This is a genomic window from Lentzea sp. NBRC 102530, from assembly GCF_030269365.1.
Lineage (GTDB): Bacteria > Actinomycetota > Actinomycetes > Mycobacteriales > Pseudonocardiaceae > Lentzea.
Genome location: NZ_BSTF01000008.1, coordinates 113688 through 344373, shown reverse-complemented (window position 1 = coordinate 344373; position 230686 = coordinate 113688). Strand labels below are relative to the sequence as shown.

Genomic DNA, 230686 nt, shown 5'->3' with positions numbered 1-230686 from the left:
GCGGGCGAGCAGTGGCGTGGTGTCAGTGGTGGTGCTCAACGGCTCGGGTGCGACCTCGTGTGTTTTGTTGGCAGCGAACTGGAGCATCCGGACCCGCTCAAGCGTCGGGCGAACACGGTCTACGACCTCGTTTCGCCGAACCGCATTGATGCGCTCGTGGTGTGGACTACGCGCGTTGGGCAGCTCATCGGCTCTGATGGCATGGAGGAGTACGTCAAGCAGTACGCGCCCATGCCCATCGTGAGCGTCGAGACCAGCCTTGGCCAGTGGCCAACGATTCTGATGGACAACCGCGACGGCATGCGTCAGGCCGTGGACCACCTCATCGAGGTGCACGGCAAACGGCGCATCGCGTTCGTCCGAGGGCCGCAAACGCATGCGGGTGCGCGAGAGAGGTTCCTCGGGTACGCGGATTCGTTGCGCAACCACGGGATCCGGTTCGATCCCGCGCTCGTCACGATGCCGGGGTCGTTCATCTGGGAACCGAACCGCGCCGCCGACGCCGTGCGCAGGATGCTCGCGGCCACGCCCGAACCGCCGGACGCCATCGCCGCCGCGAACGACGACTACGCGATCGGTGTCGTGTCCGTGCTGGAGAAGCTCGGCTTCCGCACGCCGGAGGACATCGCGGTCGTCGGCTACGACAATCACACGAACGTCCGCACGCACGACCTCGGCTACAGCACCGGCAGTCCCGCGTCACGGGTGCAGCGCGAAGTCAACATCGACGCCGCGACACCCGCTTTCACCACGGTCAGAGCGCCGTTCCACGAGATGGGCATCCGGGCCGCCGAACTCGCGGTGGCGCTGGTGCGGGGGGAACCGACGCGGCAGCGCCAGACCATGCCGACCGAGCTCATCGTGCGCCGGTCCTGCGGGTGCCTGCCTGCCGGGCTCGGTGACCACGCTCCCGCGCACGACCGCCTCAGCATCAACGAGTCGGCCACCGCGTCCACCGTCGCGGACCACCTGCGCGACTCCCTCGGGCCGCCCGGCGAGAAGCTGCCGGACGGCTGGGCCGAGCAGCTGGTCGTCGAACTGATGGCCGCGGGCCGCGGTGAGGTCGAAGGCGCGGAGTTCCTCAAGCTGCTGGCCGAGTACATCCGCTGGAGCGCGCGCGCCGGGTGCGAACCGGCTCAGTGGTGGCCGCCGCTGTTCGACCTCCACAGGTTCGTGACGGCACGCATCAATGACGCGACCATCATCAACGACCTGTGGTTGCGCGTGCAGTTGCTTCTGGGCGATGCGTTCGCGACGGACGCACGTTTCAAGTACCTGTCGCACGAGCGTCACGACCAGACGGTGCGTGAGACCGGTCAACGGCTCATCGCGTCGAGGGACGTCAACGAGCTGACGACCGCGCTCGTCGAGGAACTCCCCCGCCTCGCCATCCCGGGCTGCCACGTCATGTCGTACGACACGCCGGGCACGGCACGGGTGCTCGTGCGGTACGAGAACGGCGAGCTGAAGAAGCCGCCGAGCACTCCGTTCCCGACGATCAACCTGACGCCGTACCCGTTCCGCCGCGACGAGCCGTTCAGCGCCCTCGTGGCGCCGCTCTACACCGACGAGGACCACCTCGGGTACGTGATCTTCGAGGAAGGCCCCGAGCCAGGCTGGATCTACGAGGCCGTGCAACAACAACTCAGCAGTGCGTTGCGCACGATCCGTCTGATGCAAGAGCTGAAGGACGCGCGCGCTCGGCTCGAAGAACGCGTCGGCGAGACGGAAGCACAGCTGCGGCACGCCCAGAAGATGGAGGCCATCGGACGGTTGACCGGTGGCATCGCACACGACTTCAACAACATCCTCACGGTCGTGAACGGCAACAGCGAGATGCTGCTGCGACGCACCCTTCAGGACGATCCGCGGCGCACGGCGATCGAGGACATCAGGCACGCGGGCGAACGTGCCGCGAACCTCACGCGCCAACTGCTCGCGTTCACCCGCCAGCAGGTCCTGCACCCGGAGTCGCTGGACCTCAAGGAGAACCTCCTCAAGGTCCACTCGATGCTGCGCACACTCGTCGGCGACCACATCGAACTGGACATGCGCCTGCCGGACGGCATCGCGCACGTCTGGGCGGACGCGGGCCAGGTCGAGCAGATCCTCTTCAACCTCGCGGTCAACTCCCGCGACGCCATGCCCGACGGCGGCATCCTGACGGTGTCGATCGAGGACCGCAGGCTCGGCAACCAGGACTCCGGCCGGATCGTCGGCGTCCGGCCCGGCGAGTACGTCGTGCTGCGCGTGCAGGACACCGGCGCCGGCATGGCCCCGGACGTGCAGGCGCAGGTGTTCGAGCCGTACTTCACGACCAAACCGGTCGGCAAGGGCACCGGCCTCGGCCTGTCCACCGTGTTCGGCATCGTGCAGCAGTCCGGTGGCCAGATCGAACTCATCAGCGCACCCGGCGAGGGCACGACCGTGGAGGTCTATCTGCCCGTGCCGCTGCAACGAGCAGACGCCCCCGAAGCACCGTGCGCGCGCCGCCCCACCGCACACCTGGGAGCCGGCACCGTGCTGCTCGTGGAGGACGACGCGCAGGTGCGGGTGATGACCCGGCGTTCGCTGGAGACCGCGGGGTACGCGGTGATCGAGGCGGGCGACGGGCAGGAGGCGCTGCAGTTCGCGACGGCCCACCGCAGCACGATCGACCTGGTGCTCACCGACGTCGTGATGCCGAAGATGGGCGGTCCCGAGCTGGTCAGGCTGCTGCGCTCGACCGGTGCCGCGCCCGCGGTGATCTACATGTCGGGGTACACGACGGACGAGTTCCTCGACGACGAGGTGCTGATCACCAAGCCGTACGTGGAGTCCGACCTGCTCGAACGCGTCCGGCAGGTGCTCGCGGACTAGCTGGTCAGGAGGCCTGGGCCCGCTTGGCCACCGCGACGCGCACGGTCTCGTCCAGCGTCTCGATCCGGAACGGCTTCTGCAGGTAGCCCGCGATCTCGTGGCCTGCGAACCGGCGTTCGAGCGACGTGCGGTCGTAACCGCTGGTCAGCACCACCGGCACGGTCAGGCCCTCGCGTTCGAGTTCGGCGAGCACCTCCTCGCCGGACAGGCCGGGCATGCTGTGGTCGAGCAGCATCGCGCACACCTCGGCGGACCGCTCGCGCAGGATCGCGATCGCCTCGGTGCCGTCACTCGCCTGCAGGACGGAGAAGCCCAGCTCCTCGAGCAGGCTCACGGTGTACCTCCGCACGGGGTCCTCGTCCTCGACCACGAGCACCAGCCCAGCCAGCGACATGCGGGCAAGTATGCCGGAACTTATCGGTTCCCTCAGCACCAGGTCGGGTTCTATTTCCGGTAATTCTTCACCAGCTGCTCCATCAGTGTGATCTGGGCCATTTGGGTCACACCATTGGTTGAGGGTCTGCGCTAACCTTCGCGGCACCGCTGCCGCTCCACGCTGAGAAAGAGGCACCAGGAAAGGCCAACTTCATGCGTAAAGCGACGGCAGCAGCCGCTCTGGCCGTGCTGTTCACATTGTCGTCAGCACCCGCACACGCCGCGGCGATTCCTTCGGAGCGTGTGACGATCGACGTGGTGACGGTGAACGGTTCCGGGTGCAAGCAGGGCACCGCCGAAGTCATCGTGGCCCCGGACAACACCTCGTTCTGGGTGATCTACAGCGACTACCTCGCCCAGGCCGGCAAGGGTGCGCCGACTACCGACTTCCGGAAGAACTGCCAGCTCACCCTGCAGATCAACGTCCCGCAGGGCTTCTCCTACGGCATCGCCGAAGCGACCTACGGGGGCTACGGGTACATCAGGCCCGGCGCGATCGGCTACCAGTCGGTGAATTACTACTTCCAGGGTCAATCGGCCACCACGACGTGGAAGCACACGTTCAACGGGCCGTTCGACGACAACTGGTCGATCACCCACCGGACCGAGTTCTCCGAGATCGTCTGGTCCCCCTGCGGGGAGAAGAAAAATCTCAACGTCAACAGCGCCCTGCGCATCGACAAGGGTACGTCGGACGCCAATACAAACAGTTTCATGACGATGGACCACCAGCGCGGAGAAGTGCGCACGCTGCACCACTTCAGCTGGAAGCGCTGCTGATTTTTTCCCAATAAAGGCCGCCGCCACCGAAGTCCAACCGCCGCCACCTCCCCGCGAGACGCGTTTGGAAAGGTGCCCCATGCTCAACGCGGTTGCCGCTGCCCTGCTGGCCTCGGCCATCATCATCCCGCCCGGCGCTCCCAACGAGACGCCGCCGCCCGACCACATCACGATCGACATCGTCACGGTCAACGGTTCCGGCTGCCCGGCGGGCACGGCGGCCGTCGCGGTGTCCGAGGACAACAAGGCCTTCACCGTCACCTACTCCGACTACCTGGCCCAGGTCGGCGTCGGCGCGCGGCCGACCGACTTCCGCAAGAACTGCCAGCTCAACCTGCGGGTCAACGTCCCGCAGGGCTTCACCTACGGCATCGCCCAGGCCGACTACAGAGGCTTCGCGCACCTGGAGAGAGGCGCGTACGCCATCCAGAAGGCCAACTACTACTTCCAGGGCATGTCGCAGAACGACACCGCGCAGCACCGCTACAACGGCCCGCACAGCGACGACTGGCAGGCCACCGACGAGACCGAGGTCGCCGCGATCGTCTACTCCCCGTGCGGCGAGAAGCGGAACTTCAACATCAACACCGAGCTCCGCGTGTACCCCGGCACGTCCAACACGGCCACGACCACGAGTTTCGTCTCGATGGACTCCACGGACGGTGCGATCGACACCACCTACCAGTTCAGCTGGAAGACGTGCCCGTAGGCCCTCTGTGGTGCAGTGACTACCGCACGCGCTCGCACGAGCGTGTGCGGTAGCACATATGTGAGCCGATAGCCGTACAGATTCGCGTGCAACGGCGTCTTACCCCCATGACGGGGCAGGTCGGGGTAAAGGGGCAGCCAATGCCATCCGCCGCATACGCGCAGTACGGTGAGGATCGGAAGGCTCACAGGGGAGGTCGGATCCTGACCACGACACTGCTCCCGGCCAGACGGTCGGAGGACAGGACGGCCGGTTCGCGCTGGCCGTTCAGCGGTGACTACCGACAGGTGCTCGCGGACCTGGCGTTGATCTTCTTCGCCGTGCTCGACGTGTGGCTGTACGCGTTGTGGCTCGAGGCCGACCCGATCACGGACCTCCCGCCGATCGAGACCTACCAGCTGTGGCTGAACTGGATCGCGGTCGGCGCGCTGGTGCTGCGCCGCCGGTTCCCGTTCCTCACGCTCGTGCTGACCATCCCCGGCTTCTTCGTCGGCTGGTCGCAGCTCGCCGCGATGATCGCCCTGTACACGGTCGCCCGCCGCTACATCGGTGGCTGGCAGACGGGCCTCGCGGCCGCACTGGTGTGGATGTGCCGGTTCGTCGCCTGGCCGTTCCAGGAGCTGATCGACCGGCCCGCGTCCGGCCACTTCCACTCGGCCATCTACGGCTTCCTGGTGGCGGGTCTGCCGATCGCGATCGGTCTGCTGGTGCACGCGCGGCAGGAGCTGTCCGATCGCATTTCCGAACTCGCCGAGTCCCGCGAGAGAGAGCGCGTGCTCCACGCGCACGCGATCCGTGCGGACGAACGGGCAAAGCTCGCCCGCGAGATGCACGACGTCGTGTCGCACCAGGTGAGCCTGATCGCGATGCAGGCCGGCGCGTTGCGCATGGCCGTGGTCGACGCCGAGCACAAGCAGGTCGCCGGCACCATCCGCACGTTGTCCACGCGCACGCTCGATGAACTCCGTCAGCTCGTGTCGGTCCTCCGCACCACGGACGGCAACCAGCCCGGTGTCGACGAGCTGTCAGACCTGGCGGCGGACGCCGGTTTCGAGGTGTCCGTGCAGCTCAAGGGGCCGGTCGAGGACCTGCCCGCACCGGTGTCCGGCGCCGTCTACCGGACGGTGCAGGAGGCCCTGACCAACATCCGCAAGCACGCCGTGGGCGCGAGCGCGACGGTGTTCATCGACGCCCAGTACGACGACAACGTGCTGGTCGAGGTGCGCAACACCGCCCCGGCCGGCCCGTCGTCGACGTTGCCCAGCGGCGGCCACGGCCTGGTCGGCCTGCGCGAGCGCGCCACGTTGCTCGGTGGCGAGTTCTCGGCGGGCCCGACCGAGGACGGTGGCTTCCTGGTGTCGGCGACGTTCCCGAGGGAACGCGTCGTCACCGATTGAAGCGCTGGAAGGCGTGCCAGGCCTTCTTGGGCTCCAGGCGGTAGGGCGAGTTCTCGTCGTCGAAGCGCTCACGGATCGTGCGGAACAGGCTGTACGAGGCCATGTCCATGTCGCGGTCGCGGCACGTCGGGTGGTGTGGCGAGTCCGGTGAGATGACCGAGTACAGGTGCGATCCCTCAACGTCCGGCTGTGCGGCGAACACGCGCAGCATGCGGGCGACGTGGTCGGCCTGCTCGCGTTCGTTCCGCTCGAATCCGGGCTTGACGACGGGCGGCTCGACCTCCCAGTCGACGATGTCCCAGCCCATCCCGCCGGCCTTCGCGGCGCCGGTGAACGTGCAGCAGCCGTACTCGAGGATCATCAGCGGCTTGTTCCAGCGGCGGTACTCGTCCAGGTCGGTGGTGTACTCGGCGTCGGTCTCGCAGTGGTCGTAGTAGTCGAGGCCGACCAGGTCGAACAACGACCAGTCGTTCCAGTCGGCGTCCGCGCCCGCCGCCGCGCCGTAGGTGATGCGGCCGTGGAACTCCCGGCGCGACACCTCGACGGCTTTCACCACGAACTCCCGGAACCGGCGGATCACCCCGGCCCAGTCCGTGATCGACGGGATGGTCGCGATGCGCTCCAGGAACGAGTCGCCGGGGATGATGCCGGGCGTGAAGAGGAAGTGCTCGCAGCCGGTCACGAACGTGACGTTGTCGCCGTGCCGCTTCTGCTCGGCCGTGCGCGCGGCCTCGGCCATGTGCTCGAGGACCTCGCTCTGCGGGTGGTCGTAGAGGCGCGGCTGCACGAACACCCGGATGCCGCGGCGCAGTGCCACGTCCGTCGTCTCGGCGAGGCGGCCGAGGTCGGTGCCGAACGCCGTGATGGACGGGCAGCGCAGGTCGGCGATCAGGCCGATCTCCCGTTCCAGCTGCGGCCGGCTCCACCTGGCACGGCTCAACGGCGCCCCCACCGCGTGCAGCACGCCCGTGTCGTAGCAGACGCCGCCGCGTTTCTTCGCCGCCGCCGAGGCCGTTCCACCTACTCCGGCCAGCGCCGCAGCACCTAAAGCGGCCTTCAGGAACACCTTTCGACTGATCATGGTTCCCCCTGGACTAGTTACGCAACTAGGATGCTGTTCATGCAACCAGAAAATCGGTCGGGCGACCAGAAGCGCAGCTTCATCGAGGACGCCCGGCGCGGTCAGATCGTGGCCGCGACCATCGCGACGATCGCCGAGATCGGGTACGCGAAGTCGTCGTTCGTGCAGATCGCGCAGCGTGCGGGCATCAGCCCGGGGCTCATCACGTACCACTTCGCGAAGCGCGAGGCGTTGATGAAGCAGGTCATGCTGACCGTGCACGACTCGATGGACCGTGCGCTGAGCGCACACACAGAGAACGCCGACGGCTACGTGAGCGCGCTGCGGTCGTTGATCGAAGGCTTCGTCGTCTACTGCGCCGAGCACCCCGCGGAGCTGATCGCGATCTCGCAGATCGCGGCCGCCGCACGCGATGCCGAGTCCGCGCGGACGTGGGCGGACGAGCAGAACGCCCGCACGCTGACCGAGCTGGAGGACATGTTCCGCGAGGGCCAGAAGGCCGGTGAACTGCGGGAGTTCGCGCCACGGGTGATGGCGGTGTCGGTCATGGCCGCGATGGAGGCGGCGCCGGCCGAGCTGATGACCCGGCCGGACACCGACGTCTCCGCGTACGCGAGCGAACTCGCGGACCTGTTCGAACTGGCGGTCAGACGCGCTTAGAGGCGAGCGACGCGCTGAGTGCCGCCGCCGCGCCGAGCACCGCGCAGGTGAGCGCGATCGACAGCGTCGGCTCGTTCTTGAGCAGCACCGACACCAGCAGCCACACCGAGAGCCCCAGCCCGAGGCCGAGCGGCACCGACGCGATGATCGCCGCCACGCCCGTCTGCCTGCGCCGCAACGCCCGCAGGTTCGACTCCAGGTAGGCGAACGTGAAGAGCAGCAACAACACCGACCCGGTGCCCATGAGGCTCAGCCACGGGGTCTGGCTCGACTCCAGCAGGAACGGCGGCTTGTCGTCGACCTGGGCCGTCACGACGCCGCCGATGATCCACCGCGCGACCCCCGGCAGCACGAAGCCCTCAGGCGTTCGCTGCGGCACGTCCGCGAGCGGGATCCCGGCCGCCGTCACCACCAGGTGCGTGCCCTCGACCTGGATCGGGCCGGTGAGGTCCGTGACGATCGTGGTCTCCGGCGGAGTGCCGGTCGCCACGAACGGCACGACGGCCATCGCGAGCAACGCAATCGCCGCCACCAGCCACAACGCCCACGGTGTCGACGGCGGCTTGAGCACCTGTGCGGCCGGCACGAGCGTGCTGCTGCCGCTCAGCCGTGCGGCCGGAATGGGGTCCACGAGCGTGGCACGAATCGGCTGCTGAGTGAGCGTCACGGTCTCCCGTTCCGGCACGGGCCGCAGCGACGGACGCGTAGAAGACGACGACACCTGCGGTGCGAGGTGCACGGGCATCTGCAGCCGCACGAGCCAGTCCGGCCCGAACAGGTGGCCCGCCGCGGCCGCCAGGTCGATCGCGAACGTCTCGGCGTTGCGGTAGCGCGCCTCCGGCTCGCGCGCGATGCTGCGCATCACCACGCCCGCGAGGGGTTCCGGCACCTTCGGCAACGGCCGCGGGTCCTGGAACACGCGTTTCTGGATCATCGCGATGGGCCCGCCACCGCGTTCGAACGGCAGATCGCCGCACAGCAGCTCGTACAGCATCGTGCCGGTCGCGTACACGTCCGCCGCGGGCGACAACGGGTTGCCCATCGCCTGCTCGGGCGCGATGTACGCGGGTGTGCCGAGCACCGCGCCGCCGTGCGTCACGAGCGTCGCGCCCTCCGACACCACCTGCGAGATGCCGAAGTCCGCGACCTTCACGAGGCCGTTGGACGTGAACAGCAGGTTCTTCGGCTTCACGTCGAGGTGCAACACCCCGGCCTCGTGCGCCGCGTGCAACCCGGACAGCGCCGCGAGCACGATCCCGCAGGACTGCTGAGCCGTCAGACCGTCGCCGGCGAACCGCGACCACACCGTGCCGCCGTCGAGCCGTTCCATCACGAGCAGGTGCTCGCCCTGCTGCCGCACGTAGTCGTACACGGGCACGATGTGCGGGTGGTCGAGCCGCGCGAGCAACCGCGCCTCGTGCTCGAACCGCTCGCTCATCCGGGGGTCCTCGGCCACGGCGTGCGGCAACCGCTTGATGGCCACGGGCCGCCCGAGCTGCCGGTGCACACCGCCGTAGACGACGCCCATGCCGCCCTCGCCGATCTGCTCGCCGACGGCGTACTGCGGCAGCGCGGAGACCACACTGGACGGAGTCACCGCTGAATCCTCACCGTGTCGGGATCCACATAGGACTTCGGCCCCGGCTCACCGGGATGGGGCGTCAGATATCCGAGCACGAACGCCGCCGCGGCCGCCCCCACGATGAACGGGATCTCGGCCGTGGGCGAAGGCGCCACGAGCCGCAGCACCGACAACGAGATCACCGCCACCAGGCCGGTCCCGATGCCGGCGGGCAGGAACCGCATGGCCCGCTGCCACCGGTTGGCAGGAAGCCTCCGCCGCCCGAGGGCGAGGAGCGCCCCGGCCCACGACAACGCGGTCAGCACGAGCACCCCGAGCCCGAACGCCCCGTAGACCGACCACAACGACCCCTGCACGTCCCCGGTCGTCTCGACCGAGGCGATGCTCTCCCGCGTCACGTCGATGACCTCGACCTCGACCGGCAGCAACCCGATCGCCTGGGCCCCGAGGTCGGTCGGCTCCAACGGGAACGACCGCGTCTCCGACGACCTGGCGGGCACGTCGAACGGAACCGTTGTGTCGTAAGAGAAGAAGGTCAACGCCAGCGCCGACCCGCTGATCCGCACGGTCTTGACCCGCTGCACGGTGTTCGTGTTGTTGCGGACCGTGATGGACACCCTGGCGGTCCGCGCCGGGTCCAGCACCAGCGTCCCTACTCCAACCGGCCTACCGTCCACATCGGCCTCGAGGATCACAGACCCGTCCTGTGCGGAGGCGGCGGGAGGGAGCAGCATAATTCCGCACAACAGCAGTAAACCTGCACCGGCCATGCGACGTCTCACTAGCGCACCTTAGGTTCTGATCCGGGGAGAGGAAATGCGGTCTTTAGGCTTACTCGTGGCCATTACGGCCGGTGTTACGGTGCTGAGCGCCACACCGGCGACGGCCCAGCAGCCGCCGACGGTGACCTCGAACCCGAGCACCGGACCCGCGGGCACCAGCGTGACGTTCAGCTGGTCGGGCTTCTACAGATGCAAGGGCACGATCCGCATCAACTGGGCGGGAAGCGTACTGGCCACGGCTCCGTGGGCGGCTACCGGTTCGGTCACGGCGGCCATCCCACCCGGCACCAAGGTCGGCACCTACACCTACACGGCGGTCGACGACTGCCAGCGCATGGCCCGCAACCAGTTCGTCGTGACCCCGCCGCCCCCGGTCACCACCACGACCAGGCCTCCGGTGGTCACGACCAACCCGCCCGTGACCAACCCGCCGGTGACGACCCGCCCGCCGGTCATCACCACCACCACTCCCCCGGTCACGACCACCACCACGACGACCACGACCACCACCACGGACTCGTCGTCGCCCTCCACCTCCACGACGGACGGCCTGACCAACCCCGGTGACGGCGTCCTGCTCCTGGACAAGGACAACATCCAGCCGGGCGACGACCTGACCGCCACCGGCACCGGCTGCCCGAAGGGCGCCAGCGTCACCCTCAAGTCCCTCGGCCAGGACGTGGGCAAGACGACGGCCGACGACAACGGCACGTTCTCGTCGCCGGTGAAGTTCGCGAGCATCGAACCGGGCCGCCACAAGGTGCGCGCGGAGTGCGGGATCGTCCTGGTGGGCAACGTGGACGTGACCCTGTCGAGCTCGTCGGGCGGCACCACCAGCACCCTGGTCGTCCTTCTCTTCTTCCTGCTGGTGGGCGCCGCGATGCTCCGCCGACAGTTCTCCGGCCTGCGACGCACCTGACCAACGCGAAGCCGAAGGCGAGCCCAACCGAGCGCGCGGATCGGTGAAGCGGTGAGGTGACGTACGCACCCAACCCAGCCACGCACGCTGGAGATCGTCGCGAAGCGGCGATGAAATGCCCCGGCTCGTCCACAGTTGTCTTTGCGCCCAAACCCAACAACCGCACTGGTGACAGGCCGCAGACAACGCGAAAGGCCCCCTCTCCGCAGGATGAGGGGGCCTTTCGCGTTGTACGGCTAAAACCTCACGGCTCTTCGCGCTGCCGACGAAGCTTGGCGAGCGCCTCTTCGAGGATCGCCTCACCATCCGCGTCGGAGCGCCGCTCCTTCACGTACGCAAGGTGCGTCTTGTACGGCTCGTTGCGCGGAGGCGCGGGTGGCGTCTGCTCGTCACGACCTGCGGGGAGGCCGCAGCGCGGGCAGTCCCAGTTCTCCGGGATCTCCGCGTCGACCGCGAAGGAAGGCCGGGACTCGTGACCGTTCGCGCACCAGTACGACACCCGACGACGGGGCGCGGACTCGCCGCGCTCCGATTCGCCCATCGGGCCTGCGCCGACGCGGGTACCGCGAATCGCGTTACCACCTGACATCGACCGTTACACCCCCACCAAGTGGATTACCCCAAGCCCCGGAGGGCTTCTGCCGCTGAACGGTTAGATCAGGCTGCGCCGGGCAGCTTGATCAGGAGTCCGATGCCCACGATGGCGATGACCCAGACCGCGCCGACGAAGAGCGTCAGGCGGTCGAGGTTCTTCTCGACGACGGAGGAACCGGACAGACTCGACTGCATACCGCCGCCGAACAGCGAGGACAAACCGCCGCCGCGCCCGCGGTGCAACAGCACGAGCAGCACCAGCACGACGCTGGAGACGATCAACAGGATCTGAAGGAACAGGATCATTTCTTCCTCGCTGTCAGGCAGCCGACGCCATAGAGTACCTGTTCGACTGCCGAACGTGTGCAACCAGTGGGGTTAGGGACTAAGGTGCGCCGATCGCCCACCTTAACCGTCCCGGACGACGCTCAGCGGTGGCGTCGAACGAGCAGGCCAGGGCGATCGGCACGCCTCAGATCAACTTAGGGTAGAGGCCCGCCCGCGGCCAGGGCGCACAGCTTGGTGAATTCGTCGGACTGAAGGCTCGCACCGCCGACGAGGGCGCCGTCGATGTCCTTCTGCGCAATGAGTTCACCGATGTTCGACGACTTCACCGAACCGCCGTAGAGCACGCGGACGACGGCCGCGGTCTCCTCGCCGTACTTCTCCGCCACGAACGAGCGGACGACCGAGCAGACCTCCTGCGCGTCCGCGGACGACGCGGTCTTGCCGGTGCCGATCGCCCACACGGGCTCGTAGGCGAACACGATCTTGGCGACCTGCTCGGCGGAGAAGCCGGCCAGGCCGTCCTCCAACTGCTGGCGCACCAGTTCGAGGTGACCGCCGGCCGTGCGCACGTCGAGCTTCTCGCCGAAGCAGAAGATCGGCGTGACCTCGACCTTGAGCGCCGCCTTGATCTTGGCGTTGACGACGGCGTCCGTCTCGCCGTGGTACTCGCGGCGCTCGGAGTGGCCGACCGTCACGTAGTGGCAGCCGAGCTTCGCGAGCATCGGGCCCGACACCTCACCGGTGTAGGCACCGGAGTCGTGCTGCGAGACGTCCTGCGCGCCGTACTTGAGCAGCAGCTTGTCGCCGTCGACCAGCGTCTGGATGCTGCGGATGTCCACGAACGGCGGGAGAACCGCCACCTCGACCTTGGCGAAGTACTTCTCCGGGAGGGAGAAGGCGATCTTCTGCACGAGGCCGATCGCTTCGAGGTGGTTGAGGTTCATCTTCCAGTTGCCCGCGATGAGCGGGAGCCGGGCTGCCATCAGGACTCCAAAACGCTGATGCCGGGGAGTTCCTTGCCCTCAAGGAACTCGAGGGACGCGCCACCGCCGGTGGAGATGTGCGAGAAGCCGTCCTCGGGCAGGCCGAGCGCGCGCACGGCCGCGGCCGAGTCGCCACCGCCGACGACGGTGAACGCCTCGGACTTGACCAGGGCCTCGGCGACGGCACGGGTGCCGCCGGCGTAGGTCTCGATCTCGAACACGCCCATCGGGCCGTTCCAGAACACGGTCTTCGCGTCCGCGAGCTTCGACGCGAACAGCTCGCGCGACTCGGGGCCGATGTCGAGGCCCATCTTGTCGGCGGGGATCGCGGAGGTCGCGACGACCTCGTGCTCGACGTTGCCGAACTCGGCAGTGACCAGCACGTCGACCGGCAGCACGAGTTCGACGCCGCGCTTCTCGGCCTCGGCGAGGAAGCCCTTGACCTGGTCGAGCTGGTCGGACTGCAGCAGCGACGTGCCGACCTCGTGGCCCTGGGCCTTGAGGAACGTGTACGCCATGCCGCCGCCGATGAGCAGCCGGTCGACCTTGGCCAGCAGGTTCGCGATGACACCGAGCTTGTCGGACACCTTCGCGCCGCCGAGCACCACGACGTACGGGCGCTCCAGGTCGTCGGTGAGCTTGCGCAGCACACCGAGTTCGGTCTCGACGAGACCGCCGACGTACGCGGGCAGCTTCTGCGCCACGTCGTAGACCGAGGCCTGCTTGCGGTGCACGACGCCGAAGCCGTCGGAGACGAACGCGTCGGCGAACGACGCGAGCTCCTCGGCGAGCTCCGCGCGCTCCGCGTCGACCTTCGAGGTCTCGCGGGCGTCGAAGCGGACGTTCTCCAGCATCACGACGCCGCCGTCGGTGACCGCGCCGACCACGGACGTGGCGGACGGGCCGACGAGGTCGGACGCGAGCGCGACCTCGGTGCCGAGCAGCTCACCGAGGCGAGCGGCGGCCGGGGCCAGCGAGAACTTGGGGTCCGGCTCGCCCTTGGGGCGGCCGAGGTGAGCGGTGACGATCACGCGGGCACCGGCGTCGGCCAGGGCCTTGATCGTCGGCACCGACGCGCGCACGCGGCCGTCGTCGGTGATCTTGTCTCCGTCGAGGGGGACGTTCAGGTCGGCGCGCACCAGGACGCGCCGACCCGCGACACCCTCGGCGAGCAGGTCGCTGAGAGTCTTCAACGCACTCGCTCCGAACTCAGATCTTGGAGGCGACGAGCTTGACCAGGTCCGCGAGGCGGTTGGAGTAGCCCCACTCGTTGTCGTACCAGCCGACGACCTTGACCTGGTTGCCGATGACCTTGGTCAGCGGCGCGTCGTAGATGCACGAGTGCGGGTCGGTGACGATGTCGGCCGACACGATCGGGTCCGTCGAGTACTTGAGGATGCCGGCCAGCGGGCCCTCGGCGGCGGCCTTGTACGCGGCGTTGACCTCTTCGACGGTGACCTCGCGCTTGAGCGTGACGGTCAGGTCGGTGGCGGAGCCGGTGGGGATCGGCACGCGCAGCGCGTAGCCGTCGAGCTTGCCCTTGAGCTCCGGCAGGACCAGGCCGATGGCCTTCGCGGCACCCGTGGAGGTCGGGACGATGTTCAGCGCGGCGGCGCGGGCACGGCGGAGGTCGCTGTGCGGCGCGTCCTGCAGGTTCTGGTCCTGCGTGTACGCGTGGATCGTGGTCATGAGGCCCTGCTCGATGCCGAAGCTGTCGTTGAGGACCTTGGCCAGCGGCGCGAGGCAGTTCGTGGTGCAGGACGCGTTCGAGATGATCGTCTGCGAACCGTCGAGCTTCTCCTCGTTGGCGCCGATGACGACCGTGAGGTCCTCGTTCTTGGCCGGCGCGGAGATGATGACCTTCTTGGCGCCGCCCTCGTCCACGTGCGAGCGGGCCTTGGTGGCGTCGGTGAAGAAGCCGGTCGACTCGACGACGACGTCGACGCCGAGGTCCTTCCAGGGCAGCTTGCCCGGGTCGCGCTCGGCCAGGGCCTTGATGACCTTGCCGTCGACGGAGATGCCCTCGTCGGTGACCTGCACGTCGGCGTCCAGGCGACCGAGGATGCTGTCGTACTTCAGCAGGTGGGCCATGGTGGCGACGTCACCGAGGTCGTTGAACGCGACGATCTCGATGTCGTGGCCGCCGGCCCTCACGGCGCGGAAGAAGTTGCGCCCGATCCGACCGAAACCGTTGACACCTACACGAACCGTCACGACTGACTCCTTGCGTTCAGCTTTGGCAGGAACAAGCCCACCCTATCTGCCGAACTGCGTCCCTGGTCACAGGGATAGTGAGTATCTCTTGATCGAGCCAGAAAAAGTGGCTCTGATTAGGCCGTTCGGCGGCGCAGCGCGCGGAGCATCCAGAGGTAGGCGCTCAACTCCTCCGCCGCCTCCGCCGCGGTCCGGCAAGCCTCCGGGCTGGTGTCCTTCGGGTCGCGTCCGACGACGGCCTGGATGCGCGCCAGCCACTCGTCCACCACGGGGCGGTCCTGGGGCGGCACGAGCGCTGTCTCGGGTCTGATCTGCGCGGTCATGTCAGGATCCTGTCCACGCTCGCGGAGCAGGCTCAATACCCCGAAACAGCGGGTGTTACAGGCCGTTACGCACCCGGTACGGTCGGGATCATGACGGCCGCCGCTGCCACCTGCGTGACGTGTGGGAACCCTCTCACGGAGGCGGTCGCAGGTCGGCGGTACTGCTCCAACGCGTGCCGTCAGCGCGCCTACCGCTCCCGCACGTCCGCGCGCGTCGAGACGAACGGCGCGGTCTCGTTCGTGCCGGCCCCGCTCGACAGCTTCGTGGGCAGGCGGGAGGAACTGGCCGCGCTGGCCCGCACCGAGGCGGACCGGCTGGTCTCGCTGGTCGGCCCCGGAGGCGCGGGCAAGACGCGCCTCGCGATCCAGTACGCGAGCAAACGCGCTGATCAGACGTGGTGGACGGCGCTCGCGGCCGCGTCGGACGTGGTGCAGGCGGTCTTCGCCGCGGTCGGTGCGCACCCTCTCCCGAACGGCTCGGCGCGCGACGCCGTGGTGGCCGAGGTCGAGCAGCACCGGCGGCCGTTGCTGGTGCTGGACAACTGCGAGCACCTTCTCGGCGAGGTCGCGGGCGTGGTCGCCGAGCTACTGGCCCGCTGTCCCCGGTTGCGCGTGCTGGTGACGTCGCGCGAGCCGTTGCGGCTGGCCGGTGAGCAGGTCTTCTCGGTCGGTGAGCTGGAGCTGGAGCACGACGCCGTGGCGCTGTTCCGCGACCGCGCGGTGTCGGTGGACCGTTCGTTCGAGGTGGACGCCGCGAACGTCGCCGACGTGATCGCCGTGTGCCGGTCGCTCGACGGCATGCCGCTGGCGATCGAACTGGCCGCGCGGCGCATCCCGGTGCTCTCCCCCGCCGAAATCCTCGCCCGACTGGGTGACCGGCTGGCGTTGCTGACGGGCGGTCCGCGCACGGCCGAGGACCGGCACCGCACGCTGCGCACCGCGATCGGGTGGAGTTACGACCTGCTGTCGGCGCAGGAGCAGGAGGCGTCGCGGCGGCTCGCGGTGCTCGGGGTGCCGTTCGACCTCGACGTGGCCTCGGCGGTGTGCGGGGTGCCGGACGCGCTGGAGCTGCTGACCGGTCTGGAGCAGAAGTCGTTGCTGGTGGTGGACCGGGTCGGGGGGCACACGACGTTCCGGCAGCTCGAGTCGGTGCGGCTCTACTGCCGGGAACGGGCGGTGGCGCACGGCGAGGTCTCTCTCGTGGCCGACCGTGTGGTCGAGTGGGTGTGTTCGCTCGTGGAGCCGGAGATCTCGTCGTTCTTCCCGTCGCCGCCCGTCGTGCTGCTGCTGGACCGCAACGTCGGGCTGCTCGAACTGGCCGCCTCCCGCACGGCGTCGACGGGTGACTGGTCACGGCACGCGCTGACGGCCGTCGCGACGGCCTGGACCTCGACTCCGCGCGGGCCCCGGGGCGCGCCGACGGAGCTGCTGCACCAGGCGTTGTCCCGGCCGCTGCCGCAGGCGTACCGGAGCGTGCTGGCGGTGCTGGCGGCGATGCATCACCGCGTGCGCGGCGGGTGGCACGTGACGCGCCGGTTCGCCGAGGAGTCGCTGGCCATCGAACGCGCCGATGCGTGCCGTCCGGGCACCACGGCGCGGGCGTTGGAGGTGCTGGCGTCCGCTGAAGCGCACACGGGTGACCCTTCACGGGCCTGGGAGCTGTTCGACGAGGCCGCCGCGCTGCTGCACGACTCCGACGACAAGCTCGCGCGCGCCATCCTGTTGAACTCGTACGGCTGGACGTTGCTGCAACACGGTTTCGCGGACCGGGCGGCGCCGTTGGTGCGGGACGCGCTGACGTTGACGCGCCTGATCGGCCTGCCGCACATGTTGAACCCCGTGCTGCACACGGCGGGCGCCATCGCGTTGGCGCGCAGGGACTTCCCCGAGGCCGTCGAGCTGTTCCGGGAGAGCCTGGAGGTCGGTGCCGAGCACCCGATGGACCAGTTCTACGACCTGGAAGGGCTCGCGTTGGGGCTCGTGGGCGTGGGGGCCGACGACGAGCGCGCTCTCTCGTTGCTGACGTCTGCCAGTGTGGTGCGCACGCGCTATGACTTCCGTGCCGAGCCGTACTGGCAGGCGTTGCTGGACGACGCACGGACGGTGTGCCGCGACCGGATCTCCGCCACCCGGCTGCGCGCGGCCGAGTCGACGGGTGAGCGGATGTCGTTGGCGCAGGCCATTTCCTACGCCCTGACCGCGCAGCCGCGTGCCGAGGACCCCGCCGACGGGGTGGTCTCGGCGCGCGAACTGCACGTGGCGACGCTGGTCGCCGAGGGGCTGACGAACCGGCAGATCGGGCAACGGCTCGGTATCTCGCCGCACACCGTCGCCCGGCACGTCACGCACGCCCGGTCGAAGCTCGGCCTGCGTTCACGCGCCCAACTCGCCGTGTGGGCCGGGCGGCAGACGCCTTAGGACCTGGGTGTCGGGGGAGGCGGCCGCTGGCGTGCGCCGGCGGCCGGCGCTTCCTCACACCTCTGCTTCGAGCATTTCGGCCGTCACCGCGGACTCCGTGTCCGGCAGTCCGAGGTCCTTCGCGCGCTTGTCGGCCATCGCCAGGAGACGCCTTATACGGCCTGCCACCGCGTCCTTGGTCATCTGCGGGTCGGACAGCTGCCCGAGCTCCTCCAGGGACGCCTGGCGGTGCGCGAGCCGCAGCTGACCGGCCGCGGCCAGGTGGTCCGGTGCCTCCGGGCCGAGGATCTCCAACGCGCGCGCGACCCGTGCCGCGGCCGCGACGGCCGCACGGGCCGAACGGCGCAGGTTGGCGTCGTCGAAGTTCGCGAGCCTGTTCGCCGTGGCACGCACCTCACGCCGCATCCGGCGCTCTTCCCAGGCCATCACGCTGTCGTGCGCGCCGAGCTTGGTGAGCATCGCGCCGATGGCGTCGCCGTCCCTTATCACCACGCGCTCGGCCCCGCGGACCTCGCGCGACTTGGACGAGATGCCCATCCGGCGGGCGGCTCCGACCAGGGCCAGCGCGGCCTCGGGACCGGGACAGGTGATCTCCAGCGACGAGCTGCGACCGGGTTCGGTCAGCGAGCCGTGCGCGAGGAACGCACCGCGCCACGCCGCCTCGGCGTCGCACACGCCGCCACTCACGACCGGAGCGGGCAGGCCGCGCACGGGACGGCCGCGCGGGTCGAGCAGACCGGTCTGCCGGGCGAGGCCCTCGCCGTCCTTCACCACGCGGACGACGTACCGGGTGCCCTTGCGCAGGCCGTTGGACTGGATCGTGAACACCTCGGCGTGGTGGCCGTAGAGCGCCTGGATCTCCTTGAGCAGCCTGCGGGCCGCGGAGCCGAGGTCGAGTTCGGCCTCGACGACGACCCTGCCGGACACGATGTGCAGGCCGCCGGCGAACCTGAGCAGGGAGGACACCTCCGCGCGGCGGCAACAGGTCTTGGATACCGCGAGCCTGCTCAGCTCGTCCTTGACCGCCGACGTCATCGCCACGGGCTCGTCCCTCCCACTCCGGTCTCCTCGACCACCTGCCTCAGGCAACCGGCAAGCGCCTCCGGATCATGCCGTTCAGCGGCGTCCGGTGCGGCGATCTTCGCCAGATGCGTCCGCGCACCCAGTGCCGAGGCGGCTCGCGTCAACCGGTCCGGGGTCGGGACCGAGTCGACGTCGGCGATCACCGCGTCCACCTTCAGCTCGGGTGCGTGCTCGCAGACTACGTCCAAATGCCGCTCCGGAGAGAAACCAGCAGTTTCACCCGGTTGGGGGACGAGATTGAGCACGAGGACCTTCTTGGCCTCCGTGCGCACGAGCGCGTCGTGCAGTTCGGGCACCAGCAGGTGCGGCAACACGCTGGTGAACCACGATCCGGGCCCGAGTAACACAAGATCCGCGTCAAGTACAGCCTGTACTGCTTCCGGACAGCCTGCAGGTCGCCCGTTCGGGGCAGTCAACCGGATGCGCTGCACGAGCCCCGGCGTGGTCGCGATGGCGACCTGCCCCCGGATGCGCCGCACGTCCGTCACGTCCTCGTCGAGGCCCATGACGTCGGCCTCGATGTCGAGCGGGTCGTTCGACATGGGCAGCACGCGCCCCTTGACGCCGAGCAGCCTGCTCGTGAGGTCGAGCACCGCGACGGGATCGCCGAGCTGCTCGAGCAGCCCGGCGATCACCAGGTTCCCCACCGCATGACCCGCGAGTGCCCCCGTGCCGCCGAAGCGGTGCTTGAACAGGGACGTCCAGCGCTGGCTGGCCTCGTCCTCCCCGGCCAGCGCCGCCATGGCCTTGCGCAGGTCACCCGGCGGCAGCAGGTCGCTGAGCTCGCGCCGCAACCGCCCCGACGAGCCCCCGTCGTCCGCGACGGTCACCACGGCCGTCACGTCGTCGGTGACCCGCTTCAGCGCGGTCAGCGTCGCGTGCAGCCCGTGCCCGCCACCCAAAGCAACAGCTTTCAACTTCGTCACTCGCGTCCCAGATCCCTGTGCACGACCTTGACAGCCATGCCGTCCTCGCTAGCGAGCCTCGCGGCCAGCTCTTCGCTCAGGGCAACACTGCGGTGCTTGCCGCCGGTGCAACCGATCGCGAGCGTCAGGTAGCGCTTGCCCTCACGCCGGTACCCGGCCCCGATGAGGCGGAGCAGTTCGTGGTACCGATCAAGGAACTCGTCAGCGCCCTCCTGGGACAGCACGTAGTTGCGCACCTCACCATCGAGACCCGTCTGCTCGCGCAGCTCCGGGATCCAGAACGGGTTGGGCAGGAACCGCACGTCCATGACGAGGTCGGCGTCCATCGGCAGCCCGTACTTGTACCCGAAGCTCAGCACCGTGACCCTGGTCCTGCTGGCCGCCTCGGTGCCGAACGTGTCCTCGATCTTGGCCCGCAGCTGGTGGATGCTCAGCGCGGACGTGTCCAGCACCAGGTCGGCTTCCTGCTTGAGCGGCGTCAGCAGGATCCGCTCGGCCTCGATGCCGTCCTGCAGCCGGCCGTCCCCCTGCATGGGGTGGCCGCGCCGCACCGCCTCGAAGCGGCGGATGAGGACGTCGTCCGTGGCCTCGAGGAAGAGGACGCGCGGCTTGTACCCGCGCGCGTCCAGGTCCTTGATGATGGCGGCCAGGTCTTCGGTGAACGCACGGCTGCGCACGTCCATGACGACAGCCACCCGCGTGATGGCCCCGCGCGCCTGGGCGCCGAGCTCCACCATGGTGGCGATGAGTTCCGGGGGCAGGTTGTCGACGACGAACCAGCCGAGGTCCTCCAGGCACTTGGCCGCGGTGCTGCGGCCCGCACCGGACAGCCCGGTCACCACGGCGACTTCGATGCCGGACTTCTCCGCGTTCACGACTACGACTCCGTTACCTGTTCATGAGCGCGCTTCTCCCGCGCTCTGGGTTGGGCAAGCTCTGTGGTCGGGCCGCGCACCTCGGCGACGTGCCCGAGGGTGAGTCTCCACCGGAACGGGCCTCGGGTGCGGCAGGTTCGGCAGTTGAGGTGGGCGTGGCGTGGCCGCTGTCACGATCCTCGCGCCGTGGGGCTGGAGTGCGCCGGGTGGGCGTGACTGGTGCGGCGGGTGGTGCGGGTGCGACACGACCGGCGGGTGTGGGCGGTGCGGCGGACGCGGGCAGCGCAGGTGCGGCACGACCAGCGAGCGCGGGCGATGAGGCACACGCGGGCGGCGCGGGTACGGCACGACCAGCGGGCGCGGGCGATGAGGCACACGCGGGCGGCGCGGGTACGGCACGACCAGCGAGCGCGAACGCGGGTACAGCGCGACCGGCGGGCTCGGGTTGCGGGGCGGGCTCGGCGGAGACCGCGGGCACCACTCCGCCGACGGGTGCGGGCTGCGCGGCAAGCGCAGGCGGTGAGGCGGGAGGGGCGGGCACGAGGTGCGGCAGGTTTGAGCGGGCCGCGGGCGCCATGCAGCCTGCGGGTGCCGCACGGCGAGCGCGAGCGGCGGGCGCCACACGGCCCGCGCGAACGGCAAGCGCGACACGGCGAGTGCGCTGCCGGCACCACGCGAGCAGCGTCGTGGGCGTCGGCTCAGCCGTGAAACGTGCGGTGAACAAGCCGTCGGCGGGCGTCGGCGCGGCCGTGGGATGTGCGACGGGCAAGCCGTTGGCGGGCGTCGGCGCAGCCGTGAGACGTGCGACGAGCAAACCGTCGGCAGGCATCGGCGCAGCCGTATGACGTGTGGTGGGCGAGCCGCTGGCGGGTGCCGGCGCGGCCTGGTGCGGGTGTGGGCTTGCGGTCACGCCGTCACCGGTTGGCTCGACTGGTAGGCAAGGCGCGCGTCGGCGCCCTCGGCGATGCGGTTCAGCTCGTCGTCCAGCGCCATGAACACCTCCCACGGTTCCTGGCCGCTCACGCGGGCCAGGTGGTCGGTCACCAGCTGTTCCAGGTCTGGGACTCGGTTGGCCTTCCACACCTTGTCGGCGAGGCTCACCAGGAGCTCTTCGAGGGTGATGCCTGCGGTGGTCCAGGAGGCGTGCGTGCCGGCGAAGCGGGCCAGGCGTTCTTCCACGCCTCTGGCGCGCAGCAGGGCGTGGCCCGCCGGTTCGTGCTCGTGGCCCGGGCCGGAGAGTTCGTTGGGGTGCAACACCTTTCCGATGTCGTGAGTGGCGGCTCCGTAGAGGACCGCCTCCTCGTCGACCTCGGCGGTCGGGTGGGTCCGCGCCACCCAGGCGAGCAGTTGCGCTGCCACGTCGTGGACCGCTCGCAGGTGCGCTGCCAGGCGGGGTGGCGCGTTCAGCTCGGTGAGGAGGGTTTCGGCTGCCTGTGGGAGGCGGCGGAGCGGGACCTCCTCGGTCAGGGCTCGCAGGGCGGCGGCGGCCATCAGGCTTTGCCTCCTGGGGAGGCGAGGGTGGCCACGACCGCTTCTGCCGTCCGGCGGCCCACGCCCGGGACGTCGCTGATCTCGTCCACTGTGGCCTGCTTCAGCTTCTTGACCGAGCCGAAGTGCTTGAGCAGCGCGGCTTTCCTCGTCTCCCCCAAGCCTGGGACCTCGTCGAGTTCCGAGGTCGTCATGCGCTTCGAGCGCTTCTGGCGGTGGTAGGCGATGGCGAAGCGGTGGGCCTCGTCGCGGACTCGTTGCAACAGGTAGAGGCCGTCGCTGCTGCGCGGGAGGATCACCGGGTCCTGTTCGCCGGGGACCCAGACCTCTTCCAGGCGCTTGGCCAGGCCCACGACGGCCACGTCGGTGATGCCCAGTTCGGCCAGGACGTCGGACGCCGCCGCGGCCTGGGGGCCCGCGCCGTCGACCACCAGGAGGTTGGGCGGGTAGGCGAACTTGCGGGGTTTGCCGGTGTCCGGGTCGATGCCCGGGTTGGGGCCGCCGTTGGCCGTTTCGCGGAGCATCGCCTGGAAGCGGCGGCGGACGACCTCGGCGATGGAGGCGACGTCGCCCTCGGTCGCGGCCTCGCGGAGCGCGAAGCGGCGGTATTCGGACTTGCGGGCCAGACCGTCCTCGAAGACGACCAGGGACGCGACCACGTCGGTGCCCTGGACGTGGCTGATGTCGATGCACTCGATGCGCAGCGGGGCCGTGTCCAGCATCAGCGCGTCCTGGATCTCCTGCAACGCCGCCGAGCGCGCGGTGAGGTCTCCCGCCCGGCGGAGCTTGTGCTGGGCGAAGGCCTCGGAGGCGTTGCGGGCCACGGTTTCCATCAACGCGCGCTTGTCGCCTCGTTGGGGGACGCGCAGCACGACTCGCGAGCCTCGTTGTTCCGAGAGCAGGTCCTCCAGGGCAGAAGCGTCGTCCGGCAGGACGGGCACCAGCACCTCGCGCGGGGTGTTCTCCGTTTCGTCTCCGTAGAACTGCATGATGAACTGGTCGACGATCGCCGCGTCGTCGACGGCCTCCACCTTGTCCAGCACCCAGCCGCGCTGGCCGCGCACCCGGCCGCCGCGGACGTGGAACACCTGGACCGAGACCTCCAGCTCGTCCTGCGCGAACGCCATCACGTCGGCGTCCGTGCCGTCACCCAGCACCACGGCCTGCTTTTCCATGGCACGGCGCAGCGCACCCAGATCGTCACGCAGGCGCGCCGCCCGTTCGAACTCCAGCTCTTCGGACGCGGCCAGCATTTCGCGTTCCAGGCGGCGGACCATGTTGTCCGTCTTGCCCGCCAGGAAGTCGCAGAAGTCCAGCACGATGTCGCGGTGTTCGTCCGCGGAGACCTTGCCGACGCACGGCGCCGAGCACTTGTCGATGTACCCGAGCAGGCAGGGACGGCCTATTTGGTTGTGGCGCTTGAAAACACCCGCAGAACACGTGCGCGCGGGAAAGACGCGCAACAACAGGTCCAGCGTCTCGCGAATCGCCCAGGCGTGTGCGAACGGGCCGAAGTAGCGCACACCCTTCTTGCGCGGACCGCGATAAACGTGCAGCCGCGGGTATTCCTCGTGCAACGTCACGGCCAGCACCGGGTACGACTTGTCGTCGCGGTACCGGACGTTGAAGCGCGGGTCGAACTCCTTGATCCAGTTGTACTCGAGCTGCAGCGCCTCGACCTCGGTGGTGACGACCGTCCACTCGACGGAGGCCGCCGTCGTCACCATCTGGCGGGTGCGCGGGTGCAACCCGGCCAGGTCGGCGAAGTACGAGTTCAGCCTGCTGCGCAAGCTCTTCGCCTTGCCGACGTACACGACCCGGCCACCGGCGTCGCGGAACTTGTAGACGCCGGGAGCCTCAGGAATCGTGCCCACCGCGGGGCGGTACGTCGAGGGATCTGCCACGCCGTCAAGACTATCGACGGGGTCTGACAAAAACAGAAAGGGTCAGGTCAGGACCACTTGGTCGCCGTCGACCTTCACCGCGACGGCCTTCAGACCGGTCGTCGCCGGCCCCTTCTTCACGGCACCGTCGGACGCACCGAACTGGCTGCCGTGCGAAGGACACGTGATGGTGCCGCCGGACGGTTCTCCGACCATCGAACCCTGATGCGGGCAGGTCGCGTCATAAGCCTTGACCTCGGACGCCGAAATGCGCGCCACGACGATCTTCTTGCCGCCCGGCGCGTCGACCACGGCGCCGCCTCCCTCCGGCACGTCGGCCAGCGCGACGAGGGCGGTTCCCGGCGTTCCGGCCGACGTCGGTTCCGAGCCTCCGGAGGTCGGGGAAGAGCTGGAAGGACTCGTCGAACTGCACGCCGTCACGAGCCCGCTGGGCACGGCGAGGGCAACCGCGATTCCGCACAGAGCCGCGCGCCTGCTGACCGGGCTTTCGGTGTTCACGACCGATCCTCCGTGGTGGTGGGGGTGTTCGGGGTTACACCACAGCATTACGCGGATCGGTCAGCGAGAGTTCATCCGAGCGCCCAATGCACAGCAAATGCACAGGTCTCAGGCGAGCACCAGATCGTCCCCGGAACGCACGACGGCGACCTCCACCAGACCGGAAGTCGCAGGTCCTTTGCGAACAGAGCCGTCAGAAGGGTCGAACGAGCTCCCGTGCAACGGGCAGGTGATGACTCCCCCGGCAGGCGGATTCACGAACGAACCCACGTGCGGGCAGGAGGGGTTGAACGCCCGGAATTCACCCGATCGAGGTTGCACGACGAGCAGTTGGGCGTTGCCGGGCATGTCCACCAGCAATCCCGAGCCCGAGGGCACCGAGGCGACGGCGACCACCCGGTCACCGGCGCGAGCGGTCCCCACACCGCCCGTCTTGCGAGGAGCAGGCTCGCCACACGCGCTCAGCGCCGCGGCGAGCCCACACAACAACACGGTTCGACGATCCAAGCCATCCACGAGCACCGATTATCGGCGCTGGTCCTCCGCGGCAGCCGTCCGGGCCAGCGCGAGCACGGCCGTGAACGGCGGGAACCAGTGCCGCGAGTGCGACGGCGGGTTCGCCCACCTCAGCGACCCGTACCGGGTCATCGTGGGCGGCAGGGCGATCCGGTGCGGCGACCGCACGAACTGGACCTCCGGCGGCGCCTTCAGGTGCGTCGGGAGCAACGCGACCAGCTCGGCCAGGAAGATCCAGTGCTCGCGGGGCCCGGGGATGACCGTCACCGGGCCGGCGAGCATCCGCGACTTCAGGTCGGCCAGCACTCGCGACCCGATCCGCGCCGGCATCGCCAGGGCTGTCGTTGCGGGACCCAGGGGCAGGAACACGCCCTGCTCGGTGACGCTCACCTGCCAGCCGAGCAACCGGTAGCCCGCGACGGCCTCCCCGATCGCTCGTGCGTGTCCCCTGTTCTGTGGGATACCGGCCGTGCCGGTCTCCGCGGTCGTGAGGCTCATCGGCGGTTGTCCTCCCCGTTGGTGGGTCAGGCACTGGCCACGCCACGGGGATCGACCCGCAGCCTGACGTTGTGCAGGGTGCTTCTCAGTTCCCGCCAACACCACTCGGCCGCTGCATGAGCCTCATGCAGCGGACGTATGAAGCTCATCCGCCAGGCGGAGGCACCAGAAGTGCGACACGCGAATCCATTACGTCTTATGCATGAGATGGATGGACTGTCGATCACACGTCCGTACACTGGGGAAACGCTCAGTGACGGGGGCGAGGCCGATGGATTCAGCGACACCCAGATCCAGACGCGCTTGCCCTTGCGGGGCGTTCATCGCCGCCGACAACTCCGATCGGCTGTGTCACCGGTGCCGCCGCAACGCTCGTGCGGACGTGCACGGACCACCTGAGGTCCCGGACGACTTCTGGGACCACCCCGCGATCGCGGCCGCGTGCACCGACCGCGACATGGGCGCCTTGATCTCCGCTTACCGGCACCACCCGCAGCACCTCAGCCGAGTCACCCAGGACCGCATGGCGGGGTGGCTCGGCATCAGCCAGGCGCAGCTCTCGCGTTACGAGTCGGGCGAGAACCAGATCGACCGCCTCGACCGGTTGCGCCACTTCGCGCTGGTGCTCGGTGTTCCGGGCGAACGACTGTGGTTCGACCGAGTCGTCATCCCAGCTCAGGTGGGCTCCCCCGACACGGGCCCGCCAGATGTGCTCGCCGCCCCCTGGGAGGCGACGAGCATTGCCCGTTCGGTCGAGGAGACGGCGAGGAGCGACTTGGCGATCAGCAGACGAGCGGCGCTCGCAGGAGCTGCCGCGGTGACGGTGGGGTCAGCACTGGTCGAACCGCTGCAGAGGTGGTTGCACCCGCTGCAGAACCTGTCGAAGTGGTCGTCGCACTCGGCGATCAGCGAGGAGGAGCTCTTCGCGTTGCAGCGGGTGGCCGACGGCCTGCGCGGCTGGGGTGGCCGCGGCGGTTACGGCCTCGCCCGCAAGGCGGTGCTGGGCCAGCTCGACGAGCTCGCGGAACGGCTGGGGCGGGCCCCGTCCGGCCCGACGACGGAACGCGCGTTCTTCATCGGCGCCGAACTGTCGAAGGTGGCCGCGAGCATGTCGTTCGACGCGGGCCTGCACAACGCCGCCCAGCGCTACTACGTGCTGGCGATCCGCATGGCCAAGGCCGGTCACAACGACGGCTTCGCGGCCCTCTGCCTGGCAGCCATGGCCAGGCAGATGTTCGACCTGGGCCGTCCCGAGGACGGCTTGGAGCTCGTCCAACTCGGCCAGTACGGCACCCGCCGCACCGGCACCCCGACGTTGAAGGCGCTGCTCCTGACCCGCGAGGCCTGGGCCTACGCGAGCATGGGCAAGACCCGAGAGTTCCACCAGGCCGTGGGCATGGCGCAGGACAGCTTCGCCCAGCGGAACGCGGACAACGAACCGCGCTACCTGCACAGCTTCGACGAGGCCGAGCTGGAGGGCGTCATCGGCGCCCGCTGCCGCGACCTCGCCATGCACGACCCAACGCAGGCCGTGTTCGCCGAACAGCACATCCGGCGGGCCCTGGAACTGCGTGACCCGTCCAAGGTGCGCAACCGCGCCTTCGACGTGATCGGACTGGCGCGCACCAAAATGGTCGCGGGAGACCCGGAGGCAGCGTGCGGGTTGATCAACGAGGTCCTGCCGACAGCGGCGAAGCTCTCCTCGGGGAGGGTCCTCCGCAAACTGGAGGACTTCGCGAAGGAAGCGGCACGGCACCGCCACATCCCCGCCGTCCAGGACACGCGGGACGCGATCAGAGCGATACGGACCGCTTGATGCGCGTAGGCGTCACCGGCCACACCAACCTGGTCCCCGAGTGCGTCCCCGCCGTCCAGGAAGCCATCGCCGAGACCCTGTCCCGGCTCGGCGGCTCCCTGGTCGGCGTGACGTGCCTGGCCCCGGGAGCCGACCAGATCTTCGCCCGCGCCGTGCTGGCGCTGGGCGGTGAGGTGGAGGTGGTCCTGCCGGCCTTGGACTACCGGGACAAGCTGAAGCCGCACCAGGTGGCCGACTACGACGAGCTGCGGGCGGCGGCGACGGTGGTCAGCGTGCTGCCGCACATGTCCAGCGGGCGCCTCGCCTACGTGGCGGCCAACGAGCGGATGCTCGCGTCCGTCGAGCTGCTGGTGGCGGTGTGGGACGGGGAGCCTGCCGTGGGCAAGGGCGGGACCGCGGACGTGGTGGAGCAGGCTCGGGCTTCGGGGGTGCCGATCGAGGTCGTGTGGCCGGAGGGGGCGCGGCGGAAGTCGTAGCGGCGGCAGGCTCGGCGGCGGCAGGCTCGGCGGCGGCAGGCTCGCCAAGACCAACGCGATGTCGAAGGCGAGGCCTCCGTCTTGGCTACACCGAGCCGGTACAGGTGACGTACGCACCCCAACGTGCCCACATACCCGTGGGATTGGGGCTTGACTTCGGGTGCGAGGTGCTACTCCTCGCGGATCGGCCGGGCGCTTCTCAGCCCGGTCTTTCCGGACGACCACCGCGCCAAGGCGACACGACTAGGCCGAGTGAGGGAAGTTCGTCGGCAACCGGACCAACTCCCCTCACAGGCCTAGCCCAGCCCACCCCGCTTGATCACGATTTCAGGGCATGGCAGCCGATCCGTTCGCCCGCCTGGCCGACCGCCAGCAGTCCCTGCGAACAGCCCTGCGAGCCCTCCAGGCGGCAGGCCCGGGCAGCCCGGACTTCCCGACCCTCCTGGACACCACGAACGAGCACGTCCAGGCCGTGATGCAGGCCCGCAGGGACGTGGAAGCGGCCAGGCTCACCGTCCCCAACCGCGCGATCGCCGCCGCCACGACAGCAGCGGCCTTCATCGTCGCCATCGGCTGGTTCGACCCCTGGTCCCTGCTCTCCCTCCTGGCCGCCGTGGCGACGGCCGCCGCGGTCCTGGTGGACCCGACCGGCCCGCGGCTCTGGGAACCACGAGCCAGGACAGCGGCGATCACGGCCGCGCTGGCCGCCACCCTCCTGACCCCGATCGCAAGTGGCTGGGCGACACTCGTCACGCTGGCGGGCATCGCCTGGTGGGCCTGGAGGACGCTCAAGTGAACATCGATCCGGTCAAGGCACTCGACGACAAGATCGAGCGGCTCAAGAAGGAGTTGAAGTCGCTCGAGACCCGCATCGACAACGCCCAGACCGACGCGGCGCACCACCAGCTCAGCCAGGCCAACCAGCTCAAGGACTCGAACCGCAAGCTCACGAAGACCGACGACAGGGTCACCGAACTCGCGGAGAGCGTGCACCGGCTCGAACGCCTTCTGGTGGCGCTGAACAGGAAGGTGCGCGCGAGCGAGACGCGCAAGGCCGACTTCGACGAGTGGCCGGAGATCGGCGAGACCGACCTCGCCAAGATCCTCAAGGGGCAGGAGGCCTACGCGCGCAGGAGTTTCACGCCGCAGGAGGCCAAGGACACGCGCAGGGCGATCGCCGAGTACGACAAGGCGGCGAGAGAGGCGATGGACGCCGCCGAGGCTCTCACGCATCTGCCGCCGAACGCGGAAGCGTTGTGGCGCACCAACTACAAGCAATGGCAAGCGATCCAGGACGTGGAACGGCCTCAGCCGCCGGACGACGACACGCATGCCAAGGACAGCGTTGCCAAGTCGACCGGCAACGAGGCCATCAAGCACGCACGCGTGGTCATCCGCGGGCGCATCGAGGACGCGGTCGCGAGCGATCTGTTGTTCCCGGCGTGGTTCGAGAACATCCTCGGGCCGGCCGCACCTCCTGGCCGAGCGGACGATTGGCTTTACACCGCAACGGATGTGGTGCTGTACCGCTTGCTGCACAAGATCACCAGTCCGGCGGACGCGCTGGGGCCGGTGCCCGAGGAAGACGGGCACCGCAAGACCCTGCACGTCCGGCTGACCGGCGAGTGTGCGGACTACCGCAGGCCGTGACGCGGGTTCCGGCGCAGACCGTGAGCACGGGCAGGGCGCCTCTGCCCGCGCTCTCAGGTCACGCCAGCTCCAGGCTGAAGCGCTGCTGCGCGGTGTCGACCGCGAGCACCTTCACCTGGACCGAGGAACCGACCTCGGCCTGCTGTCCGTGCAGAAGTCCGTGTGCACCAGCGGGGTGCTCGACGAACGATCCGAAGGGAACGGTCGAGACGACCTTCCCCGAGAAGACATCACCAACGTTGGGAAGCATTGCGCATCACCTCCTCTCCCGTGCGCACGTCCCGAAGAACGGAGCGCGGGGGCTGGAGGGGCCCTGATCAAGTCAGGGCCGGGCAACCGTTCCGCTCACGGCACAAGGCCGACCCGGCAGTCATGCGGAGAACCTTAACCAGCGCAGGCCGTTGTCCGCAACGGAATCTAAACTCACACCCATGCTGGAGACGTCCGCGCGGTTGTTGAAGCTCCTGTCGCTCCTCCAGGTGCGCCGCGACTGGACGGGCCCGGAGCTCGCCGACCGCCTCAGCGTGGACGTCCGCACGATCCGCCGCGACGTCGACAAGCTCCGCAGCCTCGGCTACCCCGTGACGTCACTGCCCGGCGCGGCCGGTGGATACCAGCTCGGTGCCGGCGCGGAACTGCCGCCGCTGCTGCTGGACGACGACGAGGCCGTGGCCGTGGCGGTCGGCCTCAGAACCGCCGCGAACGGCACGATCGCGGGCATCGAGGAGACGTCGATCCGCGCGCTCACCAAGCTGGAGCAGGTCCTGCCCACCAGACTGCGGCGGCGCGTGCAGGCCCTCCAAGCGCACACCACGCCCCTCAACGCCGCCGGCCCGACCGTCGACCCCGAGACGCTGACGATCATCGCCGCCGCCTGCCGCGACCACCAGCAGCTCCGGTTCACCTACGCCTCGACGCACGGTGAGCCGTCGAAACGCCTCGTCGAACCGCAGGGGCTCGTGCACACCGGGCGCCGCTGGTACCTGGTCGCGTGGGACGTGTCCAAACAGGACTGGCGAACGTTCCGGGTGGACCGGATCCCGGACGAACCCACCCTCGCCGCCAGGTTCACGCCGAGAGAACCGCCGGCGGAGTCGCCGGCCGAGTTCGTGTCCCGGCAGGTCTCCTCGAACGTCTACACCTACCAGGCCGTGCTGACGATCCACGCGCCGGTCGAGGAGGTCGCCGAGCGCACCTCCCCGATGGCCGCGTCGCTGGAACCGGTCGACGACCGCTCGTGCCTCATGCGCACCGGGGCCGAGTCGCTCGACCGCATGGTGTTCTACCTGCTCTACCTCGGCCTCGACTTCGACCTGCACGAACCGCCCGAACTCAGGGACCACGTCAAGATGCTCATCACCAGGCTGCAGAAGGCGGTCCGATGACGACGGACTTCGCGACGGCGGTGGACCCGTTCCGACGGGAACTCCTCGCGCACTGCTACCGCATGCTCGGCTCGCTGCACGACGCCGAGGACCTGGTGCAGGAGACGTACCTGCGCGCGTGGAAGGCGTACGGGAACTTCGAGGGGCGTTCGTCGGTCCGCACCTGGCTCTACCGCATCGCCACGAACGCCTGCCTGACCGCGCTCGACGGCCGCGCCCGCCGCCCGCTGCCGTTCGGACTCGGCACGCAGGGCTCGACGCAGCAGGACGAACTCACGCAGGACCACGAGATCCCGTGGCTGGAGCCGTTCCCGACCGACCCGGCCGCGATCGTCGGCGAACGGGAGTCGACGCGGCTCGCGTTCGTCGCGGCCCTGCAACACCTCCCGCCCCGGCAACGCGCGGTGCTCGTCCTGCGCGACGTGCTCAGGCTCAGCGCGGCCGAGACGGCCGACGAGCTGGACATGACGGTCGCGGCCGTCAACAGCGCACTGCAACGCGCGCACGCCCAGCTCAAGGACCTGACCGAGGACCAGGTCACCGAGCCCGCGCACGCCAAGGCCCTGCTCGACCGGTGGGTGGAAGCGTTCGAGGCCAAGGACATCCCGGCGATCATCGGCATGTTCGCCGAGGACGTGGTGTGGGAGATGCCGCCGTTCCCGCAGTTCTACGTCGGACCCGAGATGGTCGCGTGGCACCTCGCCCACCAGTGCCCGTCCGTCCCGCACGGCGCGCGCATGATCGCGACGGAAGCCAACGGCCAGCCCGCGTTCGGGCTCTACCTGAGACAGGAGGACGGCGTGTTCCGGCCGTTCAACCTCCAGGTCCTGGAAGTCGCGGACGACCGGATCACGCGCGTCTCGTCGTTCTTCGACCTCAGTCTGTTCCCGAGGTTCGGGCTGCCTTCGCACGCATGAACTCGGACCGGTCCAGCGGGCGGTTCACCACCCGCACGTCACCGACCCAGCCGTGCAACGACTTCTCCACGATCCTGTTGTACGCGTAGGCGCCGACCAGCCACGGGTCACCGGCCGTGGAGATGCCGCGCGCGGGCGTGGACGGGTTGCGCAGCAACGGAGAGCCGTCGACGAACAAGGTCGTGTGCGTGCCGTCGTTGACCACAGCGATGTGCCACCACGTCTCGTAGTCCATCTCGTGGCCCCAGTTGGTGGAGATGCCCGGCAGGTTGCGCGGGAACACCGCCCACTGCAGCTGGCCGCCGCCGGCGACGTTCAGGGTGGCGATCGGCTCGCTCGGGTCGTCCCCGGTCTTGCCGGCCGCCGAACCGGGCGCGAGCTTCGTGAACAGGCCGCACCACGGGTGGTCGAACCCGGCCGGCAGCTTGAGGAACACCTCGATCGTGTACCCGCGCTCGAACGTCTCGCGGTTCAGCGGCGCACTGTCCACAGTGGCCAGGTAGCCGTTCTTGCCGAAGAACAGCGACTTGTGCGACGGCGCGAACCGGCTGTGGTCGTCCGAAACGGTCAGCTCGCCGGTCTGCCGCAGGTCGTTCCCCTTGCGCGACAAGTCCTTCAGCCCCTCACCGAGCCGCCAGTACGCGAGGGTGCCGCGCACCAGCACGTCCCGGACCGGCTGCGGCGCGGGCAGCACGGGCGGGTCGAACCGGGCGAAGCGCTGCTCGAAGTCGATCGGCACGCTGAACCGGTCGGCCGGGCCGGTCAGCTCGGTCTCCCTGCGCTCCAACGGGTTGAGCGCCTTCTTGCCGAGCAGCCACGGTGACAGCGTGCGCACGTCGATCACGCCGCGGTCGAGGTCGAAGTGGTACAGCCGGATCATCGCACCGCCGCCGTAGTAGCGGTCCTGGTAGTTCGCGATGTGCACGTGCACGTCGTTGCCGGCGGCGTTGCGCAGGACCGTGCGCGCGGGCGGCCAGAAGTGCCCGTTCAACGTCAGGAAGACCTGGTCGTTGTCCTTGATCAGCTCGTCCCACAACCGTCGGCCGTAGTCGGACATGGCCGCGACGCCGTCCCCACCGTCGTACACGAGCTCGTGCGTGGTGAGGACGACGGGCAGTTCGGGATGCTGGGCGAGCACCGACCGCGCCCACGCGAACCCCCTGGCCGACATGCGCCAGTCCAGCGCCAGCACCAGCCACTCCCTGCCGCCCGCCCGGAACACGTGGAACGTGTTGTAGCCGTCCGCGCTCGCACCGCGGAACGTCGGCGACTGCCGGAACCGCGCGGGCCCGAACCGGTCGAGGTACGGCGTGCGCCCGCGCTGGTCGTCGAGGCGCGAGTCCGGCACGTCGTGGTTGCCCGCGAGCACGCTGTACCCGACGCGCCGCCGGTCGAGCACCTCGAACCGCGCGCTGATGTCGTCGATCTCGCTCTGCCGCGCGTTCTCGACGAGGTCGCCGAGGTGGCTGACGAAGACGATGTTCTCGGACTTCTGTCGGTCGACCAGGTACTGCAGCGTGGCCTTCAACGGCGCCGAGTCACCCCGGTCGAGGTCGAACATGTACTGCGTGTCCGGGATCACGGCGAGCGTGAACCGCCGCGACTCGGGGTCGGGACGCCCGTGCGAGACAACGTTGTCGGCCTCGGCGGAACCGGGCGTGACCAGTGCGGCAGCGGCGGCGGTCGCACCGGTGCCGAGCAGGAAGGAACGGCGGGACGCGGTCATGGCGCGGAGCGTAGGTGTGCCCGGCCAACGCGAGGAGAACGGAAGGAGAAACCTGCTCACCCCGATCGGTAGCCTAGCTAACCATGTCCTGGGGGTTGCTGGTCGCGGCGGGTGTCATCGTCGCTTTCGGAGGGTTGTTGCAGGGTTTGATCGGCTTCGGCCTGGCCCTGGTCGCCGTGCCGCTGCTGGCGTTGCTGGACCCGGCGCTCGTCCCGGTGCCGGTCCTCGTGATCGCCTGCGCGCACGCCCTGCTGTCGCTGGTGCGGGAGTTCGGCCACGTCGACTGGCGCGGCGTCGGCTGGGCGATGCTCGGGCGGTTGCCCGGCACCGTCGTCGGCATCTGGATCGTGGACTCGCTCGACGTCAAGAGCTTCGGCATCGTCGTGGGCGCGGCCGTGCTGGTGTGCGTGCTGCTGTCGGTCACGTCGTGGCGGCCGCGGCCGACGCCGCCGTCGCTGGTGACGGCCGGGGTGGCGAGCGGGTCGTTCGGCACGGCCACGTCGATCGGTGGCCCGATGATCGCGCTGGTCTACCAGAACCAGGAGGGGCCGCAGGTGCGGGCGACGCTGGCGGCGTTCTTCACGCTGGGGTCGGCCGTGTCGATGATCGGGCTGGGCATCGCCGGGAACGTCACGGCGCACCAGCTCTGGACCGGGGTGCTGCTGGTCCCGTTCCTCATCGCCGGCTTCCTGGCCTCCGGGCCGTTGCGCACGAAGTTCGACGCGAAGGGCGTGCGGACGCCGATGCTGGTGGTGGCGGGGGCGAGCGCGGCGGTGCTGATCGTGCGGAGCGCGCTGCTGTGAAGATTCCTGCCTGGATCGTGCTCGGACTCGGCTCCGCCACGTCGTTCTGGCTGGTCGCGAACGCGCCGGTGCGCGATGACCTGTGCGAGCAGCCGGGCGCGGTGTGCGGCACGCAACCGGGCTGGTACACCGGCGAGGAGAGCTTCGAGACGTTGCGCGGCGTGGAGATGAGTCGCGACTTCCAACTGGGTCGCGGATTCGCCACCGTCTTCGACTACAGCACGCTCTGGTGGGTCGTCGCCGCTCTGGTCGTGTGGGCGTTCGTGCAACGCACCGCGGTCACGCTCGTGGCAGCAGCGATCCTCGGCCTGACCGTGTGGCTCTCACCGACATACGCCGGATACGTGCTGCTGCTCGCCACCGCGGCGGCGGCGCTGTACGAGCACCGCCACCGCTTCAGGCGAGATCAGGCGAACGGCTGAACGTTCGGCTGGAACACCTGACCGTCGGCCGGCGCGACCAGGTCGACCAGGTACTTCGCGACGACCGCGTCCGTCCCGGCCGAGCGGCCCAGGATGCAGTGGCCGAACGCGTCCACGCTCACCAGCCGCGCGTTGCCCAGCTGTTTGGCCATGCGCTGCGCGAACAGGTACTGCGTGGCGGGGTCGTAGTAGTTGCCCACGACGACGATCGGGTTCGGCGTCTTCTTGTTCCACGGGCCGATCCAGCGGTCCGGGTTGCGGGCCGGCCAGGTGGCGCACGTCAGCAGGTCGGACGCGGCCTGGTAGCGGCCGAACGTCGGCGACTCCTTCTCCCACTTGGCCGCGGTGGCGGCCCAGGTGCGGGTGGTGCGGGAGAACGGCTTGTCGATGCAGTTCACGCCGTAGTAGGAGTCGTCGGCGGTGTACGGGGTGTCGGGCAGCGGGTCGACGTCCCAGCGACCACCGGCGTTCGCCAGCGGCGCGGCGAGCTCCACAGCGGACTGGACCGACATGGCCACCGAGGGGTTCAGCGCGGCGTGGATCGACTGCAACCACGCGGCCAGCGGCGCGATGCGCGCGATCGAGTACAGGTCACCGGCGACGCGGTTCACCACGTCGGACAGCGTCACGACCGTGCCGTTCGGCAACGTCGCGGGTGCCTTGGCCAGCGAGACCTTGAGAGCCTCGAACTTGCCCCTGGCGTCACCGGCGAAGGCGCACTTCTCGACGCCCGCGGCATCACACCGCTTCAGCATCGCGTCGAGCGCGATCTCGAACCCGCGGGCGCGCTCGCGGTCGTACTGCGCGCCGTCGGACAGGCGCAGGCGCGGGTCGACGTTGCCGTCGATCACCATCGCGCGGGTGCGCTGCGGGAAGATGTTGGCGTAGGTCGAGCCGATCAACGTGCCGTACGAGAAGCCGACGAAGTTGAGCTGCCTGTCCCCCACGGCCTCGCGCATGACGTCGAGGTCGCGCGCGACGGCCTCGGTCGACATGTGGTTCAGCAGCGGACCGGCGTTGATCCTGCAGTAGTCCGTGTAGGCCTTGGACTGCCGGATCGACGAGGTGATCTCGGCCTGGGTGCGGGGCAACGAGTACCAGCCCTCGTTGACCGCCTCGGCCTCCTCCTGCGTGCGGAAGCACCGCATCGGGGCGCTCCGGGCCACACCGCGCGGGTCGAAGCCGACCACGTCGAAGCGGTCGAGCACGGACGGCCCGAAGTAGTTCTTGGCGACGGCGCCGCGGAGCAGGCCGGAACCGCCGGGGCCGCCGGGGTTGAGGAAGATCGTGCCGATCTTGCGCGCCGGGTCGTTGGCAGGGCGCTTCATCATGGCGATGCCGGTCTGCTCACCGCGCGGGCGCGAGTGGTCGACGGGCACTTCCTGGACGGCGCACGACAGCCGCGCGCGCTCTTCAGGGGTCACGGTGGCGGGAAGCGAGGCGAGCACGTCGGCCGCGCACTGCCCCCAGGCAGCGGGTCTGACGGGAGAGGCCTGGGCGGTGCCCATGCCGGAGACGATGGTGCCGAGCACGAGCGCGCTCGCGAGCACCACACGCATGGAAGTTGACGTCACGGATGCACTTCATCACTCACCGTGCACCGCGCGCACCCGCCTATCGTCGGGTTGTGCCCGACGACAGGCGGGGAAACGCGATCAGAACGGTTGCGCGTTCGGCTGGAAGACCTGGCCGTTGGCGGGCGCCGTCAGATCGACGAGGTACCGCGTCACGGCGGCGTCGGCACCGGCCGAGTCACCGAGGATGCAGTGCCCGAACGCGTCGACGCTGATCAGCCGGGCGTTGCCGAGCTGCTTCGTCATGCGCTGCGCGAACAGGTACTGCGTCGCCGGGTCGTAGTAGTTGCCCACGACGACGATCGGGTTCTTGGTCTTCTTGTTCCACGGACCGATCCAGCGGTCCGGGTGGCGGGTCGGCCACGTCGGGCACGTCAGCAGGTCGGACGCGGCCTGGTAGCGGCCGAACGTCGGCGAGTCCTTCTCCCACTGCGCAGCCGTGGTGGCCCAGTTGCGGTTCGTCCGCGCGAACGGCTTGTCGATGCAGTTCACCGCGTAGTACGAGTCGTCGGCGGTGTACGGCGTCTCCGGCAGCACCCGGACGTCCGCACGGCCACCGAGGTTGTTCAGCATCGGAACGTCCACAACGGACTGCACGGACAACGAGGCGGCAGAGGGGTTCTGCGCGGCGTGGATCGACTGCAACCACGCGGTCAGCGACTTGAACGAGGTCGGGCTGTACAGGTTGCTCGACGTGCGGCCGACGACGTCGGTCAGCGTCACGACAGCGCCACCGGGCAACGTCGTGGGCGCCTTCGCCAGCGAAGCGCGGATGTCGTCGAACTTCTTGCGCGCGCCACCGGCGAACGCACACCGTTCCACCCCGACGGAGTCACAGCGCTTGAGCATCGCGTCGAGGGCGATCTCGAAGCCCCGCGCCCGCTCCTTGTCGTACTGCGCGCCGTTCGTCAGGCGCAGCTGCGGGTCGACGTTGCCGTCCAGCACCAGAGCACGCGACTTCGACGGGAAGATGTTCGCGTAGGTGGCGCCCAGCAACGTGCCGTACGAGAAGCCGACGTACGTGAGCTGCTTGTCCCCCACGGACTCACGCATCGCGTCGAGGTCACGGGCGACGGCCTCGGTCGACATGTGGTTCAGCAGCGGACCGGCGTTGATCTTGCAGTAGTCCGTGTAGACCTTCGACTGCCGGATCGAGGAAGCGATCTCGTCCTTGGTGCGCGGCAACGCGTACCAGCCCTCGTTGACCGCCTCGGCCTCCTCCTGGGTGCGGAAGCAGCGCAGCGGCGCGCTGCGGCCCACACCCCGCGGGTCGAAGCCGATGAGGTCGAACTTCTCGAGGATCTCCGGCGTGAAGAAGCTGGAACCGTAGGCGCTGTAGATCAGACCGGCGCCACCGGGGCCACCGGGGTTGATGAACAGCGAGCCGATCTTCTTCGCCGGGTCGCCGGCCGGGCGCTTCATCATGACCACGCCGGTCGTGTCGCCGCGCGGCCGCGAGTGGTCGACGGGCACGACCTGGACGGCGCAGCTGACCTTCGCGCGTTCGGCGGCGGGGATCTCGGCGAGCACGTCCGCCGCGCAGGGCCCCCAGGCGGCGGGCTTGGCCGATGCGGGCTCGGCCTGGGCAGACGCGCTGCCCAGGCCGGTGATGACGGTGCCGAGCGCGAGCGCACTGGCGAGCGCCACGCGCACGGCACGCGTTGATGCAGGTCTCATCGCTGCAGCCCATCACCGGGCGTGCACGCTGGGTACCCGCCTATCGTCGGGTTGTGGTCCCGATTACACCGCCTGGGCCAGCGAGACGGCGAACCGCCCCTCGGCGTCGGTCCACCAGCGGTGCAGCGAGAATCCGGCGTCCTCCAGCTCCTGCCGGACGCCCTCCTCGCGGAACTTGGCCGACACCTCGGTCCGCAGTTCCTCGCCCTCGCGGAACTCGACCACCAGCCCCAGCTCGGCCAGGCGCACGGTCATCGCCCGCTTCGCCCGCAGCCGCATCTCGATCCACTCCTGCTCGGCGTTCCACAACGCCACGTGCTCGAACGCCTCGACGTCGAAGTCGCCGCCGACCTCGCGGTTGAGCACGTTCAGCACGTTGCGGTTGAACTCCGCCGTCACGCCCTGCGCGTCGTCGTACGCCCGCACCAGCGTCCCCGGGTCCTTCACCAGGTCGGTGCCGAGCAGCAGCCACTCCCCCGGTTCCAGCACGTCGCGAACCGTGCGCAGGAACTTCTCCCGCTCCTCGGGGATCAGGTTGCCGATCGTGCCGCCCAGGAACGCCACCACCCGCGGCGACTCCCCCGGCAGCAACGACAAGTGCTGCGTGAAGTCGCCGACCACGCCGTGCACCCGCAGCCCGGGGTAGTCCGCCATGATCGCGTGCGCGGCCTCGGTCAACGCCGACACCGACACGTCCTGCGGCACGAACTCCTTCAGCGTCCCGTGCTCCCGCAACGCGCTGAGCAGCAGCCGGGTCTTCTCCGAAGATCCGGAACCCAGCTCCACCAACGAGTGCGCGCCCGTCGTCGAGGCGATCTCCCCCGCGCGCTCGGCCAGCACCTCGCGTTCGGCCCGGGTCGGGTAGTACTCGGGCAACCGCGTGATGTCCTCGAACAGCGCACTGCCCACGGCGTCGTAGAACCACTTCGGCGAGACCCACTTGGGGTCCGCGGTCAGTCCGGCCCGCACGTCGGCACGTAGCGCGTGTGCGGCGTCCTCCGGCTTGAGATGAACGTCCAGCACCGGCTCGGTCATATCGGTCGAACCTCCACAGTGGATGGAACGGCGGTGACCACGTGCCGGTCGGGGATCTCCCGCCAGCCCGGGTCGTCGTCGAGCGGTTCGGACGCGAGTGTCACGCCCTCACCTCGTTGCAGCACCCACAGGGCGTGTGTCCACGTCGTCCCCACGAGCACTTCTCCGTTGGTCAGCAGGAAGTTCAGCCGCGACTTCGGAGCCGCGTCCGCCACCTCCCGCACGAGTTCAACAAGCGCCTGGGCCGGTTCCTTCCCCGTCTCCAGGCGGCGCCGCAGCACCGTCCACAACAGAGCGGAGTCCGTCGGCGCGTCCATCGTCAGCAGGTCTGTGACGTCGAGCGTCCGAGCGAGCCCCGCCACGGTGTGCGGCCAGCCGTCGACCCGGCCGTTGTGGCTGAACAGCCAGGTGCCGTCGGTGAACGGCGCGCAGGCCGCGTCGCTCACCGGCATCCCGGCCGTGGCCGACCGCACCGCCGCCACGAACGCGCCAGAACTTACCGAAGCCAGCTGACGCAGGTTCGGATCGCTCCACAACGTCCCCGCGCGCCGGTACCGCACCGGGCCGGGGAACCAGCCGACGCCGTAGCCGTCGACGTTCACGGTTCCCCCGGCCCGCATGTCGCGCGGCGCGTAGGACTGGTGCTCCAGCGAGTGCGGTGCCTCGAAGAGCGGGCCCCCGACGGGCACGGCGGTGCCCAGGTAAGCCAGATGGCGGCACATCGGCCTAGGCGTCCCTGGCGCAGCGGAAGCCGGCGAAGATCTGCCTTCTGATCGGGTAGTCCCAGTTGCGGAACGTCGAGCGGATCGCCGACTTGTCGGTGCCGAACGAACCTCCGCGCAGCACCTTGTAGTCCGGCCCGAAGAACACCTGCGAGTACTCCTCGTACGGGAACACCTCGAAGCCCGGGTACGGCCCGAAGTCGCTCGACGTCCACTCCCAGACGTCACCGATCAGCTGGTGCACGCCCGCGGGCGACGCACCGGCCGGGTACGCGCCGACGGGAGCCGGGCGCAGGTGCCGCTGCCCCAGGTTCGCGTGTTCCTCGGTCGGTTCCTCGTCACCCCAGGGGTAACGGCGGGTCTTGCCCGCGGCCGTGTCGAACCGGGCGGCCTTCTCCCACTCGGCCTCGGTCGGCAGCCGCTTGCCCGCCCACGTCGCGTAGGCCTGCGCCTCGTGGAAGCACACGTGCACCACGGGTTCGTCCGGCACGATCGGCTCGGTCACGCCGAACGCCGTGCGCACGAAGGAGTTCTCCTCGCGCTGCCAGAACCTCGGCGCCTGCAGTTTCGCGTCCAGGCGGTGCTGCCAGCCCTCGTCCGTCCACAGTCGACGGTCGTCGTACCCGCCGGCGAGGATGAACTGGGCGTACTCGCCGTTCGTCACCGGGGTCGTGTCGATGAAGAACGAGTCGACGTGCACGGCGTGCGCCGGCCGTTCGTTGTCCAAAGCCCACGGTTCGTCCGAAGTGCCCATCTCGAACGGCCCGCCGGGGATGAACACCTCCGTCGTGGGCACCAGACTTCCGGCGGGCGGCATCGGCGCGTGCAGCACCGGGTCGCCCTTGCGCAGCTGGTGGGTCGCGAGCATCGTCTCGTCGTGCTGCTGCTCGTGCTGCACGATCATGCCGAACGCGAACCCGTTCTCGACGAGCCGGCGCCCCTGCAACGGCACCTTCTCCAGCACGTCGAACACCTTGCCGCGCACGTCCCCGACGTACTGCCGGGCCTCGCGCGGGTTCAGCAACGGCAGTTCGGGCCGCACGGAGCGACTGAACTTGAACGCGTCGTAGTACTCGTCGATGTCGCTGCGCACCGGTTCGCGTCCGCCGACGTCGCGAACGAGCCACAGCTCTTCCTGGTTGCCGATGTGCGCCAGGTCCCAGACCAGCGGCGACATCAGCTTCGAGTGCTGCCGCACGAGGTCGTGCTCGTCGACGGCGTCGGTCAGGGCGATGGAACGCGCGCGCGAGCGCAACAGTTCGCCTGCCACGTGCTCGCGGAGTTCTTCGGTCACAGCTTCCCCTCAAGCTCCCGGCTGATGGTGCTGATCTGATCGTTGGAGAGTCCAGTGCGCGGCAGAGCTTCGATGCCCAGCGCCACGACGTCCTTCGCGGCACGCGCGATGCGTTCGTCCGCCATCCCGTGCCGTGCGGCCACGAGCCACCGCCCGGCGGCCCGATCCGTCGCCGCCAGCACACCGTCCACAACGGACGGATCACTGAACAGCGCGACGAGCAGCGCGCTCGGCGCGACCCACCCGCCAGGCGCGGGCGTGTCGAGGTACCTGATCTCCATGTACCCGCGCGGGCGAACCGGCGGGAACATCAACGACATGTGGTAGTCGAGGTCGTCGCTGGTGGGGGCGCGGTCGTGCGCCCCGTTCAGCCAGTCCGCGAACGTGAACCGGCGATCCGGAATCCAGTTGGGACCCGGCCCGCGCACGACGATCACGGGCGTGTCGAGGACTCGGCGCGCGTACGCCTGGGCCGGATCGGCGCACACAGCCGCAGGTCTGGTGCGCACGGGATCACAGCCGTACAGAGCTCTCATCCGGGCCGAGGCCCAGCCCTCGTGCATCCCGCCGATGCTCGGCGAGTTCGCGAACAACGCGATCATCACCGGCCCGAGCCGGTGCACGGCCGCCCACCGGTCCTGCAGGTGCTTGGCCTCGCCGAAGTCGAGGCAGACCTGCAAGCCGGCGGTGTTGCACATCATCGAGATGCCGTCGAGCCCGAGCGCGCCGAACGCGTGCTCCATCGCGGCGTACCGCGGCACCTGCAGCATTCGCGTCGGATGTCTGTGCAGGTCAGCGCCTTTGTCTCCGAGCACGAGACCGTGCGCCGAGAGCATCTCGGTGAGGTGTGCGATGTCCTGGGAGACCGTCCGGAAGAGGTCCGGGAGGCTGGTGCAGGGAGGAGTGGAGATCTCGACCTGCCCGCCCGGTTCGACGGTCAGCGGGGTGCCGCTGGGAAGCGGCCGCTGGGGGCTGTCGGGCACTAGCGTGGGTGGTGCGTGCTCGCCGAGCGCGGTGGCGAGCCGGTGCCGATCGAGGACCTGAGCAGGGTCTTCGGCGTGGTGGACGGTCCATTCCAGCTCCACGCCGAAGAGCCTCGGAGGCCCGTGCTTGAAACAGACCGAGGCCACATAAGCCTCGGCCTCGGCGCGGTCGGCGAACCTCGCCGGCGCCGGTTGGTCACGCAACGCAGTCACGCTGCCACACTCCCCGTGATCGTCTGGCCCGTTCGACGCTACACGCGGGGTCTGACACTCGCAGCCCTCAAATCCTTACGAAACAAGTGAAGTGCCCGTGTGCACGCGTGCTTGCAGGCGAATTCCACGGAGTTCCTTGGAAACGTTCGAACCCGTACCGTGAGCGAACGAACACGCACCATCACCATCGGGGGCCTGAGATGACAGACCCGCTCGCACCGATCAGCGGGCAGTTCGCCCTGGTCGGCACCATCAGCCGAGGCAACACCGAGGACATGCCTTCGGGCGCGGAAACCCGGCCCTGGGGACTGCGCAGGGCGCGTCCCGCCCGTCCTGCCGTTGTCCGCGGTGAACCCACCGCGCTGACCACGTCGAGCGTCGACGGTGAGGACCCGCCCAGTTCAGAGGACTGGATCAACGACTGATGACCGTGCTCGTCCTGGCCTCGGACGCGGACCCGACGGCGGACCGCGTCACCGGGATTCTGTGTGAACGCGCCGTGCCGCATGTCCGATTCGACACGGCGTGGTTTCCGCAGCGAGCGGGCATCACGGCGGAGTTCCGTTCAGGTCGCTGGACCGGATCGCTGACAGCAGGGGAAACGAGCGTCGCCCTGGAAGACCTGCGGTCGATTTGGTATCGGAGTCCGGGTGCGTTCTCCTTCCCCGCGTCGCTGTCCTCGACGGAGCGGCATTGGGCCATGACCGAGTCCAAACTCGGGATCGGCGGTGTCCTGACCTCACTGCCTCTGCTCTGGGTGAACCACCCCGCGCGCAATGCCGACGCCTCCTACAAGCCCGTCCAACTGATCACTGCCACCGGAAACGGTCTCGAAGTGCCTGACACGCTCGTGACGAACGACCCGGTCGCCGTGCAGACGTTCGCGACGCCCGGCGACACGGTCACCAAGGCGTTCGGCTCACCTTCGATCAGGGAGGAGGGCGTCCGGAAGGTCACCTTCACGCATCTCGTCGACGCGCAGGACCTCGCCGACCTGCGCGGGATCGAGACGAGCGCCCACCAGTTCCAGCGTTGGGTCCCCAAGTCCTGTGAGGCGAGGGTGATCGTGGTCGGTGACCGCCTGTTCTCCGCCGGGATCCACGCGACGACCGCAGAAACCCGTGTCGACTGGCGCAACGACTACAGCGCCCTGCGCTACGAGCGCATCGAACCTCCGGCGTCCGTGGCACGCGGTGTGCGCGGATACTGTGCTGAACTGGGTCTCGTCTACGGGGCGTTCGACTTCGTGATCCGGCCGGACGGTGTTTGGGTGTTCCTCGAGTGCAATGCCGGTGGCCAGTACGGATGGATCGAGGACGAGATCGAGGCTCCGATCAGTGCGGCTCTCGCCGATCTGCTGGAGGCCGGGTGAAAACGTGGCGCGAGTTCGCCCGGGAACTGGCCGACGAGGTCGGGAACGACAACTGGCGAACCGAACTGGAAGCGGTGCCCAGGCACGTCTTCGTGCCCGCGTTTCACGTCCAGCGCCCGGACGGGACGTGGGACGAGACGACGTCCCACGACGAGGGCTGGATGGACGCTGTCTATCGCGACCGCCCGCTGATCACCGAACTCGCCACCACGCCGGAGGGCCATCGCGTCACCGTCTCCTCTTCGACCAAGCCGGGGCTGATGGTGCGAATGCTCGACGCCCTCGACCTGGCCGACGGCCAACGGGTGCTGGAGATCGGCACCGGAACCGGCTACAACGCCGCGCTCCTCGCTCACAGGCTCGGATCAGAGCAGGTTTTCTCCGTCGACATCGGCGCCACGCTCATTGACGCCGCTCGCGAACGGCTGGCCGGTCTGGGCCTCACTCCTGCTCTCGCGGCTGCTCACGGCGCGGAAGGCTGGGCGCGGCACGCTCCGTTCGATCGGATCATCGCGACGTGCTCGGTGCCCGAGGTCCCGTGGGCGTGGGCCGAGCAGGTCCGCGAGAACGGCCTCGTCCTGGTGGACCTCAAACCGAGTGTGCACGCCGGAAACCTGGTGCTGCTCACGCGGCACGCCGATCGGCTCGAAGGCCGGTTCCTCCACCGGTGGGCGGGATTCATGGCGATCCGGGACACCGACGGCCCGCCGGGGAACGTCACCACGATCGATCCGGTCGAGGGGGTCAGATCCGTCACGCGGCTGGAGCCGCTTCCCTGGGCTTCCCTCGTTCCGTGGTTCCTGACCCAGGCGACCATGCCGGGCGAGGTGGCGTTCGGACATCGGGGGAACGCCGCCATGTTCAGCACGGCTGACGGATCGTGGGCCGCGGTCAGCCAGGAGCCGGACGCCGAGGGTGAACGTGAAGTGCGCCAAGGTGGCCCGGTCCGGATCTGGGACGAGTTCGAAGCCGCACAACGGACGTGGGACGAACTCGGCAGGCCGGACTGGGACCGCCTCGGCCTCACAGTCACACCCGATGGCCGCCACCGCGTGTGGCTGGACGAGCCAGGTGGCGGCATCGGGTGGACGTTGTCCTAGCTAGGACCTCCGCGCATTGGAACGACCGCGCAGCACCGTGTTGGCGGTTGACGCGTTCTTGATGGCCGTCTCGATCTGCGCCATCGACGAACCGGACGTGATGCCCGGCACCGTCGCGGTGTTCAACGCGTACAACGTGAAGGTGTACGGGTTGGTCGACCCGCCGGGGCAAGGTCCGAAGTACTTGAGGGAATTGGCCCCCGACTCCATCGCCTTCTGCTTCGCGGCGCCCTGACCGGGAACGGCGAACCCGGAGCCGAGGTTCTCCGGCAACGACCGGGCGTTGCCGGGAATGTCCCAGATCGCCCAGTGCAGCTTGTTGCCGTTGTTCACGCGGTCGGCGAACACGATCGCGTAGGCGGCGGCACCCGACGACTCACCCCACGCGAACGGCGGTGACGGGTCCTGGCCCGCAACGCCGTCCCCGGCGCAGGTGTGCCGAGCCGGGATCATCGCGTCGTCTGCAAAGGCTGTGGACGAAAGCGTAAAAGCAGAGCCGCCTTCGTAGACGATGTCGATGTGCAGGATGCGGTCGTTGCCCGCCGATCCGTCCTTGTCCGTGGTCGTGGTCAGCCAGATGTCGCCGTCGCGGTCCACCTCGACCGTGCGCAGGCGGTTGTAGGTGCCCTGGAAGTAGATCTGCTGGTCCACCAGGTTGCCGTTGGCGTCGATCCGCATCCGGTAGATGCGCTGGCCGACGGTCGTGGCCACGAAGACGTGGTCGTTGATGATCGTCAGGCCGGACGGCGAGGCCTGCGAGGTCGACCAGGTCTTCTTCGGCGGGATCGTGCCGGCGCAGTTGCCGATGGTGCCCTCGCACGGTTCCCAGCCGTAGTTGCCGCCCTTGGTGATCAGGTTGACCTCGTCCTGCTGCGAGTTGCCGAACTCCGACGCCCACAGGCGGCCCTGCGAGTCGAAGTCGAGGCCCTGCACGTTGCGGTGGCCGTACGACCAGATCGCCTTGCCCGGGAACGGGTTGTCGGACGGGATGGAGCCGTCCGGGTTGATGCGCAGGATCTTGCCGGCGTTGGTGTTGAGGTTCTGCGCGTTGTTGCCGTTCTGCGCGTCACCGGTCGAGATGAACAGGTACCGGCCGTCCGGGCTGAACCGCAGGCGCCCGCCGTTGTGGTACCGGTTCTTCGGCACGCCGGACAGCAACGTCGTCCACGAGGACAGCGACGACCCGTCGAACACCGCCCTGACCAGCCGGTTTCCGTCGGCGTAGGTGTGGTAGACGTACACGAAGCGGTCGGAGGCGAAGTTCGGCGAGACCTCGATGCCGAGCGCGCCGCCCTCACCGTTGGTGCCCATCGCGCCCGGCACCTTGCCGATGACGGTCTTGGAGCCGCCCTCGGTCACGCGCAGCACGTTGAACGTCTCGCGCTCGGTCACCAGGGCCGAGCCGTCGGGCAGGAACGCGAGCCCCCACGCCACGTCGACGCCGGACGCGATCTGCGTGACGGAACCGGGGTTCGGCACGCCGGTGCCGCCACCAGCGGTAGGACGTACTGAGATCTCGTTCGAGAACCCGGACAGGTTGCCGGCGGCATCCTTCGCGCGCACCTTCACCGCGTACGTCTGCCCGGTCACCAGACCGGCGATGGTCGCCGACAACGCCGAACCATCGGCGTTCTGCTTCAAAGCACCGTCGAAGTGGATCTCGTAGCCGGTCACGCCCACGTTGTCCGTGGAACCGTTCCAAGCCACCGAGACGCTGGTCGACGTGGCACCGGTCGACCGCAGACCGCCCGGGGTCGTGGGCGCCTGGTTGTCGACGGGCGCCGGCTTGGTGCGGCCGGGCACGTTGTTCGAGGCCTGCGAGACGTTGCCCGCCCGGTCCTTCGCGAACACGGTCCAGTCGTACTCCACGTCGGGACGCAGCCCGGTCGCGGTGCCCTCCAGCACGTTCCCGACGCTCGTGACGAGCTGGCCGTGCTGGTAGATGTCGTAGCCGGTGACCCCGACGTTGTCCGTGGCCGCTTCCCACTTCAACGTCACGGAGTTGTGCGTCGACGACACGAACTGCAGGTTCCGCGGCGGCGTGGGTGCCTCGTTGTCCGGGGGCCCGACCAGCACGGCGGAGAGCTTGTCCGCGTTGGGACCACCGTTGGCGGTCGTCGCGGTCGCCTTGATCTTGTTCGCACCGGCGTGCAGCACCACCCGCAGCGTCCGCGTCTGCCAGGTCGTCCAGGCCCCGGTCCCGGGGAACGACACGGTCTGCGCGGCAGCCCCGTCCACGGTCACCGACACCGGGCGGTCGGCCGTCGTCCCGTTGGCGTACCGGAACGTCAGCTCGTGCTCGCCACCGGACTCGGCGTTGATCGTGTACTCGACCGACGACCCGATGACGTTGTCGTAGTTGACGAACCCGCGCCCGGAGAACCCGGTCCAGTTCGACTCCACGACCCCCTGCGAGATCGTCGCGTCCTCGGACTCCTGCTCCAGCGCGGGCGCCGAGGACAGCTCCTCGACCTCCAGGTAGTCGAGGTTCGGGCCACCCGTGGCCCCGGTCGACGTCACCTTGATCTTGTTCGAACCGGCCGCCAGCGACACGGTGTTCTCCGCCGACACCCACGTCGTCCACGCACCGGTCCCGGGGAACGCGCGTTCGTCGACCGACACCGCGCCGTTGACCGACACGTCGACCGGCCGGTTGTCCGCGGTGCCGTTGGCGTAGCGGAACACCAACCGGGCCGAACCCGCACGCGTGGCGTTGACCGTGAACTCGACGGACGAGCCCACCACGTTGTCGACGTTCACGAACCCGGCGCCGGAGAACCCGGCGTGGTTCGACTCCACCACGCCCTGCGAGATCGTCGCGTTCTCCGCTTCGTACCGGACCGGCGCCGCGAGGGCCGACTCCGGAACCGACATCACTGCGATGGCTGTTGTGCAGGCAACACCCATCGTGCCGAGCGTTCGGAACGCCCGGCTTCTGCTCGGTGCCACTGTTGTGCCTCCCACAAGACGGGTAGGGGGATCACGAGAGCGGCGGCGGATTCAGTTTTAGACAAGAAACTTTCCTGACTGTCGCGCAGATCACACCACTGCGCACGGCCCGAGTCAACCCCGTCCCAGACGTGCTGGAAAGCGCTTACCAAAACCCGTTACCGATCCCGGTTCTCCGCCAGCGCGGCGATGAGGTCCGTGACCGTGCGGCTCAGCAGCAGATCGACCACGTGGACGCCTGTGGACTCACGCCGCTGCCACCCGAGGCGCTCGGCGAGCGCCGACAGCTTGACGATCTCCTGCGTGTCCATGGCCGCAGAGGATATGGCCAGCAACCCGTCCTTCAGCACAGCCCCGGCCGAAGATCCACACGAAAGGGAACGGCCACGAAGATCACACCAACGGACCCGTCCAATCCGTACGTACGGATTGGATTTCCCACCCCTGCCCTGCGACCATCTACCGGTGCCCAGGGTGAGCCAGGACCACCTCGACGCCCGCCGCCGTCAGATCCTTGACGGTGCGCGTGCCTGCTTCGCGCGCCACGGCTATGAGGGTGCCACCGTACGCCGTCTCGAAGAGGCGACGGGACTCTCCCGCGGTGCCATCTTCCACCACTTCCGCGACAAGGAGTCGCTCTTCCTCGCGCTCGCCGAGGACGACGCGCTGCGCATGGCGGACGTGGTCGCCGAGCAAGGCCTCGTGCAGGTGATGCGCGACCTCCTCGACGAACCGGAGAAGAGGGACGAGGAGCACGCGGCCGACTGGCTCGGCACGCGCCTCGAGGTCTCCCGCCGCCTGCGCACCGACCCGGACTTCCGGGCCCGCTGGGCCGAGCGTTCGGAACAGCTCACGGCCGCCACGCGCCAGCGCCTCATCCGGCAGCGCGAAGCCGGGAACCTGCGGGACGACGTCGACGTCACGGTGCTGACGAACTTCCTCGAGCTCGTCCTCGAAGGCCTCGTCTCCCACCTCGCGATGGGCCTCCCGGCGGACGACATGGAGCCGGTGCTCGATCTGGTGGAGGAAACCGTGCGGCGACACCGTCGCAGCTCTTGAGAGTTCCGTAAATTCCCCGCACTGTGGACGCATGTCCCAGCTGAAGACCGCCGCTCAGTTCTTCGCGCTGCGCACGCTCGTCCGCGGCTACGCGCTCTTGGGTGACCCGTACGCCGGTGTCATGGCCTCGCCGCCGAACCGCGACCCGTACCCGATGTACGAGAAGGTGCGCGCCAAGGGCGACATGGTGCGCAGCCGCATGGGCGCCTACGTCACGGGCTCCCGCGAGATCTGCGACTCGGTCCTGCGGGACAACAGGTTCGTCACCGCCACGTTCGACGAGGCGTCGATGGTGTCGATCACGCTGGTCCAGAACGGCGAGAAGATCGTCAACCCGGTGCAGGACTCGTTCCTGATGAAGAACCCACCGGACCACACCAGGCTCCGCAAGCTCGTCCAGCCGTTCTTCACGCCGCGCGCCTTGAAGGACCGCACGACGTCCATCCAGAAGATCGTCACCGACCACCTCGACCGGCTCGGCGACCGCTTCGACGTCGTCACGGAGTTCGCGTCGCAGGTCCCGATCCAGGTCATCGCCGACCTGCTCGGCGTCCCGGACGGCCACCAGGACGTCTTTGCCCGCTGGGGTTCGGCGCTGGCCGAGACCCTCGACGGCGTCTGGTCGCACCAGCAGCTGAAGAACCTGCACGCCACGATCATCGAGTACAACGACTTCATCGACGACCTGATCGCCGAACGCCGCCGCAGCCCGCAGGACGACATCGTCAGCCACCTCGTCACCCAGCACGAGGACCTCAGCCGCGAGGACCTCGTCGCCACGACCGGGCTCCTGCTGTTCGCGGGCTTCGAGACGACGGTGAACCTGATCAGCAACGGCGTGCTGAAGGCGTTCGAGAACCCGCACACCGTCGCGCCGCTCTCCCAGAGCCCCGAGTACGCCGAGGGTTTCGTGGAAGAGGTGCTGCGACTCGACCCGCCCGTGCAGTACACGATCCGCTGGCCCGGGGAACGCCTGGAACTCGCCGGCGTGAGCCTGCCCAAGGGAATGCCGGTCATGCTGATGCTGGCCGCGGCCAACCGCGATCCGAAGGTTTTCCGGGACCCGGCGAAATTCGACCCGACGCGGTCCAACGCACGCGAGCACCTCGCGTTCAGCGCGGGAATCCATTACTGCATCGGCGCGGGACTCAGCCGGATCGAAGGCCAGCTCGCACTGCACGAGCTCTTCAAGCGGTTCCCGAACCTCGCGGCGGACGGCCCGGTGACGCGGCGGAAGTCGAAGCTGATCCGCGGCGCGTTGCGACTTCCGGTGCGCGCCGGCGAAACCAAGCGGTCACTCGCAGTGAACTAATGCTGACCTGGCGCGAATTTCGTTGCGGCGAGTGCTCGACTTCACCCGCGTGGAGCAATGTTCGTGCCCCAATGACACATCTCCGTAGTGCATGCTTAGAAGCGAGAGGGAGACCCGCCGCACCGCCGCCGCGACGGGCCTCCCTCTCACCTCGTTTCGAAACTTCGCGCAGTCCTGACTATTCGACGCCGGCCATCAGCTTGTTGATCGCCGGTGCCGCAACGGCAAGCGCCACACCGAGAACAACGGCCGCGCCACCCAATGTGAAGAAGTACGCGGAAGGGCTCGTCGTGTAGAACTTCACGAGCTGGGCGGCCACGCCGGTACCCGCCGACACCGCGAGGAACCACAGGCTCATCGTCTGCGACGCGAACGCCTTGGGCGCGAGCTTGGTCGTCACCGACAGACCCACCGGCGACAGCATGAGCTCACCGCAGGTCATGATCAGGAACATCACCACGAGCCAGAGCGGCGTCACCTTGCCGTCCGCCGCCGAGTTGCTCGCGAAGTACATGAGCACGAACGACAGGCCGACGAGCACCAGCGAACCCGAGAACTTGCGCGGCGTGGACGGCGCGCGGTCCTTGAGCTTCAGCCACAGCCACGCGAACACCGGCGCCAGCGCGATGATCATGATCGGGTTGATCGACTGGAACCAGGCGACCGGGAACTCCCAGCCGAACACGTGGTTGTCGACGTGCGAGTCCGCGAACTCCGCGATGACCGACGCGCTCTGCTCGAAGATCAGCCAGAACATCGCCGCCGCGACGAACAGCGGGATGTAGGCGAGGACGCGCGGCTTCTCCTCCGGCAGCGTCTTCTTGCTGCGGTACATGACGGTGAAGTACGTGATCGGCAGGACGATCGACATGATGCTGATCATCAGGATCACGCCGTCGACGCCGTCGAGCACGTACGCCAGCGCACCGAGCCCGGCGATCGCGACGGCGATCACGCCGATGAGGCCGTAGACGCGGCCCTTCTCCTGCTGCGGCAACGGGTTCGGCGCCACGGCGGCCGAGCCCTTCAGGTACTTGCGGCCCATCCGGTACTGGATGAGGCCCGCCGCCATGCCGACCGCGGCGACCGCGAACCCGGCGTGGAAGCCGACGCCGTCCGCGAGCGCGCCGGTGATCAGCGGCGAGATGAAACCGCCGATGTTGATCGCCATGTAGAAGACGGTGAAGCCGGCGTCACGGCGCTTGTCCTCGCGCGAGTACAGGCCGCCGACGACGGTCGAGATGTTCGGCTTGAGCAGGCCGGTGCCGAACACGATGAAGATCAGGCCGAGGTACACGCCCGCGATGCCGATCGGCAGGGCCAGGGCGATGTGCCCGCACATGATCAGCACGCCGCCGATGAACGTCGCGCGCTGGCCACCCCACACGCGGTCGGCGAGCCAGCCGCCCGCGACGCCGGACATGTAGACCGCAGTGCCGTAGATGGCGACGATCGACAGGGCGAGCGCCTTGTCGACGCCCAGACCGCCGTCCGAGACGGCCGTCCACAGATAGAGGCCGAGGATGGCCTTCATCCCGTAGAACGAGAACCGTTCCCAGAGTTCGGTGAAGAACAGCGTCGAAAGGCCTCGGGGGTGCCCGAAGAATCCCTTGTCCTGTTCGGAGATGCTGGCGCTAGGAGCGCTCACAGTCATCGTCCCTTCGTGTCAACGATGTCACGGCGCGGATCGGGTGAGATTACGCCGAACGCGTGTACGGCTTGCAAATCGGGTTGCGTCCGAGTGGCCCAGCTCTCACGCCGGGGTGCGGGTTTGGGCGAGATTTGATGCACTGCTGGGATGGAGTTGATCCAGGCGCACGGCGTGGCGATGACGGAGTTCGATCGGAGGGTGCGGGAGATCGCGCCGGACCAGTGGACACTCGGCACCCCCTGCCGGGAGTGGTCGGTGAGGGACCTCGTCGGTCACCTCGTCCACGAGCAACTCTGGGCCCCTGAACTGCTCGCCGGCTGCACGGCGAAACAGGTCGGGGACAGGTTCGACCACGACAACCTCGGCGACGACCCGCTCGTGTCCTGGGTGGTGGCGGCCGCGGCGGCCCGCGAGGCGTGGCTCGGCCCGCACGCCTTGGCGAAACCGGTGACCGTGTCGTCGGGAAAGCTCGACGCCGAGGAGTACTGCTGGCAGATGACCGCGGATCTCGCGGTGCACGCCTGGGACCTCGCCCGCTCGATCGGCGCGGACGAACGAATCGATCCCGGACTCGCATCGGCCGTTCTGGGTTATGTGGAACGCAACATCGACGACTGGAGTGGTTCGTCGCTGTTCGATTCGCCCGTTCCGGTTTCGCCGGACGCGGACGACCAAACGCGCCTGATCGGACTTCTGGGACGCAAGCCTTGAGGCCTTGACGGGTGCCGCTCGAATCGCGCACTCCGTGGTCCCAGCCCGACACCGCGTTCCACGACTCCCAGGGAAAGCCAGTCCTGCACCGAGGTCTCCCGGCCGGTTTTCCGAAACGCCCCGCCCCGCATCCCCCTGCCTCCTGCGAGACGGGGCGTTCCTCCCCCGACCGCGTCCAGCGGCTCCCCCTGCCGTCCGAACGCACCGCATTTCTACAGGTAGATCGTTGTCCGGTGTCGAAGCGCCAAAAGCGGACAACGTGTGCCGGACAACGTTTTGGTCTTCGCCCGAAAGACGACGCTGCCCCCGGCGCCGGATGCGCCGGGGGCAGCGGATGCCGGACGGATCTGCCGACGTGTGATCGACGTCCGCACCGGTGGTCGGTCGTGGGTGGACCGGTTCCCGAGCGTGCCAGCCGCTCGTGACCGCCCCCTGAACGTCAGATGACCTTCTGCTCCAGCGTGACGCACCTGATACCGACGGCGTCGAGGTGCTCGCTCACCCGGACGAACCCGGCGCTCTCGTAGAACAGGATGTTCGACTCGCTCTCGGCACCGGTGAACAGCCAGACGACTTTCACCTCATCGGGTGCACCTTCGCTGATCGCGGTGAGGAGCTTGCGACCGATCCCGCCGCCCTGGACGTCCGGCGCGACGGCCAGCCGGGCGACCTCCATGCGGTCGCCGTCGACCCGGCTGCGCACCGACCCGATCAGCCGCGCCCCGTCGAACGCGCCGACGGACGGCGTTCCGTCCGCCAGGTGCTTCCGGATCTCGTCGAGCGTCTCGACCAGCGGCGGCAGGTCCCACGCCCCGTACCGGCGGGCCTCCGCCAGGTAGGCCGCGCGCTGGATCGTCATGACCTCGCCGGCGTGCGCGGGCGTCAATGGTCCGAAATGGACGGTCACGGCCCGGTGACCCCCGGCGTCCAGCTCTCCGGGATGCCGCTCTCGGTGAGGATCATCTGGTGGTCCTGGAACCCCTCCGGCGCGTCCGGCTGCCACGGCCACTGCCCCTGCGGCGTCGGCACGATGATCTGCAGCGCGGCGAACTCCGAGCCGTCGTAGAGCAGGTAGGCGCTCCCGAAGAACTCCGGGTAGAACCCCTTGTAGACCCGCTCGAACGTGATCGGCACGCCCTCGAAGAAGTCGTCGTAGAGCTTGCCGGGCTGGAACCGCTCGCCCCCGCTGGCCCGCTTCACGTACATGTTGACCAGGTTCTCGCCCATGCCCTGCGGCAGCCCGATCACCACCGCCTCGGCGACCCCGAACCGGCGCCACGCCCCCACCGAGAACACGTAGCCGGGACCTTCGGCGTCCGGGTTCACCACGATGTTGGTGTGCCCGAACCGGTCGGCCGCGGACAGCAGCCGCGCCCTCAGTTCGATGTCTTCGTCGGAAAGCACGCCACCCACCCTACGGCACCGTTCCGGCGCCTTATCCCAGCTTGGAGCTGTTCCAACGCTCCCACCTTCAGGCAGATTTGGTCGGAAACGATAGAGGTTTCGCGGCGGGTGGCCCTACCTTCCGTCCATGCCCAAGAGATCGTCCAGCGTGGTGGGCCGCGAGTTCGGCAACGGCATGCGCGCCGCCATCGACGCCACCGGCATGACCCAGCGCGAAATCGCCGTGGAGCTCGGCTGGCAGGAGGCCAAGCTGTCGGACATGCTCGCCGGAAAGGGCGGCGTGACCGAGACCGAGGTCCGCGAGCTCCTCGCCTACTGCCGCACACCACGGGCGGAGCGCGACCGCCTGCTCGAATTGTTCCGCGAACAGGGAAACGCCTTCGTGCGGTTCACCGACGACGGTGTGCCGGAGCAGGTCCAGACGCTGATCAACCAGGAACGCGAGACAAACGAGGTCGAAGCCTGGTCGATGGTCGTGGTGCCAGGCCTGCTCCAGATCCGCGACTACATCGCGGCGGTCACCGCCAAGGCGCGCACGGTCTCCGCCGACAACCTCGCCGCCACCATTGAGGCGAGAGTCGCGCGGACGGAAATCCTCGACTACAACCGCACCTTCACCTTCTACGTGCACGAGCAGGCGTTGTGGCTACCGGTCGGCGGCGAAGAGGTGTGGCGCGAGCAGCTTGCCCACCTGCTGCGGATGTCCGTACGGAAGTACATCAGCATCCGGGTCGTTCCCCGGTCGATCGGCGTGCATGCAGGCCTTTCCGGTGACTTCCGGCTGATGAAGTTCCCGAAGTACCCGCCCGTCGTCTACGTCGAGAGCGTCAAGTGCTGCTTGTTCTTCGACGACAAGGAGACCGTCGACACCTACGAGAGCATCCTGAAGGACCTCGCTGCTGTCGCCTTGGATGAGGAACAATCGAGGGCGGTGATCAACAGCATCTTGGAGGGTCTCCAATGACCAACTGGCGGAAGAGCAGCTACAGCGGCGACGGTGACAACTGCGTGGAGATCGGCCACGGCGTCGGCATCCGCGACAGCAAAGCGCCTGCCACGCACCTCCCGTTCTCGGCTGCCGCGTGGTCGGCGTTCCTCACCTCCGTGAAGACAACCGCCTGATCGCGACGGCCACCGCCGCCACGACGACGGCCTGGCCGAACATCATCCAGTGGAACGCCCCGGCGTAGACCGCGGCCTGGCCGGGGTGTCCGGCGGCGGTGTCGTGGGCGAGGTCCTCGGGCAGGGCCCGCCCGATCAGCCAGGTGATCGTCGCCGCGTACGCGCCCACCGCGACGGCCTCGCTGCCGATCCGCACGAGGTTGAGCACGCCCGAGGCCGTTCCGGTGCTGTGCGCGGGAACGGTCGCGAGCGCCTCGGCGTCGATCCGCCCCAGCGGCAACCCGAACCCGAACCCCACCAGCAGCATCGGGATCACGAGCCAGCCGAGCCAGGTTCCCGGCTGCAGCACCACCATCCCGAGCGATCCCAGGACCAGCGCCGCCAGCGACACGGTGATGACGGTCGTGGGCGAGCCGCGCAGGCCGAGGACCGGTCCGACCAGCACCGGGATCGTCATGGGCAGCATCAGCAGTCCGGCCGTTCCCGCGGACAGGCCCGCGACCCCGCTGAGCGCGACCGGCAGGTACGTCAGCAGCGTGACGAAGCCGAACGCCCCGGCGACCGTCACGAGCGTCAGCGCGAGGAAGTACCTGTTGCGCAGCAAGGAGAAGTCGACGACCTTGCGGGCGGCGGTCGTGCGCGGGTCGGGCAGCAGCCCGCTCAACGCCAGCCCCGGCACGGCCAGCAGCGCGTGCGCCACGAACACCCCGCGCCAGTCGAACGCGGCGATGAGCGCCCCCGAGATCGTAGGGCTGAGCGCGAGCCCGAGTCCGATGACGGTGCCGAAGACGGCGAACGCGCGCCGGCGTTCGGCGCCTTCGAAACCGTTGGACAGCAACGAACTCGCGCCCGTCGCCACCGCCGCGCTGCCGATCCCGGCGACCAGGCGCGCGGCGTCGAGCACCGCGAGGTTCGGCGCGAGCGCGCTGGTGGCCGAAGCCACCAGCAGCAGCCCGACGCCGATCCGGAACGTCCGGCGGTGGCCGATCCGGTCGGACGCGACGCCCCAAACGAGTCCGAACGCGGCGAACGTGACGTTGAAGCCGTTGACGACCCACTGCAGCTGCGCGGGATCGCTGCCGAGTTCGTCCGCGATGCGGGGCAGTGCGATGGCCGTGCCCGAGATGCCCATCGGGATGACGAACACCGCGAGCATGATGAGCGGGATCAAGCCGCGTAACCGCCGTCGACGTCGATCGAGGCACCGGAGATGTAGGCGGCGTCCGGCCCGGCCAGGTACGCGACCAGACTCGCGACCTCGTCGGCCGTCCCGTACCGCCCGATCGCGATGTGCGCGCGGGAGAAGTCCGCGCGCGGGCCGTCGGCGGGGTTCATGTCGGTGTCCGTCGGCCCCGGCTGGATGTTGTTGACGGTGATGCCCCTGGCACCGACCTCGCGGGCGAGCGCCTTGGTGAACCCGGCGACCGCGGCCTTGGTGAGCACGTAGAGCGTGCCGCCCGGATACGTGACCCGGTCGGCGTTGATGCTGCCGACCGTGATGATCCGCCCGCCATCTTGGAGGTGCTCCAACGCCGCCTGGCTGGCGGCGAACACGCTGGTCTGGTTGACCGCGACCGTCCTGTCGTACTCGTCGTCCGCGACCTCGCCGATGGGCTTGACGTCGATGACGCCGGCGTTGTTGACGAGCACGTCGAGCCTGCCGAACCGTTCCACGACCTCGTGCACCCCTGCCCTGACCGCGTCCCGGTCGCCGGCGTCGACCTTGATCGCGACCGCCTCCCCGCCCGCCTCCTCGATCGACTTCACGACCAGTTCTGCCTGGTCGGGCGACGCGTAGTAGGTGATGGCGACGGTCGCCCCGGCGCGGGCGAGCCGCTGCGCGATGCCCGCCCCGATACCCCGCGAGCCACCGGTGACGATCGCGACCTTGCCTTCGAGTTCCATGGTTACCCCTCGTTGTTGAGTGCTCGTTCAAGATGTCACCGCAGCAGGAAGTGCCGCAAGTGCTATCTTGAACGGGTACTCAAAAAGTGAGGAGGCCCACGATGGCGATCGGCAGGCCGCGCGAGTTCGACACGGAGGCCGTGCTGGACTCGGCCATGCGCGTGTTCTGGGCCAAGGGCTACGAGGGCGCGACGATGGCCGACCTCACCGCCGCCACGAACCTCAAGCCGGGCAGCATCTACGCGGCCTTCGGCTCGAAGACGGGCCTCTTCAAGCAGGCCGTCGACCGCTACATCGCGACGATCTTCGCCTACGGCCCCGCCGCCCTCGCCGCCCCCACCGCGCGTGAGGTGACGCGACTGTTCCTGTTGGGTGCCGTCGACGCCACGACCGGTTCCGACACCCCGGCGGGGTGTCTGCTCGTGCAGAGCGCCCTGTCCCCCGGCGACACCGCCCTGGAGGCGAAAGCCGAGCTCAACGACCGGTGGCGAGCCGCGGAGGAGATCCTCACCGAACGCTTCGCGCGGGCGTTGGAGGAAGGCGACCTGCCCGCCGGGACGGACCCGCGGGACGTGGCGGTCTACGTGCTGTCGGTGTCGCAGGGCATCGCCGTGCAGGCGTCAACGGGCGCGTCCCGCGAGAAGCTGCGGCACCTGGTCGACCTGACCCTGCGCACGCTGCCCTGGGAGTGAAACGCGCGCGTTAGAAGTCGTCCAAGCGGCACACTGCCCACGGGGATCGCCATCGCCGGGGGTGAGCTGCATGTCGTTCGCCGACGTCGCGGCCCGTTTGAACCAGGTCGTCGAACTGGCAGGCCGAACGCTTCAGGCCTTGCGGCAAGCCTCCGACACCGCCGCCGACAGCACGACACTGATCACAGAATCGATGGCGGGCACCTCGCAGGAGTCCGAGGCCGCCGAGGTCACCGCCAACTTCCACGCGGTGCACACAGGCGCACTCGACTTGTCCGAGGCTCTGACAGTCTTGCTGCGCCGAGTCGAAGAGATCCGATCCAGGTTCGAGGTGGGCGCCGCCTCTCCGGAACCGACCTGGGCGGACCAGCAACGCTCGCGTCTGCCCAAGTACATCACCAGCGGCTACTACCTCGACCCCGATGGCTACGTGGAACTCGTGCAGAGCGGCAGCGAACCCGACGGCGAGCACGACCGCATCAACGCCCACCTGGTCGAGGTGGGCGCCATTCCCCCGTTGAAATCGAAGCCCCGAAGCACGTCGAAACGAAGGTGGCCTGGCGCATGCGGCAAGGCGGCGTCGACCGGGTCGAACTGGTCATCAACTTCGAGGTGTGCAACGGAATCTTCTCCTGCAAGAAGTTGCTTGCTCATATCCTTCTACCAGGACAGACCCTGATCATTCATGATCCGGTACGGTCGTTCGAGATACGTGGAAAGGAATCGCGGTGAGCCTCATCCTGGAGTTCTGGTATTACGCCGGTTCGAACCGCGCGGACGAGCCGGTCCTGGTCAAGCCGGAGGCAGCCCTCGACCGTGTGCTCGCGGACGTGCTGGAGCAAGGCCCACAGCCGCATCCAACCCAGGTGGCATCTCCAGAACTACCGACGTTCGGAATCCTGAACTTTCCCGACCGGATGTTCAAGTTGGACCTCGACCCGGAGTCGGCCATCGGCGCACTGCACTACACCGGACCTGACGAGTACGACGAGCCTGGGCGGTTCTGGTCTTGGGCGTCGGTCTCCAACGAAGAATTCGCCGACACTCCTGTCCTGTACATCGACAAACAGAACCGAACGCTCTTTCCGCCCAAATCAGCGATCAGCCTCGACACGATCACGATGGCGCTGGAAGAGTTCCGCCAGACCGGCACCCGGCCGACCTGCATCGAATGGCAGTCGACAGGCGGAATCGCCTGAAAAGCAAAACGCCGGCCACGCTCGCGCATGACCGGCGTTCCTCTGCGTGCGTGGGTCAGCCGACCTCGGCCATGACCTCGTCCGACACGTCGAAGTTCGCGAAGACGTTCTGCACGTCGTCGCAGTCCTCCAGCGCGTCGATCAGCTTGAAGATCTTCCGCGCACCCTCGGCCTCGAGCTGCACCGACACCGACGGCAGGAAGCTGGAGTCCGCCGAGTCGTAGTCGATGCCCGCGTCCTGCAGCGCCTTGCGCACCGGGATCAGGTCGCCCGCCTCGGACACGACCTCGAAGGACTCGCCCAGGTCGTTGACCTCTTCGGCACCGGCTTCGAGCACCGACATCATGACGTCGTCCTCGGTCGTGCCCGCCTTCGGCACGATCACGACGCCCTTGCGGCTGAACATGTACGACACGGAGCCCGGGTCCGCCATCGAACCGCCGTTGCGCGTCATCGCCGTGCGCACCTCGGACGCGGCACGGTTGCGGTTGTCCGTGAGGCACTCGATGAGCACCGCGACACCGTTGGGCCCGTAACCCTCGTACATGATGGTCTGCCAGTCGGCGCCGCCGGCCTCTTCGCCACCGCCGCGCTTGCGGGCGCGTTCGATGTTGTCCAGCGGCACCGAGTTCTTGCGGGCCTTCTGGATCGCGTCGTACAGCGTCGGGTTGCCGTCGGGGTCGCCGCCGCCCGTGCGGGCCGCGACCTCGATGTTCTTGATCAGCCGCGCGAAGAGCTTGCCGCGCTTGGCGTCAATAGCGGCCTTCTTGTGCTTGGTGGTCGCCCACTTGGAGTGGCCGCTCATTTCTCCTCCGTCGAACCGCGAACCATGTCAACGAACAGGCGGTGAACACGCTCGTCGCCCGTGAGCTCCGGGTGGAACGCCGTCGCCAGCACGTTGCCCTGCCTGACCGCGACGATCCTACCGGCGGCGTCTCCCGCCTCAGCCGTAACAGGCACCGTAGCGAGAACCTCGACCTCTCCGCTCACCGCCTCCACCCAAGGCGCCCGGATGAACACGGCGTGCACCGTCTCGCCGGCCAGGTCGAGGTCGGTCTCGAACGAGTCGATCTGCCGGCCGAACGCGTTCCGGCGCACCGTCACGTCCAGGCCGCCGAGCTGCTCCTGGTCCTCCCGGCCGTCCAGCACCGTCTCGGCCAGCAGGATCATGCCCGCGCACGACCCGTAGGCCGGGAAGCCCGCCTTGATCTTGGCGCGGAGCGGCTCCAGCAGCTCGAAGTTGACCAGCAGCTTGCTCATGGTCGTCGACTCGCCGCCGGGGATGACGATGCCGTCCAGCTCGTCCAGCTCCTCGACGCGGCGGACGGGCCGTGCGGTGACATCGCACTTCGCCAGCGAGATGAGGTGTTCCTGGACGTCGCCCTGGAGGGCGAGCACGCCGATGACGGGTGGGGCAGCAACCATGTCACCCAGCTTATTCGACGTGGTCAGACGCACCGCGCAGTGCCTCGCGCAGCGTCGCCGCCGTCGCCTCCACGCGCCGCGGCGCATCGGCCCCGAACGTGTAGGTGGCGAGGCCCGCGATCCAGTCCTCGTCGCCCGAGGCGAGCACGAGCACGACGTCGACGTGCCGCACGACGTGCAGCAGGTCGTGGCGCCGCACCCGGACGTCGACGGCTTCGACGTCCACCCAGGCGTGCCGCGTGGTGCCGTCGAGCTTGCGCACCTCGATGCCGTCCGGCGACCACCTCACGCCGAGGAACGCGCCGCGCCAGAGCCCGAACAGGCCGAGAGCCGCGACGAAGAGACCGACCAGGACCCCGAACACGGCACTGCCGCCGCGGTCGAGCACGACGGAGCCGACCACGTTGCCCAGTCCGATGAGCAGGAACGTGAACGCCAGCAGCAGCACGACCCACCGCCACCGCGAACTCAGGCGCCCCGAGGCGTCAAGCCCGTGCTTCTGCCGCAACACGTCCCCCTCCAGAAACGTCAGCGGGCGGGGCCGTCCCGGTCGCTGTCCTCACCCGGTGCGACCGGCTCCTCAGGGGCGGCGGCCGCCCGGTACCGCGACCAGCGCCAGATCGTGCCGGCGCCGAGGAGCACGCAGACGGACCCGGACAGGACCCGCGCGACGCGAACGTCGGGCCCGGTCAGGGCGTCGACCAGCGCGACCACGCCGATCACCAGGTACACGGTTCCCAGCAGAGGCGTGACCCAGTGCCAGCGTGCCATCGGCTGCTCACCCATGTCCTCGATCCAAGCAGAGACGTCCGCCGCCGTGACCAACTGCGCTCCGGTGCACCAACGGGCACTGGTTGTGGACCGTAGCGTCAAAGCCGTGTCTCAAAAGGACTTCCGTGATCAACCTGAAGTGTGAAGCTCTTACTAGCGACCTCGCTGGCGCTCGTGACGCTGGCAGTCCCGGCGCAGGCGAGTCCTCAGCCGACCATCACCTGGGGCGCCTGCGCGGACCAGGCCCTGGCCGCCGGTGGTGCCGAGTGCGGCACCCTGGCCGTGCCGCTCGACCCGGCCGCCCCGAACGGCCCCGAGATCACGCTCGCCGTCTCCCGCGTGCAGCACCGGACGGCGGTGTCGAAGGGCACCGTGCTCACCGTGCCCGACCCGTTCACCGGCACCGGCTACCAGCAGCCGCTGGTCGGCGCGCGGATGGCGGGCGGTGACGCGTTCGACTGGATCGGCATCGCCCGCCGCGGCCTCGCGCCCAGCGTCCCGGCCACCACGTGCGCGTCGAACCCGGTGGAGCTCGGCCGCCCCGCCTACGTGCCGGTGCCGGCCACCGAGCCGTACTGGACCGACCGCATCAGGAAGATCGCCGCCGACTGCGCGGGCGAGGAGTTGCTCGACCACCTGAAGACCACGGACCAGGCCGCTGACCTGGAGCGTGTCCGGATCGCGCTCGGTGCTCCGACCGTTTCGCTGTACGCGCAGACCTACGGCACCTACGTCGGGCAGGTCTACCAGTCGCTCAACCCCGGCCGGGTCACGCGCGCGGTCTACGACGGCAGCCTCGACCCGAAGCGCCTCTGGTACCACGCCAACAACTTCGACCAGGACGTGCTGCTGGAGGAGAACCAGCACCGGTGGTTCGACTTCCTCGCCGCGCAGGACGGCACCTACCACCTGGGTGCCTCACGTGCGGCCGTGCAGGCGGCGTTCGACCAGAAGGTCCGCGACCTCACCGTGCAGCCCGTGAACGACTTCGGGTCGTCGGAGTTCATCGACGTGTACCTGTTCGCGGCCTACTCGGAGCAGACCTGGCCGTTGCTCGCCCCTGCGTTGTCGGCACTCGTCAACAACAACGACCTGTCCATGACGCTCGGCCTGTACTCGGCGTTCTACGGCGCTGACGCCTCCAACCGTTACAGCGCGCTTCTCGCGCAGATCTGCACCGACACGTCGTGGCCCTCTGACTGGAACAAGTGGAAGGCGGACAGCTGGGCCACGCACGCCCTCGCGCCCAACTCGACGTGGGGCAACACGTGGTTCAACGGGCCGTGCGCTTACTGGAAGCACAAGCCCGGAACGCTCGTGCAGCCCGGCGGCACCGGTTCGGCGTTGATCGTGAACGGCACGTTGAACGCGGTCACGCCGTTCCAGGGCAGCCTGGAGGTGCGGTCGCGGTTCCCGAACTCGGCACTGCTGGCCGTGGCGAACGGGATCTCGTTCCAGAGCACGTTCGCCGGTAACGCGTGCGTGGACAACGCCGTCGCCGCGTACCTGGCGAACGGCACGCTGCCGGCCCGCAAGCCGGGGCGTCAGGCCGACGCCACCTGCTGACACGACGGCGGGCCGCCTCCCTCGGGAAAGGGGACGGCCCGCCGACGTCAGCCTGCTCAGTCGACCTTGACGAGCTGCTCCTGCTCCGGTCCGACCGGCTGGCGCGACTTCACGAAGCGCCACCCGAAGAACAGCACCAGCGCCAGCACCGGGATCGACCAGAACGCGATCTTCTCGGCCGTTCCCGCGAACGCCATCTGCCCGATCACCAGCGCGAGGAACGCCAGCGTTCCGTACGAGGTGTAAGGCGCGCCGGGCATCCGATAAGACGGCCGTTCGATCTCGCCCGCCATCGCCTTCTTGCGCAAACGCAGCTGACAGATGATGAGCGTGGCCCACGTCGACACGACACCCAACGACGCGACGGCGATCGCGATGTCGAACGCCTCCTTGGGCACGATGTAGTTGAGCACCACACCGAACAGGTAGGCGACGCCGGTGAACAGGATGCCGCCGTAAGGCACGTGGCGGGAGTTCATCTTGCCGGTGAACGCGGGCGCCTCGCCCTTCTGCGCCAACGACCTCAGGATGCGGCCGGTCGAGTAGAGACCGGAGTTGCACGAGGACAGCGCGGCGGTGAGCACCACGGCGTTCATGATGTCGCCGACCGCCGGGATCCCGAGCGCGGAGAACACCGTGACGAACGGCGACTCGGTGCCGGTGAAGTGGTCCCACGGCAGAAGCATCGTCAGCAGCAGCACGGAACCGACGTAGAAGATGGCGATGCGGTACACGACGCCGTTGATGGCCCGCGGCATGACCTTCTCGGGGTCCTTGGTCTCGCCGGCCGCGATGCCGACCAGTTCGATGGCCGCGTAGGCGAAGACGACCGCCTGCAACGTCATCAGCGCGACGCCGAAGCCCGCCGGGAAGAGGCCGCCGTGGCCCAGGGTGTTCGAGACGGACGCGGTCGTGCCGCCGATGTCCGCCGCGCCGATGACCAGGCCGATGCCGGTGACGAGGAAGACCACGATCGCGGTCACCTTGATGACCGAGAACCAGAACTCCAGCTCACCGAAGAGCTTCACGGACAGCATGTTGATCGCGACGAGCACGACCAGCGCGACCAGCGCCGTGATCCACTGCGGGAGGTCCGGAAACCACTTGTGCATGTAGATCGCGATCGCGGTGATCTCCGCGATGCCTGTCATGGCCCAGTTGAGCCAGTACAGCCAGCCCGAGGTGAAGCCCGCCCACGGGCCGACGAACTCGCGGGCGTACTCCACGAAACTGCCCGACACGGGGCGATGCAGCACGAGTTCGCCCAGCGCGCGCATGACGAAGAAGGCTGCGAGGCCGCACACGGCGTACGACAGGATCAGCGACGGCCCCGCTGTGGCGAGGCGTCCGCCCGCACCGAGAAAGAGGCCGACGCCGATCGCGCCACCGATTGCGATCATCTGCACCTGACGCTTGCTCAGCGCCTTGGTGTAGCCGTCCGCATCAGTTTCCACAGAACTCACGAGGAGGTTCCTTCCGAAAACGGAAAATTGCTCGCATCGGAACCTCCCGCGCCCCGATGCGCCGATGTCGGGGAACCCTAGCGAGTGGCGGTCATCACCAAGTAATCGGTTGGGGAAGACTTAACGTAAGCGACGTCACACAGCGCTGCGTTTAGGTCGGACCAAATGTCCTCGACGTGCTCGAGGCCCACAGAAATGCGCAGCAAATTGTCCGGAACGCCAGAAGCACGCAGTTCTTCGCCGGGTACCAGGCGGTGGGTCAAAGCCGAGGGGTGCTCGATCAACGTGTCCACGGAACCCAGCGAGACGGCCGGGGTGATGAGCTTCAGCCGTCGCACTACTTCGACCGGATCGCCGTGCACGCCGAACGCGATCATCGCGCCTGTACCGCGCATCTGCCGTGAGGCCGAGGGGTAGCGCACGAACTCCACGGCGTCGTGCTCGGCGAGTCGCGTCGCCAGCGTCGCGGCCGAGGCCGACGCGGCGTTGACCCGCAACGGCAAAGTGGCCAGCCCGCGGTGCAGCAGGTAGCCGCCCAGCGGGTGCAGGACGGCGCCCGTGATGATCCTGACCTGCCGCAACGCCGCCGCGCGTTCCTCCGAGCAGGCCACGACGCCACCGAGGACGTCGCCGTGCCCGCCGAGGTACTTGGTGCCGGAGTGCAGCACGTACTCGGCGCCGTGCAGGGCCGGGTTCTGCAGGATCGGGGTCGCGAAGGTGTTGTCGACCATGACCGGCACGCCCCCGGCCTGCCGGACGACGTGCTCGATGTCGACGAGGTCGAGGTTGGGGTTGGCCGGCGTCTCGACGACGACGAGCCCGGTGTCCGGCCGGATCGCGGAGGACACCAGGCCCGCTTCGACGTACGTGGTGGTGACGCCCAGCAAACCCGACGACAGCAGGTGGTCGGTGCCGCCGTACAACGGCCGCACGGCTACGACGTGCGGCTTTCCCGCCATGACGCAGGCGGCCTGGACGACGGCGGTGACCGCCGCCATGCCGCTGCCGAACGCCACGGACGTCTCGGTGTGCTCGAGCGCCGCGAGCGCCTGTTCGAACCGGGCCACCGTCGGGTTGTGCAGCCGCGCGTAGACGGGCGAGGTGGCCCGTGCGGCCCCGGTGGCCCACTCCCCCAGCGCTTCCCCGCCGAGCGCCTGGTCAGGCACGGGGTAGGTGGTGGACAGGTCGATGGGAGGGGCGTGCACGCCGAGTTCCGCGAGGTCGTCGCGGCCGCCGTGCACTGCGATGGTCTCGATGCGCGTCATGGCGCGAATGGTGGAGACTTCCTCGGGCGAGCGGGGGATGAACCGCAGCCGATTCGGTGGAACGGAGAAGAGCCGTGCTGGATTCGATCGACGAGGCCATCGTGCGGGAGCTGCGGAAGGACGCGCGGCTGCAGAACAAGGACCTGGCCGAACGCGTCAACGTCGCCCAGTCGACCGCGGTCGTGCGGCACCGTTCCCTGCGCGAGCGCGGCGTGATCACCGGCTACCACGCCGAGATCGATCCGAGCGCGATCGGCCAGCACGTCCAGGCGATGCTGGCGGTCAAGATCCGGCCGCACACCAAGGAGATCGTCGACCCGTTCATGGCCTACGTGCTGTCGTTGCCGGAAACGCTCGCGCTATCGCACGTGACGGGTCCCGAGGATTTCCTGGTGCACGTCGCGGTATCGGACGTCGGCCATCTGCAACGCCTCGTGCTCGACAAGTTCACCTCGCGGCGAGAGGTGACAGAGGTTCATACAAACCTCCTTTTCTCGCACGTCAGGAAGCATTAACCGGCGAGCCGCAATGCGGGGGCGAGCTGGTCGCGACCGTCAATGCCGAGCTTGCGGTAAACCTTCGTCAGGTGGATCTCGACCGTGCGCAGTTGCACGAACAGCACGGCGGCGATCTCGCGGTTCATCTTGCCCTCGGCCGCCAGCGCCGCGACCCGCCGTTCGGACTCGGTGAGCCCGGCCGGACCCGCCGCGAGTTCCTGTCTGATCTGCTCGGCCAGTTCCTCGACCCCGCAGTCGTCGGCGAGGTCGACGGCGGTCCTGAGCTCGGCCCGGGCCGGCTTGACCCGGCCGGCCAGGTGCAACGCCCGGCCGAGCGCGAAGTGGCTGCGCGCCCGTTCGAGCAGGGCTCCCGTCGGCGCCAGCAGGTCAACCGACTCCTGCAGCAGCGCGATGCCTTCCGCACCGAGGTGTTGTGCCTGCTCGCGCAGCGCTGCCGCGAGGGGCAGCACGGCGCCCAGGGAGCGCGCCAGCCGTTCCTCGGCGTGCAGGTGCTCTCCTCCGAGGTGCAGCCTCCACGACGTGGCGTCGTTGTGACGGGCGTGCAGTCGTTCGCCGCAGTCGAGGAGATCGCGGACGCCGTCCTTGCGTCGTTCGGCGGCGATCCTGACGCGGCCTCGTGCGGCCAGCAGCGCGGGCGCGCCGAACAGGTCCGGCACCTCCGCCGGCACGAGCTCGAACACCGCGGACGCCGTCTCGACGTCGCCCATCTCCAGCAGTGCCAGCGAAAGCTCGGTCAGCGCGGCGAACACCGGCGTCGACGTCCTGGCCGCACCGCAGCTGTCCAGCACGGCCAGCGCTTCCCGCGCGTCGGCCTCCGCCGCGCCGAGCCGTCCGAGGTCCCTGAGGCACGCCGAACGCGCCGTGAGCGCCGCAGCCGTGCACGGCCTGTGCTGCCACCTGCGCGCGACAGTCAACGCACGGTCGGCGCGCGCGTACGCCGCCGCCAGTTCGCCCCGCATCCGCACGAACCCGATGGCCTTCAGGTACGGCTCGAACTCCGAAGGCCGCGACGGCAGCACGTCCGGGTCCGCGATCTGGTCGGCCTCGAACTCGGGCTCCTCGCCCAGCAGGGCCAGCAGGCCGGGCAGCGCGGGGTGCGCGGGATCGGCCTCCGCCAGGCGGTCCACGGCGCTCGGAACGTCCACGTAGGACTCGACCTCGCCGAGTTCGGCGAGCAGGTCGGTGGTCTGCGGCTCGTCCAGCGCCCGCCGCAGGTACCGGACGGCGTCCTGCACCCGGTTGCGCGTGCGGGCCCGGGACGCGGCGGTCGTGAGCACCTCGGTGGCCCACTCCTCGTCCTGCGGCCGCGTCTCGACCAGGTGCTCGGCGACCGCCTCGGCCGACGCACCGGTCTCGGTGAGCAGGCGCGCGGCAGCGGCGTGCAGGTCCTGGCGTTCGGTGATGGTCAGCTCTTCCCGGAGCGTGTTGCGCACCAGCGGGTGCACAAGTGCGCCTTCTGCCGAGAGCAACCCCATGCGGTGCAACGACGCGATGGTGCCAGCCAGTTCGCACGGCTCGATGCCGATCAGTTCGGCCACGCGCGGCAACGTCACCTCACCGCCGAGGACGGCGAGCGCGTGCACGGCGTCGGGTGCGTGCGTGGCGAGCCTGCGCAGCCGCACGTTCAACGTGGGCAGCAACGCCGGTGCGGTGAGCCTCTCGATGTGGCCGGTGTACGCGCGTGCGAGGTTCAGCAACAACAACGGGTTGCCACCGGCCTGCTTGCGGCACATGTCCACGAACTCGTCCGTGAGCGGGCCCAGCTCGTTCTCCAGGAGAACGCGGGTGGCCGCGGGCGACAGCTCGTCCAACCGGATCTCGCTGGTGGCGGCGGCCAGCAGTTCCTCGAGGGTCTGCGGGCCCGCGCACGTCTCGCCCGCGCCGACCCCGGCCAGCACGAAGACCGGCAGGTGTTCGATGCGGTGCGGCAGCGTGCTCAGCCACTGCAGGGACGGCTGGTCAGCCCACTGCACGTCGTCCACGACGATGGCCACCGGGCGTTCCGCGGCCATCTTCGCCAGCGCGCGGTGCAGCACGTGCAGTTCCGGCAGCGTGATCGGGCCCGGCTCGGCCAGCACGTCGGTCTGGCCGAGCGCCGCGGCGATGCGCGGCTGGTTCTGGGTGTCGCCCGGCGGGACGCACACCAGCAGGCGGCTGATCAGGCCGAACGGGAGTTCCCGCTCCAGGAAGCTGCCGCGTGCGGCCAGGACCGTGAACCCGTGCCGCGCGGCCAGCTCCCGCGCGGTCGTGAGCAGTGCGGTCTTGCCCGAACCGAGGCCTCCGGTGGCGGCTACCAGGTGTCCGTCGCCTGTGGCGGCCGCGGCCAGTGCTGCCGCGAGTTGCGTGGTCTCCCGGTCTCGGCCGACCAGTCCAGATTGCGCGCCCATGTGTACATCAGAGGCCTGTCCGCCATCTTGCCTCTATCGCGAAAACATTGGCGCTATGCCAGACCTAGTAGACGTAGGCCCGCCGTGGTCGCCGCGGCCAGCACGATCACCGCCACGAACGGCAGTTTCCGCCACGCCGCGAGCCCGCCGACGGCCACCCCGGCCGCCAGCGCCCAGCCGCCGAACGACTTGCCGTTGGTCAGCGCCGACACCGCTACCAGCGCGAACAGCAGGACGGTCGCGCTCGCGGAGATCAGGTCGCGCACCTTGTCCGGCAGCGTGACGCGGTCGCGCAGCAGCGGGCCCGCGATGCGGATGGCGAAGGTCCCCGCCGCCAGGATCAGGACTGCGGTGACGGGCACGGCTCCTCCTTCTTCTTGAACACGAGCAGACCGAAGAGGGCCAGCAGCACCGGCATCCCGGCGGGCAGGAACGGCGTGGCGACGAGCGCTATCGCCGCGCCGGTCAGGGCCGCGTTGCGGGTGGCGGCGTCCTTCAGGGCGGGCAGCGTGAGCGCCAGCATGGCCGCCGGGAAGGCCGCGTCCAGCCCGAACGTCATCGGGTCGCCGATGGCCTGACCTGCGAGGGCGCCCAGCAGGACACCGGTGTTCCAGCTGAAGAACAGCGCCACGCCGCACGCCCAGTACGCCGCGCGCGCTCGTGCCGGGTCCTTCTGGGCCATCGCGAACGCCGTCGACTCGTCGATCAGCAGGTGGCTGCCGACGACGCGCGCCAGCGGGCTCCTGCCCAGGACGTCGCCGATCGCCAGCCCGAACGGGAGATGCCGGGCGTTCAGGACCAGTCCCGCCACCACGGCCGCGGCGGGGCTGCCACCTGCGGCGACGATGCCCACCGCCATGAACTGCGAGCCGCCCGCGAAGATCAGCAGCGACATCAGCACCGGCATCCACCAGGGCATGCCGGTGCCCACCGAGATGGCCCCGAAGCTCGCGCCGGTCACCGCGGCGCCCAGGGCCACCGCTGCGACGTCGCGGAGGAGGGCCGCGTCAAGAGTTCGCCAGATCGAACGCACCACCCATTAAGATGAACACTTGTTCTCGGTGTTCGTCAAGACGAACGGACGTACTTCTGTGTCGAACGCACCACTCGACCTCATCGCCGCCAACCTCCGGCGCGAGCGCGACCGGACCGGCATGTCGCTCAGCGAGGTCGCCAAGAAGGCGGGCATCGCCAAGTCGACGCTCTCCCAGCTGGAATCCGGCGCCGGCAACCCCAGCGTCGAGACGTTGTGGGCGCTCGGGGTGGCGTTGGGCGTGCCGTTCAGCCAGCTGGTGGAGCCCGCCGTCCCGCGCGTGCAGGTGATTCGCGCCGGTGAGGGGCCTGTCATCCACTCCGAGCGCGCGCACTACTCCGCGACGTTGCTGGCGGCGTGCCGGCCGGGGACCAAGCACGACCTGTACTGGGTGGCGCTGGAGCCGGGGGGCGCGCGCGAGTCGTTGCCGCACGTGCCGGGGAGCATCGAGCACATGATCGTGGCCACCGGCCGCTGCCTGGCCGGACTCGCCGACGACCCGGTCGAACTGGGGCCCGGCGACTACATCGTCTACCCCGGCGACGTGCCGCACGTGTGCAAGGCCCTGGAGCCCGGCACGACGGCCGTCATGATCATGGAGCACACGGTCTAGCGGGCAGGGGACGGGGTGTTCGGCTAACGAAAGAAGAAGTTCGACGATCCGACCGACCTGACGGCACGCACTCCGCGGGTGATCCTGATGTTCGACGTGGAGACCGCCGCCGGCGTCTCGTTCCGCGGCATCGCGGACGAGGACCCCACCATCACCGAACTCGCCCGGGACGTCAGGTGAGGTGGCTGCGCAGCGCGCGCAGCCAGGGTTCGCTCAGCGCGGGCTCGCCGTCCATCGCCCGCGCGATCTTGCGCTGGACCTCTCGGGTGCGCCCCAGTGCCACCAGGTGCACGGCTTCGGCCAACGCCGTGCGGGTGCGTTCGTCGCGCTTTGCCTCACGCAGGTATTCGCGCCAGCGGCGGAGTTGGTAGGGCCAGGTCAGCTTGGTCTGGCTGTTGCCCAGGTAGTCCCAGACGAGCGGTTCGAGCGAGACGTTCAGGACCGACGACGCCGGCAGTTTGCGGACCCAGTCGGCGTCCTGGTGCCAGCGGCGGGCGTTCGGGCTGGTGCCGGTGCGGCTCGTGACGCCGACGAACCGCAGCTTGCGCCGGATCGCGGGCCAGGTCTCGCGTTCCTCGTCGATCCAGTCCTCGAGCAGGGTGAAGAGCCTTTCGAAGGTGCCGCCGGCCCACACGACGTCGACGAACGTCACGGGCCGTTCGCGCCGGGCCAGCGACCGGGGCGTGATGCCGATCTCCGCGGCCATCTCGCGCACGCGCCGGACCTCGTCGGGAGCGACACCGCGTCCCCGTTCGAACGACACCGGGAACCGCCGCAACACCCGGTCCGCATCTTGCACCGCGCCGCCGAGCAGGTCGTACATCGAGTCGAGCGAGCGGCCCACGAACACAAGGTCGCCGTTGCCGCTGCGCGCCAGCACCTTGCCCGCGCACTCCGCGAGCGCGTCGAGGTACCAGACCTCGGGCGTCTCGACGTCGTCGAGCATGGTCCCGAGCTGGTCCGGTGTCACCAGGTCCCATCTCAACGGCATGTTCACGCGGCCATGCTCGCAAGCGGAGGACCAGCTACGCCAACGATTTCAAAGGGTTCAACGCGCCCGGAACTCCGGTACCCAATTGCACGAAACAGTTCGAACTGGCGACCGGAGAATACGTTTCTGTTGCGTCGAGAACGCATTCATCGCTTCCCCCCCGCCGACAAGGCCGTGTCGTCGGCTTACTACAAGGTCTGGAGATCGCGCACCCGCGAGCGGAAGTCACGTGGCACCGGGAGGTGGGACAGCCGCTTCCCCGCCGCTGTCGCGCGTTCGTCGGGGGGAATGTGGCAGGCCGCCGTCGCGTTGACCCCACAGCGCGGACGGGATGGGTTGATCCTCCCTGCCCCTTCAACCGTATAGCAGATGGGGGGCCTTGCCACAAGGCCCCGGGCATCGTTCACACTCATCGACCTATGCCAGATCAAGGGCGCTGTGGGGAGCACGTGGGTTACGAAGAAGAACTGCAGTCCGAGCGCGATTACGTGGCCGGTCTCTACGCACGGCTCGATGGCGAACGCGCGCGCGTGAAGGCCGCGTACCAGTCAGCGCTGGGTGGCACCGGCGAGACCGCGATGGACCGTGACAACGAGGTGCGCGCCCGGCACCGCGAGATGAAGCGCCTGAACGTCGCCGACTACGGCCTCTGCTTCGGCAGGCTGGACTCGGTCGACGGGGCGATCTCCTACGTCGGCAGGATCGGCCTGTTCGACGAGTTCGACGACTTCGAGCCGTTGCTGCTCGACTGGCGCGCCCCCGCGGCGCGGCCGTTCTACACCGCGACCGGCGCCACTCCCGAGGGCATGCGGCGGCGCCGCCAGTTCCTCACGCGCCGCCGTTCCGTGGCCGGGTTCACCGACGAGGTGTTCGGTCAGCTCGGCGAGGAGCGCGGCGACGTGGCGCTGCTGGAGGCGTTGAACGCGCCTCGCGGCGAGGGCATGCGCGACATCGTGGCGACCATCCAGTCCGAACAGGACGCCATCATCCGGCTCGACCACCCCGGTGTGCTCGTGATCGAGGGCGGGCCCGGTACCGGCAAGACGGTCGTGGCACTGCACCGCGTCGCCTATCTGATGTACACGCAACGAGAGCGCATGGAACGGCACGGCGTCCTCGTCGTGGGCCCGAACCCGGCGTTCCTCAACCACATCGGGCGTGTGCTGCCGTCTCTCGGTGAGTCCGATGTGGTCTTCACGACCGTTGGTGGCCTTCTGCCCGGACTTGCCGTCACGGCCGAGGACGTTCCGGACGTCGCACGGCTCAAGGGCGCGCGCACGATGGTGGACGTGCTGAAGGCAGCGGTGGCGTCGCAGCAGCGGATCCCCGCCGACCCGATCCCGATCACCATGAAGGACGTGATCGTGGAGATCGGCGCGGACGTGGCCGAGTGGGCGCGGCAGGAGGCGCGCGACAGCGGGCTGCCGCACAACGAGGCGCGCGCGGTGTTCCGCGAGATCGTCACGTACGTGCTGACCGAACGCGCGATCGGGCGCATCGGCAAGGGCTGGATGTCGCGGTCCGACAAGCAGGCGTGGGAGGACATGCGCGCCGGTCTCGTGAAGGACCTCGGCGACGACGACAACTTCATCGCGGCGCTCGACGCTCTGTGGCCGATCATGACGCCGTTCGAGCTCTTGTCGTCGTTGTACGCGTCGGAGGAGGAGCTGGCCAAGGCAGGAGCTTCGCCGTTGCTGCACCGCGCCGAGGGCTCGGCGTGGACGGTCTCGGACGTGCCGCTCTTGGACGAACTCCACGACCTGCTGGGCAAGGACGGCACCGAACAGGCCGCCGACGCCGCCGCCGCGGCCGAACGCGCCGCCGAGGCCCGGTACGCCTCCGAGGTGCTCGACGGCATGATCGGCCGCACCGATCACATGGACGACGAGGACCACCTCTTCGCGTCGGACATGATGTTCGCCGAGGACCTGGCCGAGCGCTTCGAGGACCACGACCAGCGCACACTGGTGGAACGGGCCATGGCCGACCGCGCCTGGACGTACCGCCACGTCGTCGTGGACGAGGCCCAGGAACTGTCCGAAATGGACTGGCGCGTCCTGATGCGCCGCTGCCCCGGCCGTTCCTTCACCGTGGTGGGCGACCTGGCGCAGCGCCGCGCCCCGGCCGGTGCCACGTCGTGGGCCCAGATGCTCGACCCGTACGTGGCGGGCCGCTGGGAGTACCGCTCGCTGACCGTCAACTACCGCACCCCGGCCGAGATCATGGCCGTGGCGGCCCGCGTGCTGGCCGAGTTCGCCCCGGACGTCCGCGCGCCGGAATCGGTGCGCGCCAACGGTGTGCAACCGTGGTCGCGCCAGTTGACCGCCTCCGAACTGCCCGAGGCCATCGCGGAGTTCGTGGCGCACGAGGCGACGCTCGAAGGCACGCACGTGGTGATCGGACCGCCCGGCGTGCCCGGCACCGTGCCCGCCGCGGACACCAAGGGCCTCGAATACGACTCGGTGCTGGTCGTCGCGCCGGAACGGATCCTGGCCGACGGCCCGCGCGGCGCGGCGGAACTCTACGTCGCGCTCACCCGTGCCACGCAACGCCTCGGCGTGCTGCACCACGAGCCGCTGCCAGCCGCTTTGTCCGGGTTGGCTGAGACCGTGCGCACATGACCGGTTAATGGGTCATACAGAGGCCTGACCAGGCCTTAGGATGGGCGGAAGTCTGGGGGGACTGCTCGCGTCGGCCAGACGACACATTCGCGTCCGCGCCGCATTGGGGGCATTCCATGACGACTCCGCCCATCCCGCCCGCCTCGCCCGAGGAGCCCGGCAGAGCCTCGGTTCCGCCGGCAGAGGCAGTCACGCCGGAGGGCACCTCGGGCGCGCCGGAGAACACGCCGACGGAGAGCGCTTCGGGCGCGCCGGCGGAGCCGGTCGAGTGGGCTGCGCCGCAGAACGTGCCGGTGGGAACGCCGGTCGAGCCGGCCGTGCTTCCGAGCGAGTCGATCGCTTCGCTCCCGTCGTACCCCACCGGCCCCGCCTACTCCGCCACCCCCGTCCACCAGGTCGGCCCTCCCCCACCCGCCTCGGGCGAGCCGTACAACCCCTGGGCGGCGCCGCCCCAGCGCGTCCACGACCCGGCATCCCCGTACGGCAGCCCGCCCGTCCCTCCACAAAGGACCTCCAACGCACCGCTGGTCGTGGGACTCGTCCTGGGTTTCCTGCTGCTGCTGACGCTGGGCGCGGTCTTCTTCGCGGTCGTGGATCGCAACGTCGAGATCGCGACGCCCACCAGGACCACCGCCCCGCGGACCTACGCGGTCCCGACCACGAACCCCACCCCGCTGCCCCCGGCGGCCCAGGTCGGTGACTGCGTGAAGCTGTCCGGCCCGTCGTTCAACCCGGTCTACGAGAAGCAGCCCTGCGAGTCGGGCCTGCACAACTACACGGTCAGCAAGGTGCCCGGCGCCGGCGAGAAGTGCGGCGACGACCCCGACGCGTACGTGAAGTACCGGGGGTGGGACGGCCGCAAGTCCTCGAACGTGTGCCTGATCCCGGTGTTCGTCGACGGCCAGTGCTACGACCTCACCCTCGCGAGCCTCGACGCCGAGTTCAAGAAGGCGGACTGCAGCTTCCTGGTGGTGCGGGCGAAGGTGCTGCCGAACACCGTCGACAAGGCGGCGTGCGGACCCAACCCGGCGCTCGCCCTGGCGTACCCCGAGATCAAGACGACCTACTGCTTCAGCCAGGCGGAGTGAGCCCTGTGAACCCCGAAAACCCTTGGGCCGCGCCGGAAGGCCCGGAGCGCAGACGTCCCGAAGTGCGCGACGAGATGTACGGCCCGATCGACCCTGACCCGTTCGGCGCCTACTCGGGCGCCGCGCCGCAGCACGAGCCGTCGGCCCCGGACGTGCCGCGGCCGTTGCTGGACGTGGCACCGCAGCACTCCGCGCGCGCCGGACTGCTGATCGGGCTCGGGCTGCTCGTGCTCGTCGTGGCGATCGGTGCCGGGCTGTTGTGGTTCGTGGGCAAGGACGACATGAAGTTCAGCACCGGCGGGCCCACCACCGCGGCACCGACCACCACCACGAGCAAGCCACCGCCGTTCGCGCTCGTCGGCGACTGCGCGCTACTGCAGGGCACCACGTTCGAAGTCACGTACACGAAGACCGAGTGCGCCGAGAACAAGCACAACTACACGGTCGTCAAGACGATGCCGACGAACGAGAAGTGCGGCGAGCAGGAAGAGGCGTACGTCAAGTACACCAAGGGATACGGCATGAACGTGTGCCTGGTGCCGGTGTTCGCGGACGGCGAGTGCTACGACGTTTCCCTCGCCGCGCTCCAGGCCGCGATCCCGAAACGGCCGTGCAACACCCCGAGGGTCGTGCAGGCGAAGGTGCTGCCGAACACCGTCGACAAGGCGGCGTGCGGACCGAACCCCGCGCTCGCCCTGGCGTACCCGGAGATCAAGACGACCTACTGCCTCACCGTCACGACCGGCTGACGAGAAGCGGCACCGCAACGCGAAATCCCCGTGCCATCCAGCGGACGGCAGGGGGATTTCGCGAATCAGCAGGAGTCACCAGCCGCGCTCGGCCAGGCGGTGCGGCTCCGGCACGTCCTCGACGTTGATGCCGACCATGGCCTCGCCCAGGCCGCGCGAGACCTTGGCGATCACGTCGGGGTCGTCGTGGAAGGTGGTGGCCTTCACGATGGCCTCGGCGCGCTGGGCCGGGTTGCCGGACTTGAAGATGCCCGAACCGACGAACACGCCCTCGGCGCCGAGCTGCATCATCATCGCGGCGTCGGCCGGGGTCGCGATGCCACCCGCGGTGAACAGCACGACGGGGAGCTTGCCGTTCTGGGCGACCTCCTTGACCAGCTCGTACGGCGCCTGGAGCTCCTTGGCGGCCACGTACAGCTCGTCCTCGGGGAGGTTCTGCAGGCGGCGGATCTCCTGGCGGATCTTGCGCATGTGCGTGGTGGCGTTGGAGACGTCACCGGTGCCGGCCTCGCCCTTGGAGCGGATCATGGCCGCACCCTCGGTGATGCGGCGCAGGGCCTCGCCGAGGTTGGTCGCGCCGCAGACGAAGGGAACCGTGAAGGCCCACTTGTCGATGTGGTTCGCGTAGTCGGCCGGGGTGAGGACCTCGGACTCGTCGATGTAGTCGACGCCGAGCGACGCCAGCACCTGGGCCTCGACGAAGTGGCCGATGCGGGCCTTCGCCATGACCGGGATGGAGACGGCGTTGATGATCCCGTCGATCAGGTCGGGGTCGCTCATGCGCGCGACGCCGCCCTGGGCGCGGATGTCGGCCGGGACGCGCTCCAACGCCATGACGGCGACGGCGCCCGCGTCCTCCGCGATCTTCGCCTGGGTGGCGTCGACCACGTCCATGATCACGCCGCCCTTGAGCATCTCGGCCATGCCGCGCTTGACGCGGGCGGTACCCGTGACCTGATCAGTGCTCACCTGGGCAACCTTTCACGAGGGGAAGTCTTGGTGAACTCACCGTACGTCCGACGTGGCCACCTCGCCCAAGCCACTGGAGCCGCAAAACGGAAGGCCACTTCGCGATCAACCGCAGGTCGTGACACGTGTCACTCAGTCGGGCGGGAAAAGCCGGTCGGCGACCAGATGGGTCTGCGGGGTTGTACCGGGAGGTGAACGGGTGTGAGATCGAACACTACGACTTGACGGAGGTCGCCATGGGAAGCAAGCACTCCGACAACGGCACATCGGCAGGCGCGGTCGCTGTGAACGACCCGGCCAAGGTCCGCAACGTCGTGCTCGTGGGCCCGTCCGGCGCGGGCAAGACGACGCTCACCGAGGCCCTGCTCGCCGCCACCGGGGTCCTGAACCGCGCCGGTTCGGTCACCGAGGGCACCACGGTCTGCGACCACGATCCAGCGGCCGTGCGACAACAACGGTCGGTAGGCCTCGCCGTGGCCCCGATCCAGCACGGGGACATCAAGATCAACCTGATCGACACCCCCGGCTACATCGACTTCGTGGGTGAGCTCAGGGCAGGACTGCGGGCCGCGGACGCGGCCCTTTTTGTTGTCAACGCCTTCGAGGGCGTCGACGCCGCCACCATCGCGTTGTGGGAGGAGTGCGCCCTCGTCGGCATGCCGCGTGCCGTCGTCATCACGCGCACGGACCACCACCGCGCCAACTTCGCCAACGAGGTCATCGAGTGCCAGGCCGCCTTCGGCGCCGGCGTCGTACCGCTCTACATGCAGGAGGGCGACTCGCTGGTCGGGCTGCTGACGTCGGGTGAGAACCACCCCGAGGAACGTGCGGCGCTGATCGAGGGCATCATCGCCGAGAGCGAGGACGAGTCCCTCATGAACCGCTACCTCGAGGGTGAGGAGATCGACCAGGACACGCTCATCAGCGACCTGGAGACGGCCGTCGCGCGCGGCTCGTTCCACCCCGTGATGCCCGTGTGCGCCGCAACGGGCATGGGGTTGGTTGAACTGTTGGACGGCATCGCGCGCGCGTTCCCGTCACCGCTCGAACACGAGGTCCCGTCCGTGACGTCGGTGGACGGCATCCCGCAGCCCCGCATGGCCGCCGACCCGGACGGGCCACTCGTCGCCGAGGTGGTCCGCACCGCCGTGGACTCCTACGTCGGCCGCGTGTCGCTGGTCCGCGTCTTCTCCGGCACGCTGCGCCCCGAACGCCCGGTGCACGTCTCCGGCCACGGCATGGCCGACCGCGGCCACGAGGACCACGACGCGGACGAACGCGTCGCCCACATCTACTCCCCGCTCGGTTCGTCGCTGCGCGAGGTCCCGTACTGCGTGGCGGGCGACCTGTGCGCGCTCACCAAGCTCACCACCGCCGAGACCGGCGACACCGTGTCCGCGCCCGAGCAGCCGCTGCTGATGGCGCCGTGGAACATGCCGGAACCGTTGCTGCCCATCGCCGTCGTCCCGCGCACCCGCAGCGACGAGGACAACCTGGCCCGCAACCTCAACCGCCTGGTCGCGAGCGACCCGACCCTGCGCCTCGACCGCAACGCCGAGACCCACCAGATGGTCCTGTGGTGCATGGGCGAGGCCCACGCCGACGTGGTACTGGCCCGCCTGCGTGCCGGCGGAGCCGAGATCGACACCGAACCGGTGCGCGTGCCGTTCCGCGAAACCTTTGCCGGGTCGGCGAAAGGCCACGGCCGGCACGTCAAGCAATCTGGAGGTCACGGCCAGTACGCCGTGTGCGACATCGTGGTCGAACCGCTCCCCCGCGGCTCCGGCTTCGAGTTCGTGGACAAGGTCGTCGGCGGCTCGGTGCCACACCAGTTCATCCCGTCCGTCGAGAAGGGCGTGCGCGCCCAGCTGGAACGCGGCCTGCGCGACGGCACCCCCGTCGTCGACGTCCGGGTGACCCTGGTGGACGGCAAGGCGCACTCCGTCGACTCGTCGGACGCGGCCTTCCAGACCGCCGGTGCGCTGGCGTTGAAGGAGGCCGCTGCCGCCGCCAGCACCCAGCTGCTCGAACCGATGGACGAGGTGCTGATCCGGTTGCCCGACGAACACCTGGGCACGGTGCTGGGCGACCTGTCCGGGCGGCGCGGGCGGGTGCTCGGGACCGAGGCCGATGAGGGCGGGCGCACGGTGATCCGCGCCGAGGTGCCCTCGTCGGAACTGCTGCGGTACGCGATCGAGCTGCGGTCGCTGACGTCGGGAACGGGGACGTTCACCCGTCGGTTCTCCCGCTACGACCCGCTGCCGGAGGCGCTGGCGGCCCGCGCGAAGTAGACGCGGTGATCTTGTCGGACCGCGCGAGTACGGTGAAACGCAGGGGTTCCCGGTCAGGGGGTACCCCTGCGTCAGCACGCCTCAGGTGTTCTGCGGGAACCCGAGGTTCACGCCGCCGTGCGACGGATCGAGCCACCTCGACGTGACCACCTTCGAGCGGGTGAAGAAGTGCACGCCGTGCGGGCCATAAGCGTGCGAGTCGCCGAACAGCGATTCCTTCCACCCGCCGAACGAGTAGTAGGCGACGGGCACGGGGATCGGCACGTTCACGCCGACCATGCCCACCTCGATCTCGTTCTGGAACCGCCGCGCCGCTCCCCCGTCGTTGGTGAAGATCGCGGTGCCGTTGCCGTACCGGTTCGAGTTGACCATCTCGACGGCCTCCTCGTAGGTGGCGCAACGGACCACCGACAGCACCGGGCCGAAGATCTCGTCGGTGTAGATCGTCATGTCCGTGCCGACGTGGTCGAAGAGCGTCGGCCCGAGCCAGAACCCGCCGTCGTCGCCGTCGATCGGGTGGTCGCGGCCGTCGACCGCGAGCACCGCGCCGGCAGCCACCCCAGCGTCCAAATAGGACGTCACCTTGTCCCGGTGTACGCCGGTGACCAGCGGCCCCATCTCGCAGGACGCACCGGACCCCACCTTCACGTCGGCGATGCGGGACTTGATCCGCGAGACCAGTTCGTCGCCCACCTCGCCCACGGCCACGACGACCGAGATCGCCATGCAGCGTTCGCCCGCCGAGCCGAAGCCTGCGGACACGGCGGCGTCGGCGGCCAGGTCCAGGTCGGCGTCGGGCAGGACGACCATGTGGTTCTTGGCGCCGCCCAGGGCCTGCACGCGTTTGCCTGCGGCGGTGCCGGTTTCGTAGACGTAGCGGGCGATCGGGGTCGAGCCGACGAACGAGATCGCCTTGACGACCGGGTGTTCCAGCAGGCGGTCGACGGCCACCTTGTCGCCGTGCACGACGTTCAGGACGCCGTCGGGCAGGCCCGCCTGGGCGAAGAGCTCGGCGATGAAGACGGCGGCGGAAGGGTCCTTTTCGGACGGTTTGAGCACCACGGTGTTGCCGCAAGCGATTGCGGTGGGCACGAACCAGAGCGGGACCATGGCCGGGAAGTTGAACGGCGAGATCACGCCGACCACGCCGACGGGCTGCTGGATCGAGTAGACGTCGACGCGGGTCGAGGCGTTCTCGCTGAAGCCACCCTTCAGCAGCTGGGGGATGCCGCACGCGTACTCGACCGATTCGAGGGCGCGCTGGATCTCGCCGGCCGCGTCGGAGACGACCTTGCCGTGCTCCGAGGAGACCAGGCGGGCGAGGTCGTCCTTGCGGCCGTTCAGCAGCTCGCGGAACTTGAACATCACCGTCGAACGCAACGCCAGGGACGCGTTGCGCCAGGACGCAAACGCTTCCGCTGCGGACGACACCGCGGCATCCACTTCGGACATCGACGCGAAGGCGACCTGGTCGGCCACCTTGCCGGTCGTCGGGTCGTAGACGTCACCCACCCGCTCCGAGGCCGATTCCCAGGGCTTGCCGTTGATCCAGTGCTTGATCACGCCTTCTCCACCGCCTGAGCCAGGATCCCCAGCGCCTCTTCGAGTTCGTCCTCGGTCAGCGTCATCGGCGGGGCCAGCCGGATCACGTTGCCGTAGAGCCCGCCCTTGCCGACGAGCAGGCCGAGCGCCTTCGACTCGGACAGCACGGCGGAGGCGGCCGCCGCGTTCGGCTCGCCCTCGGGGCCGACGAACTCGACGCCGACCATCAGGCCCTTGCCGCGCACGTCGCCGATCACCGGGTACTTCTCGGCCAGCGAACGAAGACCGCCCAGCAGGCGGGAGCCGAGCTTGGCCGCGTTGGCCTGCAGGTCGTGGTCCAGCAGGTAGTTCACGGTGGCGAGAGCGCCGGCGGTGGAGACCGGGTTGCCGCCGAACGTCGAGATCGAGTTGGCGTTGATCGTGTCCATCAGGTCGCCGCGGGCGACGACGCCGCCGATCGCGAGACCGTTGCCGAGGCCCTTGGCGAACGTCATCGCGTCCGGCACCACGTCGTGCGCCTGGATGCCCCAGAAGTGCTCGCCGGTGCGGCCCCAGCCGGTCTGCACCTCGTCGGAGACGAAGAGAATGCCGTACTCGTCCAGCACGTCCTTGAACGCGCGGAACAGGCCGTCGGGCGGGGACGTGAAGCCGCCGACGCCCTGGATCGGCTCGGCGATCATGCACGCCACGTCGCCGGACGTGGTGGTCTCGATGATCTCGCGCAGGTCGTCGACGCACGCCTTGATGTAGTCGGCGTCGGAGAACGACTTGAACGGCGAGCGGTAGCGGTAGCCGCCGTGCACCCAGCTGACCTTGATCGGCGACAGGGCCGAGGCCGACCAGCCGCGGTTGCCCGTGATGGCGATCGTGGCGAACGCACGGCCGTGGTAGCTGTTGCGCAGCGCCAGCACCTGTTCGCTGCGCCGGGCCTGCGTGGCGAGCATCAGGGCGGTCTCGTTGGCCTCGGTGCCGGAGTTCGTGAAGAACACCTTGGCGTCCGGGATGCCGGAGAGTTCGGCGATCTTCTCGGCCAGCTCGACCTGGGACTTGATCAGGTAGAGGGTCGAGCTGTGCAGCACGCCGGTGTCGAGCTGCGACCGGATCGCGTCGCTGATCTCGGCGACGTCGTAGCCGATGGCGTTGGTCAGGATGCCCGCGAAGAAGTCCAGGTAGGTCGTGCCCTCGCGATCGGTCACCCGGCGCCCGGAAGCGCTCGCGATCTCGATGGGCTCGTCGTAGTAGAGGGCCAGCCACTTCGGCATCACCGCGCGGTGCCGGGCCAGCAGCTCCTTGTGGGCCATCTCGTCCTCCCAGTCGTCACCTGGCTCGAAGTCTGCTGGCGGGACACCCTCCCCGCCATGCACAACGTGTACCCGGATCGGCTGGTTGGCATTACGTTGTGTCCATGTACCCGACGGTCGCCGAAGTCGTCGCTCTGCCGGTCATCCGGCAGGGAAAGCCCCGTCTGGTCGCCGGCTCGGCGGGTCTGGGCCGACGCGTCCGCTGGGTCCATGTGGCGGAGATCGCAGACATCGCGCCGCTGCTGCGCGGCGGCGAACTCGTGCTCACGACAGGCGTGATGCTGCCCGAGTCGGGCCTCGCGCGCTACGTCGAGGAACTGGCCGCGGTCGGCTGCGCTGGCCTCATCGTCGAACTGGGCCGCCGGTGGCGCGACGACGTGCCGGCCGCGCTGGTCACCGAGGCCGAACGGCACGGGTTGCCGCTGGTCACGCTCACCGAGGAGACCAAGTACGTCGCCGTCACCGAGGCCGTCGTCGGGCTGATCGTGGACGCCCAGCTCGCCGAGCTGAGGGCCGCCGAGCAGGTGCACGAGACGTTCACGGCGCTCACGGTCGCGGGCGCCGAACCCTCCGAGGTGCTGCGGGAGGTCGCGCGGACGTCCGGGCTCGCGGTCGTGCTGGAGACGCTCGGGCACGACGTGCTCGCCTACGACGCCGCCGGGCACGACCCCGTGACGCTGCTGGACGACTGGGCGGCGCGCTCGCGGGCCGTCACCGTCACCGAACGGACCGCCTACGACACCGCGTCCGGCTGGTTGATCACGATCGTCGGCGCGCGCGGCGCGGACTGGGGCCGGCTCGTGCTGGTCTCGCCGGAACCACCGCCGCACCGGCACGTCGTGGTCGCCGAACGCGCCGCCTCGGCGTTGGCCGTGCACCGGCTCGTCGCCCGCGACCGCGAGTCGCTGGAACGCCAGACCCACCGGACGTTGCTCGCCCAGCTGCTCGGCCAGTCGCCGCAGTCACCGGACCTCGGCGCGCGGGCGGCAGCTCTCGGCGTGCCCCTCGAACGACGCCAGCTCATCGGCGTCGCGGTGCGACCGGTGTCCGTGCTGCAGGGGCAAACGCTTGCCACCCAAGAAGTCCTGCGCGATCTCGCCGAGGCGACCGCACTGGCCGCGCGCCGCGTCACGGTCGCGGCACTGGTCGGCGTCGTCGACGACACCTCGGTGCGCGCGCTGCTGTCGGTGCCGATGACCGTTGGCGTGGAAGGGGTGCTGCGCAAGGTCGCCCGCGAGATCCACCGCACGGCGGCCTCGGACGTGGTGATCGCGGTGGGCACGACCGTGACGTCCACATCGGACGTCCGGCGTTCGCTCGGCGAGGCCGCGCACGTGGCCGGCGCGGCGTTGCGAGCACCGGGATCCCAGCTGTACCACCGGCTCGACGACGTGCGGTTGCGCGGCCTGCTGCACCTGCTGCGCGAGGACGAACGGGTGCGGGCGTTCGCGGACCGCGAGCTGGGCCCGCTGCTGCGCCGCGACTCGGCGCAGGGTTCCCGGCTGGTCGAACTGCTGCGGTGCCTGTGCGAGAACGGCGGCAACAAGTCGGCGGCAGCGGCGGCCGCGCACCTCTCCCGCACCGCGTACTACCAGCAGCTGGGACGGATCGAGCAGGTTCTCGGCGTCTCGCTGGAGGACCCGGAGTCCGTGCTCTCGCTCTACGTCGCCCTGCTGGTGCACGAAATGGGCCCGTGAGCGCGCACGGGCCCATTTTCGACGTGCGAGAACTCAGCCGTTGATCGTCGGGAGGGTGCCCGAGAGAACGTGCGGGTTCGGCACGACGTTGTTGGTCGGCAGGTCGGACAGCGCCGGGGCCTTCAGGTCGCCGACGTGCGAGGTGCCGGCCAGCTCCTGGGCGTTCGGCAGCGACGGGAGGGTGCCGAGCTCGGCCGCGACCGGGTTCGGGAGGGTGCGCTCCTGCGCGGCCCCCGGCAGGGCCGGGATCGGCAGGTCGCCGCCGACGGGGGCCTTGACGTGCGGCAGCTGGACGGCGTTGGCCGACTCCAGCGGGTTCGCGTGCTGCGTGGCGTCGGTGATCAGCTTGTCCGCGCCGACCTCGGGAACGCCGGCGCCGACCTGCGGGAGCTCGGCGGCGCTGGCCGAACCCGCGAGCAGCGGGGCGGCGCTGGCGGCGAGCAGGGCGGCGGCACGGAACAGTCCGGTACGAGACACAGTTTTCCTCAATCTGGTTTGGGGACCGATCTTCGATTTCATCGGCGCGTTCGGTTCGCGAATTAACCCGCTCGATCGGGTGGTGAGGGTTTGCACCTCACGCGACGGGAGGTCCTACCGTCGTCGGTGTGACCCGTTGGAGCGTCGGTGACCTGGCCAAGGCGAGTGGACTGACCGTCCGCACGCTGCACCACTACGACGAGATCGGGTTGGTCGTCGCCTCCGAGCGCACGTCCTCCGGTCACCGTCGGTACACACCGGACGACGTCCGGCGCCTCTATCAGGTGAGATCGTTGCGCCAGCTCGGTCTTTCGCTGGCGGAGGTCCGTTCGGCACTGTCCCGTTCGGACTCGCTGCGGCCCCTCTTCGAGGCCCAGCTCGCCGCGCTGACCGCCCAGGCCCGCCAGGTGGAGGCACTGCGGTCGAGGCTCACCGCGTTGCTCGACGGGCACACCACCGAGTCCCTCCTGTCCACTTTGGAGATGATGTCCGTGTACGAGAGCTACTTCACCTCGGACCAGCTCGCCGACCTGCGGTCGCGGGCGGCGTCGATGGGCCCCGAGGCCGTGGAGGCGTTGAAGGCGTCCTGGCTGGAACTCGTCCGGCAACTGAGGCAGCACATGGCCGACGGCACCCCCGCCACCGACCCGCGCGTCGCGGACCTCGTCCGGCAGTGGGACGAGCTGGGCGCCAGGTTCACCGGTGGCGACGCGGCGATCCAGGCCGCGGCACAACGTTCCTGGAACGAGAACAAGACGTCGATCAGCACCCAGATCGGCTGGCCCGCCGACGACGGCCTGGTGGACTACGTGAACCGGGCGCGCGCTGCCGGGTGAGGTGACAGGGTGGTCGTCATGTCCGCTGATGACGACGCCCGCCGCCTGCAAGCCGCCAATCCGACCGGATGGTTCGAGGAGCTCTACGCGCAGGCGGACGCCGGCACCGCCTCCGTCCCGTGGGACGTCCCCCATCCGCAGCCGCACCTCGTCGAGTGGGCCGCCTCCTCCGATGGCACCGGTCAGCGCGCCCTGGTCGTGGGCTGCGGTCTCGGCCGCGACTCGGAGTTCCTCGCCTCGCGCGGGTACGAGGTGACCGCGTTCGACATCTCCCCCACCGCCATCGCGGCCGTCCAGGCCCGCCACCCGGACTCCAAGGTCTCCTACGTGGTGGCCGACCTGCTGAACCCGCCCGCCGAGTGGCACCGCGGGTTCGACCTCGTCGTGGAGAACATGACGGTCCAGGCCCTGCCCGTGCAGATGCACGCCGAGGCCACCGCGAAGGTCTCCTGGCTCACCGGGTCGACGTTGCTCGTCCTCGCCGTCGCGCGGGACGAGGGCCCCGCCCCCGACGGTCCGCCGTGGCCGCTGACGCCGTCCGAGGTCGAGGCGTTCGCCGCCGACGGCCTCACCACCCGGTCGACCAGGCGGGACAACGGCAGGTGGGTTGCCGAGTTCGGGCGCGGCAACTGACCATGAACTGACCACTTATGACGGTCGTCCGCCGCTTAGCGTGAATCATGCTCGTTCGTCGGCTGATCGCCCGTCTGCTCGACTGGCTCCTGGTGCTGGTCGTGGTCTGGCCGTTGGTCCACGAACCCGCTGCCGTGGTGCTCTGCGCGGCGGTGTACGACGCTCTGCTGCTGCGCGTGAACACCGTCGGCAAGGCCGTCACGGGGTTGCGGGTCGTGGGCCCCGCGTCCGGTCTGAACCTCAGACGCGTGCTGGCGCGCACGCTCGTCACGACCGCGCTCCCGGGCGTGGGCGCGGTGCTCGTGCTGACCGGGCTGGGCTGGCGGGAGCCCGCGCTGATGACGACGCTCGGCTGGCAGCAGCCGTGGGTCGTCGTCGGTGAGCACGTGAACGCGGGGTCGGCGGGCTGGCTGTCGTCGTTGCTGCTCGTGAGCGGCTTCGCGTTGCTGGTGCTGTCCGTCGTGGAGGCGCTCGACCTGCGCGGCACCCGGACCTGGCACGACCGCAAGGCGGGCACGGCCGTGGTGCGGCTCAAAGTCGCCGCGCGAGAAATCTGAGGGCGTCCGGCAGCACACGGCGCCAGTAGCCGTCGGTGTGCTCGCCGTGCTCGAACGACCCGGTGGCGCCGATCGCCGTCGCCAGGTCCCGCGCCGGGTCGTGGAACGGGTCCTCGCGCCCGCACCACACGCCGGTCGGGGACGTGATCCTCTCGCTGTGCCGCAACGGTTCGTGCGCCTCCCACACCTCGCGCGAGGCGAACCCGTCGATCCGTTCGGCGTCCTCCCACGACGGGAAGAGCGCGGGGCTGATCGCGGCCACCGCCTTCAGCGGCCGCCGCGTCGCGAGGTCGAGCACGCCGAACCCGCCCATCGACACGCCCAGCGCGGCCTCGAACTCCACCGGCGGCGTCAGGTCCACCCAGTAGTCGTCGGCGCCGTTGACCACGGCGCACCGGAACCCGTGCCCGTGCAGGAACCTCGGCAGGCCCAGCCGCTCCCACCAGCCGACGCTGCCGCCGCCCCGGCCGTGCAGCACCAGCACCACCGGCCCGGCCGCACCCATCCAGGCACCCCACGGCATGGGCTGAACAGGTACGGGTGCGACGTCGGGCACCACCCCGTCGGGGCCGGTCCAGCCGAGCAGGCGACGGCCGCGCGGGGTCAGCGCGCCGTACGTCCCCGCTGCTCCCAGCACCCCCGCGCCCCCGAGCAGCACGGCCCGCCGCGACATCCCCATGACCGCCAATGGAACACAATGTGCGCCGATCATGACAAGCGTGGACACTCTGACACTGCCACACCTGCGGCGGCGGACCCAGGATTCCGGGGTGGAATCCGACCGGGTTGACGTTGTTTCAGCAGCGTAACAGGGGGTTGTCCGATGGCAGTCGAGTCCTCACCGCCCCAGGTCACACCTGATGGCCGCGTCGAACTGAGCGACACAGGTCCCATCGAGAACAGCAGGTTCTTCAACCCCGAACTCGCCCCCGTCCCCGTCGCGAAGCGGACGTGGTCGACCTACAACTTCTTCGCGCTGTGGATGGGCATGGCGCACAACATCCCCAGTTACACGCTCGCGGCGTCGTTGATCGCGATCGGCATGGACTGGGTCCAGGCGTTCCTCACGATCACCCTCGGCAACCTGATCGTGCTGATCCCGATGCTGCTCAACAGCCACGCGGGCACCAAGTACGGCATCCCGTTCCCCGTGTTCGCCCGCGCGTTCTACGGCGTCCGCGGCGCGAACCTGGTGGCGCTGCTGCGGGCGTTCATCGCGTGCGCCTGGTTCGGCATCCAGACGTGGGTCGGCGGCAAGGCGCTGCACGTGATCATCGGGCGGCTGACCGGTGACGGGTGGACGAAGGCGTCGTCGATCGGCGGGCAGCCGTGGACGTTGTGGTTGTGCTTCTTCGGTTTCTGGGTCGTGCAGATGCTCGTGATCTGGCGCGGCATGGAGGCGATCCGGCGGTTCGAGAACTGGACGGCGCCGCTGGTGAGCGTCGGGTTCCTGATCCTGCTCGGGTACGTGCTGGTGAAGGCCGGCGGGTTCGGGCCGATCCTGCACCAGGGCAGCACGCTCGGCTGGGGACCGGACTTCTGGAAGGTCTTCTTCCCCGCGCTGATGGGCATGATCGCGTTCTGGTCGACGCTGTCGCTGAACATGCCGGACTTCACCCGGTTCGGCGGTAGCCAGCGCAAGCAGGTGACCGGGCAGATCCTCGGCCTGCCGACCACGATGTCGTTCATCGCGATCGTCGCGATCCTGACGACGTCGGGCGCGCAGGCCTTGTACGGCGAGGCGATCTGGGACCCGGCCGACCTCGCGTCCCGCTTCGACAACACGTTCCTGGTGATCATCGCGCTGATCTCGCTGGTGCTGGCGACGATCTCGGCGAACCTCGCGGCGAACGTCGTGAGCCCGTCCTACGACTTCTCGAACGCCTTCCCGCGCAAGATCACGTTCGCGGTCGGCGGCCTGATCACCGGCGTGATCGGCATCGTGATCCAGCCGTGGCGGCTGATCTCCGACCCGAACATCTACATCTTCGCGTGGCTCGGGTTCTACGGCGGCCTGCTCGCGTCGGTGGCCGGGGTGTTCGTGGCCGGGTACTGGGTGATCAAGAAGACCCGGCTGGAGCTCGCCGACCTCTACCTCGACGGTCGCGGCGCCTACTGGTTCAACGGCGGCTGGAACTGGCGCGCGGTCGTGGCGACGCTCGTGGGCTCGGTGCTCGCGGTCGGCGGCGCTCACGGCGGGCCGTTCCCGGCGGACGGGCTGATCCCGTTCCTCAAGCCCCTCTACGACTACAACTGGGTCGTCGGCTTCGCGGCCGGCTTCCTGGTCTTCCTCGCTCTGAAGGACAACTCGGCAAAGGAGACGACCAGGTGAGCAACATCATCCGGGCGGCGCTCGTCCAGCAGAAGTGGACGGGCGACAAGGAGTCGATGATCGCGAACGCGGTCGAGCACATCCGCACTGCCGCATCGCAGGGCGCGCAGGTGCTGTGCCTGCAGGAGCTCTTCTACGGGCCGTACTTCTGCCAGGTGCAGGACGCGGACTTCTACTCCTACACCGAGTCCATTCCGGACGGTCCGACCACCCGGCTCATGCAGGAGGTGGCCGCGCAGCACAACATCGTGCTGATCGTGCCGATGTACGAGGTCGAGCAGCCGGGCGTCTACTACAACACCGCGGCCGTGATCGACGCCGACGGCACGTACCTCGGCAAGTACCGCAAGAACCACATCCCGCAGGTCAAGGGCTTCTGGGAGAAGTTCTACTTCAAGCCGGGCAACCTCGGGTACCCGACGTTCGACACGGCGGTCGGGCGCATCGGCGTCTACATCTGCTACGAACGCCACTTCCCCGAGGGGTGGCGCGCACTCGGGCTCGCGGGCGCGAAGATCGTGTTCAACCCGTCGGCGACGTCCAGGTCTCTCAGCGAGTACCTGTGGAAGCTGGAGCAGCCCGCCGCGGCCGTCGCGAACGAGTACTTCGTCGGCGCGATCAACCGGGTGGGCGTGGAGCCCTTGGGCGACAACGAGTTCTACGGCCAGACGTACTTCGTGTCGCCGCGCGGCCAGCTCGTCGGCGACGCGGCGTCCGACACCGAGGAAGAGCTCGTGGTGCGCGACCTCGACCTGGACCTGCTGACCGAGGTCCGCGACACGTGGGCGTTCTACCGCGACCGCCGTCCCGACACCTACGAGGGCCTGGTGACGCCGTGAGTGTCCTGATCCGCAACGGCCTGGTCGTCAACGCGACCGGCTCGCACGCCGCCGACGTGCTGATCCAGGGCGAGCACATCGCCGCCCTGGTCACGCCCGGTTTCGAGGTGCAGGCCGACGAGGTGATCGACGCGGCCGGCAAGTACGTGATCCCCGGCGGCATCGACGCGCACACGCACATGGAGATGCCGTTCGGCGGCACCCAGTCCGCCGACACGTTCGAGACCGGCACGATCGCGGCGGCGTGGGGCGGCACGACGACGATCGTCGACTTCGCCGTGCAGCCCAAGGGTTCGTCCCTGTTGTCCACTCTGGACAAGTGGCACACCAAGGCGGACGGCAACTGCGCCGTCGACTACGGCTTCCACATGATCATCTCCGACGTGACCGACGAGTCGCTCAAGGAGATGGAGTCCTGCATCGCGGCGGGCGTGAACAGCTTCAAGATGTTCATGGCCTACCCCGGCGTGTTCTACGCGACCGACGGCGAGATCCTGCGCGCCATGCAGAAGGCGCGCGAGACCGGCGCCACGATCATGATGCACGCGGAGAACGGCATCGCGATCGACCAGCTCGTCGCGCAGGCGCTGGCATCCGGCCTGGGCGACCCCGTGCAGCACGGCCTGACCAGGCCACCGGAACTGGAGGGCGAGGCCACCTCCCGCGCGATCCAGCTCGCGAAGGTCACCGGTTCGCCGTTGTACATCGTGCACCTCTCGGCGTCACAGGCACTCGACGCCGTGACGGCCGCACGCGACACGGGCCAGAACGTGTTCGCCGAGACGTGCCCGCAGTACCTGTACCTCTCGCTGGAGGACCTGGCCCGTCCCGGGTTCGAGGGCGCGAAGTACGTGGCGTCGCCGCCGTTGCGCCCCAAGGAACACCAGTCGTCGCTGTGGCGGGGTCTGCGCACCAACGACCTCTCCGTGGTGAGCACCGACCACTGCCCGTTCTGCTTCAAGGACCAGAAGCAGCTCGGCGTCGGCGACTTCTCGAAGATCCCGAACGGCATGCCCGGCGTCGAACACCGCGTCGACCTGCTGCACCAGGGCGTCGTGAAGGGCGAGATCACCCGCGAACGGTGGGTCGAGATCGTCGCCACCACGCCCGCGCGCATGTTCGGCATGTACCCGCGCAAGGGCGTGATCGCACCGGGAGCCGACGCGGACGTGGTGGTCTACGACCCGCAGGCGTCCCAGACGATCTCCGCCGAGACGCACCACATGGCCGTGGACTACTCGGCCTACGAGGGCTTCGACATCACCGGCAAGGTCGACACCGTGTTCTCGCGCGGCCGCAAGGTGATCGCCGACGGCGCCTACCACGGCTCGAGGGGCCACGGCCGGTTCGTGACCCGCGATCTCAACCAGTACCTCGTCTAGGAAGGGCGCGACCCGTGGACTTCGGTGTAGTGCTTCAGACCGACCCGCCGGCGCGGGACGTGGTGGAAGGCCTCCGCGCGGCCGAGGACTGCGGCTTCCGCTACGGCTGGACGTTCGACTCCTGCGTGCTGTGGCAGGAACCGTTCGTCATCTACTCGCAGGTGCTCGCCGCGACCAGGGACCTCGTGGTGGGCCCGATGGTCACCAACCCGTCGACCCGCGACTGGTCCGTCACGGCGTCGCTCTTCGCCACCCTGAACGACATGTTCGGCAACCGCACGGTCTGCGGCATCGGCCGGGGCGACTCGGCCCGCCGCGTGATCGGCCAGAAACCGGCCTCCCTGGCCACGCTGGGCTCCGCGATGCACGTGATCAAGGAGCTGGCCGAGGGGCGAGAGGTCGAACACCACGGCACGCCGGTGCAGATCCCGTGGGTGCGCAACGGAAAGCTCGAGATGTGGATGGCCGCCTACGGTCCGCGCGCGCTGAAGATGGTCGGTGAGCAGGCCGACGGCTTCATCCTGCAGACCGCCGACCCGGACATCGCCCGCTGGACCATCGGCTCCGTCCGCGAAGCCGCCACCGCCGCGGGCCGCGACCCGTCGGCGATCACGATGTGCGTGGCCGCCCCCGCGTACGTCGGCACGGACCTCGCCCACCAGCGCGACCAGCTGCGGTGGTTCGGCGGCATGGTCGGCAACCACGTCGCGGACCTCGTCGCGCGGTACGGGGATTCCGGCGTCGTGCCCAAGGCGTTGACCGACTACATCAAGGACCGGGAGGGCTACGACTACGCCCACCACGGCAAGGCGGGCAACCGTTCCACGGACTTCGTGCCGGACGCGATCGTGGACCGCTTCTGCCTGGTGGGCCCCGAGTCCGCGCACGTCGAACGGTTGCAGGAGCTGAAGGAGATCGGGGTCGACAACTTCGCGCTGTACCTGATGCACGACGAGAAGGACAAGACGCGCGACGCCTACGGATCGGCGATCATCTCCGCCGTGTAGGGGTTTCCGCCGGGCTCGCCTGAAGCGTTCGGCCGGAAGTCCTGTCCGTGGTCGCGCTCGTTTCACGAGCGCTTTCCACGTTGCCGGAGTGCACGCGGGGAGCTTTCGTTCGCACTGAGCGCACGCGGGGGCCCCGCGTGCGGCAGGAAAACGTGAAGCGGGCTCGGGTGGGTGCGGACAGAACTACAGGGCAGCTGCTCAGCGGACCGTGCGGGTCTCGCCGTCCCACGCGGTCCGCAGGCTCGGCAGGAGCTCGGCCAGCTGCACCGGGTACACGGTGTCCTCGGCCGCCTCCAGCTCCTCCGCGCTCCACCACCGGAACGCGGTGATCGACGTTTCCTCGACGTCGTTGAAGCCCGAGGTGTCGACGGCCGGGGCGTCGGCGACGGTGGCGTGGAAGAACCACTCCTCCGCGTCGAACGTCTCGCCGTCGAAGCTGAACACCGCGCGGCGCCGCCAGACCGGGCCGACGAGGTCGTCCGCCGTCAGCTTCAGGCCCGTTTCCTCGAACGCCTCGCGCAGCGCCGCTTCGCGCAGTTCCTCGCCGTCCTCGACGCCGCCGCCGACGGTGAACCAGAACGACTCCTGCGGGCGGGCCGGGTCGAAGCCCTGGAACAGCAGGACCCTGCCGTCGTGGTCGGTCAGCACGACGCGGGCAGAGGGCCGGGGCTTCAGCATCACCGCGTCGGACGGGGCGGCGGGCTCGGCGATCTCGAAGTACGACGGCTGCGGGGCGGTGCCTGCCAGCCGCAGCCAGCGGACGATGCGGCGGCGGCGTTGCAGGAGCGTGTCGCGGACGGCGTCGTTGTGGACGCGGCGGGCGAGCACGACCCGTTCCTCGGCGTCGGCGAGTTCGAAGGCCAGCGCCGGGGCCAGCGAAGAGCGGTCGAGGGCACCCAGCAACGCGGAGAGTTCGTTCTCGGCCTCTTCGCGGTCGGCGCGGGACGCGGCCTCGGCCTTGGACGCCGCGGCGGAGAGCGCCGGGTCCAGCAGGGCGCGGACGACGACGGCTCGGCGGGCCAGGGCGGCGTCGACGGCGGCCCAGGCCGCGTCGGTGCGGACGTGCAGGCGGTCCAGGCGGTTGGCGATGCGCAGGATCCAGGTGGCCAGCAGCAGTGCGACGAGCACGACCACGAGTGCGGCGGTCATGCCTCGCTCACCCGGCGCGGGTCGGCGGCGATGGCGGTCTCGTAGACGCGCAGGACCTGGGAGGCGACGACGGACCAGTCGAAGGCCTGGACCCGTTGGGACGCAACGGACACGTACTCGGCGCGCAGGGCCGAGTCGCGCAGCACGGAACGCAGGGCGTCGGCCAGCGCGGGAGCGTCGCTCACCGGGAAGAGCACGCCCGCCTTGCCGTCGTCGAGCACGCGGCGGAAGGCGTCGAGGTCGGAGGCGACCACGGCGGTGCCGGCGGACATGGCCTCGGTGAGGATGATGCCGAACGATTCGCCGCCGGTGTTCGGGGCCACGTAGACGTCGATCGACCGCAGCATCCGGGCCTTGTCCTCGTCGCTCACCTGGCCGAGCAGGTCGACGCGGTCGGCGAAGCGGCCCTCGAACGGGTTCTCGCCGCGGCCCACGACGAGCAGGCGCAGGTCCGGGAACTCGTCGGCGATCAGGCCGAACGCCTCCCACAGCACCGGCATGCCCTTGCGCGGTTCGTCGTAGCGGCCGACGAAACCGATCGTGCCCCCCACCCGGGGATAGCCGTCCAAAGTGGACGCCGAGGCGAAGAAGTCGACGTCGACGCCGTTCGGGATCTCCACCGCGTCGCCGCCGAGGTGCTCGACCTGCACGCGCCGCGCCAGCGCCGACACGGCGATGCGGGCGGTGACCTTCTCGAGGAACGGCTGGAGCACGCCCTGGAACGCCGACAGCATCTTCGAGCGCGGCGTCGAGGTGTGGAAGGTGGCGACGATCGGGCCGTCCGCGACCATCAGCGCGAGCATCGACAGCGACGGCGCCGTCGGTTCGTGCAGGTGCAGGACGTCGAACTGGTGCTCGTCGATCCAGCGCCGCACCCGCGCGTACGAGACGGGCCCGAAGCTCAGGCGTGCCACCGACCCGTTGTACGGGATGCCGACCGCGCGGCCCGCGGACGTGACGAACGGCGGCAGCTCGTGGTCGTCGTCGGCGGGCGCGAGGACGTTCACGGTGTGGCCGAGGCCGATCAGGGCGCGCGCGAGGTCGACGACGTGCGCCTGCACTCCCCCTGGCACGTCGAAGGAGTACGGGCAGACGATTCCCACCTTCACCTGGCCACGACCTTCACCGCGCGAGCCTCCTGGCCAGCGCCGCGCGCCGCTTCTCCGGCAGGTCGGCGAGCCAGAGCTGCTGCAACATGTGCCAGTCGGCGGGGTGCGCGGCGATGTCGGCGGCGAACACGTCGGCGACCGCCTGCGTGGCGGCCTGCACCGTGCCGACCTTGATCGGCGGGTGGATCCGGAAGTGCCAGCCGTCCGCGGTGAACCAGCACCCGACCGGCAGCAACGCGGCCCCGGTCGTGGCCGCCAGGTGCGCCGGGCCGGCGGGCATCAGCGTCTGCTCGCCGAAGAACGTCACGGGCACGCCCGACGACGTCAGGTCCCGGTCGGCGAGCAGGCAGACGACCTTGTTGTCGCGCAGGCGTTCGGCGAGCACCGTCGCGGGTGGACGGTCGCCTCCGTGCAGCGGCAGCACCTCGAAGCCGAGCGTCTCGCGGAACTCCACGAACTTCCGGTACAGCGACTCGGGCTTGAGCCGCTCGGCCACCGTCGTGAACGTGCCGGAGTGCCCGACGAGCCACACGCCCGCCATGTCCCAGTTGCCGCTGTGCGGCAGCGCCACCACCGCACCGGTGCCGTTCTTGATGGCCGCGTCGAGGTTCTCCACCCCCGACACCTGCGAGTCGCACTTCTCGTACGCCGCCTTCAGGTCCATCGACGGCAACCGGAACGCCTCGCACCAGTACCGCGCGTAGGACCGCAGCGAGTCCCGGACGAGTTCGTCCAGCTCCTCCTCACCGGCCTGCGGCACGACCCTGCGCAGGTTCTTGCGCAGCTGCTGGACGCCGGCGCCGTTCTTCCTGGCCGCGTGGTCGGCGCCCGCCCGGAACAGCCCGCGCGCCCAGGACTCGGGCAGCAACCTGATCAACCGCCACCCGGCGCCGTACCCGAGCGTCGCGAGGTTCACGCCGCCTCCTTGGCGGACTTCGCGACGGCCGTGATGCGCTGCAGGACCGTCACCACCGTCATGGCCGCGAGCAACCACAGCGAGATGTCCATCAGGTACGGCACCCCGAGCCCCTGCACCCCGGCGCCGACCAGCGCGACGATGAACCGCTCGGCCCGTTCCGCCAGTCCACCGTCCGCGCTGAGCCCGGACGCGTCGGCACGGGCCTTGACGTAGGAGATGACCTGCGAGGCCACCAGGCAGATGAACCCGGCCGCCGCCGTCCACCGGTTGCCGGTGTCGAACGCGTACCAGGTGAGCGCCGCGAACAACGCCCCGTCCGCGATGCGGTCGCAGGTGGCGTCGAGCACGGCCCCGAACTTCGTGGGCCCCTGAGCGCGGGCCATCGCCCCGTCGATCAGGTCGAGGAGCACGAAGAACGTCACGAGCGCGCAGCCGAGGAACAGCTGACCGCGGGGGATGAACCACAGCGCGCTGGCGACGGCGCCGATCGTTCCGGCGACGGTCACGGCGTTGGGCGTGAGGCCACGCGCCAGCAGCCACGCCCCGATCGGATCGGTGACGCGCGAGACGGACGCGCGAGCGAAGATGTTCAGCATGGCAGGTCGCAGCCTAGCTGGACTGCTGAAACAGGCGTTCCGCGGGCGGTCGTTCGGCGCCTGGAACGCACGGTTCGCCCGTGGTCCCGCCGGTGCGGGACGGGACGGCAGGCGGGCGAACCAGCACGGGCAGCCCGCCCGACCCCCTCACGGGAACTCTTGCCAGGCCGCTCCCACGAGCCCGGCGGATCAACCCGGCTACCCCAGCCGGCGGTGGTCTTCGGCGATGCGCTTCAGCAACGCCTGCAACTCCTCCCCTCGCACCGCCAGCCTCTCCAGCCGGCCGAACAACGCGAGGTACTCGCGCACGTCCAGCGGATCGGTGATGGTGGCGTTGCCGGTCAGCACGCTGACCGTCACCACGCGCTCGTCGTAGATGTGGAACCCGTGCAGCGCGACGATGTTCGCGTCGACGTTCCACGGCACGACGCCCAGGCGGACGTTCGGGCGGCGTTGCAGGGCGGCCAGGTGTTCGACCTGTTCGGCCATCAGGTCGGCCGAGCCCATCCGCCAGCGCAGGGCGCTTTCGGAGAGCACGAACACGAACTGCTTGGCCAGGTCGTCCATCCGGGAACGGCGGGTGCGCAGGGCGGCCACCGCGGCCTCCTGCTCCGAATGCGGCATCGTCCCCAGCACGACCCGCAGGTAGGCCTCGGACTGCAGCAGCGAGGGCACCAGGTTGACCTGGAAGAACCTCGACGTCGCAGCCCGCGCCTCCACGCGGGTGATCGTCTGCTGGTGGCGGTGCGCTCCTCGGTGCAGCACGACGCGGCGGGTTTCCGCCTCCGCGTGCAGCGACCTGGCGAGTTCGACCAGTTCGATGCGCGTCTCCCTCGCGGCGGCCAGTTCCGCCACGAGACGCTCCACGTCCGTCACGGACGGGAGCAGCATGCCGTTCTCGATCTTCGACAGCTTTGACTGGCTCATCCCGGTGGCACGGGCGGTGGCCGTGCCGGTCATCTTCGCCTCGGTGCGCAACCGGCGTAGTTCACGCGAAAGCCGCTCTCTCGCTAATCGCGAACGCTCAGGTGCGGTCATGTTCGCACCGTAACCATTCGCGCACAGTGAGACGATCGGCCATAGGCGGGGACTTGACTCGCAGTTGACACCTCCAGGTGGGTGATCTCACCTACCTGGAATCGCTTTGTGCTGGTGTTACGTCTCGATCGATCGAAGAAATGCACCCGAAAGACGTAGTCGAAAGCCATTCCTTGCCACGTGGAAACTTGGCCGATTGTCCGCACCGGACAAACTGAGTGGTTTTTGTCACTCTTTTGTCCAACAATTAGTACGGGGTTCAATCACACCGACGTCGACTAAACGCCCCGTTTAGCTCGCAAAACTGCGCGAACACCCACCACGAGAGCACCAAGAATCAGCACGAAGCCGATGAGCCCGAGACCGGGCGCGTCGTCGTGCTGGCCGTACAGGAGCGCGCCCACGCCGAGCGCGATGAGCAGCACGGAGCCCAACAGGGGCAGCAGAAGTCGAGGCATAGATCGACTATCGCGCGCCACCTATCGAAAGTCAACAGATAGGCGTCGTTAAACGATCAGTCGATGGCCTTCCAACCGTCGGCGAGCAGCTGCCGGGTCTCGCCCAGCAGCTGGGGCAGCACCTTGGTGTGCCCGATGACCGGCATGAAGTTCGCGTCCCCGCCCCACCGCGGCACGACGTGCTGGTGCAGGTGGGCGGCGATCCCGGCGCCGGCGACGACGCCCTGGTTCATGCCGATGTTGAACCCGTGCGGCGCCGCCACGTGCCGCGCCACCCGCATCGCCTTCTGCGTGAACGCGCCGAGCTCGGCGACCTCCGACACCGTCAGCGACGTGTAGTCCGCGACGTGCCGGTACGGCAGCACCATCAGGTGCCCGGGGTTGTACGGGTACAGGTTGAGCAGCGCGAACACCTCGGCCCCGCGCGCGATGATCAGGCCGTCCTCGTCGGACAGCGAGACCACCTGGCAGAACGGGCACCCGGCGGGTTCGTCACCGGCCGCCTTGCCCGCGCCCTGCACGTACGACAGGCGGTGCGGGGTCCACAGGCGCTGCAACGCGTCCGGGACCCCCACACCGTCCTGAGCGGAGTACTCAGGCGTCACGAGAGCAGTTCCGCCGTGGGCGAGGCGTTCTCGCGACGGCCGACCCACTCCACGATCTGCTCCACGGCCCGCTCCACCGGCACGCCGTTGATCTGCGTGCCGTCGCGGAACCGGAACGACACCGCGTTCGCCTCCACGTCCTTGGCACCGGCCAGGAGCATGAACGGCACCTTCTGCATGGTGTGGTTGCGGATCTTCTTCTGCATGCGGTCGTCGGAGGCGTCCACCTCGACCCGGATGCCGGCCTTCTTCAGCGTCTCGCGGACCGCGAACAGGTGGTCGGCGTTCTCGGAGGTGACCGGGATGCCCATGACCTGCACCGGCGCGAGCCACGCCGGGAACGCGCCCGCGTAGTGCTCGGTCAGCACGCCGAAGAAGCGCTCGACCGTGCCGAACAACGCGCGGTGGATCATGACCGGGCGCTGGCGGGAGCCGTCCGGACCGGTGTACTCCAGTTCGAACTTCTCCGGCAGCATGAAGTCGAGCTGGATCGTCGACATCTGCCAGGTGCGGCCCAGCGCGTCCTTCGCCTGCACGGAGATCTTCGGGCCGTAGAACGCGGCGCCACCGGGGTCGGGCACGAGGTCCAGGCCGGACTCCTCGGCAACCGACGCGAGCGTCGCGGTCGCCTCCTCCCAGATGTCGTCCGGTCCGACGAACTTCTCCGGGTTCTTGGTCGACAGCTCCAGGTAGAAGTCGTCCAGGCCGTAGTCGCGCAACAGGTCCAGCACGAAGTTCAGCAACGACTTGAGCTCGTCGCGGATCTGGTCGCGGGTGCAGAAGATGTGCGCGTCGTCCTGCGTCATGCCGCGCACGCGGGTCAGGCCGTGCACCACGCCGGACTTCTCGTAGCGGTACACCGAGCCGAACTCGAACATGCGCAGCGGCAGCTCGCGGTAGGAACGCCCGCGCGACTTGAAGATCAGGTCGTGGAACGGGCAGTTCATCGGCTTCAGGTAGTAGTCCTGGCCGGGCTTGCGGACCGTGCCGTCCTCGTCGACCTCGGCGTCGAGGTGCATCGCCGGGTACATGCCGTCCTTGTACCAGTCCAGGTGACCGGAGACCTCGAACAGCTTGCCCTTGGTGATGTGCGGCGAGTAGACGAACTCGTAGCCCGCCTCGGTGTGGCGCTGGCGGGAGTAGTCCTCCATCGCCTTGCGGATGATGCCGCCCTTGGGGTGGAACACCGCGAGGCCGGAACCGATCTCGTCCGGGAACGAGAACAGGTCGAGCTCGACGCCCAGCTTGCGGTGGTCGCGGCGCTCGGCCTCGGCCAGGCGCTCCAGGTACGCGTCCTGCGCCTCGGCGGACTCCCACGCGGTGCCGTAGATGCGCTGCAGCTGCGGGTTGTTCTCGTTGCCGCGCCAGTAGGCGGCGGCCACACGGGTCAGCTTGAACGCCGGGATGTGCTTGGTGGTCGGCACGTGCGGGCCGCGGCACAGGTCGCCCCACACCTGCTCACCCGAGCGCGGGTCGACGTTGTCGTAGATCGTCAGCTCGCCGCCGCCGACCTCCATGACCTCGCTGGTGTCGACGTCGCTCTTGATGTCGACGAGCTCCAGCTTGAACGGCTCGGACGCGAGCTCGGCCTTCGCGGAGTCGATCGACTCGACGACGCGGCGCGAGAACCGCTGCGAGGACTTGATGATCTGCTTCATGCGCTTCTCCAGCGCCTGCAGGTCCTCGGGCGTGAACGGCTTCTCGACCTGGAAGTCGTAGTAGAAGCCGTCCTTCACGGGCGGGCCGATGCCGAGCTTGGCCTCGGGGAACTGCTGCTGCACGGCCTGCGCCAGCACGTGCGCGGCGGAGTGGCGGATGACGCTGCGGCCGTCCTCGGTGTCCGCGGCGACGGCCTCGACCTCGACGTCGACCTGCGGGGTCCACGACAGGTCGCGCAGGTGGCCCTCGGCGTCGCGCACGACGACGATCGCGTCGGCGCCCTTGCCCGGGAGGCCGGCTTCGCGCACGGCCGTGCCCGCCGTCGTCCCAGCCGGAACCACCACGCGAGGCGGGTTCTGGGCGACTGCTGGGCGCGACTCGGACACGGTGACTCCTACGTTCGAAGAGGTGATTGCGGATCAGATGTTATCGGTGCTCAAGATGGACATGACGATCGCGTCGTGGAAGACGCCGTCCCAGAGCAGGGCGTCGCGGAGCCGGCCCTCCTCGCGGAAGCCCAGCTTCTGGTACACGTGGATGGCCCGCTCGTTGAAGTCGTACACCTCCAGGTCCACCCGGTGCAGGTTCCGCTCGTGGAACGCGTGGTCCAGCACGTGCTTCAGGGCGGCGGTCCCGTAGCCCTTGCCGAACCCGTCCCACATCGCGATCCGCAGCCCCGCGGACCGGTTGGGCGGATCGATCGTGAGCACGACCTCGCCGAGGAACTTCCCGTCCTCGGTGATGGCGCGGGTGTAGCGGTTCGGGTCGTTCAGGGTCCGTTCGATGTAGGCCTCGACATCCGCCAGTTCGAACGTCGCGTGAGTGCCCGTGAGCCGGGCGACCTCGCGTTCCCGCGGCCCACCGGCGAGCATGGCTGGGGCGAACTCCAGGCGGAGCGGTACGAGTTCCATGCCCCGATTGAAGCCGGTCCACGCAACCGCTTTACCTACGTACACGCTTCTGAGTGGTTTTCCGGATGCGCCGCGGTGACGGGCGCGAGCACCCTGGTCGACATGTCCGACCTGGTCGTCACATGCCCCGTTCGCCTCACCGAGTCCAACCGGGACGATCTGCGCCTGCTGTACGCCGACCTGCGCGACCACTACACGCGCCGAGACGCCCGCGACGGCACGCGCACGGCCCTGCACTTCCTGTGGTCGGGCAAGCTCGACGACGAGCTGTTCGGCGCGACCTTCGCCGATCAACGCCATGTTTTCGCTGGTACGAGGCCCGTGCTGAACTCCGCGCACAGCCCTGGCGAGCTTCAGGAAACGAACAGGTGGCTGTCAGCCCCAGCTCAGCAGAGCGGCGCATCGTTGAGGACATGAGCGAGCAGGGACAGACGCCTCCGCCGCAGGAGCCGTCAGGAGACACACCGCGGGCCGCCCAGCCCGCACCGGACCAGGTGACGACCCCGCTGCCGGCCGACGCCACGGCCACGCCTGGCCAGCAGCCCACCGCCGCCGCACCGGGTGCGGCAGGCCACCAGCCTGCAGCGTCGGGCCAGCACCCCGGTGTGGCGAGCCAGCACCCCGGTGTGGCGAGCCAGCCCACACCCGGCACGGCCCAGCCGGACCAGCCGACCGCGACCGCCGCCGAAGGCCCCGCCGCACCACCCCCTCCCGGCGCGGCCCAGTACCCGTCCGCCCCACTTCCTCCACCGCCGCCGCGCCGCTCCGGCCGCGTGCGGAGAGTCGCCGGCCACCGGGCTACCCAGCTCGTCGCCGTCGGCCTGCTGGGCCTCGTCCTCGGTGGCGGGATCGTGGGTGCCGTGGCGGCCAACCGGTTCGACGACCGCGGCGGCCCCGGCCACGTGCGGATGTACGAGCGCGGCCCCGATCGCGGTGACCGCGGTCCGGGCGACCGCTTCGACCAGCGCGGCCCCTTCGGGGAGGGGCGTCCCGGCGACCGCTTCGAGCGGTGACCGACCGAGCGCACGGCCCCGCGTCATCCGATTCCCCGACGACCGACGCGGAGCCGTGCGCTCCCCAAAGCCAGGAACGCGCGCCACAGCCGGATTAGTCCCCCTCGTTCTGCTGTGGCGTGCGTTCCGCCCCATCGCACTAGTGACCCTGCGGTCCCAGCCGGATCGCGAGCAGCTGGCGCCGCACCACCTTGCCGGTCGCGTTGCGCGGCAGCTGCGGCACGACCACGACCTCGCGCGGGACCTTGTGCCGCGCCAGCCTGGTCCGCACGAACTCGCGCAGCTCGCGCACGTCGATCCGCGTCCCCGCCACCGGCACCACGAACGCGCGCAACCGTTGCCCGTACTCGGCGTCCGGTACGCCGAGCACCGCCGCGTCACGCACCCGGTAGTGCGTCATCAGCAGGTTCTCGACCTCGACCGGGTACACGTTCTCGCCGCCGGAGACGATCATGTCGTCCTCGCGTCCGTCGAAGTACAGCCGGCCACTGGGGTCGAAGTGGCCTAGGTCGCCGGTCGACACGAGGCCGTCGATGGAGTCCTTCTGCGTGCCGTCCGTGTAGAGGTCCACGGTCAACGAGCCGCGCACGTAGATGCGGCCGGTCACGAACGAACGCGTGATGCGGTTGCCTTCTTCGTCGTAGAGGCGCACGAGGCAGTTGTGCGGGGGCAGGCCGACGCTGGACGGCGCGGCCGCGAGGTCCTCGGGGGTGGCGACGGTGGCGACGGCGACTTCCGTTGAGCCGTAGAGGTTGTAGAGCACGGGGCCGAGCACGGCCTGGGTGCGTTCGACGAGGTCCGGCGAGATCGGCGCGCCCGAGGAGAACACGACGCTCAGGTGCGACAGGTCGAACGAGTCGATCACGTGCCGGTCGAGTTCCATGATCCGCTGCAGCATCGTCGGCACCAGCACCAGCGTCGTGCACCGCTGGCCCTGCACCGACCACAGCGTCTTGCGCGGGTCGAACCGGCGGTGCAGCACCGCGCGCGAGCCCAGCGACATCGCGAGCGTCAGGTGCGAGTAGCCGACGGAGTGGAAGATCGGCGCGGCGATGAACGTCGACTCGCCCGAGCGCATCGGGATGCGGTCGAGGAAGTCCGACGCCGTCAGCACCGACTTGATCTCGCGGGCCGTGCCCTTCGGCGTGCCGGTGGTGCCGGAGGTCAGCTGGATCACGACGCCGGGTTCGCGCGGCGGTTCCAGCTCACCCCGCGGCGCCTTGGCGACCAGTTGGTCCAGCGTCGGCGTGCGGCGGTCGAGGCCGTCGCGCGACCAGGCGAGCCAGCGCGGGATCGACGGCGGCAACTGGTGGAACAGCGGGGTGAACTCCTCGTCGTGGATCACCAGCGACGCGCGTTCGCGTTGCAGCAGGTCCAGCACTACGGGCGCGCCGAAGCCCGTGTTGACCAGCAGGACGCGGACGCCGAGCTTCGCGCACGCGAGCAGCGACTCGACCATGCCGCGGTGGTTGCGGCACATCAACGCGACGATGTGCGTGTGCTGCACGCCCAGTGACCGCAGGCCCTGGGCGATCGCGTTGGAACGCCGGTCGAGTTGCCGGTAGGTCACCGAACCGCGTTCGTCGACGACCGCGACGCCGTCGGGGTTCAGCCGGACGGACCGCCGCAGCGCCGTCACGTTCGGCCCCCAGACCTTGACCTCTCGCAGCGCCTCCACGGACATCTTGAAGTTCGTCAGGCTCACCATGCCCGCCGCGGAGAGAACACGGAGTGAGTGCACCCGGCCCATGGCGTCGCGAAACACCTTGCGCAACCCTGGCATCAACAGCTCCTCGCGCTGCAAGTCCCCCGAGGTATTCGGACGGTAACTGTCCGCAAAGCCCAAGCCAAGCCTTGTTCCATGCGGAATTCGCATGACAACGGGACATGTGGGCGTGTAAACGTTTACACGCGCCCTGCACCCGCACGATCACCCTGTACCCGCACGGGCAGCCTGCCACACCACCGCGCGCGGGGAAGTCTGACGGGTCAGACCAGGAATCCGCGCAACAACGACGCCGTCCCGTCGAGGTGTTCGGCCATCGCCTGCCGGGCCGTCGCCGGGTCTCCGTCCAAAATGGAAGCGATGATGCGCTCGTGCTGGGCGTTGGAGTGCGCGAGGTTCGGTTCGAGCAGCGGGATGTGGTCCAGCAGCTCGTTGGCGCGCATCCGCGCCTCGGCGACGGCGGCGGTGAGCGCCGCGGACCCGGTGGCCTCGGCGATCGCGAGGTGCAGCCGCGAGTCCTTGCGGCGGTATTCGGCGAGCGTCGAAGTGGACGCTTCTTCCAGCCGGGCGCGCAAACCCCGGCGTTCGGCGGGACCGAGCGACCGGCCCGCCGCCGTCTCCGCCGCGCCGGTCTCCAGCACCCTGCGCAACGTCAGCACGTCGTGCAGGTCACCGAAGTCCTTGCCGGGCGCGGACTTCGGCAGCACCTCGTTGACGAACGTGCCCCCGTAGCGCCCCCTTCGGGACTCGACGTAATGGTTCTCCTGCAACGACCTGATGGCCTCGCGCACGGTCACCCGGCTCACGCCGAGCCGGGTGGCCAGGTCTCGTTCGGACGGCAGACGCTCCCCCGGCGCGACGACGCCGAGCCGGATGGACTGCATGAGCCGTTCGACGGTCTCCTCGAACGCGTTGCCCGCCCGCACGGGGCGGAACAACGCGTCCTGCGCGTGCTCCATCATGTCTAGAGCGGTGTCACGTACGCGCCGGCGATGCCGCCGTCCACGAGGAAGTTCGACGCGGTCATGAACGACGAGTCGTCGGACGCGAGGAACGCGACCGCGGCGGCGATTTCCTCAGGTTCGGCGAACCGGCCCATCGGCACGTGCACGAGCCGGCGCGCGGCCCGCTCCGGGTCCTTGGCGAACAGTTCCCGCAGCAGCGGGGTGTTCACCGGGCCGGGCGACAGGGCGTTGACGCGGATGCCCTCGCGCGCGAACTGCACACCGAGCTCACGCGACATCGCGAGCACGCCGCCCTTCGACGCCGTGTAGGAGATCTGCGACGTCGCCGCGCCCATCGTCGCCACGAACGACGCCGTGTTGATGATGGAACCCTTGCCGTTGGCCTGCATGTGCGGGATGGCGTACTTGCAACACAAATAAACCGACGTGAGGTTCACCTTCTGCACGCGGTCCCACGCCTCGATGCCCGTCGTCAGGATCGAGTCGTCGTCGGGCGGGGAAATGCCGGCGTTGTTGAACGCGATGTCCAGCTTGCCGTAAGTGTCCACTGTGGTCTGGAAGAGGGCCTTGACCTGTTCCTCGTCGGTCACGTCGACCCCGACGAACAGGCCGCCCACCTCGTCCGCCGCCGCTTTGCCGGTCGCCGGGTCGAGATCGGCGACGACGACCTTCGCGCCCTCGCTCGCGAACCGGCGCACCGTCGCGAGTCCGATGCCGCTGCCGCCACCCGTCACGACGGCCACGCGGCCTTCGAGTCGCTGCACCATCAGTTGTTCTCCTTGCTCGGGTCCGGCTGGACTCAGGTTGCGATGAAGACGTTCTTGACTTCGGTGAAGGCGTCCAGCGCGTCGGGGCCGAGCTCACGGCCGAGCCCCGACTGCTTCACGCCGCCGAACGGGGTCCAGTAGCGGACGGACGAATGCGAGTTCACCGACAGGTTCCCGGCCTCGACCGCACGGGACACCCGGATCGCGCGGCCCACGTCGTTCGTCCAGATCGACCCGGACAGCCCGTACTCCGAGTCGTTCGCGATGCGGATCGCGTCGGCCTCGTCGGTGAACGGCAGCACGACGACGACCGGGCCGAAGATCTCCTCGGTGACCGTCACGTGGTCTGCGGGCGGCGTGAGCACCGTCGGCGGGAACCAGAAACCGGGTCCGTCCGGCGAGGTGCCGCGGAACGCCACGTGCTCGTCGTCTGGCACGTAAGACGCGACCTTGCCGAGGTGCGCGGCGGTGATGAGCGGCCCCATCTCGGTGGCCTCGTCGCCGGGTTCGCCGACCTTGACGCCCTTGACCGCGGGCTCCAGCAGTTCCATGAACCTGTCGTAGACGCTTGCCTGCACCAGGATCCGCGACCGCGCGCAGCAGTCCTGCCCTGCGTTGTCGAACACCCCGTACGGCGCGGTGGCGGCGGCCTTCTCCAGGTCCGAGTCGGCGAAGACGATGTTGGCGGACTTGCCGCCGAGTTCCAGCGTCACCCGCTTCACCTGGTCGGCGCAGCCCGCCATGATCTGCTTGCCGACCTCGGTGGAGCCGGTGAAGACCACCTTGCGCACCAACGGATGCGTGACGAACCGGTTGCCCACGACGCTGCCCTTGCCGGGCAGCACCTGGAAAACGCCTTCCGGGATGCCTGCTTCCAGGGCGAGTTCGCCCAGGCGGATCGCGGTCAGCGGAGTCACTTCGGCGGGCTTCAGGACGACCGTGTTGCCCGCCGCCAGCGCCGGGGCGAACCCCCAGCCCGCGATGGGCATCGGGAAGTTCCACGGCACGATCACGCCGACGACGCCGAGCGGTTCGTGGAACGTCACGTCCAGGCCGCCCGCGACTGGGATCTGCCGGCCGAACTGGCGTTCCGGCGCGGCCGAGTAGTACTGCAGGACGTCGCGGACGTTGCCCGCCTCCCACCGCGCGTTGCCGATGGTGTGACCGGAGTTCTCGACCTCCAGCAGCGCGAGTTCCTCGACGTGGGAGTCGACGACCTCGGCGAACCTGCGCAGCAGCCGGGCGCGGTCGCCGGGAGCGACGTGCCGCCACGTCTCGAACGCCTTCTGCGCCCGGCCGATCGCCGCGTCCGTGTCGCCGAGGGTCGTGTGCGGCACGGACCGCACGACCTTCTCGGTGGCCGGGTTGATGACGTCAAAGGTCACGCTTTTCTCCTTGCAACGTCGACAAGAGCGTCGAACAGCCTCAGGTCCTCGATGTCCTGCTCCGGGTGCGACTGCACCCCGACGACGAACCGCGCGCCCTCCAGTTCGACGGCCTCGACCGTGCCGTCCGGGGCCTGCGCGGTGATCCTCAGCCCGTCCGCGATCCGGTCCAGCGACTGGTGGTGGTGGCACTGAACGGTCGTTCGATCGCCCAGGACGCCGTGCAGCAGTGTGCCCGGCGCGACGGTGATCTCGGTGTGCCCGAACACGCCCGGTGCCTCGTTGTGGCCCTCGATGTGCTGGTGCAGCGTGCCGCCGAGCGCCACGTTGAGCACCTGCATGCCCCGGCACACGCCGAGCACCGGCAGGTCGAGCTTGAGCGCGGCCTCGACGAGCGCGAACTCGGCGTCGTCGCGGTCCCGGCTCGGCTGCCCGGTGCGTTCGTCGCGCTCGGCCCCGTAGGCGGCGGGGTCGATGTCCGCGCCGCCCGCGATCACCAGGCCGTCGAGGAATCCGATGGACTCGGCGGTCCAGGTGCCGACCGGCGGCAGCATGACCGGGTTGGCACCGGCCTGCACCACGCAGTCGAGGTAGCCGCGGTAGAGCACCGCCGCTTCCACGTCCCAGAGCCCGAACCGCGTGCGCTCCAGGTAGGTGCTGATGCCGATGAGTGGCTTAGAGGCGCTCAAACCCGCGCACCTTCTCCCAGTCCGTGACCGCCGCCTCGAACGCGGCCAGCTCGACCTCGGCCGCGTTGAGGTAGTGGGTGACGACGTCCTCGCCGAACGCCTCGCGTGCGATCTTGCTGCCCGCCAGCAGGTCCGCGGCTTCCTTCAGCGTCGTGGGCACGGTCGGCCGGTCGGACGCGTAGGCGTTGCCGACGAACTCGTCCTCCAGTTCCAGCTTCTGCTCGACGCCGTGCAGGCCGGCCGCGATCAGCGCCGCCACCGCGAGGTACGGGTTCACGTCGCCGCCAGGTACCCGGTTCTCGAACCGCAACCCGTGGCCGTGGCCGACGACGCGCAGCGCGCACGTGCGGTTGTCCCGGCCCCACGCGACGGCGGTCGGGGCGAACGAACCCTGCACGTACCGCTTGTAGGAGTTGATGTTCGGGGCGAGGAAGTAGGTGAGCTCGCGCAGCCCCGCCAGCTGCCCGGCGAGGAAGTGCTTCATCAGCTCGGACATGCCGTGGCCCTCGGCGAAGACCGGCTCGCCTTCCTTGGAGCGCAGGGAGAGGTGGATGTGGCAGGAGTTGCCCTCGCGTTCGTTGTACTTCGCCATGAACGTGAGCGCCTTGCCCTGCTGGGAGGCGATCTCCTTGGAGCCGTTCTTGTAGATCGCGTGCTGGTCGCACGTGCGCAACGCCGTCGTGTACTTGAACGCGATCTCGTGCTGGCCGGGGTTGCACTCGCCCTTGGCCGACTCCACCACCATGCCCGCGCCCGTCATCCCGTTGCGGATGGCGCGCAGCAACGGTTCCACGCGCGCGGTGCCGAGCAACGAGTAGTCGACGTTGTACTGGTTGGACGGCGTGAGGTTGCGGTAGCCGGCGTTCCAGGCCTGCTCGTAGGTGTCGTCGAAGACGATGAACTCCAGCTCGGTGCCGACGTAGCAGTCGAGGCCGAGCGCGGCGAGCCGGTCGAGCTGCTTGCGCAGGACCTGCCGCGGCGACGCGACGACCGGGTCGCCGTTCTCCCAGACGACGTCGCACAGGACGAGGGCGGTGCCCTCCTGCCACGGCACGCGGCGGAGCGTGTCGATGTCGGGCTTCATGACGAAGTCGCCGTACCCGCGTTCCCAGCTCGACATCTCGAAGCCGCTGACGGGGTTCATCTCGACGTCGACGGCCATCAGGTAGTTGCAGCCCTCCGCGGAGTGGCCGAGGACCTCGTCGAGGAAGTACTGCGCGGCACAGCGCTTGCCCTGCAGGCGGCCCTGCATGTCCACGATCGCGACCAGGACGGTGTCGATCTCACCGGCGTCCACGGCCTCGCGCAACTCCTCGACGGTCAGCATCTCCGCGTTCCTCCAAAGGTATGTCTGCGAGCCATTGGCGGCATCATCTTGACACCACCGGGTGACGAGCGCCACCCTCAACCACCGCTCAAAGGACTATTAGGAGTCCATATGGCCAAGCACGTCGAGTACGAGAAGGTGAGCAGCGACTACCTGGAGCACCGACAGCTCAAACGTGGCGCGGCGGGGTGGGTCCTGCTGGCCGGGCTGGGAGTCTCGTACGTGATCTCCGGCGACTTCGCCGGGTGGAACTTCGGCCTCGCCCAGGGCGGCTGGGGCGGGCTGCTGATCGCCACGATCCTGATGGCGACGATGTACACGTGCATGGTGTTCGGTCTCGCCGAACTGGCCTCCGCGCTCCCCGTGGCGGGTGCGGGCTACGGTTTCGCGAGGCGCGCGCTCGGCCCGTTGGGCGGGTACGCAACAGGTATCGCCATCCTGATCGAGTACGCCATCGCTCCCGCGGCGATCTCGGTGTTCATCGGCGACTACATCAAGGCCCTGGGGCTGCTGGACGCGACGTGGCCGGTGTACCTCGCCTGCTACATCGTGTTCGTCGGCATCCACCTGTACGGCGTCGGCGAGGCGTTGCGGGTGATGTTCGTGATCACCGGTGTGGCGGTCGTCGCGCTGGTCGCGTTCGTGGCGGGCATGATCCCGAAGTTCGACTCCTCCAAGCTGTTCGACATCGGCGACGGCTCGTTCCTGCCGATGGGCGTGACCGGTGCCTGGGGCGCGATCGTGTTCGCGATCTGGTTCTTCCTGGCGGTGGAGGGCGTGCCACTGGCCGCAGAGGAAGCGCGCGATCCCAAGCGGGACATGCCGCGCGGCATCATCGGCGCGATGGTGGTGCTGCTGGTGTTCGCGGCGGCGATCCTCCTGGTGGCCCCCGGCGGTGCGGGCGCGAAGGTGCTGGAGGCGTCCGGAAACCCGTTGCCCGAAGCCGTGCGGGCGGCCTACGGCGGCGACACCTTCCTGGCCCAGCTCGTGAACTACGTCGGCCTGGCCGGTCTGGTCGCGTCGTTCTTCTCGATCATCTACGCGTACTCGCGGCAGCTGTTCGCGTTGTCGCGCGCCGGATACCTGCCCCGCTGGCTGTCCAAGACCGGCAAGCGCAAGACGCCGTACCTGGCGTTGATCGTGCCGGGCACCATCGGTTTCGTCCTGGCCACCACGATGAAGACGATCGACCCCGTCACGGGTGGCGCGCGGCTCATCAACATCGCGGTGTTCGGTGCCGCGTTGTCGTACGTGCTGATGATGGTGTCGCACATCGTGTTGCGTAAGACGGCGCCAGATCTCCCCCGGCCGTACCGGACTCCTGGCGGTGTGGTGACCACGGGCGTGGCGCTCGTTCTGGCCGTTGCGGCGGTCATCGCGACGTTCTTCGTGGACGAGGTCGCTGCTGCCGTGACGGCGGGCATCGTCGTGGTCGCCGTTGCGTACTACTGGTTCTACAGTCGGCATCACCTGGTCGCGAACGCTCCGGAGGAGGAGTTCGCGGCGATCGCCAAGGCAGAGGCGGAACTCGATTGAGACGAGCGTTGATCCTCGGCGGCACGGGCCTCATCGGCCGTGCCGCCGCTCGCCGTCTGCGGGCCTCCGGCTGGACCGTGGACGCGGTCGGCAGCGAGGTGGACCGGGCCGACCCCGCCGCGCTGGACCGCGCGATGGGCGACGGCGCGGACCTCCTGGTCGACTGCCTCTGCTACTCGGCCACGAATGCGCGGACCTTGCTGCCGTTGGCGCGCAAGGCCCGTTCCGTCGTGATGATCTCGGCCAAGGCCGTGTACGTGGACTCGGCCGGCCGCCATGCGAACTCGGCTGACGCGCCGCGCTTCGACGGTCCGGTGACCGAGGAGCAGCCGACGCTGGCTCCGCTCGAGTCGGACCCGTTCACCCGCGACGGCTACGGACCGAACAAGGTGGCGGCGGAACGGACGTTGCTCGACAGCGGCCTGCCGGTCACCGTGCTGCGGCCGTCCAAAGTGCACGGTCCGGGCAACCGGCGCCCGCTGGAGTCGTACTTCGTCGACCGGATCGCCGCGGGCCACAAGGTCGTCGTGCTGGCGGACCGGGGCGAGGGCGTCGACCACCCGACCGCCGCCGCGAACCTGGCCGCGTTGATCGAGACGGTCGCTGCGCACCCCGGCGCCCGCGTGCTGAACGCCGCCGACCCGGACGCGCCGAACGGCCTGGAGATCTCGCGGATCATCGCGGGCCACTTCGGCCACCGGTGGCACGAGATCCTGCTGGACCACTCCGAGGCGGGCCTGCACCCGTGGCGCCGCGGCTTCGTCCTCGACACCTCGGCGGCGGTGGCGCTGGGCTACCGGCCGGTCGGCGACTACGCGACCACCGTGCAGGAGACTCTCCACGACCTGGCTTCGACCAGCTCATGGCAGTATCGGGCGCGTGAGTGACATTCAGCGGGTAGGAGTCGTCGGTTCCGGTCTCATGGGCTCCGGAATCGCCGAAGTGAGCGCTCGTGCCGGTCTCGACGTCATCGTCGTCGAGGTCAACGCGAGCGCGGCCGAGGCAGCGCAGGGGCGGATCGCCACCTCGCTCGCCAGGGGCGTCAAGTCCGGCAAGCTCAGCGAGGAGGACCGCGACGCCGCGCTCGCGCGCATCCGGTTCACCACCGACATCGGTGACTTCGCCGACCGCCAGTTCGTGGTCGAGGCCGTCGCCGAGAACGAGCAGATCAAGACCGAGATCTTCACCGCCCTCGACAAGGTCGTGAAGGACGAGGACGCCATCTTCGCGTCCAACACGTCGTCCATCCCGATCATGAAGCTCGGCATGGCGACCAACCGCCCCGAGCAGGTCATCGGCGTGCACTTCTTCAACCCGGTGCCGGTGCTGAAGCTGGTCGAGATCGTGCCGTCGCTGCTGACCGGCGCCGCCACCCAGGACCGCGCCGAGACGTTCGTGCGCACGGTGCTGGGCAAGGAGGTCATCCGCTCTCAGGACCGCGCCGGCTTCGTGGTCAACGCGCTGCTGATCCCGTACCTGCTCTCGTCGATCCGCATGCTGGAGTCCGGCTTCGCCTCGGCCGACGACATCGACAACGGCATGGTGCTCGGCTGCGCCCACCCGATGGGCCCGCTGCGCCTCACCGACCTGATCGGCCTCGACACCACCAAGGCCATCGCCGAGTCGATGTACGACGAGTTCAAGGAGCCGCTGTTCTCCCCGCCGCCGCTGCTGCTGCGCATGGTGGACGCGGGCCTGCTCGGCAAGAAGTCGGGCCGCGGCTTCCACAACTACGCGAAGTGATCTCCGACGACGACCTCGCGGCCATCGAGCAACGCCTGACCCGCGCGCTCGACGTGGCACCGCAGCCGTGGACGACGTGGCTCGAGACCCAGGGCGCAACCGGCGGGTGCAGCTTCGTCGCGCTCGACGGCGACTCACCCGACGACCTGGAGCTGTACGTGGACGTCTTCGCCGGGAACGAGCAGTGGATTTCGCCCGACGCCCGGCTCGACGCGCTCGTGGACTTCGTCGGAAACTCGGCTGAGGACGTCAGACGCCTGCTCGACGAGGTACGCCGCCTGCGCGGCATGTGAAGCAGAAGGCCCGCTCCCCGGAGCGGGCCTTCTGCTTGTATGGATCACATGACTGGGGTCCTCAACGACTACGACAAGCTCGCCGCCGGGTACGACAAGTCGAACCACGACGACATCTTCAACGCCTACTACGAACGCCCGGCGATGCTCGCCCTGGCCGGTGACGTCACGGGCCGCAGGATCCTCGACGCCGGCTGCGGCGCGGGCCCGCTGCTCGCCGCACTGCACGCCCGCGGCGCCGACGTCAGCGGCTTCGACCTGAGCCGGAAGATGCTGGACCTCGCCCGCGGTCGCGTCCCGGACGCCGACCTGCACGTGGCCGACATCGCCGAACCGCTCCCCTACGCCGACGCGAAGTTCGACGACGTCATCGCGTCCCTCGTCCTGCACTACCTCGGTGACTGGGGCCCGTCGCTCGCGGAACTGCACCGCGTCGTCAAGCCCGGCGGCCGCCTGCTGGTCTCGGTCGACCACCCGTTCGCGATGCACATGATCCACCGAGCCGAAGGCCGCAAGACCAACTACTTCGAGACCTACAACTACCTCGAGACCTGGGACTACACCGGCGAACCCGTCGAGATGTCGTTCTGGAACCGGCCGCTGCACGCCATGACGAACGCGTTCACCTCGGCCGGGTTCGCCATCACCGAGATCGCCGAGCCGCTGCCGGTGCCGGAGGCGCGGGAGAAGTTCCCCGACCACTACCGGGCGCTGACGACGAGCCCGAGTTTCCTGTTCTTCGTGCTGACCGCGTGACCGAGCCCTGGACGCACGACGGCAGCCCGGTGTCCGATGTCGTGGCGTTGCTGCGCGCACGGATCGACGCCGGGCACCTCGAAACGTGGCTGACCAGCGCGTCCGGGCGATCGCTCACGTTCGTCACCAACGCCGAACGCGCCATGCTGATGCTGCTCGACGGCGAAGGTGACGCGGGTGAGCACGCGACGACCCCCGGCGTGGAAGGCGCGAGCGACGGCTTCGTGCTGTCCAACGGCCAGAACGACGAGTACCCGGACGCGGACACCGTTGCGCTGCCCAAAGCCCTGACCATCGCCGAGCACGTCGTCCGCACGGGCACCTGGCCGGCGGACGCACACCACGTCAGCGACCGCTAGACCGGCCTAAACAGCCGCCAGCCGGTTCATCGAGTGCTGGATCAACGCCACCAGCACCGCCTTCGACGACTCGCGGTCCCGCGCGTCGCACAGGACCACCGGGATCGCCTCGTCCAGGTCCAGGGCGTGCCGAACCTCGTCCACCGTGTACATCTGCGACCCGTCGAAGCAGTTCACGGCCACGATGAACGGAATCCCGCGGTGCTCGAAGAAGTCGATCGACGGGAACGAGGAGTCCAACCGCCGCGTGTCGACCAGCACCACCGCCCCGATCGCCCCGGTGGCCAGTTCGTCCCACATGAACCAGAACCGGTTCTGCCCCGGCGTGCCGAACAGGTACAGCACCACCTTGGTGTTGATGGTGATGCGCCCGAAGTCCAGGGCGACGGTGGTGGTGTCCTTGCCCTCGATGCCGGCGAGGTCGTCGACGTGCACACCGGCCTCGGTGAGCAGTTCCTCGGTGCGCAACGGCGGGATCTCGGACACCGACGCGACCATGGTGGTCTTGCCGGTGCCGAACCCGCCCGCGATGACGATCTTGACCGCGGTCGGCACGGTCAGCTGGCCATCAGATCCCACGAACACCATCCAGTACGGCCTGCAGGAGATCCCTGTCGGGAACCTTGGGGGAGGAGGTCTGCACGAGCACGTCACCGCGCTCGATGAGGTCCGACAGCAGGACCTTCACCACGACGAGCGGGACGTCGAGGTAGGCGGCGACCTCGGCGACCGAGAGCGGGCGTGCGCACAGGGCCATGATCTCGCGATGTTCGACCGTCAGCGACGTCTGGTCGGACGCAAACGAGGACGCGCGGACCTGCGTGACGAGGTGGAGGTCAGGCGCGTTCGGCCGAGTGCGGCCGCGCACCATGGCGTAAGGCCGCACCAACGGTCCTGCGGCCTCGTCGTACCACCAGTCGTCGCGCGAGGTCATCAGCGCGACTCACGCGCCGATGGCACGGTCGCGGTCTCCGCGCGCGGGGCCGACGACAGGTACGTGCCGACGCGCTTGACCAGCATGTTCATCTCGTAGGCGATCATGCCCATGTCAGCGTCCTCCTCACCTAGCACGGCCAGGCAGGCACCGTGACCGGCGGCGGTCACGAACAAGTATGCGTGCTCCATCTCCACGATGGTCTGCCGGACGGCGCCACCACCGAAATGGCGGCCGGTCCCGCGGGCGAGCGACTGGAACGCGGACGCCATCGCGGACAGGTGCTCCGAGTCGTCGCGGGACAGCCCGGCCGAGCGGCCGAGCAGGAGGCCGTCCGCCGACAGCACGACCGCGTGGCGGGCTCCGACCACGCGCTGGATCAGGTCCTCCAGCAACCAGTTCAGTTCGCCGTGCTGGGTTGCGTTGTTCATGACGAGGGGGCTCCTTCTGATCTCCAGTCGTCGGTCAGCCGGGCGTCACGGGTACCGCGCTGGAACGCGGCGAAACCGTCACGGGTCCGCTCGGCCGACCGTTCGCCGGTCACCGGCTCGGCGTGCGGCGGCTCCTCCGAGGGGTGCATGAGTTGCGGCGCGAGGCTCTGCCGCTTCTTCCTGCGGGGAAGGGGTGCCTTCCCGTCCTGGGCCGGAGGGGCCGCTGGGGTCTTCTGGTCCACCGATGCTTCGGACACGGCCGTGGGCGCGGAAGTGTTCACGTCAGGGTCTACGAGCGCGTGCAGGCCCGCGTTCACGGCTTCCAGCACTTCGGGATTCACCTTCACCGGCAGGCTCGGGTGGTCTTCGACGTGCCCGTGGTGCTGGTCGTGGAACGACCGCACCGGCATCTGGGTGGTCTCGGTGATGTCGCCCGCCGCGTTGTGCGGGGCGACGATGTTCGGCGGCAGCACGCACAACGCGACGGTCCCGCCGTACGGCGAGTCGCGCAGCTCCACCTTGATGCCCCGCCGTGCGGCGAGCCTCGCGACGACGAACAGGCCGAGGCGGGACTCGCCCCGGAACGCCATCGTCTCGAAGTCCGGCGGGTTGGAGAGCTTGGCGTTGGCCTGGAGTCGTTCCTCCTGCGTCAGCCCGAGACCGTGGTCCTCGATCTCGATCACGAGCCCGTGCGGCGCGGAACTGGAGTGGATGACGACCTCGGAGCGCGGCGACGAGAACGCCGTCGCGTTGTCGACGAGTTCCGCGAGCAGGTGGATGGTGTCGGCGACGGCCACACCCACCAGCGCGCGGTCGGGCACCGGGTTGACCCGCACCCGGACGTACTGCTCGGTCTCGGCCACGGCCGAGCGGATGACGTCGCTCAGGCGCACCGGCTTGCGCCACTGCCTGCCCGGCTGCTCGCCCGCGAGGATGATCAGGTTCTCCGCGTTGCGGCGGGCGCGGGTCGCCAGGTGGTCGAGCTGGAAGAGCTGGTCGAGCTGCTCGGGGTGTTCCTCTTCGCGTTCGAGCTTGTCGAGGATCTTGAGCTGGCGGTGCACGAGGCCCTGGTTGCGGTGCGCGATGTCGAGGAACACCCGGTTCACGCCCTCGCGTGCCTGCGTCTCCTTCACCGCGGCCGCGACGGCCGTGTACTGGGCGGCGTTGAACGCGTCGGCGACCTGGCCGATCTCGTCGTTGCCGTAGTCGAGCGGCGGCATGTCGCGGTGCACGTCCACCTGCTCGCCGCCGCGCAACCTCGCGACGATGTGCGGCAGCCGTTCCTGCGCGAGCCGGAGCGTGTCCTCCCGCAGCGACGCCAGGCGCGTGACCAGGGCGCGCGACACCAGGCGGTTCGAGATGCGCAACGCCAGCACGATGCCGACGACGACCGCGAGCAACGCGATCAGGCTGCCGATCAGGACGGCGGCGACCCGGCTGTCGGCCTTGTCGAGGCCGAGGTCGGCGGCGTCGCGGGCCTGCGTGACGGCGAGTCCGACGAGGTTGTCGTGCACCGGCGCGGCCACCCCGCGCCACTGCGCGTCGGTCACGCCCTGCTCGCCGTTGACGATCTTGCCCTCGAGGTCGAGCAACGTCCGGTACTCGGTACTGCCGCGCAGCGCGTCGTACTGCGAGCGCGGCTGCTCCAGCGCGAACGGGATCGTGGCGTCGAGGCTGCCGTGGTAGGCGCCGATCAGCCGGGAGAACTCGACCCGTTCGGCCGGGGTGAAGGTGCCGTTGAGCAGTCCGCGCGAGCCGATCGTGGCGCCGCGGGAGAGCCAGTCGGAGGCCTGGAAGATCGTGACGGCCTGGACGCCTGCCTGGCTCGCCTCCGAGTCGGGCACGAGGCGGGCCTGCCGGGCCAGCAGCCCGATGCCCGAGTCGAGGAGGCTGTTGTAGTAGTCGTAGACCGCCTGCGGGTTCGCCGCCCCGGACGTGATGCGCTGGCGTTGCTGCGGCAGTTCGTCCAGCACGGCGTTGAGGGCGTTGACGCGGTCCGTGGTGTCCTGCGGCGCGCTCTCGGCGAGGTCGGTGAACGCCTCGCGCATCTTCCGCACGGCCTCGTCGGTGACGGCGTGCTGGCGCCCGAGCCCGCCCCGGTCGACGCCCTGGGCGTTGCTGAGGACCTCGAGACTCAGCTGCCGTTCCTTCTGCAGCCCCGCGAGCGCCTCGACGGACGGGATCGCCGCGCCCTTGACGCCGGCCGCGACCGACCGCATGTAGAAACCGTCGAAGAGGGTGTAAGAGGAGAAAACGGCCCACATGACCAGCAGCACCACGCTGGGAACGACCACGACACCGGCCAGCCGCGACCGAATGGTCCGGTAGTTGGTCGGTGTGTACCCGCTCTTCTCGTTCACAGCGCTCTCACGGTCTCCTGTGGCCCACGGCTAGCGCTGCGGGTTACCTGAGTAACTCCTTCGGCTGTAATTAGGTTACGACGGGGGATCTTCGTTACCCAATGACAGCAATCACACGCAGTACGCGGTGGGCAGGCTACCCAGTCGAGTGACTGGAGCAACACCCGGTACGGGGGTTCTTGGCTTGTGAGAACCCCCGTACGGGCTAGTTCTCTACGGCCTCTCGACCGCCACGACGGTGTACGTCGTCTCCGGCGTCGGAGGCGTGCTGAACCGGGCATTCGGCAGGTAGAGGCGCTTGCCGAACGCCGCGACCGTCGTCGGCACGTCGAAGCGCGCGTCCGTCCGTTCCGCAGCGAGCGACGCGCCATCACGACTCAGCGTGTAGCGCGCGACTTTGTTCAGCCGGTTTTGCACCACGTACAACTGCCGCCCCTCACGCAACAGACCGTCGCCATTGGTGAGTGTTTGACCGCTCAAATTGATCTCGGCCGTTTTGCCGCTCCGAGGATCGACCCCGAACAGCTTTCCGGTGTTGCTCTGCACGACGATCAGACCGCCGTCCAGACCCGTGACGATGCCGTTGAGGTTAGTCGCTCCCGGAGTCACCACGAGGTCGCCGGTCAACGCCAGCGTCCTGTGCGGTTCGAGGCTCAGCGGCACCTCGTAGAGCACCGCCTTGCGCGAGTCGGTGAACCACGCCGACTTCTCGGTCAGCACCACGTCGTTGACGAACGTGTCCGCCGTGGCGAACTGGAACGTGGCCAGCAACGCGCCGGACCGCGTGTCGTAGACCCGAGCGTCGCCACCGACACCACCGGCGACCCACAGCCGTTTGCGCGCATCGACCTTCATGCCGAGCGACGGCGTGCCGGGCCCCTTGGCCAGCACCCTGCCCTTGCCGGTGCGCAGGTCTGCCGCGTAGATCGACCCGTCGGCGCGCGACCCGAAGTAGGCCGTGGTGCCGCTGATCGCGATGCCTTCGGGCTGCCATCCGTTGGGCAGGGAGAACTCGGTCGGGAAGTGCTTCGACGCGCCTGCGGTGGCCGGCGCGGCAGCGGTGAGCGTGACGCCCAGGACCGCCGCGAGCAGGACACCGAATCTGCGGTACATGCCGCCTCCTCCTCGGATTGGACTGCACCCCAGATCCTTCCCCCGCTGGGCGGCGAACAGGAGTTTTCTCAGGAATCCGACATCTCCACAGGTCAGCCCTACAGCTCGGCCGCGGCCTCCGCGATGAGTTCCAGCGACTCCCCCTCCCCTAGCGCGATCTGACGCAGCCGGCCGAACCGCTGCGCGAACCGCTCGCACAACGCCGGGTCCTCGACGTACTCGCCCTTCACGACCGATTCGAAGTACACGACGTCGCTGTGCTGGCGATGCGGGAAGCCGAGCAGCGTGAACGGCGACCCCATCGCCGGGTACGCCCCGGCCGCACGCGGCACGATCCGCAGGCTCACCGACGGCTGCTCGCTGACCTCCATGAGGTGCAGCAGTTGTGCCTTCATCACCCGCGGGCCGCCGACCACCTGGCGCAGCACCGCTTCGGGGAACACCGCCTCCACCTCCAGCGGATCCTTGTCGTGCCGCCGGGCAGACCACGACTCCCGCACGCGTGCGAGCACCTCGCCCCGTTCCGGGTCGTTCGCCCGGACCACGGCGTTCGCGTAGTCGCCGAGTTGGAACACGGCGGGCACGAGGTCGAGGGTGAACACGCGCAACGACGTCGCCTCGAACACCAGGTTCGCGAAGTCCGCCACCGGGTCGAACAACTTCGGACGATGCGGCGCGGACCGCTCGCGCTCGGCCTGCTGAGCCTGCAGCACGACCCTCTGCCACGTCTCGGCTGACACCCGGTACACGTAACCCAGGGCCATGATGTCCACGGGCGCCGACGGCTGCACCGCGTTCTCCATGGTCGACAGTTTCGCGCTGCTGAACCCCACTCGCATGCCCGCCTCGGTGAGGCTGAACCCGCGCTCATTGCGCCACGAGGCCAGGCTACGTCCAATCGCGCGTTCGAGCGTGGTCGCACGGAAATCCTTCGGCATGAGCGGAGATTAGACGCTTTGCGGAGGGGTTCAGGGTGAGACCCATGTGGACAACTGTTCAGACCCCCCGATCGAGTCTTCTGCGCCTCACCTGCGGTTTTATCGGCCACAGAGGTCGTTCACGTCCTATGGCACATGCCACCATCATCAACAAGCACACGGCCATAAGGGCACGCACGGCACATATAGGCAATTCCGATTCCGAGATCAAGAGTGCACCAACTTGAGATGCAGATCGCAGCAAATTCTCGCTTGGACGCGCTAATGTAAAAACGGCCTGTCCCGGCGGCAACCGGGACAGGCCGAGGGTGAAGCAACTGCTAGTTGAGAACAGCCGGTGCGGAACCCCACTTCATGGAGGCCGTGCCGAACTCTGCATCGAGGGCACGGTCGGCGGGAACTCCCGCCTGCTCGGTAGCCGCGGCGGTGCCCGCCAGCGCGCTACCGGGCACTCCAGCGGCCAGTGCCGCTGCTACTACGACGCTGCACAGAAGCGTTCTATTTGCCATGCGCGGATCTTGCCGTGACACCAGACGGTCTAGATCACCGGGGTAGACACAGAGCAACCCGTGCCCCTTTCGGAGCAACGAGCTCACCAAAACTTTTCACCTGCCGACCGGGGTGTCCTGGCTCGACACGGCCAGAAGGCCACCTTCGGTAACAGCCTCGCCGTACGGGTGACGTTATTCCAGCAGGCCGCTCTCGAACCATATACCGGTGCTCTCCGACCTCGACGAAGGCAGCACCGGTCCGCTCTGTGCCACGTGTTCGTCGAGCTGCGCGGCCACCGACCGGGCGCGGTCGTCCCCGATGTCGCGGAAGGCCCGGTAGGCCTGTTCGAGGTGCTCGATGGACGTGTCGTGCTGCCCCGCCTTCCACGCGAGCTGACCGAGCAGGTCGTGCGCCCGCGCCTCCAGCTCGCGGTCGAGGCCCGTGCAGAGCTCCAGCGCCTCGGTCGCGTAGGTCAACGCGAGCGCCGGGTCGTCGTTGTCCCTGGCGATGAGTCCGAGCAGCACCATGGCGGCGGCGCGGCCTGGCTGGTGGTGGGCCTGGGCGTAGCGGGCGTGGGCCTCGTGGCAGTTCGTGCGGGCGGAGAAGTCGTCTCCGCTCTCGCGGGCGAGCCACGCCAGTTCGACCAGAGAATCCGCTTCCCCTTTGTAGTCACCGGTGCGCTGCCGGATCAGGCGGGCCTGGACGAGGTGGACGGCCGCCTCGTCGAGCCGGCCTCCCACACGGCAGGCGGCTCCCATGCGGTGCAGGATTCCGCTCCGCGTGTCCTCGAACCCCTCGGCCAGCGCGAGGGCCTCCTGGTACAGCTCAAGGGCTCGTGGGACACCGTCCGCGCCGCGGATGCAGTCGGCCTTGTTGCGCAGCAGCACGGCCAGCGTCTCCGGGTCGTCGCGGTCACCGAAGACCCGTTGCGCGCGTTCGAGGAGGCGTTCCGCGGCCGAGTAGTCGCGCCGTTCGATGAAGAAGTGCGCGAGGTTCGAGTTGGTGTCCGTCTCCGCGTGGACGTCGCCGTTGGCCCGCGCCGCCTCCGCTCCCGCGGTCATCACCGCCACCACCTCCTCGTAGTGGCCGTAGCGCAGGAACAGCTCCCCCGCGCCGTTCGCTATCCGCCACACGTAACCTGGCTGCGGCGAGGAACGCAGCACGCCGACGATGCTGGCCTTGTCTTTCGCGATCCACCGCGCGACGTCGTCCTCGTCCGCGAACTCCGCCGGGTGCACGCCGTCGGGCAACGGCAGCATCGGCACCTCGTCGCGGTAACCGAACACGAGGCGGTCCGCGTTGTTGACCGAGTGCAGGTACCAGCTCATCAACCGGGTGACCGCCGCGTCCTGCTCCTCTGCCGGCTCGTCCTGCGCGAGCCGGTCGGCCGCGAACTCGCGCAGCAGGTCGTGCGTCCTGCAGCGACCACCGTCGACGGTCTCCACGAGGCGCTTCCACACCAGCTCGTCGACGAGCACGCGGGCCCGCTCGACAGGCAGGCCGGCCAGTGCGGCGACCACGAGCAACGGGACCTCGTGCGAGGGGTGCAGCCCGAACAGCCGGAAGAGGCGTGCCTGCGCGGGGTTCAACGCATCGTAGGAACGTTCGAAGTGAACGCGGACGTTGTTGCCCTGCAAAGACAGCAACGTCCGGCCATCGGACAGCATCGGCACCAGGTCGGCCAGTGACCTGTCCGGCTGCGCCGCGATCTGCTCCGCCATCAGCTGCATCACCAACGGCATTCCGCCGGTGCGTTCCGCAAGTCGCGCAACGACTTCCGGTGCGACAGCGGCGCGGTCACCGAGCAGGGTGGTCAGCCAGTGGGCGATCTCGTCGTTGCCCAGAGGCAGAACCGTGAACGCACGCGCTCGGTGCTGGAGCACGAGCGAACTCATCCGAGCCCGGCTCGCCACGAGCACCACGCTCGTCGACAACGCCGGCAGCAGCGGTTCCACACCGGTGACGTCGTCCAGCACGAGGAGCATGCGTCGTGATGCCAGCTCTTCGCGCAACCTGGCGACGCGCGCGGGCACCGATTGGATCGGCTCGATCGGCACGCCGAGCGCCACCAGGAGGTCCGCGACCACCTCTCCGCCGTCCGTGTGGGACGCGAACCAGCAACCGTCCGGGAAACGCCGTTGCACGCGATGTGCCCAATGCACCGCGAGAGTCGTCTTCCCCATTCCTGGCTGACCGTCGAGAGTGATCAGTCGCGGGGCTGTTCCCGGCAGAACGAGCGCGTCCAGTTCCGACAACAGGTCTTCGCGCCCGACGAACACGTCGACGTCGTGCGGCAGATAACGCGGCCCGGGAGATCTGGTCACCGCAGACTGTTCGTGCCGCACTCTCAGGCGTTCGTGCAACGAGTTCAGGTCCACCTCGGAACCGTCACCGATCTCGTTCACGATCCGGCGCCGGATCGTGACCAGATAGTTCAGCGCCTCCTGTGCGCGGCGAAGTCCGTACAGCGCGGTGAGCCGGTGCTTCGCGAGCAGTATTTCCAGATCGTGTTCCGGCGGGATTTCGTCGAGGTGTTCCAGCATGCGCGCGTAGTCGCCCAGTTTGCCGAGTCCGTAGAGCAACGCGTGGGAAGCGGTCAGGTAGTAGGTGCGGACCAGGTGCTGGCGCCGACGCGAAGCCAGTTCGCCCTCCAGGTCGGCGAGCGGTTCGTCACCCCACAGCTCCAGCGCCTGTTCGACCAGTTCGCACGCCGCCCGGTGATCGGTCCCGCCGATGGCGCGGGCACGGTCCACGAGCTTGCGGAAGACGTGGAGGTCGATCAGGGACCTGTCGATCTCGAGCCGGTACGAGCGATCTTCGTTGCGCAGCGCGAACCGCACACCGGTCCGCTGCAATGCGGCGCGCACACTCGTAATGGCCGTCTGCACGGTCGGGTACAGATTGGCCGGGCGGCGATCCGCCCACACCCAATCCGCGATGGTGTTCACCGAAATCGCGTTGCCCGCGTTCAGCAACAGGACCGCGAGCACCGCGCGGGCCTTCGGCTTTCCCCAGTCCGCGACGAACTCGCCGTCGACGCGCACGCGCGTCCGGCCGAGGATCCTGAATGCGATCTCCACCGGCGGCCACCCCTCCCCCGGGCGCACTGCTCCCGCTGTGCAGTCTGCCGCGATCCCGCGGGCCGATCCAGCTTTGTTGTCGTTTCGAGTCACTTATTGTCCACAAATCACGGAAAGCAATCGGAAAGCGCTCGCAGTCCATTGCACCTGGAAGATGATCATTCAGGCGCTTCCCACCTGCGCGTTCAGCGGAACGTGGATCGAGCGGAAGCGGTTTGGACAGAACCACGCCGCAGCCTGGTGCCACACCACCTGAAGGAGGCCAAATGGACACCGTCGTCATCGGGCTCGGATTCACCGGTCTGCCCGTGGCCGTCGCCGCCGCCAAGGCCGGCCTGCGGGTGCTCGGCGTGGACGCCGACGCCCACCGGGTCCGGCACGTCACGGCCTGCACGCCGGGCTGCGGACTCACCACCACCGACGAGAGCGCACTCGCCGAAGTCATCAGGTCCGGCCGACTGTCCCTGCGACACAACGAGATCGTCGCCGCGGACAGCTACGTCGTGTGCGTGCCGACGCCACCCGACCGGCATGGCGCGCTCGACACCGCGATGCTCGCCGACGCCGTGGACCGCGTGGGTGCGGTGCTGAGGCGTGGTGCGCTGGTGATCGTGCAGAGCACCTGCGAACCGGGAACCGTGGAACGGATCCTCGCGCCCCGGCTGGAAAGCGCGTCGGAACTGCGTGCAGGGCTCGACTTCCACCTGGCGCATTCGCCGGTGCGCACGGACCCCGGCAACTCCACGCCGACCCCGCGGATCGTCGCGGGCCTGACGCCCGAGTGCACCGAGCGCGCGGCATCGTTGCTGCGACGCCTCTCGTCCGAGTGCGTCACCATGAGCACGTTGCGCGCCGCGGAACTCACGAAGGTCTTCGAGAACACCTTCCGCCTCGTCAACATCTCCCTCGCGAACGAGCTCGCGACCCTGTGCCGCGCTCAGGGAGTGGACGTGCACGAGGTGCTGGACGCGGCCGGCACCAAGCCGTTCGGGTTCTTGCGGCATCGGCCGGGCCCCGGTGCGGGTGGCGACTGCATCCCGGTGTCTGCAGGATTCTTCGTCGCCAACGCCCGGCGGCACGGTCTGCACTCGCCGGTCGTCGACGCCTCAATCGCGGTCAACGACTCGATGCCCGCGCACACGCTGCACCGCGTGAGGACCAAGCTGACCGAGCTCGGCGTCCCGATGCGGCGCGTTCACGTGCTCGGCGTGACCTACAAGCCCGGTGTCGCCAACGTCCGGCAGTCACCGGCGCTGCGGGTGATCAACGAGCTGAGCCGGGAGGCGGTCGTCAGCTACCACGACCCGTTCGTGCCAGACCTGGTGCTGGACAACGGGAGCAAGCTCACGAGTCAGCCCGTCGACGCCAGCGCGGATGTCGTACTGATCATGACGCGGCACGCCTCGGTGTCGCTGCGGACCTCCACGCTGGTGATCGACTGCACGGCCGGCGACGCGGTGCTGGCCGCGTGAACGGGACGTGGGTGGACGCGCCGGTCGGTCCCAGGGCCGGCCGGCGGGTGACGGTGCCAGGATGCCGGACCGTGCTGGTGCTCGTACCGCACGTCGTCGCGGCCACGCGCCTGTTCGACGTACTGGACCTGCTCAAGGCCGACCGGCGGGTTCAGGTCGTCTGCACGGTGCCTGACGTGGGCGGGGTCTCCTACGGCACGCACGAGTTCCTGCAGCGGCACGGCGTGCTGACGTTGCCCTGGCAGCAGGCGATCGGGGTGGAGTTCGACCTCGTGCTGGCCGCCAGCCGCCGCGACGTCGAGCACGTCCTCGGCCCCGTGCTGGTGCTGCCGCACGGCGCGGGAGCGTTGAAGTCGCGACGGCTCACCGGGCACGGCCTCGACCGCCATGAACTCATGCGGGGCGGGCGGGTGACGGCAGCCGCGTTGGTCCTGAGCCACGACGACGAGCTGAGGGTGCTGGAACGGTCGTGCCCGGAGGCGGTACCGCACGCGGTGGTCGCCGGCGACCTGTGCCTGGACCGGATGCGGTCGAGCCTGCCGCACAGGGAGTCCTACCGCGCGGCGCTTGGGGTCGCGCCGGGCGAGATGCTCGTGACGATCAGCTCGACCTGGCGGCCGGAATCGGTGTTCGGAGGAAGGCCGGAGCTCTATCGGGCAGACGGGCATCGCACAGCCGTGGTGATCCATCCGACGACGTGGTCAGTGCACGGTCCGTGGCAGGTGCGTGCTTGGCTGGCGGACCGGCCCGACCTGATCATCATTCCCCCGGAGGAGGGCTGGCGCGCGGCGGTGATCGCGAGCGACCGGGTGCTCGGCGACCACGGCAGCGTCACGCAGTACGCCGCTGCGGTCGGCGTTCCCGTCGAACTCGGGACCAGAGCACAGGTCCGACCAGGCAGCCTCGCGGACCTGGTCGCCCGGGGCGCGCCGGACATCGCGTCCGCTCTCAGCTCACGTCTCGACCAGGCGGCCGAGCTGCTGCGGACGACCATGTACCGGCTGATGCGGCTACCGGAGCCTGCCCGCCGGGCGTGCGCGGAACCCGTTGCGGCACACCATGTCTGATCGGTGGATCACCGCGAGGGCGGGCACAGCGGCAGCCGGCCTGGCCGACGTGCTGCTCTGCCCGCCGGGCACCTCACCCCTCGCGGCGCTGCGGGACCACCCCGGTTGCACCGCCGTCCTGGTCGAGCAACGCCTGGATGCGCACGGCCTCTGGGTCGGTCTGGTCGTGGTAGCACGCGAGCGCGGCCAGCCGGTGCGGGCGCGGGTCTTCGGCCAACTCGGCGAGTTCGAGATGCACGTCGGCGAGGTGCGCCGGTGAGCGGAGCGACCCTTCCAGTGCGCAGTCGAGCAGCGCCTTCGCCTGCGCCGGACGCCCGGCGAGCCGGTGGGCACGTCCGAGGAACATCCACGTGCGGGCCTTCTCGGTAGGACAGGTCAGCAAAGACTCGGCGAGTTCCAGTTCCGCGACCGCCTCCTCGTACCGCCCCAGCTCGACCAGCACCTCACCGATGCGCCGCCGGGCCTGCCCGCGGCCCCGGTCGCGCGTGCGCATCGCCAGTACCTGCCGATACAGCTCCAACGCCCGTTCCGGTTCGTCGCGCTTCCTGCTCACGCGGCCGAGCAGCGTCAGCGCAGTCGACTTGCTGGGCAGATCATCGAGCGCCAGCACGGGTTCCAGCTCTGCCACGGCCTCGTCGACCGCGCCGGTGTTGATCAGCGCGAGTGCGAGCCGCGTCCTCAATCGCGCCTGCGCGATGGGCTCTCCGCACTCACCCGCCGCGGCGACGCCGAGCCGGTGGGTCAGGATCCAGTCGCGGTAGAGGTGGTACCGGCTGAACAGCTGCCACAACGGTTCGCACAGCTGCCACCGCAGGTCGACCGGAGCGATCTCGACCGCGCGCACGAGGTTCTCCCGTTCGCCGAGCAGCCATCGCATGGCTTCCTCAGGCGAGGAGTAGGCGTCCTTGCGCGCCGCGGCGTAGGCGGGTCCCGCCCGCAGCCGGTCGGACACCAGGGCCAGATCCGCCTCGACGGCACGCGCGAGGTACCACTCGACGGCCCTGCGCACGGCGCCGTCCCTGTCCGGATCCGCCTTGCCGCGCGCGTGCACCCGCAAAAGATCATGAAATCGGAACCTGTCGTCGCCGGCCTCGCTCAGCAACGACTTCTCGACGAGGTCCTCCAGCGCGTCCTCGACGTCGTACTCGGGTTCCTCGATCATCGCCGCCGCCACGGACACGTCGAAATGGCCACCGGGAAGCCAGGCACACAACCGGTACAGCCGCGCCTGCCGTTCCGGAAGGTCCACATACGACAGGTCCAGCACGGAACCCACCGACGTGTCCGTGCCTATCGCGGGCAACCGGTCGTCGCGCAACTCCGCGGCCTCCCGCGAGAACGTTCGCCGCGGTCGCGTCGACAAGCGCGCCCCCACCACGGACAACGCGATCGGCAGTCCGCCGCACAGCCGCGCCACCTCGTGCGCCGCGTCCGGCTCCAGCGCGAGTCTTCCCCGCCCCACCACCGTTTCGAGCAGCTCGACCGAGTCCTCGACGCCCATCGGCGCGACGTCCACGAACCGCGCGCCGTCGAGACCGAGCGAACTGAGCCGCCATCGGCTCGTGACCACCACCGTGCCGGACGTCGGCAGCAGCGTGCGCACCTGGGCGACGCTCACGGCGTCGTCGAGCAACAGAGAAAGTCGGCGCCGGGCCGTCACAGACCTGAACAACGCCGCACGGCGCGCGAGCTGCGGGGGAACGTCGGTGACGCCGAGCGCGTGCAGGAACCCCTCCAGCACGTCCTCAGGAGCAACCGGCCCGCCCGGCGCGTGCGCGCCGAGATCGGCGTAGAGCTGCCCGTCGGGGAAGGTGGACCGCCGGTCCTGCAGCCAGTGCAGGGCGAGCGACGTCTTGCCGACCCCGCCAGGACCGCTCAGCACCACGAGCTCACCGGGCCGCAGCGCCGCCAACTCGGCCTTCCTGCTGACGAAGCACCGGGGCACCGGCGGTAGCTGGAACGGCGGCGGCACCTCCCGGTGCGACGGGTGGATGTGCACGTCCCGCACGGCCTCCGCCTGCACGACGCTGCCCGCACTGCCCTTCACCACGTTCTTCATCCCCGTACCTCCCCGAACACCTGAAGTTACGGTCTTTCCCCGGCTTTCATCAGACGGCCATCGAGTGATCGCACGTGAGCGCGGCGCCGGTCCGCGAGGTCGAGGACCGCACCTGGCGGCCGTTGATGATGATCTTGCAGGTGAGTTCGCCGTGCACGCCCTCCAGCCGGATCACGACCCGGCCCTTGCGCTTGCCCCGCCGCTCGAACGGCAGGTCGGGGTTGCGCAGCGTGCGTTCCTCCTCGCCGGGGAAGGTGTAGCTGAGCTTGTCGGTCGTGCCCGAACCCTCCACCACCACGCGGACGCTGGGCGCTGCCGCACAGCCGGCGCTTCCGGCCAGCAGCAGGCCCACGAGTAAGGCGGCGGTCTTCATGCCAGGAACTGTAGGTACAGACCCTGCGACGAAGCATCAGCCTGAAGGCTCGTGCGGCATCAGCCATCAGACTGACAACGGGTGGCCGTCAGCCCGCCTGAAGGGCCAGGAAGAGGTCGACGCGAGCCTCGAACTCCGCGAGGTCGGTGCCGAGCAGCTCCTCGACGCGCCCCACCCGGTACCGCAACGTGTTGACGTGCACGTGCAGCTTCCCGGCCGCCGCCGTCCACGAACCCGAGCAGTCGAGGAACACCTTCAGCGTGCCGACCAGGTCCGATCCGTGTTCGGCGTCGTAGTCCAGCACCGGCCCGAGCAGGCGGCGGCGCAACGACGTGCGCAGCTCCTCCGGCACGCCCGCGAGCAGCAACTGGTGCAGTGCGATCTCCTCGCCCGCCACCACGCACGTGCGACCGCCACGGCGCTCTCCCAGCCGACGCGCGTGCGTGGCTTCCTCCGCGGCGCCACGCAATCCGCGCGAGGTGGCCGGTGAGCTGATGCCGACGAGCACGCGCGACGAGCCGAGGCCCGGTTCCATCACGCGCATCGCGTCGCGCACGTCGTCGGGCACCGAGTCACCCGCCTTCGCCACCGCGTACACGGTGTCGCCGACCGGGGTCACCAACGCCTGCGGCAGCGCCTCCTCCAGCACGGCGGCCGCGAGGTCGCAGCGCTGGTCGGACGTGACGGCGCTGATGACCCGCAGCCTCGCGTCCTCCAGCCCCGCCGCGGCCAGCCGGGACTCGACGTCCGCCGAGCCGCTCAGCACGGCGGCGACCAGGGGCGCGGCCGTGCGGTTCTCGATCTGCCTGCCCTGCGCCTCGCGCAGGCGTTCCAGGCCGACCAGCGACGCCAGTTCGGCGGCGGCCTCCGGCTGCACCGAGCCGCCCACGACGAGGATCCAGCTCGTCAGCCGGGTGCCGCCGCGTTCGGAGACGGGCACCAGGGTCATGCCGCGCACCGTCTTCGGCAGCCGGTCGGCCTGCAGGAACTCCTTCACCAGCCCGACGCGGTCCGGCAGTTCGCCGCCGCCGACCACCCGGCCGGTCGTCGAAAGCACCCAGCACGGCGCGTTCAGCTCGTGGCCGCCCGCCAACAACAACGCCGGCAGACCGGAGCCCTCCGCCACGACGTTGAGCAGCCTGCGGTGCCGCGACAGCCCGACGAGTTCCATCGACACGCGTTCGGTGATGGTCGCGAACGAGAGGTCGACCGGCACCTCCAGCAACGGCACGTGGTGCCGGACGCAGGCTTCGACCAGGTCGTCCGGGAGGTCCTTGCGGCCGGTGTCGGACGCGGCGAGCCCGGCCACGCGGGCGGACGCGAGCGAGCGGACGAACGTCTCGGAGTCCTGCGGTCCGTGGTGCCAGAGCAGGCCGGAGAGCACCAGCTCCCCGCCGGACAGGTACCGGCTGGGGTCGGGCAGCTCCGTTCCGTACACGCGCGTGACCGTGCGGTCGAGCTGGTCCTCACCGGTGTGCAGGCTCAGGCGCAGCTCCGGCATCTGCAGCAACGTCCGCAGCAACAACATGACAGGTCACTTTCGTCCATTCGTGTTTGTAGGAAAGCACAAATCTGCGGGCTGTAGGAGCCTGACGATTCATGTAATGCGGCCGTAGCTCAGGGACACATGCGCTCTGTGTACTGGCTCACAACCAGATGGGAGGGCGAGTGACGATCTCCACGCACGTGCTGGACGCGGCCCGCGGCAGGCCGTTCGCCGGCATCGCCGTGTCGCTGCAACGGCGCGACGGGACCGAGGTGGCGAACGCCGAGACGAACGCCGACGGCCGGATCACCGGATGGGGTGAAGGCCTGGCGGCCGGGGTGTACCGGCTGGTGTTCGACACGGCCGAGGCGGCGCCGTTCTTCCCCGAGGTCGTGCTCACCTTCGACTACTCCGATCCGGCGCAGCACTACCACGTGCCGTTGCTGCTGTCGCCGTTCGCCTACTCCACCTACCGAGGTAGCTGACGATGGACTTCCTTCGACCGGAAACGCTCGCGGAGGCGTTGGAGCTCAAGGCCCAGCGCCCTGATGCCGTGCCGATCGCCGGCGGCACGGACGTCATGGTGGAGATGAACTACGACCACCGCAGGCCGTCCGCGCTGCTCGACCTGACCAGGATCGCCGAACTCCAGCAGTGGACCGAAGGCCTGCGCGTCGGCGCCGGGGTGCCCTACGTGCGGATCATCGACGAGCTGGGCGCTCAGCTGCCGGGCCTCGCGATGGCGTCCCGCACGGTCGGATCGCCGCAGATCCGCAACCGCGGCACCGTCGGCGGCAACCTCGGCGCGGCCTCGCCCGCCGGGGACACGCACCCCGTGCTGCTGGCATCCGGTGCGGTGATCGAGGTGGCGTCGGTGCGCGGCACCCGGATGATCCCCGCCACCGAGTTCTACCTGGGCGTCAAGCGCAACGCCCTGGAGGCCGACGAGCTGATCACCGCCGTGCACCTCACCCCCGCCGCGGGGCCGCAGCAGTTCTCCAAGGTGGGTACGCGCAACGCGATGGTGATCGCGGTGTGCTCGTTCGCGATCTCGTTGTTCCCGGCGGAGAACCGGGTCGGCGCGGCGGTCGGGTCGGCGGCTCCCACGCCGCGCCGGGCACCCGAGGCCGAGGCGTTCCTGGCGGCGGAGCTGGACTTCGCGAACCCGAAGCCGTTGCTGGACTCGGTGAAGCGCGAGTTCGGCGAGCTGGTGTCGCGGGCCGCGTCGCCGATCGACGACGTGCGCGGGTCCGCCGAGTACCGCAAGCACGCCTTGGCAGTGATGGCACGCAGGACGCTGGGCTGGGCCTGGCAGGAACTCTTGGACGGGGACAAGGCATGCGCGTGAACGTGACGGTCAACGGCGAGCAGCGCCAGGCCGACGACGTGTGGGAGGGCGAGTCGCTGCTGTTCGTGCTGCGCGAGCGGCTCGGCCTGCCCGGGTCGAAGAACGCCTGCGAGCAGGGCGAGTGCGGCTCGTGCACGGTGTACCTCGACGACGTGCCGGTGTGCGCGTGCCTGGTCGCCGCCGGTCAGGCGCAGGACCGCGAGGTGAGGACCGTCGAAGGTCTCGCTTCCGGGGACCAGCTGGACCCGGTGCAGGAGGCGTTCGTCGAGGCGGGCGCGGTGCAGTGCGGGTTCTGCACACCCGGTCTGGTGGTGCAGGCGCACGACCTGCTCGACCGCGTGCCGAACCCGTCCGACCCGGAGATCCGCGAGGCGCTCGCCGGGAACCTGTGCCGCTGCACGGGGTACGAGAAGATCCTGGACGCCGTGCGATTGGCGGCGTCGCGCCGATGATCGTCCTCGACCGCTGCGCGGTGTCCACTGTGGACGAATCAGGGACCGAGCACGCGTCCGGGCACGTCGTCGTCGACGGCGGCCGGATCGTCTCGGTCGGTTCGGGCGCGGCACCACGGCCCACCGCGGCGCACACCTACGTCGACGCGTCGTCGTGCCTGGTCACGCCCGGCCTGATCAACACCCACCACCACCTCTACCAGTGGGCGACGCGCGGGCTCGCGACCGACGCCACCCTGTTCGAGTGGCTGACCACGCTGTACCCGGTGTGGCGCGGGCTGGACGACACCGTGACGCACGCGGCGGCGTCGGCCGGCCTCGCCCGGCTCGCGCTGACGGGCTGCACGCTGGCCGCCGACCACCACTACGTGTTCCCGTCCGGTGGCGGTGACGTGTTCGACGCGCTGGTGTCGGCCGGGCGCCGGATCGGCATCCGGCTGGAGGCGATCCGCGGGTCGATGGACCGCGGCCAGTCGCACGGCGGACTGCCGCCGGACAACCTGGTCGAGGAGACCGAGGCCGCGTTGATCGCGACCGAGCAGGCCATCGGCGACCACCACTCGACCGCGGCCGACGCGCTGGTCCGCGTCGCCGTCGGGCCGTGCTCGCCGTTCTCGGTGTCGCGCGAGCTGATGACCGGGGCGGCGGAGCTGGCGCGCCGCCACGACGTCCGGCTGCACACGCACCTCGCCGAGACGCTCGACGAGGAAGAGCAGTGCCAGGCGGAGAACGGCTGCACGCCGACCGAGTACGCGGAGCAGCTCGGCTGGCTCGGGCCGGACGTGTGGCTCGCGCACACCGTGCACCTCAACTCGGACGCGGTGAAGCGGCTCGGGGCCACCCGGACCGGGTCCGCGCACTGCCCGACGTCCAACGGGCGGCTGGGCACCGGCATCGCGCCCGTCCGTGACCTGCTGGACGCGGGAGCACCGGTCGGCCTCGGTGTCGACGGAGCGGCGTCCAACGAGGACGGTGGACTCGTCGTCGAGCTGCGCTCGGCGTTGTACCAGGCACGCCAGCGCGGCGGGCCGGGCGCACTGGACGCCCGCAAGGCGTTGTGGATGGGCACGATGGGCGGTGCGCAGGTGCTGGGGCGTTCGGACGCGCTGGGCTCGATCGAACCCGGCAAGGTCGCCGACCTCGCGGTCTGGGACCTGTCCGGTTTGGACTACGCGGGGATCGCGGACCCGGTGGCGGCACTGGTGCTCGGCACGCCCCCGCCGTTGAAACTGTTGATCGTGGGCGGAGAGGTCGTGGTGCGGGACGGCGTCCTGCTCACGGCGTCGACCGACGAGCTGGCGCGTGACCTCACCGCCGCCAGCACCAAGCTCCAGGAGGCAGCGCGATGACCCTCACTCCCGCCGAACTCACCTCCGCGGTGTCGGGTGGCATCGGGACGTCGCCGCAACGCCCGGACGGCAACCTCAAGGTGCGCGGCGAGTTCGCGTACGCGTCCGACCTGTGGCACGAGGACATGATCTGGGGCTCGACCCTGCGCTCGCCGCACCCGTACGCCCGGATCACGTCGATCGACCTGACCGAGGCGTTGCAGGTGCCGGGCGTGTACGCGGTGCTGACGCACGAGGACGTACCGGGCCGCAACCTGTACGGCCTGGAGCACAAGGACCAGCCGGTGCTGGCCGTGGACGTCGTGCGCTACCAGGGCGAACCGATCGCGCTGGTCGGCGCCGACCACCCGGAGACCGCGCTGCGGGCGATGAAGAAGATCGTCGTGACCTACGACGTGCTGGAACCCGTGGTGGACATGGAGACCGCGGCCGACGACACGCCGTTGCACCCCGGCGGGAACCTGGTGCGGCACGTGCCGATCCGGCGCGGCTCGCAGGACGTCACGGCCGAGGTCGTGGTGACCGGGCGGTACGAGGTCGGCATGCAGGACCAGGCGTTCCTCGGGCCGGAGTCCGGACTCGCGGTGCCGGCCACCGACGGGTCGGTGGACCTGTACATCGCGACGCAGTGGCTGCACGTCGACCGCGACCAGATCGCGGCCGCGCTCGGGTTGCCGCAGGAGCAGGTGCGGCTGACGTTGTCCGGCGTGGGCGGGGCGTTCGGCGGCCGGGAGGACCTGTCGATGCAGGTGCACGCGTGCCTGCTGGCGCTGCACACCGGCAAGCCCGTGAAGATGGTCTACAACCGCGAGGAGTCGTTCTACGGGCATGTGCACCGGCATCCGGCCGTGCTGTACTACGAGCACGGCGCGGACCACACGGGCAAGCTCGTCTACGTCCGCACCCGGATGTACCTGGACGGCGGCGCGTACGCCTCGTCGACGCCCGCCGTCGTGGCGAACGCGGCGACTCTCGGTGTCGGTCCGTACGAGGTCGACAACGTGACGGTCGACGCGTACGGCGTCTACACGAACAACCCGCCGTGCGGTGCGATGCGCGGATTCGGTGCTGTGCAGGCGGGTTTCGCCTACGAGTCGCAGATGGACAAGCTGGCCGAGGCGCTGGGGATGTCGCCCGTCGACGTCCGGGTCCGCAACGCGATGACCGAGGGTTCCGTGATGCCGACCGGCCAGGTCGTCGACTCGGCCGCGCCCGTCGCGCAGCTGCTCAAACTCGTGCAGGACAAGCCGTTGCCCGCCGGCACGTCGACCGACATCCGTGAACTGCCCGGTGGCGTCTCGAACACCACGCACGGCGAGGGCGTCGTTCGTGGTGTCGGATATGCCGTCGGCATCAAGAACATCTGCTTCTCCGAGGGCTACGACGACTACTCGACCGCTCGGGTGCGCGTCTCGATGGTCAACGGGGAGCTGGCCGCCGCCGTGCACACCGCGGCGTGCGAGGTCGGCCAAGGCCTGGTGACGATCATGCAGCAGATCGTGCGGACCGAACTCGGCATCGAACGCGTGACCGTGCTGCCGATGGACACCACGATCGGCAACGGCGGCTCGACCTCGGCGTCGCGCCAGACGTACGTGACCGGTGGTGCGGTGAAGGCCGCCTGTGCTCTGGTGAAGGACCGGCTGGCCGGGCGCACCGACATCGGCGACGAGGTGATCGACGAGGTCACCGAGTGGCGGCACCGCGCCACCGAGCCCATCGACCCCGAGACCGGGCAGGGCAACGCGCACGTGCAGTACGGGTTCGCCGCCCACCGCGCGGTGGTCGACGTGGACGTGGACCTCGGCCTGGTGCGCGTGGTGTCGCTCGACTGCGCCCAGGACGTGGGCCGCGCGTTGAACCCGCAGGCCGTGGTGGGTCAGATCCAGGGCGGTTCCGCCCAGGGGCTCGGCCTCGCGGTGATGGAGGAGATCCAGACCTCCGGCGGCAAGGTGCGCAACCCGTCGTTCACCGACTACCTCATCCCGACCGTGCTCGACATGCCCCCGATGAGCATCGACGTGCTCGAACTCGCCGACCCCCACGCGCCGTACGGCATCCGCGGCGTCGGCGAACCGCCCACCATCTCGTCGACCCCGGCGATCGTGGCGGCGATCCGCGCGGCGACCGGACTGGCGCTCACCCGCGTCCCGGTCCGCCCGGAACACCTCACAGGTACCTGAGCTTTTTGGAGTTTGTTGCTGTGAACGCACATCTGCTCGCCACCATCGATCTCGCGACCCGGAACGTGGCCTCCGGCGGAGGCCCGTTCGGCGCGATGATCGTCCGTGACGGCGAGGTGATCGCCACCGGCGTGAACCAGGTGACGCCGACGCTCGACCCCACCGCACACGCCGAGGTCGTCGCGATCCGCGCGGCCTGCCAGGCCCTCGGTGACTTCCGCCTGACCGGCTGCACGCTGATCTCGTCGTGCGAGCCGTGCCCGCTGTGCCTGTCCGCCGCGCTGTGGGCGCGGGTGGACAAGGTGATCTACGCGGCCGACCGCGACGACGCGGCGGCCGCCGGTTTCGACGACCGGGAGTTCTACGAGCTGTTCAGCAAGTCCCGCTCGGAATGGGAACTCCCGGTGCTGCAGATCTCCACAGGCGAGGACAACGCCCCGTTCACCGCGTGGACGTCACTCGCGACCCGAATCGATTACTGACGGCCAAAAGCCTGTCTAGCTGACCGGAGCTTGCACTTGTTTAAACGCGTTCCGGCGTTGGAACGCGCCCACCGGCATGGGAAAGGCCGTCCTCCATGACCCAGTTGCGGAGCCGACAACCGACGTCGGCCCTCGATCAGTTCTTCCGCATCACCGACCGCGGCAGCACGTTAGGCCGTGAAGTGCGCGGTGGCATCACGACGTTCGTCGCGATGTCGTACATCGTGCTGCTGAACCCGTTGATCCTCGGCGCGTCCGCGGACATCACCGGCGCCAAGCTCACCATCGCCGAGATCACCACCGCCACGGCACTGGCCGCCGGCGTGATGACCGTCCTCATGGGACTCGTCGGCAACGCACCCCTCGCCATCGCCGCCGGACTCGGCGTCAACGGCGTGGTGGCCTTCCAGATGGCACCGGAGATGACGTGGGCGCAGGCCTTCGGTCTCGTGGTGCTGGAAGGCATCTGCATCGTGGTCATGGCCGTCTCCGGGGTCCGCGAGCGGATCATCAACGCGATCCCGGAGCCGTTGAAGATCGCGATCACCGTCGGCATCGGCCTCTACATCGCGTTGGTGGGCCTGGTCTCCGCCGGTTTCGTGACCCGCACGCCCGACGCCGCGCACTCGACGGTGCCGGTGCGGATGGGGATCGACGGCCACCTGAGCGGCTGGCCGATCGCGATCTTCTGCCTCGGTCTGCTGCTGATGATCGTGCTGATGGCGCGGGGCGTGCCCGGCGCCGTGCTGATCAGCATCGTGGTGGCCACGCTCGTCGCGATCGGCGTGAACGCGGCGTTCGACGTGCAGGGGTGGGGGCTCGTCACGCCGACGCTGCCCGACTCGGTGGTGAGCACGCCGGACTTCGGGTTGTTCGGGCGCGTGGACCTGTTCGGCGGCTTCGTGTCGGCGGGCGTGATCGCGGCGACGATCTTCCTGTTCACGCTGGTGCTGTCCGGGTTCTTCGACGCGATGGGCACGATCACGTCCGTCGCCGAGGAGGCCGGGCTGCGCAAGGACGGCAAGGTCGAGGGGATGGGCAGGATCCTCATGGTCGACGGTGCCGGCGCGATCGCCGGTGGCGTCACGGGGTCCGCCCCGAACACCGTGTTCCTGGAGTCGGCCGCGGGCGTTGGCGAAGGCGCCCGGACCGGCCTGGCCTCGGTGGTGACCGGCGGCCTCTTCCTGGTGGCGTTGCTCTTCACGCCGCTCGCGACGGTCGTGCCCGCCCAGGCGGCGGCACCCGCGCTGGTGGTGATCGGTGGCCTGATGATGACCCAGATCCGCCGAATCCCTTGGCAGGAAACGGATTACACGATCCCCGTCTTCCTGACGATCGCCATCATCCCGTTCACCTACTCCATCACCAACGGCATCGGCGCCGGCCTCGTGTCGTTCGTCGTGCTGCGCATCTGCAAGGGCCGCTGGCCCGGCTGGCTGATGACCGGCCTGGCGCTGATGTTCGCCGTGTACTTCGCGGTGGACCTGATCAGCGGCAAGTGACCGCCGGGGCTCGGCCGGGCGGCCACCCGGCCGAGCCCCGTTCGGGAGGACTTCCATGCGTGATCTGGCAACGACCCTGCTCTCGTGGGACCGGTTCGCGGTCGCGTCGGTCGTCGCGGTGCGGGGCAGCGCGCCCCGCCCGGTCGGCGCCGCGCTGGCGGTGGGACCGTCCGGCGAGGTGATCGGCAGCGTGTCCGGCGGCTGCGTGGAGGCCGAGGTCTACGACCTCGCCTGCCAGGTGCTCGCCTCGGGCGTTCCGGCGCTCGCGTCGTTCGGCTACTCCGACGACACCGCGTTCGCCGTCGGCCTGACCTGCGGCGGTTCGCTGGACGTGCTCGTGCAACGCGACACCCCGTCGTTGCGCGCGGCCCTGTCGGCATCGGCCGAGGGGGTTCCGGTTTCCGTGCGGTTCGAGGCGGAGGGCCGGACGTTCACCGAGTCGTGGCTGCCCCCGCCCCGGCTGCTGGTGTTCGGTGCCATCGACCACGCCGCCGCCGTGGCCGAGATGGGCCGCTTCCTCGGCTACCACGTGACCGTGTGCGACGCGCGCGCCGTGTTCGCCACGGAGGCCCGTTTCCCGGCGGCTCATTCAGTCGTCGTCGACTGGCCGCACCGCTACCTCGCCTCCACGCACACCGACTCGTCCACCGCCGTCGTCGTGCTCACCCACGACCCGAAGTTCGACATCCCCGTGCTGACCGAGGCGTTGTCGCGCCCGCTGGCGTTCGTCGGCGCCCTCGGCTCCCGCCGCACCCACGCGGAACGGTGGGAACGACTGCGCGAGGCCGGCGTGCCGGAGACGTCCCTGGCCCGCCTCCGCTCCCCCGTCGGCCTCGACCTCGGCGGCCGCAGCCCGGCCGAGACCGCGGTGTCCATCGCCGCCGAACTCGTCGCCGTCCAGCACGGCGGCACCGGTCTCCCCCTGTCCGTGCTGTCCACCCCCATCCACCGAACCCTGGAGAGTCATGGCCCTGATCTTCCTCAACGGCGGCGGCATGAAGGACGGACCGCTGCACTCACAGCTCCAGGGCACCCCGATGGTGTGCCGGGCGCGCAGTGCGGCCAAGTACCGCTACTTCTCGGTGCGGGGGAAGTTCCCCGCGATGCACGAGTCGGGTTCGGCCTCGGTGGTCGGTGAGCTCTACGACCTGCCCCTGAAGATCCTGCGCGACCACCTCGTCCCCGCCGAGCCCGCCGAACTGGAGATCGGCGTCATCGAACTGGAGGACGGCAGTGCCGCCCTGGCCACCGTCCTGCGCGACGGCCTGGTCGATCCGCTGCTCCGATCGGGTGACATCCGGGACATCTCGTATCTGGGCGACTGGCGCGAGTTCCTTCATCGCGAGGGGTGAGGGAAGCGGCACCGGGGGGATGCCGCCGGCAAGGGGGAGTTGCCGCAGGCGGCGGGACCGACCGAAGTGGTCCCGCCGCAGGTCCCGTTCCCGGGCTCGGCGTTCCCGGTCGCAGCACTCCCCCGTCTCAGCGCCCCCGGCCCTTGAGCAGCCCGCGCTCGTACGCCACCGCGACGGCAGCGGCCCGGTCCGACACCCCGAGCTTCGCGTAGACGTGCAACAGGTGCGTCTTCACCGTCGCCTCGCTGATGAACAACGCCGCCGCCACCGCCCGGTTCGTGGACCCCTTGGCCACCAGCCCCAGCACGTCCAGCTCGCGGGTCGACAACGGCTCCAGCGCGGGCTCCCGCACCTGCCCGAGCAGGCGCGTGGCCACCGCCGGCGACAACACCGCCTCCCCGGCGTGCGCGGCCCGGATCGCCCGCTGCAACTCGTCGCGCGGCGTGTCCTTCAACAGGTACCCGGTCGCCCCGGCCTTGATGGCGGGCAGCACGTCCCGGTCCGTGTCGTAGGTCGTCAGCACCAGCACCCGGCACGAGTGCCCGCGCAACCGTTCGATGGCCGACAGCCCGTCCGACCCCGGCATCCGCAGGTCCATCAACACCACGTCCGGCGACACGGCCGTCACCACCGCGACGGCCTCGTCCCCCGACGCCGCCTCGCCCACGACCTCGAAGTCGGCCGCCGAGGACAGCATGCCGCGCAGGCCGTCCCGCACCACCGGGTGGTCGTCCACGATGACCAACCGGATCACGACGGCACCCTCGCCGAGATCGCCGTGCCCGCTCCCGGTTCCGACTCCACGAAGAGCGCGCCGGACAGGCGGTGCACGCGGTGGCGCATCGCGGGCAGGCCGAAGCCGTGCGACGGCCGCGTCAGGTCGAACCCCACGCCGTCGTCCCGCACGTCCAACGTCACGACGTCCTCCATGTACGACAGGGTGAGCCCGACCCGCGAGGCGCAGGCGTGCTTCGCCACGTTCGACAGCGCCTCCTGGGCGGTGCGCAGCAGCGCGACCTCCACCTCGGGGTGCATCGTGCGCACGGCTCCGGTCAGCGTGACCGAGACGGGCACGCCGTTGATCGTCGACCAGCCGGAGGCGACGTCGTCCAGCGCCTCGTGCAGGGCCGCGGAGTCCAGCGCGGGTGGGCGCAGGGCGTGCACCGAGCGACGGGCCTCGGTCAGGTTCGAACGGGCCAGGTCGGTCGCCACCGCCACGCGGCGTTCCCAGTCGTCGGCGGACGCCGCGGACAGCTGCGTGATGATGCCCGCCAGGCCCTGGGCGAGGGTGTCGTGGATCTCGCCCGCCATGCGGTGGCGTTCGTCCTGCACGCCTGCCTCGTGCGCCTGCACCAGGAGCTGGGCGTGCAGGCCCTCGTTCTCCTCCAGGAGTTCCTTGCGCAGCCTGGACTGTTCGGTCGTCACGTGGCCCACGTACGTGAAGGTGCACGCCACCACCACGAACACGAGCAGCAGCAACCAGAACGCCGCCGGAGCCTCGGACGGGTACCCGCCGAACAACGACAGCGTCGCGAGGCCCGCCGTCAACGCCACCACGAAGAACATCCAGCGGCCGCGCAGGAGTTCGCTCGCGTAGATGTAGACCGCGTAGGACACCGCGCCGAACCAGTGCTCCTGCATGCCGAGCACGCCGTAGAACACGACCATGCCGCCGACGAACACGGCCATGAGGTCGGAACGCCCGTGCCACGCGGGATGCAGCGTGAACCACCACGTCATCCACACGTAGCCGAACGCCACGACGCCGTAGGTGAACCAGCGCTCCGCACCCGTCTGCGTGGTGAAGATCGAGTACAGCACCGTCGTCACGGTCAGCACGAAGTACGGGATCACGCGGGCGATCGAGACGAGCCTGCGCTCCCACCTGTCCAACGCGGCCATGTCCACGAGCTACTCCCAGCGGAACGTCTTGGCCGCGACGGTACCCGCCACGAGGCCCACGAGCCCCATGATCGCGAGATGCCTCCAGTCCGGCGCGCTGCCGAGCCACGCCTGTTGCAGGGCCTCCACTCCGGGAGGCGTGTACGAACCGATCGTCTGGATCACCGAGGGCAGCATGAACCGCGGCAGGTACACGCCGCCGAAGAACATCAGCAGCATGAACACCACCGTCGCCACGCCACCGGCCGCCCGCGCGGTGGGTGCCAGTGCGGCGATCACCAGGCCCAGCGCGAACGTGCTCGCGCCTCCCAGCACCACGGCACACGCCAGGCCGAGGGGGTGGTGAGGCAGGTCGACGCCGAAAACGACGTACCCCACCACTGTAAGGAGCAGCACCGACAAGATCGTCGCCGCGAAGTTCACGACCAGCTGCCCGACCAGCAACCGCGCGGGGTGCATGGGCGTCGTCGACAGCCGCCGCAGCACCCCCGTCTCGCGATAGGTGGCCACGACCGCGGGCAGGCGCTGCAACCCGATGAACACCAACGTGAACACGACCAGCGCCGACATGTAGCTGTCGATGAACCGCAGCCCGCCGAAGTTCGGGTCAGGCGTCCGCAACGTCGGAACGGCCCCCAGCACCAGCAACAGCACCGACGGGAACACGATCGCGAACAACGAGTTCAGCCGATCGCGCAGGAACAACCGCGCCTCGACCTCAACGATCTTCCACATCACGACCCCCGGTGAGTTCGACGTAGGCGTCGTCCAGCGAGACCTGGTCGACGCGGAGCTGACGCGCGACGACGGACCGCCGCGCCAGCAACGAGGTCACGGCGTGCAGCAGGTCCTCCGACCCAGACACCACCACCTGCTCCCCCAGCAGAGAAACCGAGGTGACCTCCGGCAGTGCCTCCAGCAACGCCACGTCCAGAGAACCGGACGGCACGAACCGCACCCGCGTCGCACCGTCCACCCGCGACACCAGCGCCGAGGGCGAGTCCAGCGCCACGATCCGGCCGTCGCGGAACACCGCCACCCGGTCGCAGAGCCGTTCCGCCTCCTCCATGAAGTGCGTGACCAGCACGATCGTCACGCCGGCCGCGCGCACCTCCTCGATCACCGACCAGGTGTCGCGCCGCGCCTGCGGGTCGAGCCCGGTCGTCAGCTCGTCGAGGATCGCGATCCGCGGCGACCCGACCAGCGCCAGCGCGATCGACAACCGCTGCTTCAACCCGCCCGACAGCTGCCCGAACTCGGACCGCAGGTGCCCGCCCAGCCCGAGGCGTTCCGACCAGTCGACCGGCGAGGGGTAGAACGACGAGAACAGTTCCAGCGCCTCGCGGACCCGCATCCGTTCCGGCAGTGCCGATGCCTGCAACTGCACGCCGATCGCCGCCCGCACGTCCCCCGGCGCCCGCCCGAGCACCGTCACGCTGCCGGAGTCGGGCGTCCGCAGCCCGGCCACGCACTCGACCGTCGTCGTCTTGCCCGCCCCGTTCGGCCCGAGCACACCGAAGATCTCCCCCTCGGCGACCTCGAACGACACGGCGTCCACGGCGACCCGGGGCCCGTACCTCTTGCCCAGGCCGCGCACTTCGATGATTGCCATGCCCCCAGCCTCGGAGACCGGGTACGAAAGATCATCGAACGACGAGCGCGACCGCGATCAACCGATCGGTTGATGCCCCACGTCGTTCTCCGGAACGGCCCGCGACGCACCTGGGCGGAGCGGCGAACTGGACGCGCAGGTCGCCCGCTGGCGCGACGAGGCGCGGGACGGCCGAGCGAAAGCCGTGGGACGTCAGCACCTCGTCCGCCACGGCGCGGTGGTCCCGTTCAGCTGATGGGCTTGTCCAGCCCGTGCACCACCTGGTCGAGCAACGTCCGGATGACCGCCTCGTTGTGCTCGCTGCGGCCCGGCGTGATCATCCGGGACGTCGCCTCGACCATGGCGTGCACCAGCATCGCCCGCAGCTGAGCCCGTTCCACCCCGGCGGTCTTGAACACCCCGACCAGCGGCGCCAGCAGCCGTTCGTGCTCGGCCCGGATCTGCTCGCGTGCCGTGTCCGGCAACGTGTGCGCGGACAACGCCACCACCGCGCCGTGGCTGCCGTCGGTGATGATCGCGAGTTCGGTGCGCAGGTACGCCTCGATCTTCGCGGGCACCGACGCCGCGCCGTTGACCGCGTCCTCCAGCTTGTCCGCCCACTCCGGCAGCGCGTCCGAGACGATCGCGGCGACCAGTTCCTCACGCGAGCGGAAGTACTCGTAGAGGCTCGGCCGCGACAGCCCGACCCGTCTGGCGAGCGACGCGAGCGTCAGCGCCTCCGCTCCCTCGGTCGCGACGATGTCCCGCCCGGCGTCCAGAAGGGCGCGCAGCCGGTTGGCGCGATGCTCGGCGACGGTGTCTGCGCTGATCCTCGGCACACCAGGATCGTATCGCGCTTGATTTCCCGACGGGGAGTTGGAATAGTTCCCGACAGAGCGTCGGAATCAAGGAGGGCCCTCATGTTCATCGCAACGAACCGCCTGTTCGTGCCCGCCGACCGGGCGGAGGAGTTCGAGGCCCACTTCCGCAGCAACATGCGCACGTTCCTGCCCGGTGTTCCCGGCCTGCTGCGCAGCACGTTGCTCAAGCCGACCCGCGACGACCAGCCCTACGTGTCGGTCAACGAGTTCGAGACCGAGGACGACTTCCGGGCGTGGGTGAAGTCCGACTCGTTCCGCGAGGCCCACAAGCGCAACCGCGGCATCGCCCGGCACGTCACCGGCAACGCGGTCGAGACGTTCCAGCACGCCGAGGACATGGTGCTGCCACAGCAGCGCACCGAGCAGTAGGGCGTTAGCCTCCCCTCGCATGGGGGACGTCCGTTTCGAGTTGCTGGGACCGTTGCGGGTGCTGGTCGGCGGGCAGGAGGTCCCGGTGCCCGCCGGACGCGGCAGGACCATCCTCGCCACCCTGCTCGCGCGTGCCGGCGAGGTCGTGCCGGTCGAGGACCTGGGCGACGTCTCGTCCACCCGCAAGGCCGTCAGCAGGCTCCGGCAGGCTCTGGGCGGGGCCTCGGGCTTCCTGCACACGCACGGCACCGGCTACCTGCTCCACGTCACGGACTCGGACCTGCTCGACTTCCGCTCACTGCGCGACCAGGGCCGGCACGCCGAGGCGCTCACGGTGTGGCGGGGCAGGGCCTTCGAGGACGTCGACGGCGTGGAGCACCTGGCCGGCGCGCTGGACGACGAACGCGAGGCCGCCGGGGCGCTCGTCCCCGCGCCGCACCGGCTGCCCGCTCCGCTCGCCCAGTTCGCCGGGCGGGGTCGCGAACTGGCCGTGCTCGACGAGCCCGCTCCGCTCACCGTCGTCAGCGGCCCGGCGGGCGTCGGCAAGACGACTCTCGCCGTCCGCTGGTGCGACGCGGCGAACAACCGCTTCCCCGACGGACTGCTGCACGTCAACCTGCGCGGCTTCGACCCCGCCCTCGAACCCGTGCGGCCGGAACAGGCGCTGCGCGGGTTCCTCACCGCGCTCGGCGTCCCCACCGGCCACGTGCCGGTGGACCTCGACGACCAGGTCACCCGCTACCGGAAACTGGTGGCCGCCAGGAAACTCGTCGTCCTGCTGGACAACGCGCGCGACGCGGCGCAGGTCCTCCCGCTGCTGCCCGGCCACGACGCCTGCGCGGTGGTCGTCACCAGCCGCCACCGCCTGGCGGACCTCGATGGCGCCCGCGTGCTGGACCTGGACGTGCTGCCCGGCGCCGAGGCCGTCGCCCTGCTGACCGAACGCGTCGGCGCCCCCGTCGCCGCGGAACCGGACGCGGTGGCACGGCTGGTCGCGTCGTGCGGCGGGCTGCCGCTCGCGCTGTCGATCGTCGGCGCCCGCGCGGCGACCACTCCCCACCTCTCGCTCGCGGCCCTGGCGGACGAGCTCGCCGACGAGCGGAACAGGCTCGACTTCCTCGACACCGGCGATCCGTCCACCAGCGTGCGCGCCGCGTTCTCCTTGTCCTACAGCAGGTTGAGCACCGCGGCGGCGACGTTGTTCCGGTTGCTGGGTGTCCACCCCGGACCGGACATCTCCGCGGCCGCGGCCACGAGCCTCGCCGGCTCCGACGCCGGGGCGGCGTTGCGCGACCTGACCCGCGCGAACCTCGTCACCCTGGCGAAGGACCGCTACGAGCTGCACGACCTCGTCCGCGTCTACGCGCGGGAACTGGCCGGTCCCGGCGAAACCCGCGCGGCGTTGCACCGCGCCGTCGACCACTACCTGCACAGCGCGCACCACGCGGACGGCCTGCTCGGCGAGGACCGCAGGCACTTCGCGATCGCCGCCGCCCAGCCAGGAGTCGTGCCCGAACTGGTCGTCGACGAGGAGCAGGCGTGGCAGTGGTTCGAGACGGAGAACCAGGTCCTGATCTCGCTGAGCGCGCTCGCAGCCGCGGAACGGTTCGACGCTCAGGCGTGGCAGCTGCCGTGGTGCCTGCACCTGTACTTCGACCGCGAGGCGCGCTGGCGCGAATGGAACACCCTGCTGACCACGGCACTCGAAGCCGCACAACGCCTCGGCGACGACGACGCGGTCGCACGCATGCACCACCTCGTCGCCCACACGTGGTTCCGCCTCAACGACTTCGACACGTGCATCGCACATCTGCTCGAAGCGTCCGCGCTCTACGAGGAGCACGGGAACAACAGCGGCGCCGCACGCGTGCACCGCAGCATCTTCGCGGTGCACGAACGGCTCGGTGATCTGGAACTCGCCGTCCGCCACGTGAGCCTCGCCATGGAGCTCTTCGCCAAGGCGGACGACCGCATGGGACTGGCCAACGCCATGGGCGACTTCGGCTGGGGCATCGGCCGGATGGGCAGGCACGAGGAAGCTCTGCGGACGTGCCGGCGGGCGCTCGAGCTGCATCGCGAGCTCGGCAACCGGTTCTCCGAGGCGGAGACCCTCGACAGCATCGCGTACAACCTGCGCGCACTCGGCGATCTGGCGGAGTCCGCGCACCACTACCGGCTGTCGGTGGAGGCAGCGCGCACCGCGGGAGACCGTTACGGGGTCGCGGTCACGCAGGAGTCACTCGGCGACGTGCACCTCGACCTGGGTGAGGTCGAACTCGCGCGTGCGGCGTGGTCCGACGCGTTGCACATGTTCGAGGCCCTCCGACGTCCGGAAGCCGAGGCCGTGCGGGCCAAGCTCACAGCTCAGTCAGCAGCTTCCTCATCCGGTTGATCTCGTCGTCCTGGGTGGCGACCACGTCGTCCGCCATCTCCTCGACCTGGACGTTGACCCCGGAGCCGCGCACGTCGGTCGCCATCTTGATCGCACCCTCGTGGTGCTTGATCATCAGCTCCAGGAACATGCGGTCGAAGTCCTTGCCGCGCGCCGCTCCCAGCGCGTTCAGCTGTTCCTGGGTGGCCATGCCCGGCATCGTCGAGTGGTCGCCGTGCGTGCCGATGGCGTTGAACGTGCGCTGCCACTGCTTCATGGCGCCGATCTCGGGTTCCTGGCTGAACCGGATCCGGTCGGCCAGCCCCTTCAGGGTCGCGTTCTCCGCGCGTTCGGGGGCGAACCTCGTCATGGCGATCGCCTGCTCGTGGTGGGCGATCATCATCGCCACGTACTCGCGGTCGGCGTCGTTCGGCGGCGCCTGGGTCGCCCCCGTCACGTCCGACAGGGCGACGGTCGGCGCCGAACCACCGGGGGTGTCCGGCGCGATGATCGGCGCGGCGGCGGGTTCGGACGAAGTGCAGCCGGCGAGCAGTGCGGCCGCAGCGACGACGGCCATGACCCCAGAACGCATGCTTCGGACAATACAGTCCGCGAGCCGCCGGTCCAGGCCCTTCGACCTGGCACACGGCCGATGACAGGGCGAAACCGGACAATCACTCCGAGCTGCCCCACTGGTTGTCCGAGTGTGGACAAAGAGTGCACAACCCTCCGAAAGAACCTGGCCTTTAGCAAGGCGAAAGGGTCATACTCGCCCCCACCAACCCGTATAGAGGGGGTAAAGCTGTGTCTTCACGCGCAACGACCCGGCGACGCAGAGCGTCACTCGCGGTTCTGGGGGCGCTCGCGCTGACGCTGTCGACGGCGACCGGGCCCGCGTACGCGGAGCCTGATCTGCCCGCCGACGGCGCCGGACTGAGCGAGGCTCAGCTCGAGTCGCGGGCGGAGGGATCCGCCGCGCTGCCCGGCGTCGACGAGATCAGCCGCAGCCGCAACATGGTCCCGGTCGCCCACCTGGACAAGCAGGCTCCGCTCAACTCGACGCAGACGGACATCGCGTTCCAGGACAACTACGCGTTCGTCGGCAACTACGACGGTTTCGTGATCTACGACATCCGGAACCCGAAGAAGCCCTCGATCAAGAGCCAGGTCCTCTGCCCCGGCTCCCAGAACGACATCTCGGTGTACGGGAACCTGCTGTTCCTGTCGACCGACTCGTCGCGCAGTGACAACTCCTGCTCGAGCGTCTCCCAGTCCGCGACGATCAAGGAGTCGTGGGAGGGCATCAAGGTCTTCGACATCAGCGACAAGAGCGCCCCGCGCTACGTCGCCGCCGTCGAGACCGCCTGCGGTTCGCACACCCACACGATGGTGCCGAGCAAGAACAAGAAGGACGTCTACCTCTACGTCTCCTCGTACTCGCCGAACGCCACGTTCCCGGACTGCCAGCCGCCGCACGACAAGATCTCGATCGTCAAGGTGCCGGTGAAGAACCCGGCCGCTGCCTCGCTGCTCAAGGCACCGGTCCTCTTCCCGGACGGCGGTAACCCCGGCGTCGTCGGCGACATCGAGACCGGCTACACCTCGGCCACCTCGGGTTGCCACGACATCACCGTCTACCCGCAGCTCGACCTCGCGGCCGGCGCCTGCATGGGTGACGGCGTCCTCTGGGACATCTCGAACCGGGAGAACCTGGTCGAGATCAACCGCGTGCAGGACGACGAGCACTTCGCGTTCTGGCACTCCGCCACGTTCAACAACAGCGGCACCAAGGTCGTCTTCACCGACGAGCTCGGTGGCGGTGGCGCGGCGACGTGCAACGAGAAGATCGGCCCGAACCGCGGCGCCAACGGCATCTACGACATCGTCGGCAAGGGCAAGAACCGCAAGCTGGTGTTCAAGTCCTACTACAAGATCCCGCGCATGCAGACCGACTCGGAGAACTGCGTCGCGCACAACGGATCGCTGATCCCGGTGCCCGGCAAGGACATCATGGTGCAGTCCTGGTACCAGGGCGGCATCTCGGTGTGGGACTTCACCAACTCGGCCAAGCCGCGTGAGATCGGCTTCTTCGAGCGCGGCCCGATGCCGAACCTCGGCAGTGGCGGCACCTGGTCGACCTACTGGTACAACGGCTACATCTACTCCTCGGAGATGGGCCGCGGCTTCGACGTGATCGACATGCGCGACCCGCGCACGTTCATCGCGAAGCTGTTCCGCACGGACGAGCTCAACGTCCAGACGCAGGGCAACTTCTACCGCGGGTAGTCAGTTCCGAAGCTTCAGCGCGGCTGCCGACGTTCGGCGGCCGCGCTGACCGCTGTCAGGACCAGGGTCACCGCCACACCACCGAAAACGGCCCACACGGGGTTGCCGGCGTCCATCGCCCACGCGGCCACGACGGCCGTGAGCCCGTACCCCGCGCCGGTCACCGCGTACATCATCGAGAACCCGGCCGCGTGCGCGCCGACCGGAAGCCGTTCGCGCAACGCGAGACTGCGCGTCACCAGCACCCCCGACTGGAACAGCCCCGCCGCGAGCAACGCGCCCGCGATGCCCGGCAGGTTCGGGAACAACGCCAGCGCCCCGACGCACGTCGCCGTGACGACCAGCAGCACCAGCCCCTGCGTGCGGAACGTGCCCGGCCACGGCCGCAGCCCGTACAGCACCGCCCCGAGCGCACTGCACGCCGCGAACCCCATGAGCAGCGGCCCGATCCAGCCGATCCCGATCCCGCGGTGTTCCAGCAGCGCGGGCAGCACGAGCTCCGCCACCGCGAGCTGCGCCAGCGCCGCCGCGCTCACCAGGTAGATCGGCCAGGCCGACGCCACCACCCGCGGCTTCGCGGTGCCGGACCTCGACGTCACGTGCCCGCGCGGCAGGATGAACACCAGCCACGCCGCCACGACGACCAGGCTGACCGACACCACGACGGGCGCCCGGTGGTCGACGCTCAGCGCCAGCACCGTGACGAGCGCGGGCGCCACCGCCCACACCACCTGCGTGATCATGGCGTCGAAGCCCATCGCCTTGGGCACCAACGCATCGGGCACCAGCCCGAGCAACATCGCCCGCAGCCCGCCCGGCGTCGTCGAGGGCCCGGCCCCGGCCACGAACGCCGCGATCGCCAGCACCGTCACGTTCTGCGTGAGCGCGAGCGTGGTGAACGCCGCCGCCCCCACGACCAGCCCGATCGACAGCTGCCCGCGCATCCGCGACGGGTCGAGGAACAGCCCGAGCAGCGCCGCCCCGAGCACCTCGCCCAGCACGTACACGGCCACCAGCGACGCCGCCAGCACGTACCCGCCCGGCAGTCCCCTCGTCAGGAACACCATCATCAGCGGCGTCATCGACATCGGTAACTTCGCGGCGACCGTCACCACGGCGCACGCCAGCACGTCCCGGTTCGCGAGGTCGCGGTACCCGGCAGCGGAGATCGTCATCTACTCGCCCAGCTCCTGGAACAACGTCAGCTGCAACCCCGCGGGCGCTTTCAGCCGCGCGTTCAGCGAGTTCCACGGCGTGCGCGTGGGTTCCGCGATCACCTCGGCCCCCGCCGCCTCGAGCCGGCGGGTCGTCCCCTCGGAGTCCGTGACCTCGAACGCCACCCGGACGTGCCCCGCGACCCTCTTGCCGACCTCGACGGAGTCGATGAACTCGGCGTGCGGCGGATCGGTGATCTCCAGCGTCGCCCGCCCGGCCTCGAGGATCGTGACCCGCCCGCCGTCGGACGCGAACGCCGCCCGTTGTTCCAGACCGAGCACGTCTCGGTAGAAACGCAGGGCCTCGTCGTAGTCGTCGGCGGTGACGACCAAGCGGAGTTCACGGACACCGGTCATGGTGACGATCATTCCAGCACCGGTGTCAGAAAGGAGAGAAGCCGCGAAACCGGCCTGGCAGGATGACCGTCGTGGACGGACTCGATCAGGTGGACTGGGCGCGGCTCTCGCACGCATACGGGCCGGCGGACGACGTTCCCGCCCAACTCCGCGACCTGGTGTCGCCGGACGAGCGGATCCGGCTCGAAGCCCTGTCCGACCTCAACGGCAACATCCTCCACCAGGGCACCATCTACGAGGCCACCGCCGCCGCGGTCCCGTTCCTGCTGCAGGCGCTGACCGCCCCCGAGTGCGACGAGCAGCCGCAGCTGCTGGACCTGCTGTGCCACATCGCCGTCGGGCACGACGAGGGGTGGCTGCCCGCCGGGTTCCCCGTCGCGAGGTACCGCGCCGAGGCCATCGGCGGCGACGCTCTGCTGGCCGCCGCTCCTCACCCCGGCGACGACGACTACGACGAGGACGAGGCAGACCTCGCCTACGTCGAGGACCTGGACGAAGAAGACCAGAACCGGCTGCACGCGCACATCTGGGTGAGGGCCTACGACGCGGTCCGCGCCGGCGTCCCGCTGTTCCGCGAACTGCTGACCTGGGAACCACCGGTGGCCTGCATGGCCGCGTACACCCTGGCCTGGTTCCCCGAGGACGCTGCGGAAAGCCTGCCCGCACTGGCGGAGGTGACCGGCGGCGACGAGGAGGGCGTGGTGGCCGCCACCGCCTCGGTCGCGATGGGCCTGCTCGGCGGCCACCCCGCCGTCGGGCTGGACGACCCGCGCCCGATCGCCCGCTGGGGCGCCGCGATCGCGCTGGCCTCCGTCGCCGACCTGATCGCCGCCACCGCGTTGCCCGCGAACCACAAGGTCCCGTTCCTCTCCGGCGACCTGGCCAGCTACGCGGTCAGAGTGCTGCGGCAGGCAGGAGAACGGGACGCGGACCGGACGTTCGACACGATCCTCGCCGGCATCCCCACCGTCTCCGGTTACAGCGCCCTGCACGTCGTGGGCGAAGCACTCCGGATGGCGTTCCCCGACGGCCCGGGCGAACGCCAACGCCGTCTCCTGGACGTGCTCGCCGGCTCCCCCGGCACGTGGCTGATCGAGGGACGGAACTTCGCGAGCTTCATGAACCTGATGGACAGGCACGGCCTGCCCACCTCACCCGCCGCCCTGCGCGACTACACCTCGACGCGCTGAGCCCCCAGCGTCAACCGGGTCGCGACGACCAGCAGCAACACGATCCCCGCCGTCACGTGGATCGGCGCGGGCCCGAACGTCGCCGCCAGCACCAGCACCGCCCCGACCGGCAGCAGGTACTTGCGCAGCCCGTCCTGCCCGGGACAGTCCTGCACGTACCAGACGAACACGAGGAACACCGCCAGCGGCACGGTCGTGAACGCCGCCACCGTCGTCCCCGGCGCGTGCGAGAGGTGCAGGTCGTAGTCCACGGACGCCGCGAGCCCCGCCCCCAGCGCCGCGATCGCTCCGAGGATGAACAGGTGCGCGTACCCCCAGAGGAACGCCTTCTTGAGGTTGTGCAGGTGCGTCGGCGCCTCGAAGTAGATCCACCACACCGAGAACACGATGATCAGCGACGCGGCGGCCAGCGAGATGAGGTTCTCGCCGCTGTCGAAGCCCTTCTGGAACGCCAGGGTGGCCGCGAGGATCGACTCGCCGAGCACGATCAGCGTGAACAGCCCGTGCCGTTCCGCGATGTGGTGCGGGTGCCAGGTCGTGGCCGACGCGCGCTCCGCCCACGCCGGCACCAGCAGCTCACCGATCATGAACAGGACCCACAGCGGCACCTGCAGCACCGGCGGCGCCACCAGCACCCACAACACCCACAGGACCTGCATGAACGCGATGCCACCGGCGTACCGGCGGGTGCAGGCCCGGTGGTCCGGGTTGTCCCGCGACGCCCGCAGCCAGTGCGCCACCATCGCGAGCCGGATGACGACGTAGCCGCCGACCACGATCCGGTAGTCCTGGTGCTCGAAGACGGCGGGGATCCCCGCCGCCACCACGAGCACGCCGGCGATCTGCACCATCGTGATGACGCGGTACAGCGTGTCGTCGTTGTCGAACGCGCTGGCGAACCAGGTGAAGTTCAGCCACGGCAGCCAGAGCGCGAAGAACGACATGCAGAACGCCAGCAGGCCGGCCCCGGCGTGGTTCTCGGAGACGGCGTGGTGCAACGAGGCGGCGGCCTGGGCGACCGCCACCACGAAGCTCAGGTCGAACAACAGCTCCAACGGCGTCGCGACCCGGTGGGCCTCCGCCGTGTCGCGCGCGAGGAGCTTCCTGATCATCCAGGCACCACCATGATCCTTGATTCGCTGAGGTCCAGTGCGACCTGCGTGCCCGGCTGGTACGCGGAGGCGGTGTTGGAGGGCTGGTCGATCCGCAGCACCTGCTCACCCACCCTCACCGAGATCCGCGTGACCGGCCCGAGGAACGACTGGGTCAGCACATCGCCCACGATCTTGCCACCGGCGTCGCCGTCGTGCGCGGACACGCCGATGTCCTCCGGGCGGACGATCAGCCTGACATCGCTGCCGGACGGCTGGTCGTGCGTCGCGGCCACGGTGACCCCGTTCACCACGACGGTCTGCCCCTCCGCCTTCGCCTCGACCGAGTTGGTGACGCCGACGAACTGCGCCACGAACGCCGTCTTCGGCTCGCGGTAGACCACGGACGGGGTGTCGAGCTGCTCCAGCCGTCCGTGCGACATCACGCCGACGCGGTCGGAGACGGCCAGCGCCTCCTCCTGGTCGTGCGTGACGAACAGGGTCGTCATGCCGAGCTCGGTCTGGATGCGGCGGATCTCGTCGCGCAGGTTCACGCGCACCTTGGCGTCCAGCGCGGACAGCGGCTCGTCCAGCAGCAGCACGCGCGGCTGGATCGCCAACGCCCGCGCCAGCGCGACGCGTTGCTGCTGACCACCCGACATCTGGTGCGGGTAACGGCCGCCCAGGTGCGAGAGGCCGACCAGTTCCAGCAGCTCGCCCGCCTTCCTGCCGTCCGCCTTGCGCATCTTCAGGCCGAACGCGACGTTCTGCGCCGCGGTCATGTTCGGGAACAGGCTGTAGGCCTGGAACACCATGCCCATGTCCCGCTTGTTGGCGGGGACCTTCGTGATGTCCTTGCCGCCCACGGTGACCGTGCCCGAGTCGGACGTCTCGAAGCCCGCGACGATGCGCAGCGCCGTCGTCTTGCCGCAGCCCGACGGGCCGAGCAGCGACACCAGTTCGCCCTCGGCCAGCTCCAGGTCGAGGCCGTCGAGCGCGGTGTTGTCGCCGAACGTCTTGCGCAGTCCCTTGAGTACCAGGTGACTCATCTTCACTCCTCGACCACGGTCTGACGGCGCCGCTGGCCGACATAAGAAAGTGCGAACAGAAGGACGAACGCGAAGATCAGGCACAGCAGTGACACCGCGATGGACACACCCGCGTTCCGCTTGCCCAGGAGGTTCACCTGCACCTGCAACGTGTCGAAGTTGAGCAACGACGCGATGGTGAACTCGCCGAGCACCAACGCGACGCTCAGCAACGAAGCGCCGATCAACGCCACCCGGATGTTCGGCACGACGATCTTCCACAGCACCGTGATCCACGACGCGCCCAGGCTGCGGGCGGCCTCGGACAACGTCTTCAGGTCGATCGCGGACAGACCGGCGTCGATCGCGCGGTACGCGAACGGCAGCACGAGAATCGTGTACGCGAACGTCAACGTCAGCGCCGAGTTGCCGAAGAAGTAGTTCACCCACGCGTACAACGGCGCCATACCGACGACGAGCACGATCGCGGGAATCGCCAGCGGCAGCAGGCAGAGGAACTCGACGAGCCGTTGCAGCTGCGGGAGCCGCAACCGGATCCACGCCATGGTCGGCACCAACAGCAGCAGCATCAGCACGGCCGAGGTCACCGACAACAACAACGAGTTGACGAGCGCTTCCATCAGCCCGTCGTCGTCGACGATGGACGTCCACGACTCGAGGCTGCGCGAACCGCCCGCGCCGCGCGTGGAGAACTCGGCCATCGCGACCAGCGGCAGGATGAAGTAGACGCCGAGGACCAGCAGGACGATCGTGCGCAGGACGCGCTGCTTCACTAGCGAACCCACTTGGCCACCCTCTTCTGCAGCAGCACGTTCACGCCCATCGCGATGCTCACGACGATCACCATGCCGAGGCCGAGCGCCTTGCCGAGGTTCTCCTGGCCCAGCACGACCTCGCCGGTGAGGAACCCGCGGATCTGCAGCGGCACGATCGGGCTGCCCTGCGAGACGAGGGCCGCGGCCGTGGCGTACGCGCTGAAGGCGTTGGCGAACAACAGCAACAGCGCGCCGAGGAACGGCGGCGTTAGGATCGGGCCGCCGACGTGGCGCCAGTACGTCCAGCTCGTGCCACCGAGTGACGCGTTGGCTTCGCGCCACTGCGGGCGCAGGCCGTCCAGCGCGGGCAGGAACACGATGACCATCAACGGGATCTGGAAGAACGTGTAGACGAGCGTCAGGCCCGGCAGGTCGAACAGCCACGCGCTGCCGGCGAACAGGTCGATGCCAACGTTGTCACGCAGGAACTTCGTGACCAGACCTTCGAAGCCGACCGTCGCGAGGAACGCGAACGCCAGTGGCACGCCACCGAACTGGGCGAGCACACCGCTGCCCGCGACGACGATCCGGCGCAGCATCCCGTCCGGGTTGCCGACCGCGATCGCCCACGTGAGCAGCGCTCCGAAGACCGCGCCGATGACCGCGGTGAGCGCGGAGAGTTCAATGCTGCGCACGAAAGCGTCGAAGACGACGCCCGTGAACAGCGCGGAGAGGTTCTCGAACGTGAACGCGCCGGCGGAGTCCTGGAAGGCACCGACGAGCACGAGCACCGTGGGGTAGACGAGGAAGATGCCGACGAACGCGAGGAACGGCACCGCGACCAGCCAGGCGGCCGCAGATGGCCGACCGGCGGCCCCACCCTTCTTGGAAGGGGTGGAGCCGCCGGGCGTCGTCGCTACGGGAGCGACCGCGGTCATCCGATGGCCTGAGCCCACGTCGCGGTCAGGACGGCCTTGGCCTTGTCGGCCTGGGCCTGCGTCTGGAAGACCTGCTTGCCCTCGGTCTTGGGCAGCTTGTCCTTCGCGGCCTTGTCCGCCTTGTCACCCATCTTGTCCAGGCGCACCGGGCGGGACATGCCCTTCAGGTAGAGGTTCTGGCCCTCGTCGGAGTAGAGGAACTCCTGCCACAGGCGCGCGGCCGCGGGGTGCGGCGCGTCCTTGCTGATGGCCTGGTTGTAGTAGGCACCGATCTGGGCGTCGGACGGGACGACGACCTTCCAGTCGAGCTTGCCCTTGAGCTTCTCGGTCTGGGCGGCGTTGGTGTAGTCCCAGTCGATGACGACGGGCGTCTGGCCCGACTCGATCGTCGCGGGCGACGGGTCGACCGGCTGGAAGTTGCCGGCGGCCTTGAGCTGCTTGAAGAACTCGACGCCGGGCGCGATGTCGTCGGCGGAACCGCCGTTGCCCAGCGCCGCCATCATGACGCCGGAGAACGCGGCACCGGCCTGCGTCGGGTCGCCGTTGAGCGCGACCTTGCCCTTGTACTCGGGCTTGAGCAGGTCCTTCACGCTCGTCGGCGCCGGCACCTTGGCCGCGTCGTAGCCGATCGACATGAACCCGCCGTAGTCACCGTAGTAGGCGCCGTCCGCGTCCTTGAGCTCCGCGGCGATGTCGTCCCAGGTGCTGACCTTGTAAGGGGCGAAGAGGTCCTTGTTGGCGAGCGCGACGTTCAGACCGAGGTCGAACACGTCGGGCGCGCGGTCGTTGCCCTTGAGCTGCTTGGCGGCGTTGATCTCCTCCTGGCTGGAGGCGTCCGGCTGGGCCGAGTCGACCTTGATGCCGTACTTCGCCTCGAAGGCCTTGATGATCTCGCCGTAGTTGGCCCAGTCCGGGGGCAGCGCGATGACGTTGAGCTTGCCCTCCTTCTTGGCCTCCTCGACGAGCTTGTCCATGCCACCGAACTCACTCGCCGACTTGGCGGTCCCGGCGGCACCGGCCGGCGTCTCCTTGGCGGGCGGGGCGCCACAAGCGGCCATCGCCAGCACCAACGCGCCGACACCAATCATCTTCGTGGTGACGTTCCCTCGCTTCAGCACCAGCGGAGGATTGGCTCGGGATGCTTTCGTTGTCAAGCCAGCCGCGCCGGTTGAGACCTTCTCGACTCCAACCGTGAATTCTGAGCGCCCTACGGGTTGCCGCTGAATGCTTTCCGTGCTTCGTCCAGGTGTTGTGCCGAGATGCCGGTACCGGGATCGACGTGGACGAGCGCCGTGGTCAGGTGCCGTCGCTTGTGGACGAACTCATCGCGACGGGACGGGTGCAGACCGAAGTCGTCGTCGAACCACACGAGGGGCCGTTCCCACGCGTACCTGGCCACCGCGGGGTACTTCCAGCCCGTTTCGTCGTGGAACTCGACCACCTTGAGCTCCGGCAGCCCCACACGCGGTCCGATCTCGGTGTTCGCGCGGTGCAGCCACGTCGTGGCCCACGCGAGTTCGGCGCCGGTTTCCTCGGCCAGCCGTCTCAACTGGTGACCGTGCCCGGGGTCGAGCCAGACGCGGAGCCTGCGGCGCCAGCCGACCTTGATGTCGAACGGCCGGTAGTTGTCCGGCTTGGGGTTCGCGGCCCACGGGTTGAGCGGTCCGTCGACGTCGAGCAGGATCAGCGGTCTCATCCCGTACAGCATGCCCAAAAGCGGAGCGGAACGGCCGGGGCTTCCCTAACCTCGATCCATGAGACGCCTCGCGCTGTTCGTCCTGCTGTGCGTCACGCTGGCGGGTTGCGGCGTGATCGGCGACGTCGCGGACCTCCGGGCCCGCCTCATCGACGCGGGTTACGCCGGTGTCGCGATCTACCAGACCTCCACCAACGGCACCGACCGCGTGGAGGTCGGGGCGACCACGCAGGACGGGACGAAGAGCAACTACGACGTCGCCGAGATCGTCTGGGACAGCTACCCGCGCCACGTCGACGAGCTGCGGGTGATGCTGAACGCGACCGTCACCCAGTACACCGCGGAGGAGCTGCGGGTGAAGTTCGGCGAGCGCGGGGTCACCGAGAAGCCGGACGACGACACCGACCTGGGCCGCACGATCATCACGTGGCTGATCGTGGCCGCGGTGGTGTTCCTGCTCTTCGTCGTCGGTGTGATCGTCCTGATCGTGTTCCTCGTGCGCCGCTCACGCCGCCGCCGCGTGCAACAGCCGCCGTTCTACCCGCCGCAGTACCCGCACCAGTAGTCGAAAACGCGCGTGTCTGTTCGTATGGGAGGCGTGTTCACCGACGAAGAGATCGCCTACCTGCGCGAACAACCCCTCGCCCGCCTGGCAACCCTCAACGAGGACGGCTGGCCCGATGTCGTCCCGCTCGCCTTCGAGTACGACGGCACGCACTTCTGGGTCGGCGGCGTCGGCGAGCAGGTTCTGCGCACCCGCAAGTTCCGCAACATCACCGCCGGTCGCCGCCAGGTCTCCCTGGTGGTGGACGACCTGGTGTCCACCGACCCGTTCGTCGCCCGCGCCATCCGCGTCTACGGCACCGCGGACGACCCGGCCGACCGGGTCGGCATGATGGGCCCCGGCCTCTACAGCCGCATCACACCGACCCGCGCCTGGGCGTGGAACATGGCGGGCGACCCGCCCGGCGAGACCTGGTACGAGCCGCACCGCTCATGACGCCCGGCGGGTCGAGCACACCGCCGTCGCCGCACCCCACCGCGCCCCGTACACGAGGCCGGGCAGCAGCCGCCGGAACCGCAGGTGGATCTCCCCCGCCCGGTCCACGGTCCGCTGCGACCCGGTCGGCTCCACTTCGGACCGCAGGACGCCGTCGAACGCCCGCACCAAACGCTTGCGGTCGTGCTCGAAGCGCACCCTCAGGTCGAACAGTTCGCACGGCCGTTCGGGCACGTGCAGCACGCACGGGTGCATCGCGTCGCGGTGCGACAGCCGGTACCGCAACGCGAAGTCGTGCGTCACGCCGCGGGCCAGCGGCTCGGCCGGCACCAGCGTGAACCCCGGCCGGTCGGCGTCGGAGCGGTCGCGCAAGGTACCGCCGTAGAGCAGGTGCACGTCGACGTCGCGACGGCGCACGGGGAAGACCGAGGCGAAGTCGAGCGTCTCGACACCGTCCTGGTCCACGACGACCTGGTAGCGCTCGATCACCTCCGGCTGCCCCTGGTCGAGCACGACGGCGACGCTGAGCTCCGCGGTGTGCCAGCTGCCGTCGGTGCGCGGGGCCGTCGTGGCGGCGAGTTCGGCGAGCTGGTCGACGGCCTCGTCCACGCGCCGCCGCACGGTGCGGGAGTCGCGGTCGATCCGCGCGGCCACCCACGTGACGCGTTCCTGGTAGAGCGGCTGGCGGACGTCGGGAATCAGGCCGAACGCGGCCCGCGCCGCGAACTGCAGGTCGTCGGGCAGCTGCTCGACGAGTTCGGTGAGCCTGGTGACGAGCTTCTGCTTCGCCGCGACCGACCCGTCCGCGCTCGTGATCCCGCAGGCGGCGGCGAGCGACGGGCCGATGCGGTCCACGATCCGGCCCGCGTGCACACCCCGTCCCTTGCGCAGCGTCTTCAGCTCCCTGACCAGGTTCGTCATCATCTCCGGTCTCCTCTCCCGTTCGGCGCCGGAAGGGTGCGGCGGGCGTGTGGACGAGAAGTGGACACGCCGTGGATCGGTCACAGGTGCTCCGGTCGCAGCACCGTCCGCGCGACCGAAGAGGCCAGCGCGGTGCCCAGCCGCACGCCGTCGCCGCCGAGGAAGACCCGCGACGTGCCGATGCGGCCGAGGGTGGGCTGGTCGACGGCGCCGAGCCCGAACGCGATCATCTCCGGGCAGGTCGCGGTCGCCGTCAGACGGGCCAGCGCGGCGGGCCACGCCGGATCGGTCGGCCTGCCGTCGGACACGAAGAACAACACCGGGCGGCGCACCCGCACCCGTTCGGACTTGAGCGCGCGCACATCGCTCTCGATGACGGTGCGCAGCAACGTGAACGCGGAACCGAAATCGGAACCGGATTCCTGGCGGAATCGAATATTCTCCGCCGGTTCGATCGCGGGCAGCAACGGCCGCACCACGAGCGGGCTGTCCGCGAACACCACCACGCACAGCCTGATCTGCGCGGCAGCACGCCGATTCGCGTGCACCACGCCGCGGAACTCGCGGAGTCCCGCGTTGACCTCGTCGAGGTGGCCGCTCATCGAGAACGACACGTCGCACACCAGGTAGCACGGCAACACATCGGCTTCCATGACGTGCACCGTTACGGAATCGCGTTGATCAAACGTGGACAAAAAGCTGATTAGGTGACACGCCAACGCCGCATTGCGCGACATTCCCTCCGAGACGGAAGCTTCAGACCTGGAGGCGGCGTGGAATTTCGGATGCTGGGACCGCTGGAGGCGTGGCAGGACCACACCGCCGTACCGTTGGGGGACCAGCAACAACGCTTCATCCTCGTCGTGCTCCTGTTCAACGCGAACAGACCCGTGTCACCCGAACGCATCACCGAGGTCGTCTGGCCCGACCAACCGGAACGCCGGACGCTGGTGCGCGGGTACATCAACAAGCTGCGCAAGGCGTTCGACGGGACCGACGCGGAGATCGAGCGGACCCCCACCGGGTACGTGCTGCGCGTCGACGAGGACGCGGTCGACGTGCGGCGCTTCGAACGCCTGCGTTCCGAGGCCGCCGTCGCGCTGCAGGACAACGACCAGCGCCGGGCCATCGACCTGTTGCGCGACGCGGTGGCGTTGTGGCGCGGCGACTTCCTCGCGGACATCGACATCGACCGGGTCGGCGGCGCCGACGTCATCCTGCCGGACGAGACCTACCTCGACGTGCTCGGCGACCTCGCCGAGCTGGAGCTGCTCTCCGGTGACCACCGCTCCGCCCGCGACCGCATGCGCCGGGCCGTGCGCACGGCCCCGGAGAACCAGAAGTACGCGGAACTGCTGATGCGGGCGCTGATCGCGGGCAGCGACCGGGTCGGGGCGATCAAGGCGTTCGACGTCGCCTCCGCCGCACTCGCCGGCCTGGGTCTCGAGCCGGGGACGGTGCTGCGCAACCTCGCCGAACGCGCCCGGCGAGGGGAACCGGGCAGCTCGCTGCCGTCGCGTCCCGGTGGGTTCACCGGCCGCACCGAGGAGCTCGCCACGATCGCGGCGGCCGCGGCGGGATCGGACGAACGGCGCGCCGTGTGGATCAGCGGTCCGCCCGGGGTCGGCAAGACGGGACTGGCCGTGGAATCCGCGCACCAGCTGCGCAACCGGTTCCCCGACGGGCAGCTCCTGGTGCGGCTCAACGGTTTCACGCCCGGCCTGGCGCCGTTGTCGGTCTCGGAGGCGCTGACCCAGCTGCTGACCGAGCTCGGCGTGCCCGCCGAGCAGATCCCGGACACGGTGGGGCGCAAGGCAACGGTCTACCAGACCCACCTCTACGGCACGAAAACGCTGGTGGTGCTGGACAACGCGGTGTCACCGGACCAGATCCGGCCGTTGCTGCCGGAGAACCCGGACTGCTTCGCGATCGTCACCAGCCGAAGGATGGGCGAGCCGGACATCTCCGAGCACCTGCGGCTGGCACCGTTGCCCGCTGACGACGCCTCCGCGTTGTTCCAGCGGCTCGCCGGCCCGTCGCCGCGGGTGCGGGCGAGGTCCGCGGACGTGGCGGGGCTCGTCGCGCGGTGCGGCTACCTGCCGGTGTCGATCACGGTCGCGGCGGCCATGCTGCGCAAGCACGACCGGTGGTCGCTCGACTACCTGCTCGGCCAGCTCGACGAGACCGGGCCGTGGCAGGGCAACGGCGCCGCGGTCCACGCCTCCTACCGGCAGCTCGACGCCGACCAGCAGCAGGTGTTCCGCCTGTTCGGGCACCTGCCGGGCCCTGACGTCGACCTCGTCGGCGCCGCCGCACTGATCGGCCGCGACATCGCTGTCACCCGCAGGCTGTTGCACGACCTGCACGAGGTCTGCCTGCTCGAAGAGGTCGCACCCGAGCGCTACCAGATGCTGGACTCCATCAAGGAGTTCGCCTCGCTCGAACCCCCGGCCGCGGGCGCGTTGGAGCGGCTGCTGGACTTCTACCTCGTGACGCTGGCGGACGCCGTGCGCGTCGCGTACCCGTTCGACCGCTCCGCGCTGCCCGAGGTCGAGGTCACGAGCCCTCAGGCACTGCGGTTCGCGGACGAGGACGAGGCGCTGACGTGGATCACCGCCGAACGCGACAACCTGATGGCGGCCATCAGCCAGGGGGACTCCGATCGCGGCTGGCTGCTCGCCTCGTTGATCTGGCGGTACTTCAACACCGCCAACAGGCTCGACGACTGGATCGAGGCCGTCGGTCCGGTGCGGCCGAAGGACGACCACGGCCGCGCCCACGTGTCGTACCGCCTCTCGTTCGCCCACTGCCGGCGCGGCCGGCACGCCGTGGCCCTCGAGCTCGCCGAACAGGCGCTGGCGAGCTGGACGCGCGTCGGTGACGTGGCCGGGGAGGCCGCGGCGCTGCTCGCGATCGGCCTGCCGACGATGCAGCTCGGTGCGCACGACGACGCCCTGGAGGTGTTCGAGGCGGCGCGGGAGAAGTACGAGCGGTGCGGCGACCTGCGCGGCCAGGCGCACGCGCTGAGCTCGCTCGGCTACCTCAACGAACTGCACGGCAGGTACGAGGTCGCGGTGCGGCAACAGGAGGCCGCGGCGGGGTTCCTGCGGCAGGTCGGGCACCACCAGGGACTCGCCCACGCGCTGAACAACCTCGGCGCGAACCTGCAGCACCTCGGGAAGTTTGACGAGGCCATCCCCCACCACCTGGAGGCGCACGAGATCGCGGTCGAGATCGAGGACGCCTGCGTGGCCGCCTACGCGTTGACCAACATCGCGGACGCCCACCGGCTCGCCCGCCGGTTCCCCGAGGCGATGCACCACCACGACCTGGCGGACAAGGCCGCCGCAGGACTCAACGACATGATCCTGCGGGGAGGCCTCCTGCGCGACCGGGCCGCCACGGAGAGGGACCGCGGCAACCTCGGCGTGGCACTGCGGCTCTACCGGTCGTTGCTGGACCTGGCCACGAAAACCGGAGACCGCACGCACGAGTCCGATGCCGAGATCGGCGCCGCGCGAACGTTGCACGCCATGGGAGAGCACGCGCGGGCCACGCCCCATTGGGACGCGGCCGAGGCGGTGTTCCGCGAGCTGAACCAGCCGGAGGCCGAGGAGGTGCGGCAGGAACGCGACGCGCTGACGTGCGGCTGCGGTCAGCGGTGACCGATCTGTCGTTTCAGGTCCGGGTAGATCTCGCGCACAGCGCCGTGGTTGTGCCAGCGGCCCAGAGTCCTGGCGAGCTGCCGCAGGTCGGTCCGCACCGTCGCGGAGTCGACGTGGGCCGCGTCGTCCAGGGCCGCGGCGAGCGTGCGGCAGCTCTCGTCGACCTCCCCCGACAACGCGAGGGCGAGTGACCGCCGCGCGCGGAACCGGGCGAGCGTGCGCCGGGACGTGACCGGCACCAGGGCGAGCTGGCGGTCCAGCAGGTCGGCGGCCTCGGCGTTGCGCCCGAGGTCGGACAGCGCCCACCCCCTGGCGAGTGCCAGCGGGTCGGGCGCGGTCGACCCGAGCACCGGGTACGGACCGTCCACAACGGACTCCATCCGGCCGGCGGCGAGGTCGAACGCGCGTTCCGCGGCACTGCGGTCGCCCGCGAGCGCGTGGCCCTGCGCCTCCCGCCGCGCTGCCAGGGCGAGGACGCGCGACCCCGCCCGTCCGATCCACTGCGCCTGCTGGGCGAGGTTGATCACGGCGGACGCGTCCTGCCGGTACAGCGCGAGGCCCGCCTCCCGCACGAACGCGTAGCTCGCGATGTCCGGATCTCCCGCGGCCCGGGAGAGTTCGGACGCGTGCCGGGTCCACCACAGCGCGCCCGGCTCGTCCCCCGCCTCCTGGCACATCCAGCCGGTGTACTCGGCGATGCGCGCGGCGAGCTTGAGCAGCCGGTCGCCCACGGGCCCGGAGTTCTCCCGCGCCAGACCGTGCACCGCCTTCTGCAGCGCGTGCAACGGTTCGAGCACCACGTGCGGGCTGGCGCGCATCCCGATGGCCCGCAACTGTTCGAACGACGTGCGCATCCCGGCGATCACCTGCTCGTCCGGCACCGCGCGCGCACCGCTCGTGAACGCGCCGACGCCGAGCATCGTTCCGGCCACCAGCACCTGGCGCCGGCCGAGGCCCCGGACGTCGCGCGGGGACGGTCCCCTGGTGGCGGCCTCGACCAGCAGGCCACCGACGTCGAGCACGCCGTCGCACAGCCGCGCCACCGTCGGCGTCGGCGGTTTGAGATCGTTCTCGATCTTGCTGAGATATCCCTTGCTGTAATGGATCAGCTTGGCCAGCCGGCCCATCGACATCCCCGCCGCGACGCGGTGCGCGCGCAGCAACTCACCAAAACTCTCGGACACGATCGCCTCCCGCTCCGACGTCCACCGAGTACATCACCCGAAGTGTTCGACCGCAATCGCCCCGGCCTTTTCCAAGAAATGGCCGGGGCGCATTCGCGTCAGCTCAGCCGAACCACGGGTTGCCGTGGCCGTCCTGGTTCTCCGTGGTGGTTGTGGTGGTGGGAGGCGGCGGCGGGGTGTCGTCCGCGTTGGCCGCGACACCACCGGAAAGGGAAGCGGCGACCGCCAGTGCGGTCAGCAGCGTGGCGCCCCCGGCGACGAAAGTGGACACGATTTTGGACATGGCGAATCTCCCGAAGGTGTTCGGAATTGATTTCCGGATTTCGCTCGCCGTTTGCGAGCACCCTTCGAGCATTCGTCTTCGAAAAGCCCCGAACCAGGTGTTTCCCGTTGCCCACCGAAGTGGTCAACACGTCCACTCCTCATCCACTTCTGGTCAACACCCGTGCTCGATGCTGCGCGCGCCCGGCCGCCGGCCGGCTATCCGCGAGGAGGGTGGAGTGATCGAATCCGCGACCTACGACATCGCCGTGTCGTTCGCCGAGGACCAGCGCACCGTGGCCACCGAGGTGGCCCGAGCGTGCCGCGAACGAGGCCTGACCGTGCTGGAGGGCAACGACCCGCCGCCGGCCCGGGTGCGCTTCATCGTCCCGTTCGTGTCCACAGTGGACGACGTGCACAACGGGGACGGGCACGTCCTGCCCGTCCTGACCGGCGAGGAACCGGACAACCCGCACGTGGCCTACCTGCGCGCCGACGAGCACCTGGTCGACATCCTGGTGTCCCGCGTCGAGGCCGCTGAAACCGAGGGCCGCGGCCGCGTCCCCGTGGGCTCCGCAGACACCGCGGACACCGCGGACACCGTGGACGGTGAGGACGCCTCACTGCGTCAGCTGGCAGAACAGTTCGCCGCCGCACCACCCGCACTGACCCAGCGCGGCCTGGCCGGCACCGTGCACCTGAACGGCAGCACCATCGCCGTGAGCGTCGACCGCACCGACAACACCGTCTACGCCGTGGAAGTCCGCGAGGACGCCCCGGTCAACTTCGTGGTCCTGGGCGAAGTCCAACTCCCCGCCCTGTGGCAACGAATCGAGGCCATGCTCTCGTCGCTCTGACGCGAAAGGGCGGTGTCCCCTCGCCGGGGACACCGCCCATGCTCACTTCCTGGCCCGCTCGACCACTTCCTCCAGCCGCAACGGACTGGGCGGATGATGACTGAGGCACAACGGCGCCAGCATCCGCCGGAACCCGAACCCGTCCCCCGTGACGTAGAACTGCCCGCGCTCCAGCCGCGAGATGTCCGCGACCGAACTCCCCTTGGCCCGAGCCATCTCCACAGCCGCAGCGATCTGCGCGGGACTGTTCAACCGTCCGAAGAACTGCGTGGTCGCGTTCCCGGTCACCTGGTTGTGCACCCCCTTGGGCGCCTGCGTCGCCAGCACCAGCCCCAACCCGTACTTGCGGGCCTGCGAGGCCAGCAGGATCGTCGTCTGCGTGCTGGCGGTGGCCTGCCCGGAAGGCGCGATCGTCTGCGCCTCGTCCATCACCATCAGCCCACCCAGAGGCCGATCGCCGGCCGGATTCCTCTTGAACCAGGCGAACACCTCCAGCTGCAACTGGCTGATGAACCCCTGCCGCTGCTCGTCGGAGGGCAACCCGACAAAGCTGATCACCGACACCCGTGCCCGCTTTCCCGGCGCGGGCTGGAACAACTCACCGGGATCAGTCGGTTCCCCTTCTCCCGCGAGCAGGGGGTCGTTGACCGTGGCGGCCCGCAACGTCTCCGCGAGATCAGCCGCGGTGGCCGCCGCCGAGTGCAACTTGCTGACACCCTCCGGCAGTTCGGCGAGCAGATCCACGAACCCGTTCAGGTCCCGCCGGTCCTTCCGCGCGTAGTACCGCAACGCCTCCTTGAGCACGGCCCGCCCGCGCACGCCGAACTTCGTCCCGGTACCGATCCGGGCGTGCGGCACCAACCGCGCCACCGCGGCCTCGACAGCAGCCCCGAACTCGTCCTCATCCCCTCGCACCGAAGCGAAATCCGGCAGGGGGTGAAAGCTCAGCGGCCGGCCGCCGGCCCGTCCGGGCGTCCACACCACGACCTCGGTACCGGCGAGGTACTCCGCGGCCAGCGCCGAGTCCCCGTCCCGCCAGTCCCCCGGCGCCTCGGGCCACGCGTCCCCGAGCCGCGCCAGGTCGTTGTTGGGGTCCAGCACGATCGCTGAAACCCCTTGCAACGCACACTCTTCGACGATCCGCCGCAGCAGCACCGTCTTCCCGCTCCCCGACCCCGCGAACACGATCACGTGCTTGCGCAACGACTCCAGCTCGATCCGGACCTCCCCGTCCACCCCGAGCACGATCTCGCCGTCGGCCCGCGGCGGAGGCCGGGTCTCCTGGTGCCCCGCCGCCGGCCGCTCCTGACCAGGCAGCACCGCCCGCAGGAACGTGGTGCCGCTGGCCGGTTTCCGCGCCACCAGCCACGCCAGCAACTGGTGCGTGTGCACCGCGCAGATCTCCTTGAGAGCGCTGAACGTCCGCAGGTCGTCGTCGGTGATGTCGACGCACCGCCCGCCCGCCTCCTCCAACTCGGCGACCTGGCGCTGTGTCACCGCACCGTTCCACCCCTTGGCGCCGTTGCGGATGATGACGAGATGCCGTCCCCTCGCGCCGTGCGCCCCCTCGGCGGCGGCCCGCGCGTCCCGCAGCTTGCGCAGCACCCGGTTCCCGTGGCTGCTGGCGATGAACCGCAACCCCCACCGCTCCTGCGTGTCCAGCTCCTCGTTCACGGTGAGCCGCAGCCCGGCGTGCAACCCCATGTCGTCCGAGTGGGGTTCCGGATGCCACCTCAGCTCGTCGTTGCCCACCTCGGTGATCCACGACTTCAACCCGGCCAGCAGCAAGGCCGGCACGACCTCGTCCTCGTTGTGCGGCCTGATGTCCCCCGCACTGATCCCGGCCTCCCGCTTGAGCCGCTCGAACCGCGCGTCGAACTCGGCCAGGTAGTCCGGCTCGGGCCCGACCGGCGCCGGCACCACCACCTCGGCCTGCTGCACCTCGTCGAACGACCCGAGCTCCCGGATCTCCCCGTACAAACAGGCCTCAGCGTGCTGGTGCACCCGCTTGAGCAGCTGCCTCGGGGTCCGCGGCGACCAGTTCGCCGGGTCGAACGCGCTCGGCGCGACGGGCCAGGTCGGATGCGGCGGTGTGATGCCGTTGCGCTCGTACATGACGCCGAGCCACTTCTCCAGCAACCTCCTGCCCACCACCGGATCCGCGATCGACGCGAGGATCGGCGTCGTCGTGAAGCGGTCCTCGACGGTGTCACTGGCGATCGACTTCAGCATCTTCCACGTGTTCGGCAAGCACGCCACCACGGTGATCGTGCGCCGGGTGGTCTCGCGCAGCTGCATCAGACCGTCCGAGATCTCGGCGATCTCCTGCACCAGCTCGCGGTTCGTCACCACCTCACCCGTGACGTCCATTCCCTTGTTCACCAACGTGTCCAGCTGATCGACGGCGATCACGCACGGGCCCGTCATCGCCAGCACCCGCGAGACGTCCCGCACCAGCACACGCGACGGACTGGCCTCGGCAGGCAGCCCCCAGCGCCGGCGTTCGTCGCTCGACTCGTCCACGCCCTTCAGGAAGGACCTGCCGACGTCCGAGTGCTCCGAGGCGTACAGCACGAGGGCCTTGATCGTGTCCCCGCACTCGACGGCGATCCTGCTGTCCACCGTCCGCAGCGCGTGCAGGAAGGTCCTGAGGTGCTCCGGCGCCAACGGCGCGTCCCCCGTCACGGCCCGCGAGACCTCCGGCGACACGGCCGCCCCCAGGCACAGCTGCCTCAGCAACACGGCCAACTGGATGTGCCCCTCGTCGTTCGCCCGGCGCAACTCGCTGCGCAGCGCGTCGGCGATGTCGTCCCAGAACGCCTTGCCGGACGTGACCTCGACCAGGAAGAAGTACCCGCCCTGCGCCTGGACCGTACTGCGCACCGACCCGAGCAGGTGCGTCTTGCCGACGCCCTTCTCCCCCTGCAGCACCAGCCCGCCGATGCTCGGACCGACGCTCGCCCTGGCGTCCGCGATGCCGGCTCTCAGGCGATGTTCCGCTCTGGTGTGCAATCCCTCGACGTGGAAGGGCGAGGCGTGCCACACGTCGTCGGGTGTCTCGGCGGAGTTGAAGCGCACGACCGCCAACGCCTCGCGCAGGTGCTCGGTCATGATTCCTCGATCGCCAGCAGGTGCTTGTCCTCGTCGCCGATCCGGATCGCGGCCCGGTGGTCCTCCTCCGTCAGCACCTTGCGGTTCGAGTCGGGAACCAGGTGGGCGTCACCGGTCTTCACCATCTTCAGCAGGGTCTCGTCGACCTCGTCCCGTCCGGCGTCGAGCCGGGGCCGGAGCTTCGCGAGCCGCACCCAGTCCTGGTATCCGTCCCCCAACTCCAGGTAGACCCCTCGGATCACGTCCTCCAGGTCCTCCCTGGTCCGGACCGCCTCCGCGAGCGTCCCGCGGCCGTTGAGGAACCGCAGCACCCGCCTCAACACGATGGCATGCACCCTCGCGAGCGGTCCCCGCACCGACGATTCCCCCTCCATGAGGTCGTTCAGGCACCAAGCGGTGCCCTTGTCCGTGATGCGGTGGACGTACCTGCGTCCCTCCTTGACCGTCTCGATGAGACCGTCGTCGTTGAGGGCCTCCCGGTCGTCCTTCCCGAGCTCGATCTTGTACTGCTTCAGCAGCTCGACGTTGGGGATCACCCGATCCTCCAGCATCAGCTGAACCAGTGCCGCTCTGGCGCTGGGTGCGTACGTCTCCGGCATCACGCCGCCCTTTCAGTCGGTGAACGCGGTGATTCGTCGCTCGATGCGGGCGAGCAACGCACTCGCCTCGCCGCGCAACCGGGTGGGCACCGTCGCGCCCAACCCGTTGCGATGGGGCTTGCTGAGCAGCAAGAGGTCGGCGGACCGGTCCCGCAGCAACTCCATGTCGCCGTCGTCCAGCGCCCCGGCCATCCCCCGGACCGTCTCCTCGACCAGCGCGAACCGCCCGGCGTACGGCAGTTGCTCGGGCAGCTCCCGCAACGCGGCCTCCGCGCTCAGCAACGCCTCGTGGTCGGGTTCGGTCTCGGCGGCCGGCGTGGTCTTGATGAGGTCGTGCAACGCCCGTGCCACCCGCACGGGCCTGATGGCCGGATCGAACTCCAGGTGCTGGAGGCTGCGCAGGAAGCCGGGCAGGCGGTCGCGGTCCGTGCCACGGGTGAGCAGGCAGAACATCTGCCGCTGGCTGCCGTCCGGGCCGAGCGTGCGGCGCACGAACCGTTCCGCCTCGGTCAGCTGCCAGCGGCTCAGTTCCCCGGCCACCACCAGGCACAGGTGCTCGGCCACGTCCTCAGCCTGGTCGAGGATCTCGGGATCGCCGGAGACCGAGCGGTCCGCCGTGATGCCGAGCAGCCGCAGCTCGGTGATCAGCTCGGTCCCGGTGGTCCACAACGCCCGCGGGCTCGACACGAGGAGTTCCAGGTCGAACTTCCGGCGCTGCGAGCGGGCGGCGGTCACGTAGGCGTCGCGGTTGTCGGCGAGCAGGTCGGTGCGGTCGAACTCCTGCGCGATCACCGCGGCGACCGTCTCCAGCGCGAACGAGATCTGGTCCGACGACGGTTGCAGCTCCTCCAGCACGGGCAGCAGCTCGCCGAAGCTCCAGTAGGAGATGTAGGGAACGGTGACGTGCCGCAGCATCTGCTCCGGCGTCACCGACTTGACCAGCCAGTTGCGGTACAGCGGCGCGACGACCTCGGCGCACTTCTTCTGCCACGTCTCGGCCCGCTCGTACTCCATGCGGTTGTCGAGCCGGGACAGCACCGGCATCACCTGGTGCCGCGGCCGGTCGTAGGGCAGCCGGTCCCTGGCCTTGTCGGCGAGGCGTGCGACGCCGACGACGTCGTTGAGGTTCTGGTCGTTCGCGGTGAACACGACGACGAGCCGGTCGGGCAACTGGGCCGTGCAGATGCTCGCGATGTCCGAGACGCCGGTGCGGCTGTCGATCAGGACGAAGTCGTACTTGGCGGTCCACTCGGCGCGGTACTCCTCCAGGTGGGCCGCGAACCCCCGGCGGTACAGCTCCTCCCAGTCGAGCGCCTGCATCCGGCGGGCGTAGGAGGCGTCGAGGCCGTGTTCGTCGACACCACCGGACGCGATGAGGTCCAGCACCCCGTCGACCTGGACCCTGACCTCGTGCGAACTGGGTGTCCGCACCCCGTTGAGGAATTCCTGCGCGATGTCCACGACACCGCTACGCGGCGATTCGACCAGGTGCGGTCCGAAGTAGAGGTGCAGGCCGGGCGCCTCGAGATCCCAGTCCACGACGAGCACGCGATATCCCCAGCGCGCGAGCAGCACGGCGGTGTTGGCCAGCGTGAAACTGCGTCCGACGCCACCTTTGTAGGAGTAGAACGTGATCACGGTTCCGGTCATCACTCGAACCTCGGTAACGGTGGCGGCGGGATGATCACGGGATTGGGCCGGTCGACGATCGGCCAGTCAGGACTCCACGGCGGCACCTGCTTCGCCAGCTGCACCAGATCTCGCGCCAGCACCCTCACCTGACGGCAGAACCCGAGATATTCGACGGAATCCTGATAAACGGCCTCCGCGTACGCGTATTCCTTGAAGTCCTGCCACGAACGCATTCGCCCGATGTCCGGGAAGTTGTCGGAATCGGCGTAGAGGATCGGGTAGATGAGTCCCTGGGAGATGTCCGCGCCGGCCAGGCCGAGCATCGTCTCACGCTGGTGCATGCTCTCCAGCTCCGCCATGCACCAGTCGGACTCGAAGTAATGCGGCGTCAGCAGCTGGATCATGATCTTGCTGTGCCGCAGCGAGTTCTCCAGGTTGTGCGCCCACTCCACGGCCCGCGGCATGGTGCGGTCCATGTACACCCGCGGCGCCGGCGCGCACTCGTCAGCGAGGTACTCGACGAGCTTCTTGTAGAAGTGCGTCAACAGCCACTTCTGCACAGTGCCTTTGCGGCTGTAGCTGATGAAGAAATCGTACTTGTAGGACACAGCGCATCACGGTAGTTGCGACAGCGCCGCCGATAAAAGACAAAAAAGTGGGCATTTTCGGGGCTTCGGACCAAAAATTGGACAATAACTGGGCGCCACTCTCGACCCGTACCCGGAACAGCAAGAAGCCCCCGATCATGATGATCGAGGGCTTCTTGTCCTGAGTGGACGATACAGGGATTGAACCTGTGACCCCTACCGTGTCAAGGTAGTGCTCTCCCGCTGAGCTAATCGTCCGAGCGGATGACGAGACTCGAACTCGCGACCCTCACCTTGGCAAGGTGATGCGCTACCAACTGCGCTACATCCGCGTTGCTCCCCGGTTTCCCGTGGTGCGAGGTGAACTTTATCCGACGCTCCCCCGAAGTTCCAAATCGGCTGATCTTGAGCCTGCCGGCTGCCGACGGCCGCGAGGTCCGGAAACGACAGTGGGGCCAGGTGCGCTGTGCACCTGGCCCCACTGGTCTTCGATGGACGATACAGGGATTGAACCTGTGACCCCTACCGTGTCAAGGTAGTGCTCTCCCGCTGAGCTAATCGTCCGAGGCGGAGACGGGAATCGAACCCGTGTACAGGGCTTTGCAGGCCCTTGCCTAAGCCACTCGGCCACTCCGCCAGGAGCATGACCCCACGACGCGTGAACGCCGTGGAACCACAGAGCGGATGACGAGACTCGAACTCGCGACCCTCACCTTGGCAAGGTGATGCGCTACCAACTGCGCTACATCCGCGTACATCACTGAGTTCGTGATGTTGAAACAACCTTATACGAGGGCTTCAACCGGTTTTCACCGGGGGTACCCGCTTCGCCTTCGCGGGCCCCCTACCTCGGTTTATTCAGCTCAGGTCGTTCGAGATGAGGTGCGTGAGCGCCTCGTCGACGTTGACCCACAGGTGCTCGTTGCCCGGCACGACGACGTCGTAGGTCCGGTCGAGGAAGTCAGCGAGCTCCTGAGCGGACGCCTCGAACATGGCGTGCCCGGACGGCGAGCTCAGCTCGATCACGACGACCTCGGGGTCGTCGGCGGCGGGGCGGATCCGGACGTCACCGTCACCGGCGTCGGCGATGAGACCGTCGGCGAGCAAGTCGCGGGCGTAAACCCACTCGACCCAACCGGCGCGGCCGGTGCGGAACGCGGCGACGACCGCGTACGGGTCCTTTGTGTCGTATCGCAGCTCCACCTGAACCGGGACCGCGGGGGTCCTCGGCGCCAGCAGGTCGAAGACCGCTGTCGAGCGGAGCGTCACGTGATCGTTGCGCATCGTCGTTACCCTCTTCTCCCTTCCCGGTCAATGAAACGACCGAGCACCTCAGTTGTGACGTGCCTGTGGCGAGGAACGCTCGCGAAATGGGGTCAGATCACCCCATCGGGTCAGTTCGACTCCAGAACGCGACCGTGTGCACGCACTCCGTGTCCTCCTCGCTCATGAGCAAACGTTCAGCGCCCCCCATCTTGCTGGGTCTAACCTGAACCCGGTACCGGCTGTTGCGCGAATGTTGGACGTGAGGACATCTCTGGTGGCTGAATCGCCCGGCCCAACCGTCGCGTCGAGCGACGGCCGGCCGACCGACTTCGAGCTCGTGCAAAGACTCGCACAGGGCGATCGGACGGCGTTCGGTGAGCTGTACGACAGGTACGGCACACCAGCATATTCCCTGGCCAGGCGCATCTGCGTGGACCCGGAACTGGCCGAGGACGTCGTCCAGGAAGCCTTCCTCGCGCTCTGGCGGCACCCCGCCAGGTTCGACCCCACCCGCGGCAGTTTCGGCACCTGGTTGATGACCCTGGTGCACCACCGCGCGGTGGACGCCGTACGTAAGGAGAACACCCAACGTCGCCGGACTGTTCCCCTGACCGAGGAGGCCCCACCTCCGGTCGAGGGTTCGGACCACGCGGCGTTGGTGAGCGTGGTGAGCGCTGAGGTCAGAGCGGCGCTCCACACGTTGCCGGAAGAACAACGCCAGGTGATAGCCCTCGCCTATCTGGGCGGGTACACGCAGTGCGAGGTGGCAAAACTGACAGGCGTCCCGCTCGGCACTGTGAAATCGCGCACATTCGCGGCGATAAGACGGCTGAGAGGCACGTTGGGGAACTTGTGGGCCGGAGAAACCGGCGAAACGACAGGAGCTCACCGGTGAACGGCGATTTGTGCGCTCACGAGGAGCTCGCCGTCGGCTGGGCGATGCACTCCTTGGAGCCCGACGAGGAAGCACTGGTCCGCGACCACCTGCCGACCTGCACCACGTGCCAGCGCACCGTGCACGCGACACAGGAGGTGCTGGCCGGGATCGGCGGCGCGGTCCGCCAGGAACAACCGCCCCCTCACCTCCGCGCGAGGCTGATGGAGCAGATCGAGCACATCCCCCAAGACCCTCCGGCCGCGCCCGCCCCGCGCCACGCGGCGCCCCCCATCCCGTTGCGCCCGCAACACCGCCGCCGCACCGGCCGAGCCCTGCTGGCCGCAGCAGCAGTAGCGGCCGTACTGGCAGGCGGCGGCTATCTGGGCGTGCGCGTGAACCAACTCTCCACCGAGGTAGCAGCCTCAGAGGCCCGCACGAACGACCTGAACAAGGCCCTCTCCCTGGCCGCCAACCCGGCCACCAACAGGGCGGTCCTCCGCACCACGGCGGGCGACGAGGTGGCAGTCGTCCTCTCCAACCCCATCTCCGGCGCCGTGATGCCGATGAACCTGAAACCGAACGATTCGGGCCACGTTTACGTAGTTTGGGGTGCGAGCACCAAAGCGCCGGTACCGTTGGCGGTGTTCGACGTACGAGCCGGCTCGACCGACCCGCAACTGCTGGCCTGGTCCGCCGACGCGCACAAGCACACGACCTTCGCGGTGTCACTGGAACCAGGCCGCCAAGCACCCCCGAAACCCTCGGAAGTGCTGGCGGGCGGCCAGGTTGCGCCCGCCTGAGTCCCAACAGGATGATCGACACATGACGAAGCCCAAGGCCAAGCCGACCGAACACAAGGGCTGGCGCCACTGGTTCCACCGCAACCCGGCGCTGAACCTGGCCTACCGAATCGGCGTGGGCGTGATCGGCGGCATCGTGCTGATCGCGGGCATCATCATGATCCCGTACCCGGGCCCGGGCTGGCTGGTCGTCTTCGCGGGCCTCGCCATCCTCGCCACGGAGTTCGAGTGGGCGGGCAAGGTCCTCAAGTTCGCCAAGCGCTACTACGACCGCTGGGTCGAGTGGCTGAAGCGCCAGCCGTCCTGGGTCCGAGGCCTGGTGATGGCCGGCGTCTGCGCCATCGTCCTGGCCACCTGCTACTTCCTCAACGTGTTCGCCCTGGTAGGAGGCTGGTTCGGCCTGGACTGGGCCTGGTTGCAGAGCCCGATTTTTGGTTCTCGTTGATGATGTTGTAAGCTATCCCCACACCGCGAGAGCGGGGCAAGCAACACAACAGAACACGGGCGTTTAGCTCAGCGGGAGAGCGCTTCGTTCACACCGAAGAGGTCACTGGTTCGATCCCAGTATCGCCCACAGTGTGTTTTACCAGGTCAAACGGGGTGTCGACGATATTCGTCGACACCCCGTTTGCGTTGCGTGGGAGCAGATTGGGAGCAGAAGTCCTCGCCAAAACGCTAGATCCACGCGAAGTCTTGTCACCGAGATTCGCAAATCCGCAGGTCAGCGAATTGCGGCTCATCGGGCTGGTGGTGACCTCTTCGCCGCCACCTAAGAGGTCTCCAGGCGTCAGGCTCGTCTACCTCGGCATCTCCTGCCAGCGCATGAGAGGTCGCCCGCGAACCGTCCCGACAACATCCGCCCACTTGACCCCAGATACGGGTCCACAGGCCACTGACCTGAGAAAACAAGCACGTTGGACGAAGTTGAGCGCACTTGACGATTGATCAAGCGCGTTAGCCATCACTGGTTGCAGACCCGGAAATCCACTCCTTCTCGGAGTCGCCGAGAATTCGAGCCCTGACCCTCACACTGCCAGTTGGGTCCACAAAGGACTCCTACCAGCACAAACACCGGGACCCCAACAACTCCAGCGCAAGTAGCTGCCGTTCAGTACCGTTGAGTGCCGTTCGATGACGTTCAGCGGTGTGCCCTGCTCCAGTTCCGCTCCAGCACGATCAGTGTGAAGCGGACTCGCTCACAGGTGGTCGTTCAGCGCGGCGACAACGCGATCACCGCGCCCGGACCAACCAAGCGCAGGATCGATGCAAGCCTGCTCGCCGGTATCGCAACGCAGCCGGCCGTCGGAGCACCATTCGTAACGTGCACGAAGAACGCACCACTCCCCTCGACCACCCCTGGCCAGGCTAGTGACGATCAGTCCAAGAGGGCGGCGAGAGGATCGCGTCAGCGTTCCCAAGCCGTGACCTGCCTTACTTGAGCGCTATCGGCTATAGGACCCATGTGCTTGTGCGCCGCCGGAGCCCGGCGGCGCACAAGCACATGGGACTGATCAGTTCCAGTTGCAGGCATAGCCGAAGTAGCCCTGGCTCTCCCACGGGTAGATGCTCAGCCGGAAGCCCGAGCACCAGCCGCGGTTGGCGTACTGCCCGGCGAACCACCGGTGGCCGTAGGCCAGGCTGTAGTAGGCGGCTTTCAGCTGCCAGGCCGTCGCGGCCGGCGGTGCGGGCACGTTGCCGTTGGCGAGCGCACGGGTCTCGGACTTGCTGAGGTAGACCGTGCACCTCCCTTCGCCACAGGAGGCGACCGAGGCATCCGCGGGTGTCGGAGTGGCGAGGGCGGTGGTGCCGGCGATGGCGCCGGCGAGAGCCAGCACGACCGCTGACTTCTTCACGAGGGCAAGCATCTCGGATGTCCCTTCAGTAGCGGGATGAGTGGTGACGGGGACAAGACTGCGACCGGCGGGCTGGGCGCGGCAGTCGGCATTTAGGACGGTCGGCATTCAGGCTGACCTGTGGTGTCGTCCGAAGTGCCGACTGCCGATCGGGCGACGACTGGGCCAAGCTGGTGACCATGGCGGTGAGCACGACCCCGATCGCCGGGGCACGCAGACGCGTGGAGCGCTGGATCCTCAGGTCCGTAGCGCTGCTGAGGCTGGCCCAGTACGGCGCGCCGCTTCCCGTGGTCGTCGCCCACACCATCGGTGACTGGCCGCCGGGACAGGCGTGGCTGGTCGCCGGCTCCTACTCCGCCGGGGCGGCGTGGTCGGTGTGGATGTTCCTGCATTCCCTGCGGCACAACGGGCACCGGATCAGGCCCGCGCTCGCGCTGGTGGACTTGCTCCTCATCACCGCGCTGCAGACGGCGATGCCGCTGACGCTCGGTGCCGATCGGATGGCCTGGCAGAACTGGACCTACGGACCAGCGATTGGTGCCGCGTTCGTGGTCATCCTGTACGGACCCCACCGATGGCGATGGCCGTTGGCGTGCCTGCCAGTGGTGTCCTGGGCGACCATTCCGGTCGTCGGAGCGGTCACGGCGACACCGGTGGATCACTCCGACGTGATCGCCTGGTCGATCGGCATGCTCCTGTTCGCCGGCCTCGGCGCGCACGTGGCTGCTGTGCTGCGCGCGCTCGCGGTGAAGGTGGACGAGGCACGTGCTGCCGAGGCCGCAGCGGTGGAACGCGAGGCGGCCCTGCGTGCGAGCCTCGCGGAGCGGCGCAAACACTGGCGCGGCCTGCACGACACGGCGCTCACGACGCTGGAGATGATCGCCGGCGGCACGTGGGACATCGACTCGGTTCAGGTGCGCCACCGCTGCCAGCAGGACGCCGCCTACCTGCGGAGCCTGATGATGGGCGACGACACCACCGCCTCCACCGGCCTGGTCACGCTGCTGTCCGAGGTCCTGCGCGACCGCTCCGCACTCGGGCTTCGGGTACACCCTCAGTTCGACGACCTCCCGACGCACATCCCGGCGTTGGTCGCCGACGCGATAACGGGAGCGGCGCGGGAGGCGTTGAACAACGTGGCGAAATACGCCGAGGTGGCCGAGGCGTGGCTGACAGCAGTCGGCACGGCGGAGGGTGGGGTACAGGTGACGATCGTCGACCGCGGCATCGGATTCGATCTGGCTACCGCGACGCCGAGAGGCATGACCCGGTCGATCCGCCACACGATGGAAGAGGTCGGCGGCACCGCCACCGTCGACAGTGCACCGGGCGAAGGCACCACGGTGGAGCTGACATGGGCACCTTGATCACCCTGGGCATGATTGACGACGACCAACTGCTCCTCGACGCGATGAGACACACCATCGCGGCCGTCGACGACATCCAACTCGTCGCCAAAGCAACCACCGTGCGCGACTACCTCACCGAACCGGTCAAAGCGGAAGTCGTGCTGCTCGACCTCAACCTCCGCGACTACAGCACACCCGCCACGAACGTCACGACGTTGATCGAGGCCGGTCACCAGGTGATCGTGTTCTCGGTGCACGGCGAACACGAGCACATCGTGGCCACGACCGAAGCCGGCGCGGCCGCCTACGTGCTCAAGAGCGGCACCAACACCGCCGAACTCATGGACGTCATCCGGGAGGTCGCCGCAGGCGAGTCCCCTATGACCACCGAGCACGCCTTCTCGCTCAGCCGGGACACCAGAGCTAAACGCCCGGCGCTGTCCCCGAGGGAACGCGAGGTGCTCAGGATGTACGCCACCGGCAACACCCTCGGCAGCACAGCGCGCAGACTCGGCATCAGCGAGTCCACGACGAAGACCCACCTGCAACGGATCAAGGAGAAGTACGCGGCCGTCGGCCGGCCGATCCAGCACCGGACCGACTACACCCTGCGCCATCGCGAAGACGGCTTCGGACAGGAGACTCTCGGTGGCTTCTGATCTCGCAGGCGGACGCGTGACGCCCTCACCGCACGGCACCGGCATTCCCGCCCCACAGGAGTCTACGAAGATCCGCGTTGGGTTGATCGACAACGATTCCATGATCCTCGGCAGCGCCGGTTCCTGGCTGTCGTCCCGAGCTCCCGAAATCGAGGTCGCACACGTCGCCACCGGAGTAGCCGGATACCTGGCCCTCGTTCCGTCGGACGACGTCGTGCTGCTCGATCTCGAACTCGGGGACGGGACGCGGTTCGCCGACAACGTCGAGCACCTCGTCCGGCGCGGCGACAAGGTGCTCCTGCTGTCCGTGCACGCACAGCCGCAGTACAAGGTGGACGCGGTCAAGGCAGGTGCGATCGGCTACCACGTCAAGGACGGCGACGTCGACTCGCTGGTACGGGCGATCCGTGACGTCGCCACCGGCCGGTACGCGCTCGACCAGGAGCTGGCGTTCGCGATCAGCCGTGATCGCACCCCCGATCGTCCGCGGCTCTCGGTTCAGGAGACCGAGGTGGTCAACCTCCGCGGCCGCGGAGTGCCCATGAAGGTGGTGGCGGAACGGTTGGGTGTCAAGGAACGCACCGCCTACAGCTATCTAGAGCGGGCCAAGGACAAGTACCGCGCGGCAGGCAGGCCCTTCAGCACCGTCGCCGACCTCCAACAGCGGCTGCGAGAGGATCGCGGCGATCTGTAAATGACGGTGACATCACCGTCGCGCGTGTCGTGGTGAAGCGTGCAGGCTTGCTGCCATGCACACACGAGGTGTCGAAGACCAGGTCAGAGACTGGTTGTTTCGTGCGCTGGTCTTGCTCTGGGCAGCTCAGCTCCTGCCATGGGGACTGCTGCTTTTCTGGCCGGGTTCGGAGCCCGCACGCACTCCCCTGCCGGTGATCGCGAGCTACCTTGTTTACCTGCTCTGGACCGCAGGGGTGTTGTACTGGCTCGCCGGTCGCCGTCAGGTCGGGGTCTCCCCCGTCATCGCCGCCATCGCGGTGATGACCGCGGCGGAACTGCTCGTCGGCCTTGTCCTGCCGCCGGACGCGGTCGACACATGGCAGAATTGGACACCTGCCCCTGCGACCGGTGTGGCGGTGCTGGCCCAGATCTACGGCGGCTACCGGTGGGGCACGGGCGCGGTGGTCACCCTGGGCGGCGTTTACCTGGCGACCGGCCTGCGCGGCCAGGGACTCGCCGACACGGGGACGCTGCTCGGAGTCACCGGCCAGCTGGTGGTGTTCACCATCGCTGCGGGCTTCGTCACCGCCAAGCTGATCGACACAGCCCGGCGCGCCGATGCTGAAGCGGAGGAGGCCTTACGGGCGCGAGAAGCCGAAGCGCGCGCGCAGGAACGTGTGCGCCAGTACGACATGTTGCACACCAACGTGCTGACGACACTGACGATCCTGGCACGTCAGGAAGACCTCTCACCTCAGGTCCGAGCCAAGTGTGATCGCGACGCCCGCTACCTCCGCGCGGTCGTCAGCTCCATCACCTCGGAATCGGCACCCGAGCTCGACGCGGCACTGGCCGAGGCCGTCTACCTGCAAGGCGCCCATAACCTCGACGTCCGCTACAACTCCGACACCGTGCCCGCCGGACTGTCGGCCGACGCGGTCGCAGCCATCACCCACACAGTCACCGAAGCGCTCAACAACGTCGCCAAACACGCCGGCACCACCCAGGCTTGGGTTGTCGCCACCGGCGAACCGGACGGCACCCTCGTCGTCACCGTGGCCGACCAAGGCACCGGCTTCGACCAGACCACGACCACACCCGGCACAGGCCTGTCCCACTCGCTGTCAGCCCGGCTCGCCGAGGTGGGCGGAACCGTGTCGATCGACAGCCACCCCGGCAGCGGCACGATCGTGGAGATCCGTCTCCCCGGCGGCCGAACGCAAGCCGCGGACTCCGTTGCACCGCAGGCGATCGCACAGCGAGGAGACGCCGTGACCACTCAGACCGACAGCAAGGGCAACTCGAACGAGGTCGCCGCGCTCGGATCGATGTACCAGGCGGAGCGGTCGGAGAACGTCACCCTGCTCAACATCAACATCGCGCTGCTCGGCGCAGTGCTGGCGTACGCGGCAGCATCAGTGGCGTTCCTGGACAAGGTGCCTCAGCTACCGCGCCTGGGAGCGGCCCTCGTGCCTATCCCACTGTGGATCGGCATGCTTTACAGCACGCTATTGGTGGCGCTGCAGGGCAGGCGTGGCGCGTCCGCGATGGCCGTCGAGAACGTGCTGTTCAACCACACGGGCATTCGCCCGGACACCCGAGATCGAATCGGTTCACGAGCGGGAGAGTACGTCGTCAACCCCACAGTCGCGCCCTGGGCGTACCGGATCCTGCTCGGTGTCGTCTACGTGGTGCCATGGGGGCTGGTCGGCCTCTACACCACCTACATGCTGAAGACATACGTGAAGGCCGGAGTAACGCTGTACGGCGCAGCAGCCGGATACACGCTGCTACTGGCAGTAGCGATTGCCGCATACATCCGCGCCTTCCGAGACACACCTGAGCTCACGGCCTCATGATCGAGTTGTTGAGGTCGTGAGAGAACGCCGCGCTGACCCGGATGTACGCGCGGGTGAGACGCCCGGTTCGGTGTCGTCGGGATCCAGGTGGGCGAGGACATCGGCGCGGAACCGGTCGAACAGGTCCTGGGCTAGGGCCCGCACCAGATCCTCCTTGGTGGCGAAATGGTGCAGTAGGCCGCCCTTGGACACGCCCGTTTCTTTGGCGATGTGATCGAGAGTGGCCGAGGTGCCGCGGGCGCGGATGCACGTGCCCGCGGCATCCAGCAGTGCGCGGCGGGTGTCCTCGGGGGTGCGCCCGGCTACACGCGGCATGGACTACTCCGCGATTTGAGTCGTGGTGGTGCCGCTCTTCCTACCGGAAGGGATGGTGTACCAGGCGATGAGGGCGGCGATCATGGCGATCGCGGCGGCGGAGGTGAACTGCATAGCGGTCGTGAACGCGTGCCTGGCCGCCTCGAGTACGCCGGTGGCGTCGCGCACGGCGTTGACCGCCGTGGCCAGGGAGTCCTCCACGGCCGCGCGGGCGGCGCCGGACAGGTCCGTTGGCAGATCAAGCGAGCCCCTGTAGACCAGGGTCACCGTTGGGCCGAGCAGTGCGATGCCGAGCGCGCCGCCGAGTTCGAAGGCCGTCTCGGAGATGGCCGAGGCCGCGCCAGCGCGTTCGGACGGCATCGCGGAGACCACGGCGTCGACCGTAAGTGTCATCGCCACGCCGATGCCCAGTCTCAACGGAATCAAGGCCGCGGCCAGCCAGAGGGTGTGGTCGGCGCCCTCAGCGACGGCGGCGAACAGCAGGCCGAGCGAGGCGAGCAGCAGGCCTGCCGCCACCGCACGGCCGGTACCCAGACGCGCCACGAGCACCCCGACCACGGCGACGGCCAGGATGGACGCCACCATCGTGGGCATCTCGACCAGCCCGGCGGCCAGCGGTCGCAGGCCGCGCACGAGTTGCAGGTACTGGGAGAAGAAGAACAGCACGCCCATCAGTGCGAAGATCGCGACGAAGTTGGCCAGCACCGCACCGCTGAACACCTTGTTGGAGAACAACTCCACGTCGATCAGCGGCGTCTTCAGCCGACGCTGATGGCGGACGAACAGCACACCCACTGTCACGCCTTCCGCAGCGGCAAGCAGGGGTCACCTATCCGTGCAGCAGACCCCCATGCTCGGCTTCACACCGGGCAACGAGCGCAACCGCAGCTGCTGGCGACGCTCACCTCCTCGCGCGACGGGGCCCGGCCGCACCTCCGGAAGTGAGACCAGCGGGCCGGCCTCGCAAGGCGGACCCGCTGGTCGTCAGGACATCAGCTCACTTCGCGGGGAGATCCTGCACCTTCGAGTCCTGCAGCCAGCACGCGAACTTGCTGTCGACGACGGCCTCACGGGTGTAGATCCCTGGACAGAAGGCGCCATTGTTCATCAGTTCGGCCCGCACCCGCTTGCCGCCCTCGTAATACACGAACACGCCGCTCTTGCTGCCCCAGGGCACGTCGAACTTCTCCCCGGTGACCTCCTCGACGTAGTCAAAGTCCGCACCGTCGAGGTCAACGACGTACAGCTCGTCCCAGCCCCACGACGTGAACTCGCTGAACGGACGGGGCTTCTCCGCCTTCTCTCCGACGAACGTGCGCACCGCCGAGTCGAGGTCGGCATTCGTGTCGACGGCGACGCCACCGCCACATCCCGCCAGCAGAAATGAGGCCGCGACCAGCAAACTAACGATCCGCACAAGGACCTCCTCCCGACAGGATGCACGGCAGCTGCGAGGGTGCGACACCGCGTCTCACGGGAGCGGGTTCGCCCTTCTCGTCGTATTTGTAACCGTGTGCGTGCCGAAAACTACGTCCATGCCGGTCAAGCGACGTGCCGGCGCACTGGTCCGGCCCGGCATCGCTTCCGCCGTCGATGCCTGTGCCCGCTTCAGGATCTCGTACTCCCACAACACGGAATCAGGCATTCGCCGAGACCACCGCCAATCGCCACGAGCGGACGTGGACCGCCGTCACCAGCCCCCGCAAGCCAAGACCGCTCAACCGAGCAGCTTCACGAGCTTCGCCGGCGCCAGCACGCGATAGCTCTCGGTCAGCAACTCCCGCACCTCGTCCCAGTCCACGTCCGGCAGCACCTTCAACCCGACCACGTCCTTGCCCCACGCCGCCCGGAAGAACGGCTCGCCGGCTCCGGCCAGGGCGTCGAACTCCTCGGGCTGGGCGCGGAAAGTCATGATCACTGTTGGTTCGGTGAGTTCGGCGGCCCGGCTGTACGCCCCGGTCTCACCGGGATGCGCCGTGAAGACGTGCACGAAGCTGCGGTTGCGGATGCTCCACCGCATGCCCACCCACGCCGCTTGCTCGGTGGCCTCCGGCAGCGCGGCGCAGATGGCCCGCACCTCGTCCAGGACCCGGTCCGGCACGTCCGCACGATCGTTCACGGCGCACAACGCTACGCGCCCGCTCCCCGCCCACGAGCACGATCGCCCCGTTCACCATCGATGCCCTGTCACTGAGCAGCCAGGCCGCCACCTCGCCCACCTCGCCCACCTCGCACGGTTCGGCCATCCTGCCGAGCGGGCTGAGGCGTTGTAGTGCGCAATGATGCCGGGGGGTCGCGGTTCCGCTGACCGATCATCGCCGTCGAGGTGCCGCCGGGGGGTGATGCCGTTGCCCCTGAAGCCCTCCTTTGCCACGTAGCGGCTGCGCTCTCGGTAAGGCTGTTGACGCAGCCGGCACATCGCGCACCGCTGCTCCGGCATCGCAACGGCGAACCGCGAGCCTCAGCGTTGACGTCCGTGTTCTGGGTGAGCCGTTTCGATCATCTTCAGGGTGATCCACACACGACACAATGGGCGCTACGATCCGCGCTGCGCACAACGTGACCAGCTACGAGGTGGCGAGCATGGAACAGGTCGACGGGCGGGGGCACGACGAGCAAGGAGGAGGCCTGGCAGACCTTCGGCCGGATCCGCTGGAACGGATCGACGAGGCCGCGGGTGCGCTGGAGGCCCTGCGTGGTGTGTTCGCGCAAGCCGAACCCCTCGAGGACGTCCTGAAGCGGGTCGCGGACAGCGCCGAGCAGGCCGTGACCGACGCCGACGGGGTCACGATCACGATCGTGTCCGGCGACCACGCGCGCACCGCCGCCGCGACCGAGGACCGGCTCGCCCAACTCGACCACGTCCAGTACGACGCCGACCGCGGGCCCTGCCTGGAGGCGGCCACCGCACGCCACGCCGTCCGGGCGGTGGTGGGCCAGAACGAGGACCGGTGGCCGGAGTTCGAGGCAGCGGCGCGCGACCTGGGCATCTGCGCCTACCTCGCCGTGCCGATGCTGGTGACCACCACTGATGGCGACAAGCTGGTCGGCTCGCTCAACATCTACAGCGTCACCGTCAGTGCCTTCGACCCGTTCGACGAGGGGGTCATGCGGCTGTTCACCACCGCGGCCTCCGCGGCGATCACCAACGCCGACCTGTGGCAGGACACCCGCAACCGCGTGACGCAACTGGAAACGGCCATGTACTCCCGCGCCGAGATCGACCAGGCCAAAGGCATGTTGATGGCCGTGCACGGCTGTGACGCCGACGAAGCCTTCGTGATGCTCGTCCAGCGTTCGCAGAACCAGAACGTGAAACTCCGCGAAGTCGTCCGCGACATCCTCGCCTCGGTGAGGAAGACCTGATCGAACCCACGCGCTCCGCCGGCGTGGGGGCGCGTCGGACCAGGCTTCAGGACTCGCGGTACCTGTTCGCCGTGATCACCGCGAGTGCAGTGGTTCGTACCCACGAGTGCAGTGCGCAAGGGCGAGGCCGGCCAAGGTAGTTGAAACTTCAGCGCTGCCTGCTAGCGTGCCTCGTCGGCTGGAGTCCAACCAGGACAGGGTGATGGTCGCCGGTGTGCGGCTTGCCGCGCTGGGCGGCGGCTGTCCCCCGCAATGCCGATCGATCACGACCCGCCGGATCCCGTGCGACGAGGCCGATCGATGATCCGGTCCTCGTGGCGGGGCGCCGTCCGACGCGTCTGCTGATCGCCGCACACCGAGGAGACGATCCGATGTACCTCCGCAAGTCTTTGAGCGGCCTCACAGGTCTGCTGGTGGCGGTCGCGCTGACCGCTTCACCCGCCGCGGCCGCCGGCCCGGTCACGACCAAGCCGTTCCCCGCGGTGTTGAAGCTGCCGAACGGTTTCTCGCCCGAGGGCATCGCCATCGACGGGAAGACCGCCTACACGGGCTCGCTCGCCGATGGCGCGATCCAGCGCGTGGACCTGCGCTCCGGCGTCGCCACGCGGTTCGCCCCGTCGCCGGGCCCCGGGAAGATCTCGGTCGGGATGGACGTCGACCGGTTCGGCCGCCTCTGGGTGGCGGGCGGCGGCAAGGGCGGTCCGCTTCCCGTTCTGTTCACCGGCTTCCGCGTGTACGACACGAGGTCCGGCACGAAGCTGGCCGACGTCCTCATCCCCGAGGGCTCGTTCATCAACGACGTCGTGGTGACGCGCGACGCGGCGTGGTTCACCGACAGCGGTGACCCGGCGGCACTCGTGCGCGTGCCGATCGGGCACGACGGCAGGATCGGCACGCCTCGGAAGGTGGTTCTGGGCGGGGAATGGGTTCCCGGGAGTCCCATCAACGCCAACGGCATCGTGGCGACGCCTGACGGCAAGAACCTGATCGTCGGTCAGACGACCGCGGCCGGTGGCGGCGCGGCGCTGTACGTCGTGTCCCCCACCTCGGGCGACGTGGCCCAGGCGCGGAGGATCCGCCTCGACGGTCCGCTGGAGTCGTCCGACGGTCTGGTCCTGAGTGGACGGACGTTGCACGTCGTCTCCCACCACGGGGTCGTCAAGGTGGAGCTCGCCCGCGGGCTCGCCGCCGGAAAGGTCTTGAGCACCACCGAGGTGCCCGGGGCGGCGTTCGCCAGCACGGGAGCCCTGTTCGGTGGCCGCCTCTACGTCGTGGACGCCAACCTGGGTGAGAACCTCTCCAACGTCGGCAACCCGGCTGCCGCCTTCAAGATCGTGGCGATCCCGGTTCCGTGACCCACCACCCGCGGCCGCGGTGACGGCCGCGGGTCCAGTACGGCACTCCGGAGGTCGTGATCATGCCGATCACGACCTCCGGAGATCATCGTCACCCTCGCGACGGGATCCGGGCGGCGTCCTGCCTGCGACGGTCGGCCAGGGTCGGCAGGTGGCCGGTGAAGCCGCCGTCGACGTGGAGGACCTGGCCGGTGACGAACTTCGACTCGTCGGATCCCAGGTACACCACGGCGTTCGCGATGTCACCCGGTTCTCCGGCGACCCGCAGCATCTGGGAGTCCATCACCAAGCGGGTCGGCGCCACCCCTTCGAGCACGTGCGCTTCCCCGGTGGCCGCCGCCTGGATCAATCCCGGGGCGATGGCGTTGCTGCGGATTCCGAGGTGGCCGAACGCGGTGGCCACGGAACGGGTGACGTGCTCGATCGCCGCCTTGCTCGCGCCGTAGGACAGCGTGACCAGGTCGCCGCCCGCCGCCGCGAGGGAGGAGGTGTTGATGATCGAACCGCCGCCGGTGGCGGCCATCAGCGGCACGGCGTGCTTGCTGCCGAGCAGCACTCCTCCCACGTTGACCCGCATCGTGCGCATCAGGTGTTCGAGGCTGACGCCCACCGCGTCGGTGTCCTGCTGGAGCCACTCGGCGCTGTTCAGCGCGACGTTGTTCCACAGGATGTCGAGACGTCCGTAGTTCGTCCTCGCGAGCTCGACGGCGGCCGCGACATCCGGCTCGACGCTGACGTCGCCGACGTACGGCACCACGTCGTGCCCGTCCGCGACGAGTTGTTCAGCGTGCGCGTGCACCTCCGGTGACAGGTCCAGCATCACCACGCGCGCGCCTTCGGCGGCCATCGCGCGCACCGCCGGCAGGCCGAGGATGCCGAGTGCGCCGCCGACGACAGCGACCTTGCCGTGCAATCGATTCATGAGAACTGCCTCCAGCAAGAGGGTGTGCGCCTGGTCAGCTGCTGAGGATCGCCCGCATGGCCTGCTCGAGCTGCTCCTCGGGCTTGTCGGCCAGCCGCAGGGCCCGGTAGCCGACGACGTTGTCCGGCCGCACGAGAACGACACCGTCCGGGCTGATTCCGCTGTCCCTGCCCCAGATTCCCGAGGGATCGGTGTAAGCGAGGCCATCACCGATCCTGGCCGTGTGGACGGGCACGCCCAGCCTGTGCGAGACGGCCTCCGCCGCGGCCTGCCACGCGGCTCCGTCGCGACCGGTGATCACGGCGAAGCCGCCGTGCCGGCCGACGAGGTCGTGCGTCGAGACCCGCTCGCCGCCGGTGCTCAGCCACGCGTGCGGCAGGCGGTGGCCGGGGCGGGCCATCGGCTTGTAGTCCTTGCCCATCGGGTCCCGAGGTGGCGGCTGGGTGCCGTCGGGCACGATCGCGGCGCCTTCGTAGACGACGCCCAGCTCGATCTCCAGAGCTTCGTACTCCGTGCGCTGGGTCCGCATCACCTCATGCCCGCGAGCGCGCAACGTCTCCCCCATCGGGGTGTCGGCGAAGAACTCCGCCATCGCCTGCGCGTTCTCCTCGATCGTTCGGCTCACCGAGAGCCCGAGTCCGATGTCGACCATCTCGTGGTTGTCGTAGGTGAAGAGCGCCCAGTCCGCGTTGCGGATGTCCGCCGGGCGGCGTTCGTCCTCGTAGGACTGGAGCAGCCGCTCGGGCTCGTCGGACCAGCCCTTCAGCACGGCTGCCAGCTTCCAGGTCAGGTTGTGCACGTCGTGGAACGCCGAGTTGAGGCCGAGCCCGCTCGTCGGCACGTGCTTGTGGGCGGCGTCACCGGCCAGGAACACCCGCCCGAACCGGAAACGGTTCGCGACGCTGCGCTCGACCAGCCACTGGCCTCCCTTGTGGACCGTCATCTCCAGCTCCGGCAGGCCGAGACCTTCGCGGATGGCGTCGGGGAGTTCCTCGTCGGTGACGAACTGCTTGTCGCCGGGGTAGAAGGCGAGTCCGACGGTGTACTCCTCGGTGTTCTTGCCCCAGGAGGGCCCCATCGGCACCAGCGCGGTCCACCGGAACCGCGTACCGGGTCGCGCCACGTGCGTGATGAGCGCGTCGCCCGGCAGGTGGTCGGACAGGTCGACGGTCACGTGACTCGTCTTCAGCAACGCCTGGGGGCCAGGACCTTCCATCACCGCACCGACCTGGCCGCCGACGAAACGCCCGCCGTCGGAGCCGATGAGGAACTGGCTGCGGACCACGTACTCGGTCTGAGCGGCCAGGTCCAGGACGCGTGCCGTGACGCCGGTGTCGTCCTGCTCGATCGAGATCACCTCGTGGCCGAACCGGACCCTCCCGGGTCCGCGTTCCTCGGCGTGCCTGCGCAGCACGGGCTCGAGCCGGAGCTGGGGGAAGTTCGTCGGCGGAACCGGCGCCACCTCCATCACCCGGTCGCGCAGCGATCCCCCGCTGAACGCGTCGAACGTGATGATCTCCCGCTGGTCGTACGGGCCGTCGCCGCCGAGGCTGGTGACGTACCGGACCTTGGTGTCGTGGGTGGGGAGACCGAGCGCGGAGACCTCGTCCGCGAGACCGTGCTGGCGGAAGATCTCCATCGTCCGCGGGTTCAGGTAGTGGGCCTTGGGCATGGGCGAGGTGGACTCGTGCCGCTCGACCAGGAGGTGGTCGATTCCCAGGTCGGACAGGAAGATCGAGGCCGCGAGGCCGGCACCACCGGCGCCGACGACCAGAACAGGCGTCTCGTAGACATCCACGACGTTCTCCTGACAGAGATGACGATGAACGGGAACGACCTGGGCGCGGTGATGGCACCAGGTCGAGGTGATCGGGCCGAGTTGGTCGAGGTGACTGGGCCGGCGCGGACCCTGATGACCAGCGTCGTGTCACACGATCTGTTGAAGCTCGGCTACCCACAGCAAGTGAAGCAGGGCGGTGCTGAAATTTCAACTATCTTCCCCGCGTTTGCTTGAAATTTCAGCGTGCACCGCTACGGTGAGCTTGGCGCTGAAACTTCAACTACTTGATCGGGAGCACACCGTGGAACGCTTGACGGGCAAGGTCGCCATCGTCACCGGAGCGGCGGGTCTGCTGGGACTCGCCGGGGCGCGAGCGCTGGCGGCGGAAGGCGCACGGGTGGTGCTGATGGACCTGTCTCCAGCCATCCGGGATCTGGCGGAGGAGCTCACCGGAGAGGGGTTCGACGTCACGCCGCACGTCGGTGACGTGAGCTCCGAGACGGACATGGCCGGCGTCGTGGCACACGCCAGGAATGCCTACGGACGTCTCGACGTGCTCTGGAACAACGCGGGCCTCATGGGTTCCGCCTGGCTGGAACAGGACCTCGACGCGGTCGGCACCACCAAGGAGCACCTGCTGCGCACGTTGGAGGTGAACGTCGGCAGCGTGTTCCTGGGCAGCAAGTACGCCGTGCCCGCGATGGCCGAGTCGGGCGGAGGGTCGATCATCAACACCTCGTCGGTCCAGGGCGCCGGCGGCGACTTGGTCCTGATCTCCTACGGCACCAGCAAAGCCGCGATCGACTACGTCACGAAGTCCGTGGCGACCGCGTTCGGGCACCTGGGCATCCGCAGCAACGCCATCGCCCCGGGACTCGTGCCGCCCCCGGGAGACCGCAGGTGGCCGGGCGACGTCGCCCCGCAGCAACTGCTCCACGACTCCCAGGTGCTCACCGCGACCGCGGTCCCGGAGGACATCGCGAACACCGTCGTCTTCCTGGCGTCGGACGAGTCCAGGTTCATCACCGGCGAACTGATCCGGGTCGACGGAGGTGTCACCGCCCACCTCCCCACCCTGTCGGACCGGCGGAGGCTGTCCACGAGGTAGGCGCCGGAAGTCCTGTCCGCCGTCGAGCTCGCGGACAGGACTTCCGATCAGCCGCTCAGTCGTCGCAGAAGGTGCCCCGCGACGGCAGAGCGCGCTCGACGAGGTAGGCGGCGATCTTCTCGCCGACGCACTTCTCGCTCCGGTAGAACCCCGTGTGGCCTTCGCCCCGGTAGGTCAGCAGGTGGCCGCTGCGCAGGGTCGACGCGAGCGCGACCGAGTCCTGGTAAGGCGTGTCCGGATCGCCGGTGTTGCCGACGACGAGGATCGGCGGCGCACCCGCGGCGGAGAAGGGCCCGCTGTAGCGGGACTGCGACCTGACCGGCCACTGGGTGCACGCGGTGGCGTGCGCGTGGTCGTAGTTCGGCACCGCGTACGCGAGTGCCGGCCCGGTCAGCGGAGCCATGCGTGAGGCGACCGCGAGCCTCGCCTTGAGCTGCCCGGGCGGGAACACGCGGTCCGCGCACTCCACGGCGGTGTTGGCCGACAGGAACTGGACGTCCGGCTCCACCAGCAGGGCGCCCGTGCGGTTCTGGGCCTCGGCCAGGACCTGCGCGACGTACCACCACCAGTCGTCACCGAACCCCAGCAGGCTCTGCAGGTTGTAGGTGAGGGTCGCGCCGTTGGCCACGAACTTCCCGTTCGCCACGACGGGATCGCGGTCCAGGTCGTTCTGCAGTGCCACGAACGCCGATCGCGGATCACCGGCACCGAACTCGCACTTCGTCTCGACGCACCAGGTGAAGAACCGCCCGAGCGCCGCCTCGATCGCCACGTACTGACCGAGGTCGTACTCGTAGGGACGGTTCGCGTAGGTGTTCGGGTCGTACCCGCCGTCCAGCGCCAGCACGCGGATGTTCTTCGGGAAGAGGTTCGCGTAGACCGTGCCGATGTAGGTGCCGTAGGACACGCCGAAGTAGTTCAGCTTCGCGTCACCCACGGCCCGTCGCATCAGGTCCATGTCCCTGGCGACGTTCTCGGTACCGACGAACGGCAGCAGTTTCGCGCTCTGCTTCAGACAGGCGTCCGCGAACGCCTTGCCGTCGCGCAGCGCGGTGCCGAACGAGCGGGCGTGAGGCCTGGCCGAGGCGTTGCCCCAGGCGCGCGTGTACTCCTCCTGCGTCTGGCAGGCGAGCGGCTGGCTGCGCCCGACACCGCGCGGGTCGAACCCCACGATGTCGAACCGCTCCCGCAACTCGGCGGGGCCGGAGGTGGCCAGGTGCCGCACGGTGTCGTCGGTACCACCGCCAGGACCGCCGGGGTTGACGAACAACGAGCCGATCCGCCGGGACGGGTCCGCCGCGCGCATGCGGGTGAGGCCGAGCTCGATCTTCTCGCCGGACGGGGCGCGGTGGTCGAGCGGCACTTCCGCCGTCGCGCACTCGAACCCGTCACCGCAGTCCGTCCAGGACAGCACGGGCACGCCCGCGGCTTGCGCGGACGGCGCACCGGCGAGCAGAAGAACACCCACCAGCGCGGAACACAGAAATCTCACGAAAACCCCCTGAGTCCTATCGGGAGGAACTGTCGGCGGCGGCCGGTTTCTCCCGGCTTCGAAGACAACCAGAGACGCGGTGCGGATCAGTCCTGCGCCGACCGGCGTTGCTCGATCAGGACGTCCTTCGTACCCGCGCGGGCAGTCGCCCGGAATCCGGTCTCGACAGGTGAGCCGTGCACCCCGCCGGGCGTCGCGCGCCGGGGAGTGGCGAACGCGACGGCGACCGCGACGAGACCCGCTGCCGCGAGGGCCAGGAACCCGTAGGTGTAACCGACTTCGGCCGGAGCGCCGCCTGTGGTGGTGTGCGAGGTGATGATGCTCCCGACGAGCGCGGCCCCCAGGGCTCCACCCAGGGTGCGGACGTTGGCGTTGACTCCGTTGGCCAGTCCCGTCCGTCCTGCTGGGACGGACGTGGCGATGACGGTGGACATGACCGTGAACGCCGTGCCCATGGCGGTTCCGAGCAGTCCCATCGCGAGCAGCACCTGCCACCGGTGGTCGTGCAGGAGAGCGAGCACCAGCAACGCCACGACGTTGAGCGCGCTCGACGACACGAACATCAACCTCGCGCCGTACCGCGTCGTGAGACGAGCCGCCACCAGCCCCGCCAGGAACATCATCACCGTCATCGGGACCAGCAGGAGGCCCGCCTCGGTCACGGTCGCGGCGAAGCCGTAGCCCACTGCCGGTGAGGTCTGCAGGAACACGGGCAGGAACCCGAACACCGCGAACAGCGCGAAGCCCATCAGCATCGAGATCGCGTTGCTGACCCAGACAGCGGGAACGCGCATCAGGCGGAGGTCGACGAGGGGGCTCGGGGACAGCCTCTCCACCTTCACCCAGCCGGCCATCAGGACGACCGAGGCCGCCAGGAGTCCGACGGTCACCGAGGTGGGCCACCGCCCCGCCTGGGCGAGGGGCAACAGCGCGGCGGTGAGCCAGCCTGCCAGCAGCACCGTCGCGGGCCAGCTGATCGCGCCGGGCTCCCGGGTCCGCGACGGCGGGATCACGAACTTGGCCGCGACCGCCACCAGGACCGTCATCACCAGAGGAATCCAGAACAGGGAGCGGATGCCGAGGAGGTCGACGAGAGGACCGGCGAGGACCAGGCCCACGCCACCGCCCGCGGCACTCATCGCCGCGGTGGCCCCGATCGCCCCGGCGAGCTTCGCGGGCGGTGTCTCGTCACGGACGATCGCGAAGGCGAGCGGCAACACTCCGGAACCGGCACCCTGCAGAACCCGGCCGACGATCATCGTGCCGATCCCGGGCGCGACGGCCGCGACGAGGGACCCGACCGCCAGCACGACGAGCGTCGCGGTGAGCACCCGGTCCCTGCCGTGGAGATCACCCAGGCGCCCCAGGACCGGCGTGGACACCGTCGCGGACAGGAGGTAGGCGGTGACGACCCACGCGGCGAGGCCCTGCGAGATCTGCAACTCGGCCTGCAGCTGGGGCAGCACCGGGTTCACCAGGGCCTGCGGCAACGAGAAGGAGAAGAAGACGGCCGCGAGGACCACCGCGAGAACGCCGCGGCCGGAGGGACGGCCGGGCACGCGACGAGTCCGCGCGGCCCGGCTCGCTCCGGCGACACGAGTTCTTTTGCGCGACAAGACGTCCCACCCGCCCTCGGTGCTGAAATTTCAACTACATTCCAAGGTTGCACGGATGGCCGTGTGGGTCAAGGAGATCACGCGTGAGGGCACGTTCTCGCGCTCGGGGAGATCACCGCGATCTCAGCGCGCGCTGTTCGGGGAAGGTCCAGCCGAAGCGAATCGCCACCAGGCGCAGAACGGTGGTCACGAGCACGCACACGAGGCCCGCGATCAGGATCGGCGTGCCGAGCCTCACCAGCACGACGAGCATCCCGGCGCCGGCTCCGGCGGCGACCGCGTACAGGGTGCCCACCTGGAGGAAGGAGATCGGGAGGCTCAGGATGACGTCGCGCAGCATCCCGCCGCCGATGGCCCCGATGACGCCCGCGACCAGTGCCCCCGCCTCACCCGCACCGAGCGAGAGCGCCTTCGAGGCCCCGATGGCACCGAACAGCCCCATGACGACCGCGTCGAGTCCGGTGATCAGCCAGTCGACCCGCGCGAGGAGCGGTTGCACCGCCATGCCGAGGACCGCCGAGGCCCCCGCCACGACCAGGTACGAGTTCTTCCAGATCACGACAGGCGGCTGGTTGAGCACGATGTCGCGCAGCAGGCTGCCTCCGAGCGAGACGGCGAGCCCGATCACCACGACTCCGAGCACGTCGATGCGGCGATGCCGCTCCCCCGCAGCGAACAGGGCGCCCTGGAGGCCACCCAGTCCGGCTGCGAGGAGTTCGATCCACAGCGCCACCTGAAACGGCGTGACGGGCATGAGGTGCACACTCCGAAAGCTCGGGGCCGGTCCGCGCGGCGCGCGGACCGGCCCAGGCGGGAAGCCGTCGCGTCAGCCCGCGTCGGCGGCCTTCCGCGCGGCGGTGGCGATGACGTCGGCGACCACGCCGGGCTGCGTCGCGTACAGGGCGTGGCTCGCCGGCACGTTGGTGATCTCCGCGCCGATGCGCTTCGCCATGTGCTGGAGCATCTCCTGGTCGAACGCCTTGTCGTCGGTCGCGATGACGGCCCAGCTCGGCTTGTCCCGCCAGGCGGCGTTCTGCACCGGCGTCGAGAAGACGCTCATGTTGATGGGCACCTGCGAGTCGCGCAGGAAGGCGGCGTCCGCGTCGTCCGCGTCCGCCGCGAAGCCGACCTTGAACATGTCGGGCTTGATGAAGCCGTACCCGTCCTCACCGACCTCGATGACGAAGTCGGGCGTCGCGGCGAACCCCTCGTACTGCTGGGCGGTCGTCTCGCCCGCGTCCGGCGCCAGCGCCGACACGTAGACGAGGCCGGCGACCTTCGGGTGGACTCCGGCCTCGGTGATGACCGTCCCTCCCCAGGAGTGGCCGACGAGGATCGCCGGGCCGTCCTGCAGGTCGAGCACGCGGGTGGTCGCCGCGACGTCGTCCTCCAGCGAGGTGAGCGGGTTCTGCACGATCGAGACCCGGTAGCCCTGGGCGGTCAGCCTGTCGTACACACCTCGATATCCCGAGCCATCAGCGAACGCGCCGTGCACCAGCACGACGTTCTTGATCTCCTGACCGGCGGTCGTCATGGGACCTTCCCTTCCGCGTGCCGCTCGCGCGTCGGCGGAGCGGGTCGAGTGAGCAGCGGGCCTGAGCGTCCAGAACGGTCGTGCGGCCCTGCCGAGCAACTAATATATTGGATATTAGATGCGAGCCCTGCCGCTGTCCAGCTCCGCCGAGCAATGTGAGCCACCACGCCGGATCCGGATCACCACGCCTCCGACCAGGCCATACGACAACAGGCGCAGCAGAACACGCGCAGACGCAGACGAACCGCGACGTCCGGTGGAGGGCACTCGAGTGCCCGACTTCGGGCACCGCAGGACAGTTGCCGTCACTTCGGCGCCACGCTGTGTGCGACCGACGTCAACGCACCGGCGCAGGCGAGACGTCAGGTCGTCACCGCTCCGCTCACCCGCCTCACGAACGGCGGCCGCTGCCGATCAACGTCGTGGCATCGAGCTCCGCCAGGCCCTCTTCGCGCAACGACGCGAGGTAGCACTCGCGCACGGGCTCCAAGGCGTGCACGGGCACCTTCGCCAGCACGGCGCGAAGTCCGGACCCGGTGATCACCAGCCACGCCGTTTCGGGCGTCATCGTCAGCGCGAGCGGGTTCACGGAGACCTCCACGTCGACGAGACCGCGCTCACGCAACCACGCCGCGTACACGCCCGCCTCGCCGAGCCCTCCCGGCGCACGGGACGTGCGACCTTGAGGCGGCGGAACCCCGATGGCCTGGGCGATCGCACGGCGGAGGTGCCGGTCGGCCTCCTGCACCGCCCCGTCCCGCCAGATGGTGAAGACCGCGCGGCCACCGGGGCGCGCGAGGCTGATCAAGTGCTCCGCACCGGCCGCCGCGTCGGGGAAGCAGGAGAGGCCGAGCACCGACTGGACGACGTCGTAGTCGCCGGTCGACCACCTGGCCACATCAGCGCGGTGGGCGCGGAGCTGGGGCAGGTCCTTGGACAACCACCACAACTCGCCGATCATCGATTCCGACAGGTCGACGGCGTCCACGAGCCCGTGCCGGCCGACCGACCGGGCGGCCGGGATCGCCGAGGCCCCGGCACCGCAGCACGCGTCGAGGACCCGTTCACCCGGCCGGAGGTCGGCGACCGAGACGGCCCCCGCACCGATCGGCTCCCACAGGAAGCGCCCCAGGGCCATGAAGTCGGCAGCCGCGGCGTCGAACGCCCCGCAGAGCCCGGTCTGCCCACCCATCGCACTGTCCTCGCTGCTCGACTTCTCCGGCCCCGGGTGGACGCCGGCCGTCGTGCGCTGCCCCGCTCAGGCAGAGCCGACCGCTCCGAGAACCCCCTTGAACGACGCTCTTCCGACGACACCTCATGCTCAGGGGGTGCCGGGCAGGACCGCAAGCGCGGTGCACCTAGGTGCCGCGATGTGGGGACCGCCCAGCACCTCCAGCGACCAGGACGGCGACCGGCGGGGCCCGAGTGGACGTTCGAACGGGTACCAAAAGGCCGTACATCAACGATTCCACCCGACACCGTTGAGTTCGGGGAAGACGGCCACCAGTATCGACCGGGACCACCCCGACACGTCCGGCGACGCGGGCGTCGTGCCCGGAGGGGAACGGTCCCGAGCGCTCCGAGCCACCCGCCGGGGTACCGTCTCGATAGGAGGGTGGCTCTGAACTGCACGTTCACGCTGCCGTCGAGCACGTTGACGCGACGCTGACGGGTTGTAGACGGGCGTTTGGTTGTCTGGTGCCGCGGCGAGGTGCCGCAGCTGGACGAAAGGCCCCTGAACCATGAGCATCTGCACCGTCACCGAATTCCCCGCACACCTGACGTCCGACCGCGTCCTGGTCGGCGTGCACGTGCAGGACCACGTGGTCGCGAGCGAGCTGGTGCCGCAACTGGCCCAGTCACCGGAACTCACGATCGCGGCCGGTGACGACCGCGATCTCGCGGACGTGGCACTCGTGTTCGCCGACCACGTCACCGATCCACTGGTCGACGAGCTCGCGGCGATGTCCCACCGGGCGCTCAACTCCGCGCAACGGACCGTGCTGGTCGCCGGGCCGTTGCGCGAACGTCACCTGGCCCAGATCTTCGCCGCGGGTGTCGTGGCGATCCTGCCGAGGAAGAACGTCACCCCGCGCCAGGTGACCCACGCCCTGATCGCGACCGTTCAAGGCCGCGCCGTCCTCCCGGACAAGCTGACCCGGTGGCTCGCTGACGAGATCCGCTTCCTGCAGACCAACATCCTCGCCACCCAGGGCCTCGCCGCCGGCGGACTCACCGAACGAGAGGTCGACGTGCTGCGGCTGATCGCGCAGGGCGACGACACCGCGCAGATCGCCCAGCAGCTCAACTACTCCGAACGCACCATCAAGAAGGTCATGCAGGAGGTCATGAGCCGCCTGAAGCTCCGCAACCGGGCGCACGCCGTCTCCTACGCCCTCCGAGTGGGGGCCATCTGACCCCGGACGACGCCGTGACGCGACAGACGGGGCACGAGGTGCGCGACCGGCGCCGGACGCGCCCGTCCGAACCCGGGCGACGGAGGTGGCCGCAGATCCACTGTGGACAGTTGAGGAGTCGGAACAGCGGGGAACGCCCTCCCGCGCTCACCGGAGCCCCGTCCCAGATCAGCGAGCCGAGCCATCAAGTCCAATGAGGACGTTCGAAGCCCGCTCCCCCGCGCGGTTTGACCACCCCCGAACTCAGCCCGCACATCGCCGCGATCGCTCCACCACCCGTTCTGCAGCGCGCCACGAATCCAGCAAATTCACTACGCGTCACACCGCGCCGAGGTCCGACATATTAGATTGTGCACAATTTAATCGTGTACGATCCAAGCTCGTGCGGGTACACCTGCCCCGGGTGGCGCCGACGGAAAGAGACCGAGGACCGCGCCCGGCGAGTGTCCGCCTCGTCGGCGGACGCGGTCGTCCACATCGGACTCCGGCGCGAGGACCGGGAACGAACGACTCCGAACGGATCCGGACCGGGAGGACACGCGCCTTGCCGCCTCGGTGGAACCCGTTGCCGCACAGTACGATCAAGCGCATGTGGCCTCTCGTTCGGTGTTACGGCGAGGAGACCGTTGCTTCGCGGCCGGGTCTGACGTTCACCGTGTTCGGCACGGTGCGAGCGTGGCGGGACCGGACCGAGATCGACCTCGGATCACCACAGCAGCGACTCACCCTCGCGGTCCTGCTCCTCGCCGAAGGGCGGGTGGTGCAGGCCCCGGAGATCATCGACGCCCTCTGGGGCGAGAGCGCTCCCCCGACCGCGAGAGGGACCATCCGCACGTACGTCTACCGGTTGCGAAGGCTCCTGAACGACGATCCCGGCACGGCCGTGCTCCGCTCGGAGGGCAACGGGTACCAGCTGGTGCTGGCGGAGGAGCAGCTGGACCTGAGCCGCTTCCTCGGCCTGGTTCGCGCCGCGGAGGCGTCCGCCGCCGCCCACGACCGCAGGAGGGCGGTGGACTTCCTGCACTCCTCCCTGAAGGAGCTGCGGGACGAGCCGCTGCGCGGGCTACGGGGCGAGTGGGCCGACACGGAACGACGACGGCTCGGTCAACTCGTCGTGCGGACCGTCGAACTGCTGTCCGAACACCAGCTCGACCTCGGCGACCGCGTCGACGTCCTCGAGCAGCTGACGGCGGTGTCCGAGGCGGAGCCCCTGCGGGAACGCGTGCACGAACTCCTCATCCGGGCGTTGTGCCGCGAAGGCAGGCCGGCGGAAGCGCTCACCGTCTACGACAGGTTGCGCGCGACGCTGCGCGACGAGCTCGGCGTGGATCCGAGTCACGCTTTGCGCGAGCTGCACGCGCGGGTGTTGCGCACGGATCCCGCCCTGTCGTCGGCCACCTCCGCCCCGCCGGAGCGCCGCGCGCCGTCGGCGCGGTCCGCCCCGATGCCGTCGGCCCTGACGGTGTTCGCCGGCCGTGAGGCCGAGCTGCAGGACCTGAACTCCGTGCTGGACGACGTGTCGGCGCCGAGGACCGTCGTCGTGCACGGCACCGCCGGCGTCGGCAAGACCACGTTCGTCGTCCAGTGGGCCAGTCAGGTCGCCTCGTCCTTCCCCGACGGTCAGTTCTTCGTCGACCTGCGCGGGTTCGGCAGCGGCGACGCCGTCCGGGAGCCCGCCGACGTGCTCCACGAGCTGCTCGACGCGTTGGACCTGCCGTCCGCGCACAGGCCTTCCGGGCTGGACGGCCTGATCACGCTGTACCGCAGCGTCCTGGCCGAGCGCCGCGCACTCGTGGTGCTCGACAACGCGCGGGACACCGCGCAGGTCATGCCCCTGCTGTCGGCGGCTCCGGGGTGCGTGGTGGTCATCACCAGCAGGAGGGAACTGACCGCGCTGGTCGCGTCCACGGGAGCGCACTCGGTCAGGATCGGGTTGCTGGACATGGACGAGTCGGTGACGTTCATGGTGCACCGGCTCGGCGAACACCGCGTGCGCGCGGAGCTCCCGGCGTTGCGCACGATCGCCGAGATGTGCGCACACCTCCCGCTCGCCCTGGCCGTCGCGGCGGCCCGGATCTCGAGCAACCCGCAGTTGCGGTTGTCGGACATCGCGGACCAGCTCGCCACCGATGTCGAACCGGGCCTGGACTTCCTGTCCACGGACGATCCTCGCAGTGACGTCCGCACGGTCCTGTCGTGGTCCTACCGAGCGCTGAGCCCGGAGGCCGCGCGGGCGTTCCGGTTGCTCGCGCTCCTGCCGTTGAGCCGGACCACCACGCCCACCGTCGCGAGCCTGACGGCGCTGTCGCTCCCCCGCACCAAGGCGGTGCTGCGCGAGCTGAGTTCCCTGTGCCTGGTCAACGAGGACGGTCCCGGCCAGTTCAGCTGGCACGACCTCCTCAAGGAGTACGCCGCCGAGGAACTGGCGGAGGCGGTCGGCGAGGAGGAGCAACGGGCCGCGTGCCACCGCCTGCTGGGCCACTACGTCGTGCTGACCAGGAGCGCGTCCCTGCAGGTGATGGCGACCGACGACCTTCCCCCTCTCCCGCAGATCCCTCCTGGCGTGACCGCGCAGTCCGTCAAGGACCTGCTGTCCGCGTTCGACATGTTCACCTCCCAGCGGGGCACGTTGCTCTCGTTGTTCGACTTCGCCACCCGGTGGCGCCTGGAGTCGTTGTCCTGGCACCTGGCCTGGTACCTGCGCCACTATCTCGACGCGGCGTTCCAGTGGGACGAGATGACGGCGATCAACGAGATCGCCGCGGCCTGGGCCGGGAACGCGGGCGACGACCTGGCGATCGGGTACACGCACAGGAGCCTCGCGCGGGCCGCAGCGATGCGCGGCGACGTGCGGTCCGGCTTGCGGCACCTGCAGACCGCGATCGAGGCGTTCCACGCGAGTGGGGACGGCCAGGCAGAGGGATACGCACACCTGCAGGCCGCCAACTGGTTGGTCCACGTGGGCCGGGCCGAAGCCGGACTCGACCACGCACGGCAGGCCCGCGCCCTGTTCCGCGGAACCGCCTCCCGCCACCAGGAAGAGGCGCTGCGGGAGTTCACCGCCCTGAGCCACGCGGAGGCCGGACGCCACGGCGACGTGGTCGACACCCTGCGCAGAACCCTGACCACGGACTACGACTCGGGTGCGACGCTCAAGCTGTTGCGCAAGATCGAGCACCTGACGAACGCGTACGAGCGGCTGGGTGAGCACCACAAGGCGGCGCAGCTGCACGAGTCCGCGCTGAAGCTGGTCCTGGAGCTCACCGGCGCGGACTGGGCGCGCCTTCCCTACAGCTTCGAGGAGCAGTTCGCCACCCAGAGCTTCCTGCTGGCCCGCACGCTCTACCTGGCCGGTGAGACCGACCGGGCACTGGCGGTCCAACGAGAAGCGCTCCGTGGACTTCACTCGCTCTTCCGCAAGCACCACCTGCCGATGGCCTTCCAGCACCCCGGCGCCGCCGGTGCCCAGAGCGCCTTCGCCGTGCTGGAGGACGTCCTCGCCGACGAGCGGGCCGATCACCGCTGGTACGCCGAAAGTCTGCGGGCAGTGGACGAACTGGCCTCCGTGATGGCGGGACTGGGAGCGTCCCACTACCTCGTCGACCTGCGAGACCGGAACGCGGCCATCCGGGGCGGGGCGGGGCGAGAACCCCGCGATGGCGGCACGAGTCGCTGATGACGTCGCTTCGTCCTGACAGCGGTGGCCGTGCCGGCCCCGAGCAGGCGAGCGCGGCACGACCACCAGGACCGGGGACCGCTCCCCGGCCTGCTAGTCACCGGTGATGACACCGATCGCGATACCGAGCGTGATCGTGTTGTACACGAACGAAAGCACGCCGTGTGCCAGCACCCGTGCGCGGATCGCCGGGCCGTTCGTCTCCACGTCCGACACGGCGAACGTCGTGCCCACGGTGAAGGCGAAGTAGGCGAAGTCGACGTAGGCGGGTTGCGGCGAACCCGGGAAGACCAGGATCTCGTCCGGCGACGCGGCGAAGTACTCCTGCGCGTACCGCTCCGCGTAACCGAAGTGCATGATCGCCCACGCCAGCAGCACCGCGGGCACCGAGATCAGCTTGTTGTCCAGGTCCGCGGCCTCTCCCGCGTCACCGACACCCATGACGATGCTCAGCCCGGCGGTGATGCCGACGATGCCGCTGAAGAGCGTGAACAACAGGCCCGCGCGCGGACCGAGCGCCAGGCGCAGCCAGTCGGCGGACTGCCTGCCCCGCCTGCTGGCACGGACACGCGCGACCCGGATGCCGAGGTAGACGAGGGCGAAGACGTCCCACGCCGCCGTCCACACCAGTTCCGCCGAGACGAAGACCATGATGCCGAGGGCGATGAGTACCACTTCGATGACGCGGGACAGGGCGAACTGAGCGCTCTTGATCACTTGGGTTCCTAGGTCTCACGAGAAGGACCCGCACAGTCAAGACCCACGCCCGCCTCAGTGTCCATTGAGGACCAAAAAGGGACCGTTCTTCGTCGCTTTCGGACACCTGCGCGCAGCGAAACGGCGCGGCACAGGCGGTCGAGCTGCCCGGCGGAACCGTGATCGGGGGTCGTTCCGGACATCGTCTCGCGCCGGCACTTGTGCCCACCGAACCCGGAACCGCAGTGTGGTCAGCGGTACCTGCCCCCAGGTGCCCGACGTGCCGGCGCTGATCCCCCTCCGGCACGGAAGGCCGCGGCGTGGAGCCGACATGATCAGCTCCACGCCGCGGCACTCGACGGGATCGCTCAGAGCGCGCGGAACGCCTTCACGTCGTGGCTCGGGTAGCTGTGGAAGTTGTTGGCGGGTTCGACGAGGACGAGCTGGGTGCACGCCTTGTCCGCGTACAGCGCGATTCGACGGTCGGTGGCGTTGATGAGCGCCTTCCCGACGAACGGCAGAGCCGTGCAGCTCGTGCTCGGGTTGCCGTACCTCTCCGGCACGGTGTTCATCCAGACCGAGTCGTAGAAGCAGGCCACTCCGGCCTGGCAGGCCGTGGAACCGGGCCCCGGGGCGGATGCCTGCGCGGTGGCGGGCGTCGCGACGAGGGCGATGCCCGTTGCGACGATCGCGGCGAGCACTTGACTTTTCACGTCGTACCTCCGGTTCGATGGCGATGACCGCGCCCGGCCGACCGGCCGAAGAGCCGATCGCGGGGCGCCGCGACCTCACTCGCGATCGCCGTAGCGGTTTCCGCCGAGGAGGAGCGGGCGACCGCGTCAGGCACCGGCGCGCGCTTCAAAGTAGTTGAAACTTCAGCCCGTGGGTTACCCTAGCAAACCACGCTGAAGTTTCAACTTCTGGAGGTGGCCGGTGCCGGAGACCAGGTGGCTGGACGAGGAGGAAGCGCGAACGTGGCGCAGCTTCATGCTCGCCTTCCTGTTGCTGCAGAGCCGTCTCGAACGCGAACTGAAGCGCGACGCCAACCTCTCGTTCGCGCACTACGACGTGCTGTCCCGCCTGTCGGAGGCTCCCGGCCGTTCCATGCGCATGGCCGACCTCGCCAGCGACGCGGTCTTCGACCGCAGCAGGTTGTGCCACACCATCGACCGGCTGGCGCGCAAGGGCTGGGTCCGCCGAGTGCGGTGCGAAACGGATCGCCGGGGTCAGTTGGCGGAACTGACGGACGAGGGCGTGGAGGTCGTCCGCCGGGCGGCCCCGCGGCACGCGGAGGAAGTGCTGAAGCTGGTGTTCGACCGGCTCGCGCCCGGCCAGCACGAGGCGTTGCGCGAGATCAGCGAGAAACTGGCCCTGGGCTTGGAACGGCCGGGGAACGACGTGCCTCCAGGCCACGCGGCCCATCGCTGAACGCGTCCGGAGCGGAACAGCAGGGCGTGCCCGAACGCCGGGTGGGAGCCGCGAACTCCGGCTCCGGGCGACGCGGGCCGGAACGGTCGATCACTGCTCCGGCCATCCCATCCTGGTGAGCGCCGCGTCATCGGCCATCCCCGTGGCCAGCAGGGCGCTGATCTCGCGCAGGGACTGCTGCTGTTCGCGGTCGAGACGGTCGAAGACGAGCGTGCGGACCTGCTCGACGTGCTGCCGCGCGGCACTCCTCACCACCTTGGCCCCCTCCGCGGTGAGGACGGCGAACTGCCCCCTGCCGTCGACGCCCGCGTCCTCCCGCCGGACCCAGCCGTCCCGCGCCAGCCGGTCGATCGTGTGGCTCAGCCTGCTGCGGTCGAACACGCACGCCGCGGCGAGGTCGGCCATGCGCATGGAACGCCCCGGCGCTTCGGACAACCTCGACAACACGTCGTAGTAGGCGAAGGAGAGCCCGGAGTGCTGCTTCAGGTCGCGCTCCACCCGATCCATCATCAGCTTGGTCGCGATGAGGAAGCCGCGCCAGGTGGCCTGCTCCTCGTCATCCAGCCATCGGGTCTTGGGCATGTCGTCCTCCGCGCCTGTTCTCCCGCCTCGGACCCACTCTACCGCGACCGCTGAAGTTTCAATCACCACGTCACAGGCGCACGGGCACCTCGGTCCTGCCGCCGAAGACGAACGTCGGGAGCGGTCGCAGGGTGCCGACGTCCACCGCCGGCTCGAGTCCGGGGAAGTGCTCGAACAGGGCGGCCAGTGCCAGTGTCGCCTCGATCCTGCCGAGCCGTGCGCCGATGCAGCGGTGCACGCCGTGGCCGAACGCCACGTGCGCCTTGTCGAGGCGGTGGACGTCGAAGACCGCGGCGGTGTCACCGTGGCGCTCCGGATCCCGCCCTCCGGCTCCGAATCCCAGCAGGACCGGGTCACCCCTGCGGATCACGACGCCCTCGCCGAGGTCGATGTCCTGCACGGCGTACCTCAGGGGCATGTGCTGCACCGGCGCGTCGAACCGCAGCGTCTCGTCGACGACCTCCGACCACGACACCTCACCGTCCACCGCGGCGGCGAGCTGGTCCGGGTGCCCGAGCAGGTCCGCGACCGCGTTCGCGATGAGGTCCGTGGTGGCCGGAACCCCTCCCGCGATGGTGACGGCCAGCGCGAGCACCCGTTCCTCGTCGGTCATCCCGGGATCGTGCGCCAAGGTGCTCGCCATGTCGGCCGCGGGCGAGGTCCGCTTGCTCTCGACCAGTCCGGCGAGGAACCCCAGGGCACTGTCGAGCTGGGCGGCCGCGACCCCGGGATCCTCGGAAGGACTGAGGAGGTCGGACATCGCCCCGCGCGCGTCGGCCCACCGCTCCCGCGGCACACCGAACAGATCGCAGAGGGTCTCGCCCGCGATCACCTGTGCGAAGTCCGCGCGGACGTCGACCACCTGGCCCGAACCAGGAGCACCCAGCTCCGCCAGCAGCCCCGGCAACCTCCTGATCAGGTGGGCACCGAGCTGCTCCAGCCGTTCCGGTGCGAACGCCGCCTCCATGACGTCGCGCAGGCGGCGGTGGTCGGCACCGTAGGCGTTGAGCACCGTCGGGGAGAGCAGGAACGGGGCGAGCGGCCAGCCCTCCGGCACCTCCGCCAGTCCGGGCCAGTGCTGCCGCGCGTCCCGCGACAGCCGATCGTCCTCCGCCAGTCGCCTCACCACGTCGTACCTGGTCACCGACCACGCCATCACCCCACCGGGGAGCTCGACCCGTGCGGCCGGCCCGGAGGACCGCAGCCGCGTGACCTCCGCCTGGGGCAAGTGGCGTGCCGGGTCGAGAACGTGCACGTCTGTCATCGAAATCAACCGTTCATCCAGCTCGACGGGCTTCGCACCCGGTCGAGACACGTTCTTGAGGATCTTGTCGCCGTGGAGGAAGCCGAGCGCGATTCGCGGCCTCGTCTCGTTCCCCACGGGTCTTCTCCGTGATCGCACCCCACACGAACGCGCCGACGTCCTGGTTCAGCACGGTCCGATGTGCACCGCGATGGGCACGATTCCCTTCCCCCCAAGGGAAATCAGGCGTGGACGAGACCGCGGGACTGCGACCATCCGACGCCGCCACGAAGTCACGGAGGTAGACATGAGCGCGACGGCCGGTTCGCTTCGGCTGACGATCCCGGAGAACTGGTACGACCTGTCCGTCGCGGACGAGGCCGCGGAGAACGCCGTCGTGCGGCGGCTGCGGGACGCGTGCGCCGACACGGGGATCGGAGAGCAACCGGCCGCGCGGCTCGCCGACTTCGCGCGCCGGTCGCTCCGTGCCGCCCGGCGGTCGGGAGTGCTGCACGTCGCGGGAACGTTCGAACTCCACGAGGGAAGACCCCTGGTCGCCATCGTCGTCGCGGCGCTGATCACCCCACCGGCGAACGCCGACCTCCTCGACGCGCTCACCGAGCACAGGTCCGGCTCCGGCACCTGGACACGGGTGAGCGCGGTCCGCCTCGACGGCATCGGCGAGGCCGCACGAGTGCACGGCGTCCAGGACGTGGTCCTCGACGACACGACCCGGCGCTGCGCGGTCATGCACACCCTGATCCGCGTTCCCGGCCGCCCCCAGGTGCTCGTCATCACCGGCACCAGCCCCGACTTCACCGAGGCCGACGCACTGTTCGACCTCTTCGACCGGATCACCGCGACCGCCGTCCTCCGCTGAGGACGACGCCGAGGGCCCGCCCGGTCCTCTTCGGACGGAGCGAGCCCTCGCGCCGGTCCAGGCCCATGCGCAGCACCTGAACCGAGCGGCTCCCTACCGCGCAAGCGATCCTGGCGGCGGACCGGCCCTCGCGGAACCAGGACCGCGGAACCGGGGCGCGCCGGTGACGGGATGTGTGCACCGCCGTGCACGGATCCGAAGCATCGCCCGCGTCTTTCGACGGGGGTGCGCGCAGCCCCTCCCCGCCGACGTAACGTCCGAATCGTGTTGATCGGGCGTGAGTGCGAACTGCGGACCTTGGCACTGGCGCTGGACCGCGCGACAGCGGGACACGGGGACGTCCTCGTGCTCACCGGCCCCCACGGAGCGGGAACGACGTCACTCGCCGACGCGGCGGTCGACCTCGCCCTCGCCAGGGGTGTCCCGGTGCTGCGCGCGGGCGGGCCGCTCATGTGGGCTCAGCTGGCGAGGGACCGGGGGGTGCCGGACGAGGTCGTGCTCCGCCTCCTCGGCGCACCGACGCCGCTGGAGCTCGACGACATGGCTCAGCGGATGCTCTCCAGGGACCCGCTGCTCATCGTCGTCGACGACGTCGACAGGGCGGGTGGCGCCGATCTCCTGTCGTTCGTGGCGGGCAGGGCCGGCGGGACGGCGACGGTGGTGGTCGGCACCGCCCGCACGTCCCTCGGCATCGGCAGAGAGGTCGTCCTGCGCGGTCTGAGTCCCGAGGACCTCGGCCGGGTCCTGCCGTCCTCGCAGGCGTTGTGGACCGCCTCCAGCGGTCTTCCCGGTGTGGCGATCGAACTGTCGGCACTCGGTACGTCCCTTGTGGACATCGCGTTGAACGTCCCCTCCGCCAGGGAGTTCCTCGAGGTCGACGGTGACCTGGTGCGGTTGCTCGAACTGGCGGTCTCCCGGACGGCAGGACCGGTGCGCGCCCGCCTGCTCGCGAAACTCGCCCGCGTGCTGGCGAACGACGCTTCCACCGGCGCCCGCAGGCGGGAGCTCGTCGCGGAGGCGGTCAGGCTGGATCCGCGGAGCCCGGAGGTGCTCGACGCCCGCCTGCACGCGCTGTGGGACCCGGCCGCGGCCCAGGACAGGATCGACACCGGTCAGCGCATCGCCGAGCTCGCGACCTCCGGCGCGGTGGCGCGCAAGGGGCTGTTCTGGCAGTTCGTCGGTCTCGTGGAACTCGGGCGCGTCCTCGAGGCGGAGGCCGTGCTCAGCCGGTTCCACTCGGCGGCCTCAAGAGATGCCGACGGCCAGGACGTGGTGCTGGCGCTGAGCCGGCAGGCCGTCCTCGCCGCGTTGCGCGGCCGTTTCGGCACCGCCGCCGACCTGGTCGCCGAGTTCGAGGCGGTCGGCGTTCGCCTCGCCGTGCCCGACACCCGGCGGCTCGCGGGCTCGGTCCTCGGCGGCATGGTCGGCGTCGCGCTGCGCGACCAGAGCCGCCTCACCCGAGGCGTCACCGACTTCACCCTGCTGGCCAGGAGGTTTCCCGGCCACCACTACGAAGCGAGTGCCGCGGGTCTGCTCGTGCTGCTCGGCAGGATCGACGAAGCCGTCGCGGAACTCCGCCGCGTGCTCCCGGCGGTGGTGTCCGGCACCGGTCCCCGCTGGCTCGCCGCGATGGCGGACCTCGCGTCCGTCGCGGTGGCCGCACGTCAGGAGGAGGAGGCCGCGGCAGCGCTCCACCGGGGGCTGCTGCCCTTCGCCGGCCGACTCGTCGTCTGGGCGGGCGCGAGCACCGTGCGCGAGCCCGTCTCCTACTGGCTGGGGCGGCTTTCCGTCGTGCTCGGCCGTCCCCGCGAGGCCGTCGGTCACCTGACGTCGGCGGCAGACCTCGCGAGGCGGACGGGCGCGCTGCCGGCGTTGGAACTCGCAGAGGCCGCCCTCGCCGAGCTCTCCGCCTCCGCTGACGCCCCGTCCCCCGGCAACTGGCACCTCGTCCGGGACGGCGACGACTGGCTGCTCACCGCCGGCACGGAGCACGTCCGCCTGCGCGACCGTCGCGGGCTGCACCACCTGCGCGCTCTGCTCTCCACGCCGGGAAGGGACATCCCCGCGCTCGACCTCGCCGCGGGCGGCTCCGGTCTCGCCGCCACCACCAGCACACCGCTCCTCGACAAGACCGCGCTCCGCGCGTACCGGGTGCGACTCGACCAGCTGCCGACCGACGACCCGGAGCGCGCCTTCATCCTCGGCGAACTCCGCCGGGCGACCGGCCTCGGAGGCAGGACCAGAGCCGCGTCCTCCGAAGCGGAACGGGCCAGGGTGAACGTCACCCGCACCCTCCTGTCGGCCCTGGACCGGATCGGGGTCAGGGCGCCCGGTGCCGCCGCGCACCTGCGCGCGTCCATCCGCACCGGCCTCGCCTGCCGCTACGACCCCGTTCCCGGTGGCCCTTCCCGCTGGCGGCTGTGAACGAATCGTTCCACCGCGGTTTACGCCTCCAGGGCATGACCTCCTTCGACGACCTGGTCGCCCAGTTCTGGATACTCGGCGCGATCGGTCGGCTCGCCGACCAGGACCTCCTCCACCGCGCGGCCGATCCCGACGACGAGATGTCCGCGTTGAGCCAGCAGCTGCTCATCGACACGGGCTGGCTGCTGACCGATCCCGTCCGTCCCAGTGCCGGCCTGCTCGCCGCACCCCCTCCTGGCGTTCCGACCAGCGCGCTGAGCGGCTACGTCCGTGAGCAGATCGCCCGCATCGGCCGTTTCGCCGCGGGCTCCCCTCCCGGGTGGAACGAACACGACCGCGACCGCATCCGGTGGCGGGGACGGGCGAGCGGCCTGATCGCCCAGGGCATCATCGAACGCTGCTGCCCGGACGTGCTCCAGCGAGCGACCGGCTTCCTCGACGTCGGCACCGGCGCGGCCGGGATCGCCGTGCGGCTCTGCCGGGCGTCACCGGGGCTTCGGGCAGTCGGGCTGGAGATCAGCCCGGCCGCGCTCGACGTGGCCCGCATCGACGTCGCGGAGGCGGGGCTCGCCGACCGCATCGAGATCCGCGACCAGTCCGTCGCGGAGCTCACCGACGTCGAGGCGTACGACCTCGCCTGGCTCCCCCAGCAGTTCATCCCGCGCGGTGAGCTGCTCGAAGCACTTCCCCGCGTGCTGCGCTCGCTGCGGCCGGACGGTGCTTTGGTCATGGCACTCGCGACGGAGGACGACCTGCCCAACCTGGTCTCCGGTGGAGGCACACTACCGGCGGCTGAGGCCGTGGAACTGCTGGAGCAGGCCGGGTTCCACACCATCAGCGTGCACGACATGACCGTCGTCGGGCGTCGCTGACGAGACGGGGCGCTCCCGCCGACGGACCCAGCACAGCGGTCCGAACCGGCGGCAGCGCCCCGAGTTCCGCCTTCCGGCCGGTCAGGCCTGAGCGAAGAGGTCCGCCTCGGCGAAGTGCTCCGCGCGCCGGGCGACCTCGGCGGAGAAGGCCAGCGCCGCGTCCAGCGGACGGTGGTGGATCGCGGCGCGCACGATCAGTCCTCCGCCGTCGCGGGTGAGCACCGTGACACCCCGCATCACCGTCCCGCCCAGGGCCTCGGCCTCCCACTCGAGATAGGTGCGGTCTCCGTCGGAGACCTGGTTCGTGAAGTCCAGCGAGTCGTAGATGCCGCTGGCGACCTCGAGGAGACGCGCGACCCGTTCCCTGCCGGTGACGGGACGGCGCAGGACGCTGGCCTCCAGGACGACGTCCTCGGCGAAGGCCGCGCCGAACGCGGTGGAGGACCTCGTGTCGAACGCCTCGGTCCAGTCCGACCGCGGGCTGCCCGAGGTCTCGTCGTTCTCTGCCATCACCCTGCTCCACTCCGGTTGTGCGGTTGCGCGGTTGTGCTGGGCACCAACGGTTTCCTCAGGACGCGGCGAAGGTCCGCACGTCGCCGTGCCGAGGTTCAGACGGCGACCGCCTCGACCACCGAGAGCGGTCCCTGCGCGGGAAGGATGCGCGCGAGCCGCAGCCCCGCCTGGTCGAAGATGCGGCCGAACTCGGCGGCGGTGCGTTCCCTGCCGCTGACGAGCATCATCATCACCAGGTCCAGCAGCTTGGCGTCGTCCGGCTCGTTGCCGGGCTCCACCACGGCGTCGAACACCGCGATCCGAGCGCCCGGCGCCATCGCCTTGCGGCAGTTGCGAAGGATCCGCACGCACTCCTCGTCGCTCCAGTCGTGCGTGATGTACGACAGCACGTACAGGTCGCCGTCGGCCGGAACCTCTTCGAAGAAGTCACCGGCGACCTCGGTCCAGCGCTCGGAGGCGATGTCCCGGGGCGTCTCGCCCGGCAGCACGTGCGCCTGGTCGAACAGGACCCCGCGCAGGCCCGGGTTCTCGAGCAGGATGTCCCGCAGGAAACCACCGGTCCCGCCGCCGACGTCCACGACCGTGCCCGCCTCGGGGAACGAGTACTCGTCCAGGGCGAGCCGGCGAGCGGCGCCGGAGAAGCTGCCCATGCCTCCGTGGAACTCGGCCGCCGCCTCGGGGTTCCCGGCGACGTAGTCGAAGTACTGCTCCCCGAACAACGCCGGGAAGGGCGCCTTCCCGGTCCGGAGGCCGTCCCCCAGCTCGAACGCGCTGGACCAGTGCGTGTGCATCGTGCTCATGACCACGCCCCACCGCGCGGAGTACCGCGAGTCGGTGCGCAGTCCCTGACCCAGTGGTGTCAACGAGATCCTGCCGTCCTCCTCCTGGCGGAAGACGTCGATCGTCGCCAGCAACCGGATGACCCGGTGCAGGAAGTCCGCGTCGGTCCCGGTCGCCTCCGCCAACTCCTCCACGGGGCGTGGATCGTCACCGAGGTGGTCGGCCACGCCCAGCTGGGCCACCGCGCGCAACGCGGCGGCCTTCAGGTAGGAGTGGGCCTCCGAGATGAGGTACACCGTCGAGGCTTCCGGGGTGATGACCCCGCCCGAGCTGCTCACGAGCATTCCCGTCGTCGATACCGATCGCTCCGCCTGGTGACGCAAGCGCTTTCCAACGGCCAGAAGACTAGGTGCGCCAATGGTTTCCGCGCTGCCTCGAACCGGAATGGGCCGACAACGGGGTGCGTCGAACGCCAACGCGCGAGCAGGCCTTGACAAACACCGCCTCAGCCGGAGGCCGAGTCGCGCAGCGCCCGCAGTTCGGTTCGGAGGCTCCTGAGCTCGGCCAGCACGTCCATCGTGACCTCGGCCTCGCCGCGCCCCTGCTCCGCGCGCTCCTCGCCCATCTGGTTCTCCATGGCGCTCACGGCGACGGCGATGAAGAGGTTCAGCACCGTGAAGGACGTGACGATGACGAACCCGATGAAGAACACCCACGCGAACGGTTGCTGCTCCATCACCAGGCGCGAGACGTCGGACCAGGCGTCACCGGTCATCACCTGGAACAGGGTGAACAGCGAGTCGCCGAGGTCTCCGAAGTGGTCCGGCGCCACCGCGCCGAAGAGCTTCGTCGCGATGATCGCCGACACGTAGAGCACCAGCGCGAGCAGAGCGGTGATCGAGGCCATGCCCGGCAGCGCGCTCAGCAGCGCCGCCACGACCCGCCTCATGCTGGGCACCACGGACACCAGCCGCAGCACGCGGATGACCCTCAAGGCGCGCAACACCGAGAAAGCACCTGACACCGGCAACAGGGTCACGCCGACGACCACCGTGTCGAACCAGTTCCACGGGTCGCGGAAGAAGCCCAGGCCGTACGCCCAGAACCGCAGCACCAGCTCCACCACGAACACGACCAGCGCCACGCGGTCGACCAGGTGCAGCACGTCGCCGAACGAGGCGACCAGCGCGGGCGACGTCTCCGCTCCGAGCACGAGCGCGTTGAGCACGATCAACGCGGTGATCGTCTTGGTGAACCACGGTTCGGTGACCAGAACGCGAAGCCTCGCATTGGGGAACAACGACTAGCTCCTTGCCCGCGACACCACCTGGTGCCGCTCCAACGACTTCGCACTTGGGGAACGCGGTGACACACCGCGTGATCATTGTCCGGGCGTGGCGGTTCGACGCGGACCACCGTGCACGAAAGGGCCGTGATCAGAACACCCTTCGCACCGTCGCAGGACAGACCCGTTGACCCCACCGCGGTGTTCTGGCACAGCGAGCGCCGCGACGGCAGTGCGCGGCGGAGCCCGCGGTGCAGGATTTCGCACCCTCCGGGAACAACACGCAGGTCGCTCCGCCGTGCGCAGAACGCGCCCCGTCTTGTTTGGCGGCACGATGCCGGGCGCCGGGCACCATTGCGGCGCAAGGAAACCGAACATCGGAGGCCCAATGAAAGGCTCACTCGCCGTCGTCTTCGCCGCGGCGATGGCGCTCGCGATCACCCCGGCGGCCGGCGCGACGGGTTCGACGTCGCTGGTGGTGCTCGGCGACTCGTTCGCATCGGGCACCGGCGCGGGGTCCTACCAGGACGGAACAGCCGGCAACTGCTGGCGCAGCAACAACTCCTACGGCGAACAGGTGGCCGGGCGCCTCCGCTCCACCGGGAAGCTCAGGGCGTTCACCAACGTCAGCTGCAGCGGCGCCACCACAGCGGAGCTCGGGCAGCCCTTCAAGGGCCGTCCCGCCCAGCTGGACGCCCTGAAGCGGACCACGAACCTGGTGCTGCTCACCGCGGGCGGCAACGACATCGACTACTCGGCGTACGCCGGGATCTGCGTCCAGGGCGACTGCACGGGCGCTCCGACCGGGTCGACCCTGGCGAAGCTGCCCCAGATGGGCCGCAACGTCACGGGCCTGCTCACCGAGATCCGCGAGCGCAGCCCGCACGCGCGAATCGTCGTCGTGGGCTACGGCCGTCAGGTCTCCACTTCGGACACCCTGCCCGCCATCCCGCTCGACCCGGTGTGCGGTGAGTCCGTTCTCAGCACCGCCGAACGCCGCGACGGCAACAAGGTCGCCGACGGCATCGACGCCACCCTCCGGTCCGCCGTGGCCGAGGCGCGCAACCAGGGTGTCAACGCCACGTACGCCAGCCCGTTCTCCCGTCCGGACACGTTCGACGGCCACGCGCTGTGCGAGTCCGGAACCCCGTTCCTGCGCGGGTTCGACGCGCTGGCACCGGGCCAGGAGGGGCCGGAGGCGGTGTTCCACCCGAACCGGGAAGGACAGACGGCGCTGGCCTCGCTCGTCCTGCCCCGGAAGTAGCGTCCCCCACCTGCCGGAACCGCGCCGAACGCCTGCGCTCGCGGCAGGCGCCCCGGAGGTCGTGGCCGTGCCGACCACGACCTCCGGATCGGCGGCGGCGATAGCATCAGCACATGGCACATCTCGCGCAAGTCGGCGCAGGAGGGGTCGAACCGGAGCAGTCCGGGCTGACGTTCACCGTCCTGACCGCGATTCGTGCCTGGAGGGACGGTGCCGAACTCGATCTCGGCTCCCCTCAGCAACGACTCGCCCTCGCCGTGCTGCTGCTGGCGGACGGGCAGGTGGTGCCGATCGCCGACATGATCGCGGCGATGTGGGACGGAGAAGCCCCACCGGCGGCACGGGGGACGGTGCGCACGTACGTCCACCGGCTGCGCCGGGTGCTCGGTGCGGACGAGTCCGGTGAGCCGGTGCTGAGGTCGGCCGGGGGCGGCTACCGGTTGAGACTCGCCGAAGGTCGGGTCGATCTCAGTCGTCTTCGAAACGCCCTGCGGGCAGCGGACACCGTGGACGACGTCGAGCGTCGTGCGGAGTCGTTGCGCGCGGCGTTGGACGAGTGGACGGCCAGGCCGCTCGCGGGAGTCGAGGGCGCGTGGGCTGAGGGCGAGCGCCGTCGTGCCGTGCGGCTGGGCGTTCAGGCGGTGGAGTCGCTGGCGGAACTGGAACTCGGCCGGGGCGGCCACGCCGCGGTGCTGGAGCGCCTTCGCCAGGTCGTCGAGCTGGAACCCCTCCACGAGCGGGCGCACGAGTTGCTGATGCGGGCGCTGCACCAGGCGGGTCGCCGCGAGGAGGCGCTCGCCGTGCACGAACGGCTGCGCGTGACGTTGCGGGAGGAGATGGGGGTCGAACCCGGGCCAGGCCTGCAGGCGTTGTACCGGCGGATGGCGCGGTCCGACGCACCCCCGCGGCCGAGCGGTGCTCCCGCGCCCGCGACGGCGCTGAAGCAGGTGCTCCCGACGCAGCTGCCCTTGCCACTGGCGGTGTTCACCGGCCGTGAGCTCGAACTGCGCGACCTGGACTCGCGGCTGGCCGGGGTTCCGGCGCCGCCGGCGGTGGTGGTGCACGGTACGGCCGGGGTGGGCAAGACGACGTTCGTCGTGCAGTGGGCGAACCGGATCGCGCCGCTGTTCCCCGACGGGCAGTTGTACGTGAACCTGCGGGGTTTCGACGCGAACGGCGTCACCCGGGAGCCCGCGGACGTGCTGCGCGAGTTGCTGGACGGGCTGGGACTGCCGAAGCCGGGACGCCCGGACGGGCAGGACGGGCTCGCCGCGTTGTACCGCAGCGCGGTGGCCGACCGCCGCGTTCTGGTGGTGCTGGACAACGCCAGGGACAGCGGACAGGTGCTGCCCCTGCTGCCGGGATCTCCCGGCTGCCTGGCCGTGGTCACCAGCCGCTCGGAGCTGACCGGCCTCGTGGCCTCGACCGGCGCGCACACGATGAAGATGCGCATGCTGGACATGTCCGAGTCGGTGGCGCTGATGACGCGGCGGCTCGGTGAGCGACGAGTCGCGACCGATCCCGTCGCGGTGCGGTCGATCGCGAAGGCGTGCGCACACCTGCCACTGGCGCTGGCCGTGGCGAGCGCGAGGATCGCGACGAACCCGGCGCTGAACCTGTCGGAGGTCTCCCACGAGCTGACCCACCACGCCGAGCAGGGCCTGGACTTCCTGGCCGCCGACGACCCCCGCAGCGACGTTCGTTCGGTGTTGTCGTGGTCGTACCAGGCCTTGAGCGCCGCAGCCGCGAGGGCGTTCCGGCTGCTCTCCGTCGTCCCGCTGAGCCAGGCCGGCACCGGCGCGATCGCGAGCCTGATCGCACAGCCGTTGCCGCGCGCGCAGGCCTTGATGCGCGAACTCGCGGCGGTCGGCCTGGTCGTGGAGAACCGGCCCGGCCGCTACAGCTGGCACGACCTGCTGCGCGAGTACAGCGCCGAACTGCTCGACGAGATCGACGACGCCGATGTGCGGTGGGCGGCCCGACGCAGGCTGCTCGACCACCACCTCGTGCTGACCCGTGACGCGACCGTGCGGCTGTCGTCGGTGCAGGACCTGCCGGACCTGCCGGAGCCGGCCCCGGGGGTGTCTCCCCGGCCCGTCGCGGACCACCGGTCGGCTCTCGAGGTGTTCGCGACCGAGCACGACACCCTGACGGCCCTGGTCGAACTCGCCGAACAGTTCGGGTTCGAGGAGCACGGCTGGCGCATCGCCTGGCACCTCCGGTTCTACCAGGACTGGAACGGCCAGTGGGCGTCCATGATGAGGATCAACCAGATCGCGCTGCGCGGAGCCGAACGGACGGGCGACCACCTCGGCATCGGCCACGCCCGGCGTTGCCTGGCCCGCGTGGCCTCCCGGACCGGCCGGACGGAGCTGGCCCTGCATCACCTGGACGTGGCCCTGGACGCGTTGAGCTCGAGCCAGGACCGCCGCGCCCAGGCCTACGCGCACCTCCAGCTGTCCGGCGACCTCGTCTCCACGAACCAGGTCGACCTGGGCCTGGCCCACGTGGCCCGGGCGCGTGCCCTGTTCCACGAAGCAGGCCCCCGCGCCGCGGAGTGCACGGTCCTGATGATCATCGCCTTCGCGAAGATGACATCGGGGGCGTACCGGGAGGTCATCGAGCTCGTCAACAAGATCCCCGACCACGACGACGGCACCACCTCCGTGGTCCAGCTGTCCCTCGGCCTGGACCTCCTGGCCGAGGCACACGCCTGCCTGGACGAGCACGAGCAGGCCGCGGCCGCCACCGAACGCGAGATCGAGCTCCTCAGCGGGCTCGAGGTCGCCGACGGCCCCCACACCGCCTTCCTCAGCGACATGATCAGCCTGTCGATGTTCGTCCTCGCCCGCTCCCTCTACCTCGCCGACCGGCCCGAGCGCGCCGTCGCGGTCCAGCGAGAGGCCTACTCGCGCCTGCGCGCGTTCATCGGGGCGAACTTCAGGAACAACCGCGTCCTGTGGGATCCGCGCGGCCACCAACCCCAGCGACTGCTGGACTCCATCGACGCGTTGCTGGGTGAGAACCGACCGGCGGCGACGTGGTTCCTGGAGAGCATCCGCGTCTTCGACGCCACCATCAGCGCTCTCGAGGACATCGGGATCGTGACCGACCTGATCAGGGTGCGGGACAGGAACCGCTCGATCTGGAACGACCGCCAGGATCCGTGAACCCCCGTCCTCGGCCCGGCAGCAAGGATCACCGCACCAGCGCGGTGAGCTGCTCCACGACCACGGCCGGGTCCGGCATCCGGGAGATCTGGACCGCCGTGGCCGTAGCGGCCTCACGAACAGCCGGGTCTCGCAGCAAGCGGCCGGCCGCCTCGGCGACGGCGTCGGCGGTGACCTCCTCACCGACGAGTTTCGCGGCCGCGCCGGTGCCCGCGAGCGCGTCCGCGTTCACGAACTGGTCGGCGCCCTGAGGCAGCAGCACCTGCGGCAGACCGGCGGCGAGCGAGCCGAGCACCGTGCCCGTGCCACCGTGGTGCACGACGAGTTCCGCCCGCCGCAACACCTCGGCCTGCGGCACGAACCCGGCGACCCGCACGGAGTCCGGCACGTCACCCAGTGCCGCGGGATCACCGGGACCGAGCGCCACCAGGACGTTCACCGGCAGCCGTGCGAGCCCGTCGATCGCCGCGCGCACCACCTCGGTGGCCCCGAAGGAGACGGTGCCGAGCGTGAGGTAGACCAACGGCCGATCCCGGGGAACCCGCGGCATGGGCACGTCGAGGTCGAACGCGGCCGGGCGCTGCCGCAGCACCGTCGGCAGCGCGGCGACCACGGGATCGCGCACGACGTCCGGCCACAGGTCGACGGCGACGTCCCCCATCAACAGGTCAGCCGGCGTGCTGTCCCACAGCCAGGCCAGTTCCGCGGCCGCGGCCCGTTGCGCCTCAGGCGGCAGCGACCGTCCGATCACGTGCGACACGGCCGGAACTCCCGCGTCCCGCGCGGCTTTCGCGGCACCCACGTCGCTCTGCTCGTAGACCACCAGGTCCGGCCTGATCACCGGCAGCAGCCTGGCGAGGTCCGCGACGGTGGCGCGCGGCAGCAGGTCGGCGAACATCGTGATCATGACCCGGAACACGTCGTCCCGGCCGTGGCGGCGGTACGCCTCGGCCTCCGCCTCCCCGATCGAGATGCCCGAGGCGTGGACCCCGAACCCGAGCGCCCGCACCTCGTCCAGGAAGGCCGGCCCCGTGGCGAACACGACGTCGTGACCGGCGGCGCGGGCGGCACGGGCGAGCGGGACCAACGGGTACAGGTGGCCGTGGGCTGGGCGGCACGAGAAGAGGATGCGCACTATTCCCGAAACAGCCCGGGCCTGGTTGCTTCAACCGCCTCGAGCAGTTCCTTCAGCTTTCTTTGACGTCTGCAATCTTTAATCAGTTCCCGCGCAGCACCGCTGACCGTTCCACGTCCCTCCAGCTCTTCCCATTCAATGCCCAGATCCTGACACAAATTCATCAGACCATTTATGCTGAATGCCCCTGAAAGCGCCACGCGAACCTGCCCCTCCGCTAAGCCGAAAATTTCGAAGGAATCAGACCCAGAGACCGAATTCGGTGCGTGTCGAACAGATTTGCCCAGTGTCGTCGAGCCCTGCTCTATCAGCAAGGAGATCGCGTATCGAGCAGCAGCGTCAGCCGCGTATCCCTGCCACTTGTCGTTCTTCGCAGAATTCGCTCGATCACACACTCCTTTTACCACCAGGATCGACGTGCGATTCTTGTGCTGATGAGCTGCCGCAGCCGCTCCTCCACCTTCCATTTCGAGCCCGATTGCCTGCGTCCACACAGATCGCAACGAATCGACCACATCTGAATCAGCAACAACTTTGCTACCGGTTAGAATTGTGCCGAAGTGCACTCTCGGCTTCGACGCAGACCCTCCGGGACGCTTGACAAGCACGGTTTCCCCCCAGTCATCCGACTGAAAGTGCTTTGCCAATCGCAGCAACTCGGGATCCACTGGAAAAACATTCCAACGCGGCGAGAAACTGCCTCGCTTAATTTTCCCGAGGTCGTAGTCGACCAATTGATCAGAAACACAGACATCACCGAGATGAACTCGGGGGGAAACGGCCGCGCAAATTCCGACGAGTATCACACGGGTCGGATCAAGCGCGTTAAGCGCTGCAGATGTAGTCAATGCCGCACTTACGGAGCCCATCGAGTTCATACCGGCGGCTGCGATAGTCAGACCATGATAGGCCTGAGTGACCCAATACTCGAAGCCGGTGTCAGGGTCCTTCGCGTGCCGCCATGGCCCAGAGTTGGCTCTAACCGCGGCAAGCTCCTTGGGCAGGGCCGCCAAGATTAGAACGTCAACCTTGCTTGAGAACACCCTCTGCTCCTTCGCGGATCGCGTTCCGCCTAACTCCTCGTCGCCCCACAGCAACACTTCCTCCCGCGACTGATCTCGACTGAGTCGAGCCTCACCTTCTGACGTAAACTTGAGAGCCGCCGAAATAACTTCAGGTGATAAGCCGCCAAACCAGCTGATCTCCCGTTCCTCCCGAATCGTCACGGCCCGGAGCTGCTTCCCGCACCTTGGGCACGTCTTGTCCTCGCCGCTGAGAAGTGCAGGGATATACGCACCGTGATGCGGACAGCCCCACTCGGTCACCTCACGGGACGCCTTGGCAGTCATCGGGCCCTCGCTCTGTCGGCAACGTCAGTACGATCCACCTCTACTTCGTGGCGGCGCTGATTGCTGTTACCGCCTTTCCGCAGCTCGACAGGGGCGACGCCGACCAGCGAGGCCGCAGACCTGCCGGATGTTGATCGACTACCTGCGGGTGTGGGCTGGTACTCACGGCGCAGTTCTGGGGATTTGCCGAGTGGACATCTCTCTAAGGTCGGTTCTGGGCTCTGTGCGAGTTCGCGTTCAGCGCTACGGGACGTCATGAACAGATCGGAAGAGGATGGCGCAGCAGACTGAGTTCTCGCCCGCACTGCTCGACTACGTCAGGGCGGTGTCGCTGAGGGATGACGACGTCCTCGAGGAGTTGCGGCGGGAGACCGCCGAACTGCCGATGGGACAGGCGATGCAGATCATGGCCGAGGAGGGCCAGCTGCTCGGGCTCCTCGTCGCGCTGACGCAGGCGCGCACGGTCGTGGAGGTCGGCACGTTCACCGGGTACAGCACGCTCTGCATGGCTCGGGCGCTGCCCGCCGGCGGGCGGCTGATCACGCTGGACATCTCGGAGAAGTGGCCGATGATCGCCGAGCCCTACTGGGAACGGGCCGGTGTGTCCGATCTGATCGAGGTGCGGGTCGGGATGGCCGAGCGGCTGTTGGACGAACTGGTGGCGCAGAACGGGCCCGGCACGGTCGACCTGGTGTTCGTGGACGCCGACAAAGCGAGTTACCGGGCCTACTACGAACAGGCGTTGCGGCTGGTGCGGCCGGGCGGCCTGATCGTGCTGGACAACACGGTGTTCTTCGGTCGTGTCATCGACGAAGGCGTTCACGACGCGGACACCGTTGCCGTGCGCGAACTCAACGCGTTCCTGCTCGGCGACGAGCGGGTGGAGTTGGCGATGCTGCCCATGGCCGACGGCATCACCTTGGCGCGCAAGGTCTCAACTGGTTGAAATGTCTGTTGAGACCGCTAGTCGAGGCGTGCTAGCCAATGCCGCGCCGCCCTGGGCTCCACTACTTTTCGGTTGAGTTTCATCAGCAGCCGGTTGAAGTGAAACGAGGGAGTGTCAGGTGGCTGATCCCGGGAAGCGATCACTCGCTGTTGTGGGAGCCGGTGTAATGGGGGTCGGCATCACCACTCTCGCCGTCGGCAACGGCTTGCGGGTCGTGCTGCTGGACAACGACCAGGCCGCTCTCGACAAGGCCCGGCACACCGTCGAGTTCCAGTTGCGGCACGCCCGCATGATGGGCGCCCTGCCGGTGGACGGCGTGGCCGGCGAGGTGGTGACCACGACCTCGATGGACGAACTGTCCGGAGTGGACGCCGTCGTCGAGGCGATCTTCGAGCACAAGGACACGAAGACGAAGGTCCTGGCCGAGGTGGCGACGGTCGTGGGTGAGGATGCCCCGCTGATCACGAACACCTCCGGCATCCCCGTCGACGAACTCGCCGTGGCGCTGCCGCGGCCGGAGCAGTTGGTGGGCACGCACTTCATGAACCCGGCCTACCTGATCGACCTGGTCGAGGTCGTGAAAGGCCGCTACACCAGTGATGCGACGGTGGCGGGGTTGCAGGCGTTGCTGAGGCGGCTGAACCGGCGTGCCGTGGTGGTGCGGGACTCGCCGGGCTTCGTCACCAGTCGGCTGTTGCACCCCATGCTCAACGACGCGGCGCGGCTGGTCGGCGAGAACGTGGCGACCGCCGAGGACGTGGATGCGTTGATGGTGGGCTGCTTGGGCCACCGGACCGGTCCGCTGCGCACCGCCGACCTGATCGGTCTGGACAACCTCGCCGACTCGCTCGTGGCTCTCTACGAGCGGACCGGTGAGCAGCGATACATGCCGTGCGAGCAGTTGTTGGCGAAAGTGCGCGACGGCGACCTCGGTTACAAGTCGGGCAGCGGTTTTTACCAGTACAGGGAGACTTTGTCGTGACGATCGACCAGAGCATTTCCGCCGTCGAGAGCGTCGAGAGCACTGTGCAGGCGTATCTGGAGAGCAAGCTGAAGTCCACTGTGGATCCGGACCAGGACCTGATGGCGAGCGGGCTGGTCTCGTCCATGTTCGCCATGCAGCTGGTCGTCTACCTGGAGAGCACGTTCGGCGTCGCGGTCGTCGGCTCGGACCTCAAGCTCGACAACTTCCGGAGCGTGCGGTCGATGACCGCTCTGGTGGAACGGCTGCAGGGCAACGACAGCGATGGCTGAACACCTCTCCGACGCACGTGCGCTGGTCGCCGGGCTCATCGGTGACCAGGCCGACGCCTGGGACCTGGCCGGCACGCTGCCGATGCCGCTCTTGCGCGAGCTGAGTTCGCACGGACTGCTGTGCGCGCAGGTGTCCACCGACTACGGCGGCCTCGGGTTCAGCAGCCTGGACAACGGCGAGTTGACCGCCCATACGGGCAGCCTGTGCAGTTCGGTGCGCAGCGTGCAGACCTCGCACGGGATGTCCGCCTGGACCATCGGCCGGCTCGGTGACAAGGCGCAGCGCCGCGCCTACCTGCCGGCGATGACGAGCGGTGGCCTGGCCGCGATCTGCTTCAGCGAACCGGATGCGGGCAGCGATCTGTCGGGCATCGGCACGGTGGTCGAGCCCGACGGTGACGAGGTCGTCGTGACGGGCCGCAAGACGTGGATCACCGCGGCCGCGTACGCCGACCTCCTCCTGGTCGTCGGCAGGTTCGGTGACGGCGCCGCGGTGGTCGTCGTGCCGCGGGACGCGCCCGGTGTGCGGATCGACCCCGTTCCCCATCCGGCCGGCTGCCGGGCGGCCGGGCACTCCGAGGTCCTGCTCGACGCGGTCCGCCTGCCCGCCGACGCGGTGCTCGGCGGAGGCGGGCAGAACCTGTCGATGGTGATCACGACCGCGCTGACGTACGGGCGGATGTCCGTCGCCTGGGGCTGTGTCGGCATCCTCCGCGCCTGTCTGCGCGAAGCCACCGCACACGCGGCGAGCAGGTCCCAGTTCGGCAAGCCGCTCGCCGAACACCAGCTGGTGGCCAGGCGGCTGGCCGAACTCTTCGTCGGCGAGCAGGTGTCCACCCTGAGTTGCGCGCACGCCAGCCGTTGCTGGGACTCGGGTGATCCCGAACTGGCGATGGCGGCGGTGTTCGCCAAGCACGTCAGTTCCGGAAACGCCGCGCAGGCAGCCGCTTCCGCGGTGCAGGTGCTGGCTTCCAAGGCCGCGCACGGCGGCACGGTGATCGACCGCGCCTACCGGGACGCGAAGCTCATGGAGATCATCGAGGGCACCAGCGAGATCTGCCAGCTGTTGCTCGCCGAGCAGGCGATGGCCGCGGGAGGCGGTACGAATGTCTGAACTCCGGTCGCAGGTCAAGTGTCTCGTCTGGGACCTGGACAACACGTTGTGGCAGGGCACTTTGCTGGAGGACGGCGAAGTCCACCTGCGCGCGCAGGTGCTCGACGTGATCAGGACCTTGGACTCACGGGGCATCCTGCAGTCGATCGCCAGCAAGAACGATCACGACCACGCGTGGGCACGGCTGGAGGAACTGGGCGTCGCCGAGTACTTCGTGCTGCCGGCGATCAACTGGGGCCCCAAGTCCGACTCCGTGCGCGCCATCGCCGAGCAGCTGAAGTTCGCGCACTCCGCGATCGCGTTCATCGACGACCGGCCCACCGAGCGCGCCGAGGTCGAGTACCACCTGCCGGAGGTGCGCTGCTACTCGCACACGCAGGTGCTGGACCTGCCGAACCTGCCGGAGTTCACCCCCGTCACGATCACCGAGGACTCACGCCGGCGCCGCCAGATGTACCAGGCGAACTTCCGCCGCGCCGCCGCGCAGACCGAGTTCAGCGGTCCTGACGAGAACTTCCTGCGCACGCTGGAGCTCGAGATGCGGATCGCCCGGGCGGAGCCGCAGGACCTGGGCAGGGTCGAGGAACTCACGCTGCGCACCAGCCAGATGAACGCGACCGGCGTGCACTACTCGGACGCCGCGTTGCGGGAGTTGTGCTCGGACCCCGGCCACGAGGTCCTGGTGATCAGCATGTCCGACCGGTTCGGCCCGCACGGTGCCGTCGGTGTGCTGCTGCTGGCCAGGGACACCGATTTCTGGCACCTCAAGCTGCTCGCCACGTCCTGCCGGGTGGTGCAGTTCGGTGCCGGCGCGGCGATCCTGAACTGGCTCGTCGACCGCGCGGCCCGGGCGGGGGTGCACCTGGTCGCCGACTTCAGGCCGACCGAGCGCAACCGGATGATGGAGATCGCCTACCGCTTCGCCGGGTTCACCACCGACCCGTGCGACTGCACGGCGGGAGCGGACCTCGGTGCGGAGCACCAGGTGCAGCACCTGCACCTGGTGCCGGAACACCGGGCCCTACCGGACACCTTGCGGCTCATCGCGGAGTTCGCCGACGTCGTCTAGGGATTTCCCGGCAGGTCGCACCACACACGCGAAAGCTTTGTCAGGCGCGGTGATCCCTGGTCGATTCCCCGCGCGCATCTGGAGGGGTCGATGAACCAGCCCGGTATCGAGATCGCCGTCGTGGGGTTGTCCTGCAGGCTGCCGGGCGCGGACGGCCCCGGCGCGCTGTGGGACCTGCTGCACGGCGGGCGGGACGCGCTCACCGACCCGCCGGCGGGGAGGCCGGGTGCGCGGGGCGGCTACCTCGCCGACGTCGACGGGTTCGACGCGGACTTCTTCGCCGTCCCCGCCCGCCGGGCGAGGGCCATGGACCCGCAGCAACGCCTCCTGCTCGAACTGGCGTGGGAGGCGTTGGAGGACGCGGGCACGATTCCGGCGTCGCTGCGGGAGAAAGCGGTCGGGGTGTTCGTGGGCGCGATCGCCGACGACCACGCGAAGCTCGGCCACGAGATCGGCAGCCACACGCTGACCGGCACCAGCCGCGCCCTGATCGCCAACAACGTCTCGCACTTCCTGGGGTTGCGCGGCCCGAGCATGGTGGTGGACAGCGGGCAGTCGTCGTCGCTGGTGGCGGTGCACCTGGCGGTGGAATCGCTGCTGCGCGGGGAATCGGAGCTGGCCCTGGTCGGCGGCGTGCAGCTGAACCTGGGGCGGGACGGCACGACGGTCGCCGACCGGTTCGGTGCCCTGTCGCCGGACGGGCGCTGCTTCACCTTCGACGCGCGCGCCAACGGGTTCGCCCGCGGCGAGGGCGGCGGCGTGGTCGTGCTCAAGCCGCTGGACCGGGCGCTGGCCGACGGCGACGTGCCGTACTGCGTCATCCGGGGCAGCGCGGTCAACAACGACGGCGCGAGCGCCACCCTGACCTCGCCGGACGTCCAGGCCCAGGAAGCGGTGCTGCGCGCGGCCTATGCACGGGCGGGGATCGCGCCGGGCGCGGTGGACTTCGTGGAACTGCACGGCACCGGCACGAAGGCGGGTGACCCGGTGGAGGCCGCGGCGCTGGGCGCGGTGCTCGGAACGGCGCGCGGCGCGGACCGGCCGTTGCTGGTGGGGTCGGTCAAGACGAACGTCGGGCACCTGGAGGGCGCGGCGGGTGTCGCCGGGCTGCTGAAGGCCGTGCTGGCGTTGCGGCACCGGGAGGTCCCGCCGAGCCTGAACTTCGAGACCCCCTCCCCCGACATCGACTTCGCCGCGACGAACCTGCGGGTGGTGCGCGAGGTGACCGCACTCGCCGGGCCCGCGGTGGCCGGTGTCTCGTCGTTCGGCGTCGGCGGCACGAACTGCCACGTGGTGCTGACCTCGTGGACCGCGCCGGAGCTACCCAAGTCCACTGTGGACGGCCCGGTGCCGTGGACGGTGTCCGGCACGAGCGAGGCCGCGGTGCGCGCGCAGGCGTCGGCGTTGCTGGACCTGGACGGCTCGCCGGCCGACATCGGGTTCTCGCTGACCTCGTCGCGGACGGCGTTCCCGCACCGCGCCGGTGTCGTCGGCACGGACCTGGAGGCGCTGCGGGCGGGGCTGCGGGCGATCGTCGACGGCACCCCCGCACCCGGCGTGACGCGCGGGACCGACACCGGGTCACCGCGGCCGGTGTTCGTCTTCCCCGGCCAGGGTTCGCAGTGGGTCGGGATGGGCCTCGACCTGCTGGAGACGTGCCCGGCGTTCCGGGACCGGATGGCCGAGTGCGACACCGCGCTTGCCCCGTTCGTGGACTGGTCGCTGACCGACGTGCTGGGCGACGCGGACGCGCTGGCCAGGGTGGAGGTGCTGCAACCGGCGCTGTGGGCGGTGATGGTGTCGCTGGCGGCGGCGTGGTCGTCGTTCGGCGTGCGGCCCGCTGCGGTGGTCGGGCACTCGCAGGGCGAGATCGCGGCGGCGTGCGCGATCGGGGCGCTGTCCCTGGACGACGGGGCGCGGCTCATCACGCAGCGCAGCCGGATCGCCGCGGCACTGCTGGCCGACTCCGGGCGCATGGCGCACCTCGCGCTGGGCGAGGAGGAAGTCGCCGAGTGGCTGACCCGTTACGACGGCCAGGTGACGGTCGCCGCGGTGAACGGGCCGTCGTCGGTGGTGGTGACCGGTGCCGTCGAGGCGACGGAGGACCTGGTCGCGGCGGTGTCCGCGACGGGGGTCAAGGCGCGGCTGGTGAGCGCGGCGTACGCGTCGCACTCGCCACAGGTGGAACTGGCCCGCGAACCACTGCTGGCGGCGTTCGCACCGGTGCGGCCGACCTCTTCGGCGGTGCCGTTCCACTCGACGGTGACCGGCGGCCTGCTGGACACCGCGAGGCTGGACGCGGACTACTGGTACCGCAACAACCGCGAACCGGTCGGTTTCCACGGTGTGGTGCGGCGGTTGCTGGCCGAGCACGCGGTGTTCGTCGAGATGAGCCCGCACGCGGTGCTGGCAGGTTCCGTCGAGGAGTCCGGCGGGGTGGCGATCGGGTCGCTGCGCCGCGACCAGGGCGGCCTGGAACGGCTGCTGCTGTCGGTGGCGTCCGCGCACGCACACGGCGTGGCGGTGGACTGGTCACCGGCCTTCCCCGGCGCGCACCGCGTCGCCCTGCCGACGTACGCCTTCCAGCGCACCCTGCACGGCCAGGACAAGTCCACTCAGGACACAGCGGCGCCGTTGCCCCGCAAGCTCTCCGGTCTGGACGAGCGCGAGCGCGGGCGCACCGTCGCGGCGTGGGTGCGAGGACAGGCCGCGGCCGTGCTCGGCGGGCCCGTCGACCCGGCGCGGACGTTCAAGGAGCAGGGCTTCGACTCGATGGCCGCGACGGAGCTGCGCAACCTGCTCAGCACCGACTCCGGCCTCGCGCTGCCCACCACGGTCACCTTCAACCACCCGACCCCGGAACGACTCGCCGCGCACCTCGACGCGGAACTGCGTGGTGTCCAGCCCGAGCCGGTCGCCCGGCCGAGTGCGCCGCTGGACGACGACCCGGTGGTCATCGTCGGCATGGCGTGCAGGCTTCCCGGCGACGTCCGTTCCCCCGACGACCTGTGGCGGCTGCTCCTCGCCGGTGGCGACGCGCTGTCCGGGTTCCCGGCCGACCGCGGCTGGGACACGCACGATCTGCCGGGACGCGGCGGTTTCCTGCACGACGCCGCCGACTTCGACGCGGGGTTCTTCGGGATCAGCCCGCGGGAGGCGCGGTCGATGGACCCGCAGCAGCGGCTGCTGCTGGAGACCTCGTGGGAGGCGATGGAACGCGCCGGGCTCGACCCGGCGGCGGTCGACGGCGACGAGGTGGGCGTGTTCGTCGGCGCGATGCACCAGGACTACGGACCGGGCCTGCGCGCGGACGACGGCGGCTTCGCGCTGACCGGGACGTCGGCGAGCGTGCTCTCCGGGCGGCTGGCCTACCAGTTCGGGTTCCGCGGGCCGACGATGACGGTGGACACCGCGTGCTCGTCGTCGCTGGTGGCGCTGCACCAGGCGGCGCTGGCGCTGCGGGCGGGCGAGTGCGCCACGGCACTGGTCGGCGGCGTGACGGTGATGTCCGAGCCGGGCCTGTTCGCCGAGTTCGCCCGGCAGGGCGGGCTGTCGCCGACCGGACGGTGCGGCTCGTTCTCCGCCGACGCGGACGGCACCGCGTGGTCCGAGGGCGTCGGAGTGCTCGTGCTGCAAAGGCTTTCGGAGGCGCGGCGGCTGGGGTCGGACGTGCTGGCGGTGGTGCGGGGCAGCGCGGTGAACTCCGACGGCGCGTCGAACGGCCTGACCGCGCCGAACGGGCTCGCCCAGGAAGCGGTGATCCGGCGGGCGCTGGCGGCGGGCGGGCTGTCCCCGGCCGACGTGGACGCGGTGGAGGCGCACGGCACCGGAACGGTGCTGGGCGACCCGATCGAGGCGCACGCGCTGCTCGCGACCTACGGCCGTGACCGGGAGGGGCAGCCGCTGCTGCTGGGGTCGGTGAAGTCGAACCTGGGGCACGCGCAGGCCGCGGCGGGCGTGGTCGGTGTGATCAAGACGGTGCTCGCGTTGCGGCACGGGCTGCTGCCGAAGACGGTGCACGTCACCGAGCCGACGCCGAAGGTGGACTGGGCGGCGGGCGGTGTGGCGCTGCTGACCGAGGCGGTGCCGTGGCCGGAGACCGGCCGGGTGCGGCGGGCAGGCGTGTCGTCGTTCGGCATCAGCGGCACGAACGCACACGCGATCATCGAACAGGCTCCGCCTCACGAGGTACCGGCCCCCAGACCGGGCCCTGTGAACGTACCGCTGGTGCTTTCCGGCAAGGACCCGGCGGCCGTGCGGGACCTGGCGCGGGAGTTGCTGCCGCTGGCCGGGACCGTCGAACCCGCGGACCTCGCGTGGTCGCTGGCGAAGCGGCACCGGTTCGAGCACCGCGCGGTCGTCGTCGGTGACGCACGGGCGGGGCTCGCGGCGGTGGCCGACGGGGCGCCGGGCGTCATCGAGGGCGTGGCGCGGGCGGACGGACTGCTCGGGGTCGTGTTCGCCGGGCAGGGGGCGCAACGCGTCGGAATGGGCGTGGAGTTGCGCGAACGCTTCCCGGTGTTCGCCGAGGCGCTCGACCGGGTCCTGGAGGTCGTGGGCAAGCCGGTGTGGGACGCGGTGGTCAGCGGGGAGGGGCTGGACCGGACGGAGTTCGCCCAGCCCGCGCTGTTCGCCGTGGAGGTGGCGCTGTACCGGCTGCTCGAGTCGTGGGGCGTGCGCCCGGACGTCGTGGTGGGGCACTCGGTCGGGGAGATCGCGGCGGCGCACGTGGCCGGGGTGCTGTCCCTGGAGGACGCGGGTGCACTGGTCACCGCGCGCGGCCGGCTGATGCAGGCGTTGCCCCGAGAAGGCGCGATGGTGGCGATCCGGGCGAGCGAGGACGAGGTGCGCCCGCTGCTGGGCACCGGTGTGGCCGTCGCGGCGGTGAACGGGCCGGGCGCGGTGGTGGTGTCCGGGGTCGAGGCGGCGGTGGTGGCGCTCGCCGAGCGCTTCCCCGGCCGCGCGCAACGGCTGCGGGTCAGCCACGCGTTCCACTCCCCCGCCATGGACCCGATGCTCGACGCCTTCGCCGAGGTGGCGAGCCGCTGCACGTTCCACCCGCCGACCATCCCGGTCGTCTCCACCGTCACCGGCACGACCGGTGAGCTGTCCACACCGGACTATTGGGTGCGGCAGGTGCGGGAGGCGGTGCGGTTCGCCGACGCGGTGACGGCGATGGTGGACACCGGGGTGACCCGGTTCCTCGAACTCGGGCCGGACGGCAGCCTCGCCGCGCACACCCAGGACAGCGCACCGGCGGCGCTGGTGGTTCCCTCGCTGCGCAAGGACCGCGGCGAGGAAGAGGCGCTGCTGACGGCGGTCGCGCGCCTGCACACCGACGGCGTCGACGTGCGGTGGGACGCAGTCGTGCCCGGCGGCAGGCGGATCGACCTGCCCACGTACCCGTTCCAGCGCGACCGCCACTGGTTCGATTCGTCCGATGTGGACGGCAAGGTGCTGTGCCAGGAGTGGCAGCCGGTGCCGTCCGGGCCGGAGCCGGCGGTCAGCGACTTCGACGCCGTGCTGGCGCAGGACGGTCCGTTCCCGGACGCCGTGCTGGTAGCGGTCAGCTCGCCCGATCTGCCGGTGCCGGAGGCCGTCCGGGCGGTCACCGCGCGCGTGCTGGCGCAGATCCGGACGTGGCTCGACGACGCCAGGACCGCGCACTCGAAGCTGGTGTTCCGCACGCAGGTCGCGGACCTCGCCGCCGCGGCGGTGCGGGGTCTGGTGCGGGCCGCGCAGGACGAGCACCCCGGTCGGTTCGCGCTGATCGACACCGACGGCCCCGCTCCGCTGACCGGCGAACCCGAGATCGTTGTGCGCGAAGGCGTACCGCATGCGCCGCGGCTGGTCGAGGCGCGCGGCCGGGGTGCCGCGACGTGGTCCGGCACCACGCTGATCACCGGTGGGACGGGGGCGCTCGGCGCCCTGCTGGCCCGCCACCTCGTGACCCGGCACGGCATCCGCGACCTGGTGCTGGTCAGCAGGCGGGGCCCGGACGCACCGCAGGCGGGCCCGCTCACCGCCGAGCTGACCGCTCTGGGGGCGCGCGTGCGGGTCGTGGCGTGCGACGTCGCCGACCGCGAGGCCGCCGCCCGGTTGCTCGACGACATCCCCGGCCTGGCCGCCGTCGTGCACACGGCCGGGACCCTCGACGCCGGCGTCATCTCGTCGATGACCCCGGCGAAACTCGACGCCGTACTGCGCCCCAAGGCCGACGCCGCCTGGCACCTGCACGACCTGACGAAGGACCGGGACCTGTCGGCGTTCGTCCTGTACTCGTCGTTCCTGGGCACGGTCGGCGGGGCGGGCGAAGGGAACTACGCCGCCGCCAACGCCTTCCTCGACGCACTCGCGCGGCACCGCCGCGACCTCGGCCTGCCCGCCGTGTCGCTGGCCTGGGGTCTGTGGGACGCCGGGATGGTGGCCTCGGCCGACGTCGGCAGGCTGGCCAGGGTCGGGCTGCTGCCGATGTCCCCCGAGCTCGGCCTGCGCCTGTTCGACACCGCCCTGGGCACCGGCGCGGCCGTCGCCTACCCGGCGCGCGTCGACACCGCGGCGCTGGCCGCGAGCACCCCCGCGCCGCGTGCCGAACAGGCCTCCGCGCGGGTGGTCGTGACCGGCCGCGGCGCGCTGCTCGACCTGGTGCGCGGCGAGGCCGCGGCGGTGCTCGGGCACGGCTCGGCCGACCAGATCGCCGCCGGGAAGTCCTTCCACGACCTGGGTTTCCAGTCCGTCACCGCGTTGGAACTGCGCAACCGGCTGGCCGCGAGCACCGGGCTGACGCTGCCCAGCTCGGTCGTCTACGACCACCCGAGCCCGCGCGACCTGGCCGAGCACCTGTCCGCCCAGCTCACCGGCGACGACACGGAAGTCGTCGCCACGAGCGGTGTCGCGGCCGACGAACCGATCGCGATCATCGGCATGAGCTGCCGCTTCCCCGGCGGCGTCAGCAGTCCGGAACAGCTGTGGGACCTGGTCACCGCGGGCGGTGACGCCATCAGCCCGTTCCCCACCGATCGCGGCTGGAACCCGGCGCTGCACCACCCCGACCCCGACCGGCCGGGCACCACCTACACCACCGGCGGCGGTTTCCTCGACGACGCCGCCGGGTTCGACGCGGCGTTCTTCGGCATCTCCCCCAAGGAGGCGCTGTCGATGGACCCGCAGCAGCGGTTGCTGCTGGAGACCTCGTGGGAGGCGTTCGAACGGGCGGGCATCGACCCGGCGACCGTGCGCGGCGACAGCGTCGGCACGTACATCGGCTCCAGCCATCAGGCGTACGCAGCGGGTGAGGACGGCGCGGAGGGCTACCGCACCATCGGCACGCACCCGAGCCTGCTGTCCGGGCGCATCGCCTACGCGCTCGGACTGACCGGGCCCGCGCTCACCGTGGACACGGCGTGCTCGTCCTCGTTGGTGGCGCTGCACCTCGCGTGCCGGTCGCTGCGGTCCGGGGAGAGTTCGCTGGCGCTGGCCGGCGGCGCGACCGTGCTGGCCGACCCGGACGTGTTCGTGTCGTTCGGACGGCAGCGCGTGCTGGCCCCGGACGGGAGGTGCAAGGCGTTCTCCGCGAGTGCCGACGGCATGACGTTCGCCGAGGGTGTCGGCGTGCTCCTGCTGGCCCGCCTGTCCGACGCGGTGCGCGACGGGCACCCCGTGCTGGCGGTGGTGCGCGGTTCGGCGGTGAACTCCGACGGCGCGTCCAACGGGCTCACCGCGCCCAGCGGCCCGGCGCAGCAACGGGTGATCCGCGCGGCGCTGGCCGACGCCGGTCTGTCCGGCGAGCAGGTCGACGTGGTGGAGGCGCACGGCACCGGGACGGTGCTGGGTGATCCGATCGAGGCGGGCGCGCTGATCGCGACCTACGGACGGGAGCGGGAACGGCCGCTGCTGCTGGGTTCGGTGAAGTCGAACATCGGGCACACGCAGTCCGCGGCGGGTGTCGCGGGCGTCATCAAGATGGTCCTGGCGATGCGGCACGGAACCCTGCCCCGGACCCTGCACGTCACCGAACCCAGCTCCAAGGTCGACTGGTCGGCGGGGACGGTCGCGCTGCTCACCGAAGAACGCCCGTGGCCCGCGACCGGGGCGCCGCGCCGCTGCGCGGTGTCGTCGTTCGGCATCAGCGGCACGAACGCCCACGCCGTCCTCGAACAGGCTCCGGCTGTCGTGGAGACCGTTGTGCCACGGGAGGAGCGGCCGGTGGCGTGGACGGTGTCGGCGCGGACGGCGGAGGCGCTGCGGGAGCAGGCCGGGTCGTTGCTCGCCCACGTCGGCGCCCGGCCGGAGTTGCACGACGCCGACCTGGGGTGGTCGTTGACGGCGGCGCGGACGGCGTTCGAGCACCGGGCCGTCGTCGTCGGGACCGAGCGGGCCGAGTTGTGCCGCGGGCTGGCGGCGTTGGCCGAGGGCAAGGCCGATCCCTCGGTGGTGCGGGCGGTCGCGCGCGAACGCGGCGGGCCGGTGTTCGTCTTCGCCGGCCAGGACGCGTTCTGGGTGGGGATGGCCGCTGAGTTGCTGGCGTCGTCGCCGGTGTTCGCGGCGAGGATGGGCGAGTGCGCCACGGCGTTGGAACCGTTCGTGGACTGGTCACTCCTGGCGGTAGCGCGGGGCGACGAGGACGCGCCGCCCGCCACTCGGGTCGACGTGCTGCAGCCGTTGCTGTGGGCGGTCATGGTGTCGCTGGCGGAACTGTGGCGTGCGCACGGTGTGGAACCCGCGGCCGTGGTGGGTCATTCGCAGGGCGAGATCGCGGCCGCCTGCGTGGCGGGCGCGCTGTCCCTCGAGGACGGTGCGCGGATCTCGGCGTTGCGCAGCAAGCTGATCCGGCGGCGGATGTCCGGGACCGGCGGCATGATGTCGGTGATGGAGTCGGTCGACGTGGTGCGGCCGCTGCTGGGACCGGTGGACATCGCGGCGGTCAACGGGCCGCGCACGGTCACCGTGTCCGGGTCCGGTGACGACCTGGACGCGTTGGAACGGCGGCTGTCGAAGGCCGGGGTGCCGCGCTGGCGGCTGGCCGGGGTCGACTTCCCCGCGCACTCCGCACACGTCGCCGAACTGGAGAGCGAACTGCTGGAGCTGATCGCCGAGGTGCGGCCACGCGCGACGACGGTTCCGTTCTACTCGACGGTGCACGGCGGCTTGGTCGACACCACCGGGTTGGACTCCGGCTACTGGTACCTGAACCTGCGCCGGCCGGTCGCGTTCGCCGACGCGGTGTCCGCGCTGCTGGCCGACGGGTACACGACGTTCGTCGAGTCGAGCGCGCACCCGGTGCTGGCGGCGGGCGTCCACGACATCGCCGAGGCCGCCGGGATCGAGGTCGCGGCGATCGGTTCGGTGCGCCGCGACGACGCCGGGCCGGACCGGTTCCTGCGGTCGGTGGGTGAAGCTCACGCACACGGCGTCGACGTCGACTGGGCGACCGTGTTCCCGGGAGCGAAGAAGGTCGATCTGCCGACGTACTCCTTCCAGCACGAGCGGTTCTGGGCCGTGCCCGCGCCACGTCGGTCCGATGTGGACGATTGGTGGTACCGGACCCACTGGACTTCCGTGCCCACACCCGAAGACGCGGCACTGAGCGGGACCTGGCTGCTGGTCGGCCCCGCGGCCGAAGACGTGTCAGCGTCCTTGGTCGCCCACGGCGCGAAGGTGCACCACGCGACGCTGGAACCCGGTGAGCCGCTGGAACTCCCGGACGACCTCACCGGCGTCGCCTCGACCCTCGCCGCCGACCAGACGATCGCCCTGCTCCAGGAGCTCGTGCGCCTCGACGCGAACGTCCCGGTCTGGACGTTGACCCGGGGCGCGGCCGGCACCGCCGCGGACGACCCGGTGCGCGACCCGCGCCAGGCCCGTGTGCTGGGCGTCGGCTGGACCGCGGCACTGGAGCACCCCGCGCTGTGGGGCGGCACCGTCGACCTCCCGCCGATCGTGGACGCTCAGGCGGGCGGCCTGCTCGCCGCCGTCCTGTCCGGTGTCACCGGGGAAGACCAGACCGCCGTGCGACCGCGCGGCGTCCTGGCCCGGCGACTCCACCGGGCCCCCGCTCCCGTCCGGCGCTGGTCGCCGCGCGGAACCGCCCTGGTGGTCGGCGACGGCGCGCTCGGCCCGGAGGTCGACCGCTGGCTGGCCGACGCGGGCGCGGAACACGTCGAGATCGTCAGCGGCGTCGACCGCGGTGGTCTGGCGGCCGTGCTCGCCCGGCTGGAGGCCGAGGGACGGCCGGTGCGGTCGGTGTTCCACGTCGGCGGGGAGATCGCGCTCGCGCCGTTGGCAGAGGTGCGCGCCGACGAGGTCGAGGCCGCGGTCGCCGCGAAGGTCGACCTGGCGCACGCGCTCGATGAACTCGTCGGGGAGGTGGACGCGTTCGTCGTGTTCACGTCCACGACCGGGGTGTGGGGCGCGGGTGGGCACGCGGTGCTCGCCGGTGCCGACGCGGAACTGGTCGCGCTCGCCGAGAGCCGCCGGGGGCGCGGGCTGGCCGCGACCGCTGTGGCGTGGGGGCTGTGGGACGTGCAGCGGTCCGGGGGTGCCGAGGACGATCGGCTGGTGCGCGGTGGACTCGGGTTCCTGCCTGCTGCGCGCGCGTTGGACTGCCTCGCCGGGGCGATCGCCGACGGCGACCCCGCGGTGGTGGTCGCGGACGTGGCGTGGGAGCGCTATCTGCCCGCGTTCACCGTTGCCCGGCCGAGCCCGCTGCTCTCCCCGTTCTCCGAGGCGCAGCAACCCGTCGCCGAGGTGCGGCTGCCGCAACTCAAGCCGGCTGAGCAGAGGCAGCACCTCGTCGACGTGGTGCGGGCCGAAGCCGCGGCCGCGCTGGGGCACGCCTCCGCCGAGTCGATCGACGCGGCCACTCCGTTCCGCGCCTTGGGGTTCGACTCGCTGACCGCGATCGACCTGCGCGGCCGGCTGGTCGCCGCGACCGGGGTGTCGCTGCCCACGGCGGCGGTGCTCGCGCATCCGACGCCGCTGGCCCTCGCCGAGCACCTGCTCACCCTGGTCGGCACCACCGCCGCCGAGCCGCGCACCGACCTGGTCGCGACTCTGCACCGGCAGGCCGTCGAGGCCGGGAACCACGAGGGCGCGGAGGCGTTGCTGCTGTCCGTGGCCGCGGTGCGGCCCACCTTCGCCCGCGGCGAGTGGACCGTGACCCCCGACCGGCTGCGCGCGGGTTCCGGTGGTCCCAGGCTCGTGTGCGTCGCGCCGATCGTGCCCATCACCGGCCCGCACGCCCACTACGGCCTGGCCGAGGCGTTCCCCGCTGACTGGGCGGTCGACTCGCTCACCCCGCCCGGGTTCGCCGAGGGCGAGGCGTTGCCCGCCGACCGCGACGCCTTGGTCGCCGCGCTCGCCGACGCCGTGACGGGAGCAGAACCGTTGGTGCTGCTGGGAATCTCCTCCGGTGGCGTCCTCGCCCACGAGGTCGCGCACCGCCTCG

At 69.5% G+C, this 230686-nt stretch carries 209 protein-coding genes, 6 tRNA genes and 1 pseudogene (2 of these 216 only partly in view); 94 read left to right on the top strand and 122 right to left on the bottom strand.

The genetic code is table 11. The features are described from left to right. Positions 1-2859, top strand: the 3' portion of a protein-coding gene (locus QSK25_RS23425) for a substrate-binding domain-containing protein (RefSeq protein ID WP_285641265.1). Its footprint begins 30 nt before the window's first position; 2859 of the gene's 2889 nt are visible here — the last part of the coding sequence; the start codon falls outside the window, past its left edge; the stop codon is at positions 2857-2859. Positions 2860-2863: 4 nt separating this feature from the next. On the opposite strand, the gene QSK25_RS23420 is transcribed toward QSK25_RS23425, so the two are convergent. After that, positions 2864-3253 (bottom strand): response regulator, encoded by a 390-nt coding sequence (locus QSK25_RS23420; RefSeq protein ID WP_285641263.1) that lies wholly within the window; start codon positions 3251-3253, stop codon positions 2864-2866. A gap of 194 nt (positions 3254-3447) precedes the next feature. Between QSK25_RS23420 and QSK25_RS23415 the strand changes: the two genes are divergently transcribed. From QSK25_RS23415 to QSK25_RS23405, 3 genes are all read left to right on the top strand, one after another. Continuing rightward, positions 3448-4074, top strand: a complete 627-nt coding sequence (locus QSK25_RS23415) for a DUF4360 domain-containing protein (RefSeq protein WP_285641262.1) — start codon at positions 3448-3450, stop codon at positions 4072-4074. A gap of 79 nt (positions 4075-4153) precedes the next feature. Then, positions 4154-4783 (top strand): DUF4360 domain-containing protein, encoded by a 630-nt coding sequence (locus QSK25_RS23410; protein WP_285641261.1) that lies wholly within the window; start codon positions 4154-4156, stop codon positions 4781-4783. 140 nt (positions 4784-4923) lie between these two features. Then, positions 4924-6180, top strand: a complete 1257-nt coding sequence (locus tag QSK25_RS23405) for a sensor histidine kinase (RefSeq protein WP_285641260.1) — start codon at positions 4924-4926, stop codon at positions 6178-6180. Here QSK25_RS23405 and QSK25_RS23400 read toward each other — a convergent pair. Next, the gene (locus QSK25_RS23400) at positions 6170-7261 is read right to left on the bottom strand and encodes a glycoside hydrolase family 113 protein (RefSeq protein WP_285641259.1); all 1092 of its coding nucleotides are present in this window, start codon (positions 7259-7261) and stop codon (positions 6170-6172) included. The two genes, QSK25_RS23405 and QSK25_RS23400, sit on opposite strands and share 11 nt — an antisense overlap. A gap of 39 nt (positions 7262-7300) precedes the next feature. Between QSK25_RS23400 and QSK25_RS23395 the strand changes: the two genes are divergently transcribed. Further along, complete coding sequence (locus QSK25_RS23395) at positions 7301-7921, top strand: TetR/AcrR family transcriptional regulator (protein ID WP_285641258.1); 621 nt, start codon at positions 7301-7303, stop codon at positions 7919-7921. Here QSK25_RS23395 and QSK25_RS23390 read toward each other — a convergent pair. Both QSK25_RS23390 and QSK25_RS23385 read right to left on the bottom strand, forming a co-directional pair. Further along, entirely contained in the window at positions 7908-9518 is a 1611-nt protein-coding gene (locus tag QSK25_RS23390; protein ID WP_285641257.1) for a serine/threonine-protein kinase, read from the bottom strand. The genes QSK25_RS23395 and QSK25_RS23390 overlap by 14 nt on opposite strands. Then, positions 9515-10147 (bottom strand): hypothetical protein, encoded by a 633-nt coding sequence (locus QSK25_RS23385; protein WP_285641256.1) that lies wholly within the window; start codon positions 10145-10147, stop codon positions 9515-9517. The genes QSK25_RS23390 and QSK25_RS23385 overlap by 4 nt, the downstream gene beginning before the upstream one ends. Positions 10148-10364: 217 nt before the next feature. Between QSK25_RS23385 and QSK25_RS23380 the strand changes: the two genes are divergently transcribed. Beyond that, positions 10365-11204 carry a hypothetical protein gene (locus tag QSK25_RS23380; RefSeq protein ID WP_285641254.1) on the top strand — a complete coding sequence of 280 codons (840 nt, stop codon included), beginning with the start codon at positions 10365-10367 and terminating at the stop codon, positions 11202-11204. Between the two features lie 244 nt (positions 11205-11448). Here QSK25_RS23380 and QSK25_RS23375 read toward each other — a convergent pair whose 3' ends face one another. From QSK25_RS23375 to QSK25_RS23350, 6 genes are all read right to left on the bottom strand, one after another. Continuing rightward, positions 11449-11793, bottom strand: a complete 345-nt coding sequence (locus tag QSK25_RS23375; protein WP_053738343.1) for an RNA polymerase-binding protein RbpA — start codon at positions 11791-11793, stop codon at positions 11449-11451. 68 nt (positions 11794-11861) lie between these two features. Beyond that, positions 11862-12104 (bottom strand): preprotein translocase subunit SecG, encoded by a 243-nt coding sequence (gene secG, locus QSK25_RS23370; RefSeq protein WP_285641251.1) that lies wholly within the window; start codon positions 12102-12104, stop codon positions 11862-11864. 176 nt (positions 12105-12280) lie between these two features. Continuing rightward, positions 12281-13069 carry a triose-phosphate isomerase gene (gene tpiA, locus QSK25_RS23365; RefSeq protein WP_285641250.1) on the bottom strand — a complete coding sequence of 263 codons (789 nt, stop codon included), beginning with the start codon at positions 13067-13069 and terminating at the stop codon, positions 12281-12283. After that, the gene (locus QSK25_RS23360; RefSeq protein ID WP_285641249.1) at positions 13069-14262 is read right to left on the bottom strand and encodes a phosphoglycerate kinase; all 1194 of its coding nucleotides are present in this window, start codon (positions 14260-14262) and stop codon (positions 13069-13071) included. Before QSK25_RS23360 ends, tpiA begins: the two co-directional genes overlap by 1 nt. Before the next feature lie 16 nt (positions 14263-14278). Then, positions 14279-15283 (bottom strand): type I glyceraldehyde-3-phosphate dehydrogenase, encoded by a 1005-nt coding sequence (gene gap / locus QSK25_RS23355; protein ID WP_285641248.1) that lies wholly within the window; start codon positions 15281-15283, stop codon positions 14279-14281. 116 nt (positions 15284-15399) lie between these two features. Continuing rightward, positions 15400-15606 (bottom strand): hypothetical protein, encoded by a 207-nt coding sequence (locus QSK25_RS23350; protein ID WP_285641247.1) that lies wholly within the window; start codon positions 15604-15606, stop codon positions 15400-15402. A gap of 90 nt (positions 15607-15696) precedes the next feature. Between QSK25_RS23350 and QSK25_RS23345 the strand changes: the two genes are divergently transcribed. Continuing rightward, the gene (locus tag QSK25_RS23345; RefSeq protein ID WP_285641245.1) at positions 15697-18024 is read left to right on the top strand and encodes an ATP-binding protein; all 2328 of its coding nucleotides are present in this window, start codon (positions 15697-15699) and stop codon (positions 18022-18024) included. Positions 18025-18078: 54 nt separating this feature from the next. On the opposite strand, the gene whiA is transcribed toward QSK25_RS23345, so the two are convergent. From whiA to QSK25_RS23305, 8 genes are all read right to left on the bottom strand, one after another. Next, positions 18079-19065, bottom strand: coding sequence for a DNA-binding protein WhiA (gene whiA, locus QSK25_RS23340; protein WP_030478101.1), 987 nt, complete (start codon positions 19063-19065; stop codon positions 18079-18081). Then, the gene (locus QSK25_RS23335) at positions 19056-20024 is read right to left on the bottom strand and encodes a gluconeogenesis factor YvcK family protein (RefSeq protein WP_285641356.1); all 969 of its coding nucleotides are present in this window, start codon (positions 20022-20024) and stop codon (positions 19056-19058) included. Before QSK25_RS23335 ends, whiA begins: the two co-directional genes overlap by 10 nt. 5 nt (positions 20025-20029) lie before the next feature. Then, positions 20030-20887, bottom strand: coding sequence for an RNase adapter RapZ (gene rapZ / locus QSK25_RS23330; RefSeq protein ID WP_169731025.1), 858 nt, complete (start codon positions 20885-20887; stop codon positions 20030-20032). A 927-nt stretch (positions 20888-21814) separates the two neighbouring features. Further along, a complete protein-coding gene (locus QSK25_RS23325; protein ID WP_285641243.1) occupies positions 21815-22399 on the bottom strand; it encodes an HD domain-containing protein in 585 nt (194 codons plus the stop codon). Then, entirely contained in the window at positions 22399-24300 is a 1902-nt protein-coding gene (gene uvrC / locus QSK25_RS23320) for an excinuclease ABC subunit UvrC (RefSeq protein WP_285641242.1), read from the bottom strand. Before uvrC ends, QSK25_RS23325 begins: the two co-directional genes overlap by 1 nt. A gap of 42 nt (positions 24301-24342) precedes the next feature. Beyond that, positions 24343-24798: a Rieske (2Fe-2S) protein gene (locus tag QSK25_RS23315; protein WP_285641241.1), complete on the bottom strand. Its 456-nt coding sequence runs from the start codon at positions 24796-24798 to the stop codon at positions 24343-24345. 108 nt (positions 24799-24906) lie between these two features. Next, complete coding sequence (locus tag QSK25_RS23310) at positions 24907-25221, bottom strand: Rieske (2Fe-2S) protein (RefSeq protein WP_285641240.1); 315 nt, start codon at positions 25219-25221, stop codon at positions 24907-24909. A 102-nt stretch (positions 25222-25323) separates the two neighbouring features. Beyond that, complete coding sequence (locus QSK25_RS23305; protein ID WP_285641239.1) at positions 25324-25812, bottom strand: hypothetical protein; 489 nt, start codon at positions 25810-25812, stop codon at positions 25324-25326. 382 nt (positions 25813-26194) lie between these two features. Here QSK25_RS23305 and QSK25_RS23300 point away from each other — a divergent pair, with 382 nt between their 5' ends. From QSK25_RS23300 to QSK25_RS23285, 4 genes are all read left to right on the top strand, one after another. Further along, on the top strand, positions 26195-27628 hold the full coding sequence (locus QSK25_RS23300) for a helix-turn-helix domain-containing protein (protein ID WP_285641237.1): 1434 nt from the start codon (positions 26195-26197) through the stop codon (positions 27626-27628). Then, complete coding sequence (locus tag QSK25_RS23295; protein WP_285641236.1) at positions 27628-28104, top strand: hypothetical protein; 477 nt, start codon at positions 27628-27630, stop codon at positions 28102-28104. Before QSK25_RS23300 ends, QSK25_RS23295 begins: the two co-directional genes overlap by 1 nt. 334 nt (positions 28105-28438) lie before the next feature. Then, positions 28439-28900, top strand: a complete 462-nt coding sequence (locus QSK25_RS23290; protein ID WP_285641235.1) for a hypothetical protein — start codon at positions 28439-28441, stop codon at positions 28898-28900. Then, positions 28897-29754 (top strand): hypothetical protein, encoded by an 858-nt coding sequence (locus QSK25_RS23285; protein WP_285641234.1) that lies wholly within the window; start codon positions 28897-28899, stop codon positions 29752-29754. The genes QSK25_RS23290 and QSK25_RS23285 overlap by 4 nt, the downstream gene beginning before the upstream one ends. 58 nt (positions 29755-29812) lie before the next feature. Here QSK25_RS23285 and QSK25_RS23280 read toward each other — a convergent pair whose 3' ends face one another. Next, positions 29813-30004, bottom strand: coding sequence for a S1 RNA-binding domain-containing protein (locus tag QSK25_RS23280; protein WP_285641232.1), 192 nt, complete (start codon positions 30002-30004; stop codon positions 29813-29815). Positions 30005-30185: 181 nt separating this feature from the next. Between QSK25_RS23280 and QSK25_RS23275 the strand changes: the two genes are divergently transcribed. Together QSK25_RS23275 and QSK25_RS23270 are read left to right on the top strand one after the other, a co-directional pair. Beyond that, entirely contained in the window at positions 30186-31139 is a 954-nt protein-coding gene (locus QSK25_RS23275; protein ID WP_285641230.1) for a helix-turn-helix transcriptional regulator, read from the top strand. Beyond that, a complete protein-coding gene (locus tag QSK25_RS23270; protein ID WP_285641229.1) occupies positions 31136-32056 on the top strand; it encodes a sigma-70 family RNA polymerase sigma factor in 921 nt (306 codons plus the stop codon). Before QSK25_RS23275 ends, QSK25_RS23270 begins: the two co-directional genes overlap by 4 nt. Here QSK25_RS23270 and QSK25_RS23265 read toward each other — a convergent pair. Next, positions 32016-33782 carry a LamG-like jellyroll fold domain-containing protein gene (locus QSK25_RS23265; protein ID WP_285641228.1) on the bottom strand — a complete coding sequence of 589 codons (1767 nt, stop codon included), beginning with the start codon at positions 33780-33782 and terminating at the stop codon, positions 32016-32018. The genes QSK25_RS23270 and QSK25_RS23265 overlap by 41 nt on opposite strands. 83 nt (positions 33783-33865) lie before the next feature. Here QSK25_RS23265 and QSK25_RS23260 point away from each other — a divergent pair, with 83 nt between their 5' ends. Next, positions 33866-34585, top strand: a complete 720-nt coding sequence (locus QSK25_RS23260) for a sulfite exporter TauE/SafE family protein (RefSeq protein WP_285641226.1) — start codon at positions 33866-33868, stop codon at positions 34583-34585. Beyond that, the gene (locus QSK25_RS23255) at positions 34582-35007 is read left to right on the top strand and encodes a hypothetical protein (protein WP_285641224.1); all 426 of its coding nucleotides are present in this window, start codon (positions 34582-34584) and stop codon (positions 35005-35007) included. Before QSK25_RS23260 ends, QSK25_RS23255 begins: the two co-directional genes overlap by 4 nt. On the opposite strand, the gene QSK25_RS23250 is transcribed toward QSK25_RS23255, so the two are convergent. The 6 genes from QSK25_RS23250 to QSK25_RS23225 all read right to left on the bottom strand — a co-directional run bounded on the left by QSK25_RS23250 (position 34992) and on the right by QSK25_RS23225 (position 42505). Further along, positions 34992-36581, bottom strand: coding sequence for an alpha/beta hydrolase (locus QSK25_RS23250; RefSeq protein WP_352236247.1), 1590 nt, complete (start codon positions 36579-36581; stop codon positions 34992-34994). The two genes, QSK25_RS23255 and QSK25_RS23250, sit on opposite strands and share 16 nt — an antisense overlap. An 81-nt stretch (positions 36582-36662) precedes the next feature. After that, positions 36663-38258, bottom strand: a complete 1596-nt coding sequence (locus tag QSK25_RS23245) for an alpha/beta hydrolase (protein ID WP_285641222.1) — start codon at positions 38256-38258, stop codon at positions 36663-36665. 63 nt (positions 38259-38321) lie between these two features. Next, positions 38322-39293 (bottom strand): L-histidine N(alpha)-methyltransferase, encoded by a 972-nt coding sequence (gene egtD, locus QSK25_RS23240; protein ID WP_285641220.1) that lies wholly within the window; start codon positions 39291-39293, stop codon positions 38322-38324. Beyond that, the gene (egtC, locus tag QSK25_RS23235) at positions 39290-40015 is read right to left on the bottom strand and encodes an ergothioneine biosynthesis protein EgtC (protein WP_285641218.1); all 726 of its coding nucleotides are present in this window, start codon (positions 40013-40015) and stop codon (positions 39290-39292) included. The genes egtD and egtC overlap by 4 nt, the downstream gene beginning before the upstream one ends. 4 nt (positions 40016-40019) lie before the next feature. Beyond that, positions 40020-41309: an ergothioneine biosynthesis protein EgtB gene (gene egtB / locus QSK25_RS23230; protein WP_285641216.1), complete on the bottom strand. Its 1290-nt coding sequence runs from the start codon at positions 41307-41309 to the stop codon at positions 40020-40022. Then, positions 41306-42505: a glutamate-cysteine ligase family protein gene (locus QSK25_RS23225; RefSeq protein WP_285641213.1), complete on the bottom strand. Its 1200-nt coding sequence runs from the start codon at positions 42503-42505 to the stop codon at positions 41306-41308. Before QSK25_RS23225 ends, egtB begins: the two co-directional genes overlap by 4 nt. A gap of 200 nt (positions 42506-42705) precedes the next feature. On the opposite strand from QSK25_RS23225, the gene QSK25_RS23220 reads away from it, so the two are divergent. From QSK25_RS23220 to QSK25_RS23210, 3 genes are read left to right on the top strand one after another with little or no spacing between them, the layout of a single operon-like run. Beyond that, complete coding sequence (locus QSK25_RS23220; RefSeq protein WP_285641212.1) at positions 42706-42930, top strand: hypothetical protein; 225 nt, start codon at positions 42706-42708, stop codon at positions 42928-42930. Continuing rightward, the gene (gene tgmB / locus QSK25_RS23215; protein WP_285641211.1) at positions 42930-43877 is read left to right on the top strand and encodes an ATP-grasp ribosomal peptide maturase; all 948 of its coding nucleotides are present in this window, start codon (positions 42930-42932) and stop codon (positions 43875-43877) included. The genes QSK25_RS23220 and tgmB overlap by 1 nt, the downstream gene beginning before the upstream one ends. Then, positions 43874-44977, top strand: coding sequence for a methyltransferase domain-containing protein (locus QSK25_RS23210; RefSeq protein ID WP_285641210.1), 1104 nt, complete (start codon positions 43874-43876; stop codon positions 44975-44977). Before tgmB ends, QSK25_RS23210 begins: the two co-directional genes overlap by 4 nt. Here the strand turns inward: QSK25_RS23210 and QSK25_RS23205 are convergent, their stop codons facing one another. Next, positions 44978-47851, bottom strand: coding sequence for a PQQ-dependent sugar dehydrogenase (locus QSK25_RS23205; protein WP_285641209.1), 2874 nt, complete (start codon positions 47849-47851; stop codon positions 44978-44980). Positions 47852-48084: 233 nt separating this feature from the next. Next, a complete protein-coding gene (locus tag QSK25_RS23200) occupies positions 48085-48237 on the bottom strand; it encodes a hypothetical protein (protein WP_285641208.1) in 153 nt (50 codons plus the stop codon). Positions 48238-48391: 154 nt separating this feature from the next. Between QSK25_RS23200 and QSK25_RS23195 the strand changes: the two genes are divergently transcribed. Both QSK25_RS23195 and QSK25_RS23190 read left to right on the top strand, forming a co-directional pair. Continuing rightward, on the top strand, positions 48392-48985 hold the full coding sequence (locus QSK25_RS23195) for a TetR/AcrR family transcriptional regulator (protein WP_285641206.1): 594 nt from the start codon (positions 48392-48394) through the stop codon (positions 48983-48985). 31 nt (positions 48986-49016) lie between these two features. Next, the gene (locus QSK25_RS23190) at positions 49017-50297 is read left to right on the top strand and encodes a cytochrome P450 (protein WP_285641201.1); all 1281 of its coding nucleotides are present in this window, start codon (positions 49017-49019) and stop codon (positions 50295-50297) included. A gap of 178 nt (positions 50298-50475) precedes the next feature. Here the strand turns inward: QSK25_RS23190 and QSK25_RS23185 are convergent, their stop codons facing one another. After that, positions 50476-51951, bottom strand: a complete 1476-nt coding sequence (locus tag QSK25_RS23185) for a peptide MFS transporter (RefSeq protein WP_502881886.1) — start codon at positions 51949-51951, stop codon at positions 50476-50478. A 144-nt stretch (positions 51952-52095) separates the two neighbouring features. Here QSK25_RS23185 and QSK25_RS23180 point away from each other — a divergent pair, with 144 nt between their 5' ends. Further along, on the top strand, positions 52096-52659 hold the full coding sequence (locus tag QSK25_RS23180) for a TIGR03086 family metal-binding protein (protein WP_285641197.1): 564 nt from the start codon (positions 52096-52098) through the stop codon (positions 52657-52659). A gap of 439 nt (positions 52660-53098) precedes the next feature. Here QSK25_RS23180 and QSK25_RS23175 read toward each other — a convergent pair whose 3' ends face one another. After that, positions 53099-53566 (bottom strand): GNAT family N-acetyltransferase, encoded by a 468-nt coding sequence (locus QSK25_RS23175; protein WP_285641195.1) that lies wholly within the window; start codon positions 53564-53566, stop codon positions 53099-53101. Further along, a complete protein-coding gene (locus QSK25_RS23170) occupies positions 53563-54063 on the bottom strand; it encodes a DUF4262 domain-containing protein (protein ID WP_285641192.1) in 501 nt (166 codons plus the stop codon). The genes QSK25_RS23175 and QSK25_RS23170 overlap by 4 nt, the downstream gene beginning before the upstream one ends. A gap of 127 nt (positions 54064-54190) precedes the next feature. Between QSK25_RS23170 and QSK25_RS23165 the strand changes: the two genes are divergently transcribed. Both QSK25_RS23165 and QSK25_RS23160 read left to right on the top strand, forming a co-directional pair. After that, positions 54191-55027, top strand: coding sequence for a helix-turn-helix domain-containing protein (locus QSK25_RS23165; RefSeq protein ID WP_285641190.1), 837 nt, complete (start codon positions 54191-54193; stop codon positions 55025-55027). Then, complete coding sequence (locus QSK25_RS23160) at positions 55024-55185, top strand: DUF397 domain-containing protein (protein ID WP_285641188.1); 162 nt, start codon at positions 55024-55026, stop codon at positions 55183-55185. The genes QSK25_RS23165 and QSK25_RS23160 overlap by 4 nt, the downstream gene beginning before the upstream one ends. Here QSK25_RS23160 and QSK25_RS23155 read toward each other — a convergent pair. Next, on the bottom strand, positions 55160-56356 hold the full coding sequence (locus QSK25_RS23155) for an MFS transporter (protein ID WP_285641186.1): 1197 nt from the start codon (positions 56354-56356) through the stop codon (positions 55160-55162). The genes QSK25_RS23160 and QSK25_RS23155 overlap by 26 nt on opposite strands. Continuing rightward, complete coding sequence (locus tag QSK25_RS23150; RefSeq protein ID WP_285641184.1) at positions 56353-57090, bottom strand: 3-oxoacyl-ACP reductase family protein; 738 nt, start codon at positions 57088-57090, stop codon at positions 56353-56355. Before QSK25_RS23150 ends, QSK25_RS23155 begins: the two co-directional genes overlap by 4 nt. 101 nt (positions 57091-57191) lie before the next feature. Here QSK25_RS23150 and QSK25_RS23145 point away from each other — a divergent pair, with 101 nt between their 5' ends. From QSK25_RS23145 to QSK25_RS23135, 3 genes are all read left to right on the top strand, one after another. Then, the gene (locus tag QSK25_RS23145) at positions 57192-57782 is read left to right on the top strand and encodes a TetR/AcrR family transcriptional regulator (protein ID WP_285641182.1); all 591 of its coding nucleotides are present in this window, start codon (positions 57192-57194) and stop codon (positions 57780-57782) included. 564 nt (positions 57783-58346) lie between these two features. Next, positions 58347-58514 (top strand): DddA-like double-stranded DNA deaminase toxin, encoded by a 168-nt coding sequence (locus QSK25_RS45435; protein ID WP_352236265.1) that lies wholly within the window; start codon positions 58347-58349, stop codon positions 58512-58514. Beyond that, entirely contained in the window at positions 58511-58981 is a 471-nt protein-coding gene (locus QSK25_RS23135) for an Imm1 family immunity protein (protein ID WP_285641178.1), read from the top strand. Before QSK25_RS45435 ends, QSK25_RS23135 begins: the two co-directional genes overlap by 4 nt. Before the next feature lie 55 nt (positions 58982-59036). Here QSK25_RS23135 and QSK25_RS23130 read toward each other — a convergent pair whose 3' ends face one another. From QSK25_RS23130 to QSK25_RS23115, 4 genes are read right to left on the bottom strand one after another with little or no spacing between them, the layout of a single operon-like run. Further along, a complete protein-coding gene (locus QSK25_RS23130; RefSeq protein WP_285641176.1) occupies positions 59037-59786 on the bottom strand; it encodes a YebC/PmpR family DNA-binding transcriptional regulator in 750 nt (249 codons plus the stop codon). Then, the gene (pdxT, locus tag QSK25_RS23125) at positions 59783-60406 is read right to left on the bottom strand and encodes a pyridoxal 5'-phosphate synthase glutaminase subunit PdxT (RefSeq protein WP_285641174.1); all 624 of its coding nucleotides are present in this window, start codon (positions 60404-60406) and stop codon (positions 59783-59785) included. The genes QSK25_RS23130 and pdxT overlap by 4 nt, the downstream gene beginning before the upstream one ends. A 10-nt stretch (positions 60407-60416) precedes the next feature. Further along, the gene (locus QSK25_RS23120; protein ID WP_285641172.1) at positions 60417-60917 is read right to left on the bottom strand and encodes a hypothetical protein; all 501 of its coding nucleotides are present in this window, start codon (positions 60915-60917) and stop codon (positions 60417-60419) included. A gap of 17 nt (positions 60918-60934) precedes the next feature. Next, positions 60935-61192 (bottom strand): hypothetical protein, encoded by a 258-nt coding sequence (locus QSK25_RS23115; protein WP_285641170.1) that lies wholly within the window; start codon positions 61190-61192, stop codon positions 60935-60937. 159 nt (positions 61193-61351) lie between these two features. Here QSK25_RS23115 and QSK25_RS23110 point away from each other — a divergent pair, with 159 nt between their 5' ends. Next, complete coding sequence (locus QSK25_RS23110; RefSeq protein ID WP_285641168.1) at positions 61352-62743, top strand: alpha/beta hydrolase; 1392 nt, start codon at positions 61352-61354, stop codon at positions 62741-62743. A gap of 56 nt (positions 62744-62799) precedes the next feature. Here QSK25_RS23110 and QSK25_RS23105 read toward each other — a convergent pair whose 3' ends face one another. Together QSK25_RS23105 and QSK25_RS23100 are read right to left on the bottom strand one after the other, a co-directional pair. Further along, positions 62800-64143, bottom strand: a complete 1344-nt coding sequence (locus QSK25_RS23105) for an amino acid permease (protein ID WP_285641354.1) — start codon at positions 64141-64143, stop codon at positions 62800-62802. Between the two features lie 140 nt (positions 64144-64283). After that, positions 64284-65471, bottom strand: coding sequence for a trans-sulfuration enzyme family protein (locus QSK25_RS23100; protein WP_285641166.1), 1188 nt, complete (start codon positions 65469-65471; stop codon positions 64284-64286). A 74-nt stretch (positions 65472-65545) separates the two neighbouring features. Between QSK25_RS23100 and QSK25_RS23095 the strand changes: the two genes are divergently transcribed. After that, positions 65546-65986 (top strand): Lrp/AsnC family transcriptional regulator, encoded by a 441-nt coding sequence (locus QSK25_RS23095; protein WP_285641164.1) that lies wholly within the window; start codon positions 65546-65548, stop codon positions 65984-65986. Here QSK25_RS23095 and QSK25_RS23090 read toward each other — a convergent pair. Genes QSK25_RS23090 through QSK25_RS23080 form a run of 3 tightly spaced genes read right to left on the bottom strand, consistent with a single transcriptional unit; the run spans position 65983 to position 69409 of the window. Beyond that, positions 65983-68376 carry a LuxR family transcriptional regulator gene (locus QSK25_RS23090; protein WP_285641162.1) on the bottom strand — a complete coding sequence of 798 codons (2394 nt, stop codon included), beginning with the start codon at positions 68374-68376 and terminating at the stop codon, positions 65983-65985. The genes QSK25_RS23095 and QSK25_RS23090 overlap by 4 nt on opposite strands. Positions 68377-68429: 53 nt before the next feature. Next, positions 68430-68738 carry an AzlD domain-containing protein gene (locus QSK25_RS23085; RefSeq protein WP_285641160.1) on the bottom strand — a complete coding sequence of 103 codons (309 nt, stop codon included), beginning with the start codon at positions 68736-68738 and terminating at the stop codon, positions 68430-68432. After that, the gene (locus QSK25_RS23080) at positions 68717-69409 is read right to left on the bottom strand and encodes an AzlC family ABC transporter permease (RefSeq protein ID WP_285641158.1); all 693 of its coding nucleotides are present in this window, start codon (positions 69407-69409) and stop codon (positions 68717-68719) included. The genes QSK25_RS23085 and QSK25_RS23080 overlap by 22 nt, the downstream gene beginning before the upstream one ends. Before the next feature lie 28 nt (positions 69410-69437). Here QSK25_RS23080 and QSK25_RS23075 point away from each other — a divergent pair, with 28 nt between their 5' ends. Continuing rightward, positions 69438-70022, top strand: a complete 585-nt coding sequence (locus QSK25_RS23075) for a helix-turn-helix domain-containing protein (protein ID WP_502881890.1) — start codon at positions 69438-69440, stop codon at positions 70020-70022. Between the two features lie 172 nt (positions 70023-70194). On the opposite strand, the gene QSK25_RS23070 is transcribed toward QSK25_RS23075, so the two are convergent. Continuing rightward, positions 70195-71019 carry a hypothetical protein gene (locus QSK25_RS23070; protein ID WP_285641155.1) on the bottom strand — a complete coding sequence of 275 codons (825 nt, stop codon included), beginning with the start codon at positions 71017-71019 and terminating at the stop codon, positions 70195-70197. 443 nt (positions 71020-71462) lie between these two features. Between QSK25_RS23070 and helR the strand changes: the two genes are divergently transcribed. The 3 genes from helR to QSK25_RS23055 all read left to right on the top strand — a co-directional run bounded on the left by helR (position 71463) and on the right by QSK25_RS23055 (position 75471). Beyond that, the gene (helR, locus tag QSK25_RS23065) at positions 71463-73634 is read left to right on the top strand and encodes an RNA polymerase recycling motor ATPase HelR (protein ID WP_502881885.1); all 2172 of its coding nucleotides are present in this window, start codon (positions 71463-71465) and stop codon (positions 73632-73634) included. A gap of 116 nt (positions 73635-73750) precedes the next feature. After that, on the top strand, positions 73751-74722 hold the full coding sequence (locus QSK25_RS23060) for an LppU/SCO3897 family protein (RefSeq protein ID WP_285641151.1): 972 nt from the start codon (positions 73751-73753) through the stop codon (positions 74720-74722). 5 nt (positions 74723-74727) lie between these two features. Beyond that, positions 74728-75471, top strand: a complete 744-nt coding sequence (locus QSK25_RS23055) for an LppU/SCO3897 family protein (protein ID WP_285641149.1) — start codon at positions 74728-74730, stop codon at positions 75469-75471. 75 nt (positions 75472-75546) lie between these two features. On the opposite strand, the gene pdxS is transcribed toward QSK25_RS23055, so the two are convergent. Continuing rightward, positions 75547-76440, bottom strand: a complete 894-nt coding sequence (gene pdxS, locus QSK25_RS23050; protein ID WP_179953702.1) for a pyridoxal 5'-phosphate synthase lyase subunit PdxS — start codon at positions 76438-76440, stop codon at positions 75547-75549. Between the two features lie 236 nt (positions 76441-76676). Between pdxS and QSK25_RS23045 the strand changes: the two genes are divergently transcribed. Then, entirely contained in the window at positions 76677-78731 is a 2055-nt protein-coding gene (locus QSK25_RS23045) for an elongation factor G-like protein EF-G2 (protein WP_285641145.1), read from the top strand. Between the two features lie 81 nt (positions 78732-78812). Here QSK25_RS23045 and QSK25_RS23040 read toward each other — a convergent pair whose 3' ends face one another. Both QSK25_RS23040 and QSK25_RS23035 read right to left on the bottom strand, forming a co-directional pair. After that, positions 78813-80294, bottom strand: coding sequence for a CoA-acylating methylmalonate-semialdehyde dehydrogenase (locus tag QSK25_RS23040; protein ID WP_285641143.1), 1482 nt, complete (start codon positions 80292-80294; stop codon positions 78813-78815). After that, complete coding sequence (locus QSK25_RS23035) at positions 80291-81574, bottom strand: aspartate aminotransferase family protein (RefSeq protein ID WP_285641141.1); 1284 nt, start codon at positions 81572-81574, stop codon at positions 80291-80293. The genes QSK25_RS23040 and QSK25_RS23035 overlap by 4 nt, the downstream gene beginning before the upstream one ends. A 104-nt stretch (positions 81575-81678) precedes the next feature. Between QSK25_RS23035 and QSK25_RS23030 the strand changes: the two genes are divergently transcribed. Continuing rightward, positions 81679-83271, top strand: a complete 1593-nt coding sequence (locus QSK25_RS23030; protein ID WP_285641139.1) for a PucR family transcriptional regulator — start codon at positions 81679-81681, stop codon at positions 83269-83271. Between the two features lie 33 nt (positions 83272-83304). Here the strand turns inward: QSK25_RS23030 and QSK25_RS23025 are convergent, their stop codons facing one another. Next, entirely contained in the window at positions 83305-83748 is a 444-nt protein-coding gene (locus QSK25_RS23025; RefSeq protein ID WP_285641137.1) for a hypothetical protein, read from the bottom strand. Between the two features lie 128 nt (positions 83749-83876). Between QSK25_RS23025 and QSK25_RS23020 the strand changes: the two genes are divergently transcribed. From QSK25_RS23020 to QSK25_RS23010, 3 genes are read left to right on the top strand one after another with little or no spacing between them, the layout of a single operon-like run. Next, the gene (locus QSK25_RS23020; RefSeq protein ID WP_285641135.1) at positions 83877-84584 is read left to right on the top strand and encodes a MerR family transcriptional regulator; all 708 of its coding nucleotides are present in this window, start codon (positions 83877-83879) and stop codon (positions 84582-84584) included. Between the two features lie 18 nt (positions 84585-84602). Then, entirely contained in the window at positions 84603-85217 is a 615-nt protein-coding gene (locus QSK25_RS23015; RefSeq protein ID WP_285641132.1) for a class I SAM-dependent methyltransferase, read from the top strand. 47 nt (positions 85218-85264) lie between these two features. Next, positions 85265-85774 (top strand): hypothetical protein, encoded by a 510-nt coding sequence (locus tag QSK25_RS23010; RefSeq protein WP_285641130.1) that lies wholly within the window; start codon positions 85265-85267, stop codon positions 85772-85774. Here the strand turns inward: QSK25_RS23010 and QSK25_RS23005 are convergent. Then, positions 85749-86453: an alpha/beta hydrolase gene (locus QSK25_RS23005; RefSeq protein WP_285641128.1), complete on the bottom strand. Its 705-nt coding sequence runs from the start codon at positions 86451-86453 to the stop codon at positions 85749-85751. The two genes, QSK25_RS23010 and QSK25_RS23005, sit on opposite strands and share 26 nt — an antisense overlap. Positions 86454-86597: 144 nt before the next feature. On the opposite strand from QSK25_RS23005, the gene QSK25_RS23000 reads away from it, so the two are divergent. From QSK25_RS23000 to QSK25_RS22985, 4 genes are read left to right on the top strand one after another with little or no spacing between them, the layout of a single operon-like run. Then, the gene (locus QSK25_RS23000; protein WP_285641126.1) at positions 86598-88106 is read left to right on the top strand and encodes an NCS1 family nucleobase:cation symporter-1; all 1509 of its coding nucleotides are present in this window, start codon (positions 86598-86600) and stop codon (positions 88104-88106) included. After that, a complete protein-coding gene (locus QSK25_RS22995; RefSeq protein ID WP_285641124.1) occupies positions 88103-88945 on the top strand; it encodes a nitrilase-related carbon-nitrogen hydrolase in 843 nt (280 codons plus the stop codon). The genes QSK25_RS23000 and QSK25_RS22995 overlap by 4 nt, the downstream gene beginning before the upstream one ends. After that, positions 88942-90327 carry a dihydropyrimidinase gene (gene hydA, locus QSK25_RS22990; protein WP_285641122.1) on the top strand — a complete coding sequence of 462 codons (1386 nt, stop codon included), beginning with the start codon at positions 88942-88944 and terminating at the stop codon, positions 90325-90327. Before QSK25_RS22995 ends, hydA begins: the two co-directional genes overlap by 4 nt. Positions 90328-90341: 14 nt before the next feature. Then, positions 90342-91334 carry a TIGR03842 family LLM class F420-dependent oxidoreductase gene (locus QSK25_RS22985; RefSeq protein WP_285641120.1) on the top strand — a complete coding sequence of 331 codons (993 nt, stop codon included), beginning with the start codon at positions 90342-90344 and terminating at the stop codon, positions 91332-91334. 198 nt (positions 91335-91532) lie between these two features. Here the strand turns inward: QSK25_RS22985 and QSK25_RS22980 are convergent, their stop codons facing one another. The 9 genes from QSK25_RS22980 to QSK25_RS22940 all read right to left on the bottom strand — a co-directional run bounded on the left by QSK25_RS22980 (position 91533) and on the right by QSK25_RS22940 (position 99778). Further along, complete coding sequence (locus QSK25_RS22980; protein WP_285641117.1) at positions 91533-92483, bottom strand: NUDIX hydrolase; 951 nt, start codon at positions 92481-92483, stop codon at positions 91533-91535. Then, positions 92480-93592: a glycosyltransferase family 4 protein gene (locus QSK25_RS22975; RefSeq protein WP_285641115.1), complete on the bottom strand. Its 1113-nt coding sequence runs from the start codon at positions 93590-93592 to the stop codon at positions 92480-92482. The genes QSK25_RS22980 and QSK25_RS22975 overlap by 4 nt, the downstream gene beginning before the upstream one ends. A gap of 13 nt (positions 93593-93605) precedes the next feature. Continuing rightward, a complete protein-coding gene (locus tag QSK25_RS22970; protein ID WP_285641113.1) occupies positions 93606-94508 on the bottom strand; it encodes a phosphatidylinositol mannoside acyltransferase in 903 nt (300 codons plus the stop codon). Beyond that, on the bottom strand, positions 94505-95107 hold the full coding sequence (gene pgsA, locus QSK25_RS22965; RefSeq protein ID WP_285641111.1) for a phosphatidylinositol phosphate synthase: 603 nt from the start codon (positions 95105-95107) through the stop codon (positions 94505-94507). Before pgsA ends, QSK25_RS22970 begins: the two co-directional genes overlap by 4 nt. 198 nt (positions 95108-95305) lie before the next feature. Then, positions 95306-96145: a helix-turn-helix domain-containing protein gene (locus QSK25_RS22960; RefSeq protein WP_285641109.1), complete on the bottom strand. Its 840-nt coding sequence runs from the start codon at positions 96143-96145 to the stop codon at positions 95306-95308. Between the two features lie 278 nt (positions 96146-96423). Then, the gene (locus QSK25_RS22955; protein ID WP_285641107.1) at positions 96424-96570 is read right to left on the bottom strand and encodes a hypothetical protein; all 147 of its coding nucleotides are present in this window, start codon (positions 96568-96570) and stop codon (positions 96424-96426) included. Positions 96571-96659: 89 nt separating this feature from the next. Further along, positions 96660-97208 carry an HIT family protein gene (locus tag QSK25_RS22950; RefSeq protein WP_285641105.1) on the bottom strand — a complete coding sequence of 183 codons (549 nt, stop codon included), beginning with the start codon at positions 97206-97208 and terminating at the stop codon, positions 96660-96662. After that, entirely contained in the window at positions 97205-99211 is a 2007-nt protein-coding gene (thrS, locus tag QSK25_RS22945; RefSeq protein WP_285641353.1) for a threonine--tRNA ligase, read from the bottom strand. The genes QSK25_RS22950 and thrS overlap by 4 nt, the downstream gene beginning before the upstream one ends. Positions 99212-99286: 75 nt before the next feature. Then, a complete protein-coding gene (locus QSK25_RS22940; protein WP_285641103.1) occupies positions 99287-99778 on the bottom strand; it encodes a GNAT family N-acetyltransferase in 492 nt (163 codons plus the stop codon). A 102-nt stretch (positions 99779-99880) separates the two neighbouring features. Between QSK25_RS22940 and QSK25_RS22935 the strand changes: the two genes are divergently transcribed. Next, positions 99881-100195: a hypothetical protein gene (locus QSK25_RS22935; protein ID WP_285641101.1), complete on the top strand. Its 315-nt coding sequence runs from the start codon at positions 99881-99883 to the stop codon at positions 100193-100195. Beyond that, the gene (locus QSK25_RS22930; protein WP_285641099.1) at positions 100192-100791 is read left to right on the top strand and encodes a hypothetical protein; all 600 of its coding nucleotides are present in this window, start codon (positions 100192-100194) and stop codon (positions 100789-100791) included. Before QSK25_RS22935 ends, QSK25_RS22930 begins: the two co-directional genes overlap by 4 nt. Before the next feature lie 139 nt (positions 100792-100930). Here the strand turns inward: QSK25_RS22930 and QSK25_RS22925 are convergent, their stop codons facing one another. From QSK25_RS22925 to QSK25_RS22900, 6 genes are all read right to left on the bottom strand, one after another. After that, entirely contained in the window at positions 100931-102574 is a 1644-nt protein-coding gene (locus QSK25_RS22925; protein ID WP_285641097.1) for an AMP-binding protein, read from the bottom strand. A gap of 206 nt (positions 102575-102780) precedes the next feature. Further along, on the bottom strand, positions 102781-103479 hold the full coding sequence (locus QSK25_RS22920; protein WP_502881884.1) for a FadR/GntR family transcriptional regulator: 699 nt from the start codon (positions 103477-103479) through the stop codon (positions 102781-102783). 2 nt (positions 103480-103481) lie between these two features. Beyond that, positions 103482-104249: a 3-oxoacyl-ACP reductase gene (locus QSK25_RS22915; RefSeq protein WP_285641095.1), complete on the bottom strand. Its 768-nt coding sequence runs from the start codon at positions 104247-104249 to the stop codon at positions 103482-103484. A gap of 32 nt (positions 104250-104281) precedes the next feature. Beyond that, positions 104282-105634 (bottom strand): aldehyde dehydrogenase family protein, encoded by a 1353-nt coding sequence (locus tag QSK25_RS22910; RefSeq protein ID WP_285641093.1) that lies wholly within the window; start codon positions 105632-105634, stop codon positions 104282-104284. Continuing rightward, a complete protein-coding gene (locus tag QSK25_RS22905; RefSeq protein ID WP_285641091.1) occupies positions 105631-106323 on the bottom strand; it encodes a gamma-glutamyl-gamma-aminobutyrate hydrolase family protein in 693 nt (230 codons plus the stop codon). Before QSK25_RS22905 ends, QSK25_RS22910 begins: the two co-directional genes overlap by 4 nt. Beyond that, complete coding sequence (locus QSK25_RS22900) at positions 106310-107650, bottom strand: glutamine synthetase family protein (RefSeq protein ID WP_285641090.1); 1341 nt, start codon at positions 107648-107650, stop codon at positions 106310-106312. The genes QSK25_RS22905 and QSK25_RS22900 overlap by 14 nt, the downstream gene beginning before the upstream one ends. A 111-nt stretch (positions 107651-107761) precedes the next feature. Between QSK25_RS22900 and eat the strand changes: the two genes are divergently transcribed. Genes eat through QSK25_RS22870 form a run of 6 tightly spaced genes read left to right on the top strand, consistent with a single transcriptional unit; the run spans position 107762 to position 112337 of the window. Then, positions 107762-109186 (top strand): ethanolamine permease, encoded by a 1425-nt coding sequence (gene eat / locus QSK25_RS22895; protein WP_285641088.1) that lies wholly within the window; start codon positions 107762-107764, stop codon positions 109184-109186. Beyond that, positions 109183-110073, top strand: coding sequence for an NAD-dependent epimerase/dehydratase family protein (locus QSK25_RS22890; RefSeq protein ID WP_285641086.1), 891 nt, complete (start codon positions 109183-109185; stop codon positions 110071-110073). The genes eat and QSK25_RS22890 overlap by 4 nt, the downstream gene beginning before the upstream one ends. Then, the gene (locus QSK25_RS22885) at positions 110066-110929 is read left to right on the top strand and encodes a 3-hydroxybutyryl-CoA dehydrogenase (RefSeq protein WP_285641084.1); all 864 of its coding nucleotides are present in this window, start codon (positions 110066-110068) and stop codon (positions 110927-110929) included. Before QSK25_RS22890 ends, QSK25_RS22885 begins: the two co-directional genes overlap by 8 nt. After that, complete coding sequence (locus QSK25_RS22880; RefSeq protein WP_285641082.1) at positions 110926-111222, top strand: hypothetical protein; 297 nt, start codon at positions 110926-110928, stop codon at positions 111220-111222. Before QSK25_RS22885 ends, QSK25_RS22880 begins: the two co-directional genes overlap by 4 nt. A 48-nt stretch (positions 111223-111270) precedes the next feature. Next, positions 111271-111978: a class I SAM-dependent methyltransferase gene (locus tag QSK25_RS22875; protein ID WP_285641080.1), complete on the top strand. Its 708-nt coding sequence runs from the start codon at positions 111271-111273 to the stop codon at positions 111976-111978. Beyond that, positions 111975-112337 carry a hypothetical protein gene (locus QSK25_RS22870; protein WP_285641079.1) on the top strand — a complete coding sequence of 121 codons (363 nt, stop codon included), beginning with the start codon at positions 111975-111977 and terminating at the stop codon, positions 112335-112337. The genes QSK25_RS22875 and QSK25_RS22870 overlap by 4 nt, the downstream gene beginning before the upstream one ends. 6 nt (positions 112338-112343) lie before the next feature. On the opposite strand, the gene QSK25_RS22865 is transcribed toward QSK25_RS22870, so the two are convergent. The 7 genes from QSK25_RS22865 to QSK25_RS22835 all read right to left on the bottom strand — a co-directional run bounded on the left by QSK25_RS22865 (position 112344) and on the right by QSK25_RS22835 (position 121685). Continuing rightward, the gene (locus QSK25_RS22865; protein WP_285641077.1) at positions 112344-112925 is read right to left on the bottom strand and encodes a GTP-binding protein; all 582 of its coding nucleotides are present in this window, start codon (positions 112923-112925) and stop codon (positions 112344-112346) included. Continuing rightward, on the bottom strand, positions 112906-113271 hold the full coding sequence (locus QSK25_RS22860; RefSeq protein WP_285641075.1) for a DUF742 domain-containing protein: 366 nt from the start codon (positions 113269-113271) through the stop codon (positions 112906-112908). Before QSK25_RS22860 ends, QSK25_RS22865 begins: the two co-directional genes overlap by 20 nt. Beyond that, a complete protein-coding gene (locus QSK25_RS22855; RefSeq protein WP_285641073.1) occupies positions 113271-113702 on the bottom strand; it encodes a roadblock/LC7 domain-containing protein in 432 nt (143 codons plus the stop codon). The genes QSK25_RS22860 and QSK25_RS22855 overlap by 1 nt, the downstream gene beginning before the upstream one ends. Next, a complete protein-coding gene (locus tag QSK25_RS22850) occupies positions 113699-116062 on the bottom strand; it encodes a sensor histidine kinase (RefSeq protein ID WP_285641071.1) in 2364 nt (787 codons plus the stop codon). Before QSK25_RS22850 ends, QSK25_RS22855 begins: the two co-directional genes overlap by 4 nt. Positions 116063-116275: 213 nt before the next feature. After that, positions 116276-117175, bottom strand: coding sequence for an NHL repeat-containing protein (locus tag QSK25_RS22845; RefSeq protein ID WP_285641069.1), 900 nt, complete (start codon positions 117173-117175; stop codon positions 116276-116278). 98 nt (positions 117176-117273) lie between these two features. Then, positions 117274-118113, bottom strand: a complete 840-nt coding sequence (locus QSK25_RS22840; protein WP_285641068.1) for a helix-turn-helix domain-containing protein — start codon at positions 118111-118113, stop codon at positions 117274-117276. Positions 118114-118796: 683 nt separating this feature from the next. Next, positions 118797-121685, bottom strand: coding sequence for an ATP-binding protein (locus QSK25_RS22835; RefSeq protein WP_285641066.1), 2889 nt, complete (start codon positions 121683-121685; stop codon positions 118797-118799). A 266-nt stretch (positions 121686-121951) separates the two neighbouring features. Here QSK25_RS22835 and QSK25_RS22830 point away from each other — a divergent pair, with 266 nt between their 5' ends. Then, a complete protein-coding gene (locus QSK25_RS22830; RefSeq protein ID WP_285641064.1) occupies positions 121952-123157 on the top strand; it encodes a nucleotide sugar dehydrogenase in 1206 nt (401 codons plus the stop codon). After that, a complete protein-coding gene (locus QSK25_RS22825) occupies positions 123154-124224 on the top strand; it encodes a hypothetical protein (RefSeq protein WP_285641062.1) in 1071 nt (356 codons plus the stop codon). The genes QSK25_RS22830 and QSK25_RS22825 overlap by 4 nt, the downstream gene beginning before the upstream one ends. A 73-nt stretch (positions 124225-124297) precedes the next feature. Here QSK25_RS22825 and QSK25_RS22820 read toward each other — a convergent pair whose 3' ends face one another. From QSK25_RS22820 to QSK25_RS22810, 3 genes are all read right to left on the bottom strand, one after another. Further along, the gene (locus QSK25_RS22820) at positions 124298-126283 is read right to left on the bottom strand and encodes a tetratricopeptide repeat protein (RefSeq protein WP_285641059.1); all 1986 of its coding nucleotides are present in this window, start codon (positions 126281-126283) and stop codon (positions 124298-124300) included. A 49-nt stretch (positions 126284-126332) separates the two neighbouring features. After that, positions 126333-126656 carry a hypothetical protein gene (locus tag QSK25_RS22815; protein ID WP_285641057.1) on the bottom strand — a complete coding sequence of 108 codons (324 nt, stop codon included), beginning with the start codon at positions 126654-126656 and terminating at the stop codon, positions 126333-126335. Between the two features lie 88 nt (positions 126657-126744). After that, positions 126745-128184, bottom strand: a complete 1440-nt coding sequence (locus QSK25_RS22810; protein ID WP_285641056.1) for a PucR family transcriptional regulator — start codon at positions 128182-128184, stop codon at positions 126745-126747. A 128-nt stretch (positions 128185-128312) separates the two neighbouring features. Here QSK25_RS22810 and uraH point away from each other — a divergent pair, with 128 nt between their 5' ends. The 9 genes and pseudogenes from uraH to QSK25_RS22765 form a co-directional block, all read left to right on the top strand. Continuing rightward, positions 128313-128627 (top strand): hydroxyisourate hydrolase, encoded by a 315-nt coding sequence (gene uraH, locus QSK25_RS22805; protein WP_285641054.1) that lies wholly within the window; start codon positions 128313-128315, stop codon positions 128625-128627. Positions 128628-128629: 2 nt separating this feature from the next. Next, complete coding sequence (locus tag QSK25_RS22800; protein WP_285641052.1) at positions 128630-129490, top strand: FAD binding domain-containing protein; 861 nt, start codon at positions 128630-128632, stop codon at positions 129488-129490. After that, positions 129481-129942 carry a (2Fe-2S)-binding protein gene (locus QSK25_RS22795; RefSeq protein WP_285641050.1) on the top strand — a complete coding sequence of 154 codons (462 nt, stop codon included), beginning with the start codon at positions 129481-129483 and terminating at the stop codon, positions 129940-129942. The genes QSK25_RS22800 and QSK25_RS22795 overlap by 10 nt, the downstream gene beginning before the upstream one ends. After that, positions 129939-131291, top strand: coding sequence for an 8-oxoguanine deaminase (locus QSK25_RS22790; RefSeq protein WP_285641048.1), 1353 nt, complete (start codon positions 129939-129941; stop codon positions 131289-131291). Before QSK25_RS22795 ends, QSK25_RS22790 begins: the two co-directional genes overlap by 4 nt. Further along, positions 131288-133474: a molybdopterin cofactor-binding domain-containing protein gene (locus QSK25_RS22785; RefSeq protein ID WP_285641045.1), complete on the top strand. Its 2187-nt coding sequence runs from the start codon at positions 131288-131290 to the stop codon at positions 133472-133474. The genes QSK25_RS22790 and QSK25_RS22785 overlap by 4 nt, the downstream gene beginning before the upstream one ends. Positions 133475-133494: 20 nt before the next feature. Next, positions 133495-133956, top strand: a complete 462-nt coding sequence (locus QSK25_RS22780; RefSeq protein WP_285641043.1) for a nucleoside deaminase — start codon at positions 133495-133497, stop codon at positions 133954-133956. A gap of 95 nt (positions 133957-134051) precedes the next feature. Next, positions 134052-135458, top strand: a complete 1407-nt coding sequence (locus QSK25_RS22775) for an NCS2 family permease (RefSeq protein ID WP_285641042.1) — start codon at positions 134052-134054, stop codon at positions 135456-135458. Positions 135459-135513: 55 nt separating this feature from the next. Then, complete coding sequence (locus QSK25_RS22770; protein WP_352236230.1) at positions 135514-136596, top strand: XdhC family protein; 1083 nt, start codon at positions 135514-135516, stop codon at positions 136594-136596. Then, positions 136493-136810 (top strand): annotated as a pseudogene (locus QSK25_RS22765) (allophanate hydrolase-related protein); the annotation flags it as partial. The gene QSK25_RS22770 and the pseudogene QSK25_RS22765, both read left to right, overlap by 104 nt. Before the next feature lie 127 nt (positions 136811-136937). Here the strand turns inward: QSK25_RS22765 and QSK25_RS22760 are convergent. The 5 genes from QSK25_RS22760 to QSK25_RS22740 form a co-directional block, all read right to left on the bottom strand. Beyond that, positions 136938-137564, bottom strand: coding sequence for a response regulator (locus tag QSK25_RS22760; protein WP_285641039.1), 627 nt, complete (start codon positions 137562-137564; stop codon positions 136938-136940). After that, positions 137561-138712 carry a sensor histidine kinase gene (locus QSK25_RS22755; protein WP_285641351.1) on the bottom strand — a complete coding sequence of 384 codons (1152 nt, stop codon included), beginning with the start codon at positions 138710-138712 and terminating at the stop codon, positions 137561-137563. Before QSK25_RS22755 ends, QSK25_RS22760 begins: the two co-directional genes overlap by 4 nt. 9 nt (positions 138713-138721) lie before the next feature. Further along, positions 138722-139447, bottom strand: coding sequence for an ABC transporter permease (locus QSK25_RS22750; RefSeq protein ID WP_285641037.1), 726 nt, complete (start codon positions 139445-139447; stop codon positions 138722-138724). Next, a complete protein-coding gene (locus QSK25_RS22745; RefSeq protein WP_285641036.1) occupies positions 139431-140324 on the bottom strand; it encodes an ABC transporter ATP-binding protein in 894 nt (297 codons plus the stop codon). Before QSK25_RS22745 ends, QSK25_RS22750 begins: the two co-directional genes overlap by 17 nt. 227 nt (positions 140325-140551) lie before the next feature. After that, on the bottom strand, positions 140552-141142 hold the full coding sequence (locus tag QSK25_RS22740; RefSeq protein ID WP_285641033.1) for a TetR/AcrR family transcriptional regulator: 591 nt from the start codon (positions 141140-141142) through the stop codon (positions 140552-140554). 81 nt (positions 141143-141223) lie between these two features. Here QSK25_RS22740 and QSK25_RS22735 point away from each other — a divergent pair, with 81 nt between their 5' ends. Further along, the gene (locus tag QSK25_RS22735; protein ID WP_285641032.1) at positions 141224-141553 is read left to right on the top strand and encodes an antibiotic biosynthesis monooxygenase family protein; all 330 of its coding nucleotides are present in this window, start codon (positions 141224-141226) and stop codon (positions 141551-141553) included. A 19-nt stretch (positions 141554-141572) separates the two neighbouring features. Beyond that, positions 141573-143945 carry an ATP-binding protein gene (locus tag QSK25_RS22730; protein ID WP_285641031.1) on the top strand — a complete coding sequence of 791 codons (2373 nt, stop codon included), beginning with the start codon at positions 141573-141575 and terminating at the stop codon, positions 143943-143945. Here the strand turns inward: QSK25_RS22730 and QSK25_RS22725 are convergent. Next, a complete protein-coding gene (locus QSK25_RS22725) occupies positions 143911-144516 on the bottom strand; it encodes a DUF305 domain-containing protein (RefSeq protein WP_285641030.1) in 606 nt (201 codons plus the stop codon). The two genes, QSK25_RS22730 and QSK25_RS22725, sit on opposite strands and share 35 nt — an antisense overlap. Positions 144517-144728: 212 nt before the next feature. Here QSK25_RS22725 and QSK25_RS22720 point away from each other — a divergent pair, with 212 nt between their 5' ends. After that, complete coding sequence (locus QSK25_RS22720) at positions 144729-146210, top strand: LVIVD repeat-containing protein (protein WP_502881883.1); 1482 nt, start codon at positions 144729-144731, stop codon at positions 146208-146210. 14 nt (positions 146211-146224) lie between these two features. Here the strand turns inward: QSK25_RS22720 and QSK25_RS22715 are convergent, their stop codons facing one another. Both QSK25_RS22715 and QSK25_RS22710 read right to left on the bottom strand, forming a co-directional pair. After that, positions 146225-147385 (bottom strand): MFS transporter, encoded by a 1161-nt coding sequence (locus QSK25_RS22715; RefSeq protein WP_285641028.1) that lies wholly within the window; start codon positions 147383-147385, stop codon positions 146225-146227. Continuing rightward, on the bottom strand, positions 147386-147781 hold the full coding sequence (locus QSK25_RS22710) for a VOC family protein (RefSeq protein WP_285641023.1): 396 nt from the start codon (positions 147779-147781) through the stop codon (positions 147386-147388). It abuts the gene before it with no gap. A gap of 71 nt (positions 147782-147852) precedes the next feature. On the opposite strand from QSK25_RS22710, the gene QSK25_RS22705 reads away from it, so the two are divergent. Further along, positions 147853-148971 carry a hypothetical protein gene (locus QSK25_RS22705; RefSeq protein ID WP_285641021.1) on the top strand — a complete coding sequence of 373 codons (1119 nt, stop codon included), beginning with the start codon at positions 147853-147855 and terminating at the stop codon, positions 148969-148971. Here QSK25_RS22705 and QSK25_RS22700 read toward each other — a convergent pair. The 6 genes from QSK25_RS22700 to QSK25_RS22675 form a co-directional block, all read right to left on the bottom strand. Further along, positions 148953-150083 carry a low temperature requirement protein A gene (locus QSK25_RS22700; protein WP_285641020.1) on the bottom strand — a complete coding sequence of 377 codons (1131 nt, stop codon included), beginning with the start codon at positions 150081-150083 and terminating at the stop codon, positions 148953-148955. The two genes, QSK25_RS22705 and QSK25_RS22700, sit on opposite strands and share 19 nt — an antisense overlap. Then, positions 150080-151111 (bottom strand): ABC transporter ATP-binding protein, encoded by a 1032-nt coding sequence (locus QSK25_RS22695; protein WP_285641019.1) that lies wholly within the window; start codon positions 151109-151111, stop codon positions 150080-150082. Before QSK25_RS22695 ends, QSK25_RS22700 begins: the two co-directional genes overlap by 4 nt. A gap of 2 nt (positions 151112-151113) precedes the next feature. After that, positions 151114-151896 (bottom strand): ABC transporter permease, encoded by a 783-nt coding sequence (locus QSK25_RS22690; RefSeq protein WP_285641018.1) that lies wholly within the window; start codon positions 151894-151896, stop codon positions 151114-151116. Then, a complete protein-coding gene (locus QSK25_RS22685) occupies positions 151884-152804 on the bottom strand; it encodes an ABC transporter permease (protein WP_285641017.1) in 921 nt (306 codons plus the stop codon). Before QSK25_RS22685 ends, QSK25_RS22690 begins: the two co-directional genes overlap by 13 nt. Further along, a complete protein-coding gene (locus QSK25_RS22680; protein ID WP_285641016.1) occupies positions 152801-153922 on the bottom strand; it encodes an ABC transporter substrate-binding protein in 1122 nt (373 codons plus the stop codon). The genes QSK25_RS22685 and QSK25_RS22680 overlap by 4 nt, the downstream gene beginning before the upstream one ends. An 89-nt stretch (positions 153923-154011) precedes the next feature. Further along, positions 154012-154500 (bottom strand): HAD domain-containing protein, encoded by a 489-nt coding sequence (locus QSK25_RS22675; RefSeq protein ID WP_285641014.1) that lies wholly within the window; start codon positions 154498-154500, stop codon positions 154012-154014. 58 nt (positions 154501-154558) lie between these two features. On the opposite strand from QSK25_RS22675, the gene QSK25_RS22670 reads away from it, so the two are divergent. Together QSK25_RS22670 and QSK25_RS22665 are read left to right on the top strand one after the other, a co-directional pair. Then, a complete protein-coding gene (locus tag QSK25_RS22670; RefSeq protein ID WP_285641013.1) occupies positions 154559-155065 on the top strand; it encodes a hypothetical protein in 507 nt (168 codons plus the stop codon). A 33-nt stretch (positions 155066-155098) separates the two neighbouring features. After that, a complete protein-coding gene (locus QSK25_RS22665) occupies positions 155099-155500 on the top strand; it encodes a PPOX class F420-dependent oxidoreductase (protein ID WP_285641011.1) in 402 nt (133 codons plus the stop codon). On the opposite strand, the gene QSK25_RS22660 is transcribed toward QSK25_RS22665, so the two are convergent. Beyond that, the gene (locus QSK25_RS22660) at positions 155495-156424 is read right to left on the bottom strand and encodes a hypothetical protein (protein ID WP_285641008.1); all 930 of its coding nucleotides are present in this window, start codon (positions 156422-156424) and stop codon (positions 155495-155497) included. The two genes, QSK25_RS22665 and QSK25_RS22660, sit on opposite strands and share 6 nt — an antisense overlap. A gap of 77 nt (positions 156425-156501) precedes the next feature. Beyond that, positions 156502-157074, bottom strand: a complete 573-nt coding sequence (locus QSK25_RS22655) for a vWA domain-containing protein (RefSeq protein WP_285641007.1) — start codon at positions 157072-157074, stop codon at positions 156502-156504. Positions 157075-157194: 120 nt separating this feature from the next. On the opposite strand from QSK25_RS22655, the gene QSK25_RS22650 reads away from it, so the two are divergent. Further along, positions 157195-160086, top strand: a complete 2892-nt coding sequence (locus QSK25_RS22650; protein ID WP_285641006.1) for an AfsR/SARP family transcriptional regulator — start codon at positions 157195-157197, stop codon at positions 160084-160086. Here QSK25_RS22650 and QSK25_RS22645 read toward each other — a convergent pair. Together QSK25_RS22645 and QSK25_RS22640 are read right to left on the bottom strand one after the other, a co-directional pair. Further along, the gene (locus QSK25_RS22645; protein WP_285641004.1) at positions 160077-161270 is read right to left on the bottom strand and encodes a helix-turn-helix domain-containing protein; all 1194 of its coding nucleotides are present in this window, start codon (positions 161268-161270) and stop codon (positions 160077-160079) included. The genes QSK25_RS22650 and QSK25_RS22645 overlap by 10 nt on opposite strands. Before the next feature lie 103 nt (positions 161271-161373). Beyond that, complete coding sequence (locus QSK25_RS22640; protein WP_285641003.1) at positions 161374-161553, bottom strand: hypothetical protein; 180 nt, start codon at positions 161551-161553, stop codon at positions 161374-161376. A 217-nt stretch (positions 161554-161770) separates the two neighbouring features. Here QSK25_RS22640 and QSK25_RS22635 point away from each other — a divergent pair, with 217 nt between their 5' ends. After that, positions 161771-162388 carry a hypothetical protein gene (locus tag QSK25_RS22635; RefSeq protein ID WP_285641000.1) on the top strand — a complete coding sequence of 206 codons (618 nt, stop codon included), beginning with the start codon at positions 161771-161773 and terminating at the stop codon, positions 162386-162388. Positions 162389-162430: 42 nt separating this feature from the next. On the opposite strand, the gene QSK25_RS22630 is transcribed toward QSK25_RS22635, so the two are convergent. The 10 genes from QSK25_RS22630 to QSK25_RS22585 all read right to left on the bottom strand — a co-directional run bounded on the left by QSK25_RS22630 (position 162431) and on the right by QSK25_RS22585 (position 169601). Then, positions 162431-165499, bottom strand: a complete 3069-nt coding sequence (locus tag QSK25_RS22630) for an ATP-binding protein (protein ID WP_285640998.1) — start codon at positions 165497-165499, stop codon at positions 162431-162433. After that, the gene (locus QSK25_RS22625) at positions 165496-166098 is read right to left on the bottom strand and encodes a hypothetical protein (protein ID WP_285640996.1); all 603 of its coding nucleotides are present in this window, start codon (positions 166096-166098) and stop codon (positions 165496-165498) included. The genes QSK25_RS22630 and QSK25_RS22625 overlap by 4 nt, the downstream gene beginning before the upstream one ends. Before the next feature lie 12 nt (positions 166099-166110). Further along, positions 166111-167748, bottom strand: coding sequence for a KGGVGR-motif variant AAA ATPase (locus QSK25_RS22620; RefSeq protein ID WP_285640995.1), 1638 nt, complete (start codon positions 167746-167748; stop codon positions 166111-166113). Further along, positions 167748-168338, bottom strand: a complete 591-nt coding sequence (locus QSK25_RS22615) for a TIR domain-containing protein (protein WP_285640994.1) — start codon at positions 168336-168338, stop codon at positions 167748-167750. Before QSK25_RS22615 ends, QSK25_RS22620 begins: the two co-directional genes overlap by 1 nt. A gap of 165 nt (positions 168339-168503) precedes the next feature. Further along, a tRNA-Val gene (locus QSK25_RS22610) sits at positions 168504-168575 on the bottom strand. 1 nt (position 168576) lies between these two features. After that, a tRNA-Gly gene (locus QSK25_RS22605) sits at positions 168577-168649 on the bottom strand. A gap of 160 nt (positions 168650-168809) precedes the next feature. Then, positions 168810-168881, bottom strand: a tRNA-Val gene (locus QSK25_RS22600). Position 168882: 1 nt separating this feature from the next. Next, positions 168883-168954 (bottom strand) — tRNA-Cys (locus QSK25_RS22595). 42 nt (positions 168955-168996) lie between these two features. Next, a tRNA-Gly gene (locus QSK25_RS22590) sits at positions 168997-169069 on the bottom strand. A 106-nt stretch (positions 169070-169175) separates the two neighbouring features. Continuing rightward, entirely contained in the window at positions 169176-169601 is a 426-nt protein-coding gene (locus QSK25_RS22585; RefSeq protein ID WP_030477975.1) for an SsgA family sporulation/cell division regulator, read from the bottom strand. 256 nt (positions 169602-169857) lie between these two features. Between QSK25_RS22585 and QSK25_RS22580 the strand changes: the two genes are divergently transcribed. The 4 genes from QSK25_RS22580 to QSK25_RS22565 all read left to right on the top strand — a co-directional run bounded on the left by QSK25_RS22580 (position 169858) and on the right by QSK25_RS22565 (position 171834). After that, entirely contained in the window at positions 169858-170478 is a 621-nt protein-coding gene (locus tag QSK25_RS22580; protein WP_352236226.1) for an RNA polymerase sigma factor, read from the top strand. Beyond that, the gene (locus tag QSK25_RS22575) at positions 170475-171260 is read left to right on the top strand and encodes an anti-sigma factor (protein WP_285640982.1); all 786 of its coding nucleotides are present in this window, start codon (positions 170475-170477) and stop codon (positions 171258-171260) included. The genes QSK25_RS22580 and QSK25_RS22575 overlap by 4 nt, the downstream gene beginning before the upstream one ends. Before the next feature lie 22 nt (positions 171261-171282). After that, positions 171283-171705: a TIGR02611 family protein gene (locus tag QSK25_RS22570; RefSeq protein WP_285640981.1), complete on the top strand. Its 423-nt coding sequence runs from the start codon at positions 171283-171285 to the stop codon at positions 171703-171705. Between the two features lie 57 nt (positions 171706-171762). After that, positions 171763-171834, top strand: a tRNA-Val gene (locus QSK25_RS22565). Positions 171835-172771: 937 nt separating this feature from the next. On the opposite strand, the gene QSK25_RS22560 is transcribed toward QSK25_RS22565, so the two are convergent. Then, on the bottom strand, positions 172772-173113 hold the full coding sequence (locus tag QSK25_RS22560; protein ID WP_285640980.1) for a hypothetical protein: 342 nt from the start codon (positions 173111-173113) through the stop codon (positions 172772-172774). Between the two features lie 179 nt (positions 173114-173292). Between QSK25_RS22560 and QSK25_RS22555 the strand changes: the two genes are divergently transcribed. The 4 genes from QSK25_RS22555 to QSK25_RS22540 all read left to right on the top strand — a co-directional run bounded on the left by QSK25_RS22555 (position 173293) and on the right by QSK25_RS22540 (position 177655). Next, positions 173293-174480: a sensor histidine kinase gene (locus QSK25_RS22555; protein WP_285640979.1), complete on the top strand. Its 1188-nt coding sequence runs from the start codon at positions 173293-173295 to the stop codon at positions 174478-174480. After that, entirely contained in the window at positions 174468-175121 is a 654-nt protein-coding gene (locus tag QSK25_RS22550; protein ID WP_285640976.1) for a LuxR C-terminal-related transcriptional regulator, read from the top strand. Before QSK25_RS22555 ends, QSK25_RS22550 begins: the two co-directional genes overlap by 13 nt. Before the next feature lie 100 nt (positions 175122-175221). Then, complete coding sequence (locus QSK25_RS22545; protein WP_285640974.1) at positions 175222-175815, top strand: response regulator transcription factor; 594 nt, start codon at positions 175222-175224, stop codon at positions 175813-175815. 193 nt (positions 175816-176008) lie between these two features. Then, a complete protein-coding gene (locus QSK25_RS22540) occupies positions 176009-177655 on the top strand; it encodes a sensor histidine kinase (RefSeq protein ID WP_285640971.1) in 1647 nt (548 codons plus the stop codon). Here QSK25_RS22540 and QSK25_RS22535 read toward each other — a convergent pair. The 4 genes from QSK25_RS22535 to QSK25_RS22520 form a co-directional block, all read right to left on the bottom strand. Then, complete coding sequence (locus tag QSK25_RS22535) at positions 177650-177970, bottom strand: TetR/AcrR family transcriptional regulator (protein WP_285640969.1); 321 nt, start codon at positions 177968-177970, stop codon at positions 177650-177652. The genes QSK25_RS22540 and QSK25_RS22535 overlap by 6 nt on opposite strands. Positions 177971-177973: 3 nt before the next feature. Then, complete coding sequence (locus QSK25_RS22530; protein ID WP_285640966.1) at positions 177974-178771, bottom strand: MFS transporter; 798 nt, start codon at positions 178769-178771, stop codon at positions 177974-177976. A gap of 196 nt (positions 178772-178967) precedes the next feature. Beyond that, positions 178968-179387, bottom strand: coding sequence for a hypothetical protein (locus tag QSK25_RS22525; protein ID WP_285640964.1), 420 nt, complete (start codon positions 179385-179387; stop codon positions 178968-178970). Between the two features lie 300 nt (positions 179388-179687). Further along, entirely contained in the window at positions 179688-180089 is a 402-nt protein-coding gene (locus tag QSK25_RS22520) for an MmcQ/YjbR family DNA-binding protein (protein ID WP_285640961.1), read from the bottom strand. 410 nt (positions 180090-180499) lie between these two features. On the opposite strand from QSK25_RS22520, the gene QSK25_RS22515 reads away from it, so the two are divergent. Further along, positions 180500-181336 (top strand): ANTAR domain-containing response regulator, encoded by an 837-nt coding sequence (locus QSK25_RS22515; protein WP_285640959.1) that lies wholly within the window; start codon positions 180500-180502, stop codon positions 181334-181336. 371 nt (positions 181337-181707) lie between these two features. Continuing rightward, positions 181708-182691, top strand: coding sequence for an SMP-30/gluconolactonase/LRE family protein (locus QSK25_RS22510; protein ID WP_285640958.1), 984 nt, complete (start codon positions 181708-181710; stop codon positions 182689-182691). Positions 182692-182782: 91 nt separating this feature from the next. On the opposite strand, the gene QSK25_RS22505 is transcribed toward QSK25_RS22510, so the two are convergent. Together QSK25_RS22505 and QSK25_RS22500 are read right to left on the bottom strand one after the other, a co-directional pair. Next, complete coding sequence (locus QSK25_RS22505; protein WP_285640957.1) at positions 182783-183613, bottom strand: SDR family NAD(P)-dependent oxidoreductase; 831 nt, start codon at positions 183611-183613, stop codon at positions 182783-182785. A gap of 34 nt (positions 183614-183647) precedes the next feature. Continuing rightward, a complete protein-coding gene (locus tag QSK25_RS22500; RefSeq protein WP_285640955.1) occupies positions 183648-185411 on the bottom strand; it encodes an FAD-dependent monooxygenase in 1764 nt (587 codons plus the stop codon). An 18-nt stretch (positions 185412-185429) separates the two neighbouring features. Here QSK25_RS22500 and QSK25_RS22495 point away from each other — a divergent pair, with 18 nt between their 5' ends. Together QSK25_RS22495 and QSK25_RS22490 are read left to right on the top strand one after the other, a co-directional pair. Continuing rightward, entirely contained in the window at positions 185430-185627 is a 198-nt protein-coding gene (locus QSK25_RS22495) for a hypothetical protein (RefSeq protein ID WP_285640953.1), read from the top strand. Positions 185628-185694: 67 nt separating this feature from the next. Beyond that, positions 185695-186501, top strand: a complete 807-nt coding sequence (locus QSK25_RS22490; RefSeq protein ID WP_285640952.1) for an SDR family NAD(P)-dependent oxidoreductase — start codon at positions 185695-185697, stop codon at positions 186499-186501. A 55-nt stretch (positions 186502-186556) separates the two neighbouring features. Here the strand turns inward: QSK25_RS22490 and QSK25_RS22485 are convergent, their stop codons facing one another. The 5 genes from QSK25_RS22485 to QSK25_RS22465 form a co-directional block, all read right to left on the bottom strand. Continuing rightward, positions 186557-187993 (bottom strand): alpha/beta hydrolase, encoded by a 1437-nt coding sequence (locus tag QSK25_RS22485; protein WP_285640950.1) that lies wholly within the window; start codon positions 187991-187993, stop codon positions 186557-186559. Positions 187994-188079: 86 nt separating this feature from the next. Continuing rightward, positions 188080-189552 carry an MFS transporter gene (locus tag QSK25_RS22480; RefSeq protein ID WP_285640948.1) on the bottom strand — a complete coding sequence of 491 codons (1473 nt, stop codon included), beginning with the start codon at positions 189550-189552 and terminating at the stop codon, positions 188080-188082. A 169-nt stretch (positions 189553-189721) separates the two neighbouring features. Beyond that, positions 189722-190363 (bottom strand): trimeric intracellular cation channel family protein, encoded by a 642-nt coding sequence (locus QSK25_RS22475; protein ID WP_285640946.1) that lies wholly within the window; start codon positions 190361-190363, stop codon positions 189722-189724. A 72-nt stretch (positions 190364-190435) separates the two neighbouring features. Continuing rightward, a complete protein-coding gene (locus QSK25_RS22470) occupies positions 190436-191143 on the bottom strand; it encodes an alpha/beta fold hydrolase (protein ID WP_285640944.1) in 708 nt (235 codons plus the stop codon). Between the two features lie 391 nt (positions 191144-191534). Continuing rightward, positions 191535-192335 carry a methyltransferase domain-containing protein gene (locus QSK25_RS22465; protein ID WP_285640943.1) on the bottom strand — a complete coding sequence of 267 codons (801 nt, stop codon included), beginning with the start codon at positions 192333-192335 and terminating at the stop codon, positions 191535-191537. Positions 192336-192885: 550 nt separating this feature from the next. Between QSK25_RS22465 and QSK25_RS22460 the strand changes: the two genes are divergently transcribed. Together QSK25_RS22460 and QSK25_RS22455 are read left to right on the top strand one after the other, a co-directional pair. Then, positions 192886-193560: a helix-turn-helix transcriptional regulator gene (locus QSK25_RS22460; RefSeq protein WP_285640942.1), complete on the top strand. Its 675-nt coding sequence runs from the start codon at positions 192886-192888 to the stop codon at positions 193558-193560. A 589-nt stretch (positions 193561-194149) separates the two neighbouring features. Beyond that, the gene (locus QSK25_RS22455) at positions 194150-197236 is read left to right on the top strand and encodes an AfsR/SARP family transcriptional regulator (RefSeq protein WP_285640941.1); all 3087 of its coding nucleotides are present in this window, start codon (positions 194150-194152) and stop codon (positions 197234-197236) included. A gap of 93 nt (positions 197237-197329) precedes the next feature. Here QSK25_RS22455 and QSK25_RS22450 read toward each other — a convergent pair whose 3' ends face one another. Together QSK25_RS22450 and QSK25_RS22445 are read right to left on the bottom strand one after the other, a co-directional pair. Continuing rightward, positions 197330-197953, bottom strand: a complete 624-nt coding sequence (locus QSK25_RS22450) for a DUF1345 domain-containing protein (protein WP_285640939.1) — start codon at positions 197951-197953, stop codon at positions 197330-197332. 347 nt (positions 197954-198300) lie between these two features. Continuing rightward, positions 198301-198645, bottom strand: a complete 345-nt coding sequence (locus QSK25_RS22445; RefSeq protein ID WP_285640937.1) for a hypothetical protein — start codon at positions 198643-198645, stop codon at positions 198301-198303. A 220-nt stretch (positions 198646-198865) separates the two neighbouring features. On the opposite strand from QSK25_RS22445, the gene QSK25_RS22440 reads away from it, so the two are divergent. Beyond that, on the top strand, positions 198866-199360 hold the full coding sequence (locus QSK25_RS22440; RefSeq protein ID WP_285640935.1) for a MarR family winged helix-turn-helix transcriptional regulator: 495 nt from the start codon (positions 198866-198868) through the stop codon (positions 199358-199360). A gap of 90 nt (positions 199361-199450) precedes the next feature. Here the strand turns inward: QSK25_RS22440 and QSK25_RS22435 are convergent, their stop codons facing one another. Continuing rightward, on the bottom strand, positions 199451-199942 hold the full coding sequence (locus QSK25_RS22435) for a MarR family winged helix-turn-helix transcriptional regulator (protein ID WP_285640933.1): 492 nt from the start codon (positions 199940-199942) through the stop codon (positions 199451-199453). Positions 199943-200012: 70 nt separating this feature from the next. Further along, positions 200013-201206: a cytochrome P450 gene (locus QSK25_RS22430; RefSeq protein WP_285640931.1), complete on the bottom strand. Its 1194-nt coding sequence runs from the start codon at positions 201204-201206 to the stop codon at positions 200013-200015. Positions 201207-201492: 286 nt separating this feature from the next. Between QSK25_RS22430 and QSK25_RS22425 the strand changes: the two genes are divergently transcribed. The 3 genes from QSK25_RS22425 to QSK25_RS22415 all read left to right on the top strand — a co-directional run bounded on the left by QSK25_RS22425 (position 201493) and on the right by QSK25_RS22415 (position 205361). Continuing rightward, the gene (locus tag QSK25_RS22425) at positions 201493-202065 is read left to right on the top strand and encodes a hypothetical protein (RefSeq protein WP_285640930.1); all 573 of its coding nucleotides are present in this window, start codon (positions 201493-201495) and stop codon (positions 202063-202065) included. 264 nt (positions 202066-202329) lie between these two features. Then, positions 202330-204489, top strand: coding sequence for an AAA family ATPase (locus tag QSK25_RS22420; RefSeq protein ID WP_285640929.1), 2160 nt, complete (start codon positions 202330-202332; stop codon positions 204487-204489). Between the two features lie 35 nt (positions 204490-204524). Beyond that, positions 204525-205361 (top strand): SAM-dependent methyltransferase, encoded by an 837-nt coding sequence (locus tag QSK25_RS22415; protein WP_285640928.1) that lies wholly within the window; start codon positions 204525-204527, stop codon positions 205359-205361. 81 nt (positions 205362-205442) lie between these two features. Here the strand turns inward: QSK25_RS22415 and QSK25_RS22410 are convergent, their stop codons facing one another. The 3 genes from QSK25_RS22410 to QSK25_RS22400 all read right to left on the bottom strand — a co-directional run bounded on the left by QSK25_RS22410 (position 205443) and on the right by QSK25_RS22400 (position 207954). Next, a complete protein-coding gene (locus tag QSK25_RS22410; RefSeq protein ID WP_285640925.1) occupies positions 205443-205871 on the bottom strand; it encodes a nuclear transport factor 2 family protein in 429 nt (142 codons plus the stop codon). 98 nt (positions 205872-205969) lie between these two features. Continuing rightward, positions 205970-206992, bottom strand: coding sequence for a methyltransferase (locus tag QSK25_RS22405; RefSeq protein WP_285640924.1), 1023 nt, complete (start codon positions 206990-206992; stop codon positions 205970-205972). 167 nt (positions 206993-207159) lie between these two features. Then, positions 207160-207954, bottom strand: coding sequence for an ion transporter (locus QSK25_RS22400; protein WP_285640923.1), 795 nt, complete (start codon positions 207952-207954; stop codon positions 207160-207162). A 373-nt stretch (positions 207955-208327) separates the two neighbouring features. Here QSK25_RS22400 and QSK25_RS22395 point away from each other — a divergent pair, with 373 nt between their 5' ends. After that, a complete protein-coding gene (locus QSK25_RS22395) occupies positions 208328-209203 on the top strand; it encodes an SGNH/GDSL hydrolase family protein (RefSeq protein WP_285640922.1) in 876 nt (291 codons plus the stop codon). A gap of 113 nt (positions 209204-209316) precedes the next feature. After that, a complete protein-coding gene (locus tag QSK25_RS22390; RefSeq protein ID WP_285640921.1) occupies positions 209317-212373 on the top strand; it encodes an AfsR/SARP family transcriptional regulator in 3057 nt (1018 codons plus the stop codon). Positions 212374-212401: 28 nt separating this feature from the next. Here the strand turns inward: QSK25_RS22390 and QSK25_RS22385 are convergent, their stop codons facing one another. Continuing rightward, positions 212402-213508 (bottom strand): glycosyltransferase, encoded by a 1107-nt coding sequence (locus tag QSK25_RS22385; RefSeq protein WP_285640920.1) that lies wholly within the window; start codon positions 213506-213508, stop codon positions 212402-212404. Further along, positions 213508-214734 carry a phosphorylase family protein gene (locus tag QSK25_RS22380; RefSeq protein WP_285640919.1) on the bottom strand — a complete coding sequence of 409 codons (1227 nt, stop codon included), beginning with the start codon at positions 214732-214734 and terminating at the stop codon, positions 213508-213510. The genes QSK25_RS22385 and QSK25_RS22380 overlap by 1 nt, the downstream gene beginning before the upstream one ends. A 397-nt stretch (positions 214735-215131) precedes the next feature. Here QSK25_RS22380 and QSK25_RS22375 point away from each other — a divergent pair, with 397 nt between their 5' ends. From QSK25_RS22375 to QSK25_RS22350, 6 genes are all read left to right on the top strand, one after another. Continuing rightward, positions 215132-215803, top strand: a complete 672-nt coding sequence (locus tag QSK25_RS22375) for an O-methyltransferase (RefSeq protein ID WP_285640917.1) — start codon at positions 215132-215134, stop codon at positions 215801-215803. A 118-nt stretch (positions 215804-215921) separates the two neighbouring features. Continuing rightward, positions 215922-216785, top strand: a complete 864-nt coding sequence (locus tag QSK25_RS22370; protein WP_285640916.1) for a 3-hydroxyacyl-CoA dehydrogenase family protein — start codon at positions 215922-215924, stop codon at positions 216783-216785. Next, complete coding sequence (locus QSK25_RS22365) at positions 216782-217057, top strand: acyl carrier protein (protein ID WP_285640915.1); 276 nt, start codon at positions 216782-216784, stop codon at positions 217055-217057. The genes QSK25_RS22370 and QSK25_RS22365 overlap by 4 nt, the downstream gene beginning before the upstream one ends. After that, positions 217050-218171, top strand: a complete 1122-nt coding sequence (locus QSK25_RS22360; RefSeq protein WP_285640914.1) for an acyl-CoA dehydrogenase family protein — start codon at positions 217050-217052, stop codon at positions 218169-218171. The genes QSK25_RS22365 and QSK25_RS22360 overlap by 8 nt, the downstream gene beginning before the upstream one ends. Beyond that, complete coding sequence (locus tag QSK25_RS22355) at positions 218164-219240, top strand: HAD-IIIC family phosphatase (RefSeq protein ID WP_285640913.1); 1077 nt, start codon at positions 218164-218166, stop codon at positions 219238-219240. The genes QSK25_RS22360 and QSK25_RS22355 overlap by 8 nt, the downstream gene beginning before the upstream one ends. 90 nt (positions 219241-219330) lie before the next feature. Further along, a protein-coding gene (locus QSK25_RS22350; RefSeq protein WP_285640912.1) for a type I polyketide synthase crosses the window boundary here: on the top strand, positions 219331-230686 show its 5' portion. It continues 401 nt past the right edge of the window; the window shows 11356 of its 11757 coding nt (coding positions 1-11356); the start codon lies at positions 219331-219333; its stop codon lies off the right edge, out of view.

What these genes read in the sequence shown, in the direction of transcription:
- QSK25_RS22515 (WP_285640959.1), top strand. Translation starts at nt 180,500, where the DNA reads ATGGGCGCTACGATCCGCGCTGCGCACAACGTGACCAGCTACGAGGTG.
- QSK25_RS23030 (WP_285641139.1), top strand. Translation starts at nt 81,679, where the DNA reads ATGTACCCGACGGTCGCCGAAGTCGTCGCTCTGCCGGTCATCCGGCAG.
- QSK25_RS23060 (WP_285641151.1), top strand. Translation starts at nt 73,751, where the DNA reads ATGACGACTCCGCCCATCCCGCCCGCCTCGCCCGAGGAGCCCGGCAGA.
- QSK25_RS23045 (WP_285641145.1), top strand. Translation starts at nt 76,677, where the DNA reads ATGGGAAGCAAGCACTCCGACAACGGCACATCGGCAGGCGCGGTCGCT.
- QSK25_RS23400 (WP_285641259.1), bottom strand. Translation starts at nt 7,261, where the DNA reads ATGATCAGTCGAAAGGTGTTCCTGAAGGCCGCTTTAGGTGCTGCGGCG.
- eat (WP_285641088.1), top strand. Translation starts at nt 107,762, where the DNA reads ATGGCCAAGCACGTCGAGTACGAGAAGGTGAGCAGCGACTACCTGGAG.
- QSK25_RS23005 (WP_285641128.1), bottom strand. Translation starts at nt 86,453, where the DNA reads ATGGGGATGTCGCGGCGGGCCGTGCTGCTCGGGGGCGCGGGGGTGCTG.
- QSK25_RS22980 (WP_285641117.1), bottom strand. Translation starts at nt 92,483, where the DNA reads ATGACCGCCGCACTCGTGGTCGTGCTCGTCGCACTGCTGCTGGCCACC.
- QSK25_RS22860 (WP_285641075.1), bottom strand. Translation starts at nt 113,271, where the DNA reads ATGACCTCGCGCGACGACTGGTGGTACGACGAGGCCGCAGGACCGTTG.
- QSK25_RS22625 (WP_285640996.1), bottom strand. Translation starts at nt 166,098, where the DNA reads ATGCCGGAGACGTACGCACCCAGCGCCAGAGCGGCACTGGTTCAGCTG.
- QSK25_RS22755 (WP_285641351.1), bottom strand. Translation starts at nt 138,712, where the DNA reads ATGGCCGCGTTGGACAGGTGGGAGCGCAGGCTCGTCTCGATCGCCCGC.
- QSK25_RS22925 (WP_285641097.1), bottom strand. Translation starts at nt 102,574, where the DNA reads ATGCCAGGGTTGCGCAAGGTGTTTCGCGACGCCATGGGCCGGGTGCAC.
- QSK25_RS22875 (WP_285641080.1), top strand. Translation starts at nt 111,271, where the DNA reads ATGACTGGGGTCCTCAACGACTACGACAAGCTCGCCGCCGGGTACGAC.
- QSK25_RS22915 (WP_285641095.1), bottom strand. Translation starts at nt 104,249, where the DNA reads ATGGTGCAGCGACTCGAAGGCCGCGTGGCCGTCGTGACGGGTGGCGGC.
- QSK25_RS22435 (WP_285640933.1), bottom strand. Translation starts at nt 199,942, where the DNA reads ATGCCCAAGACCCGATGGCTGGATGACGAGGAGCAGGCCACCTGGCGC.
- QSK25_RS22550 (WP_285640976.1), top strand. Translation starts at nt 174,468, where the DNA reads ATGGGCACCTTGATCACCCTGGGCATGATTGACGACGACCAACTGCTC.
- QSK25_RS23165 (WP_285641190.1), top strand. Translation starts at nt 54,191, where the DNA reads ATGCCCAAGAGATCGTCCAGCGTGGTGGGCCGCGAGTTCGGCAACGGC.
- uraH (WP_285641054.1), top strand. Translation starts at nt 128,313, where the DNA reads ATGGGAGGGCGAGTGACGATCTCCACGCACGTGCTGGACGCGGCCCGC.
- QSK25_RS22750 (WP_285641037.1), bottom strand. Translation starts at nt 139,447, where the DNA reads ATGTGGAAGATCGTTGAGGTCGAGGCGCGGTTGTTCCTGCGCGATCGG.
- QSK25_RS23420 (WP_285641263.1), bottom strand. Translation starts at nt 3,253, where the DNA reads ATGTCGCTGGCTGGGCTGGTGCTCGTGGTCGAGGACGAGGACCCCGTG.
- QSK25_RS23010 (WP_285641130.1), top strand. Translation starts at nt 85,265, where the DNA reads ATGCTCGTTCGTCGGCTGATCGCCCGTCTGCTCGACTGGCTCCTGGTG.
- QSK25_RS23280 (WP_285641232.1), bottom strand. Translation starts at nt 30,004, where the DNA reads ATGCTTCCCAACGTTGGTGATGTCTTCTCGGGGAAGGTCGTCTCGACC.
- QSK25_RS22535 (WP_285640969.1), bottom strand. Translation starts at nt 177,970, where the DNA reads ATGCCGCGTGTAGCCGGGCGCACCCCCGAGGACACCCGCCGCGCACTG.
- QSK25_RS23115 (WP_285641170.1), bottom strand. Translation starts at nt 61,192, where the DNA reads ATGGGTGAGCAGCCGATGGCACGCTGGCACTGGGTCACGCCTCTGCTG.
- QSK25_RS22745 (WP_285641036.1), bottom strand. Translation starts at nt 140,324, where the DNA reads ATGGCAATCATCGAAGTGCGCGGCCTGGGCAAGAGGTACGGGCCCCGG.
- QSK25_RS22730 (WP_285641031.1), top strand. Translation starts at nt 141,573, where the DNA reads ATGGGGGACGTCCGTTTCGAGTTGCTGGGACCGTTGCGGGTGCTGGTC.
- QSK25_RS23160 (WP_285641188.1), top strand. Translation starts at nt 55,024, where the DNA reads ATGACCAACTGGCGGAAGAGCAGCTACAGCGGCGACGGTGACAACTGC.
- QSK25_RS22830 (WP_285641064.1), top strand. Translation starts at nt 121,952, where the DNA reads ATGGACACCGTCGTCATCGGGCTCGGATTCACCGGTCTGCCCGTGGCC.
- QSK25_RS23270 (WP_285641229.1), top strand. Translation starts at nt 31,136, where the DNA reads ATGACGACGGACTTCGCGACGGCGGTGGACCCGTTCCGACGGGAACTC.
- QSK25_RS22940 (WP_285641103.1), bottom strand. Translation starts at nt 99,778, where the DNA reads ATGGAACTCGTACCGCTCCGCCTGGAGTTCGCCCCAGCCATGCTCGCC.
- QSK25_RS22510 (WP_285640958.1), top strand. Translation starts at nt 181,708, where the DNA reads ATGTACCTCCGCAAGTCTTTGAGCGGCCTCACAGGTCTGCTGGTGGCG.
- QSK25_RS23090 (WP_285641162.1), bottom strand. Translation starts at nt 68,376, where the DNA reads ATGGGCGCGCAATCTGGACTGGTCGGCCGAGACCGGGAGACCACGCAA.
- QSK25_RS23405 (WP_285641260.1), top strand. Translation starts at nt 4,924, where the DNA reads ATGCCATCCGCCGCATACGCGCAGTACGGTGAGGATCGGAAGGCTCAC.
- QSK25_RS22670 (WP_285641013.1), top strand. Translation starts at nt 154,559, where the DNA reads ATGAGACGCCTCGCGCTGTTCGTCCTGCTGTGCGTCACGCTGGCGGGT.
- QSK25_RS23190 (WP_285641201.1), top strand. Translation starts at nt 49,017, where the DNA reads ATGTCCCAGCTGAAGACCGCCGCTCAGTTCTTCGCGCTGCGCACGCTC.
- QSK25_RS22785 (WP_285641045.1), top strand. Translation starts at nt 131,288, where the DNA reads ATGACCCTCACTCCCGCCGAACTCACCTCCGCGGTGTCGGGTGGCATC.
- QSK25_RS23100 (WP_285641166.1), bottom strand. Translation starts at nt 65,471, where the DNA reads ATGACGCGCATCGAGACCATCGCAGTGCACGGCGGCCGCGACGACCTC.
- QSK25_RS22865 (WP_285641077.1), bottom strand. Translation starts at nt 112,925, where the DNA reads ATGGTGTTCGTGGGATCTGATGGCCAGCTGACCGTGCCGACCGCGGTC.
- QSK25_RS22930 (WP_285641099.1), top strand. Translation starts at nt 100,192, where the DNA reads ATGAGCGAGCAGGGACAGACGCCTCCGCCGCAGGAGCCGTCAGGAGAC.
- QSK25_RS23375 (WP_053738343.1), bottom strand. Translation starts at nt 11,793, where the DNA reads ATGTCAGGTGGTAACGCGATTCGCGGTACCCGCGTCGGCGCAGGCCCG.
- QSK25_RS22695 (WP_285641019.1), bottom strand. Translation starts at nt 151,111, where the DNA reads ATGAGTCACCTGGTACTCAAGGGACTGCGCAAGACGTTCGGCGACAAC.
- QSK25_RS45435 (WP_352236265.1), top strand. Translation starts at nt 58,347, where the DNA reads ATGCGGCAAGGCGGCGTCGACCGGGTCGAACTGGTCATCAACTTCGAG.
- QSK25_RS23015 (WP_285641132.1), top strand. Translation starts at nt 84,603, where the DNA reads ATGTCCGCTGATGACGACGCCCGCCGCCTGCAAGCCGCCAATCCGACC.
- QSK25_RS22935 (WP_285641101.1), top strand. Translation starts at nt 99,881, where the DNA reads ATGTCCGACCTGGTCGTCACATGCCCCGTTCGCCTCACCGAGTCCAAC.
- QSK25_RS22820 (WP_285641059.1), bottom strand. Translation starts at nt 126,283, where the DNA reads ATGAAGAACGTGGTGAAGGGCAGTGCGGGCAGCGTCGTGCAGGCGGAG.
- QSK25_RS22715 (WP_285641028.1), bottom strand. Translation starts at nt 147,385, where the DNA reads ATGACGATCTCCGCTGCCGGGTACCGCGACCTCGCGAACCGGGACGTG.
- QSK25_RS23395 (WP_285641258.1), top strand. Translation starts at nt 7,301, where the DNA reads ATGCAACCAGAAAATCGGTCGGGCGACCAGAAGCGCAGCTTCATCGAG.
- QSK25_RS23185 (WP_502881886.1), bottom strand. Translation starts at nt 51,951, where the DNA reads ATGACTGTGAGCGCTCCTAGCGCCAGCATCTCCGAACAGGACAAGGGA.
- QSK25_RS22700 (WP_285641020.1), bottom strand. Translation starts at nt 150,083, where the DNA reads ATGATCAGGAAGCTCCTCGCGCGCGACACGGCGGAGGCCCACCGGGTC.
- QSK25_RS23205 (WP_285641209.1), bottom strand. Translation starts at nt 47,851, where the DNA reads ATGTCGGTTCCGGAGTCGGCCCTCGCGGCGCCGGTCCGGTACGAAGCG.
- QSK25_RS22455 (WP_285640941.1), top strand. Translation starts at nt 194,150, where the DNA reads ATGTGGCCTCTCGTTCGGTGTTACGGCGAGGAGACCGTTGCTTCGCGG.
- QSK25_RS22630 (WP_285640998.1), bottom strand. Translation starts at nt 165,499, where the DNA reads ATGACCGAGCACCTGCGCGAGGCGTTGGCGGTCGTGCGCTTCAACTCC.
- QSK25_RS22545 (WP_285640974.1), top strand. Translation starts at nt 175,222, where the DNA reads ATGATCCTCGGCAGCGCCGGTTCCTGGCTGTCGTCCCGAGCTCCCGAA.
- QSK25_RS22675 (WP_285641014.1), bottom strand. Translation starts at nt 154,500, where the DNA reads ATGAGACCGCTGATCCTGCTCGACGTCGACGGACCGCTCAACCCGTGG.
- QSK25_RS23410 (WP_285641261.1), top strand. Translation starts at nt 4,154, where the DNA reads ATGCTCAACGCGGTTGCCGCTGCCCTGCTGGCCTCGGCCATCATCATC.
- QSK25_RS23415 (WP_285641262.1), top strand. Translation starts at nt 3,448, where the DNA reads ATGCGTAAAGCGACGGCAGCAGCCGCTCTGGCCGTGCTGTTCACATTG.
- QSK25_RS23350 (WP_285641247.1), bottom strand. Translation starts at nt 15,606, where the DNA reads ATGACCGCGCAGATCAGACCCGAGACAGCGCTCGTGCCGCCCCAGGAC.
- QSK25_RS23145 (WP_285641182.1), top strand. Translation starts at nt 57,192, where the DNA reads ATGGCGATCGGCAGGCCGCGCGAGTTCGACACGGAGGCCGTGCTGGAC.
- QSK25_RS22640 (WP_285641003.1), bottom strand. Translation starts at nt 161,553, where the DNA reads ATGTCCAAAATCGTGTCCACTTTCGTCGCCGGGGGCGCCACGCTGCTG.
- QSK25_RS22845 (WP_285641069.1), bottom strand. Translation starts at nt 117,175, where the DNA reads ATGTACCGCAGATTCGGTGTCCTGCTCGCGGCGGTCCTGGGCGTCACG.
- pgsA (WP_285641111.1), bottom strand. Translation starts at nt 95,107, where the DNA reads ATGCTGAACATCTTCGCTCGCGCGTCCGTCTCGCGCGTCACCGATCCG.
- QSK25_RS23220 (WP_285641212.1), top strand. Translation starts at nt 42,706, where the DNA reads ATGACAGACCCGCTCGCACCGATCAGCGGGCAGTTCGCCCTGGTCGGC.
- QSK25_RS22660 (WP_285641008.1), bottom strand. Translation starts at nt 156,424, where the DNA reads ATGATGACGAACCTGGTCAGGGAGCTGAAGACGCTGCGCAAGGGACGG.
- QSK25_RS22790 (WP_285641048.1), top strand. Translation starts at nt 129,939, where the DNA reads ATGATCGTCCTCGACCGCTGCGCGGTGTCCACTGTGGACGAATCAGGG.
- QSK25_RS23265 (WP_285641228.1), bottom strand. Translation starts at nt 33,782, where the DNA reads ATGACCGCGTCCCGCCGTTCCTTCCTGCTCGGCACCGGTGCGACCGCC.
- QSK25_RS23260 (WP_285641226.1), top strand. Translation starts at nt 33,866, where the DNA reads ATGTCCTGGGGGTTGCTGGTCGCGGCGGGTGTCATCGTCGCTTTCGGA.
- QSK25_RS23275 (WP_285641230.1), top strand. Translation starts at nt 30,186, where the DNA reads ATGCTGGAGACGTCCGCGCGGTTGTTGAAGCTCCTGTCGCTCCTCCAG.
- QSK25_RS22465 (WP_285640943.1), bottom strand. Translation starts at nt 192,335, where the DNA reads ATGGGTGGGCAGACCGGGCTCTGCGGGGCGTTCGACGCCGCGGCTGCC.
- QSK25_RS22555 (WP_285640979.1), top strand. Translation starts at nt 173,293, where the DNA reads ATGGCGGTGAGCACGACCCCGATCGCCGGGGCACGCAGACGCGTGGAG.
- QSK25_RS23180 (WP_285641197.1), top strand. Translation starts at nt 52,096, where the DNA reads ATGGAGTTGATCCAGGCGCACGGCGTGGCGATGACGGAGTTCGATCGG.
- QSK25_RS23295 (WP_285641236.1), top strand. Translation starts at nt 27,628, where the DNA reads ATGCGCGTAGGCGTCACCGGCCACACCAACCTGGTCCCCGAGTGCGTC.
- QSK25_RS22395 (WP_285640922.1), top strand. Translation starts at nt 208,328, where the DNA reads ATGAAAGGCTCACTCGCCGTCGTCTTCGCCGCGGCGATGGCGCTCGCG.
- tpiA (WP_285641250.1), bottom strand. Translation starts at nt 13,069, where the DNA reads ATGGCAGCCCGGCTCCCGCTCATCGCGGGCAACTGGAAGATGAACCTC.
- QSK25_RS22430 (WP_285640931.1), bottom strand. Translation starts at nt 201,206, where the DNA reads ATGACAGACGTGCACGTTCTCGACCCGGCACGCCACTTGCCCCAGGCG.
- QSK25_RS22495 (WP_285640953.1), top strand. Translation starts at nt 185,430, where the DNA reads ATGACGATGAACGGGAACGACCTGGGCGCGGTGATGGCACCAGGTCGA.
- QSK25_RS22375 (WP_285640917.1), top strand. Translation starts at nt 215,132, where the DNA reads ATGGCGCAGCAGACTGAGTTCTCGCCCGCACTGCTCGACTACGTCAGG.
- QSK25_RS22840 (WP_285641068.1), bottom strand. Translation starts at nt 118,113, where the DNA reads ATGCCGAAGGATTTCCGTGCGACCACGCTCGAACGCGCGATTGGACGT.
- QSK25_RS22770 (WP_352236230.1), top strand. Translation starts at nt 135,514, where the DNA reads ATGCGTGATCTGGCAACGACCCTGCTCTCGTGGGACCGGTTCGCGGTC.
- QSK25_RS22620 (WP_285640995.1), bottom strand. Translation starts at nt 167,748, where the DNA reads ATGACCGGAACCGTGATCACGTTCTACTCCTACAAAGGTGGCGTCGGA.
- QSK25_RS22505 (WP_285640957.1), bottom strand. Translation starts at nt 183,613, where the DNA reads ATGAATCGATTGCACGGCAAGGTCGCTGTCGTCGGCGGCGCACTCGGC.
- QSK25_RS22415 (WP_285640928.1), top strand. Translation starts at nt 204,525, where the DNA reads ATGACCTCCTTCGACGACCTGGTCGCCCAGTTCTGGATACTCGGCGCG.
- QSK25_RS22920 (WP_502881884.1), bottom strand. Translation starts at nt 103,479, where the DNA reads ATGATGGAGCACGCGCAGGACGCGTTGTTCCGCCCCGTGCGGGCGGGC.
- QSK25_RS22570 (WP_285640981.1), top strand. Translation starts at nt 171,283, where the DNA reads ATGACGAAGCCCAAGGCCAAGCCGACCGAACACAAGGGCTGGCGCCAC.
- QSK25_RS22725 (WP_285641030.1), bottom strand. Translation starts at nt 144,516, where the DNA reads ATGCGTTCTGGGGTCATGGCCGTCGTCGCTGCGGCCGCACTGCTCGCC.
- QSK25_RS23150 (WP_285641184.1), bottom strand. Translation starts at nt 57,090, where the DNA reads ATGGAACTCGAAGGCAAGGTCGCGATCGTCACCGGTGGCTCGCGGGGT.
- QSK25_RS22355 (WP_285640913.1), top strand. Translation starts at nt 218,164, where the DNA reads ATGTCTGAACTCCGGTCGCAGGTCAAGTGTCTCGTCTGGGACCTGGAC.
- QSK25_RS22585 (WP_030477975.1), bottom strand. Translation starts at nt 169,601, where the DNA reads ATGCGCAACGATCACGTGACGCTCCGCTCGACAGCGGTCTTCGACCTG.
- QSK25_RS22960 (WP_285641109.1), bottom strand. Translation starts at nt 96,145, where the DNA reads ATGACCGCACCTGAGCGTTCGCGATTAGCGAGAGAGCGGCTTTCGCGT.
- QSK25_RS22800 (WP_285641052.1), top strand. Translation starts at nt 128,630, where the DNA reads ATGGACTTCCTTCGACCGGAAACGCTCGCGGAGGCGTTGGAGCTCAAG.
- QSK25_RS22425 (WP_285640930.1), top strand. Translation starts at nt 201,493, where the DNA reads ATGAGCGCGACGGCCGGTTCGCTTCGGCTGACGATCCCGGAGAACTGG.
- egtC (WP_285641218.1), bottom strand. Translation starts at nt 40,015, where the DNA reads ATGTGCCGCCATCTGGCTTACCTGGGCACCGCCGTGCCCGTCGGGGGC.
- QSK25_RS23245 (WP_285641222.1), bottom strand. Translation starts at nt 38,258, where the DNA reads ATGAGACCTGCATCAACGCGTGCCGTGCGCGTGGCGCTCGCCAGTGCG.
- QSK25_RS22735 (WP_285641032.1), top strand. Translation starts at nt 141,224, where the DNA reads ATGTTCATCGCAACGAACCGCCTGTTCGTGCCCGCCGACCGGGCGGAG.
- QSK25_RS22855 (WP_285641073.1), bottom strand. Translation starts at nt 113,702, where the DNA reads ATGAACAACGCAACCCAGCACGGCGAACTGAACTGGTTGCTGGAGGAC.
- QSK25_RS23035 (WP_285641141.1), bottom strand. Translation starts at nt 81,574, where the DNA reads ATGGCCCACAAGGAGCTGCTGGCCCGGCACCGCGCGGTGATGCCGAAG.
- QSK25_RS22475 (WP_285640946.1), bottom strand. Translation starts at nt 190,363, where the DNA reads ATGCCCGTCACGCCGTTTCAGGTGGCGCTGTGGATCGAACTCCTCGCA.
- QSK25_RS22810 (WP_285641056.1), bottom strand. Translation starts at nt 128,184, where the DNA reads ATGTTGTTGCTGCGGACGTTGCTGCAGATGCCGGAGCTGCGCCTGAGC.
- QSK25_RS22655 (WP_285641007.1), bottom strand. Translation starts at nt 157,074, where the DNA reads ATGGAAGCCGATGTGTTGCCGTGCTACCTGGTGTGCGACGTGTCGTTC.
- QSK25_RS22460 (WP_285640942.1), top strand. Translation starts at nt 192,886, where the DNA reads ATGAGCATCTGCACCGTCACCGAATTCCCCGCACACCTGACGTCCGAC.
- QSK25_RS22390 (WP_285640921.1), top strand. Translation starts at nt 209,317, where the DNA reads ATGGCACATCTCGCGCAAGTCGGCGCAGGAGGGGTCGAACCGGAGCAG.
- QSK25_RS22470 (WP_285640944.1), bottom strand. Translation starts at nt 191,143, where the DNA reads ATGACGACCGCCGGTCAGGAGATCAAGAACGTCGTGCTGGTGCACGGC.
- QSK25_RS23105 (WP_285641354.1), bottom strand. Translation starts at nt 64,143, where the DNA reads ATGATCGCAATCGGTGGCGCGATCGGCGTCGGCCTCTTTCTCGGTGCG.
- QSK25_RS22685 (WP_285641017.1), bottom strand. Translation starts at nt 152,804, where the DNA reads ATGACCGCGGTCGCTCCCGTAGCGACGACGCCCGGCGGCTCCACCCCT.
- QSK25_RS23290 (WP_285641235.1), top strand. Translation starts at nt 28,439, where the DNA reads ATGGCAGCCGATCCGTTCGCCCGCCTGGCCGACCGCCAGCAGTCCCTG.
- tgmB (WP_285641211.1), top strand. Translation starts at nt 42,930, where the DNA reads ATGACCGTGCTCGTCCTGGCCTCGGACGCGGACCCGACGGCGGACCGC.
- pdxT (WP_285641174.1), bottom strand. Translation starts at nt 60,406, where the DNA reads ATGGTTGCTGCCCCACCCGTCATCGGCGTGCTCGCCCTCCAGGGCGAC.
- QSK25_RS22900 (WP_285641090.1), bottom strand. Translation starts at nt 107,650, where the DNA reads ATGCTGACCGTCGAGGAGTTGCGCGAGGCCGTGGACGCCGGTGAGATC.
- QSK25_RS23325 (WP_285641243.1), bottom strand. Translation starts at nt 22,399, where the DNA reads ATGGCCGCCGCCGCCCTGCGAGCCCTGACCGAGGAGGTCCCGCTCCGC.
- QSK25_RS22815 (WP_285641057.1), bottom strand. Translation starts at nt 126,656, where the DNA reads ATGAAGACCGCCGCCTTACTCGTGGGCCTGCTGCTGGCCGGAAGCGCC.
- QSK25_RS23345 (WP_285641245.1), top strand. Translation starts at nt 15,697, where the DNA reads ATGACGGCCGCCGCTGCCACCTGCGTGACGTGTGGGAACCCTCTCACG.
- secG (WP_285641251.1), bottom strand. Translation starts at nt 12,104, where the DNA reads ATGATCCTGTTCCTTCAGATCCTGTTGATCGTCTCCAGCGTCGTGCTG.
- QSK25_RS23200 (WP_285641208.1), bottom strand. Translation starts at nt 48,237, where the DNA reads ATGGACACGCAGGAGATCGTCAAGCTGTCGGCGCTCGCCGAGCGCCTC.
- QSK25_RS23000 (WP_285641126.1), top strand. Translation starts at nt 86,598, where the DNA reads ATGGCAGTCGAGTCCTCACCGCCCCAGGTCACACCTGATGGCCGCGTC.
- egtD (WP_285641220.1), bottom strand. Translation starts at nt 39,293, where the DNA reads ATGACCGAGCCGGTGCTGGACGTTCATCTCAAGCCGGAGGACGCCGCA.
- QSK25_RS22360 (WP_285640914.1), top strand. Translation starts at nt 217,050, where the DNA reads ATGGCTGAACACCTCTCCGACGCACGTGCGCTGGTCGCCGGGCTCATC.
- QSK25_RS23130 (WP_285641176.1), bottom strand. Translation starts at nt 59,786, where the DNA reads ATGAGCGGCCACTCCAAGTGGGCGACCACCAAGCACAAGAAGGCCGCT.
- QSK25_RS22795 (WP_285641050.1), top strand. Translation starts at nt 129,481, where the DNA reads ATGCGCGTGAACGTGACGGTCAACGGCGAGCAGCGCCAGGCCGACGAC.
- QSK25_RS22775 (WP_285641042.1), top strand. Translation starts at nt 134,052, where the DNA reads ATGACCCAGTTGCGGAGCCGACAACCGACGTCGGCCCTCGATCAGTTC.
- QSK25_RS22410 (WP_285640925.1), bottom strand. Translation starts at nt 205,871, where the DNA reads ATGGCAGAGAACGACGAGACCTCGGGCAGCCCGCGGTCGGACTGGACC.
- QSK25_RS23305 (WP_285641239.1), bottom strand. Translation starts at nt 25,812, where the DNA reads ATGAGCCTCACGACCGCGGAGACCGGCACGGCCGGTATCCCACAGAAC.
- QSK25_RS22710 (WP_285641023.1), bottom strand. Translation starts at nt 147,781, where the DNA reads ATGACCGGTGTCCGTGAACTCCGCTTGGTCGTCACCGCCGACGACTAC.